Origin of the sequence: Synechococcus sp. RS9902 (assembly GCF_014279635.1) — a bacterium.
Lineage (GTDB): Bacteria > Cyanobacteriota > Cyanobacteriia > PCC-6307 > Cyanobiaceae > Parasynechococcus.
In genome coordinates, this window is record NZ_CP047949.1 from 1,811,212 (window position 1) to 2,030,475 (window position 219,264).

238 protein-coding genes, 4 tRNA genes and 2 pseudogenes (1 of these 244 only partly in view) are annotated in these 219,264 nt (G+C 60.3%); 110 read left to right on the top strand and 134 right to left on the bottom strand.

The window, feature by feature from the left end:
- Positions 1–39: 39 nt before the first annotated feature.
- Positions 40–855, top strand: a complete 816-nt coding sequence (gene panB / locus SynRS9902_RS10000; protein WP_186509015.1) for a 3-methyl-2-oxobutanoate hydroxymethyltransferase — start codon at positions 40–42, stop codon at positions 853–855.
- Here panB and hemW read toward each other — a convergent pair.
- Positions 767–1,972 carry a radical SAM family heme chaperone HemW gene (hemW, locus tag SynRS9902_RS10005; protein WP_186509016.1) on the bottom strand — a complete coding sequence of 402 codons (1,206 nt, stop codon included), beginning with the start codon at positions 1,970–1,972 and terminating at the stop codon, positions 767–769. The two genes, panB and hemW, sit on opposite strands and share 89 nt — an antisense overlap.
- A gap of 39 nt (positions 1,973–2,011) precedes the next feature.
- On the opposite strand from hemW, the gene SynRS9902_RS10010 reads away from it, so the two are divergent.
- The 6 genes from SynRS9902_RS10010 (at position 2,012) to cbiB (ending at position 7,619) form a co-directional block, all read left to right on the top strand.
- Positions 2,012–3,169 (top strand): PIN/TRAM domain-containing protein, encoded by a 1,158-nt coding sequence (locus tag SynRS9902_RS10010; RefSeq protein WP_186509017.1) that lies wholly within the window; start codon positions 2,012–2,014, stop codon positions 3,167–3,169.
- A gap of 24 nt (positions 3,170–3,193) precedes the next feature.
- Complete coding sequence (locus SynRS9902_RS10015; protein ID WP_114988632.1) at positions 3,194–3,862, top strand: ATP-dependent Clp protease proteolytic subunit; 669 nt, start codon at positions 3,194–3,196, stop codon at positions 3,860–3,862.
- Between the two features lie 53 nt (positions 3,863–3,915).
- Positions 3,916–4,518 carry an ATP-dependent Clp protease proteolytic subunit gene (locus tag SynRS9902_RS10020; RefSeq protein ID WP_006851781.1) on the top strand — a complete coding sequence of 201 codons (603 nt, stop codon included), beginning with the start codon at positions 3,916–3,918 and terminating at the stop codon, positions 4,516–4,518.
- A 62-nt stretch (positions 4,519–4,580) separates the two neighbouring features.
- Positions 4,581–5,576 (top strand): ketol-acid reductoisomerase, encoded by a 996-nt coding sequence (gene ilvC, locus SynRS9902_RS10025; protein WP_186509018.1) that lies wholly within the window; start codon positions 4,581–4,583, stop codon positions 5,574–5,576.
- Between the two features lie 223 nt (positions 5,577–5,799).
- A complete protein-coding gene (locus tag SynRS9902_RS10030) occupies positions 5,800–6,603 on the top strand; it encodes a hypothetical protein (protein WP_255446106.1) in 804 nt (267 codons plus the stop codon).
- The gene (gene cbiB, locus SynRS9902_RS10035; protein WP_186509020.1) at positions 6,591–7,619 is read left to right on the top strand and encodes an adenosylcobinamide-phosphate synthase CbiB; all 1,029 of its coding nucleotides are present in this window, start codon (positions 6,591–6,593) and stop codon (positions 7,617–7,619) included. The genes SynRS9902_RS10030 and cbiB overlap by 13 nt, the downstream gene beginning before the upstream one ends.
- Before the next feature lie 7 nt (positions 7,620–7,626).
- Here cbiB and SynRS9902_RS10040 read toward each other — a convergent pair whose 3' ends face one another.
- Entirely contained in the window at positions 7,627–8,385 is a 759-nt protein-coding gene (locus SynRS9902_RS10040) for a sugar transferase (RefSeq protein WP_186509021.1), read from the bottom strand.
- A gap of 31 nt (positions 8,386–8,416) precedes the next feature.
- Positions 8,417–9,646, bottom strand: coding sequence for a glycosyltransferase (locus SynRS9902_RS10045; protein ID WP_186509022.1), 1,230 nt, complete (start codon positions 9,644–9,646; stop codon positions 8,417–8,419).
- A 65-nt stretch (positions 9,647–9,711) separates the two neighbouring features.
- Between SynRS9902_RS10045 and SynRS9902_RS10050 the strand changes: the two genes are divergently transcribed.
- On the top strand, positions 9,712–9,981 hold the full coding sequence (locus SynRS9902_RS10050; RefSeq protein ID WP_186510609.1) for a hypothetical protein: 270 nt from the start codon (positions 9,712–9,714) through the stop codon (positions 9,979–9,981).
- Between the two features lie 1,272 nt (positions 9,982–11,253).
- On the opposite strand, the gene SynRS9902_RS10055 is transcribed toward SynRS9902_RS10050, so the two are convergent.
- From SynRS9902_RS10055 to SynRS9902_RS10070, 4 genes are all read right to left on the bottom strand, one after another.
- Positions 11,254–11,562, bottom strand: a complete 309-nt coding sequence (locus SynRS9902_RS10055) for a DUF1651 domain-containing protein (protein WP_370586298.1) — start codon at positions 11,560–11,562, stop codon at positions 11,254–11,256.
- A gap of 503 nt (positions 11,563–12,065) precedes the next feature.
- Positions 12,066–12,608, bottom strand: coding sequence for an endonuclease NucS domain-containing protein (locus SynRS9902_RS13545; RefSeq protein ID WP_222929461.1), 543 nt, complete (start codon positions 12,606–12,608; stop codon positions 12,066–12,068).
- 561 nt (positions 12,609–13,169) lie between these two features.
- Positions 13,170–14,210: a sialate O-acetylesterase gene (locus SynRS9902_RS10065; protein ID WP_186509023.1), complete on the bottom strand. Its 1,041-nt coding sequence runs from the start codon at positions 14,208–14,210 to the stop codon at positions 13,170–13,172.
- 689 nt (positions 14,211–14,899) lie between these two features.
- Entirely contained in the window at positions 14,900–16,957 is a 2,058-nt protein-coding gene (locus SynRS9902_RS10070) for an acyltransferase family protein (RefSeq protein WP_186509024.1), read from the bottom strand.
- Positions 16,958–17,474: 517 nt separating this feature from the next.
- Here SynRS9902_RS10070 and SynRS9902_RS10075 point away from each other — a divergent pair.
- On the top strand, positions 17,475–17,993 hold the full coding sequence (locus SynRS9902_RS10075) for a recombinase family protein (RefSeq protein WP_255446108.1): 519 nt from the start codon (positions 17,475–17,477) through the stop codon (positions 17,991–17,993).
- Between the two features lie 176 nt (positions 17,994–18,169).
- Here the strand turns inward: SynRS9902_RS10075 and SynRS9902_RS10080 are convergent, their stop codons facing one another.
- Positions 18,170–18,349, bottom strand: coding sequence for a hypothetical protein (locus SynRS9902_RS10080; RefSeq protein ID WP_186509025.1), 180 nt, complete (start codon positions 18,347–18,349; stop codon positions 18,170–18,172).
- 949 nt (positions 18,350–19,298) lie between these two features.
- Here SynRS9902_RS10080 and SynRS9902_RS10085 point away from each other — a divergent pair.
- Entirely contained in the window at positions 19,299–19,961 is a 663-nt protein-coding gene (locus SynRS9902_RS10085) for a hypothetical protein (protein WP_186509026.1), read from the top strand.
- 340 nt (positions 19,962–20,301) lie between these two features.
- Here the strand turns inward: SynRS9902_RS10085 and SynRS9902_RS10090 are convergent, their stop codons facing one another.
- The 11 genes and pseudogenes from SynRS9902_RS10090 to hisF form a co-directional block, all read right to left on the bottom strand.
- Entirely contained in the window at positions 20,302–21,039 is a 738-nt protein-coding gene (locus SynRS9902_RS10090; protein ID WP_186509027.1) for an HNH endonuclease, read from the bottom strand.
- 286 nt (positions 21,040–21,325) lie between these two features.
- The gene (locus SynRS9902_RS10095; RefSeq protein WP_186509028.1) at positions 21,326–21,670 is read right to left on the bottom strand and encodes a hypothetical protein; all 345 of its coding nucleotides are present in this window, start codon (positions 21,668–21,670) and stop codon (positions 21,326–21,328) included.
- A gap of 449 nt (positions 21,671–22,119) precedes the next feature.
- Positions 22,120–22,338, bottom strand: a complete 219-nt coding sequence (locus SynRS9902_RS10100; protein ID WP_370586343.1) for a helix-turn-helix transcriptional regulator — start codon at positions 22,336–22,338, stop codon at positions 22,120–22,122.
- Between the two features lie 244 nt (positions 22,339–22,582).
- Positions 22,583–23,848: a site-specific integrase gene (locus SynRS9902_RS10105; RefSeq protein WP_186509029.1), complete on the bottom strand. Its 1,266-nt coding sequence runs from the start codon at positions 23,846–23,848 to the stop codon at positions 22,583–22,585.
- Between the two features lie 185 nt (positions 23,849–24,033).
- Positions 24,034–24,120, bottom strand: a tRNA-Ser gene (locus SynRS9902_RS10110).
- A 25-nt stretch (positions 24,121–24,145) separates the two neighbouring features.
- Positions 24,146–25,477 (bottom strand): ComEC/Rec2 family competence protein, encoded by a 1,332-nt coding sequence (locus SynRS9902_RS10115; protein ID WP_255446109.1) that lies wholly within the window; start codon positions 25,475–25,477, stop codon positions 24,146–24,148.
- A gap of 100 nt (positions 25,478–25,577) precedes the next feature.
- Positions 25,578–25,877 (bottom strand): annotated as a pseudogene (locus SynRS9902_RS13740) (competence protein ComEC); the annotation flags it as partial.
- Positions 25,878–25,937: 60 nt separating this feature from the next.
- Complete coding sequence (gene glyQ, locus SynRS9902_RS10120) at positions 25,938–26,828, bottom strand: glycine--tRNA ligase subunit alpha (RefSeq protein WP_186509030.1); 891 nt, start codon at positions 26,826–26,828, stop codon at positions 25,938–25,940.
- Positions 26,829–26,870: 42 nt separating this feature from the next.
- Positions 26,871–27,221 (bottom strand): hypothetical protein, encoded by a 351-nt coding sequence (locus SynRS9902_RS10125; RefSeq protein ID WP_114988475.1) that lies wholly within the window; start codon positions 27,219–27,221, stop codon positions 26,871–26,873.
- Positions 27,222–27,300: 79 nt separating this feature from the next.
- Positions 27,301–28,002, bottom strand: coding sequence for a bifunctional demethylmenaquinone methyltransferase/2-methoxy-6-polyprenyl-1,4-benzoquinol methylase UbiE (gene ubiE, locus SynRS9902_RS10130; RefSeq protein WP_186509031.1), 702 nt, complete (start codon positions 28,000–28,002; stop codon positions 27,301–27,303).
- Entirely contained in the window at positions 27,999–28,769 is a 771-nt protein-coding gene (gene hisF, locus SynRS9902_RS10135; RefSeq protein WP_186509032.1) for an imidazole glycerol phosphate synthase subunit HisF, read from the bottom strand. Before hisF ends, ubiE begins: the two co-directional genes overlap by 4 nt.
- A gap of 56 nt (positions 28,770–28,825) precedes the next feature.
- Here hisF and SynRS9902_RS10140 point away from each other — a divergent pair, with 56 nt between their 5' ends.
- The 3 genes from SynRS9902_RS10140 to SynRS9902_RS10150 are packed head-to-tail and all read left to right on the top strand — an operon-like array spanning position 28,826 to position 32,054.
- A complete protein-coding gene (locus SynRS9902_RS10140; protein WP_114988478.1) occupies positions 28,826–29,041 on the top strand; it encodes a DUF2862 domain-containing protein in 216 nt (71 codons plus the stop codon).
- A gap of 11 nt (positions 29,042–29,052) precedes the next feature.
- The gene (chlG, locus tag SynRS9902_RS10145; RefSeq protein ID WP_186509033.1) at positions 29,053–30,006 is read left to right on the top strand and encodes a chlorophyll synthase ChlG; all 954 of its coding nucleotides are present in this window, start codon (positions 29,053–29,055) and stop codon (positions 30,004–30,006) included.
- Positions 30,003–32,054: a transglycosylase domain-containing protein gene (locus SynRS9902_RS10150; RefSeq protein WP_186509034.1), complete on the top strand. Its 2,052-nt coding sequence runs from the start codon at positions 30,003–30,005 to the stop codon at positions 32,052–32,054. Before chlG ends, SynRS9902_RS10150 begins: the two co-directional genes overlap by 4 nt.
- A 9-nt stretch (positions 32,055–32,063) precedes the next feature.
- On the opposite strand, the gene SynRS9902_RS10155 is transcribed toward SynRS9902_RS10150, so the two are convergent.
- Positions 32,064–33,401, bottom strand: coding sequence for a 16S rRNA (cytosine(967)-C(5))-methyltransferase (locus SynRS9902_RS10155; protein ID WP_186509035.1), 1,338 nt, complete (start codon positions 33,399–33,401; stop codon positions 32,064–32,066).
- 3 nt (positions 33,402–33,404) lie between these two features.
- Entirely contained in the window at positions 33,405–33,773 is a 369-nt protein-coding gene (locus SynRS9902_RS10160) for an MGMT family protein (protein ID WP_186510612.1), read from the bottom strand.
- A gap of 95 nt (positions 33,774–33,868) precedes the next feature.
- Between SynRS9902_RS10160 and trmH the strand changes: the two genes are divergently transcribed.
- On the top strand, positions 33,869–34,558 hold the full coding sequence (gene trmH / locus SynRS9902_RS10165; RefSeq protein WP_186509036.1) for a tRNA (guanosine(18)-2'-O)-methyltransferase TrmH: 690 nt from the start codon (positions 33,869–33,871) through the stop codon (positions 34,556–34,558).
- Between the two features lie 63 nt (positions 34,559–34,621).
- Positions 34,622–34,795, top strand: coding sequence for a hypothetical protein (locus SynRS9902_RS10170; protein ID WP_170950570.1), 174 nt, complete (start codon positions 34,622–34,624; stop codon positions 34,793–34,795).
- A 2-nt stretch (positions 34,796–34,797) separates the two neighbouring features.
- Here the strand turns inward: SynRS9902_RS10170 and SynRS9902_RS10175 are convergent, their stop codons facing one another.
- Together SynRS9902_RS10175 and SynRS9902_RS10180 are read right to left on the bottom strand one after the other, a co-directional pair.
- Positions 34,798–35,013 carry a hypothetical protein gene (locus tag SynRS9902_RS10175; RefSeq protein WP_186509037.1) on the bottom strand — a complete coding sequence of 72 codons (216 nt, stop codon included), beginning with the start codon at positions 35,011–35,013 and terminating at the stop codon, positions 34,798–34,800.
- A 19-nt stretch (positions 35,014–35,032) separates the two neighbouring features.
- The gene (locus SynRS9902_RS10180; protein WP_186509038.1) at positions 35,033–35,905 is read right to left on the bottom strand and encodes an ABC transporter permease; all 873 of its coding nucleotides are present in this window, start codon (positions 35,903–35,905) and stop codon (positions 35,033–35,035) included.
- Positions 35,906–35,934: 29 nt separating this feature from the next.
- Here SynRS9902_RS10180 and SynRS9902_RS10185 point away from each other — a divergent pair, with 29 nt between their 5' ends.
- Complete coding sequence (locus SynRS9902_RS10185) at positions 35,935–36,990, top strand: histidine kinase dimerization/phospho-acceptor domain-containing protein (protein ID WP_186509039.1); 1,056 nt, start codon at positions 35,935–35,937, stop codon at positions 36,988–36,990.
- A 397-nt stretch (positions 36,991–37,387) separates the two neighbouring features.
- Here SynRS9902_RS10185 and lepA read toward each other — a convergent pair whose 3' ends face one another.
- Positions 37,388–39,199: a translation elongation factor 4 gene (lepA, locus tag SynRS9902_RS10190; RefSeq protein ID WP_186509040.1), complete on the bottom strand. Its 1,812-nt coding sequence runs from the start codon at positions 39,197–39,199 to the stop codon at positions 37,388–37,390.
- A 71-nt stretch (positions 39,200–39,270) separates the two neighbouring features.
- Here lepA and SynRS9902_RS10195 point away from each other — a divergent pair, with 71 nt between their 5' ends.
- Entirely contained in the window at positions 39,271–39,591 is a 321-nt protein-coding gene (locus SynRS9902_RS10195; protein ID WP_136987605.1) for a multidrug efflux SMR transporter, read from the top strand.
- A 3-nt stretch (positions 39,592–39,594) separates the two neighbouring features.
- Here SynRS9902_RS10195 and SynRS9902_RS10200 read toward each other — a convergent pair whose 3' ends face one another.
- Positions 39,595–41,103 (bottom strand): malate:quinone oxidoreductase, encoded by a 1,509-nt coding sequence (locus tag SynRS9902_RS10200; RefSeq protein WP_186510613.1) that lies wholly within the window; start codon positions 41,101–41,103, stop codon positions 39,595–39,597.
- A gap of 80 nt (positions 41,104–41,183) precedes the next feature.
- Here SynRS9902_RS10200 and SynRS9902_RS10205 point away from each other — a divergent pair, with 80 nt between their 5' ends.
- The 3 genes from SynRS9902_RS10205 to SynRS9902_RS10215 are packed head-to-tail and all read left to right on the top strand — an operon-like array spanning position 41,184 to position 43,746.
- Positions 41,184–41,429: a NifU family protein gene (locus SynRS9902_RS10205; protein ID WP_011128549.1), complete on the top strand. Its 246-nt coding sequence runs from the start codon at positions 41,184–41,186 to the stop codon at positions 41,427–41,429.
- A 53-nt stretch (positions 41,430–41,482) separates the two neighbouring features.
- Entirely contained in the window at positions 41,483–41,716 is a 234-nt protein-coding gene (locus SynRS9902_RS10210) for a gamma-glutamylcyclotransferase family protein (RefSeq protein ID WP_255446280.1), read from the top strand.
- 47 nt (positions 41,717–41,763) lie between these two features.
- A complete protein-coding gene (locus SynRS9902_RS10215) occupies positions 41,764–43,746 on the top strand; it encodes a glycosyltransferase (RefSeq protein WP_186509041.1) in 1,983 nt (660 codons plus the stop codon).
- A gap of 27 nt (positions 43,747–43,773) precedes the next feature.
- Here SynRS9902_RS10215 and SynRS9902_RS10220 read toward each other — a convergent pair whose 3' ends face one another.
- Positions 43,774–44,460, bottom strand: a complete 687-nt coding sequence (locus SynRS9902_RS10220; RefSeq protein WP_186509042.1) for a DUF4079 domain-containing protein — start codon at positions 44,458–44,460, stop codon at positions 43,774–43,776.
- A gap of 186 nt (positions 44,461–44,646) precedes the next feature.
- On the opposite strand from SynRS9902_RS10220, the gene SynRS9902_RS10225 reads away from it, so the two are divergent.
- The 4 genes from SynRS9902_RS10225 (at position 44,647) to SynRS9902_RS10240 (ending at position 47,496) form a co-directional block, all read left to right on the top strand.
- A complete protein-coding gene (locus SynRS9902_RS10225; protein WP_186509043.1) occupies positions 44,647–45,369 on the top strand; it encodes a GAF domain-containing protein in 723 nt (240 codons plus the stop codon).
- A gap of 83 nt (positions 45,370–45,452) precedes the next feature.
- The gene (locus SynRS9902_RS10230) at positions 45,453–45,686 is read left to right on the top strand and encodes a hypothetical protein (protein WP_186509044.1); all 234 of its coding nucleotides are present in this window, start codon (positions 45,453–45,455) and stop codon (positions 45,684–45,686) included.
- Positions 45,687–45,999: 313 nt separating this feature from the next.
- A complete protein-coding gene (locus tag SynRS9902_RS10235) occupies positions 46,000–46,257 on the top strand; it encodes a hypothetical protein (RefSeq protein ID WP_186509045.1) in 258 nt (85 codons plus the stop codon).
- A 72-nt stretch (positions 46,258–46,329) separates the two neighbouring features.
- A complete protein-coding gene (locus tag SynRS9902_RS10240; protein WP_186510615.1) occupies positions 46,330–47,496 on the top strand; it encodes an aminotransferase class V-fold PLP-dependent enzyme in 1,167 nt (388 codons plus the stop codon).
- Between the two features lie 33 nt (positions 47,497–47,529).
- On the opposite strand, the gene SynRS9902_RS10245 is transcribed toward SynRS9902_RS10240, so the two are convergent.
- From SynRS9902_RS10245 to yidD, 3 genes are read right to left on the bottom strand one after another with little or no spacing between them, the layout of a single operon-like run.
- Entirely contained in the window at positions 47,530–49,035 is a 1,506-nt protein-coding gene (locus SynRS9902_RS10245; protein WP_186509046.1) for a UDP-N-acetylmuramoyl-L-alanyl-D-glutamate--2,6-diaminopimelate ligase, read from the bottom strand.
- Positions 49,036–49,070: 35 nt separating this feature from the next.
- Entirely contained in the window at positions 49,071–49,343 is a 273-nt protein-coding gene (locus tag SynRS9902_RS10250; protein WP_186509047.1) for a glutaredoxin family protein, read from the bottom strand.
- Positions 49,343–49,621, bottom strand: coding sequence for a membrane protein insertion efficiency factor YidD (gene yidD / locus SynRS9902_RS10255; protein WP_186509048.1), 279 nt, complete (start codon positions 49,619–49,621; stop codon positions 49,343–49,345). The genes SynRS9902_RS10250 and yidD overlap by 1 nt, the downstream gene beginning before the upstream one ends.
- 76 nt (positions 49,622–49,697) lie before the next feature.
- On the opposite strand from yidD, the gene rpsD reads away from it, so the two are divergent.
- The gene (rpsD, locus tag SynRS9902_RS10260) at positions 49,698–50,306 is read left to right on the top strand and encodes a 30S ribosomal protein S4 (RefSeq protein ID WP_011363781.1); all 609 of its coding nucleotides are present in this window, start codon (positions 49,698–49,700) and stop codon (positions 50,304–50,306) included.
- A 295-nt stretch (positions 50,307–50,601) separates the two neighbouring features.
- Here the strand turns inward: rpsD and SynRS9902_RS10265 are convergent, their stop codons facing one another.
- A complete protein-coding gene (locus SynRS9902_RS10265; RefSeq protein WP_186509049.1) occupies positions 50,602–54,582 on the bottom strand; it encodes a hypothetical protein in 3,981 nt (1,326 codons plus the stop codon).
- Positions 54,583–55,498: 916 nt separating this feature from the next.
- Here SynRS9902_RS10265 and SynRS9902_RS10270 point away from each other — a divergent pair.
- Positions 55,499–56,050, top strand: a complete 552-nt coding sequence (locus SynRS9902_RS10270; RefSeq protein ID WP_370586299.1) for a DUF4079 domain-containing protein — start codon at positions 55,499–55,501, stop codon at positions 56,048–56,050.
- On the opposite strand, the gene SynRS9902_RS10275 is transcribed toward SynRS9902_RS10270, so the two are convergent.
- Positions 56,047–56,613: a nucleoside triphosphate pyrophosphatase gene (locus SynRS9902_RS10275; RefSeq protein WP_255446110.1), complete on the bottom strand. Its 567-nt coding sequence runs from the start codon at positions 56,611–56,613 to the stop codon at positions 56,047–56,049. The genes SynRS9902_RS10270 and SynRS9902_RS10275 overlap by 4 nt on opposite strands.
- Here SynRS9902_RS10275 and SynRS9902_RS10280 point away from each other — a divergent pair.
- The 4 genes from SynRS9902_RS10280 to SynRS9902_RS10295 are packed head-to-tail and all read left to right on the top strand — an operon-like array spanning position 56,612 to position 60,007.
- Positions 56,612–57,055, top strand: coding sequence for an Npun_F0494 family protein (locus SynRS9902_RS10280; protein ID WP_115081936.1), 444 nt, complete (start codon positions 56,612–56,614; stop codon positions 57,053–57,055). The genes SynRS9902_RS10275 and SynRS9902_RS10280 overlap by 2 nt on opposite strands.
- 23 nt (positions 57,056–57,078) lie before the next feature.
- Complete coding sequence (locus SynRS9902_RS10285) at positions 57,079–58,548, top strand: cobyric acid synthase (protein WP_186510617.1); 1,470 nt, start codon at positions 57,079–57,081, stop codon at positions 58,546–58,548.
- A complete protein-coding gene (locus SynRS9902_RS10290; RefSeq protein ID WP_186509051.1) occupies positions 58,545–58,784 on the top strand; it encodes a 2Fe-2S iron-sulfur cluster binding domain-containing protein in 240 nt (79 codons plus the stop codon). Before SynRS9902_RS10285 ends, SynRS9902_RS10290 begins: the two co-directional genes overlap by 4 nt.
- Positions 58,781–60,007, top strand: a complete 1,227-nt coding sequence (locus SynRS9902_RS10295; protein ID WP_186509052.1) for a chloride channel protein — start codon at positions 58,781–58,783, stop codon at positions 60,005–60,007. Before SynRS9902_RS10290 ends, SynRS9902_RS10295 begins: the two co-directional genes overlap by 4 nt.
- On the opposite strand, the gene cbbX is transcribed toward SynRS9902_RS10295, so the two are convergent.
- The 13 genes from cbbX to SynRS9902_RS10365 form a co-directional block, all read right to left on the bottom strand.
- Complete coding sequence (gene cbbX / locus SynRS9902_RS10300) at positions 59,961–60,866, bottom strand: CbbX protein (protein WP_186509053.1); 906 nt, start codon at positions 60,864–60,866, stop codon at positions 59,961–59,963. The genes SynRS9902_RS10295 and cbbX overlap by 47 nt on opposite strands.
- Positions 60,850–61,101: a 4a-hydroxytetrahydrobiopterin dehydratase gene (locus SynRS9902_RS10305; protein ID WP_186495764.1), complete on the bottom strand. Its 252-nt coding sequence runs from the start codon at positions 61,099–61,101 to the stop codon at positions 60,850–60,852. The genes cbbX and SynRS9902_RS10305 overlap by 17 nt, the downstream gene beginning before the upstream one ends.
- 34 nt (positions 61,102–61,135) lie before the next feature.
- Positions 61,136–62,275, bottom strand: coding sequence for a CO2 hydration protein (locus tag SynRS9902_RS10310; RefSeq protein WP_186509054.1), 1,140 nt, complete (start codon positions 62,273–62,275; stop codon positions 61,136–61,138).
- Positions 62,272–63,762: an NADH-quinone oxidoreductase subunit M gene (locus tag SynRS9902_RS10315; protein WP_186509055.1), complete on the bottom strand. Its 1,491-nt coding sequence runs from the start codon at positions 63,760–63,762 to the stop codon at positions 62,272–62,274. Before SynRS9902_RS10315 ends, SynRS9902_RS10310 begins: the two co-directional genes overlap by 4 nt.
- A gap of 10 nt (positions 63,763–63,772) precedes the next feature.
- Positions 63,773–65,617 carry an NAD(P)H-quinone oxidoreductase subunit F gene (locus SynRS9902_RS10320; protein ID WP_186509056.1) on the bottom strand — a complete coding sequence of 615 codons (1,845 nt, stop codon included), beginning with the start codon at positions 65,615–65,617 and terminating at the stop codon, positions 63,773–63,775.
- Positions 65,618–65,728: 111 nt separating this feature from the next.
- Positions 65,729–66,265 (bottom strand): BMC domain-containing protein, encoded by a 537-nt coding sequence (locus tag SynRS9902_RS13780; RefSeq protein WP_304623055.1) that lies wholly within the window; start codon positions 66,263–66,265, stop codon positions 65,729–65,731.
- Positions 66,266–66,318: 53 nt separating this feature from the next.
- Positions 66,319–66,570: a carboxysome peptide B gene (locus SynRS9902_RS10335; protein WP_011363752.1), complete on the bottom strand. Its 252-nt coding sequence runs from the start codon at positions 66,568–66,570 to the stop codon at positions 66,319–66,321.
- On the bottom strand, positions 66,570–66,881 hold the full coding sequence (locus SynRS9902_RS10340; RefSeq protein ID WP_186509057.1) for a carboxysome peptide A: 312 nt from the start codon (positions 66,879–66,881) through the stop codon (positions 66,570–66,572). Before SynRS9902_RS10340 ends, SynRS9902_RS10335 begins: the two co-directional genes overlap by 1 nt.
- 2 nt (positions 66,882–66,883) lie before the next feature.
- A complete protein-coding gene (locus SynRS9902_RS10345; RefSeq protein WP_186509058.1) occupies positions 66,884–68,629 on the bottom strand; it encodes a carboxysome shell carbonic anhydrase in 1,746 nt (581 codons plus the stop codon).
- Between the two features lie 7 nt (positions 68,630–68,636).
- Complete coding sequence (locus tag SynRS9902_RS10350; RefSeq protein ID WP_186509059.1) at positions 68,637–70,985, bottom strand: CsoS2 family carboxysome shell protein; 2,349 nt, start codon at positions 70,983–70,985, stop codon at positions 68,637–68,639.
- A gap of 101 nt (positions 70,986–71,086) precedes the next feature.
- A complete protein-coding gene (locus SynRS9902_RS10355) occupies positions 71,087–71,428 on the bottom strand; it encodes a ribulose bisphosphate carboxylase small subunit (RefSeq protein WP_006043651.1) in 342 nt (113 codons plus the stop codon).
- Between the two features lie 59 nt (positions 71,429–71,487).
- Complete coding sequence (locus SynRS9902_RS10360; RefSeq protein WP_011363747.1) at positions 71,488–72,903, bottom strand: form I ribulose bisphosphate carboxylase large subunit; 1,416 nt, start codon at positions 72,901–72,903, stop codon at positions 71,488–71,490.
- A 71-nt stretch (positions 72,904–72,974) separates the two neighbouring features.
- The gene (locus tag SynRS9902_RS10365; protein ID WP_006169870.1) at positions 72,975–73,286 is read right to left on the bottom strand and encodes a BMC domain-containing protein; all 312 of its coding nucleotides are present in this window, start codon (positions 73,284–73,286) and stop codon (positions 72,975–72,977) included.
- Positions 73,287–73,642: 356 nt separating this feature from the next.
- Here SynRS9902_RS10365 and SynRS9902_RS10370 point away from each other — a divergent pair, with 356 nt between their 5' ends.
- On the top strand, positions 73,643–74,224 hold the full coding sequence (locus SynRS9902_RS10370; protein WP_186509060.1) for a non-canonical purine NTP pyrophosphatase: 582 nt from the start codon (positions 73,643–73,645) through the stop codon (positions 74,222–74,224).
- Positions 74,225–74,243: 19 nt separating this feature from the next.
- Here SynRS9902_RS10370 and SynRS9902_RS10375 read toward each other — a convergent pair whose 3' ends face one another.
- Positions 74,244–75,029: a BMC domain-containing protein gene (locus SynRS9902_RS10375; protein ID WP_115008700.1), complete on the bottom strand. Its 786-nt coding sequence runs from the start codon at positions 75,027–75,029 to the stop codon at positions 74,244–74,246.
- 118 nt (positions 75,030–75,147) lie between these two features.
- On the opposite strand from SynRS9902_RS10375, the gene SynRS9902_RS10380 reads away from it, so the two are divergent.
- The 5 genes from SynRS9902_RS10380 to SynRS9902_RS10400 all read left to right on the top strand — a co-directional run bounded on the left by SynRS9902_RS10380 (position 75,148) and on the right by SynRS9902_RS10400 (position 80,434).
- Positions 75,148–75,525 (top strand): hypothetical protein, encoded by a 378-nt coding sequence (locus SynRS9902_RS10380; protein WP_038556224.1) that lies wholly within the window; start codon positions 75,148–75,150, stop codon positions 75,523–75,525.
- Between the two features lie 112 nt (positions 75,526–75,637).
- Positions 75,638–76,915, top strand: coding sequence for a ferredoxin:protochlorophyllide reductase (ATP-dependent) subunit N (locus SynRS9902_RS10385; RefSeq protein ID WP_114988516.1), 1,278 nt, complete (start codon positions 75,638–75,640; stop codon positions 76,913–76,915).
- A gap of 4 nt (positions 76,916–76,919) precedes the next feature.
- Positions 76,920–78,494 (top strand): ferredoxin:protochlorophyllide reductase (ATP-dependent) subunit B, encoded by a 1,575-nt coding sequence (locus SynRS9902_RS10390; protein ID WP_186509061.1) that lies wholly within the window; start codon positions 76,920–76,922, stop codon positions 78,492–78,494.
- A 149-nt stretch (positions 78,495–78,643) separates the two neighbouring features.
- The gene (gene bchL / locus SynRS9902_RS10395) at positions 78,644–79,534 is read left to right on the top strand and encodes a ferredoxin:protochlorophyllide reductase (ATP-dependent) iron-sulfur ATP-binding protein (RefSeq protein WP_114988518.1); all 891 of its coding nucleotides are present in this window, start codon (positions 78,644–78,646) and stop codon (positions 79,532–79,534) included.
- 75 nt (positions 79,535–79,609) lie between these two features.
- The gene (locus tag SynRS9902_RS10400) at positions 79,610–80,434 is read left to right on the top strand and encodes a sulfotransferase domain-containing protein (protein ID WP_186509062.1); all 825 of its coding nucleotides are present in this window, start codon (positions 79,610–79,612) and stop codon (positions 80,432–80,434) included.
- 6 nt (positions 80,435–80,440) lie between these two features.
- Here the strand turns inward: SynRS9902_RS10400 and SynRS9902_RS10405 are convergent, their stop codons facing one another.
- The 3 genes from SynRS9902_RS10405 to psaM form a co-directional block, all read right to left on the bottom strand.
- Positions 80,441–81,394: a protochlorophyllide reductase gene (locus tag SynRS9902_RS10405; RefSeq protein WP_186509063.1), complete on the bottom strand. Its 954-nt coding sequence runs from the start codon at positions 81,392–81,394 to the stop codon at positions 80,441–80,443.
- Between the two features lie 69 nt (positions 81,395–81,463).
- Positions 81,464–81,766, bottom strand: a complete 303-nt coding sequence (locus SynRS9902_RS10410) for a hypothetical protein (protein WP_114988519.1) — start codon at positions 81,764–81,766, stop codon at positions 81,464–81,466.
- 139 nt (positions 81,767–81,905) lie between these two features.
- Complete coding sequence (psaM, locus tag SynRS9902_RS10415; protein WP_025362433.1) at positions 81,906–82,010, bottom strand: photosystem I reaction center subunit XII; 105 nt, start codon at positions 82,008–82,010, stop codon at positions 81,906–81,908.
- Positions 82,011–82,093: 83 nt separating this feature from the next.
- On the opposite strand from psaM, the gene SynRS9902_RS10420 reads away from it, so the two are divergent.
- Entirely contained in the window at positions 82,094–82,564 is a 471-nt protein-coding gene (locus tag SynRS9902_RS10420; RefSeq protein WP_186509064.1) for a CRR6 family NdhI maturation factor, read from the top strand.
- A 4-nt stretch (positions 82,565–82,568) separates the two neighbouring features.
- Here the strand turns inward: SynRS9902_RS10420 and SynRS9902_RS10425 are convergent, their stop codons facing one another.
- Positions 82,569–83,336: a sulfite exporter TauE/SafE family protein gene (locus SynRS9902_RS10425; RefSeq protein ID WP_186509065.1), complete on the bottom strand. Its 768-nt coding sequence runs from the start codon at positions 83,334–83,336 to the stop codon at positions 82,569–82,571.
- A 27-nt stretch (positions 83,337–83,363) separates the two neighbouring features.
- Between SynRS9902_RS10425 and SynRS9902_RS10430 the strand changes: the two genes are divergently transcribed.
- Positions 83,364–84,080 carry a lipoate--protein ligase family protein gene (locus SynRS9902_RS10430; protein ID WP_186509066.1) on the top strand — a complete coding sequence of 239 codons (717 nt, stop codon included), beginning with the start codon at positions 83,364–83,366 and terminating at the stop codon, positions 84,078–84,080.
- Here SynRS9902_RS10430 and SynRS9902_RS10435 read toward each other — a convergent pair.
- The gene (locus SynRS9902_RS10435) at positions 84,038–85,288 is read right to left on the bottom strand and encodes a site-2 protease family protein (RefSeq protein WP_186510618.1); all 1,251 of its coding nucleotides are present in this window, start codon (positions 85,286–85,288) and stop codon (positions 84,038–84,040) included. The genes SynRS9902_RS10430 and SynRS9902_RS10435 overlap by 43 nt on opposite strands.
- A gap of 61 nt (positions 85,289–85,349) precedes the next feature.
- Here SynRS9902_RS10435 and SynRS9902_RS10440 point away from each other — a divergent pair, with 61 nt between their 5' ends.
- Complete coding sequence (locus SynRS9902_RS10440; protein ID WP_186509067.1) at positions 85,350–86,024, top strand: phosphoribosylanthranilate isomerase; 675 nt, start codon at positions 85,350–85,352, stop codon at positions 86,022–86,024.
- A 50-nt stretch (positions 86,025–86,074) separates the two neighbouring features.
- Here the strand turns inward: SynRS9902_RS10440 and folE are convergent, their stop codons facing one another.
- From folE to SynRS9902_RS10470, 6 genes are all read right to left on the bottom strand, one after another.
- On the bottom strand, positions 86,075–86,830 hold the full coding sequence (gene folE / locus SynRS9902_RS10445) for a GTP cyclohydrolase I (RefSeq protein ID WP_186509068.1): 756 nt from the start codon (positions 86,828–86,830) through the stop codon (positions 86,075–86,077).
- A 9-nt stretch (positions 86,831–86,839) separates the two neighbouring features.
- The gene (locus SynRS9902_RS10450) at positions 86,840–87,547 is read right to left on the bottom strand and encodes an SDR family oxidoreductase (protein ID WP_186509069.1); all 708 of its coding nucleotides are present in this window, start codon (positions 87,545–87,547) and stop codon (positions 86,840–86,842) included.
- A 24-nt stretch (positions 87,548–87,571) separates the two neighbouring features.
- On the bottom strand, positions 87,572–88,561 hold the full coding sequence (locus tag SynRS9902_RS10455) for an acetyl-CoA carboxylase carboxyltransferase subunit alpha (RefSeq protein WP_114988525.1): 990 nt from the start codon (positions 88,559–88,561) through the stop codon (positions 87,572–87,574).
- Between the two features lie 19 nt (positions 88,562–88,580).
- On the bottom strand, positions 88,581–89,621 hold the full coding sequence (locus tag SynRS9902_RS10460) for a long-chain acyl-[acyl-carrier-protein] reductase (protein WP_186509070.1): 1,041 nt from the start codon (positions 89,619–89,621) through the stop codon (positions 88,581–88,583).
- Positions 89,622–89,735: 114 nt separating this feature from the next.
- Positions 89,736–90,455 (bottom strand): aldehyde oxygenase (deformylating), encoded by a 720-nt coding sequence (locus SynRS9902_RS10465; RefSeq protein WP_114988527.1) that lies wholly within the window; start codon positions 90,453–90,455, stop codon positions 89,736–89,738.
- A 76-nt stretch (positions 90,456–90,531) separates the two neighbouring features.
- Complete coding sequence (locus SynRS9902_RS10470; protein ID WP_186509071.1) at positions 90,532–91,374, bottom strand: creatininase family protein; 843 nt, start codon at positions 91,372–91,374, stop codon at positions 90,532–90,534.
- A gap of 74 nt (positions 91,375–91,448) precedes the next feature.
- Here SynRS9902_RS10470 and SynRS9902_RS10475 point away from each other — a divergent pair, with 74 nt between their 5' ends.
- The 3 genes from SynRS9902_RS10475 to pgeF are packed head-to-tail and all read left to right on the top strand — an operon-like array spanning position 91,449 to position 94,383.
- On the top strand, positions 91,449–92,696 hold the full coding sequence (locus SynRS9902_RS10475; RefSeq protein ID WP_186510619.1) for a S1 RNA-binding domain-containing protein: 1,248 nt from the start codon (positions 91,449–91,451) through the stop codon (positions 92,694–92,696).
- On the top strand, positions 92,693–93,577 hold the full coding sequence (locus SynRS9902_RS10480; protein ID WP_186509072.1) for a Tab2/Atab2 family RNA-binding protein: 885 nt from the start codon (positions 92,693–92,695) through the stop codon (positions 93,575–93,577). Before SynRS9902_RS10475 ends, SynRS9902_RS10480 begins: the two co-directional genes overlap by 4 nt.
- A gap of 11 nt (positions 93,578–93,588) precedes the next feature.
- Positions 93,589–94,383, top strand: a complete 795-nt coding sequence (gene pgeF, locus SynRS9902_RS10485) for a peptidoglycan editing factor PgeF (protein WP_186509073.1) — start codon at positions 93,589–93,591, stop codon at positions 94,381–94,383.
- A 3-nt stretch (positions 94,384–94,386) separates the two neighbouring features.
- Here the strand turns inward: pgeF and SynRS9902_RS10490 are convergent, their stop codons facing one another.
- Genes SynRS9902_RS10490 through hemH form a run of 6 tightly spaced genes read right to left on the bottom strand, consistent with a single transcriptional unit; the run spans position 94,387 to position 100,848 of the window.
- On the bottom strand, positions 94,387–96,048 hold the full coding sequence (locus SynRS9902_RS10490; RefSeq protein WP_186509074.1) for an NAD(P)/FAD-dependent oxidoreductase: 1,662 nt from the start codon (positions 96,046–96,048) through the stop codon (positions 94,387–94,389).
- 22 nt (positions 96,049–96,070) lie between these two features.
- Positions 96,071–97,222, bottom strand: a complete 1,152-nt coding sequence (locus SynRS9902_RS10495) for an amino acid ABC transporter substrate-binding protein (protein WP_255446111.1) — start codon at positions 97,220–97,222, stop codon at positions 96,071–96,073.
- A gap of 33 nt (positions 97,223–97,255) precedes the next feature.
- Entirely contained in the window at positions 97,256–97,492 is a 237-nt protein-coding gene (locus tag SynRS9902_RS10500; RefSeq protein ID WP_186509075.1) for a GIVxVP protein, read from the bottom strand.
- Complete coding sequence (locus SynRS9902_RS10505; protein WP_186509076.1) at positions 97,485–97,832, bottom strand: nuclease; 348 nt, start codon at positions 97,830–97,832, stop codon at positions 97,485–97,487. The genes SynRS9902_RS10500 and SynRS9902_RS10505 overlap by 8 nt, the downstream gene beginning before the upstream one ends.
- Positions 97,829–99,616, bottom strand: coding sequence for a biosynthetic-type acetolactate synthase large subunit (gene ilvB, locus SynRS9902_RS10510; protein ID WP_186509077.1), 1,788 nt, complete (start codon positions 99,614–99,616; stop codon positions 97,829–97,831). Before ilvB ends, SynRS9902_RS10505 begins: the two co-directional genes overlap by 4 nt.
- Before the next feature lie 56 nt (positions 99,617–99,672).
- The gene (hemH, locus tag SynRS9902_RS10515) at positions 99,673–100,848 is read right to left on the bottom strand and encodes a ferrochelatase (RefSeq protein ID WP_115161360.1); all 1,176 of its coding nucleotides are present in this window, start codon (positions 100,846–100,848) and stop codon (positions 99,673–99,675) included.
- Between the two features lie 72 nt (positions 100,849–100,920).
- Between hemH and SynRS9902_RS10520 the strand changes: the two genes are divergently transcribed.
- The 3 genes from SynRS9902_RS10520 to cobO are packed head-to-tail and all read left to right on the top strand — an operon-like array spanning position 100,921 to position 103,443.
- Positions 100,921–102,075 carry a site-specific integrase gene (locus SynRS9902_RS10520; protein ID WP_186510621.1) on the top strand — a complete coding sequence of 385 codons (1,155 nt, stop codon included), beginning with the start codon at positions 100,921–100,923 and terminating at the stop codon, positions 102,073–102,075.
- A gap of 32 nt (positions 102,076–102,107) precedes the next feature.
- Complete coding sequence (locus SynRS9902_RS10525) at positions 102,108–102,740, top strand: class I SAM-dependent methyltransferase (protein WP_115080721.1); 633 nt, start codon at positions 102,108–102,110, stop codon at positions 102,738–102,740.
- 37 nt (positions 102,741–102,777) lie between these two features.
- Positions 102,778–103,443: a cob(I)yrinic acid a,c-diamide adenosyltransferase gene (gene cobO / locus SynRS9902_RS10530; RefSeq protein WP_186509078.1), complete on the top strand. Its 666-nt coding sequence runs from the start codon at positions 102,778–102,780 to the stop codon at positions 103,441–103,443.
- Positions 103,444–103,461: 18 nt separating this feature from the next.
- Here cobO and SynRS9902_RS10535 read toward each other — a convergent pair whose 3' ends face one another.
- A complete protein-coding gene (locus tag SynRS9902_RS10535) occupies positions 103,462–103,656 on the bottom strand; it encodes a hypothetical protein (RefSeq protein WP_186509079.1) in 195 nt (64 codons plus the stop codon).
- An 83-nt stretch (positions 103,657–103,739) separates the two neighbouring features.
- Between SynRS9902_RS10535 and pyrH the strand changes: the two genes are divergently transcribed.
- The 3 genes from pyrH to SynRS9902_RS10550 are packed head-to-tail and all read left to right on the top strand — an operon-like array spanning position 103,740 to position 106,185.
- Complete coding sequence (gene pyrH, locus SynRS9902_RS10540; RefSeq protein WP_115008677.1) at positions 103,740–104,453, top strand: UMP kinase; 714 nt, start codon at positions 103,740–103,742, stop codon at positions 104,451–104,453.
- A 41-nt stretch (positions 104,454–104,494) separates the two neighbouring features.
- Positions 104,495–105,043, top strand: coding sequence for a ribosome recycling factor (gene frr / locus SynRS9902_RS10545; RefSeq protein ID WP_115008676.1), 549 nt, complete (start codon positions 104,495–104,497; stop codon positions 105,041–105,043).
- Positions 105,040–106,185, top strand: coding sequence for a geranylgeranyl reductase family protein (locus SynRS9902_RS10550; protein ID WP_186509080.1), 1,146 nt, complete (start codon positions 105,040–105,042; stop codon positions 106,183–106,185). The genes frr and SynRS9902_RS10550 overlap by 4 nt, the downstream gene beginning before the upstream one ends.
- On the opposite strand, the gene SynRS9902_RS10555 is transcribed toward SynRS9902_RS10550, so the two are convergent.
- From SynRS9902_RS10555 to SynRS9902_RS10585, 8 genes are all read right to left on the bottom strand, one after another.
- Positions 106,182–107,663, bottom strand: coding sequence for a deoxyribodipyrimidine photo-lyase (locus tag SynRS9902_RS10555; protein ID WP_186509081.1), 1,482 nt, complete (start codon positions 107,661–107,663; stop codon positions 106,182–106,184). The two genes, SynRS9902_RS10550 and SynRS9902_RS10555, sit on opposite strands and share 4 nt — an antisense overlap.
- A gap of 53 nt (positions 107,664–107,716) precedes the next feature.
- Positions 107,717–108,373, bottom strand: coding sequence for a PucC family protein (locus tag SynRS9902_RS13745; RefSeq protein ID WP_255446112.1), 657 nt, complete (start codon positions 108,371–108,373; stop codon positions 107,717–107,719).
- Positions 108,282–109,106 (bottom strand): PucC family protein, encoded by an 825-nt coding sequence (locus SynRS9902_RS13750; RefSeq protein WP_255446113.1) that lies wholly within the window; start codon positions 109,104–109,106, stop codon positions 108,282–108,284. The genes SynRS9902_RS13745 and SynRS9902_RS13750 overlap by 92 nt, the downstream gene beginning before the upstream one ends.
- A gap of 64 nt (positions 109,107–109,170) precedes the next feature.
- Complete coding sequence (locus SynRS9902_RS10565; RefSeq protein ID WP_186509082.1) at positions 109,171–109,554, bottom strand: Crp/Fnr family transcriptional regulator; 384 nt, start codon at positions 109,552–109,554, stop codon at positions 109,171–109,173.
- A gap of 14 nt (positions 109,555–109,568) precedes the next feature.
- Complete coding sequence (locus tag SynRS9902_RS10570) at positions 109,569–110,741, bottom strand: transaldolase (RefSeq protein WP_186509083.1); 1,173 nt, start codon at positions 110,739–110,741, stop codon at positions 109,569–109,571.
- A 48-nt stretch (positions 110,742–110,789) separates the two neighbouring features.
- Positions 110,790–112,595 carry a penicillin-binding protein 2 gene (locus tag SynRS9902_RS10575; protein WP_186509084.1) on the bottom strand — a complete coding sequence of 602 codons (1,806 nt, stop codon included), beginning with the start codon at positions 112,593–112,595 and terminating at the stop codon, positions 110,790–110,792.
- On the bottom strand, positions 112,595–113,083 hold the full coding sequence (locus SynRS9902_RS10580; protein WP_255446114.1) for a hypothetical protein: 489 nt from the start codon (positions 113,081–113,083) through the stop codon (positions 112,595–112,597). The genes SynRS9902_RS10575 and SynRS9902_RS10580 overlap by 1 nt, the downstream gene beginning before the upstream one ends.
- A gap of 3 nt (positions 113,084–113,086) precedes the next feature.
- Positions 113,087–114,349, bottom strand: a complete 1,263-nt coding sequence (locus SynRS9902_RS10585; protein ID WP_186509085.1) for a CPBP family intramembrane glutamic endopeptidase — start codon at positions 114,347–114,349, stop codon at positions 113,087–113,089.
- 76 nt (positions 114,350–114,425) lie between these two features.
- On the opposite strand from SynRS9902_RS10585, the gene SynRS9902_RS10590 reads away from it, so the two are divergent.
- Positions 114,426–115,754, top strand: coding sequence for a histidine phosphatase family protein (locus SynRS9902_RS10590; protein ID WP_186509086.1), 1,329 nt, complete (start codon positions 114,426–114,428; stop codon positions 115,752–115,754).
- Between the two features lie 4 nt (positions 115,755–115,758).
- Complete coding sequence (locus SynRS9902_RS10595; RefSeq protein WP_186509087.1) at positions 115,759–117,024, top strand: dihydroorotase; 1,266 nt, start codon at positions 115,759–115,761, stop codon at positions 117,022–117,024.
- Here SynRS9902_RS10595 and lepB read toward each other — a convergent pair.
- The gene (gene lepB, locus SynRS9902_RS10600; RefSeq protein WP_186510623.1) at positions 117,014–117,679 is read right to left on the bottom strand and encodes a signal peptidase I; all 666 of its coding nucleotides are present in this window, start codon (positions 117,677–117,679) and stop codon (positions 117,014–117,016) included. The two genes, SynRS9902_RS10595 and lepB, sit on opposite strands and share 11 nt — an antisense overlap.
- A 78-nt stretch (positions 117,680–117,757) precedes the next feature.
- On the opposite strand from lepB, the gene SynRS9902_RS10605 reads away from it, so the two are divergent.
- Positions 117,758–119,263 carry a hypothetical protein gene (locus SynRS9902_RS10605; protein WP_186509088.1) on the top strand — a complete coding sequence of 502 codons (1,506 nt, stop codon included), beginning with the start codon at positions 117,758–117,760 and terminating at the stop codon, positions 119,261–119,263.
- Here the strand turns inward: SynRS9902_RS10605 and SynRS9902_RS10610 are convergent.
- The 5 genes from SynRS9902_RS10610 to SynRS9902_RS10630 form a co-directional block, all read right to left on the bottom strand.
- A complete protein-coding gene (locus SynRS9902_RS10610) occupies positions 119,226–119,588 on the bottom strand; it encodes an arsenate reductase family protein (RefSeq protein WP_186509089.1) in 363 nt (120 codons plus the stop codon). The genes SynRS9902_RS10605 and SynRS9902_RS10610 overlap by 38 nt on opposite strands.
- Positions 119,589–119,591: 3 nt before the next feature.
- The gene (locus SynRS9902_RS10615) at positions 119,592–119,951 is read right to left on the bottom strand and encodes a 2Fe-2S iron-sulfur cluster-binding protein (protein ID WP_025362156.1); all 360 of its coding nucleotides are present in this window, start codon (positions 119,949–119,951) and stop codon (positions 119,592–119,594) included.
- Positions 119,952–120,020: 69 nt separating this feature from the next.
- A complete protein-coding gene (locus SynRS9902_RS10620; RefSeq protein WP_186509090.1) occupies positions 120,021–120,530 on the bottom strand; it encodes an inorganic diphosphatase in 510 nt (169 codons plus the stop codon).
- Positions 120,472–120,732: a hypothetical protein gene (locus SynRS9902_RS10625; RefSeq protein WP_186509091.1), complete on the bottom strand. Its 261-nt coding sequence runs from the start codon at positions 120,730–120,732 to the stop codon at positions 120,472–120,474. Before SynRS9902_RS10625 ends, SynRS9902_RS10620 begins: the two co-directional genes overlap by 59 nt.
- 88 nt (positions 120,733–120,820) lie before the next feature.
- The gene (locus SynRS9902_RS10630) at positions 120,821–121,225 is read right to left on the bottom strand and encodes a resolvase (RefSeq protein WP_255446115.1); all 405 of its coding nucleotides are present in this window, start codon (positions 121,223–121,225) and stop codon (positions 120,821–120,823) included.
- A 207-nt stretch (positions 121,226–121,432) separates the two neighbouring features.
- Here SynRS9902_RS10630 and SynRS9902_RS10635 point away from each other — a divergent pair, with 207 nt between their 5' ends.
- The 4 genes from SynRS9902_RS10635 (at position 121,433) to SynRS9902_RS10650 (ending at position 126,124) form a co-directional block, all read left to right on the top strand.
- The gene (locus SynRS9902_RS10635; protein WP_186509093.1) at positions 121,433–123,214 is read left to right on the top strand and encodes a proline--tRNA ligase; all 1,782 of its coding nucleotides are present in this window, start codon (positions 121,433–121,435) and stop codon (positions 123,212–123,214) included.
- 24 nt (positions 123,215–123,238) lie between these two features.
- The gene (psb27, locus tag SynRS9902_RS10640; RefSeq protein ID WP_186509094.1) at positions 123,239–123,664 is read left to right on the top strand and encodes a photosystem II protein Psb27; all 426 of its coding nucleotides are present in this window, start codon (positions 123,239–123,241) and stop codon (positions 123,662–123,664) included.
- Positions 123,665–123,749: 85 nt separating this feature from the next.
- Complete coding sequence (locus SynRS9902_RS10645; RefSeq protein WP_186509095.1) at positions 123,750–125,069, top strand: adenylosuccinate synthase; 1,320 nt, start codon at positions 123,750–123,752, stop codon at positions 125,067–125,069.
- A 41-nt stretch (positions 125,070–125,110) separates the two neighbouring features.
- Positions 125,111–126,124, top strand: coding sequence for an adenosine kinase (locus SynRS9902_RS10650; RefSeq protein WP_186509096.1), 1,014 nt, complete (start codon positions 125,111–125,113; stop codon positions 126,122–126,124).
- On the opposite strand, the gene cutA is transcribed toward SynRS9902_RS10650, so the two are convergent.
- The gene (gene cutA / locus SynRS9902_RS10655; protein WP_186510625.1) at positions 126,093–126,437 is read right to left on the bottom strand and encodes a divalent-cation tolerance protein CutA; all 345 of its coding nucleotides are present in this window, start codon (positions 126,435–126,437) and stop codon (positions 126,093–126,095) included. The genes SynRS9902_RS10650 and cutA overlap by 32 nt on opposite strands.
- Entirely contained in the window at positions 126,430–127,221 is a 792-nt protein-coding gene (locus SynRS9902_RS10660; RefSeq protein ID WP_186510624.1) for a precorrin-6A/cobalt-precorrin-6A reductase, read from the bottom strand. The genes cutA and SynRS9902_RS10660 overlap by 8 nt, the downstream gene beginning before the upstream one ends.
- Positions 127,222–127,250: 29 nt before the next feature.
- On the opposite strand from SynRS9902_RS10660, the gene SynRS9902_RS10665 reads away from it, so the two are divergent.
- Positions 127,251–127,709: a single-stranded DNA-binding protein gene (locus SynRS9902_RS10665; protein WP_186509097.1), complete on the top strand. Its 459-nt coding sequence runs from the start codon at positions 127,251–127,253 to the stop codon at positions 127,707–127,709.
- A 29-nt stretch (positions 127,710–127,738) separates the two neighbouring features.
- On the opposite strand, the gene SynRS9902_RS10670 is transcribed toward SynRS9902_RS10665, so the two are convergent.
- Complete coding sequence (locus SynRS9902_RS10670; RefSeq protein WP_186509098.1) at positions 127,739–127,927, bottom strand: hypothetical protein; 189 nt, start codon at positions 127,925–127,927, stop codon at positions 127,739–127,741.
- Positions 127,928–127,996: 69 nt separating this feature from the next.
- Between SynRS9902_RS10670 and SynRS9902_RS10675 the strand changes: the two genes are divergently transcribed.
- The 3 genes from SynRS9902_RS10675 to SynRS9902_RS10685 are packed head-to-tail and all read left to right on the top strand — an operon-like array spanning position 127,997 to position 130,485.
- A complete protein-coding gene (locus SynRS9902_RS10675; RefSeq protein ID WP_186509099.1) occupies positions 127,997–128,539 on the top strand; it encodes a DUF2854 domain-containing protein in 543 nt (180 codons plus the stop codon).
- A gap of 3 nt (positions 128,540–128,542) precedes the next feature.
- On the top strand, positions 128,543–129,424 hold the full coding sequence (gene argB / locus SynRS9902_RS10680; RefSeq protein ID WP_186509100.1) for an acetylglutamate kinase: 882 nt from the start codon (positions 128,543–128,545) through the stop codon (positions 129,422–129,424).
- Positions 129,425–129,426: 2 nt separating this feature from the next.
- Positions 129,427–130,485 (top strand): DUF3153 domain-containing protein, encoded by a 1,059-nt coding sequence (locus SynRS9902_RS10685; RefSeq protein WP_186509101.1) that lies wholly within the window; start codon positions 129,427–129,429, stop codon positions 130,483–130,485.
- Here SynRS9902_RS10685 and priA read toward each other — a convergent pair whose 3' ends face one another.
- Positions 130,486–132,735, bottom strand: a complete 2,250-nt coding sequence (gene priA, locus SynRS9902_RS10690) for a primosomal protein N' (protein ID WP_186509102.1) — start codon at positions 132,733–132,735, stop codon at positions 130,486–130,488.
- 305 nt (positions 132,736–133,040) lie between these two features.
- Here priA and rpoD point away from each other — a divergent pair, with 305 nt between their 5' ends.
- Positions 133,041–134,432 (top strand): RNA polymerase sigma factor RpoD, encoded by a 1,392-nt coding sequence (gene rpoD, locus SynRS9902_RS10695; RefSeq protein ID WP_186509103.1) that lies wholly within the window; start codon positions 133,041–133,043, stop codon positions 134,430–134,432.
- A gap of 188 nt (positions 134,433–134,620) precedes the next feature.
- Here the strand turns inward: rpoD and SynRS9902_RS10700 are convergent, their stop codons facing one another.
- On the bottom strand, positions 134,621–135,088 hold the full coding sequence (locus SynRS9902_RS10700; RefSeq protein WP_186509104.1) for a hypothetical protein: 468 nt from the start codon (positions 135,086–135,088) through the stop codon (positions 134,621–134,623).
- 137 nt (positions 135,089–135,225) lie between these two features.
- Between SynRS9902_RS10700 and hemC the strand changes: the two genes are divergently transcribed.
- Positions 135,226–136,179: a hydroxymethylbilane synthase gene (gene hemC / locus SynRS9902_RS10705; RefSeq protein WP_186509105.1), complete on the top strand. Its 954-nt coding sequence runs from the start codon at positions 135,226–135,228 to the stop codon at positions 136,177–136,179.
- Here hemC and SynRS9902_RS10710 read toward each other — a convergent pair whose 3' ends face one another.
- Positions 136,180–136,668, bottom strand: a complete 489-nt coding sequence (locus SynRS9902_RS10710) for a L,D-transpeptidase (RefSeq protein WP_255446116.1) — start codon at positions 136,666–136,668, stop codon at positions 136,180–136,182. It lies immediately after the preceding gene.
- 122 nt (positions 136,669–136,790) lie between these two features.
- Here SynRS9902_RS10710 and SynRS9902_RS10715 point away from each other — a divergent pair, with 122 nt between their 5' ends.
- Complete coding sequence (locus tag SynRS9902_RS10715; RefSeq protein WP_255446117.1) at positions 136,791–137,711, top strand: hypothetical protein; 921 nt, start codon at positions 136,791–136,793, stop codon at positions 137,709–137,711.
- 58 nt (positions 137,712–137,769) lie between these two features.
- Here SynRS9902_RS10715 and SynRS9902_RS10720 read toward each other — a convergent pair whose 3' ends face one another.
- The 3 genes from SynRS9902_RS10720 to SynRS9902_RS10730 all read right to left on the bottom strand — a co-directional run bounded on the left by SynRS9902_RS10720 (position 137,770) and on the right by SynRS9902_RS10730 (position 140,533).
- The gene (locus SynRS9902_RS10720; RefSeq protein ID WP_114987983.1) at positions 137,770–138,357 is read right to left on the bottom strand and encodes an inorganic diphosphatase; all 588 of its coding nucleotides are present in this window, start codon (positions 138,355–138,357) and stop codon (positions 137,770–137,772) included.
- A 61-nt stretch (positions 138,358–138,418) separates the two neighbouring features.
- Entirely contained in the window at positions 138,419–139,927 is a 1,509-nt protein-coding gene (locus SynRS9902_RS10725) for a carboxypeptidase M32 (RefSeq protein ID WP_186509107.1), read from the bottom strand.
- Positions 139,928–140,125: 198 nt separating this feature from the next.
- Positions 140,126–140,533, bottom strand: coding sequence for a thiol-disulfide oxidoreductase DCC family protein (locus tag SynRS9902_RS10730; RefSeq protein ID WP_115080782.1), 408 nt, complete (start codon positions 140,531–140,533; stop codon positions 140,126–140,128).
- Here SynRS9902_RS10730 and SynRS9902_RS10735 point away from each other — a divergent pair.
- The 4 genes from SynRS9902_RS10735 to SynRS9902_RS10750 are packed head-to-tail and all read left to right on the top strand — an operon-like array spanning position 140,532 to position 142,883.
- The gene (locus tag SynRS9902_RS10735) at positions 140,532–141,203 is read left to right on the top strand and encodes a secondary thiamine-phosphate synthase enzyme YjbQ (RefSeq protein WP_370586300.1); all 672 of its coding nucleotides are present in this window, start codon (positions 140,532–140,534) and stop codon (positions 141,201–141,203) included. The genes SynRS9902_RS10730 and SynRS9902_RS10735 overlap by 2 nt on opposite strands.
- Positions 141,204–141,245: 42 nt before the next feature.
- Positions 141,246–141,536: a 4a-hydroxytetrahydrobiopterin dehydratase gene (locus tag SynRS9902_RS10740; RefSeq protein ID WP_186509108.1), complete on the top strand. Its 291-nt coding sequence runs from the start codon at positions 141,246–141,248 to the stop codon at positions 141,534–141,536.
- 19 nt (positions 141,537–141,555) lie between these two features.
- The gene (locus SynRS9902_RS10745) at positions 141,556–142,683 is read left to right on the top strand and encodes a GTP-binding protein (RefSeq protein ID WP_186509109.1); all 1,128 of its coding nucleotides are present in this window, start codon (positions 141,556–141,558) and stop codon (positions 142,681–142,683) included.
- Between the two features lie 53 nt (positions 142,684–142,736).
- Positions 142,737–142,883, top strand: a complete 147-nt coding sequence (locus SynRS9902_RS10750; protein WP_255446118.1) for a hypothetical protein — start codon at positions 142,737–142,739, stop codon at positions 142,881–142,883.
- Between the two features lie 47 nt (positions 142,884–142,930).
- Here the strand turns inward: SynRS9902_RS10750 and SynRS9902_RS10755 are convergent, their stop codons facing one another.
- Positions 142,931–144,001 (bottom strand): ABC transporter ATP-binding protein, encoded by a 1,071-nt coding sequence (locus tag SynRS9902_RS10755; RefSeq protein ID WP_186510628.1) that lies wholly within the window; start codon positions 143,999–144,001, stop codon positions 142,931–142,933.
- 265 nt (positions 144,002–144,266) lie between these two features.
- On the opposite strand from SynRS9902_RS10755, the gene SynRS9902_RS10760 reads away from it, so the two are divergent.
- Positions 144,267–145,760, top strand: coding sequence for an iron ABC transporter permease (locus SynRS9902_RS10760; protein WP_186510629.1), 1,494 nt, complete (start codon positions 144,267–144,269; stop codon positions 145,758–145,760).
- On the opposite strand, the gene SynRS9902_RS10765 is transcribed toward SynRS9902_RS10760, so the two are convergent.
- From SynRS9902_RS10765 to SynRS9902_RS10785, 5 genes are read right to left on the bottom strand one after another with little or no spacing between them, the layout of a single operon-like run.
- Positions 145,737–146,729 (bottom strand): metallophosphoesterase, encoded by a 993-nt coding sequence (locus SynRS9902_RS10765; RefSeq protein ID WP_370586301.1) that lies wholly within the window; start codon positions 146,727–146,729, stop codon positions 145,737–145,739. The two genes, SynRS9902_RS10760 and SynRS9902_RS10765, sit on opposite strands and share 24 nt — an antisense overlap.
- Positions 146,730–146,742: 13 nt before the next feature.
- Complete coding sequence (locus tag SynRS9902_RS10770; protein ID WP_186509111.1) at positions 146,743–147,657, bottom strand: lysylphosphatidylglycerol synthase domain-containing protein; 915 nt, start codon at positions 147,655–147,657, stop codon at positions 146,743–146,745.
- A complete protein-coding gene (larC, locus tag SynRS9902_RS10775) occupies positions 147,657–148,865 on the bottom strand; it encodes a nickel pincer cofactor biosynthesis protein LarC (protein WP_186509112.1) in 1,209 nt (402 codons plus the stop codon). The genes SynRS9902_RS10770 and larC overlap by 1 nt, the downstream gene beginning before the upstream one ends.
- A complete protein-coding gene (locus tag SynRS9902_RS10780) occupies positions 148,862–149,509 on the bottom strand; it encodes a hypothetical protein (RefSeq protein WP_186509113.1) in 648 nt (215 codons plus the stop codon). The genes larC and SynRS9902_RS10780 overlap by 4 nt, the downstream gene beginning before the upstream one ends.
- Positions 149,509–150,129, bottom strand: a complete 621-nt coding sequence (locus SynRS9902_RS10785) for a hypothetical protein (protein WP_115081712.1) — start codon at positions 150,127–150,129, stop codon at positions 149,509–149,511. Before SynRS9902_RS10785 ends, SynRS9902_RS10780 begins: the two co-directional genes overlap by 1 nt.
- 93 nt (positions 150,130–150,222) lie before the next feature.
- Between SynRS9902_RS10785 and SynRS9902_RS10790 the strand changes: the two genes are divergently transcribed.
- Positions 150,223–151,035 carry a lipopolysaccharide assembly protein LapB gene (locus SynRS9902_RS10790; protein ID WP_255446120.1) on the top strand — a complete coding sequence of 271 codons (813 nt, stop codon included), beginning with the start codon at positions 150,223–150,225 and terminating at the stop codon, positions 151,033–151,035.
- On the opposite strand, the gene SynRS9902_RS10795 is transcribed toward SynRS9902_RS10790, so the two are convergent.
- Positions 151,001–151,285: a hypothetical protein gene (locus SynRS9902_RS10795; protein ID WP_186509114.1), complete on the bottom strand. Its 285-nt coding sequence runs from the start codon at positions 151,283–151,285 to the stop codon at positions 151,001–151,003. The genes SynRS9902_RS10790 and SynRS9902_RS10795 overlap by 35 nt on opposite strands.
- Before the next feature lie 22 nt (positions 151,286–151,307).
- On the opposite strand from SynRS9902_RS10795, the gene xth reads away from it, so the two are divergent.
- Complete coding sequence (xth, locus tag SynRS9902_RS10800) at positions 151,308–152,171, top strand: exodeoxyribonuclease III (protein ID WP_255446121.1); 864 nt, start codon at positions 151,308–151,310, stop codon at positions 152,169–152,171.
- A 6-nt stretch (positions 152,172–152,177) separates the two neighbouring features.
- On the opposite strand, the gene SynRS9902_RS10805 is transcribed toward xth, so the two are convergent.
- Entirely contained in the window at positions 152,178–153,629 is a 1,452-nt protein-coding gene (locus tag SynRS9902_RS10805; RefSeq protein ID WP_186509115.1) for an FAD-linked oxidase C-terminal domain-containing protein, read from the bottom strand.
- A 136-nt stretch (positions 153,630–153,765) separates the two neighbouring features.
- Here SynRS9902_RS10805 and hemL point away from each other — a divergent pair, with 136 nt between their 5' ends.
- The 3 genes from hemL to SynRS9902_RS10820 are packed head-to-tail and all read left to right on the top strand — an operon-like array spanning position 153,766 to position 155,933.
- Positions 153,766–155,067: a glutamate-1-semialdehyde 2,1-aminomutase gene (hemL, locus tag SynRS9902_RS10810; RefSeq protein WP_071823045.1), complete on the top strand. Its 1,302-nt coding sequence runs from the start codon at positions 153,766–153,768 to the stop codon at positions 155,065–155,067.
- Positions 155,068–155,074: 7 nt separating this feature from the next.
- Positions 155,075–155,539, top strand: coding sequence for a hypothetical protein (locus SynRS9902_RS10815; protein WP_255446122.1), 465 nt, complete (start codon positions 155,075–155,077; stop codon positions 155,537–155,539).
- The gene (locus SynRS9902_RS10820; RefSeq protein WP_186509116.1) at positions 155,514–155,933 is read left to right on the top strand and encodes a cytidine deaminase; all 420 of its coding nucleotides are present in this window, start codon (positions 155,514–155,516) and stop codon (positions 155,931–155,933) included. Before SynRS9902_RS10815 ends, SynRS9902_RS10820 begins: the two co-directional genes overlap by 26 nt.
- 72 nt (positions 155,934–156,005) lie before the next feature.
- Here SynRS9902_RS10820 and SynRS9902_RS10825 read toward each other — a convergent pair whose 3' ends face one another.
- Positions 156,006–156,476 carry a nucleoside 2-deoxyribosyltransferase gene (locus SynRS9902_RS10825; RefSeq protein WP_186509117.1) on the bottom strand — a complete coding sequence of 157 codons (471 nt, stop codon included), beginning with the start codon at positions 156,474–156,476 and terminating at the stop codon, positions 156,006–156,008.
- On the bottom strand, positions 156,476–156,868 hold the full coding sequence (locus SynRS9902_RS10830; protein WP_186509118.1) for a phosphoribosyltransferase: 393 nt from the start codon (positions 156,866–156,868) through the stop codon (positions 156,476–156,478). The genes SynRS9902_RS10825 and SynRS9902_RS10830 overlap by 1 nt, the downstream gene beginning before the upstream one ends.
- A 35-nt stretch (positions 156,869–156,903) precedes the next feature.
- Between SynRS9902_RS10830 and SynRS9902_RS10835 the strand changes: the two genes are divergently transcribed.
- Positions 156,904–157,158 carry a hypothetical protein gene (locus SynRS9902_RS10835; protein ID WP_186509119.1) on the top strand — a complete coding sequence of 85 codons (255 nt, stop codon included), beginning with the start codon at positions 156,904–156,906 and terminating at the stop codon, positions 157,156–157,158.
- Positions 157,159–157,168: 10 nt separating this feature from the next.
- Here the strand turns inward: SynRS9902_RS10835 and SynRS9902_RS10840 are convergent, their stop codons facing one another.
- Both SynRS9902_RS10840 and SynRS9902_RS10845 read right to left on the bottom strand, forming a co-directional pair.
- Positions 157,169–158,128, bottom strand: coding sequence for a glycosyltransferase family 2 protein (locus SynRS9902_RS10840; protein WP_186509120.1), 960 nt, complete (start codon positions 158,126–158,128; stop codon positions 157,169–157,171).
- A gap of 112 nt (positions 158,129–158,240) precedes the next feature.
- The gene (locus SynRS9902_RS10845) at positions 158,241–158,738 is read right to left on the bottom strand and encodes a YajQ family cyclic di-GMP-binding protein (RefSeq protein WP_006850457.1); all 498 of its coding nucleotides are present in this window, start codon (positions 158,736–158,738) and stop codon (positions 158,241–158,243) included.
- Between the two features lie 99 nt (positions 158,739–158,837).
- On the opposite strand from SynRS9902_RS10845, the gene SynRS9902_RS10850 reads away from it, so the two are divergent.
- Positions 158,838–159,254 carry an MAPEG family protein gene (locus tag SynRS9902_RS10850; protein WP_115161484.1) on the top strand — a complete coding sequence of 139 codons (417 nt, stop codon included), beginning with the start codon at positions 158,838–158,840 and terminating at the stop codon, positions 159,252–159,254.
- Here SynRS9902_RS10850 and SynRS9902_RS10855 read toward each other — a convergent pair whose 3' ends face one another.
- The 3 genes from SynRS9902_RS10855 to ebsA are packed head-to-tail and all read right to left on the bottom strand — an operon-like array spanning position 159,255 to position 161,300.
- Entirely contained in the window at positions 159,255–159,791 is a 537-nt protein-coding gene (locus tag SynRS9902_RS10855) for a DNA recombination-mediator protein A (protein ID WP_186509121.1), read from the bottom strand.
- Positions 159,792–159,807: 16 nt separating this feature from the next.
- Entirely contained in the window at positions 159,808–160,905 is a 1,098-nt protein-coding gene (locus tag SynRS9902_RS10860; protein ID WP_186509122.1) for a phosphotransacetylase family protein, read from the bottom strand.
- A gap of 26 nt (positions 160,906–160,931) precedes the next feature.
- The gene (gene ebsA, locus SynRS9902_RS10865) at positions 160,932–161,300 is read right to left on the bottom strand and encodes a type IV pilus biogenesis protein EbsA (protein WP_186509123.1); all 369 of its coding nucleotides are present in this window, start codon (positions 161,298–161,300) and stop codon (positions 160,932–160,934) included.
- Positions 161,301–161,336: 36 nt separating this feature from the next.
- On the opposite strand from ebsA, the gene SynRS9902_RS10870 reads away from it, so the two are divergent.
- Positions 161,337–162,074: an SDR family oxidoreductase gene (locus tag SynRS9902_RS10870; protein ID WP_186509124.1), complete on the top strand. Its 738-nt coding sequence runs from the start codon at positions 161,337–161,339 to the stop codon at positions 162,072–162,074.
- Here SynRS9902_RS10870 and map read toward each other — a convergent pair.
- Positions 162,055–162,900: a type I methionyl aminopeptidase gene (gene map / locus SynRS9902_RS10875; RefSeq protein ID WP_186509125.1), complete on the bottom strand. Its 846-nt coding sequence runs from the start codon at positions 162,898–162,900 to the stop codon at positions 162,055–162,057. The genes SynRS9902_RS10870 and map overlap by 20 nt on opposite strands.
- Before the next feature lie 53 nt (positions 162,901–162,953).
- Here map and SynRS9902_RS10880 point away from each other — a divergent pair, with 53 nt between their 5' ends.
- The 6 genes from SynRS9902_RS10880 (at position 162,954) to gltX (ending at position 165,843) form a co-directional block, all read left to right on the top strand.
- On the top strand, positions 162,954–163,241 hold the full coding sequence (locus SynRS9902_RS10880; RefSeq protein ID WP_186509126.1) for a PepSY domain-containing protein: 288 nt from the start codon (positions 162,954–162,956) through the stop codon (positions 163,239–163,241).
- Between the two features lie 25 nt (positions 163,242–163,266).
- Positions 163,267–163,740, top strand: coding sequence for a 50S ribosomal protein L19 (rplS, locus tag SynRS9902_RS10885; RefSeq protein WP_114988301.1), 474 nt, complete (start codon positions 163,267–163,269; stop codon positions 163,738–163,740).
- A 60-nt stretch (positions 163,741–163,800) separates the two neighbouring features.
- A tRNA-Trp gene (locus tag SynRS9902_RS10890) sits at positions 163,801–163,873 on the top strand.
- 37 nt (positions 163,874–163,910) lie between these two features.
- Positions 163,911–164,099: a hyperconserved protein Hcp gene (locus SynRS9902_RS10895; RefSeq protein WP_006043540.1), complete on the top strand. Its 189-nt coding sequence runs from the start codon at positions 163,911–163,913 to the stop codon at positions 164,097–164,099.
- A gap of 215 nt (positions 164,100–164,314) precedes the next feature.
- Positions 164,315–164,388, top strand: a tRNA-Asp gene (locus tag SynRS9902_RS10900).
- A 21-nt stretch (positions 164,389–164,409) separates the two neighbouring features.
- Positions 164,410–165,843, top strand: coding sequence for a glutamate--tRNA ligase (gene gltX / locus SynRS9902_RS10905; protein ID WP_186509127.1), 1,434 nt, complete (start codon positions 164,410–164,412; stop codon positions 165,841–165,843).
- Here the strand turns inward: gltX and SynRS9902_RS10910 are convergent.
- Genes SynRS9902_RS10910 through wecB form a run of 4 tightly spaced genes read right to left on the bottom strand, consistent with a single transcriptional unit; the run spans position 165,787 to position 168,970 of the window.
- Positions 165,787–167,052: a sodium:proton antiporter gene (locus SynRS9902_RS10910; protein WP_186509128.1), complete on the bottom strand. Its 1,266-nt coding sequence runs from the start codon at positions 167,050–167,052 to the stop codon at positions 165,787–165,789. The genes gltX and SynRS9902_RS10910 overlap by 57 nt on opposite strands.
- Positions 167,042–167,287, bottom strand: a complete 246-nt coding sequence (locus SynRS9902_RS10915; RefSeq protein ID WP_115010390.1) for a hypothetical protein — start codon at positions 167,285–167,287, stop codon at positions 167,042–167,044. The genes SynRS9902_RS10910 and SynRS9902_RS10915 overlap by 11 nt, the downstream gene beginning before the upstream one ends.
- Positions 167,287–167,889 (bottom strand): DUF1643 domain-containing protein, encoded by a 603-nt coding sequence (locus SynRS9902_RS10920; RefSeq protein ID WP_186509129.1) that lies wholly within the window; start codon positions 167,887–167,889, stop codon positions 167,287–167,289. The genes SynRS9902_RS10915 and SynRS9902_RS10920 overlap by 1 nt, the downstream gene beginning before the upstream one ends.
- The gene (wecB, locus tag SynRS9902_RS10925; protein ID WP_186509130.1) at positions 167,858–168,970 is read right to left on the bottom strand and encodes a non-hydrolyzing UDP-N-acetylglucosamine 2-epimerase; all 1,113 of its coding nucleotides are present in this window, start codon (positions 168,968–168,970) and stop codon (positions 167,858–167,860) included. Before wecB ends, SynRS9902_RS10920 begins: the two co-directional genes overlap by 32 nt.
- 113 nt (positions 168,971–169,083) lie before the next feature.
- On the opposite strand from wecB, the gene SynRS9902_RS10930 reads away from it, so the two are divergent.
- Complete coding sequence (locus tag SynRS9902_RS10930; protein ID WP_186509131.1) at positions 169,084–170,253, top strand: type IV pilus twitching motility protein PilT; 1,170 nt, start codon at positions 169,084–169,086, stop codon at positions 170,251–170,253.
- On the opposite strand, the gene SynRS9902_RS10935 is transcribed toward SynRS9902_RS10930, so the two are convergent.
- Both SynRS9902_RS10935 and tsaD read right to left on the bottom strand, forming a co-directional pair.
- A complete protein-coding gene (locus SynRS9902_RS10935) occupies positions 170,254–170,448 on the bottom strand; it encodes a chlorophyll a/b-binding protein (protein WP_255446281.1) in 195 nt (64 codons plus the stop codon).
- A 24-nt stretch (positions 170,449–170,472) separates the two neighbouring features.
- Positions 170,473–171,546: a tRNA (adenosine(37)-N6)-threonylcarbamoyltransferase complex transferase subunit TsaD gene (tsaD, locus tag SynRS9902_RS10940; protein WP_186509132.1), complete on the bottom strand. Its 1,074-nt coding sequence runs from the start codon at positions 171,544–171,546 to the stop codon at positions 170,473–170,475.
- Positions 171,547–171,623: 77 nt separating this feature from the next.
- Between tsaD and SynRS9902_RS10945 the strand changes: the two genes are divergently transcribed.
- Positions 171,624–172,100 carry a Photosystem I reaction center subunit III gene (locus tag SynRS9902_RS10945; protein ID WP_114988265.1) on the top strand — a complete coding sequence of 159 codons (477 nt, stop codon included), beginning with the start codon at positions 171,624–171,626 and terminating at the stop codon, positions 172,098–172,100.
- Positions 172,101–172,132: 32 nt separating this feature from the next.
- Positions 172,133–172,249, top strand: a complete 117-nt coding sequence (psaJ, locus tag SynRS9902_RS10950) for a photosystem I reaction center subunit IX (RefSeq protein ID WP_006850741.1) — start codon at positions 172,133–172,135, stop codon at positions 172,247–172,249.
- 113 nt (positions 172,250–172,362) lie between these two features.
- On the opposite strand, the gene gmk is transcribed toward psaJ, so the two are convergent.
- On the bottom strand, positions 172,363–172,920 hold the full coding sequence (gene gmk / locus SynRS9902_RS10955; RefSeq protein ID WP_186509133.1) for a guanylate kinase: 558 nt from the start codon (positions 172,918–172,920) through the stop codon (positions 172,363–172,365).
- Positions 172,921–172,958: 38 nt separating this feature from the next.
- On the opposite strand from gmk, the gene SynRS9902_RS10960 reads away from it, so the two are divergent.
- Together SynRS9902_RS10960 and tatC are read left to right on the top strand one after the other, a co-directional pair.
- Positions 172,959–174,686: an NFACT family protein gene (locus SynRS9902_RS10960; protein ID WP_255446124.1), complete on the top strand. Its 1,728-nt coding sequence runs from the start codon at positions 172,959–172,961 to the stop codon at positions 174,684–174,686.
- Positions 174,687–174,811: 125 nt separating this feature from the next.
- The gene (gene tatC / locus SynRS9902_RS10965) at positions 174,812–175,516 is read left to right on the top strand and encodes a twin-arginine translocase subunit TatC (protein ID WP_186495276.1); all 705 of its coding nucleotides are present in this window, start codon (positions 174,812–174,814) and stop codon (positions 175,514–175,516) included.
- On the opposite strand, the gene SynRS9902_RS10970 is transcribed toward tatC, so the two are convergent.
- Positions 175,497–175,913: a DUF3067 family protein gene (locus SynRS9902_RS10970; RefSeq protein ID WP_186509134.1), complete on the bottom strand. Its 417-nt coding sequence runs from the start codon at positions 175,911–175,913 to the stop codon at positions 175,497–175,499. The two genes, tatC and SynRS9902_RS10970, sit on opposite strands and share 20 nt — an antisense overlap.
- A gap of 47 nt (positions 175,914–175,960) precedes the next feature.
- On the opposite strand from SynRS9902_RS10970, the gene petC reads away from it, so the two are divergent.
- The 6 genes from petC to SynRS9902_RS11000 all read left to right on the top strand — a co-directional run bounded on the left by petC (position 175,961) and on the right by SynRS9902_RS11000 (position 180,077).
- Positions 175,961–176,497: a cytochrome b6-f complex iron-sulfur subunit gene (petC, locus tag SynRS9902_RS10975; RefSeq protein ID WP_006850760.1), complete on the top strand. Its 537-nt coding sequence runs from the start codon at positions 175,961–175,963 to the stop codon at positions 176,495–176,497.
- Between the two features lie 38 nt (positions 176,498–176,535).
- Entirely contained in the window at positions 176,536–177,471 is a 936-nt protein-coding gene (gene petA, locus SynRS9902_RS10980; RefSeq protein WP_186509135.1) for a cytochrome f, read from the top strand.
- A gap of 5 nt (positions 177,472–177,476) precedes the next feature.
- On the top strand, positions 177,477–178,355 hold the full coding sequence (gene lgt / locus SynRS9902_RS10985) for a prolipoprotein diacylglyceryl transferase (RefSeq protein ID WP_255446125.1): 879 nt from the start codon (positions 177,477–177,479) through the stop codon (positions 178,353–178,355).
- On the top strand, positions 178,352–179,113 hold the full coding sequence (gene cobM / locus SynRS9902_RS10990; RefSeq protein ID WP_186509136.1) for a precorrin-4 C(11)-methyltransferase: 762 nt from the start codon (positions 178,352–178,354) through the stop codon (positions 179,111–179,113). Before lgt ends, cobM begins: the two co-directional genes overlap by 4 nt.
- A 25-nt stretch (positions 179,114–179,138) precedes the next feature.
- Positions 179,139–179,210: transfer RNA gene (locus SynRS9902_RS10995), tRNA-Val, on the top strand.
- Between the two features lie 90 nt (positions 179,211–179,300).
- Positions 179,301–180,077, top strand: a complete 777-nt coding sequence (locus tag SynRS9902_RS11000) for a RodZ family helix-turn-helix domain-containing protein (protein WP_186509137.1) — start codon at positions 179,301–179,303, stop codon at positions 180,075–180,077.
- On the opposite strand, the gene SynRS9902_RS11005 is transcribed toward SynRS9902_RS11000, so the two are convergent.
- Complete coding sequence (locus SynRS9902_RS11005; protein ID WP_370586302.1) at positions 180,061–181,749, bottom strand: Ppx/GppA phosphatase family protein; 1,689 nt, start codon at positions 181,747–181,749, stop codon at positions 180,061–180,063. The genes SynRS9902_RS11000 and SynRS9902_RS11005 overlap by 17 nt on opposite strands.
- A gap of 36 nt (positions 181,750–181,785) precedes the next feature.
- Between SynRS9902_RS11005 and SynRS9902_RS11010 the strand changes: the two genes are divergently transcribed.
- Positions 181,786–182,679, top strand: coding sequence for a 4-hydroxybenzoate polyprenyltransferase (locus SynRS9902_RS11010; RefSeq protein WP_255446126.1), 894 nt, complete (start codon positions 181,786–181,788; stop codon positions 182,677–182,679).
- Positions 182,679–183,563 (top strand): LD-carboxypeptidase, encoded by an 885-nt coding sequence (locus SynRS9902_RS11015; RefSeq protein ID WP_186510638.1) that lies wholly within the window; start codon positions 182,679–182,681, stop codon positions 183,561–183,563. Before SynRS9902_RS11010 ends, SynRS9902_RS11015 begins: the two co-directional genes overlap by 1 nt.
- Here SynRS9902_RS11015 and ispD read toward each other — a convergent pair.
- Positions 183,547–184,227: a 2-C-methyl-D-erythritol 4-phosphate cytidylyltransferase gene (ispD, locus tag SynRS9902_RS11020; protein ID WP_186510637.1), complete on the bottom strand. Its 681-nt coding sequence runs from the start codon at positions 184,225–184,227 to the stop codon at positions 183,547–183,549. The genes SynRS9902_RS11015 and ispD overlap by 17 nt on opposite strands.
- Before the next feature lie 72 nt (positions 184,228–184,299).
- On the opposite strand from ispD, the gene SynRS9902_RS11025 reads away from it, so the two are divergent.
- The 3 genes from SynRS9902_RS11025 to fabG are packed head-to-tail and all read left to right on the top strand — an operon-like array spanning position 184,300 to position 187,000.
- The gene (locus SynRS9902_RS11025; protein WP_186509139.1) at positions 184,300–185,133 is read left to right on the top strand and encodes a glycosyltransferase family 9 protein; all 834 of its coding nucleotides are present in this window, start codon (positions 184,300–184,302) and stop codon (positions 185,131–185,133) included.
- An 11-nt stretch (positions 185,134–185,144) separates the two neighbouring features.
- Positions 185,145–186,200, top strand: a complete 1,056-nt coding sequence (locus SynRS9902_RS11030) for a TrkA family potassium uptake protein (RefSeq protein WP_186509140.1) — start codon at positions 185,145–185,147, stop codon at positions 186,198–186,200.
- A gap of 47 nt (positions 186,201–186,247) precedes the next feature.
- On the top strand, positions 186,248–187,000 hold the full coding sequence (gene fabG, locus SynRS9902_RS11035) for a 3-oxoacyl-[acyl-carrier-protein] reductase (protein WP_186510639.1): 753 nt from the start codon (positions 186,248–186,250) through the stop codon (positions 186,998–187,000).
- Positions 187,001–187,009: 9 nt separating this feature from the next.
- On the opposite strand, the gene SynRS9902_RS11040 is transcribed toward fabG, so the two are convergent.
- Positions 187,010–187,186, bottom strand: coding sequence for a hypothetical protein (locus SynRS9902_RS11040; protein WP_114988256.1), 177 nt, complete (start codon positions 187,184–187,186; stop codon positions 187,010–187,012).
- A 131-nt stretch (positions 187,187–187,317) separates the two neighbouring features.
- Between SynRS9902_RS11040 and groL the strand changes: the two genes are divergently transcribed.
- Positions 187,318–189,003, top strand: a complete 1,686-nt coding sequence (groL, locus tag SynRS9902_RS11045; protein ID WP_186509141.1) for a chaperonin GroEL — start codon at positions 187,318–187,320, stop codon at positions 189,001–189,003.
- Here the strand turns inward: groL and SynRS9902_RS11050 are convergent, their stop codons facing one another.
- The 6 genes from SynRS9902_RS11050 to SynRS9902_RS11075 are packed head-to-tail and all read right to left on the bottom strand — an operon-like array spanning position 189,004 to position 194,100.
- The gene (locus SynRS9902_RS11050) at positions 189,004–189,693 is read right to left on the bottom strand and encodes an N-acetylmannosamine-6-phosphate 2-epimerase (RefSeq protein ID WP_186509142.1); all 690 of its coding nucleotides are present in this window, start codon (positions 189,691–189,693) and stop codon (positions 189,004–189,006) included. It lies immediately after the preceding gene.
- Positions 189,694–189,698: 5 nt separating this feature from the next.
- Positions 189,699–190,265, bottom strand: coding sequence for a hypothetical protein (locus SynRS9902_RS11055; RefSeq protein WP_186509143.1), 567 nt, complete (start codon positions 190,263–190,265; stop codon positions 189,699–189,701).
- Between the two features lie 4 nt (positions 190,266–190,269).
- Positions 190,270–191,124, bottom strand: coding sequence for an ABC transporter permease (locus tag SynRS9902_RS11060; protein WP_186509144.1), 855 nt, complete (start codon positions 191,122–191,124; stop codon positions 190,270–190,272).
- Positions 191,125–191,133: 9 nt separating this feature from the next.
- Positions 191,134–192,147: an ATP-binding cassette domain-containing protein gene (locus SynRS9902_RS11065; protein ID WP_186509145.1), complete on the bottom strand. Its 1,014-nt coding sequence runs from the start codon at positions 192,145–192,147 to the stop codon at positions 191,134–191,136.
- Positions 192,148–192,197: 50 nt separating this feature from the next.
- Positions 192,198–193,181 (bottom strand): heme o synthase, encoded by a 984-nt coding sequence (locus SynRS9902_RS11070; protein WP_186509146.1) that lies wholly within the window; start codon positions 193,179–193,181, stop codon positions 192,198–192,200.
- Positions 193,174–194,100, bottom strand: coding sequence for a heme A synthase (locus SynRS9902_RS11075; protein WP_370586303.1), 927 nt, complete (start codon positions 194,098–194,100; stop codon positions 193,174–193,176). The genes SynRS9902_RS11070 and SynRS9902_RS11075 overlap by 8 nt, the downstream gene beginning before the upstream one ends.
- Positions 194,101–194,301: 201 nt before the next feature.
- Here SynRS9902_RS11075 and SynRS9902_RS11080 point away from each other — a divergent pair, with 201 nt between their 5' ends.
- From SynRS9902_RS11080 to SynRS9902_RS11095, 4 genes are read left to right on the top strand one after another with little or no spacing between them, the layout of a single operon-like run.
- Positions 194,302–195,132 carry a cytochrome c oxidase subunit II gene (locus tag SynRS9902_RS11080; protein WP_186509147.1) on the top strand — a complete coding sequence of 277 codons (831 nt, stop codon included), beginning with the start codon at positions 194,302–194,304 and terminating at the stop codon, positions 195,130–195,132.
- 1 nt (position 195,133) lies between these two features.
- Positions 195,134–196,801 (top strand): cytochrome c oxidase subunit I, encoded by a 1,668-nt coding sequence (gene ctaD / locus SynRS9902_RS11085; RefSeq protein WP_186509148.1) that lies wholly within the window; start codon positions 195,134–195,136, stop codon positions 196,799–196,801.
- On the top strand, positions 196,798–197,397 hold the full coding sequence (locus tag SynRS9902_RS11090; RefSeq protein ID WP_186509149.1) for a cytochrome c oxidase subunit 3: 600 nt from the start codon (positions 196,798–196,800) through the stop codon (positions 197,395–197,397). The genes ctaD and SynRS9902_RS11090 overlap by 4 nt, the downstream gene beginning before the upstream one ends.
- Positions 197,398–197,451: 54 nt before the next feature.
- Positions 197,452–197,823, top strand: a complete 372-nt coding sequence (locus SynRS9902_RS11095; RefSeq protein WP_186509150.1) for an AbrB-like transcriptional regulator — start codon at positions 197,452–197,454, stop codon at positions 197,821–197,823.
- Here SynRS9902_RS11095 and SynRS9902_RS11100 read toward each other — a convergent pair.
- Positions 197,808–198,476: a riboflavin synthase gene (locus tag SynRS9902_RS11100; RefSeq protein WP_186510641.1), complete on the bottom strand. Its 669-nt coding sequence runs from the start codon at positions 198,474–198,476 to the stop codon at positions 197,808–197,810. The two genes, SynRS9902_RS11095 and SynRS9902_RS11100, sit on opposite strands and share 16 nt — an antisense overlap.
- Positions 198,477–198,525: 49 nt before the next feature.
- On the opposite strand from SynRS9902_RS11100, the gene SynRS9902_RS11105 reads away from it, so the two are divergent.
- Together SynRS9902_RS11105 and SynRS9902_RS11110 are read left to right on the top strand one after the other, a co-directional pair.
- Positions 198,526–199,074: a bifunctional nuclease family protein gene (locus tag SynRS9902_RS11105; protein ID WP_186509151.1), complete on the top strand. Its 549-nt coding sequence runs from the start codon at positions 198,526–198,528 to the stop codon at positions 199,072–199,074.
- On the top strand, positions 199,071–200,192 hold the full coding sequence (locus SynRS9902_RS11110; RefSeq protein ID WP_186509152.1) for an aldo/keto reductase: 1,122 nt from the start codon (positions 199,071–199,073) through the stop codon (positions 200,190–200,192). Before SynRS9902_RS11105 ends, SynRS9902_RS11110 begins: the two co-directional genes overlap by 4 nt.
- Here SynRS9902_RS11110 and SynRS9902_RS11115 read toward each other — a convergent pair.
- Genes SynRS9902_RS11115 through topA form a run of 5 tightly spaced genes read right to left on the bottom strand, consistent with a single transcriptional unit; the run spans position 200,166 to position 206,124 of the window.
- Positions 200,166–201,179, bottom strand: coding sequence for an ABC transporter substrate-binding protein (locus SynRS9902_RS11115; RefSeq protein WP_186509153.1), 1,014 nt, complete (start codon positions 201,177–201,179; stop codon positions 200,166–200,168). The genes SynRS9902_RS11110 and SynRS9902_RS11115 overlap by 27 nt on opposite strands.
- Positions 201,176–202,375, bottom strand: coding sequence for a nicotinate-nucleotide--dimethylbenzimidazole phosphoribosyltransferase (locus tag SynRS9902_RS11120; RefSeq protein WP_186509154.1), 1,200 nt, complete (start codon positions 202,373–202,375; stop codon positions 201,176–201,178). The genes SynRS9902_RS11115 and SynRS9902_RS11120 overlap by 4 nt, the downstream gene beginning before the upstream one ends.
- Positions 202,347–203,000: a DUF2232 domain-containing protein gene (locus SynRS9902_RS11125; protein WP_186509155.1), complete on the bottom strand. Its 654-nt coding sequence runs from the start codon at positions 202,998–203,000 to the stop codon at positions 202,347–202,349. Before SynRS9902_RS11125 ends, SynRS9902_RS11120 begins: the two co-directional genes overlap by 29 nt.
- Positions 202,997–203,425 carry a hypothetical protein gene (locus tag SynRS9902_RS11130; RefSeq protein WP_186509156.1) on the bottom strand — a complete coding sequence of 143 codons (429 nt, stop codon included), beginning with the start codon at positions 203,423–203,425 and terminating at the stop codon, positions 202,997–202,999. The genes SynRS9902_RS11125 and SynRS9902_RS11130 overlap by 4 nt, the downstream gene beginning before the upstream one ends.
- A complete protein-coding gene (gene topA, locus SynRS9902_RS11135) occupies positions 203,425–206,124 on the bottom strand; it encodes a type I DNA topoisomerase (protein WP_186509157.1) in 2,700 nt (899 codons plus the stop codon). Before topA ends, SynRS9902_RS11130 begins: the two co-directional genes overlap by 1 nt.
- 111 nt (positions 206,125–206,235) lie before the next feature.
- Here topA and SynRS9902_RS11140 point away from each other — a divergent pair, with 111 nt between their 5' ends.
- The 3 genes from SynRS9902_RS11140 to SynRS9902_RS11150 are packed head-to-tail and all read left to right on the top strand — an operon-like array spanning position 206,236 to position 208,904.
- Complete coding sequence (locus SynRS9902_RS11140) at positions 206,236–207,807, top strand: NAD(P)H-quinone oxidoreductase subunit N (protein ID WP_115132185.1); 1,572 nt, start codon at positions 206,236–206,238, stop codon at positions 207,805–207,807.
- The gene (locus tag SynRS9902_RS11145) at positions 207,800–208,498 is read left to right on the top strand and encodes an ABC transporter ATP-binding protein (protein ID WP_186509158.1); all 699 of its coding nucleotides are present in this window, start codon (positions 207,800–207,802) and stop codon (positions 208,496–208,498) included. Before SynRS9902_RS11140 ends, SynRS9902_RS11145 begins: the two co-directional genes overlap by 8 nt.
- Positions 208,499–208,517: 19 nt before the next feature.
- Positions 208,518–208,904 (top strand): response regulator, encoded by a 387-nt coding sequence (locus tag SynRS9902_RS11150; RefSeq protein ID WP_186509159.1) that lies wholly within the window; start codon positions 208,518–208,520, stop codon positions 208,902–208,904.
- On the opposite strand, the gene SynRS9902_RS11155 is transcribed toward SynRS9902_RS11150, so the two are convergent.
- Together SynRS9902_RS11155 and SynRS9902_RS11160 are read right to left on the bottom strand one after the other, a co-directional pair.
- Positions 208,846–209,961, bottom strand: coding sequence for a PAS domain-containing sensor histidine kinase (locus tag SynRS9902_RS11155; RefSeq protein WP_186509160.1), 1,116 nt, complete (start codon positions 209,959–209,961; stop codon positions 208,846–208,848). The two genes, SynRS9902_RS11150 and SynRS9902_RS11155, sit on opposite strands and share 59 nt — an antisense overlap.
- Before the next feature lie 90 nt (positions 209,962–210,051).
- Positions 210,052–210,438: a PAS domain-containing protein gene (locus SynRS9902_RS11160; RefSeq protein WP_186509161.1), complete on the bottom strand. Its 387-nt coding sequence runs from the start codon at positions 210,436–210,438 to the stop codon at positions 210,052–210,054.
- Between the two features lie 85 nt (positions 210,439–210,523).
- On the opposite strand from SynRS9902_RS11160, the pseudogene SynRS9902_RS11165 reads away from it, so the two are divergent.
- Positions 210,524–211,253 (top strand): annotated as a pseudogene (locus SynRS9902_RS11165) (response regulator transcription factor).
- 30 nt (positions 211,254–211,283) lie between these two features.
- Here the strand turns inward: SynRS9902_RS11165 and SynRS9902_RS11170 are convergent.
- From SynRS9902_RS11170 to SynRS9902_RS11190, 5 genes are all read right to left on the bottom strand, one after another.
- The gene (locus SynRS9902_RS11170) at positions 211,284–212,132 is read right to left on the bottom strand and encodes a M23 family metallopeptidase (RefSeq protein ID WP_186510642.1); all 849 of its coding nucleotides are present in this window, start codon (positions 212,130–212,132) and stop codon (positions 211,284–211,286) included.
- A 73-nt stretch (positions 212,133–212,205) separates the two neighbouring features.
- A complete protein-coding gene (locus SynRS9902_RS11175; RefSeq protein WP_255446283.1) occupies positions 212,206–212,997 on the bottom strand; it encodes a biotin--[acetyl-CoA-carboxylase] ligase in 792 nt (263 codons plus the stop codon).
- On the bottom strand, positions 212,981–214,171 hold the full coding sequence (locus SynRS9902_RS11180) for an aminotransferase class I/II-fold pyridoxal phosphate-dependent enzyme (protein WP_186509162.1): 1,191 nt from the start codon (positions 214,169–214,171) through the stop codon (positions 212,981–212,983). The genes SynRS9902_RS11175 and SynRS9902_RS11180 overlap by 17 nt, the downstream gene beginning before the upstream one ends.
- Complete coding sequence (gene trxA / locus SynRS9902_RS11185; protein ID WP_186509163.1) at positions 214,158–214,484, bottom strand: thioredoxin; 327 nt, start codon at positions 214,482–214,484, stop codon at positions 214,158–214,160. Before trxA ends, SynRS9902_RS11180 begins: the two co-directional genes overlap by 14 nt.
- Before the next feature lie 56 nt (positions 214,485–214,540).
- On the bottom strand, positions 214,541–215,314 hold the full coding sequence (locus SynRS9902_RS11190) for a PspA/IM30 family protein (RefSeq protein ID WP_186510644.1): 774 nt from the start codon (positions 215,312–215,314) through the stop codon (positions 214,541–214,543).
- 64 nt (positions 215,315–215,378) lie between these two features.
- On the opposite strand from SynRS9902_RS11190, the gene SynRS9902_RS11195 reads away from it, so the two are divergent.
- Both SynRS9902_RS11195 and SynRS9902_RS13865 read left to right on the top strand, forming a co-directional pair.
- Positions 215,379–215,897 (top strand): DUF721 domain-containing protein, encoded by a 519-nt coding sequence (locus SynRS9902_RS11195; RefSeq protein ID WP_186509164.1) that lies wholly within the window; start codon positions 215,379–215,381, stop codon positions 215,895–215,897.
- 12 nt (positions 215,898–215,909) lie between these two features.
- Entirely contained in the window at positions 215,910–216,527 is a 618-nt protein-coding gene (locus SynRS9902_RS13865) for a sulfotransferase family 2 domain-containing protein (protein WP_186509165.1), read from the top strand.
- On the opposite strand, the gene SynRS9902_RS11205 is transcribed toward SynRS9902_RS13865, so the two are convergent.
- Both SynRS9902_RS11205 and SynRS9902_RS11210 read right to left on the bottom strand, forming a co-directional pair.
- Complete coding sequence (locus SynRS9902_RS11205) at positions 216,521–218,362, bottom strand: glycosyltransferase family 39 protein (RefSeq protein ID WP_186509166.1); 1,842 nt, start codon at positions 218,360–218,362, stop codon at positions 216,521–216,523. The two genes, SynRS9902_RS13865 and SynRS9902_RS11205, sit on opposite strands and share 7 nt — an antisense overlap.
- Positions 218,337–219,264 carry the 3' portion of a glycosyltransferase gene (locus tag SynRS9902_RS11210; protein WP_186509167.1) on the bottom strand. It continues 182 nt past the right edge of the window, so only the last 928 of its 1,110 coding nucleotides appear in the window; the start codon falls outside the window, past its right edge; it ends in the stop codon at positions 218,337–218,339. Before SynRS9902_RS11210 ends, SynRS9902_RS11205 begins: the two co-directional genes overlap by 26 nt.

Below are 219,264 nucleotides of genomic sequence, written 5' to 3' on the forward strand. Positions count from 1 at the left end.
GAATGCTAGCAATGAGCCCCCGAGGGGTTCTGAAGCTGCATGCGTCCTTCTGATCTGACCCGCTTCAAGCAGAAGGGCCAACCCATCGCCGTGCTCACCGCTTGGGACAGCCTCTCTGCAGCTCTGGCCGAGGCCGCCGGTGCAGACGTGCTGCTGATCGGTGATTCACTGGCGATGGTGGCGCTGGGCCATGCCACAACACTCCCGGTGAGCCTGGACCAGATGCTCCATCACACCCAGGCAGTCGCCCGGGGATTGACGGCCATGCCGGCCGATCAGCCCCTGCTGGTCTGTGACCTGCCCTTTCTCAGCTACCAGTGCGGCGAAGACCGCGCCGTGGCGGCTGCAGGGCGTTTGTTGAAGGAGTCCAGCGCAGCGGCGGTAAAATTGGAGGGGGCGGAACACGAGGTTGTCGCCGTGATCGACCGTCTCGTGCGCATGGGCATTCCCGTGATGGGACATCTGGGCCTCACCCCGCAGGCCGTGCATCGCCTGGGGTACCGGCGCCAGGCCACGGACGCCATCAGCCAGGAACGCCTGGTCGATCAGGCGCGCACCCTCGAGCAGAAGGGCTGCTTCTCCCTTGTGCTGGAACATGTTCCTGCCGAGCTGGCGTGCCGGGTGCAGCAGGCCCTGACCATCCCGGTGATCGGCATCGGGGCAGGTGACGGCTGCGACGGCCAGGTGCGCGTCACCGCAGACCTGCTGGGGCTCACCGCCAAACAACCTCCCTTCAGCCCAGCGCTGGTGGATGGCCGCCGCCTGTTCATCGACGCGTTGAAGGGTTGGGTCCAGCAGACCCGGAAGAACACTCTTCCCACCACAGAATCACCTCAATCAGCACCTGATTGCTGAGGGCCATGCCCTCGGGGTCGGTGAGGCACCAACGGCCTGCCCGCTGCTGCAGCCATCCACGCTCAACGAACGGTTGCCAGCGGCGCACCAGGGCATCGGCATCAAGACCTTGAAGGGTCACCCCTTCCCGGCGCCGCAGACCCACCAGCAATTGATCATCCAGGGGGAGTCCAGCCTCGGCGACTGATTCCTCAGGAGGATGATCCAGCCATTCCGCGTAGGCAGCGCGAGTGCGGGGTCGCGCCAAACGCGCCCCCCAGGGTGCTGATGTCGCTCCCATGCCAAAACCCCACCAGCCGGCACCGCTCCAGTACACCCGGTTGTGACGGGAGGCATGGCCCGGACGGGCGTGGTTGGAAATCTCGTAACGGGTGAGTCCAGCAGCCGACAGCCGTTGTGTGGTCCGCTCGATCAAGGCAACGGCCAGGTCGTCCTCCGGCAGCTGCAACAGGCCAAGCGTTCGTTGGCGATCAAACACCGTGCCCGGCTCCACCGAGAGGTCGTAAATCGAGAGATGGGGAGCCTGACTGGCAATGGCCTGATCCAACTGCGCATCCCACCCGGCCAGGGTCTGGCCCGGGAGGTTCTGGATGAGATCGAGACTCCAGGACCGAAGCGCGCCATCGCGCCAGGCCTGAACCAGCCAGTCGATCGCCGCATGGAGGTCGCTCTGGCGATGCCGACGCCCCAGCTGCTCGAGCACCGCATCATCAAAGCTCTGCCCCCCCAGGCTGATGCGGTTCACGCCATGGGCCAGAACGGAGACCAACTGCGCGGCATCAAAGGTGGCCGGATCCATCTCCAGGGTGATTTCCGCACCCGGTTGAAGACCGAATTTGTTGGCCAAGGCATCGATCAGTGCTCCGATCTGATCGGGGCACAACAGCGATGGCGTTCCCCCGCCGATGTACACGGTGGATAAGGGAGGACCCCCTGGGGCAGAGGCGATTTCCCGATGAAGCAAGCTCAGGTACTCACGGATCGAGCGACTGCCAGGCCCGTTGTCAGCTCGGGCTTGGTCCCCCAGGGGAACCACGGCGAAATCGCAGTAGTAACAGCGCCGGTGGCAGAAGGGAATGTGGAGGTAGGCGCTGCGGGGCGGGATGGGATAAGGCATGCTTCTGGCATCCGGATCGAGCTGCCACGACCTGAACCCATGGTGGATCCGCTCATCCTGCTTCTGTTTGTGGTTTCCGGTGCAGCTGCCGGGTGGATGGGGATTCACTTGCTGCCCGACGGCCTGGTGAGTGCAACCACCAATGCTGAACAGTTGCGTCTCCAGCTCAGCGGAGCTGGCGGTGGCATTGGCTTGATAGCAGGCCTGGTGTTCAAAAAGCTGCGGGTGCGCCTGATGCAACAGGTGCGCACCATGCCCACCGATCTGCTGGTGAGCCGGGCTGTCGGCCTGATCCTGGGGTTGCTGGTGGCCAACCTGCTGCTGCTGCCTGTTCTGCTGCTTCCGTTCTCCGGAGGAATTGTTCTGCTCAAACCCCTTCTGGCGGTGGTGAGCAATGTCTTTTTTGGCATTCTCGGTAGCAACCTGGCGGAAGTTCACGGCCGCACGCTGCTGCGCCTGTTCAATCCCGCGAGCACGGAGGCGCTGCTGGTGGCTGATGGGGTGCTGACCCCCGCCACGGCCAAGATCCTGGACACGAGCGTGATCATCGATGGCCGGATCCGCGGCATGCTCGCCTGCGGATTGCTGGAAGGGCAGGTGATCGTTGCCGAATCGGTGATCGATGAGATGCAGCAGCTGTCGGATTCCACCAACATCGAAAAGCGGGCCAAGGGGCGACGTGGCCTGAAGCTTCTGAAGGATCTGCGGGAAACCTACGGTCGGCGGTTGGTGATCAACAGCACCCGTTACGACGGCAAGGGAACGGACGACCGATTGCTGCAGTTGGCATCCGACACCGGCGGCACGCTGGTGACCGCAGACTTCAACCTCGCGCAGGTGGCCCAGGTCAAAGACCTGAAGGTGATGAATCTGAGTGAGCTGGTGATCGCGTTGCGGCCTGAAGTGCAACCCGGTGACGAGCTCAAACTCAAGATCGTGCGAGAGGGCAAGGAGGACAGCCAGGGTGTCGGCTACCTCGATGACGGAACGATGGTGGTGGTCAACGAGGCGAAATCGCTGATCGGCCAACGCAAACCTGTGGTGGTGACCGGTGCCCTGCAAACCCCAACCGGCCGCATGGTGTTTGCACGGTTGGACGAGAACGATGCATCAACCGACACCAAGCCCTCATCCAAATCGAGAAGTCAGGGAAAACCGGCCAAAACCAGCAACCGCAAGCCCGCTGACCCCGGCTAGGCTCGCGCCACCGCGATGGTGGAGATGACAACTTCGGCCCCGTACTACGGCGACAGCGCCGTGATGCGCACACCACCTCCTGACCTTCCCTCACTCCTGCTCAAGGAGCGAATCGTCTACCTGGGCTTGCCCCTGTTCTCTGACGACGACGCCAAGCGTCAGATGGGTATCGACGTGACTGAGCTGATCATTGCTCAGCTGCTTTATCTGGAGTTCGACAACCCAGAGAAGCCGATCTACTTCTATATCAACTCCACTGGCACCAGCTGGTACTCGGGTGATGCGATCGGATTCGAAACCGAAGCCTTCGCCATCTGCGACACCCTCCGCTATGTGAAGCCTCCGGTGCACACCATCTGCATCGGCCAGGCCATGGGCACCGCGGCAGTGATTCTTTCGGCAGGGACCAAAGGTCAACGGGCTGCGTTGCCTCACTCCTCCATCGTTCTGCACCAGCCCCGCAGCGGCGCCCGCGGCCAGGCGACGGACATCCAGATCCGGGCCAAAGAAGTGCTGCACAACAAGCAGGCGATGCTCGAGATCCTCTCCACCAACACTGGTCGTTCTGTGGAGGAGCTGAGCAAGGACTCCGACCGGATGAGCTACCTCACCCCTCAACAAGCCGTTGAGTACGGACTGATCGACCGCGTGCTCAGCAGCCGCAAGGACCTGCCTGGCAATCCCCCCGTCTGACCGACGGCATCAGACCCAACCCTCCTGCCCTTCCTTCATCAACGTTCTGAACCATGCCGATCGGTACCCCCAGCGTTCCCTACCGCCTGCCCGGCAGCCAGATGGAGCGCTGGGTCGACATCTACACCCGTCTCGGGGTGGAGAGGATCCTCTTCCTTGGCTCTGAGGTCAATGACGGCATCGCCAACAGCCTGGTGGCCCAGATGCTCTATCTGGACTCGGAAGACAGCAGCAAGCCGATCTACCTGTACATCAACTCCCCCGGCGGATCCGTCACGGCTGGACTGGCGATCTACGACACCATCCAATACGTCAAGAGCGAGGTGGTGACCATCTGCGTTGGCCTTGCTGCATCCATGGGTGCCTTCCTTCTCGCGGCTGGCACCAAAGGCAAGCGGGTCGCCCTGCCCCACAGCCGGATCATGATTCACCAGCCCCTCGGCGGCACCAGCCGTCGCCAGGCCAGTGACATCGAGATCGAAGCACGGGAGATCCTGCGGATGAAGGAAATGCTCAACCGCTCCCTGGCCGACATGAGTGGCCAGAGCTTCGAGAAGATCGAGAAGGACACCGACCGGGACTACTTCCTCAGCGCCGAAGAAGCCAAGGAATACGGCCTGATCGACCGCGTCATCTCCCATCCGAACGAGGCCTGAACCGAACGGGGCAGGCCGCTGCGTAAGCTCGTCCACTGCAGTGTTCCGCAAGTCCGCCCCGGATGGCCCAGCTCTTTTACGACTCCGACGCCGATCTCGGTCTGCTGAACGGCAAGACCGTGGCCATCATTGGTTATGGCTCCCAGGGTCATGCCCACGCTCTGAACCTGAAGGATTCAGGCGTGAACGTGGTGGTGGGCCTCTATGACGGCAGCCGCTCCGCCGAGAAAGCCAAGGCGGACGGCCTTGAAGTGCTGAGCGTGGCCGATGCCTCAGCCAAGGCCGACTGGATCATGGTCTTGCTGCCCGATGAATTCCAGAAGGACGTCTACGAGAAGGAAATCGCACCCCACCTGAGTGCAGGCAAGGTGCTCAGCTTCGCCCACGGCTTCAACATCCGTTTCGAGCTGATCAAGCCCCCCGCCGATGTGGATGTGGTGATGATCGCCCCGAAGGGCCCTGGCCACACCGTGCGTTGGGAGTACCAGAACGGCCAGGGTGTGCCTGCCTTGTTCGCCATCGAACAGGACGCCTCCGGCAACGCCCGTGGCATGGCGATGGCCTACGCCAAGGGAATCGGTGGCACCCGTGCCGGCATCCTGGAGACCAACTTCAAGGAAGAGACCGAAACCGACCTGTTCGGTGAGCAGGCTGTGCTGTGTGGCGGTCTGTCTGAACTCGTGAAGGCTGGTTTCGAGACCCTGGTGGAAGCGGGCTACCAGCCCGAACTCGCTTACTTCGAGTGCCTGCACGAGGTGAAGCTGATTGTGGATCTGATGGTGAAGGGAGGACTGACCTCAATGCGCGATTCGATCTCCAACACCGCGGAGTACGGCGACTACGTCAGCGGCCCCCGTCTGATCACCGCCGACACCAAGGCCGAGATGAAGCGCGTTCTGGCCGACATTCAGGACGGCACCTTCGCCAGGAACTTCGTGGCCGAATGCGAAGCCGGCAAGCCAGAGATGAAAAAGGTGCGTGACTGTGATTCCCAGCATCCGATCGAGAAAGTGGGCAAAGGCCTGCGCTCGATGTTCAGCTGGCTAAAGGACGCCTGAAACGGCTGATCCTGTGATGAGCCGCTGGAATCAGCTGCGTTGGGGCAGTGCTCAGGCTGGCATCAGCCTGAGTCTTGCTTCAACGGCATGGCTGCTAACTGGCCTGAGCGCCTCTCCGCTCATTAACACTCTGCTGCCGGCTCTAACGACGCTCCCTGCACTGCTTCCACTCAGGCGGCGGGCAGGGGCTTTTTGCTGGATTTTGTTGAGCTCCGTAGGGCTCATGCTGCTTTGCAGTCCCCTCGGTGCAGGCATCCAGGCTGCCTGGGCTATCCCTGTGGTGCTCTGCGCCGGTCTCGTCATCGCACTGGGGCAAGACTTCAGCCAACTGCCCCTCCAGAGGCAGCTCCTGGAAGATTCCAAGCTGCAATTTCAGCAACTGCGCCGGGGCAGCGAGCTTGGTGCACTCATCGGGTTCGGCCTCACCGGCCTCATACGCCCCGGCTGGCATCAGTTCCTGCCAGCAGCGTTGCTGCTGCTGCCTTTGCTTCCGGCGGCACTGCAACGACAGAGCAGCTCTCTTCAAGGATTGGGCTTGCCGAAGTTCAACCGTGCCGCCGCCTGGCAGGGACTTGTCTTCGGGGCATTGTTCGGTCTTCTTCCCCTTTGGATCCGGAGCGTCGCTGAGGGCAACTGCTTCAACTTCGGCATGGTGCTGATGGCGTATGGCATCGGCCGCACATTGATCAATGCACCCATGAGTCGGTCATCTTGGGCTTTGTTTAGCCCCATCGGTGGGTTGCTGTTGCTGGTTGGAGGTCAACTGCTGCCGGAGATCGTCAGTACGCTGCTTTTCATTCCGATTGGTGCCCTCGCCGCAGCGACTGATCGGCAATTGGTCGAGCATCTTCAACCGAAAGATCCAGCCCAGGGCTGGCAAATTCTGCGTCGCTCAGGGGCTGTTGGAGGTTTGGTTGGGGTTCTGATCATGGGCAGCCTGGCCCAGACCATCGGGCTTCCCCTGGCCCTGGTTGCGCAGGTAGCACTCTTCCTCACAGCACCGCTGGTGCTTCGATGCATTCGGTGAGCCCAACGATCCTTGGGACAGCCCTGATCCTTGGGGCAGCACTGGTTGATCAGTTGATCGGTGACCCGCGCCGAATGCTCCACCCCGTGGTGGTGATGGGGTGGATCATTCAGCAGTTGCGCCATTGTGTCGAGCGATGGGCGGGGGACCATCCGATCAAGCTGCGGATCGGGGGAGGCTTGATCAGCCTGATCCTTGTGCTTGGCAGCGTTCTGACGGGCTGGTGCCTTGAACGCCTGCTGTGGCTTCCCTCCCCATGGGGATGGCTCTGCATTCCGATACTGACCCTGAGCCTCGCCAGTGCCCTGGCGGCTCGCAGCCTCAAGGACAGCGTGCTCGCCGTGGTGGATGCACTGCCCTCAGCGGCGGTGGGGGATCTCGAACCAGCCCGCCGGAACTTGAGCTGGATCGTCGGACGCGACGTTCAGAGTCTGGATCGCACGGAACTGCTCAGAGCCGCAGCTGAAACAGCCTCAGAGAATGCCGTGGATGGAGTGTTCGCACCGCTGTTCTGGATGGGGATCGGTGCCCTGCTGTGGATGGTCCTGCCCTCTGGCCCTGGTCCGCTGGCGCTGGCCTGGGGCTTCAAGGCCAGCAGCACGCTGGATTCCATGCTCGGGTACCGCAGCGGTCGGCTGCGCTGGTTGGGAACAGCCGGCGCTCGCCTCGATGATCTGCTCACCTGGCTGCCCTGCCGTCTGGTCATGCTGACGCTGCCCCTGGTCTGCCCACCCTGGACGCATTGGGTGCAACGGGTGCAGGCAGCAGAGCGGGATGGCTCTGCGGATCCATCCCCCAATGCAGGTCGTTCAGAAGCGATCTACGCCCACTGCATCGGGATCCAACTTGGCGGCGAGAACAGATATGGAGAGCGCTTGGTGCATAAACCTGTGCTTGGAGCCGGCCAACCAACGGCAAACGGGCCTCTGGTTAGAGCTGTTCTGAAGGCATCAAGCCGACTGGAGATCGTCTGGATCAGTGGTCTTGGGATCATCCAGTGGGCGATGAACCGCTGAGAACAAGTCAGTAAGCACCGCGATCCATCGGCAGGAGCAACACACCAAATGTGCGCAGGATGATGGCAAAGTCCAGGCCGAATGAACGACCACGGGCATAGGCCAGATCAAGCTTGACCCGTTTCTTGTAACTCAAGTTGTTTCTGCCACTCACTTGCCAAAGGCCGGTCAACCCAGGGCGGACTGAGGCAACTTCATCCATGTAGGGGCCATAACGAACAAGTTCTTTGTCAACAATCGGACGTGGCCCCACAACGCTCATCTCCCCACGCAAAACGTTCAGGAACTGAGGTAACTCATCAAGACTCGAGCGGCGGAGGAATCGACCCACGGGAGTGATTCGGGGATCACTCTTGAGCTTGAAGTCACGCTCGAACTCAGCACGCAGCGAGGAATCTGCCTCCAAAACACGCGCAAGAACGGCATCCGCATCGGCCCGCATGGTGCGGAACTTGATGCAGCCAAAACGTTGGTAGCTACGGCCCACCCGACGCTGCACGTAAAACACAGGCCCCGGTGAACTGAGCTTCACCAACCCCGCCAGAAGCAGCAACACCGGTGAACCGATGCTGAGTACGGCGAGAGAAAAAACAATGTCTCCGGTGCGCTTGAAGACTCGGCCCCAACGGTTCTGATGACGAATCAGCGTGCCGGTCGACAGATCCGATGGCGGAGCTGAGATCAGCGCAAGGTGCGGCTTGTACTTGCCACGGCGAGCTGCACGCCCTGCGGACTGAATCAAGGATGGCCGGGAGGCCGAGGTCAAAGGCTCAACCTGGGACTCACCACACTCAACGTCACAGGTGCAGCCCTGACATCTCCGCAGGGTCACTCGCTGCAACGGCACAGCCCTGCTGATGGTCGCTCCAGGCTGCTCGCAGAGCCGATTCAAAGCGCGCCGCAAAGGCTTCCGGCCTGAAGCGCTCGGCCCAAGCACGAATGGCCTCTGCATCCAGAGAACGCCAAATGCGTTCTTGTTCAAACCACTCCACGGCCTGGACCAACGACTCGACGCTTTGTTCCGGGAACAGCACCCCAGTGGGATCAGGAATCCCGGCAGCCGCACAACGCACCGTGTCCAACAAACCACCCCGCCCCAACCCAATCACCGGAGCTCCGGACGCCATTGCCTCCACCGGAGCAATGCCGAAGTCCTCCAGGCCGGCATACACAAAGGCCCGACAACGGGCCATGAGCTCTTCCACCTGCTGCTGGGACTGACGGCCGAGCAAGGTGACCGTGGGACCAGCCAGAGCCTCCAATCGCGCCTTCTCCGGACCATCCCCCACCACAAGCAGGGGTAGACCCAAGCGGTTAAAAGCTTCCACCACAAGATCCACCCGCTTGTACGGGACCAAACGACACAGACAGAGGTAGACGTCGTCTCGATTGGCATTCCAGCGAAAGCGCTGCACCTCCACGGGGGGATGGATCACGCGGGCCTCCCGCCCCCAGTACTTACGGATGCGCCGCGCCGTGAAACGGGAGTTGGCAATGAGGTGGTCCACCCGCTGAGCACTGAGTTGGTCCCATTGCCGCAGAGCATGCAACTGCCAGCGAATCAAAGGTCCCAGACCACGACGAGCCAGCGCCGAATACTGCAGATAAGCGTGCATCTGGTCCCAGGCGTAACGCACAGGTGTGTGCACATAACTGATGTGCAGCTGGTCCGGAGACGTCAGCACACCCTTGGATACCAGGTGGCTGCTGCTGATCACCAGCTCAGCAGCACCAAGATCGATCTGTTCGATGGCAAAGGGCAGCAGCGGCAGGTACTGCTGCACATGGCTGCGCCCCCACGGCAGGCACTGAATCGGGCTGGTGAGGACGGATCGTCCGTGCAACCAACTGCCCGGCCGTCGAGATTCGGCGTCGATCAGGGCCGCAATCTGCGGCTCGCAGCCGAGGCTGCGCAGAAGGGAATCAACCTCTTGAACAACCTGTTCTGCTCCACCGACAGAACGAGGCGAGAACCACTCATGAACCAGAGCGATGCGCTGCGGGAGGTGATCCGAAGCCGAGGCCATCCCTCTGGAATGAAGCGAACGCTACGAAGTCTCTCAGCTCATTGCAGGAGCAGGCCAAGATCACGATGCTGGTGCACATGTCCAGCACGAACATCACCATCAACATCCTCCTGGAGGAGGCGTTGAATGAACCGGACATCGGCACAACGAGCCGATTCCGTTGGCATGCCACAGCGGTTGGGATAGCAGCACTTTGGATTGACAGCGCTCCGCCATCAACACCGCCCTTTGAGGACGCACTCAAAGAAGGGCTCAATGTGGGGCTCGACCTCAGCCGAGAGGAACGAGAATTTCATCAAGTGGAGCAGGGGCTGGTTCTGCTGTTTCATTCATAAAAACAGCTCAGAAATACCCTCTAAAAACCCAACTAATAAGTTCGAAGCTCAAGAATTAGCGATAAGCCACCAGAGGCCTTGATTCATGAACTCTTAATCCAGCAATCTCTTTATTCGACCTATTCAGCAATCAACAAAAACGGAGAGGGTGAACTTTCAGTCAGGGTCCAAAGCAAACTATTGGAGACCACCTGGGACTAAGTCATCAACTGAGACAGAGATTCCCCCAACATTTCCCCCAACACATTTGACGGTACCTCCTGGAACCACTCAGAACGACCGAGGACAACCCTTCCCACGACGGATCAGGAGCAAAACGATTTCGAGTCGGGACGATTTCAGGGTTCTGCGTCAGATCCCCACACAACCGAGTAGGACCTCAAAAAAAGACCCCTGGGGGTCTCCCACTTCCAGAGGTCTAAACCATCGTCTTCTAGACCCATCCACCCTCCACCAGATGCTCTCCTCCGAGGAGTAGGAGAACCGTCGGATGAGGTGGTGAGGACCGTTCCTTGTTCGGTCGCCAACAAGCAACAAAAAAGGCGGCAGGGAATGCCGCCAACACCAAGGGGACGAACGCGTCGAAAACACTGGGGTCACCTGCGGCACCACCCTCTTCAGGCAGTCAACGGTGCCGTGGGTGCCGTTTACGAACTGCCAAACAAAGGAGAGGTCCCACCCCCTCCCAATACGACGCATCGTCCCCTCACCGAAGGGAACGGACCAAAAGTGATGTAAGAAATACCTACGGGTCGTCGCCATCACGACAAATCGCCTCTGCTGTCAGGCAACCAAGAAAAAGGAGCGATCCCACCCGCTCCTCTCATGACGCATTCCCATCCCCTTACGGATGGTTGTCCTGATGCTCGCGAAACCAACCAATGTCGCCATCCGCAGAAGAGCGCATTTGAAAGGGGGGGTGCGCGACCCCCCTGAAGGTCGTTGAGACCTGGTTACTGCTTCAGCGGTCTCTGACCTCATTCCCGTTCTAAGGCGCTTCAGAGCGCCAGGGCATGAGCGGAATTACTCCTCAAGGGCACAAAAAAAAGGAGCGGTATCCCTATCGCTCCTTCGGAAACTGAAAGTGGCGCAGGGCGAGACGTCGCCAAGCGACCACTACCTTCACCGATGAGGCGGGACTGCTGTGGGTGCCGTGAGCGTTTTCAAAAAAAGACCCAGGAGTGTTTGACCTCCTGGGTTCCTCGCTCTCATGCGATACGACTGGTCTAACACCGCCTACTGAGTATTTGTGCCTACGGTTTGCCGAACGTCTTAAACGTCAGCAGCAGCACCCCAAGCAGGCGTCTTCAGAGGTTTCCATCCCTGCGCTTGAAGAGACTTCCACAACTGCTCTGCGGCATCTTTCCGCAGATATCGACGTTCCTTGAGCAGCGGCGGACCTTCGGGCATCTGACGCCCTCGGTCGATGAAGACCTTCGGATCTCTTACCCAGGCGGAGTTGTCCCGGTGGAACCGCCAGACCCAATGGTCATTGGCATCGATCAACCATCCCTCTTGCATCACGCCACCTCCGGGCACCAACCCATTTCCGCTTCCCTGCGGACCATCCAGTTCCGGCACCTCTTTGTGAGGTGTTCGCCGTGAGGGACCTGGCGGCGCTGAAGACCGCAGGTCAGAAGCGTGTGGCAGTGCTGGTCGCAGACATAGGTGAAGTGCTGGCAGGTCATACAGACGCAGGACGACCTGGCGCTCTTCAAACCATCAACGAAATCCCATTCCTCTTCCGCCATCGGCCCCTCCTAGTGAGTAGTTCATATGTTCTACCTCTGGTTTGAGGGGTTGGGTCAAGGGGGGAAATCGGAAAAAAGTGCCAGTGGTGGCAACCAAGGGGTAAACGCCCTCTTCCTTCAATGCCGCCACATCTGATGACCACAACTTGAGCACTGCCAAGCAGGGTCGTCGCCGCTGAGGACGCACCCGCCCAAAACGACCTTGCCTGCCTCCAAATCCTTCTCCAGTTGCGAGGTGAAAGAAGGCATCCCCCAAAGGATCTTCGCCACAGGTGTGTGTCCGCACTTGGGGCACTTGGAGGGTTTGCGATTTCGTCTATCCACCCTCGAGCGTTAAGAGGCAGGGATCAGGTTGAACTTGACCTCGTAGCGGTAGAACTCGATGCCCTGGGCGATCTGAAGTGCTCTTCTGATCCGCTTGTCATCGTCCAAAGCGATAATCACGCCCCGAACCCGCTGGTGGTCTTCAGCGATCTCCTCCAGGACATATCCCATGTACCTCTGGATCTGTCCAACCACGGCATCACTTGCTCGTCCCCGCTTCAGTTCGACAACAAGCAACTCCTGCTTGTCCTTGCTGGTAGCGAGTAGGTCAATCGGACCTGTATCCGTGGGGAACTGCTGCCCACTCGATTCCTCCGTTTCATAGAGGTCATGGGTTCTACCAAGAGGAGTGCTGGACCAGTTGGCAACCAGAAAGTCCTCAAGGTGCTTCTCCAGAGCAAAGACGGTGGCGTCCTCAACCGTCGGGTCCTGACTAACGGGTGCCTGGGTCTTCGCCTCACCCTTGATCAGTTGCTCTAACTCCTCGCTGTATTTTGAGATGTTGCTGACGGTTCCGATCGACCCTGCCAAGTTCCGCAGCGATTCGCTCATGTCGGATCGATCAACGAGTTCCTCATGCCAAGCAACAGGACGCCGATGGGGTTGCTCGTCTCCCGGGACATATAGGTACTCGCCAGTGACCTCTCCGACCAGATACCTGCCCTCACCGTTTGGAGACAGGACGATGTCCCCAACCTTGATGCCCTTGCAGACGGAGTACAGGTAACCGCAGGAAAGACTTGCTGCCCCCTTGCTCTTCTCTGGGAAAACGGAGAGATAGATAGGGCGAACCTGCTGGTTGAACTCCCTGGGGTAATCGCCAAGGAACCCTGTTAGGTCTTGATCGATCCCGAAGTGAGCACCGATAAATCCCTGTTAAAGACAGACATCGGCGTACATGCTGCCTTTGCCCAGCATCACGCGGTGAAAGTCCTTCATCCCAGCATACACTCGACAAGTCAGACCTTCATTTTGCTGTTCCGTCCAAAGAGCAAGATCCAGACAAGGCGGGCAAAATAGGGGAAGGCGACTTCCAAACCTTTGTCCTAGAGCAGATCTCTCCCAATCGATCTAGAAAGATAACTAATTTCTAGAACTTGTATTCTCTACACATCACTTTAGCAGAGTGGAGATTGAAGAGTAGTACTGATTTCCCAGTTCTTGAGCACCTTGACTAGAAAAGTGGCAGTTATCATATCTCATACCATTACCATAAATTTTGTCACTATCAGCAGAGACGAAAGCGCCTTCATTATTCTCAGCAATTTCTCGCTGCGCTTCTCTTACTGGGTCCCAACGATTTCCGCCTGAGCATCCTGCTGATACTAAAGCGATGCCAAAATGACTTTCTGGAAAATATTCCTTGGTCTTGTTAACAACTTTTTGCAGGGCATCAGCGTAAGACTCCTTGCTAAGACCAAGTTTGTAATCTTGCGGAATGGGTGACCCGAAAGACATAACATTCTTCAAATCATCTGGATTCGCCCCTTTACCTCTGACATCGCTTTCCCCTTGATGCCAGAGGAATACCTTTGGTGAGAGACCACTCTCTCTCATACCAGACAGAGCAATATCTTGCTGATATGACAGGTGAGTATATGCCCAATCAAGAACCGATGTATTTGCAACTCCAAACGAAGCAACAATAACTGGTCTTGAGGTATTATTTGCGATTTTGATTGCCGTGTATGTAACGACATTGCCCTCTTTACCGTGGGCACCAAGCAAGGGTTCTTTGTATTCATAGCACTTTCCTAATCTCCAATCATATTGAATCAGATTATCGGGCATTAAGTCAGTTAATAATGGTCTAACGAAATTCGACGAATTACTCTGACCAAATGTGACAAGCATTATTCCGTCTTTAGGACATAACACTTGCGTGTATTTGGTGTAAATCATACCCCTACCGATACCCCGCCTGAGAGGGAGGTATATCTTGTTGCGGACAATATTATGTGATTTATACCCAATAGCAAAAGTTCCTGCCAAGATCAGAACGAGGAAAGCAATCTTTTTCACAGTTTTATATTTCCTAAACTCTAGGATATACCAGTTGCAAACTGGAGTCAATGCGATCAAGTTGTTCGCTCCTTCATCAAACCACCCTGTATAAAAATATATTTTCTGACTGCCAGAGAATTTTGACTGCATAAACAATTTATAGAAACCAGCGAAATCTGCATTGACTTAGGAGTGATCATTATCAGTATGCACAGGACTTTTCCAATTCGATCAAGCAAAAGCATTTCATTAATTCTTGTCTTAACAATGCTGCTTTCCCCCGCCTGCTTGTTCGCTTCCTCTGCTTTCTGCACAAATTGCATGTAGATTTCTTACATTTCATATCTGTGCAATAATTATGGAAATCTTTTGATAGTCGTGACAATTCATAAGGCGCGAATTTACAATAAATAACCCAGCATTTTCATGGTTAAACTTGAAAGAATCTAGCATTTAAAAATTGATCATATGGTCATTGACTCATAGTTTATTATTGAACATAATGCCAGTATAATGCAACTATGTCTTCATTAAAGATCAATAGATCGCCGCCAAAAGCATTTATCCACATACACTCTTCTTCCGTCCAGAATCATTGATTAAACACCCTTGATTCTTACTCCACAACTACATCCCCACAAATAGCGCATCCACCCAAGAAGGCGACGACTTGACTGACGATTATCAATCAGAGAAATTTCTTAAGAGTTCAAACATCTTATAGTTGAGGCGGCAAACTAATTAGCGGCATCTTGCAATTAACTTATGCGGCGAAAAAAGACGAAACACGCTCAATTACTTGATAGCAGATATCCAAGATAAGCATTTATACAATAATCTTACCGAGACAGCAGTTTATTTGCAAACAAGAAATTGCTAAATTCATCATATAACTTTTTATTTCCAATACGAGAAAGATGTATACCATCATGAGTATATGATGGTATACATTTATCACTTAAAGGTGGGCAAAGTGCATTGAACTGATCAAATAAATATACAGACGGATTGCTAGTTGCTAAATCCCTTAAAAAGTTATTTACTGGCATTGCCTGCGAAGCAATCTTGTCCCTGAAATAAACTGAAGTTTTGTCTTCACACCAACTAAAATTGTTGAACCACTGAGGATCACTAAGACATTTCGGTATTTCCCCATCAATTCGCGGGAAACTTGTAAAAAGCACAGTACGTATACCTTTCTGTGATGCTTGAATTATCAATTGATTCATAGATTCTTTCCATGCCACAAAAGCATCTTTAAATGTATATTTTTGGTCACTTTCATCAAAGTATAATCTCAATTCACCGTTTGAAATTGGTTTTCTGTATAAACCCCAGTAGTGCTTTTCGAATCGTGAGGATAAGATTAAAATGTCTTCTTCTTGGGCAGAGTCAATGAATGCTTTGTAGGCATTTAGATGTCTTTCATATCGATCATCAAATACCTCAAGCGTTTTAAAAGAATTTGTTCCAGACTCTCTTATCGAGGGAAAGTTTAGACCTGCGTGTGTGTAATACATTATTCCTGCTCCAGTCTCCGTATTTAACCTATTGAGCAAAGAAAGTAAGTGACCTGTTTGACTGTCGCCTATTGATATCAAAGATGGTATATCTTTTTTCTTAGGTGGCAACGTGCACGAAGAAATAAGCTCCTTCCTTGAGAATTTCTTACCGCTAAAGCATTCTTCATTGGATATACCGCCCCAAAGTGGATCTACTTTTCCCAGGAAAATTAATTGAGAATAATTTCGTGAAAAATAAATAGATGCTGCACTCATACTCGCAATTCCGATTCCATAAGCAATTGTGAAACCAGTACTTTTTGACCATCTTTTGTAGCGAAATGGCTTCTCTATCAAATTATTTGATAATATTGCGGCGAAAAGCATTGCTGCAAATTGAATAGGTATTGACCACCAATGAATGCCGATCGTCCAACGACTGATTGAAAGAATCGACCAGTGCCATAAGTAGAGTGAATAAGAAATTAAACCAATATAAACAACCTTCTCGAGGGTAAAAAAGTTGTAAGCAGAAGTTCCCTTTTTCAAGCAAGCAATTAGCACTGCCGTCAGAATTACTATCCCAATGGTCGCTGGAACCGCTGCTGAAACTGGAAAGAACATTACAGTAACAATCGCTGCTACTACCAAAAGGGGAGGAACATGCTCAAGCAATCGCTCAATCTGTGTTCGCTTCTGAAATCCAATAAAAAGCAAGCATCCTGCTGACATTTCCCAAAACCTTGATGGCATTAGAAAGTATGCTGCTGGTTGGTTGATCTGATATAGGTAAATAAAATTGGCAAGAGAAGCGGTAGTTAGTATTCCAATCCAGAAAAATAGGTTTCTCGATCCCTTTATTGATTGCTTCCCAAATCCTGTGAACCAGACAAGAATTGGGAAAAGTAGATAAAATTGTTCTTCTACGCCAAGAGACCAGGTATGAACGAAAGGATTGAGTTCGGTCGATTGAGCAAAGTAGTCGGTCGAATGTTTTAATAAGTAAAGATTTGACAATCCAAACAGTGAAGCACTCCCTGTTCTCAATGCAATCTGTGGATCAGGATCAAAAAGTGAAACGAGCACGCTGGTGATCACAATGAAGACCACCAGAACAGGAATAAGGCGCTTAATTCTTCGCTCATAAAACCCACTAATGAAGTGCTTGAAATCTTTACTTGGTCTTCCGAAAAGCGACGATGTGATGACATATCCAGATATCACAAAGAAAATATCAACACCAAGATATCCACCAGGAAGAATGTCCTTGTTGAAATGGTTGATTATGACGGCAACTACGGCAAATGCTCTTAGTCCGTCAATTTCTGGGCGATAGTGACTCAAATTTGATTTATTATTTTCAATAACAATTTCTCGACCAACACTTTGCGACATTGCAGATGAATTCTATATAATTTATTTTATCCCAAAATTGAGTGTAGCAACATTCTAAGCGCTCCTAACTAAACCTACTTCACTAAACCGTTACATACATCACCAAATGTGTCTGCGCTTCTTGGGTTGCTCCTCTTCTCCTGAGGTGAACAGCACCTGCAAGTCTTTCAGACCAGCAAGTGCCTGGTCTGCACCTTGAGCGAGAGGGTTATTCGCCGAGTCCGTCACGGAAGTCTCCACCCGCCCCGATTTTGAATCCATCTGGACGAGTGCGCCTCCCCCAGTTGAGGGATCTCAGCGGTCATTGCCGAAGACGCATAGCGATGAGAAGCGTTCGGAAACCCAAGAGTTCCTCCGACGAATCCGAACAACCGAAAAAACTGGGTTCTCAGACCCAAAAAGTGTTCGGAAAGGTGTTCGGGTGCTTTGCTCTGGAAACACAGACCCTTTCCGAACGATGGGACGAAAAATCGGATACGCAAGGGTCAGCACCACTCACCAGAACACCGACTCCTAGGTGGATGACCTCAAAGCAGATGGATGCGATGAGGTGTTCTTTGAGAAGGTTTCCAGCACAGCACCCCTGGAACAGAGGCACCAGTTCCGTGTCTGCCTTTCTGTTCTGCGGAAAGGAGATGTCCTCTCTGTTGCCCGTCTTGACCGCATCGGGAGAAGTCAGGTCGAAGTCATCAACCGACTGAACGACCTCCAACAGCAGGGAATCCATGTGCGAACACTGGATGGACTGATCGACACCCAAGCACTGGGGAAGATGGCACCCCTGGTTGTGGGACTGCTGACGGGACTTTCGGAGGTAGAGAAATCTCTGATTCAGGAACGAAGCAGAGAGTCCGTAGAACACCGCAGGAGGACAGGAGGGAACCTTGGGGGGAGACCCAAGACCTCCACCAAGAAAGAGTCCCTGGTGCTTCGTCTAAGGCAGGAAGGGGAGTCCTATCGGTCCATCAAGGAACAGACAGGTCTTGCCCTCGCAACCATCACCCGCATCGTCAAAGAAGCAGAGGTGGTCGCATGAGAGTCGAAATCGAATACCAGGACCAGTTCGGTTCCTGGAAGCACTTCCAGACCAAACACAACGAAGCAGATGCCTTCCGTGTTGCCTCACGCAGAGGACAAAGCACAGGGAAGAGACACCGACTCCTTAGTGCTGACGGGAGTTTGCTGGACCTGATAAATCCATAGGCAGGGGAATCAACCCTCCTCATCAAGGATTCCTTGTAGAGCAAACAACTTGTCTTGCTCCTCTTCCCCGACAATCACATGGACTGATGTGCCGTCAGGGAGGGAGTAGTCCTCAGTAATAACGGCATCGGGATGGACTCCCAAAGAGACCTTTTGACCTTCCAAAAGCATGTAGCAGTGGGTGTTCATGCCTGGGAGGAGAGTTGCTCCACATGCTTGATGGGAGCAGAGAATGGAGCACTCAAAGCACAAACAACTTTACAAATTTTGGTTCCCCTCGATACCAATCATACCTAAGGAAGTCCTCAATAGTGCTTGACTAAATGATACTTTGTGAATAGAATATCTCTGTTATGCTTAGAGAAAATAAGTGTATTCAGATTGCAATAATCAACCCCCTCCGCATTCATGAATCAAAAGAAATTTAGAAGTGTGATAGGTGGCACAATCCATCCCTGCTTATCCAACCTATGAATGAACTCAACCTCCATTCATTCTGGTGTCGTTTCGTCATCGCAAGAAACACACCTACCCACCAGGTTTTCCTAGATGGTTGATTTCAACTCCACTTGAAGAAATAGAGGACACCATTGGTACAGATTCGTTCAATAAACTAATCTTCAAGTTTATGAACGAAACTCCTAAAACTCGCAATAACAAAGACCTTCTCAAAGAAATGAGAAAAATCTACGAAAATGAATGAAAAAAGAAAGAGACACACCTATCCACAGGGTTTCCCTGGTTGGTTATCCTTGGTTCCTGTTGAAGAGATTGAAGATATCATCGGAATGGATGCATTCAACAAACTCGTAGTCAAGTTCAGAGAAGAAGAACTCGGGAACTATAAGAATTTTTTATAAAATAATGCATATAAATTCTTAGGATCTTTCTAAATGTGTTTATAAACTTACCTAAGAAAGCAAACTCACCCTGTTCAATATCGAACGAAGTGAAAATCAGAAAAATCTAAATAGAAGAGATTGAGAATGTATTGAGGAATGCCTGAGGTGCCTCTTCCTTCTAAAAGCACTCTCTCCATAGTATGGGAAAAGTGTATCTACACATAATGACTAAACCATAGAGTTCATCAGTAGAGACAACATAAGAAAACCAATAAGAACAGATCAACAATGAAGTGATGCCTGGAACAACTCTTGCTTATGCCGTACGGAAACACGAAATACAGAAGATGGAGAAGGTGAAGTCCTTGCTCTGGAATCAGACCAAGGACCACCCACAAGGGTCTCCTTACTACTACTCAGTCCTCTACTACGGGAAGTCCTCATCAGGAGGTTCCCTGGACCCTGAGGACTACCGCAAACGATGGGACAGAAGTGAAGTAGTAAAGACCCATGGGTTCGTTTCCCGACTCATTCGCAAGTGCTTCGGAGATGTCCCTTTGTGGTGGTCTCTCGAACGACATGACGACTACGAAGACGATGCGGGAACCAGGAAGAAGGGTTCATTCCATAGCAACTTATACATAGGACATATCCCCGATGAGGTCATAGAAGAACCTTCTCCCTACCTCATGCCTCTCTTCTACAAGGAGGACGACATAGGAGTTCCCATCAACATGAGAGCAGTCAATATGGAGAATCTGAAACTGCTTCTACTGAATGCCTGTATCAGACAATCCAAATGGGTAGGACGACACCATGATTCTCTCTTCCTCGCAGTCGTCCCCCCAGATGAAATGGAAGCAACCTTCCGTTATGGACTAAAAGACATCACACCCGACCTGGACAACTTCGACCAGGTAATCGACTGGAAGAACAGCAGTTTTTACACACCCCACTAAGGAGACCAAATGAAATCAAGAAGCATCTGCTTATCCATCAGCAAACGCAACGAAGACATGGTGGATGTAATCGATGAATATGCGGACATGCTTGGTATGTCCAAGGCATGTGCCGTGTTTCACATCATCAAGGACTACAACCGACTCAAACTCAAAGAACGCATCAGAGAACTGGAAGGTGTCTCATGAACGGGATATTTAATTCAGTAGAAATGAAGATGCTGGAAGAAATCTCAAAGAGAGGTGCCGTTGTCGGGAAGAAGTATTCCGACAAGAAGAAGTATCTGAAAGAACTGGTCCGTCTTCTTTACCTGAACCTATGAGGAAGATAAACCACCCATCATTCACCAATAAAAATATTGCTTCTATGAAAATCAAGATATTGCTTATGACTATCGTTCAACTTCTCTTGATTGATAGACACATCCTCAACTATCCCCAGTTCTGCGGAACAAGAGAGTTTTGCGGAAACTAAAATCGTTCCGTCATCGGCAAAAGAAATATATCCTTTGTCAAAGGTCTTATCCAGATTAGGAAGCAGAAGAAATCCATTATTGACATCCAACCTCTCACGATTATTACTCACCATCCACGGTTTTATGTGAGAGGCAATCAATATCGTTCCGCAAGAACTATCAGGTGCCTGAGTGACAGAACACTTGTTATCCCAATACTCTTCAAGATTTTTCCTAAAAACACCCTGCTTTCTTCTTGCCTTTATGACTGAAATAGTATCCGTTGTGAGAAAAGGATGCGTATCTTCGTCTTCATCTTGCGTTGACAGAGAAGCACTTGAAACCAGATACTTGGAGTAATAATCCATTGCCCTTTTATACATATCATCCCCTGTCTTATTCAAAAGAATATATCTTTCATCTCCTTCAAGACACTGCCTCACATCATCAAAAAGTTCCGCACCACTTACTTGAAGCAGGTTCTTCTTGATGATGCCATATTCAAGACATCTGATTGATAGAGAACCCTTGATTGCGGAGAAATAGTTGCGGATTGTTTTTTGAGACAAATCCGTTGTTTGTTCCAACCAAGAATCAAAATCGATTTTGGACTTATCAGTCATGACCCTAAACAATTACATCAAAAATAGTCATTAAAATGATGGGTTCGTGAATAGCAGTATCTATATTCTAAACCCGGTTTTATATGGGACCCAAAATCCAATCTAAATGCGGACCAGATGAGGCAAGCAATATCAAAATCGACTTTCCGATACAGGTCCTCAAAAAAAATCCCCACAGGAAAACGGGTTCCTGTGGAGTCGCATAGATAGAGAGTGAAGGTCAAACAACGGACAACCTTCATTTCTTCATAGTGAGACAGAGGCAGTGGGTCGTTTCCCTGCCTTTTTATTGGGAACCCTTTGACTCCAACCAGTCCTGATATTCATTCCCAGTCAAAGGAAGAAACTGAATACACTCTGGAAAAGTCAAAGCATGAACAAACTCAGACGGAGTAGGTGTGGAAACTTGGGAATCATGGTCAAGTGATTCCAGGTGGGACTCAATATCATCTTCCTCCAAAAAGTCCCTGAACATGTCGTAGGAGGGAGCAGAGTCGGAAATGACTTCTCCCCAGTTATATACCCATTCCCCACCTGGATGATGGATATAGATGTTGTAAGACCTAGCATCACCATTACTGAGAAGTTTCTCCTGCTCCTCTGGTGTAATCAAAATGATTTTATCATTCATAAGAGTTATCCTCCATTAGCAAGTGAATAAAAGGGAGTTATTACCTGCTCCCCCGTTCAGGAGTTCATCCAAACATCAGAAATAGAAAGTTTTTTATACCTAAACAAACTCCTATTCTTTAGGCAAACCTCATTATCGAACACCAAATCCATATAAAGGTTGTACATGGATTCACTCTCCCAACGTAAATCCCTATCAAAAGAAAGGTCATGCTTTTCCTGAGCAATCCTTTCGCACTTTTTTAGATACTTAGAATGAAGCAAGAGAATATGTTTTAGGGAATCGTAATCGTCTTGACGAAGTTGAGGGATGGTATCAACGATTTTTTGAGGTGTAGCATCAGTCCAATACGGCATAAGAATTCCTCCTATAAAGTAAATGAAAATATGTTTGTTCTCGGTGTTCTCTCACCGATAGGGTTTTGAGTCGGTTTATCGACTATCGACTGCTCAACCATGAGCAAGTTTTACTTTGCTTAGGCACCAATCTTCGACCTGGGATTTCACCCAGACGACAGAACGAGCACCCAAAGGAACTTGCTTTGGAAAATCTCCCTCGTCTATTAAACGATAAATGGTTGATTTACCAAGACCCGTGAGTTCCTTTACCTGAGGAAGACGGATAAGTTGATACTGAGACAGCGTTTTGCGGTGGTCATAGGGGTTTATTGATTACGGCAATCTCGGAGTTAGATTAGTCAGGTAGGGGGTGTCTGACTGAGAAGACCCTTGTCGGGTTAGTGATTATTTGATTTTGAGGAAGTCGGTCGGTGGTCTCCGTTCGTTTGTATGAGCATATTATGACCCAGGGAACCCGACCCGAGGGTTCCCACTGGACACTTTGCCCCCTGACCTTTCAGTGATACCAGGAGGTCCCATGAGGTACCACTAACTCAAATACCCCCCCAAATCATCAGACCTTCATGCCCTGAGAGAGCAAAGCATCACACCAAGAAACCATAAACTTTCTCCTCTCATTCAGCATCTCAGACCTGTCGTATGCCTTGCGAACTTTGTCTCCGATGCTGTGCGACAACTGCCTCTGAATCAGTTCAGCAGGGAAACCAAGGACTTCCTGTCCTGCCGTCATCGGAATGGAACGGACTCCATGTGCCCTGAGAACGGACTTGTATCCCATCCGAATCAGGTGCTGGTTGATGGATGCGGGGTTGATGTGAGGAGTGCCTCTGGACCTATGGGAGAAGAACACGAACTCCTCATCCCCATTCACCTTCCGCAGAGAGTCCAGAACCTCTTTGAGTGGGTCCGTCAGAGGAACCAGGTGGTCTTGCCCGTTCTTCATTCGGGTGCCTGGGATGACCCAGAGGTCCTCTGACTCATCCAGTTCCTCCCATCGCATCGGAACTAAGGAACCAACCCTGAGGAAGGTCATGAAGAGGACCTTCACCGCACCGACCATCACAAGGGTTCCATTTGCTTTGTTCCCCTCCAACTCCTGGAAGAACTGAGGAAGTTGGTCCCACCGCAAGGACGCATGGGGAGTGGGTTTGTGCTTGGTCTTGGTTCCTTTGGTTCCCAGAGCAGGGTTCTGGTCCCTCTCCATCCACCCCTGGTCAATCGCATGGTCAAACACCCCACGCATGACCATCAGGTTCTTCTGTGCCTGGACAGGTGCCCTGACCTCCATGGAACGGAAGTAATCCATCACCTGTTCCCGTCCCTTCTTCCCTCCTGTTCCTTTGTGGTCCCAGGACAGATGCTCCACGGGTGTCTCTGCTCCGAACTTGGGAATCACCTGGTTCCATAAGACATTTCGGTAGTCCTTCTTGGTTCTCTCCTTTGCCGTTGAGGTGGAGAGATAGGACTCACATGCCTGCTCGAAGGTCGGACCTGAGGACTGCTGAACCTTTGCCTGCTGTTCCTCCTTTTTCAGTTCCCTGGGGTCTCTGCCTGTCTCTCTGCTCCAAGACCTGATGCGGTCCCATTCATCTCTTGCCTGCCTGAGAGACCACTTCCCAACACCTTTCCCATAGACACCAATACGCACAGGGACTTGCTTTCCCTTCCTTCCAGGAGGGAACCGCATCCGTCCCTCAAAGGACTTTCCACCCCCTCTGGATTCTGATTCGATGACCAGAATCAGAGAGTCCCCAACTGAAACATTCCGTTTGCGTGGTCCTGCCTGCTCTGCCTTGACTTGCGAGTCAGAGAGAGGCATCTCAAAAATCCAACAACACCAATTTTATCCAACAACACAATCCCTATTTCCAACAACACTTCCAACAACACATTTTCGGGACAACCTGGTTTTTCTTGGGACAAACCAGGACGACCAAGCACTAAAAAAGTCCCTCACCGCAACGGGTTTGGGACTTTCAGGGTCTCAGCAGGACTTACTCAGAACGGAGAGGGTGGGATTCGAACCCACGAGGGTGTTACCCCTACACGATTTCGAGTCGTGCGCGATCAACCGGACTCTGCCACCTCTCCACACGCCCTCAGGCGTGCTCGCAGTTTAGAGGCCGACGAACCGGGCACCTGCTCCATGCTTCAGAAGCCAACGGCGCTGGGGTGCGGAAGGCTTAAACCCCAGCCAGGTTCCGGTGATCATTTGCCGGGGTTCTGATCGCTGCCGCTGCTGCAATGCCCACAAGGCCTGAGGGCTTGGTACCAGCTGCCAGCGCTGATGCCCCACCCGCATCACCAGTGCTCCAGAGCGGGACTGCAGGCGCTGCACCGAGAGGCCATCGCTCCGCAGCATCTGGCCGATGGCGATGGGAGCTTGGCCTTGCTGGGGAGCCTCAACGCGGTGCGCCAGCGCTTGCCAGCAGGCCAGCACGTCTGTGGCCACAGGATCCAAAAACAGCACCCAGTCCAGACGGGCGTGGCCGTGCACAGCGGCGAGCTTCTTGGTCATCCGGCAACTGCGCGCATCGCCATGGGTGCTCACCAGAGCGGCACGCCCACGATGGCGAGCCAGCAACCAGTGACGATCAAACCGCTCCACCGTCACCAAACCATCGCCCAACTGCACGAGGCCGTAGACGAGCAGGGCGGTTGCCAGGGGGATCAACGACCAGCAGCGGCGACAGGGCCCTGCCCCCAGCAACCAAGGCAGCAGGCCCAGCACCAGCAGGGCAACCACCCACACCTGGGGACGTCCGGTGAGCAGTTGTGCCCCAGGCCAGTGGCTGATCCAGCTGGCCATGGTGATCACCAGGCCCGCCAACTGATGAACAGGCCACAGCAGCAGGGGCAGCACAGCCGTAGGCCCCACGAGAACCAACAGTGCCGAGAGCATGGCCAGCAGGGTTAGCGGCGCCAGCAGCGGGGCAACAAGCAGATTCGCAACCAGCGCATACAACGGCATGGCACCGAAATGGAGCAACTGCAGCGGCAGGGTCCGGAGCAAGGCCGCCACAGGGATGGACAACGCTGCTGCCAGGCCCTGGCAGCGATCCGGCAACCACGCCTGAACAGCCTTCTCGAGGCGAGGAGCCGTCAGGATCAGCCCAGCGGTGGCCGCCGCACTGAGTTGAAAACCAATCGATAGGGCCCAGGCCGGGCGCAACAGCAACATGCCGCTGAGCGTCAACAACAACACACCGACTGGACGGCTGTGATGACCTGCCTCACGAATCAGCAAGGCCATCGCAGCCATCAGCACCGCCCGCACCACCGATGGCTGGGCTCCGGCAAGGCAGAGAAACAGCAGCAGCGCCGTGGCCGCCAGGGGAAGCCGCAGGCCAGGAGGCCAGCGGCGGGCCAGCATCAGCACACTGCCGAGCAGTACGGAGAGGTGAAAACCCGATGCCGCAAGGGCATGGGACAAGCCGTTGAGCAACATCGCGCCGCAGATCAGCCAACGGCGTCCATGGACGCTGCAGCACTTCGATGCTCTCGACTCGCAGCTGACTCCAACTGCCTTGGCGGGCCAGACGTTCTGCCGATCCCGATAACAGCGGGTGTACCGCTGACAGCGGACGCCTCAGCACCCCCGTGGCCTGGACACGCCAGCCCTGCAACAGGGGTACAGGGCACTCAGGCAACTGCAGCTCGGTTCGTCCGTCGACCCGACGAGCATCGATCCGATCCACCTCCAACAGACCGGAACACCCCGAGGGAAAACGGCGCACATCGGCAAGCAAGCGCCCGCTGATCGCCACGGCCGCCGGTGGCGTCTGGATCAGGCGAGATGGATCGGATCGGATCGGCGTCGGCGCCCCCCACAACACCCCTCGAAGCACAAGGAGCGCCAGAAGACAGAGGGCAATGGCATCAGCAGAACGACGTCGACGCAGAAACCATCAGGCCGCTGCCTCGAGAGTTCCCCCTTTCAAGAGCGGGAAACCAAGAGCCTCCCGTTCCGCCAGCCAGGCCTCGGCCACCTTGCGGGCCAGGTTGCGGATCCGACCGATGGTGGCGGTGCGCTCCGTCACGGAAATCACGCCACGGGCCTCCAACAGGTTGAAGGTGTGGCTGCACTTCAGAACGAAATCCAAGGCCGGTGCCGGCAGCTGCTTCTCGATCAGATCTGCCGCTTCCGCTTCATAGATGGCGAACAACTGCTTGAGCCGCTCGGGATTGGAGGCCTCAAAGTTGAAGTGGCACTGCCCCTTTTCAAACGGCAGCCAGATCTCGCCATAACTGCGCTCGCTGTTCCAGCTGAGGTCCCAGATGCTTTCCACGTCTTGGAGATACATCGCCAACCGCTCCAGCCCATAGGTGATCTCAATCGAAACGGGCTTGCAATCGATGCCGCCGCATTGCTGGAAATAGGTGAATTGGGTCACCTCCATGCCGTCGAGCCACACTTCCCAGCCCACACCCCAGGCGCCGAGGGTTGGGGACTCCCAGTTGTCTTCGACGAAACGGATGTCGTGGTCAGCGGCCTTGATGCCCAGCGCCTCCAGTGACGCCAGGTAGGTCTCCTGGATGCCATCTGGGGATGGCTTGATCAGCACCTGGTACTGGAAATAGTGCTGGGCCCGGTTGGGGTTGTCGCCATAACGGCCATCGGTGGGGCGACGGCAGGGTTCGGGATAGGCCACGGCCCAGGGCTCAGGGCCAATGGCCCGGAGCACCGTGTGGGGGCTCATGGTGCCGGCACCCTTCTCGGTGTCGTAGGGCTGCAGCAACAGACAGCCCTGGTCCGCCCAGAACCGGTTGAGCGTGCTGATGATGTCCTGAAAATGCACTGGGCCGGGGCGTCCTGGGTTCCGATTCTGCCCAGTGGCCGGTCAGCCCTCCAAAGCCAGGCAACGGTGCAAGTGCGCGATGGCGTGATGGCGATGCGGATTGTTGCCGCTGGGACCGATCATTCCGAGCCAGAAACTGCCATCCCCCTGAAAGACCAGGACGGGCTTTGCACCGCCCTTGCCATGGCAATCCAGCAAGGACATGCAGAGCTTTTCAGCGACCTCCGGCCCCTTGGGGCGCTGGCGCAGACGACGCAACAGTGGATCCACCTGCGAGAAGGAGACGAAACAGGCGCGGTCGGAGTCGGTGATCAGGATCAGGCCATCCAGCCACTGCACTTCCTGAAGCAGCTCTTCAATGCGGGGCAGCAGCTTCGGCAGCGGAAACGCCAAACCGGAACCTCCCCTTAACGTTCTCTTCAGCTTTCCTACGCCAGCGACGGGGGGTGTCGCAAGCGACGCAGGTGAAGATTCATGCCCTAAGGGTCAAAACGCCCATCTGTCCGGCCACAAGCGAGCGGTGGGTCGCTTCGGCAAATCCCGCCTGCCGTGCCAGCCGCTCCTGTTCAGACCCGTTAGGGAAGTGCTCCAGGCTTTTCTCCAGGTAGGCGTACTCCTCCCGTAGGCCCACAGAGGCTGCAGCGGGCACCACCAGGCGACGCAGATAAAAGCGCTGAAAGGCAGCCGCCGCGCCGCTCTGGGGCAGACGGTTGAAATCCAGCACCCCGGCACGCCCGCCGGGCTTCAACAGCCGGCGCAGTTCCTTCAGCCCCTCCAGGGGGTCCGCCAGATTGCGCAATCCATAGGCCATCACCGCACCATCAGCGCAGGCACTGGGCAGTCCGGTGTCGAGGGCATCCCCCTGCTGGAAGGTCACCGGCAACCAAGGCTGCTGCTGCTGGCGCTGGCGGGCGCGCTCCAGAGGAGCAGCGGCGGCATCCAGACCAGTCACCGCGCCAGCGGGGCGAACCCAGCGCCCAAGTTCCAAGGCCAGGTCCCCCGTTCCGCAGCACAGATCCAGCCAATGCTCGCCAGCCACTGGCTTGAGGGAGCGCACCAACTGACGTTTCCACTGGCGATGCAACCCGAAACTGAGCACATCGTTGAGGCGGTCGTAGCGGGGAGCGACAGCGTCAAACAGCTGTTCCACCGCCGCGGGATCACCAGGCTTCATGGACGGATCGTCAGGCCACGGGAAAGCAGATCTTGCTTGATCTGTTCCACGGTGAGAACACCGTCGTGCAGCAACGAGGCCAGCAAGGCTGCGGAAGCATGGCCTCCCTCGGGGCCCACGTCCAACGCCTCAGCGATGTGATCCAGGCAGCCCGCGCCACCGGAGGCGATCACCGGGATGGGGACCGCATCGGCCACGGCCCTGGTCAGGGCGAGGTCGTAACCAGCCTGGGTGCCATCACCATCCATGGAGGTGAGCAGGATCTCTCCAGCCCCGAGACCAGCCACCCGCTGGGCCCACTCCACAACATCGAGGCCCGTGTTCTCGCGGCCTCCCTTCACATACACATCCCAGCCACCGGCATCGCGCCGACGGGCATCAATGGCCACGACGATGCACTGGCAACCGAACTGATCGGCACCCTCCCGAACCAGCTCAGGCCGCCGCACCGCCGAGGAGTTGAGGCTCACCTTGTCGGCACCGGCCCGCAACAACTCGGTGATTCCCTCAACGGTGCTGATGCCGCCGCCAACCGTGAAAGGAATCGTGACCGATTCAGCTGTGCGACGCACCATGTCGATCAGGGTGCCGCGCCCCTCATGGCTGGCTGCGATATCGAGAAACACGAGTTCATCCGCCCCTGCGCGGCTGTAACGGCAAGCCAGCTCCACTGGATCACCGGCATCGCGCAGGCCAACGAAATTGACACCTTTCACCACCCGTCCCCGGGCGACATCCAGGCAAGGAATCAGACGCAGAGCAACCATCGATTCGGCGCAAAAGCGACTGTTAGGGTTGCGCCACTCTCCAAGCCTCGCAGGCCATGTCCCAGGCTGACGCCATCTCGATCGGCTCCAAGGTTCGCGTGACCCGCGTGCGTGATCGCATTCCCCAGGCCATGGTTGACCTTCTTAAGAAGGACGCCAACGGCACGGTGAAGGATTTCCGCACCGTCGACGGCAAGGGAATCGGTGTGGTTGTTGAGCTCAGCGATGGCTCCACCAGCTGGTTCTTCGAAGACGAAATCGCCGCCGCCTGAGGACTATCTCTGTGAGCGACGCGCGTCAGCTGCTTGGGATGAAGGGTGCCTCAGGCACCACCAACATCTGGAAGCTGCGGCTGCAGCTGATGAAACCGGTCACCTGGATCCCCTTGATCTGGGGGGTGGTCTGTGGTGCTGCAGCAAGCGGCAACTACGAGTGGCGTGTGGATCACGTGCTCGCATCCTTCGCCTGCATGTTGATGAGCGGCCCCTTGTTGGCGGGCTTCACACAAACCATCAACGACTACTACGACCGAGAGATCGACGCGATTAACGAGCCGTATCGGCCAATCCCGTCGGGAGCGATTCCCCTGGGCCAGGTGAAGCTGCAGATCTGGGTGCTGCTGCTCGCCGGTTTGGGCGTGTCCTACGGACTCGACCGATGGGCCGGCCACACCACGCCTGTGGTGTTTCTGCTGGCGTTGGGAGGCTCGCTTGTGAGCTACATCTATTCAGCACCGCCGCTGAAGCTCAAGCAGAACGGTTGGCTGGGTAATTACGCCCTCGGCGCCAGCTACATAGCACTCCCATGGTGGGCTGGCCAGGCTCTGTTCGGGCAACTGACCTGGGGCACAGCTCTGCTCACCCTGGCCTACAGCCTCGCGGGTCTTGGCATTGCTGTTGTCAACGACTTCAAGAGCGTTGAAGGCGACCGAGAACTCGGACTTCAGTCGTTGCCGGTGGTGTTCGGCATCGAACGCGCGAGTTGGATCAGCGCCGCGATGATCGATGTTTTTCAGCTGGCGATGGTTGCCGTCCTGATCGGGATCGGCCAGCATTTTGCAGCGGTTCTGCTGGTTCTCTTGATCGTTCCTCAGATCACCTTCCAGGACATTTGGCTGCTGCGAGACCCGGTGGCTTTTGACGTGAAATATCAGGCCAGTGCCCAGCCCTTTCTGGTGCTCGGCATGCTGGTGACCGCTCTGGCCGTGGGCCATAGCCCCTTGACCCAGGTGATGTGAACCGTTCCCGCCTGCACTGGGCACTGATCGCTGGCACAGCAGCTGCAGTGGGCGTGGGCGCTGCTCTAAGCATGCGCGCCCTGACGGAACTGGTGGATGCAACGCTGCCGGATGCCCGGGGGATTGCCAGTTTCAATCGGCCGGGAACGATCACCCTGCTCTCCACCAACGGCAAGGTGATCCAGAAGCTGGGGCCAGCCACGCGGGAGAAGGTCAAACCCGGTGCGATGCCGCCAACGGTGGCTGAGGCCTTTATCGCGGCCGAGGACCGTCGCTTCTATCAGCACGACGGTGTTGATGGCTGGGGAATCGCCAGGGCCATCGTCACCAATGTCCGCCAAGGCGCGGTTCGGGAAGGGGCAAGCACCATCACCCAGCAGCTGGCTCGAACCGTCTTTTTGAGCCAGGACCGCACGATTACCCGCAAACTCAAGGAAGCGGCTCTGGCCATGAAGCTGGAGCGCCAGCTGAGCAAGCAGCAGATCCTCGAGCAGTACCTCAACTACGTTTACCTGGGGTCTGGCGCCTATGGCGTTGCCGATGCGGCCTGGATCTACTTCTCCAAAACCCCGGAGCAGCTCACGGTTCCTGAGGCAGCCATGATCGCTGGGCTGCCGCCAGCTCCATCGATTTATTCACCCCTGGTGAACCCTGATCTGGCCAAGGAACAGCGCTCGATCGTTCTGGACCGCATGGCCCAGGCCGGATTCATCTCCGCCAGCGAGGCAGAGCGCGGTCGCAACAGCCCCCTCGGCCTGAAGCCCGCAACACCCAAATACTTCAACAGTTCAGCGCCTTACTTCACCACCTGGATTGCCCAGGAGCTGCCCAAATTCTTGACGCCAGAACAACTGGAGGTGGGCGGGGTCAAGGTGCGCACCAGCCTGAATCTCGACTGGCAGAAGAAGGCTCAGCAGGTGATTCGAGCCAATGCCCCCTTCGACACCGAAGGCGCGATGGTTTCGATCGATCCCGGCAACGGACTGGTGCGAGTGATGGTGGGCGGCAAGGATTTCTCCAAGAGCCAGTTCAACCGCACCATCCTGGCACTGCGCTCTCCGGGCTCCACCTTCAAGCTGTTTCCCTACGCCGCGGCCATTGATCGGGGCATGAAGCCCGAAACCAAAGTGTTTGATGCCAAGCGGTGCTGGAACGGCTACTGCCCCAAAAACTTTGGCAACAAGTACTACGGCAACATCTCCCTGGCCGATGCCCTGAAGAACTCACTCAACACGGTGGCGGTTCAACTGCAGGACATCGTTGGATTTGATGCCGTCATTGAGGTTGCCAACAACTTCAACATCGGCACCGATCGGCCTCTCGGCAAGTACTACCCCATGGCCATCGGGGCCTACGAGCAAACCATCCTCGACATGACCGCCGCCTATGCCGGCATGGCCAACCGCGGCGTTTTCTTCTCACCCAGCCCCTTTGAGGAAATCCGTGGGCCGAAGAATGAACTGCTTTGGAGCCGGCGCCTGAGCGACAACCGAGGCAAGCGAGCGATTGATAGTGATGTGGCGGACACCATGAACTGGATGCTGCAGCGGGTGGTGACCGGCGGCACCGGCATCGCCGCCAAACTCGATGATCGCCAGGTGGCAGGCAAAACGGGAACGTCAGAGAACACCCGTGATCTCTGGTTCATCGGCTCGATTCCTCAGCTCACAACAGGCGTCTGGTTCGGATACGATGACGACCGCGCCACCAAGAGCACCAGCGGCGAGGCGGCATGGGCTTGGAAACAGTTCATGCTCCAGATCAAGGACGAGATCCCCGTCCGAAACTTCCCCGACAAACCCAAGCTGAAACGCAAAGTGCGCTTGGCTGTCGACCCGAAAACGATCGCCAAGCCACCGAAGACCAAACCAGAGCAGGAGAAGGGGAATAGCAGCGGCGATCCTGATGGAGCTCAACCGACGGGGCAGACCGGCCTGCCCGATCTCACGCCCTTGGCGCCTCCGCCTCGCCAGACCCCCTATCTCTGGAGAGATAGCTCGCCAGGCAGGAGCGTTGATCGCCAGGGACGTCGCTGGACCCGGGATTGATCCAAGGCCTTAAGCCCGCTTCAGCACAGCCGAATAGAAGCCATCTCCTCCGCTGGCTTGATCCGGCCAGAGCTGGCTCTCCTGCTCCAGGCAGAGCGATGGATGTCGCTTCAACAACGCCTGGATCTGTTTCTGATTTTCATCGGGATGAATGGTGCAGGTGGCGTACACCAACACGCCTTGGGGTGCCAACAACGGCACAAGCCCGTCCAGGAGAGCTTGTTGTTGGGGCAAAAGACCACGGATGGATTGGGGCGTCACCCGCCAACGGGCATCGGGGTGACGGGCCAGGGTTCCCAGCCCTGAGCAGGGGGCATCGATCAGGATCCGCTGAAAGGATTCACGCCATTGGGGGCGCTGTTCCAAAAGATTGGCAGCATCAGCAGCCAGGGCATTGATGGAGGCGAGGCCAAGCCGGGCTGCATTGGCCGCAACGCGCTTCAGCCGTCCGGCTGAACGGTCCACAGCCCAGATCTCCGCCTGATCTCCCACCAACTCCGCCACATGGGTGGCTTTGCCCCCCGGAGCCGCACAGGCATCCAAGATGCGATCTCCCGGCTGGGGATCGAGCAGAGGTGCAATCGATTGCGCCGAACAATCCTGCACACACCAATGGCCCTCGGCATAACCAGGCCAGTGGCGCAGATCGCCGCTGTGGCCTGAGATGCGCAGGCCGTCGGGACAACCAACGATGGGCTCGCTGTTGATGCCAGCGGCAGCCAGATCCTTCTGCACCTGCGAAGGGCTCGATCGCAACCGGTTCACCCGCAAATCCAGATCCGGCACACGGTTGCAGGCGCTTGCCACCGCCGCGGCCCCCTCCGCCCCACGCCACTCGATCAACAACTGGGTGAACCAATTTGGCAGGGAATGGGTCTGGGCCAGCTGAGCCGGCAGATCATTGGGCAGTTGCAGGATTTCGCCGGCCTCCCGCGCCCGCAGCGCCGCCCGCAGAACCCCATTCACCACAGGGGCCAGTCGGGCCAATCCCTTGCTGGCTTTGGCCAACTCCACGGCAGTGTTCACCGCTGCTGAATCTGGAATCCGCTCCATCAACAGCAGTTGATAGAGACCCACATGCAACAGCCAGCGCAGCTTGGGCGGTTGCTTCGCGGCAGGCACCTTGCCCAACCGATCCAACCAGGCATCGAGAGTGCGCCGATGGCGGATCGCGCCATAGGCCAGCTCGGTCACCAATCCCCGATCCGAAGGCTTGAGGTCCCGCTCCCGCAGCACCCGCTCCAGCGCCACATCGGCATAAGCCCCAGCTGCAACCGCCTGCAACACATCCCAGGCGAGACGGCGCGGCAGCAGTCCAATCGGAGCCGAATCAGACAAGAGCGACACGCATCAATCCCCAGCATGGGCGTCCGGGTGCCAGAGGAACTGACGCAGCGGCAAGCATCCTTCCTCATCCACCGGAATGCCCTCAACCAGCAGCAGATCCCGCTGGATCCAGTCACTGCCCTCACGGCTGAGGCTCATCGAAATCCGGCCCTGAGCGTTCACGACGCGGTGCCAGGGAACGCTGGACGGGAGTTTGAGCCGCCGCAAGGCCCAACCCACCTGACGCGCACAACCAAATGCACCGATCAAATCGGCGATCTGGCCGTAGGTCGCCAAGCGACCGTGGGGGATGCGGGCCACCTGGCTCCAGACACGCTGATCAAACGTGCCGCCGGAGACGTACGGTTCAACGGAGGGATCCTTGGGCGGGATCTGGATGGCGACGGAAGCGCTGACTTCTTGATTGTCGTTCCAGACCCCAAAGCATGGAAGGACCCCACCTGTTGCTCTCTCCCGACTGACCGCCCATGCCCCTGCTGCCGCGACGGTTTGAGCGGCTGAAATCCGTGCTCAACCACCGCATGGCGGATCTCACGGTGCTGCTCGAACACGTGGAGAAACCGCACAACCTCTCCGCCATCCTGCGCAGCTGTGATGCCGTTGGGGCGCTGGAAGCCCACGCGGTGAGTTTTGACGGGCGACCACGCACGTTCAACAGCACGGCCCAGGGCAGCCAGAAATGGGTGCCTCTGCACGACCATCCCGACACCGCAACCGCCATCCGCCATCTGAAAGAGAAAGGGTTCCGGCTCTACGGAACCCATCTCGGGGTAGATGCCAAGGACTACCGGGAGTGTGACTTCACCGGCCCCACCGCCTTCGTGCTCGGGGCCGAGAAATGGGGGCTGACCGATCAGGCCCGGGACCTGATGGATGAAGCGCTGTTCATCCCGATGCGGGGCATGGTGCAGTCCCTGAACGTGTCAGTGGCCACCGCAACCCTGCTGTTTGAGGCGCTGCGCCAACGCCAGGTGGCCGGCCTGGCTCCAACCCAAGGAGAAGGCCTGAAACCAGAGCAATACCAACAGTTGCTGTTTGAGTGGTCCTACCCCGATGTGGCCCGCTGGTGCCGGGAGCAGGAAAGGCCTTACCCCCCCTTGAATGAGGAAGGAGAGCTGATGGAGGAGTTGCCGCGAACTGTGAAGCTGCGCTGCTGATCCAACGGAAAACTTGTATCTCAGTGAACCCTGGGCCATAACCGAAGCAGCGGATTGTCAGCAATGGACAACAAACAGCTGCACCAGTACGCGGTCACCTACCACTGCGGCAACGAATGGGGCGAAGAAATGCTCCAGTCCGACGATCTCAGCCATGCCGTGGAGGCGGCTCACGCCATCTTCCCTAGCTCCTGCCGGATTTCGATCCGTGAGGTGAAGGCCCCGAAACCAGCCTGAGATCAACGCGGTCGCCGCGGCACCCCAGGCAACTGAACCGCGGCGACTAACACTGCCGTTTCGAGCAGCAGATTGCGGCTGACCAGCACAACCACCAGCAACAACGTGGCGGTCAGGATCCGCTCAAGCAAGGCGATCACGTCATCGGTGCTGTCGCAGCTTTTTTTCCAGAGCAACGCGGCCATGCTCAGCAACAGCAAGCTGATCCACCAGGCCATCACACCGGTGCCGATGGAGTCAGTCTGACGCAGGCCGGGCTTCTGCGCTGCTCACCCAAGCCTCGATGCCCTCGCCAAGGAACGACAGACCCAAGACCAACACAAACATCGCCAGACCGGGAAACAGCGCCGTCCACCACACGCCGGTGGGCACTGCCGCGAGGGCCAGGTTGAGATCACCACCCCATTCAGGCACCGTCTCCGGCAGGCCCAGGCCAAGAAATCCCAATCCCCCAAGCACCAACACCGCATCGGCTGCATTGAGGGTGAGCAGCACCGGTACGGAGGTGATCACGTTGCGAAACAGGTAGCGCCGCAGAATCCAGAGCGGGCCCGCCCCGAGGCTCTGGGCGGCCTCCACAAACAGCTCGCTCTTCACCTGGGCTGTTTGGTTGCGCACCACGCGGAAATACTGCGGCACATACACCACACAAAGGGCGGCGGCGGCATTGGGGATGCCCTTGCCCAGCAGAAAGGCCAACACCACCGACAGCAACAACACCGGCAGCGTGTAAAGCGTGTCCATCAGCAGCACCATCAGGCGATCGACGGCGCCACCGAAATAACCACTCACCATGCCCAGGGGCACACCCACCAGCAGGGCCACACCCACTGCCAGCAACACCACCTGAAGTGCCACTCCACTGCCGGCCATGGTGCGCACACAAACATCACGGCCAAGCCGGTCGGTGCCGCACCAATGGGTCCAGCTGGGACCGGAGTAGATCGGGTTCTCCAGGCCGGCATTGGCATCGGGAAGGATGCCAACACCCACCAACAAGGGCGTGATCAAGGCCACCAGCAGGTAGATCCCCACAATCACCAGGCCCCAGCGGGCCATGCGGGTGGAGAGGCTGCGGGTCACGGGCAGGTTGGCCTCAGGCAGATGCATTGTCTCCCGAACCGCGGAAGAATGAAGCCATGGCCTCCCGCTACCGCTGGCGACAACAGCTGCTTGGCAGCCTGCAAGGCCAGCTGCAGCTGGCCACTTATCTGGTGGTCTTCCTCGGCTTCACTGGGGCCTCATCGGTGGGTCTGCTGATCGGCCAGCGCAATCTGCTGGCCAACGACCAGCAGTTGGCCCGCCAAAGCGTCGTGCTCTGCGACAAAGCCATCCGTGGCATGCGAAACGACCCCGCCCAGCTCGAACAGGAGTTGCTGTTCCACTCCAACGCCAACACCAGCCTCTGGATCGAAGACAACAGCGGAACGCTGCTGAGGCCCCGCATCCACCGATCTCTTTCGGAGGCCGCCATCCAAACCGCCATGGCCACCAACCCCGGCCGTGAGCCGGGGTTGCAGCGCACGATCGACATCGGCAATGAGCGGCTGCTGACGGAGCTGGTGAAGCAGCTGCCTGATGGCTCCCATCTGTGGATGGCCCAACGGGCCAGCTCCAACCTTCAGGCCTTGAACAACTATCTGGTGTTGATGATCGTGGTGTGGGGCAGCTGCCTGGCCATCACCCTGCTGAGCGTGAGCTGGGTGGTACGGCGGGTGGTGCAGCCGTTGGATCAGCTCAATGCCGCCAGCTCCCAACTCACCGCCGACACCCTGGCCACCGCGAAACTTCAGCTGGGCAAAGGCCCGATCGAAGTGATGCAGCTGAGCCGCACCTATAACGAGCTCCTGGAACGGCTGGCCCAATCCTGGAGCCAGCAACGGCAGTTCGTGAGCACCGTGAGCCACGAACTGCGCACCCCCCTCACCATCGTTCAGGGCTATCTGCACCGCACGATCAAACGGGGCGACAACCTCAACCCCAACCAGGTGAAGGGGCTGCAGACCGCCGAGGAGGAAAGCATCCGCATGCGCCGGCTGCTGGACGATCTGCTGGACCTCTCCCGCGGCGACTCCGGCCGGTTGGCGATCACCAAGGAGCCTGTGCGCCTCGCTGACCAACTGGAACAGGTGGCGGATCTGGCCCGCAACACCCTGAGCCGCCCCATGACAATCAGCCATCAGATTTGTAAATAGCCTCAGCAACAGCGACCCCAAATACTGGGGAGGAACAATGCCGTGGGACACATTGGACGCCGCATTTAGCGACAGACTCACAGACACAATCTATTTCTTATCTGATGGCAAACCCAATAAAGACCGCGATGGGTTCACATGGAGCAGCAATGATTACGACTCCGTCGCTGACCACTACGCTGCTCTAAACGCATCGCGAGTGAGCGATGGTGACAAATCAATCAAGCTCAACACAACAAGCGTAGGCCTTAATTCAGAGTGGATGCAGCTTCTATCGAGCAAAACCTCTGGCGAATACATACGAGTTGATGATATTTAATGCATTCATTCTCTTGAAAGATATAAAGAAGTCAATACAATTTGCATTCGACTTCAAACGATCAAACTTCAATTCCCACTAGCCATCATTCAGCTTCAACACAGCCATGAAGGCCTCTTGGGGCACATCCACCTTGCCCATGGCCTTCATCCGCTTCTTGCCCTTGGCCTGCTTCTTCAGCAGTTTCTTCTTCCTGGAGATGTCGCCGCCGTAGCACTTGGCTAACACGTCTTTGCGGATGGCACTGATGCTGGTGGAGGCAATGATCCTGCTGCCAATAGAGGCCTGAATGGGAATCTTGAACTGTTGGCGGGGAATCAGTTCCTTCAGCTTCTCCACCAAAGCCTTGCCAACGTTGTAGGCCTTGTCTTGATGGACGATCGTGGTGAGGGCATCGGCGCGCTCACCGTTGATCAGCACATCCAGGCGCACCAACTGGTTCTTGCGGTAGCCAATCAGGCTGTATTCCATCGAGGCATAGCCCTGGGTGCGCGTCTTCATCTGATCGAAGAAGTCGGTCACCACCTCCGCCAGCGGTAATTCGTAGATCAACGTCACCCGATCGGTGGTGATGTATTTCATGTCGATGTAGTCACCGCGCCGTTCTTGGCACAGGCCCATCAAGGCGCCGTTGTAATCGTTCGGCGCATAGATCTCCATACGCACGTAGGGCTCTTCGATCGATTCGCGCTTCTGCGGATCGGGAAGTGTGGCGGGGTTATCCACCATCACTTCCGAGCCATCGATCATGTTCACCTTGTAGATCACCGATGGCGCGGTGACGATCAGATCGAGGTCGTACTCCCGCTCCAGACGCTCCTGCACGATCTCCATGTGCAGCAGACCAAGGAAGCCGCAGCGGAAGCCAAAGCCCATGGCGCTGCTGGTTTCCGGCTCATACTTCAACGCCGCATCAGAGAGCTGCAGCTTGTCGAGCGCATCGCGCAGATCAGGGTATTGATCGGCCTCGGTGGGGAACAAGCCGCAGAACACCATCGGCTTGGCCTCGGTGTAACCAGGGAGAGCCTCATCCGCCGGCGCGTTCACCAAGGTGATCGTGTCGCCAACACGGGCATCAGCCACGGCCTTGATGGAGGCCGCCAGATAGCCCACCTCACCGGCGTGGAGCTCATCCACCTTCTTCTGATCCGGCGCCATGATCCCGATCTCATCGAGCTCATAGGTCTTCTTGCTGGCCATCAACAGCACTTTGTCTTTGCAGTTGATCCGGCCGCTCATCACCCGGAAGTAGACAATCACACCCCGGTAGGGGTCGTAATAGGAGTCGAAGATCAACGCCTTGGTGGGTTCTTCCACCGCATCCTTCGGCGGGGGCACCCGGTCCACCACCGCCTGCAGGATCTCGGGCACACCCATGCCGGTCTTGGCCGAACAGGGAATGGCGTCGTCGCAATCGAGGCCGATGATCGCCTCCACTTCCTCCTTGATCCGATCCGGATCCGCCCCGGGCAGGTCGATCTTGTTGAGCACCGGAATGATCTCGAGATCGTTGTCCAGCGCCAGGTACACGTTGGCCAGGGTCTGGGCTTCCACGCCCTGACTGGCATCAACCACAAGCAGCGCCCCTTCACAGGCCTGGAGGCTACGGCTCACCTCGTAGGAGAAGTCGACGTGGCCGGGAGTGTCGATCAAATTGAGGACGTACTCCTCACCATCAGCCGCCGTGTAGTTCATCCGGGCGGCCTGGAGCTTGATCGTGATCCCCCGCTCCCGCTCCAGGTCCATGTTGTCCAGGAACTGTTCCTGCATGTCCCGGTTGGCCACGGTGCCCGTGTCCTGCAGCAAACGGTCGGCCAGGGTCGACTTGCCGTGGTCGATGTGGGCAATGATGCAGAAGTTGCGGATCCGTGAGACGGGGGCGTCGGTCATGCAGCGGCGGAATCCCGTCTCGGGTCCTGAAAGCGTCCTTGCCACAATCCTAAGGAGCGGCACCAGTGGTCATGAGCAATCCCTGGACCCTGCTGCTGCTGGCGATCAGCGCTGAAGTGATCGGCACCTCCTGCCTGCGGCTTTCGGAAGGCATGACCCGACCGCTGCCCACGCTGCTGGTGTTCAGTGCCTATGCCCTTGCGATGGCCCTGCTCTCCAAGGTGGTGCTGAGCATTCCCCTGGGGATCACCTATGCCCTCTGGAGCGGCATCGGCACTGTGGTGATCGTGCTGGTGGGGCGCTTCGCTTACAGCCAGATGCTCCAGCCCGCCCAGTTGATCGGGATCGGCCTGATCACCGCCGGCGTGGTGCTGGTGAATCTGGGGGAATGAACCTCAGGGGGTGAGCCCCAGCAAGGCATCGCTGCGCTCCCGCATCCGGTTCAACACCTGCGGATCCTGCTGGGGATCTTCATTGATGCTGGGCAGGAGCACTTGCAGGCGCTGCTGCCAGGCATCGCTGTTGAGGCGTTGCTTGAAGCAGCGCTGCAGCACCTCCAACATAATCGTCACCGCCGTGCTTGCTCCTGGGGAGGCCCCCAGCAGCGCCGCCAGGGAGCCATCGCCGGAGGCCACCACCTCCGTTCCCAGCTGCAGCCGTCCGCCCTGCTTGCTGCGTTTGATGATCTGCACCCGCTGGCCAGCCACCGAGAGGGTCCAGTCTTCGGCGCGGGCCGTGGGCATAAACTGCTGCAGGGCCTCATGCCGCTCCGCCGGGCTCTGGCGCAGCTGATTGATCAGGTACTGCACTAGCTCGAAGTTGGTGGCCCCCACCTGCAGCATCGGTAGCAAATTGGTGGCCCGCACGGACGCGGGCAGATCCAGCAGGGAACCCTGCTTGAGGAACTTGCTGCTAAAGCCCGCGAAAGGACCGAACAACAGCGAACGCTTGCCATCAATCCAGCGGGTGTCGAGGTGGGGCACCGACATCGGTGGGGCACCCACCGCCGCCTTGCCATAGACCTTGGCCTGCTGACAATCGGCCAGCTCGGCATCACCGCAGACGAGCCAAAGGCCACTCACCGGAAACCCAGCGAAATCAGCCGCCTCCGGAATCCCGGAACGTTGCAGCAGCGGCAGGGCCCCACCCCCGGCACCAAGGAAAACAAAGGGGGCCCGCACTTCTTTTTTGCCCGAGGGCCCTTTAAGCACAACGCGCCAGTCGGCCTCAGTCATGTCGCTGCGGCGCAGACGTTTGAGGTCTTGCACCTGGGTGCCGTACTCCACGCTGAGCGCTCCGCTCTGCTGCAACGGCATCAGATAGGCCCGGGTGAGGGTTCCGAAATCCACGTCGGTTCCCCGATCAATCCGGGTGGCCGCCACCGGCTGCTTGAGATCGCGGCCTGCCATCACCAGGGGCATCCATTCGGTGAGCTCGCTCTGGTCTTCGCTCCAGCGCATCCGCGCAAAGGCCGGTAGATCCTTCAGCTGGCTGAAGCGCTGACGCAGGAAGGCAATGTTCTCCGGTGTCCACACGGCGCTGATGTGAGCCGCCTGGTGAAGGAAGCTGCTGGTGTCGAGGTCGCCCCGCTCCTGCAGCGAGCTCCAGAACTCAAGGCTGCGTTCAAACGAGGCATTGATAACCACAGCTTTGGCCGTCGCGACGGTGCCATCCGCCTGCATCGGGGTGTAGTTCAGCTCGCAGTTGGCGGCGTGGCCGGTGCCGGCATTGTTCACCGCTGCGCTGCTCTCCAAAGCAGGCGCTTCAAGGCGCTCCACCAGAAGAATTCGCAGCTGCGGGTCCAGTTCATGCAGCAGCGCCGCCAGGGTGGCGCTCATGATTCCGGCGCCCACCAGCACAGCGTCGTAGCGGGCCTCTGGGTTGAACGAACCGTCATGCTGCACCGGAGCTGGAGGGTTAACCGCTCTCGTCACCCTATGGGGCCACTCCGTAACCTTGGGGTCTTGATGTCTGGTTCATCCCGATGAGCACTGAAACCATGGCCCTCACGCTTGAGAACGTGGAGAAGGTGCTGGATGAGCTGCGCCCCTTCCTGATGGCCGACGGCGGCAACGTTGAAGTGGTGGAACTGGACGGCCCGATCGTGAAGGTGCGCCTTCAGGGAGCCTGCGGCAGCTGTCCCAGCAGCACGATGACCTTGAAGATGGGCATCGAGCGCAAGATGCGCGAGTCGATCCCCGAAGTGAGTGAAGTGGTGCAGGTGCTCTGAAGCGCCTCTTCGTTTACGGATCACTCAAAAGCAACGGCAGTGCCCATCACCTGCTGAAAGGCAGCGAACGCGACCGCGACGGCATCGTCGATGGCTTCATCGAGATCGAGCACCGGGGTTATCCGATGCTGAAGCGGGGCAATGGGGCTGTCTCAGGAGAGGTGTACTGGGTTACCGAGCCTTGCTGGCCTGATTTGGATGATTGGGAAGAGGTGCCTGAGGTGTATCAACGCACCAGCGTGACCCTTCGGGATGGCCGCAGCGCGTGGCTCTACGAAGCGGCGTAGGAACAACGCCCCTTAGCGTTGCGAAGAAATCAACGCCTGGCTGTGGAGTGAGCCTGCTGCTGCTGCTCTGGCCGTTGGCGCTGATCCAGCGGCCGGAAGCGGAGTATCCGCTATGGGCCCGACGCAGCCTGATCCTGTTGATCAGCGGCCTGAGCCTTCGTTATTGGTATTGGCGCTGCACCGCCAGCCTCAATCTCGATAGTTCTGTTTCCACCAGCCTCAGCGGTCTGTTGCTGCTGGCGGAAGGCTGGCTTTTGATCACCGGTCTGCTGCCGCTGTGGCTGGCCTGGCGCCGCTTCCCGGATCGACGTCGGGACGTCCAACAACTTCATCGGGACTGGCAGGCCTCGGAGTGGAGGCCCCATGTGGACATCCTTGTACCCACCTACGGCGAGCCGCTGGCGGTGCTGCAACGCTCGCTTCTGGGCTGCACACAGCAGAGCTATCCCCGCACCAGCGTTTTGGTGCTGGATGACTCTGGCCGTGAGGAGGTGAAGCGGCTGGCCGAACAACTGGGCTGTCGCTACTTGCATCGTCCCGAACGACTGCACGCCAAGGCTGGCAACCTCAACGCCGGGCTGAGCCGCTGTGATGGCGAGCTGGTGGCGGTGTTCGATGCAGACTTCATCCCTCAGCAGCGGTTCCTGGAACAGAGCATCGGCTTTCTGCTGGACCCCGATGTGGCCCTGCTGCAGACGCCGCAGTCGTTCATCAATGCCGATCCGGTGATGCGCAACCTGCGGATGGAGTCGTGGCTGCTGCCGGATGAGGAGAGCTTCTATCGCTGGATCGAACCGGTACGGGACGGCTGGGGCGCCGTGGTCTGTGCCGGCACCGCCTTCGTGGTGCGGCGGCGCGCCCTGGATGGGATCGGTGGCTTCGTCGAGGGTGCCTTGTCGGAGGACTACGTCACCGGCATTGCCCTGCGTGCGCAGGGATGGAAGCTGCTGTACCTCCAGCAGAAGCTCAGTGCTGGGCTGACCGCCGAGTCCATGGAGGACTTCGTACGGCAGCGGCAACGCTGGGCCAACGGCACCCTGCAAAGCCTGGCACTAACCCATGGCCCACTAAGGGCTCATGGCCTAAGCCCCGGCCAGAGGCTGGCCTACCTGGAGGGCGTCATCCATTGGCTCAACAACCTGCCGAGGTTGGTGCTGATGCTGATGCCGCTGAGCTACGGGCTGCTTGGTGTCGCACCAATCCTGCTGGATCAGCGAGCCATCATTGAATTGATGCTGCCGCTGTGGGGAACGGTGCTGCTCAGCATCGGCTGGCTGAACCGCAACAGCCGCTCAGCCCTGCTGACCGAACTGACCAGCTGGGTGCTCACCGTTCCGCTGGTGGTGAGCCTGATCTGCAATGTCCTCGGTTCCTCCATTGGATTCCGGGTGACCCCCAAGCATCGCCAGCGATCCCGGGGCGGCTGGTCATGGTTTCTGACGCTTCCCCTGATCGTGCTCAGCCTGTTCAACCTGGCGAATCTGCAGGGACTCGTGCAGCAGCTCATGCTTGGAGGCCGGAACGGAGTCGGGCCGCTTCAGCTGGGGCTGGTGTGGGCTGGGCTGAATCTGTTGGGAACCCTCATCGCTCTTCGCGCCTGCTGGAATCCACCCCAGAGCGATCCCTCCCCCTGGCTGAGCCTTGATCACACAGCACAGGTGGTTGATTCCGAGGGCCATTGCCATCCCTGTCGGATCACCGCCATCAGTGAAAGCGGTGTGGAGTTGGCCTTCAGCACCGAGGTTCCACCGCTGATGCACAGCAGCCAACTGCAGTGGACAGCCTCCGTCCCGCCTCTACCGGTTGTGATGCTGCAGATCCAAGAGCGGCAGGCGGCCTTGAGCTGGGGAGACCTCAGCCAACAGCAACAACACAGCCTGATCCGCTGGTTGTTCTGCAGCGATGGGGTATGGCCGGAACGGAGGCCCCGACGGGAAGTATTCGGACTGCTGGTGCTGCTGAAACGGTTGCTCTGCGGCGGCTCAGCTCCTCAGCCGTTCGACCGTTCTCTTGTACCCCGACGCTCCTGATCTCGGGGCAACCCCCCTAAGGAGGGCTTAAGGACAACGATGAAGAGCAAAGTCGCAGGCGTAGACCGCTGGTTTTTGCCAACTCAAAGGAATCTCCAGCAAATCCCGCGTGCCAGTGATGCCCTGCATCACGAAGAGCAACCCCGCCAACACCGAAGCCGTGACATGCAGTCGGCGCAGGCGAAGGTCCCGCAAGATCTCAGACCGGGCCGCCAGGGAAAACAGCATCAGCCCCGTGACTGCAACACCAGCCCAGTAATGGGACTGCCAGAACGCAGGCGAGAGGGGATCATCCGACAGTCGCCACACCTCCGGCTGGGCTCCAAGGGTGAGCACGCCAATCCAGGTGATCAAACTGAAACTGAGGCGTAAGGCGGCAGCCTTACTTCGCCAGAGCGCAACCAGACTCGCCCCTGTTCCCAGCAGCACAATGCTCAGCTGTAAGGCACGACCAGCGCCGCCAGAGAAATCAGCTGGTGGCGTCTTGGTGGCGATGACCACAGATAAAGCGATCAGCACCAGGAGAACCACACCAGCCGCGAGCCAACGGCCCAGATCACTGTGATCGCGGCCCACCACCGGTGAATGCTTCACCTTGGCGACGCGCCTCTGACGGGTCTGCCAAGCAAGACGCACCACCATCCCAATGAGGGGATAAATCAGCACAACCGCCAGGGCGGGATGAAGAATCCAGAGCCAATCAGTGATGGTCAAAAGCCAGTGTCCATGCTCTTGCAAGCTCAAGGATGGACAGCAAACTTGATCACACAACAAGAGGGTGCGCAAATTTAATTAATCCAGAAAATTAAAATCAATAAAGCGAAATTTTTCGCACTGCACATTTACAGAAAATAAAAAATTCATGCATTAGAACATTGGCATGCCTAGCGAGGCAAGCCAATGCAGGCAGCGCCCAAGCCAATCAATGAAGCAGCCCGGCTGAGGTCCCTCAGTGAATATCGGATTCTGGGAACAAAGCCGGAGAAAGCCTTTGACAACATCACTCGGATGGCATCAGAGATCTGCCAGTCACCGATTGCCCTGATCTCTCTGGTGGATGAAAAGCGGCAATGGTTCAAATCGAAGGTGGGCCTTGAAGCCAGCGAAACCGACAGGGATATTTCCTTTTGCGCCCACACGATTCTCGATTCCAAGCCTCTGGTGGTGGAGGACGCGCTGTTTCACGAGAAATTCCGCGACAACCCCCTAGTTCAGGAAGAACCCCACATTCGGCTCTACGCAGGCTTCCCCCTAAAAACAGACATCAACCACCGCATTGGAACGCTTTGCGTGATTGATCGCATTCCCAAATCACTCACGAATTCGCAGTACAAGGTGATGGAAGGCCTGGCGGAACAAGCCACCACACTTTTGGAACTCAGACGCCGATCCCTGGCCCTGATGGATGAGTTCTGTCAGATGCATCATGCCCAAGGCTTAATCACCACCTGCAGCTACTGCAAATCGATACGCGACAGCGAGGGGTTCTGGAAGCCGATCGAACGATTCCTGATGCAGCACAGCACGCTGAATTTCAGCCATGGCATATGTCCGGACTGCATGAACGAGCACTTTCCCGACGTGCAAAGCAGTCGAGCGGAGTCGTCGAACAACCAGCAGTGAGGCAATTGGAACTGGGCGCTTGGATCAGCGCAATCTCAGACTTGACATCGCCGGAAAATAAAAGTTAGTTCCAGTCATGCGTCATGCGTATTGCAGATTTTCTGTATCGCAAGCTCGGGCTGAATATCTTCAAGGCCGCACCACACCTAAGGACACAAACACCTGAGGTTCCAGCACCCGCCGAGGATGAGCCCGAACTTCTGGAGCAACCAACCCCGATCAATGCATCAAGCACCGCTGTGATTCACATCGGGCCACGGGGGGGGCGCTACAAACTTGATGCCAATGGTCGCAAGATTTACCTCAAGGCCAGCTGAAGTCGTCCAATTCGGCAGATTTGACCACAAACTGAGTTGAAATACTGATCTATTGGGTTCGGTAGCAAACACCACCACCACGGATTCAGCCTGAAAGCGAAGGTAGTTAGACGTTGGGTGACCGAGATGAACGCTGGCCCTGCTTGCCCCATCCGATTTGCCCTCCCGAGCAATCAAAATGAATCACTCGCCGATCAATGTCTGACGGCAGCTGAGATCGAATGGCGACGTTGGTCGGGTTGGCAGATGGAACGCACAGCGGCAAAACAGTTCAGAAAAAAGTGGGCCTGACGCAAGGCTGAACTGAGGCGTTATGGCAGGGTTCGGTGACTTGCCGAAGCATGTGCTCAACCGTTCCCCGTTGCTGAATCGGCGTCGCCCTCAGGCCAGCCAGGTCGGCGACGTGACGCTGTGCCGCGCCACAGCACATCCAGGCCAGCAGAACGTTCTGATCGGGCACAGCGTCAGCTCAGGTGCCTTCGAAGGGTTGGCCGTTGCCGGGGAAGGCCATGCCGGCGTCCAACGCTTTGACCCGGCGCTTAAGCGATCCCGCAGCAGGCTCACCGTCTAACGCCTGGCTGCGACCCGATGGCACTGCCAACGTGGTGGCAACGATCCTTCGGCTCACGCCAGTGCCGTGACCATGCGCGACCTTTGCCCTGCCCTGCAGAACAAGACCTACTTCAACTATGGCGGCCAAGGGCCTTTGCCCGCTCCATCCCTGCAGGCGATCACAGCAAGCTGGGCACGCATCCAAGAGCTGGGGCCATTCACTGCAGACGTTTGGCCATACATCGCCACCGAGGTCAACAGCACCCGACGCCTTCTGGCCCAGTGCTGCGGCGTTCCGCCCCATCGGCTTGCCCTCACCGAGAACGTCACCAGCGGCTGCGTGTTGCCGCTCTGGGGACTGCCCTTTGCTGAAGGGGATCGGCTGCTGATCGGCGACTGCGAGCATCCCGGCGTGGTGAGTGCCTGCGTTGAACTGGCACGGCGCCAAAACCTCGCCATCGACGTGCTGCCGGTGAAGCATCTGCGTGGTGATCAGAACCAGTGCGACAGCGCCGTGGTCGAGGCGATTGACCAAACCCTCAACCCCCGCACCCGTCTGGTGGTTCTGAGCCATCTGCTCTGGAACACAGGGCAGGTGATGCCGATTGCCGCTGTCTCCAAGCAACTCCTTCAGCACCCCCAACAACCTTTTCTGTTGGTGGATGCAGCCCAAAGCTTCGGACAGATCCCCGTTGAAGAGGCAGCTTCTGCAGCAGACATCTACGCCTTCACCGGGCACAAATGGGCCTGCGGGCCCGAAGGATTGGGGGGCGTGGCACTTTCAGAGCGCGTACTGGCCGAAGCCGCTCCAACCGTGATCGGCTGGCGCAGCCTGCGTGATGAAAGCAAAGCCGATCTGAGCAGCACTGATCTGTTTCACCACGACAGCCGCCGCTTTGAAGTGGCCACCAGCTGCGTGCCCCTGATGGCCGGCCTGCGCAGCTCACTGAAACTGCTGGAACAACAGGGCTCTGCCCAACAACGCTGGGAGCGAATCCGAACACTCAGCGACAGCCTCTGGCAGGCACTTCAAAAGTTAGAGGGCGTCACACCACTGCTGGACGTGGCACCCGCTAGCGGACTGGTGAGCTTTCAGATCACGGGCAATGTGCCCCCTGTAGAGCATGTGAAGCTGTTGGGTGCCCAGGGGCTGTGGATTCGCGATCTGGCGGACCCCAGTTGCTTGAGGGCCTGCACCCACATCACCACCACAGAAGACGACATCAACGCCCTGGTGGCCGCGATTAGCGCCCTTTGATTGGCTCAGATCAATCGCGATAGAGCACTTGGTTCAAGACAACCTCAAGCGCAAAGCGCGTTCCGCTTCCTCGCGATCGTCGAAATGCACCTTTTCGGTGCCGAGAATCTGGTAGTCCTCGTGTCCCTTACCGGCCACCAGCACCAGATCGTTCGGCTCAGCTTCTGAAATGGCTGAAGCAATCGCCTGGGCTCGATCACCCTCCACCAGCAGATCGCTACCGGCCGGAATCCCGGCCACCACGTCATCCAGGATCTGCTGAGGATCCTCGGTTCGGGGGTTGTCGGAGGTGACCACCACGCGGTCAGCCAGGCGTGCTGCAATCGCCGCCATCTGCGGACGCTTGCCCCGATCCCGATCACCACCGCAACCGAACACACAGATCAGCCGCCCGGTGCAGAACGGACGCGCTGCAGAAAGCGCGTTGTCCAGGCCATCGGGAGTGTGGGCGTAATCCACCAGCACCGGTGGCAAATTCGCTGCATACACTCCGTTCAGGATCACCCGCTCCATCCGGCCGGGCACGCCGCCGAAACGGCCGATGACCTCCAGCAGCACTGACAAGGGCAACTGCTGCTGAAGCAGCACCCCCACCGCCTGCAGCAGGTTCATCAGGTTGAAGCGACCCAACAAGGGCGAACGGAAACGACCCTCGCCCACAGGACTGATCAAGCGACCCTCCACCCCAGCAGCCGTCATCTGCAGGTCGCTCATGTGCAACTCCGCCGATGGATCTTCAAGAGAGCTGCGCCAACAGGCAGCCCCGAGCCGTTCGGCCAAGCGCGCCCCCCAAGGGTCATCGCTGTTGACCACCGATCGCACGCCATCGGCAAGCAGCAGAGGATCCGCAAACAGCGACGCCTTGGCCTCGAAGTAGTCCTCCATCGAGGCGTGGTAGTCGAGGTGGTCCTGCGTGAGGTTGGTGAACACCGCGCCCGCGAAGCGACAGCCCGCCACCCGCTGCTGCGCCAGGGCATGGGAACTCACCTCCATCGCAGCAAGGCCACAGCCGGCGGATGCGGCTTCGGCAAGTTGCCCCTGCAGGAGGTCGGCAAAAGCCGTGGTGTGGGTAGCCGTGATGCTGTGGCCCGGCCAGCGGTTCACCAACGTGCCGAACAAGCCCACCGATTGGCCTGCTGAAGCGGCCAGATGCTCGATCAAATGGGTGGTGGTGGTTTTGCCATTGGTGCCGGTCACACCAATCAGGGCCATGCGCCTGCAGGGGTGATCCCAGTACGCCGCGGCGATCTCACCGATCCGACGCGCCACCGGCTCCTGGATCACCACCACGGGATCATCAGCAGCTGGAGGTTGCGCAGCAGCGGCTTCAGCTCCAATCACGGCAGCGGCAGCTCCGGCCTCAAGGGCTTGGGCCCAGAAGCTGCCTCCATCCACCCGTTCGCCCGGGAGACCGAGAAACAAAGTTCCAGGGCCGACGCGACGGGAATCGGTGGTGATGGCCTCCAACCCAGGGTTCACCAGCCCCGGCGGCACTGCGATGCCTGCATCACTCAACAGGGCATGCAACACCTGCGTCATCCCACTCCCCTGTGCTTGGGGGAGTTTTAAGCCGTTCAGAGCGCCGTGGACAGACAGCGTTGCAACCAATTCAACAGTCCCTCACCCGTGAGCCGCGGGGAAACCCGGGGAAGCTCAGACCCATCGAGCGCGAGCACAGGCACCTCGAGGTCGTAGCGCGCCTTCAGCTCCTGGGGGGTGCCGGACGCATCGATATCGATCACCGTCAGCTCGACCGAGAGCCCCAGGAGATCGAGCTCGCGCAAGCGGGATTCCAGGCCTTCGCAGAGGCAGCAACCGGTACGGCTGTAGAGGGTGAGCTGCTTCATCAATCGGGCACCGGGTCACAGCCGCAGGGAGTGAAGGGATGACAGCGCAGCAGCCGTTTCACGGTGAGCCAGCCCCCTTTCCACGGTCCATGCCTCTGGATGGCCTCCAGGCCATAGGCGCTGCAGGTGGGCGTGAAGCGGCAACGAGGCCCGATCATCGGGGAGATGAAGCGCCGATAAAACCCAATCCCTGCCAGGAGAACAGCCGCCAGAGCTCGGTTCAACGCCTGTCGCAGCTTGGCCATCGGGCCGCCAGATACAGTGGCAGATTCGTGCATCGCGGCAGATGTCTGGAGCTGTTTCGGTTCCAGCATGCCCAACAACCGCACGATCTCAACACACACCTTCCCACCTATGTCTCGTTACCGCGGCCCTCGCCTGAGGATCACGCGGCGCTTGGGAGACCTCCCCGGTCTCACCCGGAAGGCCGCCAAACGGTCCTATCCCCCCGGTCAGCACGGCCAAGCCCGTCGCAAGCGCTCTGAATACGCGATCCGTCTCGAAGAGAAGCAGAAGCTTCGCTTCAACTACGGCGTCTCCGAGCGTCAGCTCGTGCGCTACGTGAAGAAAGCGCGCGCCCAGGAAGGTTCCACCGGAACCAACTTGCTCAAACTGCTCGAGAACCGTCTCGACAATGTTTGTTTCCGCCTCGGCTTCGGTCCCACCGTGCCCGGCGCCCGTCAGCTGGTGAACCACGGCCACGTGACCGTGAACGGTCGTGTGACCGACATCGCCAGCTACCAGTGCAAGCCCGGCGATGTGATCGCCATCCGCGAGCGAAAGTGCAGCAAGAAGCTGGCTGAAGCCAACCTCGAGTTCCCCGGTCTGGCCAACGTGCCGAGCCACCTCGAGCTGGACAAGTCCAAGCTGAGCGCCAAGGTCACCGCCCGTTGCGAACGCGAGTGGGTTGCCCTGGAGATCAACGAACTGCTGGTGGTGGAGTACTACTCCAGAAAAGTGTAAGTTTAGATCCAAACGAGGAGGGCACAAGATTTGCGCCCTCCTTCCAAAACCGTAGAGTTTCTAGGAACACAAGCCTTCAAATAGTAAAATTTAGGAGCATCAATTAGCCTTCAAAGAACTTTTCAGATCAAATTCAAAGAGGCTTCTACCAGTTTACGGGCGCGTGAGGCTTTCCTTTAACGAACACAAGAATAAACAAAAGCTATACACAAAACCGCTCACCAAAGAGCAAAGCGCTATTCTATGAAATAAATTTAGCAAAAAGAATATTAACAGAAAGCATATATGTAAGCAATCATGCTACATTTCCGTCTCCATTGAAATCGACACCAAAAATACTTTCATATCCAGCATCTGTTAATCCTTGTGCACGCGTAATACTTGAGCGATCGATATAATTTCCTGAGTAATCATGCTTTGAAACAAAGAAACGACCGTCGTCGCGATCAAAACCTTTCTGCAAAACATGATAATCAGACCCAATTTTCTTCGCTCTTTCTGGCTTAAAAGTACGCCACGATTCAGGACTTACCGAATACAATCGCCCTCTTTGATCCTTGATAAATGGATCGGAGGCAGTCGAGTCGAAGATCCTATAGTATTTCCATCTAATATCATCAACCAAACCATCAGCATTAAGGTCTTCAATTAACGGAAGTCCTGTAATTCCATCACCATTAAAGTCAATACCGAATAAAGTCTCATAACCTTGCTCCATCATTCGATCGCTATTGAGCCACTTGGTCTGACCAACAAAATCACCCGACAGACTATTTCTTAAAACCTTATAGCGACCATCTAGACGATTAACACCTTTGACAAGTACGTGTCGCAGGCTTTGGTTGGAAGTTATTGAAATATTGTCAATAGCCCAATGATCAAAAGGTGAGCCGCTGTGGTTAAGCTGACGCCACCTAAATGAAGTAGTTTGATTCACATCATTGGGCATATTTTCAGAGTGCAATGTCCAACTATAATTTTTATTCCTGGTAAATCGTTTAATTCTTTTGAAACTGCCTCCATTTGTGCTGTACTCAAAAACAACTTCCTCACCTGGATCAACTTGTTCACCACCATTCTTAGAGTTACCGTTAATAAATTCAAATGAAACCGTGCCACCAACAAAGGCATTAATATCGATTGTTGTAGCTTGTCTTTGGGTAGAAGAACCTCCAACAAGCCCAAAAAATAAGGAATTTGAACGGCCTCCAAATTTACTGTTTACTCCCTGGCTGCCAGTTATAGATTTCCAAAGATTTCCCGCTTGACCAGAAGAGAAGTCCTCATTAAATTGCTGCGAGACTTGGGAAGAGACAACCTTTTGCACGAATGAATTTCGCCATGATTGCCCTTGCCCAAAAATGCTAAATTTGCGGCCCCTAGAATCTCTGACATACGGATGAGATTTGGAGTTATCGAAAACTCTATATGATTTCCAAGCCGTATCATCGACTAAACCATCTCCGTTGGAATCGGATAGAGATGGCATTCCAATAAACAGATCACCATTGAGATCTTTATCAAAAATGGATTCGAAGCCATTCTCCATCAAATTTTGACCATTCCGAAATTTAGTTGAACTTACAAATGCTCCTGAATGATCATGAGTAGAAACTCGATATTTCCCAGAAAGTCGGCCCGTTCCTGAGTGCAAAACCATATACTTTCCATTAACTTTTTCAACCATACTTGGCGTAGAAGATCTCCAAGCTTTAGGACTTAATAAGTAATTTCGGCCTTTGCTATCAGTGATAAAAGGGTGGGACCGGGATGAGTCGTAGATTTTGAAATATTTCCATTTAGGATCGTCAACAAATCCATCGGAGTTACTATCACTATATGACGGAAGGCCAACCAAACCATCGCCATTAAAATCCTGATTAAAGGTGGATTCATAGCCAGCAACCATCATGCGGTGGCCATTAATAAATTTGGTCTTAGATTCAAACTCTCCAGATTTTTTGTGCGTAGAAACAGAATATTTTCCTGAACGCCTACCTGCTCCAAGGTGCAAAACATGATAACGAGATGAGTGTATAACTGCACGATTTACACTTGAAGAACGCCATGTTTGGCCTAAAACCGAATATCTTCGATCCTTTTGGTCTGTGATGTAGGGATTATTCTTCGCTATGTCAAATATTCTGTATTCTTTCCAATTGGATCCATCAAGTATGCCATTAAGATCAAGATCAACATGACCAGCGATGATCGCATTAGATGTTAGTGACTCAAACGCACCTCCTTGATCGTTGTAAGAGGCAGATACGGTTATTGACTGGAAGTTGCTTACGTTTTCAGAACTTAACTGATATTCAGCATTTGTTGCGCCTACTATGTTGACACCGTCAGCTTTCCACTGATAAGTGAAACTGCCAAGACCATCTGGATCACCAATAGAGGAAGTATCAGCAGTAAGTGTTTGGTTGAATAGTGGAGTACCACTAATGGTGAGTGTTCCTGTTGGAGCGTCATTGACATTGGCAACTGCAGACGTTGCACTCGACGTCACACTTTCAGCTGTTCCTTGGCCATCGGTGTAACTGGCCGTGACCGTTATAGCAGAATCAACATCCGCCTGCATCAAGGCATAGGTGGAAGCAGTTGCGCCACCTATTACTGTTCCGTCACGATTCCACTGGTACGAAATGGCCCCCAAACCATCAACGTCAGCGAGACTATTTGCTGCTGTTAATACTTCGCCTTGTGTTGACGTTCCACTGATGGTGACTGACCCTGTTGGAGCATCATTAATGTTGGAAACAGTGATTGAGACAGTATCAGAATCATCAGAAAGTAGTGAACTCTTCCCGATATCAAAAGACTCTAAGGTTGCTCCATGATGACCTATTAAAAGTGTATTTTCGTCAGGGGTAATGGCGTTAGCTTTATTATATTTATTGGCATTTTTGACATTTTTAATGACTTGAGGATTATTCTTATTGGTAACATCAACAATATCAACGCCGCCCCAGTCTGCTGATACATATGCGGTGTTACCATCCGCAGACAGAGTGATTTCTCTTACAGCGCCACCCGTAGTGTTTAAAAAGACAGAATTCGAAGTTAGAAGATCAACAATATACAGACCACCACCATTACGATCAGTACCCACAAAAGCAAAATTTTCATCAACTGATAGTGTGATTGCGAATGCACCACCAGTATTTGAAATTTCTTTGGTAACAGTAGTTGAGCTGAAGAGCTCTTTGATGCCATAAGGCACTTCACTCGGATTATCCTCTATGTACGTGGAAGACAAATCACTTACATCAACTATAGTAATCTTTCCAGGTTGATGTACCGCTCCTCCAACTATGTATGCAGTACGTCCGTCAGCAGAAACATCAAGTTCGGATTGGTGGCGGATTGAATGGGCACCTTTGAAAATAGGATTATTGACATCAGATACGTCGAATATTACCAGTCCAGTATAATAATCAAGGACATATGCGTAATTCTTTCCGTCAACTGTACGAAGGACGATATCATTGTTTTGTTTATGATGAGACTTACGAGAGGTATTTGGTATGGAAGCCTCTAAGTCGCTTACGATCGTGACATTAGACTCATTGTAAGGAAGAGTTGAAATACCATCCCACGGATTGATTAAACTAACGTCAACTATATGCCTGCCGGTGTGTATGTAGTTGCCGTTAGCCGACAATGCAATACGATTGCCACCTATTCCTGTCTTTAAGGCGAGAAGTTTTAAATCACTTGGATCAGTTATATCTACAATTTTTAACTGACCATGATTTAAACTATATGCAATTTTTGAATCTTGGGAAATAGCTATGGCGTAGTTGTTGGGATGTTGACTGGTGTCATCTAATCCATCAAGGAAACTTCCCGAAACAGGGCCTTGACGTAGATCAACAGTAGATTGACCGTTAACAGCGGTACCGGTACGATCCCAAGCACGGAACGTAATAACATCAGTTATAGAGCCAGCGAAGTCTGTAGCCGGACTATAATATAATCTCGTAGTGGAATCAGCGTAAAGAACAGTAGCTGAGTTTTCAGATACTTCACTAACTTCCTGCCAATTGACACCATTGTCAATTGAATAGTATAAGGTTCCACCGTTTAAATTCTTACCAACAATTGCGATCGCAGGGGAATCACCATCAGTATCTGAGTAATTATCGAAAACCCCACCTGAATCTATTAATTGGGAGACTAACGTTCCTACAGCCCCAGCGGGAGAACCTGAACCCTCGGAAACGGCGATAAAGCTAGGCGTAGCAGAGGTACTTAGTACTGGCTTCGCCATTTCCTACAGAAGAATACTGTATTTAATTTAGCAGAAGGTGTAGACGCTGATTCGAAATTGGATTCAAGAACAATTCCTCCAAAACAGTATCTCGCGATACAGAATCACGCAAATAGATTCAAATGTGTACGCTGCGCTACATCACACAGACCGAATTGCGTATCCATAAGAACTTATTCGGCTCACCACGTCGGCACGACGCTGGAAAACATTTCAAGTTTTCTTAATAAACCTGCCGAAGATTTGCAATCCAGAGCATGAACGCGTTCTCATCATTAGTATGATTACATAAAGACGTTTCTTCTTAATGTTAAGTAGAGGATTTGTTCGCAAACGACTATGAAGTAATTTCTTTGATACGCGATCAAATTTTATCTAAAAATAAAGATATCCTCATCGTAAATTTATCAGTTGAAACGCGGAATGTGCCGCCAATGTGTATCATATTCAAGCCAAACAATAATTCTGGCGAATGAACAATAATTACTAAAAATATATAAAAAGCCGCTTAAGCCTGGCTCCTTAAGCAACATCAAAAGATTGCAAACAATTTTGCAAAATTCCTCAAGTGGTTTTCAATTTCCACAAAATCTCTCACAAGGAAAAATTAAAATCCCGACACATCTATACAATTACGCCCATACCTTGTCAGCAGACGGCGTAGTTCTTGAAGCACACAAAAAAATGCTTAGCATTAATTGGCTTAAAGGCGCTTCGATCGTATTACTTTTACTCAATCAGCCGACTTTAATTAAAAATTACTAACAAAACCGCCGCAACCCGCGAAATATTAGTATGCAAACTTCAGATGCTATTAGAATACATTTTAAACTCAAAATAGAGTTTTTAGTCTGATCCCCTGGCACATCAAGCGCTAACAAACCACGACTGGCTTGGATTGATCCACCCCGTACTGATGATCCTGTTCGTCTACCCAGTGGTGGGCGCCACGATCCGGCTGGGAATCCTCGCAAGGGAAAAGCGTTTGAGAATCAACCCGATCGCTGAAACGGTGCCGGTGGAGCATGCGCAGCATGGGGCTTGGGTGACCGGGGGAGTGCTGGTAGCGGTGCTGATCGGTCTTGGCCACAGCCTCTGGAGCAGTCATCCCCTGGGTCTAATCGTCACCGGCAGCGCTGTGATCTTCAGCTTCGGACGGCTGTTGGGAACCCGGCTGGTCTGGCAGCGCTTTCTCTGGGGTGTCGCCAGTGCGGGCGGCTTGCTTCTGCTGGGGCTGCATCCGGCCGTGGAGCGGTTCAGCGATGTTCCCTGGAGCCCCCTGTTCTGGCAGTCCCATTTCTGGATGGGGATGGTGCTCACCGCCCTGTTGCTGAGCTCAACGGCGCTGCAGCCCTTGATTGGTCATTCCGTGCAGGCCAGGCGCATTCACATCAGCAGCAATCTGCTGGTGGCTTTGCTGCTGGCGATGCAGACGATTTCGGGAACGCGAAATCTGCTGCTGCATTAGGCCAAAAGCGAAAGCTGCTGACGCAACCAGGGAAGGCTCAGGCCGATCACGTTGGAGTAACAGCCATCCAAGCCATCGATGCAGAGGCCGCCGCGGCCCTCAAGGGCAAACCCACCAGCGCATTGCAGCGGTTCTCCACTGGCCACATAGGCCTCGATCTCGGCCTGGCTGAGCGCGGCAAAGCGCACCACCGTTTCCACGCAGGCCAACAGTTCAGATTGCCCGCGACGGATCAGGCAATGGCCCGTCAGCAGAGATCCGCAGTCGCCAGCCATCCGCTGCCAACGCTCGATTGCCTCCGCTGGCCCTGAGGGCTTGCCGAACACCTGCCCTTCAAAACTGAGGACCGAATCACAGCCCACCACAGCCGTGATCTCGGCATCGCCCACCGGATCAAGCGTCTGGACGACAGCTTTGGCCTTGGCCTGAGCCAGCAATTTCACCAGCTCTGCAGGCTCCGCATGCTGGATCTGGTCTTCATCCACACCGCTGACGCGCACCTGATGCGGGATTCCCGCTTGCTCCAGCAAACGGCGACGTGCTGGCGAGGCGGAAGCAAGCATGAGCACGGGAACACACCGCAGAACAACGCTCCGTAGGCTGCCAGGGACGGAAGGCTTCGCCATCGCTCACCCCACCGACCTGCTGGATCGACGCAGCCGTGACCGGGCTTGCCGGGCCATGGGATGCCTGCCCTTCTCTGAAGCCCTCTACCGGGATCTTCAGCAGCAAGGATTGGATGCTGGTGACCTCTGGAACGAACCCAGCCGCTACGGCCGCAAGACACGCTGGTTCCGCAACAGCGAAGCCCTCGAAGACGACCTGCGTTGGCTGATCAGCGTGGGCGTGCTGCGCCGGGAAGTGGATGGACAGGGGCTGACCAGCCGCTTCAGGCTCACCCCCCTAGGTCGCCAACTGCTCGATGACGACCCCGCACTGCTGCAGCGTTCGATTCCGGTGCTGGAGCGTCTGCGTCACAGCCTGCGTCGGCACTGGCCGCTGTGACCGGCACCACGCCGCGACCCCTGATGGTGCTGGGCACCTCCAGCGGTGCCGGCAAATCGCTGATGACGGCAGCACTGTGCCGGGTGCTCCAACGCCGTGGGGAACAGGCACTGCCCTTCAAGGGCCAGAACATGAGCAATAACGCCTGGGTGGATGCCGATGGCGGCGAAATGGCCTACTCCCAGGCAATGCAGGCCTGGGCGGCGGGCCTTGAGCCCTGCTGCGCCATGAATCCCGTATTGCTGAAACCCCGGGGAGACAGCACCAGTGAGGTGATCCATGGGGGCCAGAGCGTGGGGATCGCCCGCGCCGAGCACTACTACCGCGACTGGTTCCGCCCCGGTTGGCAGGCGATCCGCACCGGCCTGATGGAGCTCCAGCAGCAATGGCCGCAAGGCCGGCTGGTGCTGGAGGGGGCGGGAAGCCCGGTGGAAGTGAACCTGCAACGCCGCGACCTCACCAACCTGCGCCTGGCCCAGTACCTGCGGGCCAACTGCCTGCTGGTGGCCGACATTGAGCGCGGCGGCGTCTTTGCCCAGATCGTTGGGACGCTCGCTTTGCTGCGCCCGGTGGAGCGCCCGCTGATCAAGGGCATCCTGATCAACCGCTTCCGCGGCCGTCGGGAGCTGTTTGATGAGGGTCGCCAATGGCTAGAAGCCAACACCGGGGTACCGGTGCTGGGGGTGATGCCCTGGCTGAACGAGCTGTTTCCACCGGAAGATTCCCTGGATCTGCTGGAACGCAAACCCACCCGGGGAGCCACCGATCTGGAGATCGCTGTGCTGCGGTTGCCCTCCCTGAGCAACTTCTCCGATCTCGATCCGCTCGAAGCTGAAGCCAGCCTGAAACTGCGCTGGATTCAACCCGGGGAACCCCTCGGCGAGCCGGATGCAGTGATTCTTCCGGGAAGCAAGCAGACGCTGCGGGATCTCGAAGCGTTGAACAGCTGTGGACTAGCCGATCAACTCCGGAGCTACGCCCAGGCTGGGGGATCCGTCCTGGGCATCTGCGGCGGCATGCAGATGCTGGGCAAAACGTTGAACGATCCGGAGGGTCTGGAGGGCACCGATCAGCGGGGACCCCAGAGCGGCCTGGGCCTTCTGCCCCTGGCAACCACCTTCAGCGGCATGAAACGACTGAGCCAGCGCAGCATCGATGGCCTCTGGCCCATGGAAACACCGCTGAGCGGATTTGAACTGCACTACGGAACCACCACACCGGATCCCGGTCTTCAGCCGCTAAGCAGCGACCCTGGTTTGGGGTGGTGGGCTCCCGGCCCCAAGGGTTCGAGCGTGGTGGGCACCTACCTGCACGGGTTGCTCGACAACGGCCCCTGGCGACGGGCCTGGCTCAACAGGCTTCGCGAGCAACGGGGCCTGCAACCGTTGGCCAACGAACCAAAGAACCACAGCGCTCACCGTGATCTGTTGCTCGATCGCCTCGCCGATGCCTTCGAGCAACATGTGAACCTTGCTCCATTGCTCCAGCCATGACGTCGATTCCTGTGCGCTGGCCCAATGGGCGCATCACCCACGAAACCATTGGCAAGGACTGGTTGGTGGCCGCCAGTGGAGCGGGCATCAGCATTCCCACCGGTTGCCTGGGGGGCAGCTGCGGGGCCTGCGAAATCGACGTGAACGGCAAGACGGTGCGCGCCTGCATCAGCACCGTTCCGGCATCGAAATCAGCGAAACTCAGCGTTGAATTCGCCACCGATCCGCACTGGTGACTCGCCTACGCCTCAGCCTGATGGCCCTGCTTACCGGCGCCCTGAGCGGCGCCGGTGTGTCAGTTGTGATGGGCTGGATCGGCGGCTTAAGCCAGCTGCTCTGGGGAGATCCGGTGCTCGAGGGCTTGGATCGCGGCCTTCCCCTGGGCTGGTCGCTGCTGATCTGCGGCGGCAGCGGCTTGACCCTCTCGCTGCTGCATCGCCCCGGCCCCACCACGTTGCTACCGGAACTGCGGGACACCCTCAGTGATCTGCGTGATCCAGACCAGGCTCCAAAACGCGATGAAGCTCGCGGCCTGGTTGGCGCTGCAGTGGCCCAGATCGGTGGAGGTTGCGTCGGGCCTGAAGCCCTGATGAGCCGAATGGCCGCCCTGATCAGTCAACGGATCTGGCGTGGTCGTGACCAGAAGCTGCAGGAGGCAACAGTGGCAGGAAGTCTTGCCTTTTTCGGAGCTCCACTGCTGGGGGGTGCTGTGGTGGGCGAGGTCTCTCACCCAAAAAGCCGCAAGCAGACCTTCCTCGACCGCTGGTTGCCCGGCAGCCTTGGCGGTGTTGCCGGGTTTGCTGCCTTCAATGGCCTGGGAACCGCCAGCGGTGGATCGCTGCAACGGCTTCCCTACATCTGGCCCAGCACCCTGGGAGAAGATCTCGGCAGCCTCAGCGCAGGCCTGTTGGGGGGAGTTATCGGTTGCGGCCTCGGCTGGTTGTTGCTGCAGTGGCGAGGCTGGTTGGAGCAGCGCCAACTCCTGGCCCGATGGCCCTGGTGGCCGCTGCTGACAGGCCTGCTGTTGGGGGCCTGCATGCACTGGTTGCCGTTGGTTCCCTTCGCAGGAGAAGACCAGCTGAGGCCCCTGCTGGAAGGCCAGAACTCAAGTGAGGCCTTGGTTCTGCTGCTCTCCGCGATCGTGAAACTGCTGATGCTCGGCCTTTGCCTGGAAACCGGCTGGCGCGGAGGGGTGTTCTTCCCCTTGTTTCTGGTGGCCTGCGCGCTTGGGATGGGACTCCACCTGCTGTTGCCCGATCTGGGCAGCCTGGGCAGCTGGTGCGGCTCCCTCACAGGTGCGTTGTACCGCTTCATGCTTCCTGCACCCTTGGCAGTTCTGGTGCTCGGGGTTGCCCTCCTGCAAGGCCACGGAGCCGCTGGCCTGCTGGTGGGCCTCGGCATGGCGCAGCTGATCAGGTCTCGTGCTGAGCGGGATGGTGGCCCTCCACTTCGCCCTTGAACACACGGCTGGCCAGGATGTCTGCCGCCGCAATCGTGGTGAGATCCTGTTTGGTGAGGGCTTCCCCCATCCGCGAAAACAACCGGTTGGCCTGACGCAGACGGGCCCGGTCCAACGCATTTCGAACCGAGCGCGCGTTGGCGAAGAAAGGCAGCTGGCGCCGGCGCGAGACGTAGTCGGAGAAGGCCGTCTCGGCCTCGGCACTGAACTGGTAGTGCTGGGCTTCGAGGAGCAGGCCTGCAATCGCCATCAGCTCGTCGTCGCTGTAGTCGGGGAAATCGAGATGGTGCGCCACCCTTGAGGACAGGCCTGGATTGGAGCTGTAGAAGGTCTCCATCCGATCTCTGTAGCCGGCAAAGATCACCACAACGTCGCTGCGCCGGCTCTCCATCTCCTGCAGAAGAATCTCAATCGCTTCGGCGCCGTAATCGCGTTCATTGTCTGGCTTGTAGAGGTAGTAGGCCTCATCGATGAACAGCACGCCACCCTGGGCACGCTTGAGCATCTCCTTGGTTTTTGGGGCGGTGTGACCCACGTACTGACCCACGAGATCGTCGCGGGTGGCCGTCACCACATGGCCTTTGCGGAGGTAACCCAGGCGATGCAGGATTTGCGACATCCGCTGCGCCACGGTGGTCTTGCCCGTGCCGGGATGGCCGGTGAACGACATGTGCAAACTGGGCGCGGTGCTGGGCAACTCCAGTTGCTGCCGCGCCTGATCCACCAGAAGAAGCGCTGCAATCTCCCGGATCCGCGTCTTCACCGGCGCCAGGCCGATCAGTTCACGGTCCAGTTGGTCCAACACCTCAGCCACACCGGATTCGGCGTAAGCCGAAGCCAGATCAACTGAGGAGGGCATCGATCTCTGCGGCAAAGGCGCGATCGGCGTCGCTCAGTTGGGCCTCGGGGCCATCATCCTCGGGCCGGATCGTGATGTTCACGTAGGTGCGCCCAAAGCTGATGTCGGGGAAGCGCTGGGTGGCCTCGCTGTGATCGCCGAGTTTGTCGAGAAAATCCCTGGTGGCGTCGTAGCTCTCAAACTCGAAACGACACTCGAGGCATACGGGTCGTTTCCGCTCCTGCCACTGATTCATCAGAGTCCCCGTTCAGCCTGAACCTGCTGGAAACCTAGAGGAGCGCCACCCGCTGGCAGCCCATCAAGCGCCCAGACCAGGCCTCGGCGTAGGCCCGATTGGCGGCCTGCTGCTCGGGATCCTCGGTGTCCAGTGGATGCGGCATCGTGCCGGCGATGGCGGCATTGGTGACGCAGAACATCGACTTCTGGAAGCTGACGCAGATCTGCACATGCACGTCCGTTTGGCCACGACCGTTGTCGTCGTACCAGAGGCTCAGTTCCTCGGGCAGGTGGCGGTACATGTCCTGCATGCAGAGGCTGGGGGGAATGCCCGCACCCATGCTCGGAATCGGATCGGCGTAAAGGGCGCCGTACTTGAAATCACTGATGTCCGGAGAGATCTGCCGGGCCTGGGCGTTGTAAGACACCGTTCCAAGGAAGGGCATGCCGCGGAAGAAAACGGCCTCCACATAGGGCACCGCAACATCCACCAGAAAGGTGAGACCCGCCTCAGGGGGAAGCACCCAGATCTCTTCACCACCGATCGTCACCTTGTATTCAATCGGGCTTCCGGCCGCCGCCACCAGGCCATCGCGGATGTGATGCACAACATCGTTGACGCAGGTGACTTCCTTGATCGCGTATCGGCGGGCCAGGTCGACAAAGATGTCGCTCATCACCCGCCAGAACAAGCCAAGGCAGTAGATGGTGGTGAGCGAACGGATGGCCTCGGGGGCGAAATCGGGATAGAGGCGGTTGTTGAGGGCCAGCAGAGGGTCCCGCGCCGACTTGCGCTTGATGATCCGCTGGCAGGCCTCGGCGAATTCGGGCGTATCGAGGTAGGCATCCAGCCCGCCGGTGCCATGCCAGAACATCGCCTTCTGGCAATACTCGGCGTACTCAAAGTTGATGCGATCCCCCATCAGATGGGTCCAGAGGCGCTTGAAGCTGAAGCCCTCGTGGAAAAAGCGGAACACCGGGAAGGGATTGAGCATCTGCTGCTCGCCCTGATCCACAAGGTTCTTGCTGTAGGCATCGAGAACAAGCCCATAGCTCTCGAGCACATTCACCACCTGCAGCAGATGGTCGGGGGTGTCCTTGAGCAGCGGCGTGTCGCTGAGCAAACGACGGATCAACTCCTCCTGATCAGGAAGCACCGGGGGTTGAACGGGGGATGCGGATGTCGGGGTCATGACAGATCTCCAGTGATCAGGCTGAGGCCCGTGGTGGCCGCCTCACTGAGGTTCGACAGCAGCTCCGGAGCAAGGCCAAGCACCAGCACACCGAGGCTGAGGGCGATGGCCGGGGCCTGCTCCCGCAGCGCCACGCGGTCGAGGATACGGGGATTCACCACCTCGCCGGGGGCGATCGCCAGGCGACCGAAGAAGGCGCGATTCACCAACAGCAGGAAATACACCGCCGTCAGTCCCGATCCCACCATGGAAAGCAGCGTGGCCAGGGGGAAGGGCTGAAGGCTGCCGCGGAAGATCAGGAATTCGGAAATGAAGCCGGCCATGCCGGGGATTCCGGCACTGGCCATCACCCCGATGATCATCAGAGATCCAGTGAGCGGCAGGCCGCGCTGGGGGTTGAGCAGGCCACGCAAGACGTTGAGGTCGCGGGTGCCGGTCTGTGCGTAAACGACACCCACCACCAGGAACAGCACGCCAGAGATCAGGCCGTGGCTCACCATCTGGAACAGGGCCCCCATCAACCCGAGCGGCGTGGCGGCGGCGGCGGCCAGCAGCACGTAGCCCATATGGCCCACCGAGCTGTAGGCCACCATGCGCTTCATGTCGGTCTGGGCAATCGCCGCAAGGGATCCGTAGAGCACAGAGATCGCAGCCCAGCCAGCCAGCCATGGAGACGCGAGCTGCCAGGCATCGGGGAACAAGCCAAGGCAGAAACGCAGCAGGCCGTAGGTGCCCAGCTTGAGCAGCACACCTGCCAGAAGAACCGACACCGGTGTGGAGGCCTCGGTGTGGGCATCCGGCAGCCAGGTGTGGAAGGGGAAGAGGGGGATCTTGATGCCGAAGCCGATCAACAGAGCACCCATCAGCAGCAGCTGGGCGGTCATGCCCAGTTCACCGGCAAGGATCGGCCGCAGGCTGAAGTCCATGGTTCCGGTGACCAGGGCAATGCCAAGGAAGGCACCCAGGATCAGCACACCTGAGACGGCGGTGACGATCAGAAACTTCGTGGCGGCGTAGGCCCGGTTGGCACCACCCCACACAGCGATCAGCATCCAGAGCGGGATGAGTTCCAGTTCGTAGAACAGGAAGAAGAGCAGCAGGTTCTGGGCCAGGAAGGCACCATTCACAGCTCCGGAAATCACCAGCAACAGGGCGAAGTAGACCCGGGGGCGGTTTTCGATCGTGCGCGACGCGATGGCCGCCACCAGGCAGAGCACCCCATTCATCAACACCAGCGGCAACGACAAACCGTCCAGCGCCAAGGCGTAATCCAGCCCGATGGCATGCACCCAGCGGGCCTGTTCCACCAACTGCAAACCTGCGTCGGCGGCATCGAAAGGCAGCAGCAGGGCGAAGCTCGCCAAACACTGCACCACCAGCAGCACGATGGACACATCGCGCAGGCGTGCACTGGACGGGGATCCTGGCCAGAGGATCAGAGCCAGAGCCCCGAGGAAGGGAATCAGAAGCAGGAGGGAAAGAAGCATCTCGGGGCGATCAGGTGAGGAACCAGCTCACCGCGGTGAGGAAAAGAACGATGGCCAGGAGCACCGTCAGCACGTACGACTGGCTCTGGCCGCTGACGCTGAGCTTGAGGCTGTCGGCACTGGCCAGGGAGAAGCGAGCCACCCCATTGAGAAGACCATCCACCACATTGCGGTCGAACCAGGAGGCCAGGCGAGAGAAGCCAGCCACCACGTTGACGATGGTGAGGCGATAGAAGCGCTCGGTGTAGAAGTCGTAGGCCAGCAGGTCCTGCCACCAGCGCAGCACAGGATTCAGCGAGCGGGACCAGGCCTTGCTCAGGGGGAGAACGGCGCCAACGAGCAGGCCCAGCAGTCCGCTTCCCACCACCAGAGCTGCTGCCCAGAGGGGGAAGGCCAACAAACCATCGAGCGATTCCAGCCGCACCAGCAACAGCGGGGTGATCAGCACGATCACGGTGAGCGCCACCATTGGGAACGCCATCTGCCAGTTCACCTCGGCAGCCCGGCGGGACTTGATCAGGGAATCCCCCATGAACACATGGCGGAACACCCGCACCAGACCCATGGCGGTGAGTGCGTTGGTGAGCAGGAACACCGCCATGAACGGCACCGAGCGCACGCTCAGCAGTTCAATCGATTGGGCCAGGGCCAGGAAGCCACCCAGGGGCAGGAATCCCACGAGACCAGCACCACCCACCAGAAACGCCGTGGTGGTGGCCGGCATGCGGCTGCCCAATCCCCCCAGCTCGGTGATGTCCTGACAATTAGTGGAGGCAATCACACCGCCAATGCTCATCGACAGCAGCGCCTTGGACACGGCATGGGTGAACAGCAGCAACAAGGCCAGAACAGGGATCTGCAGCGCAATGGCGATGAAGACAAGGCCCATGTGGGCCGTAGTGGAATACGACAGCGTGCGTTTGATGTCCACCTGAGCCAGGGCCACCAAAGAGCCACCGATCGCACTGATGCTGCCGATCACGAGCATCACGCCGATGGCGATGGGCGAGAGCTGAAGGATCGGCATCACCTTCAGCAGCACGATGGCGCCGCAGGTCACCACCACCGAGTTCCGCAGAATTGAAGCGGGGTTCGGGCCCTCCATGGCTTCGTCCAGCCAGAGGTGCATGGGGAACTGGGCGCATTTGCCCGTCGGGCCAGCAACCAGGCCCAAACCCAAGAGCGTTGCCGCCAAGGGAGAGAGGGTGTCTTGAGCAGCCCACGCGTAAAGGTCGTTGAACCCCATCACGCCGGAATAGCTGCAGAGCGCCACCACACCCATCAGCAGCAGCACATCACCAACGCGCTTGGTGAGGAAGGCATCCCGGGCTGCTGTGACCACCAGGGGTTGGGCGTACCAGAAACCCACCAATAAATAGGTGGAGAGCGTCAGCATCTCCAGCAGGAAATAGCTCTGGAACAGGGAGTCGCTGAGCACGACACCACTCATCGCACCCTCGAAAAAACCGAGCAGCGCAAAGAAGCGGGCCAACGCCCATTCCTTGTCCATGTAGCCCAGGGAATACACCTGCGACAGCAAGCTGAGGCCCGTGATCAGTTCCAGGGCCACCAGGTTGGTGAGCGACAGGCTGAAGCTGATGTTCAGCTCCAGATCAGCCACGCTGAGCCAGGGGAAGGCCAGATCCACCGGCCCTGATTGGTACACCTCCTGCAGGATCAGGCTTCCGTGGGCGAAGGCCAGCAGGGTGAGAAGAATGTTGAGGTAGGCCGCCGGTCGATGGGCATCGCGACGGAACCAGCCACAGGCCCAAGGGAGAGAAACCAGCATCCCGATGAACCCATAGAGCGGGATCAACCAGGCGGTCTGGATGGGAAGCGAAAGCTCCGGGGTCAAAACGGCGAGCGGGATGGTGATCGAGCTGGTCGCTGGTTGGCCGGCGAATCTAGGAGCCGGTCAGGAGCAAAAGGGCTCTTTGTGAACGGCTGTGAGGAGGCTTTTGTGCCTTCAGCTGCGGCGAGCTGCACCACTGCCGGCCAACACCGGCTCAACCTCTTTATGGGGACGGGCAATGATGTGAGCAGCAACGAGGCCGTCGCCCACGCGCTCGCAGGCATCGGCACCGGCACGAACAGCGGCATTCACTGCACCGGTTTCGCCACGCACCATCACCGTGACGTAGCCACCACCCACATACTCACGGCAGATCAGGCTCACCTCTGCAGCCTTGGTCATCGCATCGGCTGCCTCAATGGCAGGAACCATGCCGCGGGTTTCGATCATGCCCAGTGCCACACCGGGAACGATGGGGGAAGGGGTGGCAGCGGGCTTGGTCACGGCCGAGCCGCCGCCGGATCCGGTGTTGGAAGCGCTGCTGCGACGCGTTGTGGTGGACGCGCGACGGGTCGTCGAAGCAGGAGCTGCCTTGGCGGAAGTCGACGCGGGAGCAGGGGTGCTGGCCACAGGCTTCACATCCACAGTCTTGTTCGCCGCGGCGGTGCTGCGGGTGGTGCGACGACGGGGGGTGGGGGAAGGAGTGGCCATGGATTGGTAGGTGTGGAAGCGGAACGGAAACGGCGGAGGGAAATGAAGGATCCCTATCCGTCCGGATTCCAGAAATCGATAATGCCACCGATGGTGAGATCGGTGAGCACGGTGTTATCGGGGCAGGCATGCCGGGCAGCCGAACCGCTGGCGGTGAACACCCAGTTGCCCTCACGGGCACCCACGGGGTCAACGGCCACCAGCTTCTTGCCCTTGTTGTTCTTGAGAATGCGCAGGTGCATGTGATCCAGACCGGCAACCCGGTAGGAGCAGACCAGCGTTCCCATCACCTGCATGATCTCCATCAGCTGGCCTTGCCTCCCGCGGGTTTGCTGGGGCTGGGGGATGGAGAGGGAGCGGAGGTCTTCGAGGGGTCAGGTTCCCAGTGGTCAATGATCCCCACGATCGTGAGGTCACTGGGATAGGACTTGCTGCCGGCGGCTTCACGGGCGGCCGAGCTGCTGACGCAGATCACCCAGTCTCCAGGTTTCGCACCCACCGCATCGACGGCCACCTTCTTGGTGCTGCCATCCAGCACCACCTGAAGGTGCTTGTGCTCGAAATCGGGGATCCGGTTGGTGGAAACGAGCGGCTTGACGACCTTGACGATGAGCATGATCAGTGAGCCTCCGGAAGTTGCGGATCGAGCGTGGAACCGACGACCTCGGCCGGAGCCGTCTGGTTGCGGTCGCGAATGGTGAGAAAAGTGTGGAGCAGACCCTCATCAAAGAGAGCTGCGTAGCGATCGGCGATGGCCTGGTTCACCCGTCGGCAATCAGCGATGGCCCGTTCCCGAGCACCGGGCACACGGCCGGAATAGTCGAAACGCACCACAACCGGAATCGGCAGATCCCGGGACACATTCAGACCCTTGAAAATTTTCACGCCCACATCGAGATCAGGGGCACCCTCCTCGACGGTGTCGAGGTGAGCGAAATAGGTGAGGTTGCGCAGATGCACCTCTTTGAAACCGATGCCAACGCCAATGAAACGCTCTGCGTGCCCAGCATCCGGGTACGTGCCCCCGTGCAGATCCTGCACGTAGTCGATCTGGGAGAAGTTATTGGCGAGCAAGCGAGTCAGAAACGACACCATCCCGGCATCCATGGGGCCAGGTGCAGCGCTCTCAACGGCTTCAGCAATCTGTGCCATCGCTTGATCGGCACTCATCGATGCCGTGGCGGCATGCAGTTCCCTGGCGCAGAGCCAACGGTCGAGCACCATCTCGCTGTCACGACTCGGCGGATGCACCCGGATCGCATCGGTGTCGGTGTCCAGGCCGATCAGCAGAAGATCAACGGAGGCACCGCAACAGAAGCTGTTTTCCACCGACTCACGGAAATCGAGCAGGCGTTGATGACCCGCCGCTGCAGCCAGTTCGTCATTGCTGCCATGGGCAGCGCAGCCCTGATGGGAGGGATCGAGGGAACTGAAGTGGTACGTCACCACCTTCAGGTAACGGGTCGGTTCCGTGGAGGGATTGGGTGAACCTTCGCGGTAGCGACGGTGCTCGGTTTTGACCCAGCGGTTCACCGTGTTCTCCACGTCGAACATGGCGCCAGCGTGGGAACGGCGACGCACAGCGCTGAAGGGAATGCGCAGGGCGTAGGCCACGGTGTGGGCCAACCGACCATCGGCACAGGGCGTCAGGTCGAGCAGATGGATCCCGCAGTCGAGCAGGAACTGTTCGAACTCCCGGGATGCAGCACTGCCCGTACCGGCATCCAGGGGATCGTCCTGGAAGAAGCGGTCACTGAACAGCCGGTGGCTTTCGAACACACACCAAGCGAACAGGGCGCGCATGTCGAGGGGACGAACCCAGGCCCGCTGCAGGATGTGATCCGGCAGATCAAAGCCGAGTTCGGCCCGGCACAACCGCTGGGCCTGGGGAATGAAATCGGTTTCGTGCTGAAGCGCTGAAACCTGCTGGAGCAGTGGAACAATCCGATCAAAGCGGCCCTTGATCTCCTGCTCATAGGCCTGGAGACGGGCATTCGACGCTGCATCCGTCAACGGGTGACGCCGGTGGGTGATCGGCAGAGAGGTGCGGCTCAGATTGAAAGGAACCGCCCGGGTGGCTGCCTTTTCACGGCGGACCCAGCCCGGCTGAGCGGCAGTGGGACGTTGAACGTCCTTACTGGAGCGAACCCGACCGCCACCAACCGGGGCGCCGACCAGTTGAGCGGCCTTGCCCGCAGTGGTGAGGGCACGGCGCCGATCCAGAGCGGCCTTGCGGGTGGAGGACTCCACGTCAGACGAGGTCTGCACGGAATCAGAGGTTGTGGCCAGCTGTTGAAGCTGACGACGGGTGGGTGCCGAGGGGGCCTGAGGTCGCCCGCCACGGAGAGGCTTGGAGCGAACCATCAATGAATCAGCCCCGTGCGCCGCCGGAGACGGTGATCAGGGAACCCTTTTCGGTGTTGCCGCTGGAACCGGTCACGCGGCTCACAGGCCATTCGTTCTCCTCGTTGCGCTTGCGCTCGAAGGGAGACATGGCACTCATCGGGCCGGGACGGCTGGGGTTACGACGGCGGGCCGAGGCACCCTCAGTACCGGTCACGTGCTCACCACGATCCCAGTCGTCACCAGTGATCTTGGTGGAGGAGCCCTCGCCGGTCACCCGGGATGCAGGCTTCTCAGAAGGCTCGCTGACCACAGCCACGGTGGGCTGGAACTGGCGCTGCTGACGGTTCTGGAACTCGCGGTTGTCGAAGCGGAACTGCTCGGTACCGGTCACCTTGCCGCCAGCCATGTCAAAAGGGCCGGTGATGCGATTCCCCTGCTCATAGGAGGTACCCGTCACGCCAGAGGCGGCCTCACGTTGCTGCTGGGCAGCACGGGCGGGAGACACCACGCTGAAGCGGGTCCAGGCGGCACCCTCAGGAGCTTGGCCGTGGGTGTCGGTGCCAGCGGGAGCGTCAGCGCCGCAGGCAGCGGCCAGCTGATCAGCACCCACGTAGGGCGTGCCGGTGACTGCTTCGCATGCACCACGCTTGTCGCCGGTCATCACACCACCCACACCGGGTTGGATGCCGGTCATTGCAGCGGAAGGTGTGCCGACACGCACAGGCGTGCGCTCACGGATGGCCTGAACCGCAGGGGTGCCGCAGTGGTGGCCGGCCTGCTCAAGACCTGCATAGGGGGTGCCGGTGACGGCCTGGCAGCTGCCAGGCTCGTCGCCAGTCACGTTGTCCGAACGGCCCGTACGGGTACCGCTCACCACCTGGTTGCGGTTGGTGATGCTGAAGCCAACCTTGGCGGCCTCGGGCTCGGGCTTGCCGCCACAGAAGGCATTCACCTGCTCAGCACTCACGTACTGATCACCCGTCACGCGGTGGCAGGAGCCGAATTCATCGCCGGTCACCTGAGCCGAACGGCCCACCATGGTGCCGGTCACGCCAGTGCCGGAGAGGGTTCCGGAGAGACCCACCTTGGCGGCAGGGCGACCTTCGGGCAGAGGATCTGAACCGAGGTACTGATCGCCGGTGAGACTGCGGTTGGCACCGGCTTCATCACCGGTAACGCTGGCGGAGCGACCCACCATCACGCCACTCACAGGACGCCCCTGTTCGGTGAGGCTGTGGCCCACCTTGCGCGGGGAAGTCACGCCACCACCGCAGTAGGCAGCGGACTGGTTAGCGGAGATGTACTCGGTGCCGGTCACGCTCTTGCAGGTGCCGGGCTCATCGCCGGTGACCTTTTCGGAACGGCCGACTTCATTGCCGGTGACGCGGTTGCCGTGGCTGGTGGCGGTGACGCGCACCTTGGCCGGGGTGGTGGCAGCGGGAGCGGTCTGACAGAAGGTCTGGAAGACTTCGGCGCCCAGGTACTCGGTACCGGTGATCGAACGGCAGGTGCTGGCCTCGTTACCGGTGGTTTTCACCGAGCGGTTGGCCTGGGTGCCGGTCACGGTCTGGCCACCGGTGGTGGTGCTTTCACCCACCTTCCAGTGGGCATCAGCGGCAGCGGCTTGCTTGGCGCCGTGGCGGTTGGGACCGGTGGGGCGGGTCACACCAGCGCTTTGCTTGTTGCGGGCACCGGACTTGGTGCGCAGCTCACGCACCTGTTGTGCGAGCTCACGGCTGGTGAGGTCAGGATTGGCCTGACGGGCAACGGCTGCTGCACTGGTGGGTTGCTTGCCAGCGGTTTTGCCGTGCTTCGACATGGCTTCACGACGGGCCAGCACCAGCGCGCGGCTTGGGTTCTCGATGGCACGACGCTTGGGAGTGGCCGAACGGCGCTCTGTGCGGGCAGACAACTTGGGAGCCGGTGCACTGAGGGAAGCCTTTTCAGCGGCACGCTTGCCACCGCAACCACAGCTCTTGGTGGTTTCAGCGGGTGCAGCAGCAGGAGCGGCTGCCTTGGTTTGACGGGCAACATCAGCGCGGTTGCGATCGCGGCTGGTGTCGGCGGTCTTACCGCGGCGGGACAAGGCATCACGACGGGCGAGCACCAGCTCGCGGCTGGGGTCGCGGTGGGGCTTGACCTGGGAGCTGCGCTTTGCGGGAGCAGCTGTGAAGGACGTGGTCCGCTGCGGAGCTACAGCAGCGGGGGTGGCAGGCTCAGCAGCTGCGGCCGCGTTGGTGCGGGTGGGACGGGCATCAGCAACGGTGCGAACACGGTTGGCGCCATCACCAGCCGCTACCGAGGACTTCTTACCGGAAGTGGTCAGCGCCTTGCGGCGTTCAAGTGCGAGTTCGCGACTGGAGAGTCTTGCCATGTCCGCCCGAGGATGTCGTCGTGAAGTGGAAGGGCACTTGCCCCTCCGGGAAAAGCTGGAGCCCTGATCAGGTCAGGGCTCGGAACCATTGGTTCGAAGGATCAGCGTCCTTCGAAGACCACGAAGCAGGCACCCTGGCTCTGGGTGTAGGCGTCGTAACCGACGATGCGCACGTGGTGGTCGGGGTATGCGCGGTGGCAAGCCTCGAGCTCACTGACAACGACGTTCAGATCCTTCTCACCGAAGAAGGGGAGCTTCCAATACGACCAGTAGGTGGCCATGGAGTTGCTGGGGTGGACGTGCTCGACGAGCGGGCTCCAACCCTGGGCAATGATGTAGGCGATCTGGTCGTAGATCTCGTCCTGGGTCATCGGCGGGAGGAAGCCGAAGGTCTCCAGGGTGGCGACTGTTTGATAGTCACCCACGGTGCTCTGGAAAGGCATGGGGATCCTGGGTGTAAGAAAAAGGGGTGGCCGGTTGCATCAACCGGCCGTTGAGACGATCAGTTCTGGACGTCGAGCTTGTCGACGGTGTCGAACTCGAACTTGATCTCCTTCCAGGTCTCGAGGGCGATGGCCAGCTCGGGGCTGTGCTTCGCGGCTTCCGTGAGGATGTCGCGGCTCTCTTTCTCGAGATGACGGCCGGCGTTGCGTGCCTTGACGCAGGCCTCGAGGGCCACACGGTTGGCAGCAGCACCTGCAGCGGAGCCCCAGGGGTGACCGTGGGTACCACCACCGAACTGAAGAACGGAGTCGTCGCCGAAGATGGTGACCAGGGCGGGCATGTGCCACACGTGGATACCGCCGGAAGCAACGGCGAACACGCCAGGCATGGAACCCCAGTCCTGATCGAAGAAGTTGCCGCGGCTGCGGTCTTCGGGCACGAAGGATTCGCGCAGCTGGTCGATGTAGCCGAGGGTGGTCTGACGATCACCTTCCAGCTTGCCGACCACGGTGCCGGTGTGGAGCTGGTCACCACCGGACAGACGCAGACACTTGGCGAGAACGCGGAAGTGGATGCCGTGCTTGGGGTGACGGTCGATCACCGCGTGCATGGCGCGGTGGATGTGGAGCAACATGCCGTTCTTGCGGCACCACTTCGACAGACCGGTGTTGGCCGTGAAGCCACCGGTGATGAAGTCGTGCATGATGATCGGCATGCCGAGTTCTTTGGCGAACTCAGCGCGCTCGTACATCTCCTCGGGAGTGTTGGCGGTCACGTTGAGGTAGTGACCCTTGCGCTCGCCGGTCTCCTGCTCGGACAGCTTGATGGCTTCCGCAACGAATTCGAAGCGGTTCTGCCAACGCTGGAAGGGCTGGGAGTTGATGTTCTCGTCGTCCTTGGTGAAGTCCAGACCGCCACGCAGGCACTCATAGACAACACGGCCGTAGTTCTTACCGCTCAGGCCGAGCTTCGGCTTGATGGTGCAACCCAGCAGAGGACGGCCGTACTTGTTCATCCGGTCGCGCTCGACCTGGATGCCGTTCGGCGGGCCGTAGCAGCTCTTGATGAACGCCATCGGGAAGCGGATGTCTTCCAGACGGAGGTGGCGCAGAGCCTTGAAACCAAACACGTTGCCGACCAGTGAGGTCAGAACGTTGGTGATGGAACCCTCTTCGAACAGGTCGAGGGGATAGGCGATGAAGGCATAGAAAGACTCCTTGTCACCAGGGACGTCTTCGATGCGGTAGCAACGGCCCTTGTAGAAGTCGAGATCGGTGAGGAGCTCGGACCACACAGTGGACCAGGTGCCGGTGGAGGATTCAGCAGCCACAGCAGCGGCAACTTCTTCCTTGGGCACACCTTCTTGGCCGGTGCACTTGAAGCAGGCCAGCAGGTCGGTGTCGAGGGGGACGTAATCAGGAGTCCAGTAGGTATCCCTGTACTCCTTGACCCCAGCGTCGTACTTCTTGCTCATGGGAAAACTCCGTTAGGTCGGTGAAGAGGTTGAGACGTTCGCGTGCCTCGTCAGAGGCTCAGCGGAAGATCTCAGTCCTTCTGACCAAGGAAGTTGCCGTTGCCCAGAGCAGGCTCCACTTCGCGGTGGGGGCGGGCAATGATGTGAGCGGCGACCAGGCCGTCACCGACGCGCTCGCAAGCGTCAGCGCCAGCGCGCACAGCAGCGTTGACAGCGCCAGTTTCGCCGCGAACCAGAACGGTGACGTAGCCGCCGCCGACGAACTCACGACCGATCAGGCGCACTTCGGCAGCCTTGGTCATGGCATCAGCTGCCTCGATGGCGGGGACCAGACCGCGGGTCTCGATCATGCCGAGGGCGATGCCCATGGTTTCGTTAGCCATTGCCTACCGGGAGAAGGGGTGGAATGTTCGCTGGGGACATTGCTTCGCCAGAACCCTTCCCGTCAAGCGATTTGGACGACTTTCCCGATCACTGTCCATAGTGAACCAAATAAGCCGGGCTTATCACCCTGTGCCTCACTGTTCCGGTCTGCTGTGGTGGTTCGTGTGATCACATCCCCACAAGTCGTTGTCGGCAGTGGTGAAGCTCAATAGGTTCACGTTGCGTCACCTTCCCAAAGCCTTGCTGCGGGGTGGAATGTTCAACCCAAATGGGTGTCGCTGGGTCGAATCCAGAGATTGTTAGTCCCTAGCCCCAACCAGCCCGCACAATGGAGGCCCTCTTTTGATGGCCCTCCTTGGCGCTTCAGCTCACCATCGCCACGGGCAACCCGATCAAGGTTGCCGAAATCGAGGCCATGCTGGGACCTCTTCCTCTGGACGTGCAGCGTCAACCTGCCGATCTGGACGTTGAAGAGACGGGGAGCACCTACCGCGAAAACGCTGAGCTGAAAGCCAGCGCTGCAGCCCTGCGCACCGGCTGCTGGGCCCTGGCTGACGATTCAGGGCTTGAGGTGGATGCGCTTCAAGGGGCACCGGGTCTGTATTCCGCCCGCTACGCCGAGGGAAACGACGCCAAGGTGCAGCGAATCCTGAAAGAACTGGTGGGATCGCCTTATCGGAGTGCCTGTTTTCGCAGCACGATGGTGCTGTGTGATCCCTCCGGCAACTGTCGTGCCGCGGCGGAGGGAATCTGCTGGGGCGAACTCCTGAGTGCCCCGGCCTACGCCGGCGGCGGATTTGAATCCTTGCTTTGGGTGAGGGAAGCCCGTTGCAGCTACGGCGAACTGAATGCGGCTCAGCTCAGCCGCCTGGGCAGCCGCGGGAAAGCGGCGCGAGCTCTGGCTCCACAACTGCGTGAGCTGCTGCACCTGAGCTGATCCGAGCCAGTCTGAGCGCTCAGCGCAGTCTTGCGTTGCTGTTGATGTGGTCGATGGCGCGCATCGCCGCCGCGGCCGCTTCCTCCACATCACCCTCCCGTCCCGCCAGGGTGAGACGTCCGAAGGCACCCACCGCTTTCACGTCCACCAAGGTGATGTTGGAGGCTTTTTCCGCTTCGTTGGCAGCAATCAAAACGTATCCGGCCGGCTCCGTCTCCAGGATGAACATGCTCATCCCGGCTTCAATCATTGAGCCGCGTCGGTTCTGCCGGTTGATCAGCACAGCATGGTCGGGAGTGATCGCCCGGATCACTTCCGTCCAGCTCACATCGGCTGGAGAACGCTGATCGATGGTGCTCCCGATCGCTTCCAGCACCACATCTCCGGAATGGAGCACCGTGCTCTGGTCGCGGTGATAGAGGGCCATCGAGCCGAACGCCCGCTCCACCACCATCTGGCCGAGACGGACGTTGCTGGCCTTCAGGGCGATGTCCGTCACCCGGTGCACCGCCATGCCCGGTGACACCTCCATCCAGAGGCAGGCATCTCCGGGTATGGGCAGAAATCCCTGGCTCACAGAACCCATGTAGGCCGCCAGTTGCGGCTGGAGCGAGTCGATGAAGACGTGGGTTCGCAGTTCGATCGACTGCACATGGCTGTTCTGCCGCAACAGCCGTGGCGACTCCGAATCCGTTGTCACAACACAGCTCGCCCCCCCCTGCTGGGGGGTCACCTCAGTGCCGGTGACGAGAGCACTACCGCCGCGTCGCCGCTCCCGAGCATCGAAGCTGGCAAAACGGGTCATGGCGGGGAGTGTACCGGACGAATTCAGCTGAAACGGGCCAATAAAGAGTTAGAGCCTGCGGTCTTGCGCCTTGAAAAACAGCCGATACCGTCCGGAGAACCCCTCTAGAGATCTTGCAATGACTGAGCAGTCTTCTCTGAAGCCAGTGGATCTCAACGCTGATCAAGCCCTCGGGATGGTGAGCTTCGGCCTGATGCAACGGCTTGCGCAGGACGGCCAGGTGGATCTGCCCTGGCTGGAGGCATCAGGAAATGCAGACAGTGAGCGTCTGCGCCAGCTGCGTCAACGGCTGGAACTGACGTCGTTGGCAATCGAAACCGGTGCTCCACTCACCACCGCGGAGGTGAGCATGCTGCTGGGGGCCCGCCCTGGAACGGAACGGGTGGAACGCGGTGGCCTCGTTGCCCGCCGGGTCAGCCGCAACGTCTGGCGCTTGAGCAAAGCAGAGGAGAGCGATCGCTCCGATCGTTACGACGGATTCCGTCGCCGCCTTTGAGCTCCGGCAGGGCCTGCCTGGCTTGGGCGATCCCAAAGAGTTTGAGCGACCTTTCCACTCCTCAGCGGATTCATTCGCAACTTGGAGAGGTTGATCATCAAGGGAGCGGCCGATGGCCGGGCCAACGCTGCTGAAGGAGTCGGGACCGCGCGAAGTGTTCTGCGGCCTCACCTCGATTGTGTGGCTGCATCGGCGCATGCCCGATGCCTTTTTTCTTGTGGTGGGATCACGCACCTGCGCCCATCTGATCCAGAGCGCCGCAGGGGTGATGATTTTTGCCGAACCCCGTTTCGGCACAGCCATTCTCAGCGAGCGGGATCTGGCTGGCCTCGCCGATGCCCACGACGAACTCGACCGGGTCTGCAGGGAGCTGCTGCAACGCCGCCCCGAAATCCGCACGCTGTTTCTGGTGGGGTCCTGCCCCAGCGAAGTGATCAAGCTGGATTTGGCCCGGGCCGCCGAACGGCTCAACGAAGAATTGACAGGCCGGGTGCGGGTGGTGAACTACTCCGGCAGCGGCATTGAAACCACGTTCACCCAGGGAGAAGACGGGGCACTGGCAGCCCTCGTTCCCCTGCTCCCCGCCAGCGATGAGCGTCAGTTGCTGCTGGTGGGAACCCTCGCTGATGCCGTGGAAGACCGGCAGATGCACCTGTTCCAGCGGATGGGCATCGAGACGATTCGCAGCCTGCCGCCCCGGCAATCGACTGACCTGCCCGCTGTGGGAGCGGGAACCACAGTGCTGCTGACCCAACCCTTTCTCACGGAAACCGCGCGCCTGCTCAGCGACCGCGGCGCCACAGTGCTCACGGCCCCCTTCCCGTTGGGGGCCGAGGGGAGTCGCCGCTGGATGGAGGCGGCTGCTGCTGCCTTTCATCTGCCTGATGAACGGGTTGCTGCTGTGCTCGACCCGTTGATGGAGCGCGCCCAGAGCGCCTTGGCCCGCCATCGCGCCGTGCTGGAGGGCAAGCGGATCTTCCTGCTTCCCGAATCCCAGCTGGAACTGCCCCTGGCCCGGTTTCTGCAACGGGAATGCGGCATGGAACTGGTCGAGGTGGGCACGCCTTATCTGAACCGTGAACAGATGGCTGCCGAGCTGGCCTTGCTCCCCGATGACGTCCCGGTGATGGAAGGGCAACACGTGGAGCAGCAACTGGACCGGGTTCGCGCCAGTCAGCCCGATCTGGTGGTGTGCGGGATGGGCCTTGCCAATCCGCTGGAGGCCGAAGGCATCGCCACCAAATGGTCGATCGAACTGGTGTTCAGCCCGATCCACGGAATCGACCAGGCCGGCGACCTGGCGGAACTGTTTTCGCGGCCGTTGCGTCGCCGGCAACTGATTCGCCCGGGCCTCCACCCCAGCAGCCCCGACCCAACTGTGCACGCCTGATCCCATGCAACTCACGCTCTGGACCTACGAAGGACCACCCCATGTGGGGGCCATGCGCATTGCCGCCTCCATGCGCGGCGTTCATTACGTGCTCCATGCCCCCCAGGGGGACACCTATGCCGATCTGCTGTTCACGATGATTGAGCGGCGCGGACAGCGTCCGCCCGTCACCTACACCACCTTTCAGGCCCGGGATCTCGGCGGGGACACCGCCGAACTGGTGAAACGGCATGTGCGTGAAGCGGTGGATCGCTTCCAACCCGATGCACTGCTGGTGGGGGAAAGCTGCACCGCGGAGTTGATTCAGGATCAGCCCGGTGCCCTGGCCCAGGGCATGGAGCTCACCATGCCGGTGGTGAGTCTGGAGCTGCCGGCCTACAGCAAAAAGGAGAACTGGGGAGCCGCAGAAACCTTCTACCAACTGGTGCGCAACCTGCTGAAGGAGCAGGCGCCAGCCAACAGCCAGCACGACCCCAGGGCATGGCAACACCAGGGCCGCCGGCCCCGGGTCAACCTGTTGGGCCCCTCCCTGCTGGGCTTCCGCTGCCGGGACGACGTTCTAGAGGTGCAGAAACTGCTCACCCTGCACGGCATCGATGTGGGGGTGGTGGCGCCCCTCGGGGCAGGCGTGGAGGATCTGCAGCGGATCCCCGATGCCGACCTCAACGTCTGCCTTTATCCGGAGGTGGCGGAATCCAGCTGCAGCTGGCTGGAGCGCAATTTCGGCATACCCTTCAGCCGAACGGTGCCGATTGGCGTGGGCGCCACCCACGATTTCCTCGTCGAAGTGCACGAAATGCTGGGGATGGATCCCCCCGCCCCCGACGAGGGCTACCGGCGCTCACGCCTGCCCTGGTATTCGGAATCAGTGGACTCCACGTACCTCACGGGCAAGCGGGTGTTCATCTTTGGCGACGGCAGTCACGCCCTCGCCGCAGCCCGGATCTGCAGCGAGGAACTGGGTTTCACGGTGGTGGGGCTGGGCACCTACAGCCGGGAGATGGCCCGGCCCGTGCGGGCTGCCGCCAAAGCCCTGGGCCTGGAGGCCCTGATCAGTGACGACTACCTGGCGGTGGAAGCGGCCATGGCCGAAGCGGCACCGGAACTGGTGCTGGGAACCCAGATGGAGCGCCACAGCGCCAAGCGGCTGGGGATTCCCTGCGCGGTGATCAGCACACCCATGCATGTGCAGGACGTTCCCGCCCGAATGAGCCCCCAGATGGGCTGGGAAGGAGCAAACGTGATCTTCGACGACTGGGTGCACCCGCTGATGATGGGTCTGGAGGAACACCTGATCGGCATGTTCCGCCACGACTTCGAATTCGTGGACGGCCACCAGAGCCACCTGGGCCATGCCGGTGGTGCCGGCGCCGCCGACAGTTCCGGCTTGAGTGACATCCCAGAGGAGGGCGATGGCGCTCTGCAGTGGACGGCCGATGGGGAAGCCGAGCTGAAGAAGATCCCCTTCTTCGTACGGGGAAAGGTGCGACGCAACACGGAGGCTTACGCGCGCGATGTGGGCTGCAGAGAGATCAGCAGCGAAACGCTGTATGACGCAAAAGCCCACTTCAAGGCATGAGCATTTGCACTCATTTCTTTTTATTTAATTGAAAGAAATTCTGCTCTTGCAACTAACCAAGAACCAGATCTTTCATTTCTTGGTGAAAACCAACCACTGCACATCTGCTGCTGTTAAATGAAATCGACTTCTCTTGTACAGGTCGCTGCATGACCACAACCCTGACGCGACCGGCAGACGGTGAAGGCAGCGTGCAGGTCCACCAGGACCCAGCACTGAACATCCAGGAAGAAACCCTGGTGATCGCGGTCTATGGCAAAGGCGGGATCGGCAAATCCACCACCTCCTCGAACCTGTCAGCCGCCTTCTCGAAGCTGGGCAAGCGGGTGCTTCAGATCGGCTGCGACCCCAAGCACGACAGCACCTTCACCCTCACCCACAAGATGGTGCCGACGGTGATCGACATCCTTGAAGAGGTGGACTTCCACAGCGAAGAGCTGAGGCCTGAGGATTTCGTCTTCACCGGCTTCAACGGGGTGCAGTGCGTCGAGAGCGGCGGCCCACCGGCGGGCACGGGCTGCGGCGGATACGTGACCGGGCAGACCGTGAAGCTGCTCAAGGAGCACCATCTATTGGAAGACACCGATGTGGTGATCTTCGATGTGCTCGGCGATGTGGTGTGTGGTGGTTTCGCCGCCCCGCTGCAGCACGCCAACTATTGCCTGATCGTGACCGCCAACGATTTCGATTCGATCTTCGCGATGAATCGCATCGTTCAGGCGATTCAAGCCAAAGCCAAGAACTACAAGGTGCGGCTTGGCGGCGTTGTCGCGAACCGCTCGGCAGACACCGATCAGATCGACAAGTTCAACGATCGCACCGGCCTGCGCACCATGGCCCATTTCAGGGATGTGGATGCCATCCGGCGATCCCGACTCAAAAAATGCACCATCTTTGAAATGGATGATGCCGATGAGGCCGTGCAAGCGGTGCAGAACGAATATCTACGGCTGGCCCAGAACATGCTCGACAAGGTGGAGCCGCTCGAGGCCACATCCCTCAAAGACCGCGAAATCTTCGACCTGCTGGGATTCGATTGAAACAGCAAAGAAGCAAGCTAAAATCCCCATTCACAAATGGGGCGAATGGAGAAACTATTTTTAAGTATTGGAGCAATGAAGGCCGGCACCACCTGGCTCTATTCACTGCTGGAACGGCATCCACAGATTCATTTCACTCCTGAAAAAGAAATCCATTTTCTGGCCCACTATTACCTCAATAAAAAACATCTTACTGAAGACCATCGGCAGCATCGAGCTCAGACACGACTGAGCAACATTGGCAACCTCAGGTCCGAACGCCAGGAGCTCATTCGTTCCTGGTACAACGATCAATATCTGAATGGTACTCTGTCTCTAGACTGGTATAAGAATCTCTTCCGTAGCAGCCAAGGGCGGCCTGGTTGGAATGCAGATTTTAGCAATCTGTCAGCTCTGATTGATGCTGAGGGCTGGAAACGGCTTCGATCAGACGTCAGCAAAGAAACTAAAGCCATATACATCCTACGAGAACCCTGTGAACGACTCTGGAGTCAATACAAATTCTCGGGCCAATCACACGAGAACATCAACCCATCAGACTTTGAAAAAGAGATCGAGCATTTTTTGAACGATCCTGACGTGAATGTGCACAGCCAATACTGCAGCAATCTTGACGCTGTTTGTGAAGGACTGGGTCACCAGAATGTCAAAGCATTACTTTTTGACGACATCCAAGATCAGCCCGAAGCGTTGCTGGCCAGCGTCGAAAAGTTCCTCAAGATCCCCGCTCGAGACCACTCCAGTCACAACAACCTCAACCGCCGGATCAACACAACGGCGGCCCAAGCTCCTCCTGCTGTGTTCCGACAGCACTGTGCTCCGATCGTCGCGCGTGAGCTGAATGGCTTGCAGATTCGCGGGATTGCGGTTCCTCGCCGGTGGACGGAGATGCCGCACTGAGACGGTTTAACCCAGGCCCACCAAGGCCATGGAGAGCTCCCACACCCGGCGGGCTGTTTCTGGATCAGTGGCCTTGTCGGAGAGTTCCTGGCTGAACTGCTGACCATCCTTCTTCTGGCGGTTGCCCCAGCTCCAGTGCACCCCGGATTCGGCGAAGTCGGGATTGGCCACCACATCAGCCACCCGTTCCCCCGCCAGGGCCTGGGAGACGTAGCCGCCGGTGATGTTTTTCTGAAACCAGGGGAAGATCGTCTGGAAGGCCTTGGGGGTGTTGCGGAACAACGGTGTGTCCGCCACACAGCCCGGGTAGAGCGACGTGAAGGTGATCCCCGTGTCCCCGTGAAGACGGCGATGCAGCTCCTGGGTGGTGATCATGTTGCAGAGCTTGCTGTCTTTGTAGGCCTTGCCGGGCTTGAAAGCCTTACCGCTGGCCATGGCAACGGGGTCTTTGAACCCGGCTTCAAAGCCGGAAAGGTCCCCCAGATCAGCCGGCGCAGGGATCGGGATCTTGCCCCCCAATTCCTTGGAATTGGCCGTCACGGTGCCCAGGATTACCACCCGCTTGGAGGGGTGGCTGGACGCCTTGAGACGATCCAACAGCAGCTGGACCAACAGGAAATGGCCGAAGTGGTTGGTGGCCATTGAGATCTCGTAGCCCTGGGGCGAACGCTCCGGCTGCTTCAGCTTCGGCTTGTACACGGCTGCATTGCAGACCACAGCATCCAATCGCTCCGGCAGTGAATCCACCGCCCTGCGCACACTGTCGAGATCACCCAGATCCATCAAAACGTGCTTCAGCCGCTCTTTGGGAAGGTCCAACTCGTCGGCAGCCGCCGCGGCCCGCTGCGGGCTGCGGTTCGCCGTGATCACCGTCCAACCCCGATTCACCAAGGCGCAGGTGGCATTCAGGCCAACACCGGAGGTGGTGCCGGTGATCAGAACGGTGCCGGGTGTGGACATCAAGACAGGGCCAGGAAGGGTGCCAGTCTGCCGGTCAGCACTCAATCCCAACGCCGCTGGTCACGAATCTCAGCGCCAGATCACGCGCAGACGGTTGGGGGCGATCCACTGATCCTGCTCGCTGATCAGACGCTTCTCTCCACCGATGCTGAACAGACGATCAAAACGATGTTGCAGCGTTTCCAATTTCGCCGACTCAATCGACACGACCGCCGCGATTTCACTGTGGCGATCCATGCGTTCCTGATAGGCCACGGACAGACGGATCAAGCTCACAGCGCCCAACAGAACAAGCCCAGCCTTGGCCGCCAAGGCGAGAAGGCTGCACTGCAGTTCCTGTTGGTCGGTCTGCCGCTGAATCGCCGCAGCCATGCTGGCTGCATCCGTGCGGGGAGCTGATCTTTGAACCTGACTGGCGGTCACCGCATCAGCACGAACATCCGCTTGTAACGCAATCCGTTCGCAGTGCCAAGACCAGCTCTACGCCCGTTGATCTGGGCTGCCTTTGAAATCAGGCCTCGTAAAGGCTGATGGAGAGACGCAGAGCAAGAACAGCAGCATGGGCAGCCACCACGAGGGCAATGAACACCTCAGGTGCAGACAGAACGGTTTCCATGGGAGCCATGCATCAAACGGTCCCATTCTTCTCTGAGGGAAGGGCTGCAGGCCATCATTCGCAAAGGCCTGTCACACCAGCCCATGGATCCGGTTCTGATCGATGCCCCTACTATCCGCGCCTTGGATCTACGGCCGCTGGAGATCTGGAGCACTCAGCCGCTGGATGCACTGCTCAGCCAGGGGCCAGTGCTCGAGCTTCGTTTCGATTGGCCCCGGGCGCAGGATGACCCACGTGAACTGCCGGAATGCCCCGAGCCTCGGCTCTGGGCCCTGCGGGCCGATGCGCGCTACCCCTGGCTGCCGCTCTTGCTTGAACGCGACCAGGGCAGCCTGATTCGCCATGTGGCCCTGGTGGTGCCCCACAGCTTCAGCCGCAGCGAAGGGCTGCGTTTTGACCCGGAAGCCTTGGAACTCTGGGTGACGCATCGATTGATGCTGTTGGACGACCTCTGCCAGCGAGAGCTCGGACGCCCGATGCGGGGCAACCTCTCCCAGATGGCCGCAGCCCTGGGCTATGAGCTGGATGCGGGTTTTTGGAACCTGTTGGGCTGACCAGTCAGCCCAGCCAAAGCTGCAGGGCCCTCCTGGAGCTGTCGATCGCCAGGATGATGGCGAGCCCCCGCAGAAAGCGCACCAGCAGGGCCGCATCAAACTGATCGAGACGGCTGGCCGTCCACTGCGCAGCGATCGCCGCCACCGCCCCCAGCAGCAGGCCCATCAGAGGAACCCCGCGTCCTTCATGCAGGAACTGGAGAGATGCTGCGCTGGCCGAGCAAAGCACCGCCACCGTGCTGAGCCGCACGGCCTGATGAATCGGCACAGACATCGGACCGCTCATCAGGGGCACCATCACCAGCCCCCCGCCCAGGCCCAACATGCCAGCGGTCCAGCCGGCGATGCAGCCCACACCAGCCAACTGCGGAGCGCTGCCGTCATCAACGTCATCATTGGCATCCGCCTCGGGCCGTTCGCGAACGCAGAACGCCAGCACGATGTACATCAGCGTCTGCATCGCCAGCAGAATCCAGCCCGCTGCCAAACCGGCCAAACCACCGAACAGCAGTGCCGAGCCAAAGGCCGCCAAGCCGATGGCGAGTCCTGGCCGGGTCGGCAGCCGCCCCTGGCGCAGATGGCTGATGGTGCCCGCCAAAGCCGTGGGCACAATGGCGAAACTGCTGGTGGCCAGGGCCTGATGGGGCGGGAGATCAAGCCAGAGCAGGAGCGGGGCAAAGATCAAGCCGCCGCCGATCCCCAACAACCCGGCCAAGCCCCCCGCCAGCAGGCCCAGGGCGATCAGGATCGGCACATCCCACCAGGGCACCATGGCGTGCGATCAATGCTTCCCTCCAGCATGCCCGCAACCGGGCGTCTGCTCCCCACCCAGCAAGCGGATGGACACACCCAGATGGCTTTGGATGCCTGGCTTCTGAAGCGCAGCAACGGTCCGGTTCTGCGTTTTTACCGCTGGGATGGGCCCTGGCTCTCGCTGGGACGCCATCAACGCCACCGGCCTGAACACTGGAATGAGCTGGCCCGCCGCGGCCGCATCAGCCTGGTGCAACGCCCCAGCGGAGGTCGGGCCGTGCTTCATGCCGGCGGTCTCACCTATGCCTTGATCTGGCCGGATGCACCCCGGCGACGCCAGGAGGCCTACCGCCAGGCCTGCCAGTGGTTGATCGATGGCTTCCAGGATCTCGGGCTACCGCTGCACTTCGGTTCCGATCCGGCGGGTGCTGAAGCCAACAACTGTTTCGCCTCGGCAACGGTGGCCGACCTGGTGGATCCATGCGGCGTCAAACGGGTCGGTAGCGCCCAGCGCTGGCAGAACGGTCGCCTGCTTCAACACGGTGAAATCCTGCTGGATCCCCCTGCTGAGCTCTGGGAGGAGGTGTTTGAGGAAGCGGCTCCAGCGGCGGCTCCAGCATGGATCAACCGCCTGGAGCTGGATCAGCGACTGCGCCAGAGCCTGGTTCAATCCTGGAGCCATTGCCCGTGGCAGATGCAGCCTCTGAAGGCTGAGGAAGTTCAGGAGTTCGAGGTCGAGCTGGCGTCCGGCTCTGCGCTCTGAGCCTGCATCGACTGCACCATCTGGGGAAGCATCGCCAAACCCAGGGGGTATCCATTGCGCTTGCGCGCCTCATCGAGGATCGCGGGGGGCAGGGTCACCCCGAGCCGCTTCAGCACCGCATCGCCCACATCCATGCGATCAAGGGTGCCGGAAGGAAGGCCCGCAGCACTCATCACCAACAGTCGGCCCTGGGAGGCCGCCTCCAGGGCCGGCACCGCCTCCACTAGGGGGGCTGAACTGGCGATGGACGGCAGTTCAGTGAGGGGGCGCAGATGATCCTCGAGGCGCTGTTGGTCCCATTGCTGCACCGGCAGCAATTTCAGGGGTTGATCGTCAATCCAACCCACCCAACGGCCGCTTTTGCAGACGAGCACCCAATCAGCAGGTCCCTCCTCCTCGCTGGCGGTCAGCCGCAGCTGACTGAGGCGCCGCAAGGTCTGATCCGCCTCCAGAACGCGGAAACGTTTGCCGGCCGCAGCCTCCACCTTCAACTCCCGCAGCACCGTCTGCAACTGCAGCATCTGCGTCTGACTGCGGTTGGCACTCAGGCCGAACCACCCAATCAACATCAAGAGAATCCCGTTGAGCCCCCAGCCCTGCCAGAGCAGAACACCACCCAACAGGATCATCAGCATCGACAAAGCTCGTCCAGACGCCGAAGCCACCTGAACGCCCTTCTGCTGACTGCCGCTCAGCTGCCAGACCAAGGATTTGAGGATCAGCCCGCCATCGAGGGGCAGGCCCGGCAAGAGATTGAACAAGCCGAGCATCAAGTTGAGCAAGCCCACCTGGCTCAACAACTGTGTGGCCAAGGGCTGGGTGTCGGATAGCGCTGCGGCCCCCGCCAACATCCCGAAGGCCAACACCAAACTCACGATCGGGCCAGCCGCCGCGATGCGCAGATTGCCCATGGCGGTGGGGCATTCCTTCTCCACCCGCGCGATGCCGCCCAGATGAAACAGGGTGATGCTCAACACTTTCACTCCTTCCCGAAGGGCCATCAGGGCATGGCCCAGTTCATGCAGCAGCACGGAGCTGAACAGCAACAAGGTGGTCAGCAACCCCAGCCCCCAACTCGCCGTTACCGAGGCCGTGGACGCGTAGCGGGACTGAAACAACGTGGTGAAGATCGCCACGGCAAACAACCAGCTGGGCTGGAGCCGCAGGGGAATTCCGCCAATCTTGAGCACCTGCCAGCCCTCTCCCACCGCCAATCCCGTCGTGTGCCGCTGCTGCGGACTGTCATCCACGATCCTAGGGAGAGCACCCATGCGGCCCTTGCGTGATCCCCACCCCACTCCAGACCTCAAGATCTGTGGGATCACCGACCCCGAGCAGGCTCAAGCCATCGCACGGATGGGGGTGCAGGCGATTGGCGTAATCGGCGTTCCCGCCACCCCGCGCTTTGTGGAACCAGCCCAGCGCAGGGCCTTGTTCCAGCTGCTGGAACAACAGCACCCCCAGCTGCATCGCGTTTGGGTGGTGGCCGATCCCGACGATGCCGCTCTCGAAGAAGCGCTCAACGGTGCTGGGCAGCCCTCCGTGGTGCAGCTGCATGGCAGCGAGTCAGACGAACGCTGCCAACGCTTGAAACAGCGCTACCCCGGGCAGCAGTGGTGGAAAGCGTTGCGGGTGCGTGAACCCGACGATCTCAAGCAGCTCGAGCAGTACGCGCCCCATGTGGATGCTCTGCTGCTCGATGCCTGGAGCGCCGATCAACTGGGCGGCACCGGGCACCGGATCCCCCTTGATTGGCTGGCCGAAACCGAGCTGTCGGTGCCGTGGTGGCTGGCAGGGGGAGTGAGTGCGGAGTGGGTTCCAGAACTGCTCAGTCGCGTCACGCCTAAGGGGCTCGATGCCTCCAGCCGGCTGGAGGAACGACCGGGATGGAAAAACCTCGACAAGGTGCAAGCCCTTGTCGAGGCTGTGAAGTCGAGGCCGTGAAGTCGAGACTGTGAACTCTGGGCCGTGAAACAGCGTTGAATCTCGGCTGATCAGGTGCTGAGAAGCGCTTCCTGCTGACGCACGAGCTCGAAGAACTCCTGCTTGAGGCTGGGATCGTGGCGGAAATCGCCGCGCACCACGGAGTTCACCATGCTGGTTTGGGGCTCTTTAACGCCACGCCACTTCATGCAGTAGTGCTGCGCCTTAATGATGATGCCGAGACCCTGGGGCTCACAGAGCTTCTCGATTTCGTCGGCAAGGATCATCACAGCCTCTTCCTGAATGTGAGGGCGGGAGAAGACCCAATCAGCCACGCGGGTGAATTTGGAAAGACCGATCACCCGGGCACCAGGTTTGATCCCGATCCAGCAGTTGCCCATGATCGGCACCAGGTGGTGTGAACAGGCGGAACGAACCGTGATCGGGCCAACGGTGTAGATCTCATCCAGCTGTTTCACATTGGGGAAGCTGGCCACCTTGGGCTGCTGGTGGTAGCGCCCCTTGAACACCTCCTGGAGGTACATCTTGGCGACGCGCTCCGCCGTCTCATGGGTGTTGTGGTCGTTATCGATATCGATCACCAGGCTGCGCAGCAGATCGCGAACCTTGTCTGCAACTTCAACCTGAAGCTGATCCAGCTCACCCGGCTGGAGGTGATCAGCGATGTTGTCGTTCGCCAGGAAGGAAGCACCCGCTTCCCTCAGACGCTCACGGATGCGCGCAGAAATCTGGGGATTCAAGCTGCCATTGCCATTGCCGTTGCCGTTGGCGACGCCGTTGGAAACGAAAGGGACTGTGGAGGTCATGGTGTTCGTTCAGAAGGCGCCGGCGGCCGGCATAAGGGTGAGGTCTTCGATCAACTGGTTGCTGGGTTGCAACGCCAGATTCGCCAGTGTTTCTGCCGCCTGATCGACAGAGAGCATGGCACGACGATCGAAATCGCTTTGTACGGTTTCCGCGTCCCACAGTGGTGTGTTCACGGCCCCAAGAGTGAGGGTGCAGGCACGAATGCCATTGCTCCGTTCCTCTTCCGCCAGGCAGCGGGTGAAGCTGGCCAAGGCAGCTTTACTGACGCAATACGCCCCCCATTGAGGGAATGCATTACGGGCGGCGTGGCTGCTGATGTTGATCACCAGTCCGCCGTTCTCACGCATAGCGGGAACAACAGCAGAACAAACCTGCATCACGCTGGTGACATTCAGCTGTAGCAGCCATTGCCAACGCTCAATCGGCATGGCCAATAGATCGCCGGTGTAGGCCGCACCCGCGTTGTTGATCAACACGGAAGGGGTCTCACCCTGCTGCAACAAGCCAGCCATCGCAGCTGCGATGCCATCGGGTTGCGTCAGGTCGATGGCGGCAGAGGCCACAGAAACACCTTTGGTGCTGAGCTGAGCACTCAGCTGCTCCAGTTGATCAGCGCTGCGGGCGGTGAGCAGCAAATCCCATCCTTGATGAGCCAGAAGCTCAGCAGTTCGGCGACCTATGCCTCGGCTCGCACCTGTGATTAGAGCCGTTGGCAAAAACCGTTAGCAAACCGCGACACTTTAAGCGGCTTTGTCGACATCCTGTGACGTTTTTTCGAGAAACCGTCCCATAGCCCTGAATTTCGAGTAACGGGCCTCGCGCAGTTGCTGTTCCGAAAGGCTCAGCAGTTGGTCGAGGTGACGCTCGATTGCGGCACGCAGGTTTTCTCCGGCCTCCAATGGTGCCCAGTTGTTACCGCCGGAGGGCTCCTCAAGCACCTCATCCACCACCCCAAGCTCCAGCAGGTCCCGGCCGGTGATCCTCAAGGCTGCCGCCGCATCAGGCGCTTTAGCCGCATCACGCCACAGGATGGAGGCGCAGGCCTCAGGGCTGGCCACCGTGTAAACGCTGTGCTCGAACATCAGCAAGCGATCGGCCACCCCGATGCCCAAGGCACCACCGGATCCGCCTTCACCGATCACGGTGGCAATCACCGGAACGCGCAAGCGGAACATCTCCCGCAGGTTGACGGCGATCGCTTCACCCTGACCCTGCTCTTCGGCCTCAAGGCCGGCATAGGCCCCAGGGGTATCGATGAACGTGAGAATCGGCAGGCGGAAGCGATCGGCATGATCCATCAACCGCATGGCTTTGCGGTATCCACCCGGAGCCGCCATCCCGAAATTGCGGGCGACGTTCTCCTTGGTGTCGCGGCCCTTCTGATGGCCGATCAACATCACGGGGCGATCGCCCACACGGCCGACACCACCGATCAAGGCCTGGTCGTCGTTACCGCGACGATCGCCGTGCAGCTCAACCCAGTCGTCGCAGAACATCTGGATGAAATCCAGCGTGCTCGGACGCTGCGGATGACGGGCGACCTGAATTTTCTGAGCGGGAGTCAGCCCCTGAAAGATCTCCTGACGCCGTCGGGCCGCGAGGCTTTCCAGTTGCTGAAGCTGCTGCGAGACGTCGACTTCCGAATCTCTGGCCAGCTGACGGATCTGCTCAATCTGCTGCTCCAGCTCGACGAGCGGTTTTTCGAACTCAAGCAGGGGGCGACGGGGCATGGCTCTGGCTCTTCGAAGGTCAGGCAGCAGTGGCCTGCAGGTTGGGTTGAAGGTTCAAGGTGCTGAACCCATGGCGCACCGATGCCGCGCCGATGAAATCCATCTTCTCCAGGGTGATGTTGTTGCGCCCCCAGCTGAAGTTGGTGTGGCAGCGCTCAAACTCGAGCAGCATGGCTTCGGCAAAGCAGGCAAACATCTGGCGCTGCGGCCGCTCCATCTCGGCGATGGCCATCATCGACCAGCCGATGTCGCGGCAGAACTCAACGATTCCACCCTTGAGAACGTGGATGCCACCACCGGCGACCTTCGTATCAAGGTTCTTGGGGTAGCCCCCATCAATCATCAGACAGGGCTTCTTGAGGCTGTCTTGATCGATCTCAAGGGTGCGGGGCATGCTTGCCACCCAGACGACCACGTCGGCCTCAGGCAGGGCCTCATCGAGCGACAGAATCCGGCCACCGCCCAGTTCCTGCTGAAGATCAAGCAGCGGTTGCTGCTGACGCGCCACCAGCAGGAGCTCACCAACTCCGGTGCGTGCCTGCAGCCAACGGCAGACGGCTGAGCCGATATCACCAGTGGCACCAACGACGGCGATCTTTGCTTTGCTGAGATCGATCCCGAGACTTGGAGCGTTGTTCTCCACCTGACGGCAGATCACCCAGGCCGTGTGGGTGTTTCCGGTGGTGAACCGCTGCCAATCCAGGGTGGTGCTCCGCACCGTCTGGTGCTGAAGCAGGTTGAAGTTCTCGAAAATGATCGAGGTGAAGCCACCCAGGGCAGTGATGTTGATGCCCTTCTTCTGGGCGAGTTCCATGGCGTTGAGCACCTTGCGCCGGGCCGTCTTGAAGCGGCTCAGCATCTCGGGAACGAAGCAGGAGTCGATGTAGGCACCCTCGATGGTCGTGCCCACGGGACTGGTGACTTCCACGTGCTCAACGAGCTGCGGAGGTGCACTGCACCACACATCCAGATCACCGTCGGCGATGTGATCGAACCCGAGTTCCATCGCCTTGCGGCGAGCAGCCTCAAAACTCGTTGAATGTCCGATCAGACCAAACATGTCTTACTGCTGACGTCTCAAAGAACACCTCGAACACCCATGCTCCCATGGCAACCGGTATCGACAGCAACGTGCCTGTCGATAAACCGGCGTTGGATCAAGACCTGAAACGGGTCAAACAGCAAGCGCTGCTGCGGCCATGCGGGCGATGTCGCGGGAGGTGAAACCGATTTCACCCAAAGCTTCCTGGTAAGCGATCAGGAAGTCTTCGATCAGGTCTTCCTTCTCCATGTGAAGGACAGCAGCATCAGCTGCCACGTCTTCCAGCATCGAGCGGATGAGGGGAAGGTTGGCTTTGTTGGCCTCGAACAGTTCGTCCTTGCTGGCCTCGAAATTGGCCTTCAGCCATTCCTGGCCGTAGTTGAGGTGGGTGTATTCGTCCTTCACCACACCCTCAGTGATTTTGCGAGCGAAGGGATCGGCCACAGGGATATAGATGTGATAGGCCGAGATGGCGAATGCTTCGATCAGCAGGGCCTGAATCAGCAGGCAGGTGACCACCTTGCCCTCCTTGAGAGCGGCCTGAAAATTGCCGTGAAGGGGTTCGAAAAACTTCTTGGCGAAGGGAAGATCGGCTTCAACCCCGAGGTTGCGCCCGCAGGAGGTGAAGCCCTTCATGTGCTTCATTTCCATCCGCGCCAGACGCTTGAGCTCTTCGGCCTGCTCCGGGATCAGCGTGCCCAGGGAGATGTAGTTGTCGTGGGCTTCCTGTTCGCCCTCGATCACGATCGCGTTGATCCGGCTGTAGGCGTCTTTGTAGGCCTCGGTTGTGAAATCAGGCAGTGCGTCCTGGCCCTCCAGCACGGGTGCTTCAGGTGCATTGAGGGTCGTCATAGGACGCTGTCCACCACATTCAGTGGGACCGACAATAACCAGTGCCCCAATAGTTGGGGACACATGCGTCCAAGGTTCAGGACTTGGTCGTGATGTTGGACGGTTGGGAGAGAAGACTTTGCGTGGGTGGCCAGTCACTGGCCAGAAGGGCTTGAAAACGCTCCTGCCAGTGGTTGATCAAGCGATCTTGCAGGCAAAGTCCCAGATCAGCGGAGGCCTGGCGCGCATCACCGATCACTCCCGTCGCGCTGAGGTCGTCGGTAAGCCAAGCGCAGGGCGCCGACCCCTCGAGACTCCAGCCCGCTGGAGGATCCTGCGCGGATCCCGGTGATGGACGTCCATCCACAGGGCGGGCAGATCCAACCAGCTCTGGGGCCATCTGCAGCATCAAGCTGGTTTCGGCTTGGCCGGCATGAAGTCCATGGGCCAACTCCTGCTCAGGCAACAGATCCGCCAGCCCCTCCACACCACTCCAGAGGAAGCAAGGCAGAACAGCCAACGACGGGCAGCGAGCGCGCAGCTGTCGGGCTGCCACATGCAGCAAACCGATCTGGCCGCCATGGGCGTTGAACAGAACCAGGCGCTGCACCCCCATCGCCGCCAGCTGCATGCCAACCTGGTCGACCAGATCCAGAAGCAGAGGAGCTGAAAGGCTGAGGGTGCCGGGAAAGTTCTGGTGCTCAGGCGAGAAGCCGATGGCCTGACACGGCAGTCGCCAAATCGGCAGAGCTGGCTCAAGCCCGCGCAACACGGAATCGAGGATTCCCTCAGCAAAAACAGCGTCCGTCGAAAGCGGCAGTTGTGGGCCGTGTTGCTCACAGGCTCCGAAGGGCCAGATCACCGTGGCACCAGGTTGGCTGGCAGCACAGCTGGCCTCGGGCCAGGTCAGCTGATCAAATCGCTTGCGGAGCTGGTCCATGGCGTTGCACAGGCACGGGGGTGCTGATCCCAACCCAGCCTGTCAAAATGAGCGATCGACAAGCCCAATGGTCCATGCCCGCAGCCGGCAGTCCGCAGCCCAACCGCCCCAAGGCACCCAAGCCGGCAGCGACGAAACCGCTGCAGGTGATGCAGATCAACCGCCGCGAAGAGCAGGAAAAGCTGGCTCGTGAAGCGGCTGAAGCACGGGCAGCAGCAGAGGCTGCAGCGGAAAAGGCACGCATCCTTGAGGAACGGGCGGGTCTCGCCACCCCGCCGCGACCGGTCCAGCAGGCCCCCACCTCGTCTCCAGGCACGGATGACGACGCTCTGTTCGACATGGGCGGCATGGAAGGCATGACCATGGCCGACCTAATGGGCGCGCCGGATCAACAACCCAAGAAGGAGCAGCGCAATCAGCCGCGCAGCGTGGACGACTTCGATTTCGATGAAGAAGCCTTCCTCGCCGCCCTGGACGAGAACGCTCCGGTGGGCACCACCGGTGAGGTAATCAAGGGCACGGTGATCGGCATCGAAAGCGATGGCGTGTACGTGGATATCGGCGGTAAAGCCCCCGGCTACATGCCCAAGAGCGAAGCGGGCCTGGGCGTGGTGACCAACTTCCGAGAGCGCTTCCCCAAGGGCCTAGAGGTTGAAGTTCTGGTGACCCGTGAGCAGAACGCTGATGGGATGGTCACGATCAGCTGTCGCGCCCTTGAGCTGCGCAAGAGCTGGGACCGGGTGAAGGAACTGGAGAAACAGGGGAAAGTGGTTCAAGTCATCGTCAATGGCTTCAACCGCGGCGGTGTCACCTGCGATCTCGAAGGGCTGCGCGGCTTCATTCCCCGCTCTCAACTCCAAAACGGTGAAAACCACCAGGAGCTCGTGGGCAAGACCCTGGGCGTGGCCTTCATCGAGGTGAATTCGGAGACCCGCAAGCTGGTGCTGTCCGAAAAACGAGCCGCCGTGGCCGAACGCTTCCAAGATCTGGAAGTGGGCCAATTGGTGGAAGGTCAGGTTGCTGCGGTGAAGCCCTACGGCCTTTTCATCGACCTTGGTGGCATCAGCGGACTGCTGCACCAATCAGCCATCACCAATGGCAGCCTGCGCTCGATCCGTGAGGTGTTCGACCAGGGCGACCGCGTTTCGGCCCTGATCACGGAACTGGACCCGGGCCGCGGACGGATCGGCCTCAACACAGCCCTGCTGGAGGGGCCTCCTGGAGAGCTGCTGATCGAAAAAGACAAAGTGATGGCTGAAGCCGCCGATCGCGCCAGCCGCGCCCAGAACACCCTGAAACAGCAGGAGCAATCGGCCGGATGAGCACTGCTGCCCTGACAGCCGCCGAAGACTGGGAACTCGACTTCTACTCCCGACCCATCCTTGAGGCCGATGGCCGCAAGCGTTGGGAACTGCTGATCACCTCCACCCCCGCTGCAACTGGGGATGCAGAGCCATTTCGCTTCGCCAAGGTGTGCCCCTCTGGTGAGGTGAACTCGCTCTGGTTGAGCCAAGCCCTGGCTGAAGCCAAACAGGCATCCGCAAGCGGGGGCTGGGGTTCGCCCGTCCGCCTGCGCTGCTGGCGCAGTTCGATGCGCACCATGGTGCAGCGCGCCGCAGCCGAACAAGACCTCGAGGTGATTCCCAGTCGCCGCACCTTCGCCCTGCTCGACTGGCTTCAGCAGCGCGAAAGGGAGGTGTATCCCGAGGAGGAGGGCTTCATGGCCGGCCCACTGGCACCACCGCCGGCGCCTGTTCCAACCCCTCCAGTGCCCCTGCCGGAGGAAGTTCAAGGCGACGCCTGGAGCTGGGCCGCCCTGCCGGCGAGCCTCCTGCTGGAGGCATCGGAATGGCCGATGAGTTTCAGCGGACTGCTGCCGGTGCCCGATGGCATCGACCCCGAGGCCTCTGTGCCGGGTCTGCGCCTGTTCAGCCAGAGCCGCTCCCTCGCCATGGCGGGCTGGTTGGGGGGTCTGGAACCGGTGCGGATGATCGTTGAAGACCGCCAGCTGGTGCTGGAGGCTGGTCAGGACGACCGCTGGTTGGTGAGCGACCTGGAGCCGGCCATCGCCGCTGAAATCTCCGAGGCCCTAGCCACTTCGCAGCAGCAGGTGCGCGGCCTTCAGTTCATCGCCATCCAGTCCAGCCCCGAAGAACAGACCTTCGGCGGCTTCTGGATGCTGCGGGACATCCCCATGGCCTGATTGCAGGGCTGATGAAAGACGGGCCGTTTGATCGACCAGACAGCCGCTTCAACACGTTGAAGGGCTGGACCTGGATCGGTTGTTACGGGGGCTATTACCTCCAGAGCGATCTGCTGCATGAGCAGGGGTTCGAGCACGGCTTCTTCACCCGGCTCTGGCACGGCCGTGGTCCTGATGAACTGGCGGGGTACGTCAGCGCCGGCATCAGCGTCCACAGGCCCCAGCAGATCCACAGTGGAATCGTTCTGAACGCCAGCGACGCCCCGCAGGATCCCTGGCCTGAGGCCGATGGCCTGGTGAGTGATCGCGGGGGCCAGAGCCTCTGGGTGTGCGGTGCCGACTGCACACCGGTTCTGATCGCGGATCCCGGCACCGGGCATGCCGCGGCCTGTCATGCCGGTTGGCGGGGGGTGGCGGCTGGAATCCTGATCACGGCCCTGGATCGGTTGGTGGAGCAGGGGGCCCGGCGGGAGGATCTGGTGGTTGCCCTGGGCCCGGCCGTCAGCGGCCCCTGCTACCAGGTGGGCGATGAGGTGGTGAGGGCCGTCAGCGCCGCGGTCCCCAACAAGGCTTCCCTGTCCGATGCAGGGGCCCTGCTGCCGGATGAGCAACCGGGGCGGCATCGCCTGGACATTCGAACCGCCGCCAGAGTGCAGCTCCAGGGCGCAGGAATTGCCAGCGAACGGATCGCCCACTGCCCGCTGTGCACCGTCAGTGAGCCCGAGCTGTTCCATTCCTGGCGACGGGATCAGGTGAAAGCCGTTCAGTGGAGCGGAATCGTGGCGCAAGCCCCCGTCTGCAGCTGAAACTTAAACAGGCTTGCTCCCAAGGATCTGAATGGCCAAGGCTTCAGCAGCTCGAATGCCATCGATTCCGGCCGAGAGGATGCCGCCGGCGTAGCCCGCCCCTTCACCCGCGGGCACCAGCCCCTTCACATTGAGCGATTCCAACGCCTCATCCCTGGGGATCCGCACGGGCGATGACGTGCGGGTTTCCACGCCGGTGAGCACCGCATCGGGATGGTCATACCCCTTCAGCTTGCGGGCAAAGGCCGGCAACGCCTCCCGCAAGGCCTCAACGATGGCAGCAGGGAGCAGGTCATCCAGATCGGCGGGATGCACACCCGGCTGATACGACGCGGCGATGTCACCCAGACGGGTGGAGGGACGGGCCGCCAGGAAATCCTCCAACCGCTGCGCCGGTGCGGCGTAACTGCTCCCTCCAAGCCTGAAGGCGCGCTCCTCCAGCTCCCGTTGCAGAGCAATCCCCGCCAGCGGATCCCCGGGGAAGCGTTCAAACGGTGCCAGGTCATCGGCGTCCAGAGCCACAACCAAACCGCTGTTGGCGTTGCGCTCGTTGCGGGAGTGCTGGCTCATGCCATTGGTCACCACCCGGCCTTCCTCCGAGGTGGCACCCACCACAAATCCTCCGGGACACATGCAGAAGCTGTAGACGCAGCGGCCGTTTTCAGCATGGTGAACCAGCTTGTACTCGGCGGCCCCGAGACGCGGATGGCCCGCCGCCTCTCCCCAGCGGGCTGCGTCAATCAGATGCTGCGGATGCTCAATCCTCACGCCCACGGAAAACGGTTTGCGCTGCAGCTGCACACCGATCTGCTCCAGCATTTCGAAGCAGTCACGCGCGGAATGACCGGGAGCCAGCACCAGATGGCGGCAGGGAATCTCCGCTCCATCGGCCAGCACCAATCCATCGAGTTGATGCGGCTTCCCAGCGCTGCTGTCGCTGAGCTGAAGGCGTGTGACGCGACTGTTGAAACGCACCTCACCGCCGAGGGCTTCAATCCGTGCCCGCAGGCCGCGCACCACGGTGGCGAGCTTGAAGGTGCCGATGTGGGGGCGGTGCAGCGTGAGGATCTCCTCGCTGGCACCACAGGCCACCAGCTCCTCCAGCACCTTGCGGCCGTAGTGCTCGGGATCGCTCACCTGGCTGTAGAGCTTGCCGTCGGAGAAGGTGCCGGCTCCCCCCTCACCGAATTGGGCATTGGATTCCGGGTTGAAGGGGCTGGTGCCACGCCAGAAGCCAAAGGTGTCAGCGGTGCGTTGCTTCACGGCCTGACCCCGTTCCAGCAACAGCGGTCGGAACCCCATCTGTGCCAACAGCAGAGCAGCGAAATAACCGCAGGGGCCTGCCCCCACCACCACAGGCCGATCGGCCGCATCCAAGGGGAAGCCATCGGGGGCATGACCCACAGACCGGTAGCGGGTGTCTGGAGCCAGACGCACCCGGCCTTTGTTGCCGATGCGCCGTAACAGAGCGGCTTCACCCTTCACCTGCACATCCACGCTGTAAATCAGCTGAATCCGGTCGCGACGCCGCGCATCAACACTGCGCTTCACCAGGGTCTGACCCAGAAGACGATCCGGCGGAATCCTCAAACGCTTGAGCACCGCCTCCTGCAGCGCTTCCTCCCCATGGTCGAGGGGCAGCTTCAGTTCACTCAGGCGCAGCATCTCGAGGTCGTGTCCCCAGACCTCATTCGATCAGACCGGCCATGGCCTGGCCCGATGGTGCAAGGCCAGCACGAAAGCGGGAATCACTGGCCACCGCCTTCAGACGCAGACGCTCCCCGCGGCGACGCTGATCAAAGGCCTGGCAAATCGGAACGACCTCCTTCTGATCAGGGTCCAACCAACCCATCGCATCGATACCCCCGTCAGCGGACAACGGCAAGGGTGCTGCATCGGCCAAGGCCAACAGCCGAGCTGCATCAAAGCCCGCCCCCGCGAGCAACGATGGAGCCTTGCCGGTGGACTGCTGGAAGTCCTGTTGAAATTCAGCCCAGGCCGCCCCACGGGCTGGGTGCTGCAACCCAAGCTGTTGCCAGGGCACCGCGGGCGCGTCTTGCAGGTCTTCCGCCTCGGTGAGCCAAATCCAGTTCGGCGCCTGCGGTGCACCACCGCCGAAGCGCCCCTGCTGCTGCTCAGCCCGCAGCTCTCGGGAGAGGGGACCGTTCGGAGCATCAGCCACCACAACGGTTGGCACCCAAGACCAGGCCATGTCGTCCTTGAACCGTTGCAGACGCCCGTTGTTGCTGGGATCCACCCGCTGGACCGGCTGTGCTTCGTAGCTCTCAACAATGCCGCCAGCGGCCTTGAACAGCTCCACAAAGGCCTTGGAGCTGGTGGACTCAAGGGCAGAAGGGTCTTCGACCACCATCGCCTTGAGATCCTCCTGGCGGGAAGGAACCAGCGGCCAGAGCCGTTCACGGCCTTCCAGCCCGCGCAGGGTGTCGAGCGACTGTCCACGCTGATAGGGGAGCAGAACAGTGAGATCCCGCTCGTCAGCGAAGGCGGCAAAGGCCCGCAGATCCCCAGACGGGGGAGCCACCAGCAGCTTGAGCTCCGTCGAGGGCATCAGCTGCGGATCGGGCGCATCGCCGGAGTTGGTCCCATGCCAGGCAACCTGCGGGAAGGGCTCACCACAAGCCTCCACCGACGCCTGGCCCAAACGAAAGCCCTGGAGAAAGTTGTGCCGCAATTCAGCATCGCGGTGCCCCATCGGCAGCAGCACCGCCAGCCTTGGGCGGCTGACGCCACTGGCCACGATCGACTGGCAGCCGATGAGCGTGGCTGCAACAACACACCACGACAGCCAAGGCCAACGTCGCCACTCAGGCTTCGACATGGGATCGGAGGGAAGCAACCCCATCCCCGCAAACTAGGGAGAGGGGTCGGACTCGTCCGGTTTTGTCACAGAGGATTCAGGCCCACTCTCAGAGCCGCCACCCAACTGGGACAACCAACCTGCCAAAAGCAAGCCAGCACCGATGCCGATGGCCAGGGTGCGGTTTTCAGCTGCGGCGCCCTGCCCCCAGGCCGCTGTGGCCAGAAAGGCACCCCCCAGCAGCAGACAGGGCACCAAGACAATGCCCCGGGCAATGCGGTTATCAGCCATCGACCCCACAGCTGTTGCTGGCCAAACCAGCGGCAATCAAGCCGGTGGTGAGGTCACGCTCAGCACCGATCGGTGTCACCCTGGCCATCAGCTGCCCCTCGCTGGAGCCGACCGGCCGCAGATTGACCTTGCGACGGCGCGGCAGTTCCTGACGAAGCCATGCGGTGGCCTCGGCCTCCTGGCTTGCATCAACGGCGGAACAGGCCAGGGCAACGGTGTAAGTGCGGTTATGGTCTCCCACCTGCAGCAGGGAACTGCTGCGCACCTGAAGCACCTCTGCGGCCTGCACCGGTACGGCCCAAAGGAGCAGCAGAACGCCGATTAAGACAAGACGAATCAAGAGGTCGGGGCGTTGAGAACCGGCATGGGAGCCGGAAGGCCCACCATTTCAGCATTGCTTTTGCCAGGGGGAACCATCGGATAGCAGTTCTCACCACGACGCACGTGGATGTCGATCAACATCGGGCCGGGGGCCTTGAGCGCCGCCTCGAGATCACGCTTTAACGAATCCCGCTCGCGGATGTGCACGCCGTCCACACCGAAGGAGCGGGCGAGAGCCACGAAGTCCGGCATGCCATTGAGCATGTCGGAGGCGGAATAACGCTCCTCGTAGAAGCTCTCCTGCCACTGACGCACCATGCCCTGCCAGTGGTTGTTGACGATCACCACCTTCACCGGAAGGCCATAGGCCGCCAGGGTTCCCAACTCCTGAATGTTCATCAGGATGCTGGCGTCACCCGCGATGCACACCACCTGACGATCGGGGCACGCCACCTGGGCGCCCATGGCGGCCGGCATGCCGAAGCCCATGGTTCCAAGACCGGCACTGCTGATCCAGCCCCGGGGCCCATTGCGCAGGTACTGGGCCGCCCACATCTGGTGCTGACCCACGTCCGTGGTGACGATGGCATTCGGTGCCAGCTCGCGAACGGCCAGCAGCACCTCCTGGGGGAAGAGGGGGCCTTCGGTGGGAGGCACGGTGAGGGGATAGGTCTGTTTCCACTCCGCGATGCGCGCCAACCAAGGGGCCGTGCGGGATTGCACCTGCTGCTGCAGGCTCAGCTCCACCAGGCGCGCCACGCTCAGGCCCAGATCACCCAGCACCGCCACATCGGGGCGACGGGTCTTGCCGATTTCGGCCGGGTCAATCTCAAAGTGGATCACCCGGGCCCGGGGGGCGAAGGTGTCGAGCTTTCCGGTCACCCGATCGTCAAAACGGGCGCCAACAGCAATCAGCAGATCGCATTCGGTGACGGCGAAGTTGGCATAGGCCGTGCCGTGCATGCCGAGCATGCCCACCGAGAGAGGGTCGTTTTCATCGAAAGCACCCTTCCCCATCAAGGTGGTGGTGACAGGGATCTGATAGCGCTCAGCGATCACCCGCAGGCTGTCGTGAGCACCGGCTGAGATCGCACCACCGCCCACATAGAGCAGCGGACGCTCCGCCTCGGCGATCAGCTCAAGCGCCGACAGGATCGGTTCATCCCGGGGGGGCTGAGGCTTGCGGAATCCTTGGGGAACAATCGATCCGGGCTCAACAGGCACGTAATCGAACATCTCCTGGCCAACATCCTTCGGGATGTCGATCAGCACGGGGCCCGGACGACCACTGGCTGCAATCAGGAAGGCCTGGGCAACGATGGAGGCGAGATCGGCCGGATCGCGCACCACCCAGGAATGTTTCACGATCGGCAGGGTGATGCCGAAGATGTCGGTCTCCTGGAAGGCATCGGTGCCAATCGCCGGTCGCGGCACCTGACCCGTGATCACCACCATGGGCACCGAGTCCATCTGGGCGGTGGCGATGCCGGTCACCAGGTTGGTGGCACCCGGCCCAGACGTGCCGAAACAAACGCCCACCTTGCCGGTGGCACGCGCATAGGCATCGGCCGCGTGGGTGCCGGCCTGCTCATGCCGTACCAGGATGTGCTTCACCCAACCCTCGCTCTCGGCGATGTGGAGTGCGTCGTAGATCGGCAGAATCGCGCCGCCGGGGTAGCCGAAAATCGTGTCGACGCCATGGCACCGCAACGCATCCATCAGGGCTGTCGCCCCAGACATTCTCTGACCACCGTGACCGGCCTGCTGCCCAGTGACGGCCGAAGACGCTGAGGTGAGAGTCACAGAGGCGACGGGTCAATGACCCCCAAGGTTAAGGGCCCGCAGCTCCCCTGGCTTGGTCAGAGCAGGCCGAGGGCGTGCAGCGGCCCTTGACCACTGATCAGCTCGAGCAAAAAGGCTGAAAAACCAACCATGGCCAGACGGCCGTTCCAGACCTCGGAACTATTGTTCCAACCCCATTCCCACTTCTCCTGGGGATAGAGCTTCACCTTGTTGGGCAGCTCCGCCGCCGCATCAAGACTCACCTCAGGGCCCTGCAGGCTGGTGGCCACGAGATCCGCCAATCCCTCGATGAAGGGGGCATAGGTGTCGAGAGCACGCACCCGACGGAAATTCACCACACCGGCTTCGGTGGCCAACTCCCGGTATTCGATGTCGATTTCCTCAAGGGTCTCGATGTGTTCGCTGACGAAGCTGATCGGCACCACCACTAGATCGTTGGTCTTGGCTTGACCCAATTCCTCAAGGGCCTCCTCGGTGTAGGGCTTGAGCCACTCCACCGGACCCACACGGCTTTGGTAGGCCAGGGTGAAGGGGTTCTCGTGGCCCATCTGAACGGCCAACTCCTTCATGATCAAACCGGTGCAGGTTTCGATCTCCTTCTGATAAGGGTCGCCCGCCTCTTCGACGTAGCTCTTCGGCACACCGTGGGCACTGAAGAAAACGTGGGCCTTCGTGGGGTCGTCGCTGTTGCGGACCTCTGCCGCGATCAGCTCGGCCATGGCCTTCACATAGCCCGGGTGGTCAAACCAGCTGCGGATGCAGCGAATCGGCAACTTCTCAAAGGCCGGATCCGCCTGACGCAGGCGCTGCAGCTCACGGAAACTGGATCCACTGGTGCTGATCGAGAAATGGGGGTAGAGGGGGAGCACCACCACCTCATCCATGCCATCGGCCTTGATGTCCGCCACAGCGGATTCGGTGAACGGATGCCAGTAGCGCATGGCCACGTAGCTGGTGGCATCAATGCCACGCTGACGCAGCAAGCTCTGGAGTTCACGGGCCTGCTGCTCGGTGATGCGCCGCAGCGGTGAACCGCCACCGATGGAGCGATAGGCCTCCTGCGACTTGCCACTGCGCAGCGTGCTGATCAACCAAGCCAGGGGCTTCTGCAGCGCCGGGCTGGGAAGCCGAATGATCTCGGGATCGGCGAACAGGTTGTAGAGAAACGGGCCAACGTCCTGGATCCGCTCCGGGCCACCCAGGTTCAGCAGGACGACACCGACGCGAGACATACCGATCAGAACGGTTTTCGGGGGTTGAGCGTAGCCGCCGCGGACGCGATCCTTGGTTCCAACGACACATTTATGGAGCTCAAAAGTGCGCTGGAGACCGCCAATGCGCAGCTGGCGGCACAGGGGTCACGCCTGCGCATCGAACAGCGGGGTCGGCGGCTGAACCTGCGCGGGTCTCTGCCATTGCGTGGGGATCCGAGCCGGAACGGCCTGCAACGGATCAGCCTGGGGCTGATGGCCGATGCAGCCGGACTGAATCAGGCCCTCAGCACCGCTGCCCTGGTGCAACTGCAACTGGAGCAGCGCAGTTTTGATTGGACGCTCTGGTCGGCCTCCACCTCTGCAGCCACGGCCAGAGGACGTTCGATCGGGATCCAGGCCGCCATCGAAAGCTTCGAAGCAGCCTTTTTTGCCGACCCGCGTCGACGCCGTTCCCCGGCGAGCAGTCGCACCACCTGGACCAGTGCCTACTTGCCCTACCTCCGGCGATTGGCGCGTCAGTGCGGTGATCAGCCGCTGGAGCCAGCACTGCTGATGCAGACGCTGACCAGTTACGACGACGGCAGCCGCAGCCGGCAGCAATGCGCCACAGCCCTGGCCGGTCTGGCCCGGCACCTGGAGCTGCCCTTGCCGGAGGACTGGCGCCAGGAGGCCGGCGGCTACGGCCTGCACCGGGCTCGGTTCCGCCAGCTGCCCACAGATCCACAGATCCTCGAGGCCGCAGGCCGCATCCCCAATCCACAGTGGCGCCTGGCCTTCGCCCTGATGGCCACCTACGGCCTGCGCAACCACGAGGTGTTCTTCTGCGATTGCTCCTCCCTGGCACCGGGCGGGGATCAGGTGCTGCGGGTTCTGCCCACCACCAAAACCGGTGAACACCAGACCTGGCCGTTCCACCCCGACTGGGTCGAGCACTTCGGGTTGCAGGAGCTGGCGGAGAACCCGGCCGCGCTGCCAGCCATCCAGACCGATCTGCGGCGCACCACCCTGCAGCAGGTGGGACGGCGGGTGAGTGAGCAGTTCCGCCGTTACGACCTGCCGATTACCCCCTACGACCTGCGCCACGCCTGGGCGGTGCGCACCATCCATGTCGGCCTGCCGGACACCGTCGCCGCCAGGATGATGGGCCACTCGGTGACGATCCACACCCGCACCTATCACCACTGGATCACCCGGCGTGATCAGCAGCAGGCGGTGGATGCAGCCCTGGCCCGGCAACCGGCCTGACAACACCCTGTCTGCTTTTTTTCACTTCAACGATGACCTCATTTCTGAGGCCGCTGGCCTACCGCTACCGCTGGATTTACGACACGGTGACGGCGGTGTCGTCGCTGAGTGTTGGCGGGGTGGAGCGCCTTCGGGGCCTCGGGCTCGAGGCGGTGCAGCCCCATCTCAAGCCCGGCGCGGCGGTGCTGGATCTCTGCTGCGGCAGTGGCGAAGCAGCGGCCCCCTGGCTGGCGGCGGGCTATGCCGTGACGGGGCTCGATGTCTCCCCCCGAGCCCTTGATTTGGCCGCCCAACGCCACCCCAGCCTGGAGCGGGTGGAAGGGCTGGCCGAAGATCCGCCCCTGGCCGATGCCAGCTTCAGTGCCATCCAGCTGAGCGTGGCCCTGCACGAATTCCCCCGCAGCGATCGGGAACGGGTGCTGCGCAGTGCCCTGCGGCTGCTGGAACCGGGCGGCTGGTTGGTGCTTGTGGATCTGCATCCGGCGGGACCTTGGCTGAAGCTTCCCCAGCAACTGTTTTGTGCCCTGTTTGAAACCGACACAGCCACAGCCATGCTGGAGGACGACCTCCCCACCGAGCTGGAGCAACTCGGGTTCAGCAGCGTGAGCCAGGAACTACTGGCGGGTCGGGCCCTGCAACGCATCACGGCCACTCGGCCTCGATAGAACCAACACCCCTCCAGAACCAACAGCCCCTCTCCCCATGAGCACCAACGACCTCGATCAATCCGCCGCGGAACTGGGCATGGGGGGCAAGCTCGCTCCAGAAACCGACGATGCCGATTACCGCAAACGGATGGAGCGGCGCCAGCAGGTGCAGAAGCAAAGGGTGGAGGAACGCAACAAGGAGAAGGGCCTGGTGCTGGTGTTCACCGGCCAGGGCAAGGGAAAAACCACCGCCGGGCTTGGGCTGGTGCTGCGCACCCTTGGCCATGGCGAGCGGGTGGCGATTGTTCAGTTCATCAAGGGGGGCTGGGAGCCCGGCGAAGCACGGGCACTGCAGGCCTTCGGTGAGCAGGTGAGCTGGCATGCCCTGGGGGAAGGCTTCACCTGGGAAACCCAGAACCGAGAGCGGGATCAACAATTGGTGGAGGCGGCCTGGCAGACGGCCCTGGGCTATCTGCGCGATGCCAGCGTGAAATTGGTGCTGCTCGACGAGCTGAACGTGGCCTTGAAACTGGGCTACATCGAGTCCGGTGTGGTGATCGCCGGATTGAACGAGCGACCGGAGCTCACCCACGTGGCGGTGACCGGCCGGGGTGCACCAGCCGAGCTAGTGGAGCGGGCTGATCTGGTGACGGAGATGACCCTGGTGCACCACCCCTTCCGCGAACAGGGGGTGAAGGCCCAGGCGGGCATCGAGTTTTAGGGGTTGAACCAGCCGGCCTCAGGCAGCTTCAGTGGCTTCGAGATCATCCTGAAGATGACGGGTAGCCGCGGTAAGCACCGACAGCCCACTCACCAACAAAGCGCGATGCACCACCGGCTCACGCCAGCAGTCGGGATCCTGACTGGCCCGTTCCAGGGCTGAAAGCGTGAGACGGGCCATCACACCGCTTTGGGTGGCATCGGTCTCTGGCATCAAACAGCCGCGGTTTCCCCATCCAAGCGGCGATCAGAGGCTTGTGCCAGTGCTTGCTACTGTCGAAAGGATCTGGACCGTAGATGACCTACACACGCGTCCTGCTGAAACTCAGCGGCGAAGCTCTGATGGGATCTCAGGGCTATGGCATCGATCCCGCCATTGTTCAGTCGATTGCTTCCGATGTGGCCAAGGTGGTGGCCAATGGCACCCAGCTGGCGATCGTCGTGGGCGGCGGCAATATCTTCCGCGGGCTAAAGGGGTCTGCAGCGGGCATGGAGAGAGCCACAGCTGACTACGTCGGCATGTTGGCCACGGTGATGAACGCCATCACCCTCCAGGACGGGCTCGAGAGGGCCGGTGTTCCCACCCGGGTGCAGACCGCCATCGCCATGCAGGAAGTGGCGGAGCCTTACATCCGTCGCAAGGCGATCCGGCATCTGGAGAAAAACCGGGTGGTGGTGTTCGGCGCCGGTTGCGGCAACCCGTTCTTCACCACCGACACCACCGCTGCCCTGAGGGCCGCCGAAATCAATGCCGATGTGGTGTTCAAAGCCACCAAGGTGGATGGGGTCTACGACAAAGACCCGGCAAAGCACGCCGACGCGGTGAAGCATGCGCAGCTCAGCTATCAGGATGTACTCAGCGGCGAGCTGGGCGTAATGGACAGCACCGCCATCGCCCTTTGCAAAGACAACAACATCCCGATTGTTGTCTTCAACCTCTTTGAACCTGGCAACATCGGCAGAGCCGTGGCTGGGGAACCGATCGGGTCCCGCATCGGCGACCCCTCCTAATCAACGCCAACCCAGTTCGCACGCCTCCTCTCCAAGCAACCATGTCGACCCAGGACCTCGAAGCCAGCATGCGCAAGTCGGTGGAGGCCACCCAGCGCAACTTCAACACGATCCGTACTGGCCGGGCCAATTCCTCCCTGCTGGACCGCATCAGCGTCGAGTACTACGGCGCTGACACACCGCTAAAGTCGCTGGCGACCCTGTCGACCCCGGACTCCCAGACCATCCAGATCCAACCGTTCGACATCAGCGCCTTGGCCTCAATCGAGAAGGCCATCGCGATGAGTGAGCTGGGCTTTACCCCAAACAACGACGGCAAGATCATCCGCATCAACGTGCCGCCCCTCACCGAGGAGCGCCGCAAGGAGTTCTGCAAGCTTGCTTCGAAGTACGCCGAAGAAGGCAAGGTGGCCCTGCGCAACCTGCGCCGCGACGCGATCGACAAGATCAAGAAGCAGGAAAAAGAAGGCGAGTTCTCCGAAGACCAGAGTCGCGACGAGCAGGACGGCGTTCAGAAAACACTGGACAAGTTCATCGCCGAGCTGGAACAACACCTGGCCACCAAGGAGGCCGACATCCTCAAGGTGTGAGCAACGATGCAGATCGCACCCACGACGTCCTGATCGTTGGATCCGGTGCCTCTGGCGGTGCGGCGGCAGTTCATCTCGCATTAGCTGGCCATGACGTTCTGACGCTTGAGCGCGACGCCGAACCGCGGATCAAGCCCTGTGGTGGAGGCATGGCGGCCTCAGTTCAGCAGTGGTTCCCCTTTTCATTGGAGCCAGCGGTGGAGCAGGTGATCGGTCAGGTGGATTTCAGTTGGGGCCTGGAGGATCCAGTGGTGGCCGAGTTGCCAGGGGATGCACCGTTCTGGATCGTGCGCCGCGAAACGCTGGATCAACTGCTCTCAGATCAGGCCATTCAGGCTGGGGCAAAACGCCTTTCAGGCGTTGAAGTCAATGACATCCAGCGCCATGGAGACGTCTGGCAAGTCACGGCAACCGACGGACGCCATTGGCAGGGGCGGGCCGTGGTGATCGCAGATGGTTCGGGATCCCCTTGGCCCCAACGGCTCGGCCTGGGAGCCAAACAGCCCCAGATGGCCACCACCATGTCGGTGCGACTAGAGGGTCAAGGCAAACTCAGCGATGGCACCACCCGCTTTGAATTCGGCCTGGTGAAACAGGGCTTCGCCTGGGCCTTCCCCCTCGCCGGTGGTGTGAACATCGGTGTGGGCAGCTTCATCGGCAAGCAGGATGCCGACCCGGAGCAGGTGCTGGCTCAGCTGTTGCCGGATCTGGGCTTCGCCGCCGATGCAGGCATCCGTCAGCGCGGCCAACTGCGGGTGTGGAACGGCCATCACCGTCTTGATGGCGACGGCATTGTGGTGGTGGGCGATGCGGCATCGCTGTGCGACCCCTTTCTGGCGGAAGGGCTACGCCCCGCCCTGATGAGTGGCTGCGAGGCGGCTCGACATCTGAACCGATGGCTCAAGGGCGACAGCAACGATCTGAGGGGCTACAGCCGCAGCATGCGGGAGCGCTGGGGTGAGTCGATGGCCTGGGGCCGACGCATTGCCCAGGTGTTTTATCGCTTCCCCGGTGTGGGGTATCAGCTGGGGATCAAGAGGCCCACCGCACCACGGCGAATTGCTCAAATTCTCTCAGGGGAGATGGGCTATGGCGACATCGCCCAACGGGTGATCAAGCGGCTGCTGCTGCAGCGCAACTAAAGACCGAGGCTGAGCTGCTGGCTGCCGTTGTCGGGTTGCTGAGGTTGGCGCCGGCGGCGGCGAGACGTTGTTGGCTTCAACCCCGCCTTGCGGGAGCCATGTTTGCGCTGAATTGCATCGGCATGGCGATCAAAACCGGCCAATCGACGAACCTCCCAGATGCGGTCTTTGGCGTCCTGCATCGATGTGGTCACATCAACGATCGGTGCCGGCATGCCACCACCCAGCATCCAGGGCTCATGGATGTGAATCGTGGGCACCTCCTTGAGTTCAGGGCACCACTGCCGGATGAACACCCCCTGGGGGTCGTGGTCCATGCCCTGCTTGATCGGGTTGTAGATCCGAATCGTGTTGATCGAAGTGCTGCCCGACTGCATCTGGCATTGGCTCCAGTGAATCCCCGGTTCGTAATCCACAAACTGACGGGCCAGATGCAGGCCACTGTCTCTCCAGGGCAGCCAGAGGTTGTAGCTGGCAAAAGACATCAACATCGCCCGCATGCGGAAGTTGATCCAGCCATGGGCCCGCAAGGCGCGCATGCAGGCATCCACAAAGGGGACGCCAGTGCGACCTTCGCTCCAGGCCGTCAAGCGCTCGGCGTCCGCTGCGCGAATGCCCCGCATGAACGGATGGAAATCGCTGAATTCAATCGCTGGCTGATCCTCCAACTTCTGAATGAAATGGCAGTGCCAATGCAGCCGTGATTCAAAGCTGCTGACGCCGCGGCCGCTACAGGTGCGGCTGGTCTGCAGCACTTCCCGCATCGAGAGACAACCCCAGGTGAGATAGGTCGAAAGCCGAGAACAACCCTTGAAGGCCGTGTTGGGGCTCGACATCGACCGTTGATAACGCTGGGAACGGTGCTGCAAAAAGTCGTTCAACTCCTCCAGGCCGTTCGAACGCCCTCCGATCTGACGCTGCGGACACGGATCCGAAAGCAGCTCTGAACAGGGGCGCTCCGGGATCAGGCCGGGATCAATGCCCTCCAGCGATTGCAATGCGGCCGGCTCGGGTGTGATGGACCCAGTCATCTGAACCTCCCAGCGTTTGGCCCAACCATTGCGGCTGCGCATCCGGCGCGTCACCCCGAACTGCGGGATTTCCGTCCAGGCAATGCCGTGCCGACGGGCCCAGGCGCCAACGCGTTTGTCGCGCTGGTACGTCCAGCCATTGCCGGTTTCCTCATGGCTCCACAGCCCATCGATGCCGAACTGACGCCGGGCTCGTTCCAGCACCTGCACCACATCCCCAGCGCGCACCACCAAGGGTTGGCCCCGATCCGCTAGGGCCTGGCGCAACTCCAGCAGCGACTCCCGGCAAAACATCCACTGCCGCTCGGAGGCATCGGGCTGCCGCCACAACTCCGGCTCCACCACATACAGCGGCAGCACCAAACCCCGCTCCGCAGCAGCCACCAAGGGCTGGTGATCAACGATCCGCAGATCACGCTTGAACCAGACGATCTGCAGCGCTGCCATTCACTGCAATGGAAAGGACCCGGTTCTAGTGGATCCGGAGCTCCAGCCAAGCTTCAATCCACTGCCATTTCCATGACATCGTCAAAGCGGGTTTTCACCGTGTTGCGGAAACCCACCACATCCAAACGGCGCGTCATCAGTGCGGCAGCGAGGAAACAAACCATCTGCAAGCCGAACACGCCGCCATAGGCAGCAAACAAATCACCACCGTTCCAGGCTTTGAGCAAGGTGAGCAGCCCGCCTCCACTGATGGTGGCCAGGCCGCAGGAATAGGCATAGCCCGCGCCCCAAACACCTAGCAGAAAGCCGGTACGTCCGGGCTGCACAAAGCTGAACATCAAGGTGAGGCAGGCATTCATGCACACCCCAAGCGACAGGCCAAACAAACCAATGGCTGTCCGCAAAAGGGGGATGGACTGCCCAGAACCGGCCCACAGCATCAACAGCAAAGCCAAAGCAGCCAGCACCGCACCCACCCGGGCCGTTCTGATGTTGCCGGCACGCTCAATCAACCAGAACCCACTCAGACCCAGGCCAGCAAAGAAGCCCAGGGCAATCAACACATTCTGCGATGTAGTGGCACAGACACTCATGCCAAAGATTGCGGCCCCGTAGGGCTCAAGCACCGCATCGTTGAGGAACATGCTGAAGGTGAACAGGGACAGCACCCCGAGGAAGCGGCCGGCCTGGGGGATGGTGCGCAGTTGCAACAACAACTGGGGCAACGCCAACCGCTGGGGGACATCGGGGGGGGACTGGCGCCGCAGGCAGCATCAAGCCTGTGGTGCGGCGCTCCACGCCAAAGACCGACACCACCCCAAGCCCCAGCAGCAGCAGCGGCGTCACCAGCGCCAGACGCTCCAAACCAGCCAGCACCGCAGTGCGGCTGGCATCAGCCGCACTGGCACTGCCGAACACCTGATTCACCAGAACACTTCCCAGCAACACCCCCAGGAGACGCATCCCCCACACCACCGACAGCACCCGCGGCCGTTCGACTTCCGTGGTGCGATCCGCAATCAAGGCTGAAAATGCCATGCCACCAGCGGCAACCGTGGTGCCTATCCCAACAAAAACCAGGATCAACAAACCCATCAGCAGTGCATTCAGCTCAGCGCCGGAGTCCTCCATGCTGGTGGCCAAGCGCAGCACCACCTGGCAAGCCACACCGAACAACAGGGCAATCGCGACAGTGCTGATGATGATGAAAGGCGTGCGCCGCAGCCGGCTGATGGGGATGCGATCGGAACGATGGCCGAACCAGGCGCGGGTAAACCCCATCAACTGCTGACCACCAACGGCAACAGCCGCCAGCACCGCCGGGACCTGGATGTCTTGAATCAACAAACGATTGAAAAGTCCCAGGATCAGGACGCCGAGGATCCCCAGGCTGAGCTGGAACAAACCCAACTGCAGCGCCAGACGCAGGGGACGGCTGTGCACCAAGCCAGACTCAAAAGTTGGGCGATTATGTCGTTTTCGCTTTAAAAATCGACCCGCCCGCCGATCATCCGTCGGCCAACTTGATGTCCCGCAAACGGGCATCAATCGATGCGAGGAGTTGCACCGCAAACATCGGCGTCTCCTGAACCGCAAACAGGAACTTGTCGCGGTTCATGGCAATCAAACGGCAATCACTGGTGGCCGTGGCGGTGCTCAGACGCTGATGGTCCTCCATCACCAAGGCCCCCGCGCCAAACACATGACCCACAGGGATGTCTTCATGTCCCTCATGGCCTGCTGAATCGATCCAGGTGAGCCGCACCGATCCCTCCAGCAGGCCGTACATGCAGGTGCCGGTTTCGCCGGTACGAAACAGCACGTCACCCTGATTGAGATGAATCATTTCGGCCTTGCTGGCCAAAGCACGCATGGTGTCGAGGGCATGCATGGAACCAGCGCGACTCAGACAGAGGTCAGCGTCAGTGCTGCGCCAAAGCCTTTGCGCACATCCTCCTGAGAGATCAGACCGTCGTGGTCCTGATCGAGGGCATCAAAGATGGCATCACTTCCGAGCCATTCTTCGCGGGTGATCGAGCCATCACCGTTCATGTCGTTGAGCATGAAGATCTCGGAAACGGCGTGGCGGAAGGCGGATCCACCCTCCAGTTCAGCCAGACGATGGGCCAGTTGATGCTCCAGGGTTTCAATGGCTTTACTGAAGCCCTTAATGCCCTCGGTGAGTTTGTCGCTGGCCATCCGATCGTCCTGCATCAGTGCATCAAAGGTGGCGCGATCGACGTGGATCTTGGCTTCGCCATCGGTGGGATGGGTGGCATCCAATTTCTGGGTCAGCACAGCATCCGTCTCACGGAGCTGATCCAACAACTTCGGTGAAATCGTGAGCAGATCACAACCGGCCAACTCCGTGATCTCATCGATGTTGCGGAAGCTCGCCCCCATCACCTCCGTGCCGTAGCCGTGGGTCTTGTAGTAGTTGAAGATCTTGGTCACCGAAATCACACCCGGATCCTCAGGTCCGGGGTAGGAGTCGCGCCCGGTTTCGGCCTTGTACCAATCCAGGATGCGCCCCACGAAGGGGGAGATCAGAGTGACGCCGGCTTCGGCACAGGCAACGGCCTGACCGAAACCAAACAGGAGGGTGAGGTTGCAGTGAATCCCCTCTTTCTCAAGCACCTCGGCAGCTTTTATGCCTTCCCAGGTGGAAGCAATTTTGATCAGAACCCGATCGTTGCTGATGCCGGCATCGTTGTACAGACGAATCAGCTTGCGTCCTTTTTCAATCGTGGCGTCGGTGTCAAAACTCAGGCGAGCATCCACCTCCGTTGACACACGACGGGGAACAATCTTCAGGATCTCCTTGCCGAAGATCACACTGATCTCATCGAGCGCTTCCCGCACCACGTCTTCCACCGCTGCATCACTGCCCATCAACTTGCGCGATGACCGCAAAGCCTCATCAATCAGGCTCTGATAGGCCGGAATCTGTGCAGCAGCCAGGATCAACGACGGGTTGGTGGTGGCATCCCGAGGGGTGAACTTGCGGATCGCCTCCAGATCACCCGTGTCGGCAACGACCACGGTCATTTGTGAAAGCTGATCGAGCAGGCTGGCCATGATGTACGACGGCTCAATACCCGTAACGTAGCCGCGCTTTTTGATGCGTCAGCTGTTCAAAAGCTTGTTCAATTCAGCAGGTTTTGAGGGGGCGATGCGCTCCACAACCAGCAAGGCATCAATGATCTGCTTGGCGACAGGAACGGCCACGGTGGAGCCATAGGCGTGTTCGCCTTGGGGCTCATCCACCACCACAAACACCACATAACGGGGATCCTCAATCGGCAAGGTCGCCACAAAGCTGCAGATCTTGGCTCCTGGGAGATAGATCCCATTGAGGGCCTTCTGCGCCGTTCCTGTTTTGCCACCAATTCGGTAGCCGGGTGTTTTCACACCCTTGCCACTGCCCTGATCCACCACAGATTCCATCCACTGGAGCACCGTGCGCGTGACCTCCGGGTTCAGCAACTGCAGACCACTGGGTGCCGCCGCCGGAGCCAGGGCATCACCCGAGCGAAAGCCACGGGTGATGTGGGGACTGATCAACTTGCCACCGTTGGCCAGCATCCCGTGCAGCTGCACCAGCTTGAGCGGTGTGAGCGAAAACCCCTGACCAAAGGCCGTCGTCGCCGGCTCGATCGGCTGACTGGTGAACTGCTTCTTGCTCTTGAGCTGACCAGCCACCGCTCCAGGGAGGTCGGTGTCAGGACGCTGATTGATGCCAAGACGCTCCATCCAATTCCAGTAGGCGTCGTCGTCGAGACGGCGCATGGCCTGGACCATGCCGACGTTGCTTGACACCTGCAGCACGGTGGCGAAATCCACCAAACCATGGGCTTTTTTGTCGTGGTTGTTGATCGGCCAACCACCAACCATCAACTTGCCCACATCATTCACCCGATCCGTGGCCTGAATGGCACCGTCCTGGAGGGCAAGAGCCAGGTTGATCGGCTTGAACGTTGAGCCTGGTTCATAGAGATCCTGAACGGACCATTCACGAAACCGCCCCGTGGGGAAGTCCCAGTAGCGGTTGGGGTCATAGGTGGGTGTCGATGCCAGCACCAACAACTCACCGTTGGTGGCATCCATCACGATTGCGGCGCCCTTCTGGGCTTTCCACTTGGCAACCTGCTCAGCAAGAGCTTTGAGGGCCACCTGCTGAAGCCTGGAATCCAGCGTCAGCTGCAGGCGTAAATCATCGCCATAGAAGGCTCCCGGGGCGAGGTTGGCCGGCAGCGGCGTGCCATCAGCACCCCTGCGGAGGTATCGGGTTTGCTCATGGCGAGCCAGATCCCCATTACGGCTCTGCTCAAGACCCGCTTGAGGTTGCCGCTCCGCATTGAGAAAGCCCACCACGTTGGCGAACAACGACGCCTGGGGGTACACCCGCTGGGGATAGGCCTCCAGATCCAGTCCGCTGATTCCAAGGGCCCGGATGCGATCGGCCGTTTCCGGATCCAGCTCCTCAGCCAATTTGATCCCCGAGGCCTGGGTTCCCATGGCCCTCAGCAGCGCAGGCGCAGGACGAGCCAAGGGATCGGCCAACACCGCCGCCACATCTTCGGCAGGGCGGACAAGGTTGGGGGCATCTCCCGGCATGTTGAAGTAGCGGGGATGGGCCCAGAGCCGGAACCGCTTTTCATCCATCGCGACCAAACGGCCAGTGCGATCGACGATCGGACGGCGTTGCCCCAAGGGTTGGGTGCGCTGGGTTTGCAGCTGACGGGCACGCTGCTCCAGGTCGGGGGCTTGCACCAACTGCAGCCAGGCCATGCGACCCACCAGCCCCAACAAGCCTGCCGCCAAGATCCAGAAGATAATCCAAAGTCGCTTGGGGGGAACCTTGGTCAGGGGAACGACCCGCGCGCGGGAGCGGCGCGAACGGATGGGTCGACGCCCCGACGCCCGCGTCATCAGTACCCCGCCCGGATGGGCTGATTCCCCAGGGCCTTGAGCGATGCCATGGGCGAGGAAGCGGAGGTTTGCAACGCGCCCAGATCAGGGCGATCAAGATGCACCAGATTGGCCACCTGCGTTGGCACTAGACGGTTGGGCTGCTGAGAACGCAGCAACAGGTGCTGCTCCATCAGAGCGGTTGATTCCGTCAACCGGTGCGCCTGGGTTCGGGTTGCCTCCAGCAGTCGGAAGGCCACAGTCCAGCGATGCTGCCAGTGCAGCGTGAGACCAGCCAGAACGGCAACCGCCGCAATCAACCCCAGCAGCGTGCCGTCCATCAGGCGATGGAGCCCCCCAAGAAGAGGCGAGCGTCGTGCAATGCGTCCGGAAGACAGTGACCCTTGAATCAGCTCGAAAGCTGTGGTCGATGCACGCTGTTCCGGAGCGGCAACCACCGGGATCACAGGCGAATAGGCCAGTGAACCACCTGTAGAAAGGCGGGGCAAGGTTCAGAGCAGCAGCAGGTTGAGGAACGTCACGGCGTTCCAAAGCCCATGCATCAGCACCGAGGGCCACAGGCGTCCGCTGCGCAGCCGCACCAAACCAAGCCCAACCCCCAACACCGTGAGCGGCGCCAACTCGCCAACACTGATGTGGGCCATGGCAAACAACAGGCCACTGAGCAGGACCCCCGGGAGAGGACCGAGTCGCATCGCCAACACCGGCAGCAAGGCACCGCGGAAAATCGTCTCCTCAAACAGCGGAGCCAGCACAACCGCAGTGAGCGCAAGCAAGGCCAGGGCAAGCGGATCACGGCTGCCGAGCACCAACTCCAACAGCGGATTGCTGCCCCCGGGATCACCGACCAGGCGCACGAGCAACCACCCCGTGAGCATCACCACCGGCGTCACCATCAACCAGCCCGCCAGGGCATCCCGCAGAGCTGAAAGCAGCGGACGCACGCGCCACTGCATCCACCCCCCCAGCGGCGCCCTTTCCATGGGCAACGAGCGCAGTTGCCGCCACAGGATCAGCAGGCTCGGCAGGGCCATCACGCCGTAGTTGATCACCACACTGACGGCTTCACGACGAGGGCTGCCCAGCCCCGCCGTCAGTGCACCCACCAAGGGAAACGCCACCAGCGGAACGCCAACGGCACTGATCACCACAAAGCCACCGGCCACCAGCAGGGCCATATCAACCAGGGTCAGCTCCGGCCCCTGAACATCGGGCCAGGCCATCAGCCGACCTCGCAGCAGACGCCAGGCCTGACCAAGCAGCAACAGTCCACCGAGCAGGGCCGTCACCAGGGGCAGCACCGTGCTGACGGCCAAACGGAACGCCGCTTGCCCCGCGGCTGCAGCATCGATACAGAGCGTCGGGTCAGAGGCGCCCGCTTCGCAATGCAGCTGCTGGAGCAACGGGTCGTCGCCTTGGCGATCGAGCTCCGCTGATACGGAACCTTGGCCCTTCAACAACAGAAGCATCTGTTGCTGCCGCTCATTGCGCTCCTCTGGGCTGATGCCCTCCAGGGCCTTGAGCAGCGCATCCCGCGGCGACTCCCCCAGGAGAGCGCCCCGCAACGGGGGCGGCACCGCTGGTTCAGCAAGAAGCGTCAGCTCCTGCTGCTGAAGGCTCAAGGCCGGTGCCACCGAAGGTCGCGAGAGGCTGTCCATCAAGCCCGACAACCAGATGAAACCGGCCAAAGCGAGGGACAAGGCCGCCAGAAGTCCCTTCCAGCGCGGGGAAACCGGTTGTGGGGAACTGGGCACCAGCGGGCTTCAACTGCCCACGATTGTCCCCCCGAAAGGCCGCTTCCATACGATGGCCGCGCCCTGACGCTGAACCGTGCCCCTTCGTCTTCTTCTGGTCCGCCACGGTCTCAGCAGTTTCAACAAGGAACGGCGGATCCAGGGCCGCGATGATCTCTCGAACCTCAGCGAGGAGGGGCATGAGCAGGCCCGGGCCCTGGGCCGCTCGCTTCAGGACGTGAGCATCCAGGCCGTCTACAGCTCCCCCCTGCAGCGGGCGGCTGCGACGACGGCGAGCCTGCTGGAGACCCAAGGCGGGCAGACCCCAGATTCCGTCTTTGATGACGGACTGCTGGAAGTGGATCTTGAGCCCTGGTCCGGCCAGACCATCGACGAGCTGATGCAAGGCTCAACGGAGGCCTACAAGATCTGGAAGCAGCGGCCCATGGAGCTGGAGCTCCAGCGTCGTGATGGTTCGAGCTACAAGCCACTGCCTGAGCTGATGGAACAGGCGCGGGGCTTCATCAGCACGCTGTTAGAGCGCCATCCCGCTACCGGCAACGACACGGTGCTGGTGGTGGCCCACAACGCCATCCTGCGCTGCCTGATGCTGGTGTTGCTGGGAGAACCCGACCACGGTTTCCGGCGTCTCCGCGTCGACAACACCTCCCTTTCGGTCTTCAACATCCGGCCAGGAGACAACGGCCCCCAGGTGCAGATCGAATGCCTGAACAGCACCACACACCTGCAACCGTTGCCGGATAAAGGGAAAAACGCCAGGCTGATTTTGGTGCGACACGGCGAAACCGACTGGAACAAAGCCGGGCGCTTCCAAGGGCAAATCGATATTCCGCTGAATGAGAACGGTCGCCGTCAAGCCGCGGCCGCCCGCGATTTCCTCAAAGACATCCCCATCGATCGGGCCTGGAGCAGCACGCTGTCGCGCCCAACCGAAACGGCCCAGATCATTCTCGAGGCCCATCCCGATGTGCCCCTGACCCAGATCGACGGACTGGTGGAGATCGGACACGGAGTCTGGGAAGGCAAGCTCGAATCCGAAATCCGAGAGGACTGGTCGGAGCTGCTGGACACCTGGAAAGGGGCTCCAGAAACCGTGCAGATGCCTGAAGGGGAAACGATTCAGGACGTGTGGGCCCGTTCCGTCCGGAGCTGGGGAGAGATCGCTGGCGAGCTGAAGCCTGAGGAAACGGTGCTGGTGGTAGCCCACGACGCCGTCAACAAAACGATCCTCTGCGACCTGTTGGGGCTGACCCCAGCCGACATCTGGGCCGTCAAACAAGGCAACGGTGGTGTCACGGTGGTCGACATCGCCGCCGATCCAGGCCAGCCTGCAGTAGTGACCTGCCTCAACCTCACCTCCCACTTCGGAAGCGTGATTGACCGCACGGCAGCAGGCGCTCTCTGACGTCATGAACGACACCTTGCTGCTGGATCCGGTGCGCGTCCTGCGTGGCCCCGGACATTCAGTGCAGCTCGGTGCAGTCCTGATCCACCAGGGGGTTCTCGTCGGCTTTGACGACGAGGCCCGGCAGCAGGCCCAGGGCCTGAGCATCAAGACCAGCCCAGCACCGGATCAAATGGTCGCCCCCTGCCTGGTGGATCCCCATTCCATCCTTGAGACCCCCTTCAGCGGCGATCAAGAAACAGCCGTAAGCCTGCGCCACTGTGCCGCCGCAGGGGGCTATGGCCAGATTGGCCTGCTTCCCCGCAGCAGCAGCTGGCGCGATTGTCCGGAGCGGCTCCAGGGATTCAGCCTCGAGCAGGATCAGACAGCAACGGTTCGTCTGCACCTTTGGGGAGGCTTCAGCCGCAGCGGCAAAGCGGAAGAACTCGCCCCCCACGGCGATCTTCTCGAACACGGTGCCATCGGACTGGCGGATGATGACGCCGTGGTTCCAACCCCTTTACTGGAACGGGGACTGCTGCTCGGAGAAATGGGGGGATGCCCAGTGCTCGTGGCACCCCGGGATCCCGCGCTGCAGGGGGAGGGGCTGGTGCGGGAAGGCGTGGAGACGCTGCGGGCCGGGTGGCCAGCGGATCCAATCACCAGTGAGACCGTTCCCCTCAGCCAGTTGCTGCTGCTGCATCAACGCCATCCGGAACGACAGCTGCGGCTGATGAACCTCTCCACAGCAGCAGCGGTGCAGCAGCTTTCAGGCTGCGAGTTCCCGCCCCTGAGCAGCGTGAGCTGGTGGCATCTCCTCACCGACCGCAGCATGCTGGCCAGCAGCGATCCGGGCTGGGGCGTCTGCCCCTCCCTCGGTGGCCCGGAGGATCGCGAGCAGTTGATCCAGGCCGTTCAGCAGCGAACGATCACCGCCGTGGCTGTGCATGCTGTTCCTCTGGATGAGGAAGACATGCTGTTGCCGGGCGACCAGCGCCCCGCAGGCCTCAGCGGCCACCATGTGGTGCTTGCTGCGCTGTGGAATGCCCTGGTGCGGCCGGGCCGCTGGACCACGGAAGATCTTTGGCAGGCCCTCAGCTTTGGGCCGTCAGCCCTGATCGACCAGCCGCCTGAACAGCTTGAGCAGGGCAGCCGGCGCTGGCTGCTGTTCGATCCCGATCAACGCTGGACCATCAGCAGCAACACCCCCGGCGCACCGCGTGCAGCCAACATTCCCTGGCTGGGCCGCGAGCTTCAGGGACGCGTTGTGGCCTGTGGCCTCAATTGCTGAGCGAACCGATGCGCGAAGGGGGCCAGAAGCGGAAGACGGCACGGCCAATGATCTGATCGTCTGGCAAAAATGGGCCGCCTGGCCAGCGACGGGCATCCTGGCTGTTGCGGCGGTTGTCGCCCAGGACAACAACGTTGCCTTCAGGAACCACGGCATAGAGGCCCTTGCAGCCAATCATTCCGTCGCGATCGGAGCAGAAGTTGGTGACGTAAGGCTCCTTGAAGGCCGTGCCGTTGATGCTCAGGGCACCACGGCTGTTCACCTCCACGACATCGCCAGGGACACCCACCACCCGTTTGATCCAAGCCTCACATTCGGGATAACGCTGCAACAGCACACGATCAACAACCCAGCTGATGCCTGGGAAGGTGACGAAGCCGCACTTCAGTGGATTGGGTTGCCCCCCCTCCAATTTCCAGACGGGATCAAAGGCACTGGGGGAGTTGAAAACAACGATCTCTCCCCGCTGAGGAGGTCGGGAGCGGTAGGACAGCTTCTCGACGATCAACTTGTCGCCCACCTGAAGACCCGGCAGCATTGATCCCGAAGGGATGTAGCGGGCTTCAAAGGCGAACTGCCGAAGCAGGAGATACAGCGAAACCGTGAACAGAAAAGGGGCCCAGAACTCCCAGATCGCGCTGACTCTGCCCTTCACATCGGAAGGTTCTCTCTCCGCGTTCAATGTGGGCAGGCTCAATCTTTCGACCCACGATAGGGGGAGCCTGCAGGCCCCATGATCCGTCCACGCTGGCAAGCCCTCAAGCCCCAACACGGCCTGTTCAGCTGGCGCCGGTGGGACCAGGCCATTGCGGTCATTGCCGCAGTCAATCTCACTTGGGTCGCCATCGACCTCACCTACATCCCCCTGCGCAACTTCTGGCTGCAACGCAATCTTTATCCGGTGCCATCGCTTCCCCTGGTGGTTCCCCTGCCCTGGCTGCCGGACATCACCCCGTGGCTGGATCCCCTCAAGGGCATCGAACCCCATCGCGACACCGAGGCTTACCTCAAGGCCTACACCGCCCTGGATCGTGCCCTGCAGCAAAACGGCCCGCGCACGGCGGAAAGCACCGATCTGCTGCAACACCAGGTGGGGCTCACCACAGCACTGATGGACAGCAATCCGTTCATCAGTTCAGGCCAAGCCGGCGCCCTTGAAAAATTCAAGAACCGACTGCGCGCCCGCACCGGCCTGGAATCAGCCCGTGACTCCGCCAACCTCCTCCTGAGCCCTGAGCATCTGGAACGCTCCCCCTGGAGCCAGGAGCGTCAGTTCTGGAGCCAGCAGATCCTGCCGCTGGTGGAAAGCAACTACTGGCGAAGCATCGATGAAAACGGGCGCCCTAGCGATTTGAGCTGGCGCATCGACACGCCATTTCAACTGCTGTTTCTGCTCGACATTCTTCTGCGTGCCTGGCGCCTGAAACAGCGCTATCCGGCGATCCACTGGCGCGATGCCCTGTTGCGCCGCTGGATCGACCTGCCCCTGCTGCTGCCTTTTGCGCGCTGGCTCAGGGTGGTTCCAGTCACAGAACGGCTTTGCGGAGCGGGCCTACTTCAACTCGAACCGCTTCGTGCCGTGATCAGCCGCGGCGTGGTGGCCCTGTTGGCTGTGGAGCTGTTCGAAGTGATCGCCGTCAGGGTGGTTGATGCTCTGCAGCAACTGATCCGATCACCACAGCTGCCGGAGAGGGTTCGCGGACTCTGCAGCTACCAGAGCAGTGATCTGAACGATGAGCGGGAGGTGATCGAGCTGCTGCGGTTGTGGCTTCCCCTTCTGCTCACCCGCATTGGCCCGGCTATGCGACCGCAACTGCAAGCCGTGATCAGCCATCTGGTGCAGCAGAGCTTGGACCGGAACGTGGTGCCGGATGCCCTGCGGCGACTTCCTGGGCTGCAAAACGCCGAATCGGAATTCAGCCGCCAGCTGGCAGAAAGCATGGTGACCTCCGTGCTCGACCTGTCCAAGGGAGCCGGAAACCGCATCGGTCAGCGGGACCCTGTTCTGGAATCGCTTGGATCCGAGGCCTTGGATCGGCTCTGGGAGGAGCTGGCCCACACACTGGAACAGGGTCCTGTCCTGAGCCGCAGCCAGGATCTGCTGGTCGCCCTCTTGGAAGAGATCAAACGCTCAAGCTTCCGTCAGATCCGCGACCAAGGCGATGTGGACGCCCTGATCAGCGAATTGGATGGCTTGAACTTCAACCCTGGAATGCCGACTCCCAAAGATCAGGCTTGAAGCCGGTGAGGTACGTGGAGGAATTTACTTCCACGAACGGACGTTTGATCAACTTCCCATCGGCAGCCAAGGCCTCGAGAGCCTCGTCATCCGACAGAGCCTTCACTGCCGCCGCGCCCATGGCGCGATAGCTCTGGCCGCTGGTGTTGAACAACAGCTTCCTGTCACCGAGGGATTGGTGAGCGGCCACCAACATCTCCTTGGACGGTGGAGTCAGGGTGATGTCGTGAACCTCATGGGCAATACCCCGCTCAGTGAGCCAGGCCAATGCCTTTCGACAGGTGCTGCAGCGGTTGTAGCTGTAGACCTTGAGAGTTCCGGCCAAGACTCAGCGGCCGAACAGGGATTTGATCGCACCAACGAGGCTGTTGGAGCCCCGACCCACGCCTTCAGCGGGACGGGTGCGAACGGTGACATCACCATTCACGGTGGTGCGGCAGCTCAGGCGGAAGTTGGCAGGACGATCAGCCAGATAGACCTCTTCAACATCGCTGCGGGGGGAAAGGTTGGCCTGCCCTTCCAGCACCTCCATCACGCAGGTGCCGCACTGACCAACACCGCTGCAGTTGTTGAGGTTGTTGAGACTCTTGTAGGGATTGACGCCCGCATCAAGTGCAGCCTTACGCAGATTTGCGCCCTCGATGCAGCCAACCTGCTGGCCTTCCTGCTCGAATCGGATGGTGGGCACGGTTTCCGCAAATCTCAGTGCGCACCAACTTACAAGCATCCGGACTGATCAAGGGGCTCTTCCCTGAGATCAATCGGCTGCATTGATGCAGGAATCAAGCAACGGCTGAACCGCATCGAGGTCGCGCCATCCATCAATCGATACGACGCTGCCCTGCAACGTGCGGTAGGTCCTGAAGAATTCCGCGACATCCTCCAGCTGGGATGCAGCGATCTGGCGAATGCTGCGGATCTCGTCCTGACGGGGGTCTGCGTCCGGAACACAGAGAATCTTCCCGTCGTAAACATCCCGGTCGTGGAGGTCCAACACGCCGATGGGGCGAGCCTGGATCAGGCAACCAGCGAACGTGGGTTCAGCCATGATCACCATGGCATCGAGGGGAGATCCATCCTCCGCCAGCGTGTTGGGGATGAAGCCGTAATCGAAGGGGTAACGCACTGAGGAGTGCATCACCCGATCAAGAACCATCACGCCGGCTTCGGCGGAGTACTCGTATTTGTTTCTGCTTCCTGCCGGAATCTCAACGATGAGATTCACCAAGCCTGGCGAAGGTGACGGGGGGAGCTGGTGGAGATCCATGCCGATCCGATGCGGTGGGGATCAGTCGCGGAGAAGGGAAGGCTCGGTCCGTGATCACAGCCACAAGGGGAGCACTGAAACTGACAACAGCAATCAGCAGTCCTTTGATGGCCGTCAACGAGGCGCGACGACTGAACGGCTCATCCGCCTCCGAAGACGCGATGGCGTCGTCGTGAGACGAGTGGGGAACATCTGAGGCCATAAAACGGGGGGCTTGAAAAAGCTCCCTCTTTCGGTCACAACGTTGTTGAACTCATTCTGTCACTGCCAAAAGCAGGACGCACTGACCATTAAGCAGCGGGCCGGTCCTGCTGGTCGATTCGTGCGCTCAGATCAGAGGATGATGCCCCACTCGCCTCGAGATGGGTTCGGATCAGTCGAAGCTCCTCAAGGATCGATCCCAAAATTTGCTGCGTTGCCGTTGAAGGAGAGTTCAGCACCTCAACAGTGACTTCTTTGATTCGGAGAACATCCTTGGCGAAGCGCGCCACCTCATTGGGGTGGAACATCAGAGGATCTTTCTGATCGCTGCGGTACTCCGGGTTCAGCTTGCGGGGGTTGAACGGAGGGTTGAGGTTGCGAGGGTCTGTGTTGGTGTAGCGATAAACCGAAGCGCGGGAGCGGTTCAGGGATTTCTGAACGTCGTCGATACCCACCAGGGCCTCAGCTTGGGCTGACGCATGGGCCGGATCCATGGAAAGTTCGGTCGCTTGTTGAACGCTTGTCGCCAAAGATTCAACGGACCGAGGAAACATGAGACGGGCCTAGGACAGGCTGGATTGAGCTGGACGGTAGCAGCCGAGACTCAGGGCGCACAGAGGAATTCCAGCAAAACAGACACTTCCGAGATCGGCATGCCTCCGAAGCGGTGATAACTTCCAAATCCCATTTTGTTGCGATTGATGCGCGTCTCCCGCCTGCTGCTGGTGACGCTTCGGGATGTTCCCGCCGAAGCGGAGATCACCTCGCATCAGTTGCTTCTCAGGGCCGGGTATATCCGTCGCGTGGGTTCAGGGATCTACGCCTACCTCCCCTTGATGTGGAGGGTGCTGCAAAAGATCACCGCCGTGGTGCGCGAGGAGATGAACCGCGCCGGCGCCCAGGAAACCCTGCTGCCGCAGCTGCACCCCGCTGAGCTCTGGCAGAAAAGCGGGCGTTGGCAGGGCTACACCGCTGGCGAGGGGATCATGTTCCACCTCGAAGACCGCCAGGGCAGAGAACTGGGGCTTGGTCCGACCCATGAAGAGGTGATCACCAGCTTGGCGGGAGAGCTGCTGAGGTCATACCGGCAGCTCCCGGTGAACCTCTATCAGATCCAGACCAAATTTCGCGACGAAATCCGTCCCCGCTTTGGCCTGATGCGAGGCCGCGAATTCGTCATGAAGGACGCGTACTCCTTCCATGCCAGCGAAGCGGATCTTCGCGAGACCTACGGCGTGATGGATCAGGCCTACCGCCGCATCTTTGAACGTTGTGGTCTGGATGCCGTCCCTGTCGATGCCGATAGCGGAGCGATCGGCGGCGCCGCCTCCCAGGAGTTCATGGTGACGGCGGATGCCGGGGAAGACCTGATCCTGATCAGCGATGACGGCCAATACGCCGCCAACCAGGAGAAGGCTGTTTCGATCCCATCCACCGCATCTCCTCTTCCCGACGGCCCGGAGGAAATGATTCCAACCCCTGGCTTGGGCAGCATCGAGAGCCTCTGCGACGCCAAAGGCTGGGATCCGAGCCAGGTGGTGAAGGTGCTGCTGTTCGTGGCGACCCTGGACGATGAGACACTCCAACCGCTGTTGGTGAGCCTCCGTGGTGACCAGGAGCTCAATCCCACCAAGGTCGTGAACGCGGTCAGCAGAACCCTCAACAAGGGTGTTCTCGATTGCCGCCCGATCACACCAGAGGACAACGACCGTCAGCAGATTGATCCGCTCCCCTTGGGATCGATCGGGCCCGACCTCTCCGATGACGTCCTGCAGGGAGCCAAGACCTGGGAGCCAACATTCCTGCGTCTGGCGGATGAAACCGCCAGCGAACTCGGCAACTTCATCTGTGGTGCCAACACGCCCGATCTGCACCGTTTCAACACCAGCTGGACCGCCATCGGGCAGAAGCCGACCAGCCTGGATCTGCGTAATGCACGGGCCGGCGACGTCTGCCAACACAACTCGGAATCACGACTGACGGAAAAAAGAGGCATCGAAGTCGGTCACATTTTTCAGTTGGGCCGGAAATATTCCGAGGCCATGGAGAGCCGTTTCACCAACGAGAACGGCAAGACCGAACCGTTCTGGATGGGTTGCTACGGCATCGGCGTTTCACGATTGGCGCAGGCGGCTGTCGAACAGCACCACGACGACAGCGGCATCTGCTGGCCAACCGCCATCGCCCCGTTTGAAGCCATCGTGGTTGTTGCCAACATCCAGGACGACACCCAGGCCCAGCTGGGGGAAGCGCTCTATGCGGAGCTTCAGGCTGCTGGCGTCGATGTCCTCCTCGACGACCGCAAGGAACGCGCCGGCGTCAAGTTCAAAGACGCGGATCTGATCGGCATCCCTTGGCGGATCGTGGTGGGACGCGACGCCAGCGAAGGCACCGTTGAACTGGTGTGCCGCAGCAGCCGCGAGGTGCAAAAGCTTCCCCACGCTGAGGCTGTGACCTGCCTGATCAAGGCAGTCCACCCCTAAAGTCGAATGACACTGAAGGGTTTCATGCTCTCCGCACTGACACGCCTGCTTCGCCCCCTCAGCCGGGCCGCCATAGCCCTTGGACTCGGGTTGTGCCTCCTCCTGACGGCATGCAGTGGGGACGCTGAAGCTCTTCTGAGCGGCGATTACGTGGAGGACACCGTGGCGGTCTCCCGCACTCTGCTGACGGTGATCGACCTGCCTCAGGACGATCCCACCCACGCCGAAGCTGAGGCCGACGCCCGGGCCCTGATCAACGACTACATGTCCCGTTATCGGCCCCAGCCCCGTGTGAACGGACTCAGCTCCTTCACCACGATGCAGACTGCGCTGAATTCGCTGGCTGGTCATTACGCCTCCTACGCCAATCGCCCCCTGCCGGAAGCGCTGCATGACCGCATCGCCAAGGAACTCAACAAGGCTGAGAAATCAGTGGTCCGGGGCAGCTGAGCCCCCGAAACCAGCTCGGTTTTGACGAGGCCACCCGAGATCTGAGATACTCGCGGATTGTGCAGATCTGCGGCTTCGGGCCGCCGTGTTCTTGGCCAACGTTGTCGTCATCGGAGCGCAGTGGGGTGACGAGGGAAAAGGAAAGATCACCGATCTCCTGAGCCGCTCCGCCGATGTGGTGGTTCGCTATCAGGGTGGTGTGAATGCAGGCCACACGATCGTTGTTGACGATCGTGTGCTCAAACTGCACCTGATTCCCTCTGGAATCCTCTATCCCGACACGATCTGTCTGATCGGATCCGGCACGGTGGTGGATCCCAAGGTGATGCTCGGTGAGCTGGACATGCTCATCGCCAACGACATTGATATTTCAGGGCTTCGCCTGGCATCCACAGCCCACGTGACGATGCCCTACCACCGCCTCCTCGACCAAGCCATGGAGAAGCAGCGGGGAGCACGACGGATCGGAACCACAGGCCGTGGAATCGGCCCCACCTACGCCGACAAGTCGCAGCGCAGTGGCATCCGTGTGATCGACCTGCTGGACGAACAGCGGCTGAGGGATCGCCTTGAAGGCCCACTGCAGGAGAAGAATGAACTTCTTCAGACCATTTACGGCGTTGAACCCCTGAACGCCGAAGACGTCATCCAGGAATATCTGGGATACGGCAAGCGCCTCGCCCCCCACGTGGTGGAGTGCACCCAGACGATTCATCAGGCAGCGCGAGATCGCAAGAACATCCTGTTCGAAGGTGCCCAGGGCACGCTGCTGGACCTGGACCACGGCACCTACCCCTACGTCACATCCTCCAACCCCGTTTCCGGCGGGGCCTGCATCGGTGCAGGCGTGGGCCCAACCCTGATTGACCGCGTCATCGGCGTTGCCAAGGCCTACACCACCCGCGTGGGTGAAGGCCCCTTCCCCACTGAGCTGAGCGGAAGCCTGAATGAACAGCTCACGGAGCGGGGTGGCGAATTCGGTACCACCACGGGCCGCCAGAGGCGCTGTGGCTGGTTTGACGGCGTGATCGGTCGCTACGCCGTGCAGGTCAACGGCTTGGACTGTCTGGCCGTGACCAAGCTGGATGTGCTGGACGAATTGGACGAAATTCAGGTCTGCGTGGCCTATGAACTCAACGGCGAGCGAATCGAGCACTTCCCCAGCAGCGCCGATGACTTCGCCCAGTGCACACCCATCTTCGAAACACTGCCTGGCTGGCAGTGCTCCACCGAGGAATGCCGCAGCCTTGAGGATCTCCCCAAGCCAGCCATGGATTACCTGCGCTTCCTCGCCGATCTGATGGAAGTGCCGATCGCCATTGTCTCCCTGGGGGCCAGCCGTGATCAGACCATCGTTGTCGAAGATCCGATCCATGGCCCCAAACGAGCCCTGTTGAGCGCCTGAGCCGCTGACGTTCATACTTCGGGGCTGCTTTTCACGCCCCGATGTCATCAGAGACCCGTTTCCCCAGCGACTGCAGTCTCGATGTCGTTGGCATCGGCAATGCCATCGTTGACGTTCTGGTGCAGACGGACGACGGTTTCATCGCTGAACACGGCCTCCAGAAAGGGGGCATGGCGCTGATCGATGAACAACAGGCCGAAGCTCTCTACAAGGCCAGTGGAACGGGCCTCGAGACCTCCGGTGGATCCGTCGCCAACACGATGGTGGGCATCGCGCAGCTCGGCGGACGCGCTGGGTTCATCGGCCGCGTCCGGGATGACCAGCTCGGCAGCATTTTCAGCCATGACATCAGGGCCGTTGGGGCACGCTTTGAGACCCCAGCAGCCACCAGTGGAGCCACAACGGCGCGCTGCCTGATTTACGTCACGCCCGATGCCGAGCGCACCATGTGCACCTTCCTGGGGGCGTCCACCCAACTGGAGCCCGAGGATCTCGACCTCTCCATGGTCAAACAGGCCAAGGTGCTTTACCTGGAGGGCTACCTCTGGGACAGTCCAGCCGCCAAACGGGCCTTCATCGCCGCAGCCGAAGCCTGCCGTGAAGCAGGCGGAAAGGTTGCTCTTTCTCTCTCAGACGGCTTCTGTGTGGATCGGCACAGAGCGAGTTTTCTCGAGCTGGTGAATGGCCACGTCGATGTGCTGTTCGCCAATGACGTTGAAATTCAGTCGCTCTACGAGACCGACGATTTCGACCAGGCCCTCGAGCGGGTGCGCGGCTGCTGCTCAGTGATTGCGATCACCCGTGGTGCCCAGGGATCCGTCGTGCTGAGTGGAGACCAGCGCTGGGATATCGGCATCTTCGGCCTGGGAGATCTGGTGGACACCACGGGAGCAGGCGACCTCTATGCCGGGGGATTTCTGCATGGCTTCACCCAGGGCGAGTCACTGGAGCGCTGTGGTGAGCTCGGAGCCCTCTGCGCCGGCCAGATTGTGACCCAACTGGGGGCTCGCTCCCAGGTCTCCCTCAAGCAGCTGGCGGAGACGCATCTGAACTGAGCTCAGCGATGGCCCAGGCCCCATATGCCGGTGATGCAGTCACCGGCCAGCACAACCACTCGGGGGTGTCGTAGCTGTGCAGCTCGGAGACGGCCAAGCGCAGCGCGTCCACATGCTGAGCTGAGGTCTTCATTAGCAGTTGGACCTCATGGGACGTCTGCAGCGACCCCTCCCAGCGATAGAACGACTGAACGGGGTGGATGGACACACAGGCCACGAGATGGCGCTCCAGCAAGGCCTCTGCCAGCTGTTGGGCGCGCTCACCGTTCGCTTCCGTGGTGAGGGCCAGCACGAGCCCACTCGCTTCAATCACGCTCAAGCCGATCCATCAGGCTGCTGACATCCTCGACGCATTCCATCCCGTCGGGGGGGAAGGGACGCCGCAACAGCAGCAAGCTCAGCCCCAGATCTGTGGTGAGTTGATGCCAGAGCTGTTCCGTCACACCACCGGACTGGCGGCAGAGCACCACGCCAATGCCCCAGCGACGGCAAAGAGACCGCTCGATCGCCCCCGGCACCTCCCCTTGCAGAGGGCGCACCACGGCCAGGTGATCCGGGGGCAGACCTGCCCGCAAGGCGGCGCGCACCCCATCGGGGGATGGAAGCGCACGGCCATAGGGGATGGCTCCGGCGCGGCACACAGCAGCAGTCAAGGCCGGAAGATGACGGCCTCCAATGGCCAGCAGCAGGCGTTGGCCCTGGAGCGGTTGGGCCGCCAATGCATCGGCATTAGCCAGGAGAGAGGCCGCTCCCAGCGGTTCAAGGCGACGCTCAAAACGCAGCAGCGGTTGGCCGAGATCCGCACAGGCCGTGACCAGTTCATGGCTGATCTGAGCCGCAAAAGGATGCGTGGCATCCACCACCCAACGGAAAGGGCCGGTCTGATGCAGGGCTGCCTTGATTCCGCCAATGCCCTGCAGGGCACCAATCGAGATGCGCTCCACCGGCAATCCCGCGTAGGCCTTCGCTGCAGTTGCCGTCACCAAACTCACGCTCACACGCCAATGGCGGCGGGAGAGCTCCTTCACCAAGCGCGGCCCATCACCGGTTCCAGCCAGCAGCAGGACACGACGCTGGTCATTCGCGGGGCCTTGCATCAGGATGTGCGCCGACACCAGCTCAAGCCATGAACCATTGCGTGCTCGAAGTGGAGGTGATCGACGCACCGACGGTTCGATACACCCAGGACAACCAGACTCCCATTGCGGAGATTGCCGTGCGCTTTGACCCCCTTCGCGAGGGTGATCCGCCGGGTGAATTGAAAGTGGTGGGCTGGGGAAACCTGGCCCAGGAGCTGCAGAACCGTGTGCAGACCGGGCAGCGGCTGCTGATCGAAGGCCGGCTGCGGATGAACACCATGCCCCGGGGCGATGGCATGAAGGAAAAACGGGCTGAATTCACCCTGGCTCGGCTTCATCCGATCGGCGCGGCAGCCACGGGTGCAGCTCCTTCCGGCAACCCCTCAGCCCCGCCCCCCAGCCGCCAGGCCCCCGCTGCTGCACCGACCAAGGTGGCGAAAGAGCCTGAACCGACCAGCTGGAATGCGGCGCCCCTCGTGCCCGACACCGACGACATCCCCTTCTGAATCAGAGGACAATCGCGGGGCGTTGCCGCTTAACGGCCCGCTTCGTCCTGCAGCTCTGACGCTCTGGTGATCAGTTGCCCGAGCTCCCGTTCAAGGGCGGCAAGATCCAGCCGCAGCTCGGGCCAGCGGCCCCGATCGATCTGCTGCAGCAACCAGCTGCGATCACGGTCGAGCTGCTGGAGCAGATCATCCATGCCGGTCGACGATGGATCAGGCATCTAGCTCGGGGCAGTGGATCTCCATCCTGATGGCCTAGAGGTCAAAATGACGATCAAGCCAAGGCCTTCATGAAGGATTTCTTCTCCCCCGGCAGCCTCGTCACCATCGCCGGAGGCGTGCTGACCGTGGTCGGTGCCACCGCTTACGCCACCGGAAGCGCCAACCTCAGCCTGCCCACGATTTTCTACGGAATCCCGATCTTGTTGGGAGGGCTGGCCCTGAAATCGTCGGAGCTCCCACCCGCCATCCGGGTGACACCGGTCAAGACGTTTCAGAAGGAACGCGAAGCTGCAGCCCCAGAACTGGGCAAATTGCTCGGCGATGTGACGCGCTGGCGCTACGGCCAGAAGGCCCACCTGGAGTCGTCGCTGGAAGCACTCAAACTCTGGGATGAAGACACCCCCCCGCAGTTGGAGGAGATCGAAGAGCTGCATTCCGCCAGCGGCTATGGCCTGCGGATGCGATTCCTGCTGGGAGCCGTTCCCCTCGAACGCTGGAAAGACCGGCAGGAGCGGCTGGGGCGTTTCTTCGCTAAGGGGATGCGAGCGGAACTCAAGGAACTGGATGAACAACGGCTGGACGTTGTTCTGCTTCCGGCAGGTGAGGCCTAAGCCATGGCCCAATCCACCCAGAACAACGATGACGCCCTCAGGGTGTCGGTGCTCAGCGAAGCCCTCCCCTACATCCAGCGCTTCGCCGGTCGGCGCATCGTGATCAAGTACGGCGGGGCCGCCATGGCCCATGCCGAGCTGCGGGCGGCTGTCTTCCGCGACCTGGCTCTGCTGGCCTGCGTGGGCGTCCAACCCGTTGTGGTGCATGGCGGCGGGCCCGAAATCAACCAGTGGCTTCAGCGTCTGGAAATTCCCGCCGAATTCCGCGACGGACTGCGCGTCACCGACGCCGACACCATGGACGTGGTGGAGATGGTGCTGGTGGGCCGCGTCAACAAGCAGATCGTGAATGGCCTCAATCAGCTCGGCACCCGTGCTGTTGGTCTGAGCGGAAGTGACGGAAGTCTTGTGGAGGCACGCCCCTGGGGGAATGGCAGCCATGGGCTGGTGGGGGATGTTGCCCGCGTCAATCCCGATGTGCTCGAACCGCTGCTGGAGAAGGGTTATGTACCCGTCATTTCCAGCGTTGCCGCAACCCCCGATGACGGGCGAGCCCACAACATCAATGCCGACACGGTGGCAGGAGAGCTGGCGGCGGCCCTGGAAGCCGAAAAACTGATCCTGCTGACCGACACCCCCGGCATCCTTGAAGACCGGGATGCCCCCGACTCGCTGATCCGCAAACTGCGTCTCTCAGAGGCGCGACTGCTGATCGAGGACGGCGTGGTCGCAGGTGGCATGACGCCCAAAACGGAATGTTGCATCCGCGCCCTGGCTCAGGGCGTGTCAGCCGCCCACATCATTGATGGCCGGGTTCCCCATGCCCTCCTGCTCGAAGTCTTCACCGACGCCGGCATCGGCACCATGGTGGTGGGACGCGGCTAGGGGTGAGCGAGCAGGACGCAGCACTGGACCTCTCTGAAGCGGAGGCAGCCCTGGAGCGCGGGGACTACGGCCAGGGCCTGGAGCTGCTTCTGCCCCTGGCGGAGCAACACCCGCTCAACAGTCCGGAGGGGCCGGGCCTTCGGCTCCTGATGATCACCGCCTGGATGGGCCAGGGGCAGGACGAGAAAGCCATCGCCACCTGCAGGCTGCTGAGTCGCTGCCGCGATCCCAAGTTGCGCCAGCAGGCCAAACAACTGCTCGGGGTTCTTGAAGCCCCAAGCCTGGATCGTCCGGAACGCTGGTCGATGCGCATGCCGCAACTGGAGCTGAATGGCTCCGGCAGCGGGCAGACCTCCACCATGCGGCGGCGGCGGTCGCGGCGTCCCGAACCCCCGCCACCACCACCGACGGGGCCGACGCGTTCACCGGCGGCGGGTTTCGCCGTGCTGGTGATGGCGGTTCTGCTGGGGATCACGCTGTTGCTGAGTGGTTGCGTCCGAATCGAGGCTGATCTCGACCTTCGCGGCCCGGATCGACTGGCCCTCACCTGGGACGTGCGGAGCACCCAGCAACGCCCGCTGCCCTGGCAGGAGCAATTCGAGCGAGACCTGCAACGGGAAGTGCCCGGGCTAAAGATCGAACAAGCAGGCCCAGGACGCCAACAGATCAACAGCCGTGTTGCCTCGTCGCACGAGCTGGCGCAACAGATGGCGGCCGTGGTTGCCGTGGCTGGTCGCGCGGCTGGAGTCTCGCTCCCGCCACCGACGCTCAAGCTCGAAGAACGCAACTGGCTGCTGGGGGTGCAGCAGCACGTGCAGCTGATGGTGGACCTCAGCGATCTGCCCGAGATCCCTGGGCTCGAAGTTCATCTGAGCCTGAACCACGGGCAGGTGGAGCGCACGGCTGTTACCGGCACCACCACCGAAGTCAGCTGGCAGGGCTGGCGCTGGAATCCGCTTGGCCTGGGGGGAGTGGTGATCCTGATGCTGCTGATCAGCAGCATGGTGCTGCAGGTGGTGCGTCGGAAGCTGGGCTTTGGCTTCCCTGAACTGCCCTCCTGATCAAAGCTGCTGCGGGTCGGGATCCACAGTGAGCGCCACACCCTTGGGCAAGCCATCCCAAAGCGCCTGCCCCGGAGGGAGAGGCAACTGAGACCCCGCCGGACCGTGCAGCAACAGCTGCCATCGGCTTCGGCCAGCAACCCGGGCCACAGGTGCCGGAGCAGGACCCAACAACCACCAATTCTGGAGCTGACAAATCGGCCGGATCCGCTCCGCCAGCACCGCTGCCGCCGTTGCTGTTTTGCTGGGGGAATCTCCAGACAGGCGCAGCAAACAGGCACGACTGAAGGGCACCAGACCCGCCTCCTTACGGAGGGCCACTTCCTGGGAGAGGAACGCTTCATAGCGACCATCCACCAGGTGTTGAATCACCGGGTGCTCTGGGGTGTAGGTCTGCACCAACACTTGCCCCGGTCGCTCACCTCGCCCGGCACGGCCCGCCAACTGCAACAGCAACTGCAGGGCCTGCTCTCCTGCGCGGAGATCGGGGCGGTGCAGAAGCCCATCCGCCGCGAGCACCGCCGCCAGGGTGACCCGCGGCAGATCCATGCCCTTGGCCAGCATCTGCGTACCGATCAAGACGTCGGCTTCTCCAGCAGCGAAACGGTCCAACAGGCGTCGATGGCCATCCCGCCCCCCGGTGGAATCGCGGTCAAAGCGGAGCAAACGAAGGCCTTCGAGCTCCTGAGAGAGCAGTTCCAACACCTTCTGCGTCCCGGCCCCAAACGGCTTGAAGGCCGTGGAACCACAGTGACTGCAACGGTTCTCCAGGTCTTCACGATGGTCACACCAGTGGCAACGCAGCCACTGACGCCCGGCCTTGCTGCGGTGAACGGTGAGCGCCACATCGCAGTGGGGGCACATCACCACCTCGCCGCAACTGCGACAGCTCAAAAAGGGGCTGTATCCCCGACGAGGCACCAAAACCACGGCCTGTTCGCCCTGCTCCGGCAGCGCCGCAAGACGATCCATCAAGGCGCGACTGACCAGACGCTTGTGTCCTTCGGCCAACTCATGGCGCATGTCGATCACATGCACAGGCGGTAGGGACTGCCGGGAAATCCGCTGGGTCAGGCGCACCAAGGTCAAGGCACCATCCGAGCCCGATTCAATCCAGCTCTCGAGCGACGGCGTGGCGCTGCCCAGCACAAGCCGTGCCTGTTGCATCACAACCCGGTCCAAAGCCAGGTCCCGGGCGTGATAGCAAGGCATGGGTGCGTCTTGCTTGTAAGAGCTGTCGTGCTCCTCATCCAGAACGACCAGCCCCAGCGGCTTCAACGGCACGAACACCGCGGAGCGGGTTCCCACCACCACCAACGGCTGTTCGGCAGCAAGACAGCGGCGCCAGGTTCGAACCCGTTCGGCGTCACCACAACCGCTGTGATACTCCACAACGCGCGAGCCGAAGCGTTTGCGGCAACGGTCAACGAGTTGGGGGATCAATCCGATCTCGGGGGTGAGCAGCAGCACATGCCGGCCCCGCTCCAGCTCTTGGGCAGCCAGTTGGAGGTACACCTCGGTCTTGCCGGAGCCGGTGATTCCCCAGAGCAGCAGTCCTCTTCCCGGAGAAAGCTGTTGGTAAGCCTTCACCACGTCCTGCTGCTCAGCGGTCAAGGCCTGGGGAAGCTCCTGGGGGCCAGAACCAGCTGAGGAGCCCTTGTCCTCACAACGACGCTGCTCACGCACAAGGTAGCCCTGCTGGATCAGCGGCGGCAGCAATTGCGCCCCAAACCCACTGGCCACCAGGTCCCGTTGCCAAGCACCTTCGCCCTGGCCCTCCAACCAGCCCAGAAGATCCCGCTGGCGAGGGGTTGGTGGGTTCGCTGCATCAGGGGGGACCTGGGCCTGGATCCACCACATCTGACGCCCGCCGGCCAGGGAACGCTGGCCGGCCTGACCAATCCAGCCCGATGGCAAAGCCGCCTTCAAGGTGCGGAAGACACTGAGATGGCAACGGTCCGCCACCCGCTCCAGCCAGCTGTACCAATCCGAATCGACAGCAGCGCGCTGCAGGATCGATTCCACCGGTTGCAGGTCCTGAGGATCCTGTTCAGCCCACTCCCGCTCCGCCACCACCAGTCCATGCATGGCTCGACCCCGGAGGCGCACCCGCACCAGATCTCCCGGCATCAATCCCATGCTGGGATCTGCGACATAACTGAAAGAGCGTCCTTCCCGCCCAACCTCCAGCCAGACCTCAACGCATCGCCGCGAATGCGACAGGACCTTGCATACTTCGGAAGACTTCATTAACGTAGACAAGTTGGACAGTTATTGCCAACCCTGCGCTCGATCCAGAGGGAAGACACAGAGTCTGAAGTCAAGGTCTTGTTCCTTGCCACTTTGACCGGTCTGAGACCACCCCGGACAGCACAGACACAATCAGTCCAAGCGTTTCGTCGACTCGCGGACACCACCATCAGTCCATGAACTCCGTCTCAGCGTCAGCTGTGTTGTTCTCTTTCGTTTGAACGGAAGTTCCGGGTTTCGGCCATTGCCGTTGGTGCGTTGCTGCCGCTGTTTCATCTCCCATTTATCCGACTTCGACTAACACCATGACCCCTGCTGCCACCAAAGCTGCCAAGCCGGACATCGTTCTTCTGGCCAATGCTGACGGCAAGGTGAAAGAAGTCGCCAAGAGTTCCGACAAAGAAGCCAAGAAAGCCCCCGCACGCCGACGAACCAGCAAGGCGAGCGCCAAGGACCTGAGCGCCGCGGCCGATGAACTGCTCGCCGCGGCTGATCAAGCCAAGGCCTCGGGAACCACCAAAAAGGCAGCGGCGAAGAGCACCAAGGCCAAAACCACAACGAAAAAGGCCACCACAACCAAGAAGGCAGCCACCGCCAAGAAGACCACGGCTAAATCTTCAACAGCCAAGGCATCAACAGCCAAAGCAGCGGCAGCGAAGCCAACCGCTGAAGAGAAAGCCAAAACCGCAGCTGCTGAGAAGGAAGCCAAGGCCAAAGCCCTGGCCAGCATCAAGATCGGCCCCAAAGGCGTTTACACCGAAGACTCCATCCGGGTTTATCTCCAGGAAATCGGGCGGATCCGCCTGCTGCGTCCCGACGAAGAGATCGAACTGGCCCGCAAGATCGCTGATCTCCTCTATCTCGAGGAACTGGCAGCTCAATTTGAAAGCGACAACGGCCGGGAACCCGACAACAAAGAGTGGGCAGCCTTGGTGGAAATGCCACTCATCCGCTTCCGCCGGCGCTTGATGCTGGGCCGCCGGGCCAAGGAAAAGATGGTGCAATCCAACTTGCGCCTGGTGGTCTCGATTGCCAAGAAGTACATGAATCGGGGCCTGAGCTTCCAAGACCTGATTCAGGAAGGAAGCCTTGGCCTGATTCGCGCAGCCGAGAAGTTCGACCACGAAAAGGGCTACAAGTTTTCCACCTACGCCACCTGGTGGATTCGCCAGGCCATCACACGCGCCATCGCCGACCAGAGCCGCACCATCCGCCTGCCGGTGCACCTCTACGAAACGATCTCCAGAATCAAGAAAACCACCAAGGTTCTCTCCCAGGAATTCGGCCGCAAGCCAACGGAGGAGGAAATCGCAGAATCGATGGAAATGACCATCGAAAAACTGCGCTTCATCGCCAAGAGCGCCCAGCTGCCGATCTCCCTGGAGACCCCCATCGGCAAGGAAGAGGATTCCCGCCTGGGCGATTTCATCGAAGCCGACATCGAGAATCCCGAGCAGGACGTTGCCAAAAACCTGCTTCGTGAAGACCTGGAAGGTGTATTGGCCACCCTCAGCCCCCGCGAGCGCGATGTGCTGCGCCTGCGCTACGGCTTGGACGACGGGCGGATGAAAACCCTCGAGGAAATTGGTCAGATTTTTGATGTGACCCGTGAACGGATCCGTCAGATCGAAGCCAAGGCCCTGCGCAAATTGCGCCACCCCAACCGCAATGGGGTCCTCAAGGAATACATCAAATAAGTCCGCACTAAGCCCGTCACCAAACGGTCACGGGACTAATACATAAGTACATTCCCCCTGGCTGAATTGAGTGGAGGGCTCTTATAAGAGTGGTTGAGGGAATTGAGACGCCCTCCTCACACGGAAGAGATCAAACCCCAGTCCATGACTGGGGTTTTCCCTTGGGAAAAAGGAACTGCGCGACAGGTTCACGGGGTGCCCTCGAAGGACTCCGTGAATTCCTGAAAAGCACGCTTCAGGCGCTCCACCGGAGTTTCTTCCAGAGGACACTCCTGACGTGTTTCAAGTGCATAGGCCTGGAGCAGGCGAGCATCCGGTTCAAGCACGGAAGCGACCGCCCCCTTGAACAGCACCAGATTGTGCTGCGACGTCAGCCCCTGCAGGTATGGCTGAAGCACCCAACTGGGCTGAGCATCGTGTGAGGCATCTGCGGCCGAACGCACCAGACGGGGCCGCAGCAGTTGATAAGCATGATCTCCATCGCGATCGGTGGTGTGGCGCAGCCGCGCCATCAGCACATCTCCACTGCACAACAGGATGAGACGGATGGAACCCTCAGCCACCAAGGGGAGCATGGCCTCCTGCTCTTGCAAGTCGGGGGCAACAGAGCCAATTGCTCCGGCCTGACGAACGCCATTGACGACGGGTCCGGGCATGACTGCGCTGCGATGCCTGCAAATGTTAAGCGTTCTTCATAAAGAGATCTTCCCTTTCGAAGCTTCACAACCTCGTGAAGGCGAACCAAGGAACCCAAGGCCAAAAGCGTAGGCTGGGCGGCTGATTCGCCCTTTCCATGGCCCTCACCGAACTGCGCATCGCCTCACGACGCAGCCAGCTGGCCATGGTGCAAACCAACTGGGTCAAGGCAGAACTGGAGAAGGCTCATCCAGGCCTGAAGATCACTGTGGAGGCCATGGCCACCCAGGGCGACAAGATCCTGGACGTCGCCCTGGCCAAGATCGGCGACAAAGGCCTGTTCACCAAGGAACTGGAAGCCCAGATGCTGGTGGACCGCGCGGACATCGCCGTCCACTCGCTGAAAGACCTGCCCACCAACCTTCCAGAGGGGCTGATGCTCGGCTGCATCACCGAACGGGAAGACCCGGCCGATGCCTTGGTGGTGAATGCCAAGAACCAGGCCTACAAGCTCGACACCCTTCCCGAAGGCTCAGTGGTGGGGACGAGTTCCCTGCGCCGCCTGGCTCAGCTGCGTCACCACTACCCCCACCTGATCTTCAAGGACGTTCGGGGGAACGTGATCACCCGGCTGGAGAAATTGGACAGCGGCGATTACGACTGCCTGATCCTGGCTGCGGCAGGCCTGGGCCGGCTTGGCTTCGGCGATCGGATCCACCAGCTGATCCCAGGCGACATCTCTCTGCATGCTGTTGGTCAGGGCGCCCTCGGGATTGAATGCGTGGAGGGCAAGCCCGAAGTGCTTGAGGCGATCAAAGTGCTGGAGCACACCCCCACCTCCCAGCGCTGCCTGGCCGAACGCGCTTTCCTGCGGGAACTGGAAGGTGGATGCCAGGTACCCATCGGCGTGAACACCCGCTTCGAAGGTGATCAACTGATCCTCACCGGGATGGTGGCCAGCCTTGATGGCAAACGTCTGATCCGCGACCAGGCCAGTGGCGCAGCAAGCGACGCCGAAGCCATCGGCATCGCTCTCGCCAACACCCTCAAAGTCCAGGGTGCTGGCGAGATCCTCAAAGAGATCTTCGAGACCGTCCGCCCGGAAGCCTGATCAACTGCGAATTTCCAAGCGTGTTCCCACATCCACAGCATCAAACAGCTGCCGGATGTGGCTGTTGAGCATGCGCACGCAGCCCAGGCTGACGGCAGCACGAATCTGAACCCAGTGCGGCCACGCCGTTCCATGGATCCCAAACTCGCCGCGGCCATTGCGGTGAAAAGCCATGTAGCGGTCACCAATCGGACTGCTGGGTCCGCGCAGCTCCCGCCGCTGACCCGACTTGTGGGTCACATAGATCGGATTAACCCTCTTGTTGAGGATGGCGAATTCCCCTTTTGGAGTGGGTGTTTTGGGATCTCCGATCGCCACAGGCCAGGCCCCAAGCTGCTGCTCGCCCCGCAAGAGGGTGATCTGTCGCTTGCTGAGGTCAAGCACGATGCGTGACTCATAAGCGGGTTTCCGCAAGGCCAGCTCAACAGGTTCAGCAGCAAGGCATGGAGCAGCAGACCCCGCCAACAGGCCAGCCAACAGCGCTGGCATCAATGACCACTTCATGAGACGCGCAAGACCCACTAGTCTCAACGCATTCATTGCTGCGAGAAAAAACAGCAGTAATGGCTTTGAGGCTGAATCTTCAGGATCTCTTCGGTCTCAAGAACGAGATGAGCGGTCCAGCGGTACCCTTCTCCAAACTTCTCCTCTCCCTGTTGACCTCCACGGCGATCGCAACCGCGCGGCCAACCCTGCTCGAAGGCAAGGCCCTCAGCCAGGAGGTTGAATCCATCAGCTTTCGCTTCGGCGACCTGATCAGCAACCGCAGAACCTTCCTGACTGCGGCCTTGACGCTGCGCCGGCAGGGGATCATCTGTCTACGGGAGGCAGCGCCTGCTGAGCTGATCGCGTCGATCAACAGCGATGTCGGCCGACTGCTCGAGGAAATCGAATCAGGCGAGCACGCCCGCCTTGCATCCCTGGCCTATCTCAATCTTCCTGATCAGCGTGTGCTGAAGGGCTACAACCAGTTCCGCGACGCCGATCGGTCGGTCATCAACTACCGGGTTAAGCGGCCCGATGGACGCAGCGGTAGCGATGCGGGAATGATCGACATCTTCCATCCCGAGCGCCTCTCGGACAGCCTCAACCGGAACATCCAGGCCTGCCTGCAGGAATCGGTGATTCAGCGGTTGCTCTTGTTGAGCAGCTTCAATCGAATGCGGGTGAAATGCCGCAACCTCTACCTCAACCGAGGCGTGCAAGACACGCGCAGCTACCACTGCGACGGACGCTCCCTGAAGTTCAAATCCTTCGTGTACCTCAGTGAAGTGCAATCACTGGCCGATGGGCCCTATTGCTTCGTGCCCAGGTCCCAACGTCGACGGCGGCTCTGGTGGCGCAACGCCCGCTTCAACAAACAAAACGGGCTTGGGCCGTTTGAATTCAGTCAGCTGCAGGGTTCTGAGGCCATTGCTCTGTTTGCCAAGGCAGGCGACATGGTGCTCTCCTCGCAGCGCGGTGCCCACTGCGGCCACCCCCAACACCCCCAGGCGCGCCGCGCCGTCCTGGTGAACATGTTCCAACGCTGAGCCATCAAAAAAGGCGGGGGATCTCCCCCGCCTGATCAGCAATCGATGGCCGACGCGTTCAGTCGACCAACTTGGGATCAATCTCAGCCATGTAGCGAGCCTCGCAGCTCTTGATGATCTCAACGGCCTTTTCTGTGCCGAAGAAACCGTTCACCGAGCAGGTGCCAGGCTTCTTCAGATCCTTGTAGTGCTCCCAATAGTAGGTGGTCTCTTTCTTCCAGTGCTCACCGAGATCTTCCCAGCTCTTGATGTGATCCATGCGCTTGTCGTCGGCAAGAACAGCGATCACCTTGTCGTCGACTTCACCACCGTCGTCGAAGGTCATCACGCCGATGATGCGGGCTTCCACAATCGAACCGGGAATCAGGGGCTCGGTGACACCAACGATTTCGATGTCGAGGGGATCGCCATCTTCATCCCAGGTGCGGGGAATGCATCCGTAGGCGAAGGGGTAAGCCAGCGAGGAGTAACCAACGCGGTCCAGCTTCAGATGGCCGGTTTCTGTGATCAGTTCGTACTTATTGATCGTGTTGGAGTTGAGCTCCACGATCGTGTTGAGACGAAGTTCGGCTTCATCAGCGAAGGCCGGCAGCACGTGCAACAGGTTGGGCATGCTGCGGCTGGGTGCCTGATCGAGGTTGGCCATAAACGGCGATGGACAGCGCGGCGCATCCTACGGGCCCCTCCACCCGTCGAGTTGCATACGGCTAGGGGGTCGGTTGCAGCCGATCAAGCTTGTTCTCCAGGTAGTCAAGGAAGGCATCGGTGCTCAGGGGCCGACCGGTGACCCTGTCCACCAGTTGATCGGCATTCACACTGCGTCCGAGCGGGTGAACGTGCTCACGCAGCCAAGCCAGCAAGGGCGTGACATCGCCGCGCTCCACATGCTCCTCCGGAGACCCGATGGCCTCCGCCATCGCTTCGCTCAACTGCGCACTAATCAGGTGCCCCAACAGATACGAGGGGAAATAGCCAAACAGGCCTTCACTCCAGTGCACATCTTGAAGGCATCCCTCGGCATCGTTCATCGGCCGCACCCCCAGGAGTTCCTGATAGCGCCGGTTCCATTCGTCTGGGAGATCGTTCACCGCCAAACCCTGCTCCAGCAGGGCAATCTCGAGATACGTGCGGATCAGGATGTGCAGGCCATAGCTGAGTTCATCAGCCTCCACCCGGTTCAAACCAGGCGCCATCGGATTCATCGCCTGCCACATGTCCTGGGCGGCGCTGAAGGGAGCCCCCACCTGCGCAAAACGCTTCCACCACTGCTCTGCGAACGGACGGCTCCGGGCAACACGGTTCTCCCAGAACAGCGACTGACTTTCATGAACCGCCATCGAGGTGGCCTGTCCCAGGGGCCAGGCAAACCATTGGTGGCTCTGGTCCGGCAACCCCTGCTCGTAGAGGGAATGGCCCCATTCGTGGGCCGTGGCGAGGAAACACGACAACGGCTGGCCTGGCACCACACGCGTGGTGATGCGGTAATCCGCCGGTCCCAGCGTGATCGAAAAGGGGTGAGGTGATCGCGCCATGCAGGTGATGGCGGGATTACGGCCCCAGGCACCGAGCAGCTCATCACAGAGATCTTGCTGGCTGGACTCATCGAGATCCCAGTCCGCTGATCGTGGGCGTGGCCGGGTGGATGCCTGAGCAACCAATTGCGGCAACCGTTGCCGCAGGGGAGCAAACAAGGCCTCGAGACGCTCCAGACGTAGATCCGGTTCGAAGGGTTGCGCCAGGGTTTCCCAACAGGAGCGAGGCTCATCCAGCTGTTTGGCCTGCTCCTGACGCAAATCAATCAGGGTCTGAAGCGCCGGTGCGAAGAGGCTGAAATCAGAAGCCGATCGAGCCTGCTGCCACCGGTCGTAGCCGTCGGCCTTGGCCTTGGCCAAGGCGGCGACGAGGGCTGGATCGAGGGACTGCTGCCGCTGCAGGTCCTGTTCCAGCAGATCCAGATTGCGGCCCTGTTCAGGGCATCGCTCAGCGGAATTCCAGTGCTGACGCGCTTCGGCCAGCAGATCCGCATAGGCGGCAGAGCTCTGACGAGCATGAAGCTGGGTCGCCAGCAGCGTGAGCTGCTCACCCCGCCAGGACGCCCCAGCAGAGGGCATGCGGGTGTTCTGGTCCCAGTACAGGGTGCTCTGTATCGAGCCGAGCAGCTGCGTCTCTCTCAGATGGGCTCCCAGCTGCCCCCAAGCCGTTGCGGCAGAAGCCATCTCGCCCCCTTTTCCATCACCCTAACGACACCTGGACTGGCATCGAAGCAGCGATGCAGGCCATGGTTAAGCGGTTCAGACGTTCTGGACCCATGCGCCGATTGATGCTGCAGGTGGCCCTGGGGATCGCCCTGCCCATGGCTCTCTGGCCGCTCAAGCTGATCTACCGACAACCGCAGACCGTTCGATAGGAACGGGTCAGTTCAGCTCACAGCGGCCTTGGCAGAGGGTCTCAAGGTCGGCGCGCCCGGTGATCTGAAGCCGCCTGGCGGCCCAAATCCCATAGACCCAATCGACCACGCTGCCGATCAAGGGCCAGCGGGTCGGTGCGTAAAGCCACCCCAGACCAATCAGGCGATACGCCTCACGGAAGACGGCCACATCCCGCAGCACCTCCCCGGAGCCTGTGATGGCATGAATGCGGCCCATTGCCACCCGGTAACTGATGCCGGCATGGGCCGCTGCGTCGTAATCAGAGGCATCGATGTCGACAAAAGCCAGCCGGGCCTGACGGTCACGCCGCTGCAGAAAGCGAACTTCGCGCACACACAACGGACAACCTCCGTCAAACAGCAGGGTCAGATCGGGGGCAGATGGGCTGGCCATGGACTCAGACGGTGCTGCAGCACGCAAAGTAAGGAAAGAACGCTGGAGAGCGGTGGGCGTGCAGCAGATCCTGCATCAGATCACAGTTCAAACCCCGGGAAGAGGATTCACCCGACTGGAGGGGCGGTTGAACACCTGGATCCGCAGCACGGGGCTGGACCAGGGCGTTCTGCATCTCACCTGCTTGCACACCAGCGCCAGCCTCACCATCAACGAGAATGCCGATCCACGGGTGCTGCAGGACCTGGATGCATGGATGGCCGATGCCGTTCCAGAACACCGCCGTTATCTCCATGACGACGAAGGAGCTGATGACATGCCGGCCCACATCCGAACCGCGCTCACCAGCCAAACCCTGAACCTGAGCGTCAGCAGGGGGCAACTGCTCCTGGGCACCTGGCAAGCCGTTTACCTCTGGGAGCACCGCAGCGCTGCTCACACCAGAACGATCGCCTGCCACCTGTTCGGTGAATCCTCCAGCCGCCCCACCCCTGAAAGCACCACGCAGACCACTTCAGCCACGCCGAAAACCCTGTTGAGCCTCCGCAATGGCGAACGGATCAATCAAGCCATTCAGGCCCGACACAACCCGAACGCCTGGGAAACCGACGACGGCATCGATACCGACACCGATCTGATGATTGATCGATTGCATGACCTGAGCGACTGACAACCTGCTCCAGCCACGATGGAGGGGTGATTCAGGGCTTCCATGCCAGTTGAACCTCTCGATTCCGCCCAGAAGTCGGCACTCAGCACAACCCTGCCCAATTGGGTTGTGAACGGAGACAGGCTGCACCGCGATCTGCAGTTCAAAAGCTTCGTGGAAGCCTTTGGATTCATGGCACAGGTGGCCTTGCTGGCCGAATCCAAAAATCACCATCCGAACTGGAGCAACGTCTACAACCGCGTTTCAATCGACCTGACCACCCATGATCTCGGCGGCCTCAGCAGCCTGGATGTGGAGCTGGCCAGCGCCATTGACGCTCTGCTGCCAGCATGAGTCGAGTGGGTCCTTGCGCATGACCACCGCACCAGCCAGTCCAGGCGTCCCGGTCACCATTCTCAGCGGCTTCCTCGGAGCGGGGAAAACGACGCTGCTGAATCACATCCTGAGCAATCAGCAGGGGGTGAAGACCGCGGTGCTGGTGAATGAGTTCGGTGAAATCGGGATCGACAACGATCTGGTCGTCACCACCGGTGAAGACATGGTGGAGCTGAGCAACGGTTGCATCTGCTGCTCGATCAACGGCGAGCTGATGGAGGCGGTGGAACGGGTGATTGAACGCCCAGAACCGCTCGATTACATCGTCGTCGAAACCACCGGTCTGGCCGATCCCCTGCCGGTGGCCATGACCTTCCTTGGCAGTGAGCTGCGGGACCAAACCCGCCTGGATTCGATCATCACCTTGATCGATGCAGAAAACTTCGACGACGTCGTTCTAGACACGGAAGTTGGCCGGTCCCAGGTGATTTACGGCGATATCCTGCTGCTGAACAAGTGCGACCTCGTCTCCGAGGAGCGGCTTGAGACCGTCGAACAGCAACTCAGAGCCGTCAAGAACGATGCGCGGATCCTGCGGTCGGTGAAAGGAGAGGTGCCTCTTGCCCTGCTGCTCAGCGTCGGACTCTTCGAATCCGACAAGGTGAGTTCCCCTGCCGACGATCCGAGCCTGGATCACAGCGACTGCGACCACGACCATGGCCACTGCAGCCATGACCACGATCACGGTCATGAACACGATCACAGCCATGGGCACGATCACGGTCATGCCCACAACCATGGGGACGGTCATGACCACGGACACCATCACCACAGCCATGAGCACGGTGACCATCAGGACATCGAGGGATTCACCTCCCTGTCGTTCCAGAGTGATGGGCCCTTCGCATTGCGCAAGTTCCAGAACTTCCTCGACAACCAGATGCCCCAGGAGGTGTTCCGAGCCAAGGGAATCCTCTGGTTCAACGAAAGCGAACGCCGCCATGTGTTCCATTTGGCGGGCAAACGCTTTTCCATCGACGACACCGACTGGACCGGTGATCGCAAGAATCAATTGGTGCTGATCGGCCGCGACATCGACCACACCACCCTGCGGAAGCAACTCAAGGCCTGTGTGGCGCCAGATGCAGGAAAAGGTTTCAGCTGATTCAGCAAAACCAGGGAATGGTGCTTATTGTGCGTGCCATGGGAGAAACCTCAATGGTCGAACCACTGCTGCTCGGAGCGGTATTCGTTCTCGCCAGCCTGCTGCTGTGGCTTCTGGCTGATTCCGATGATGACAACGGCGGTGGCGGCCTACGCCAGCCGGTGCTTGTGCCCATCCCGGTGCGTCATCACCAACGCTGAAGCTTTCAATTCTTTTTCCTCAATCCTTCGCTGCGGCGGGGGATTTTTTATGCCGACGCCTGACCAAGCGGAAGCAGCGTGACTCTGGCCCCATCCCTGAAGCTGAGGCGACAACGGGTGTGGGGAGGATGCTCCTGTTCGATCGGACAGTGGGCGCGCACCAGCACATCCGCGACACGGATTCGGTACTCCCAAGCATCCCCCAGAAATTCACGGCCCAGCACGCTGGCCTCTCCTTCGGCATCGGCGACGACAGTGATGTCGTGCGGATCCACGAGCACACAACAGTCACCGGAGGCTTCGCGGTCCGCCTGGACCCATGGGGCCGATGCATCCAGGTCTCCCAGGAGACAGGACAACTGGCCTTGGCCATGGGCCTGCACTGGAATCAAATTGCGCTGAAGCACAAAGGATCCAACAAAAGGCGTCGCCGGTGACCTCACGATCTCGGGGGGCGATGCACATTGATGCAGCACACCATCCCGCATGACGGCAACGCGATCGCAAATCGCCAGAGCTTCTCCGGGATCATGGGTGACGATCACGCCGCTCGCACCGCAGGCGTCCAGTACGGAGGAGAGCTCACTGCGCAGGCGGAGCCTCACCTCCACATCCAGGCTTGAAAAAGGCTCATCAAGCAGAACCACCCTGGGCGCTGGGGCCAGAGCGCGTGCCAACGCCAGCCGCTGCCGCTGGCCACCGGAGAGCTGGTGCGGGTAACGCTGCTCGAGCCCCTTCAGCCCCAGCAACGCAAACAACCAGGCCACGCGCTCACGGTTGGGATTCCGCCGGGGCAAACCGAAACTGGCGTTCTGCCAAGCGTTCAGGTGAGGGAAAAGGGCGTAATCCTGGAACACCATGCCAACGCCCCGACGTTCCGGTTCCATCCAGATCCCATCTCCAGCCACCATGCGCTGATCCAACTGCACCGTGCCGCGCCGGGGGCGTTCGAAGCCGGCAATCAAGCGAAGCAGGGTTGTCTTGCCACAGCCGGAGGGGCCCAACAGGCCTAGCAGCTCCCCTGGCGCCACCTGAAGATCCACCCCCTTCAGGGTCCAGCCGTCAGAGGCATCGCCGTAGCTGTGCCAGACCCCGTTTAAAGCAACCGTTGGCTCCATCGGGAGCAGCTGTTCCACAGATCAGATGAAGCTTGGGAACCGACCGAGCTTATGAGTGTGACAAATGATCGAAGCCGGTGTGCGGTTTGCACGCCCTGAATCAGATCCCCATCGTTCATCGCCAGACTCGTTCCATGGCAATGTCGCAACACCACGTCGCGACAACGGTGTCCGGCCCATCGCTGAAGTGAAGTTGCTGCCCAACCGGAGTGTTGTTCCAAGCCCAACCCGGCTGGCCCTGATCCTGATCGCCTCCATCACTGGCATGGTTGCGATCTGGCCGGTGTTGACGCTGGTAAGGGAGGCCCTGACGTCTTTGCACAGCGGCTTCAGCGATCTTGGCCCCGATGGCATGCGCCAGATCGTTGGCACCATCCAGCTGCTGCTCGGAACAGCAACGCTGGGCACCTTGCTTGGTACTGCGAACGGTTGGCTGCTGTGCAACTGCCGTTTTCCCGGTCGGGCATGGCTACGCATCGCCCAGCTGATTCCCCTGGCAACGCCGGCCTATCTCCTTTCGGCGATCCTCGTTGATCTGGGCAGTCGCCACAGCTGGACCATTCACGGCATGGGGTGGGGCATTGCTGTGATGGCACTGACGACCTACCCCTATGTGTTCCTGTTGAGCACGGAAAGTTTCTCCGTCAGCGGTCAGCGTCAGCTGGAGGCATGCCGGAGCCTGGGGGTTGGTCCCTGGTCAGCCTTCCGGCGTGTGGCCTTGCCCATTGCACTGCCCGCGATCGGAGCCGGCGTCGCTCTCATGGGCATGGAAGTGGTCAATGAGCTGGGTGCCGTGCAGCTGCTCGGCATCCCAAGTCTCTCCGCGGGCATCCTGGAAACCTGGCAGTCCAACGGCGATCCCGCAGGCGCCATCAGCTTGGCCTTGATCACGCTGGTGATCGTGTTGACGTTGGTGGTGTGTGAACGCAGCCTGCGCAGGCGCAGTCGGCGCTGGAGCGATGGCGTGGCCGGCGGGGATGCAACCGCTTGGCACCTGCATGGATTCCGCGCTGGGGTGGCGCAACTGCTCGCCGTGATCCCTCCGATTGTGAGCCTGGGAACCCCACTGCTGTGGGCCGCCAGCAACTTGGATCAGCTCCAAACCAGCTGGAACGAAGATCTGATCAGTCTGAGCGGCCGCAGTCTTTTGCTGGCTCTGGTCGCTGCTGTTTTGGCGGTAACGGCAGCGCTGGTGCTGGCCATCGCCAAACGCTGGTCCAGCGCCCCATGGCTGAAAAGCCTCACCTTCCTGGCCGGAACGGGGTACGCCATCCCCGGCACCGTCTTGGCTCTGGCCCTTTTGCTCACGGGCGCCCCCTGGCAGGTCGCCCCCTTGCTCCTGCTGCTGTGGGGCTACAGCGATCGATTTCTGGCGGTGGCGAAAGGAGGCCTGGATGCAGCCCTGGAACGGATCAGCCCGAGCCTCGATGAGGCGGCGACGGGGATGGGATCACCGTGGCAGCGCGTGCTCCAACGCGTGCATCTCCCCCTCTTGCGCGGACCGATCACCGTCGGACTGCTTCTGGTGTTTGTGGACACGGTGAAAGAGCTTCCCCTCACCTTTGCCCTGCGGCCTTTTGACTTCGACACGCTCTCGGTGCGCGTGTTCCAGTACGCCGGCGATGAACGGCTGGCCGAAGCGATGTTGCCGGCCCTGATGATCCTCGTTCTGGGGCTGGTCGCCGCCATGGCCTTGGTGCCAACCCTGGATCACGCCTCCAGACGAGAGGGCTCGTCACCCCCGCAGCAACCGCTCTGATGCGTTGCGCTGGAGCAAGCCAGCACGGGTGTTGAGACGGAGCGGGAGTGTTGACCAGGAGATCGGCCGTCCCGTGGACACGGCGTAGGTGGTCTCCCGCAGGGTGCCCCTGCCCCCATCGATCTTCAACAAGGTGAAGGTCTGCTGTGCTGGCGCTTCACCACGCAACAGGCGCCGGGGGCCACTGCCCAAGGCACCGAGCTGGATCAGATCAAGCTGGCCACGACGGCTGGAGAACCAGGTGTGGTGATGACCACTGATGTAGGCCTGCACGCCGGCGGCATCCATCAAGGCCTGAAGTGCACCTCCCCGCTCCAACACCTCACCGGGGCGATCCTTGCCCAGACCAACCCCAGCCAGGGGGAGATGACCCACCACAAACCGAGCACGAGCTTTTTGTGCCTCGATGCTGGCCAACTGCTGTTGTGCCCAGATCAGCTGATCCTCAGGAACACGGGCTGAGCTGGCATCCCAGACCAGCCAGAAGATCCCGTCCTGCAGCACCGAGTAGCGAAACGGGAACTGCGAGGCATCCACAAACACCAATCCCATTCGTGAACGGATCGGGGTCCAGAACCGACCCACAGCAGCACGATCCATGGGGAAACCCGGTGAACCGTCATGGTTCCCGATCGCTGGCAGCAGTGGAATCTTCGCCGCCTGAAGCCGCTGCAGAACCGAAGTCTCAAAGCCCCGCCACATGGCATCCAGCTGTTGACCCGTGAGGCCTCGCATCTGACCCGCGACCATGTCGCCAGCACACACCACCAGATCCGGCTGCAGGCCAATGAGCTGATCCAGCCCTTGATCCACGGCAGGGATGTAGCGGGTGGAGCCATAGCTGCTGTTGAGATCGCTGATCAGCCCAACCCGTTGAACAGCTCCCCTGGCGGCGCTCAAGGGCAGGGCCGCTGCCGTAAAACCGGTGCCAAGCACCAACTGCAGCATCCGTCGACGACTCAGCAACACAACAGCACGGGGGTCAGCGGTGGCGTTTCAAACGTTGGCCCAGCATCCGATCGGCCACCAGGGCCCCGCTGGCAACAACATCAGCCAGGGTGGAGAGGAGTCGGTAGCTGAGAACCACCGCGAGCAACTGCGCCTCTGGTACGGCAGCACCCAAACGCAGCAGCAGGGTGGCCTCAAACACCCCGAGCCCCCCGGGGGCACCAGGCACCACCAGCCCAACGGCATAGGCCAGACCAAAGGCCGCAAGCCAGGTGAACGGTGCCGGACTTTGAATGCCAAAGGCCTGCACGCTGCACCAGAACCCGGCAAAGCGGCAGACCACAAACAGCAGCTGAAGGCTGAGGGGCCGCCAGGGATAGCCGCCGCGGCCGCTTCCCTCACTTTCCAGGGGCCCACTTCCAACCGACTGCAATTGCGCTGCCTTGGAACGCTCCAGTCGACGCAGAAGGGGCTCGCGCCAGCGGGACATCATCAACAGCGCGGGCCACGGAGCCAGCAGGGCAAGGCCCTGCTGCCATCCACCAGCAACCACAACAAGAACGGACGCCGCCACGATCAGGAGTGGATCAAGGATCACCCCAGCCAGGGCAGGGCCGCCGCCAATCGCCGGACGCAGCACGCGGACCCGCTCCACCAGATGCCAGATCCCTCCCGGCAGGTACTTGAGAAGGTTGCTCCGCACAAACAGCGGCACCACCGCAACCCCCTGGGGAGGATGTCTCAACCAGATCAGAAGGTCGCGCCAGGCCAAACCATTGATCAGGATGCTGAGCCAGGTGAGGCCCAGCCCCAGCACCAGCCACCACCAACCGTTGGCCACCAAGCTCAGCTGGCGAAGTTGGCCCGCCTGCTGGGCCAAAGCCACAGCGATGAAGATCAGGCTGGCCAGCGTGATCCAGAGCTTGGGTTGCCGGAGAACCTTGCCCATCAGGCCCAATCGTCCGTGCTGACGAACGGCGCTACTGCAACAGCAGCCCGCAGCTCATCAAAGGAACACCCCGTGCTGGCCTGAAGAGCCTCAAGGGCATCCGCCTCGGCTTTGACGGTGCAACGGCCATCGGGGCGACGCACCTGTTTGGCGGCGACGGGACCCCAGGGGGTTTCGAGCACACCCTGCCGCCTCGGCAACACCCAGCGTCCCTGGCGCCGCTCCCGCAGGCCGATGCTGCTGCCAGCACTGAGCCAGAGGCTGCGGAGCTGATCGGCATCCCCATCCCGCACCAGCGCCGTGAGCAACTGACCACTGCGGCCCTTTTTCATCAGCAACGGCTGCACCGCCACATCAATCGCTCCCGCATCACGCAAGCGATTCATCAACACCGCAATCTCCTCTGGAGTGGCGTCATCGATCCAGGCTTCCTGCACCACCAATGACTCCCAACGGGGACCTTCCTCCGCAGTAACGGCTGGGGTGTGCAGCACAAGGCGCACCAGGTTGGGGCGATCCAGTTGGCGGTGGCCGAGGCCAACACCAACCTTGTCAGCCACCATGCGTTCAGGAGCGACAAACTGATCTACCAGAACCGACACCAGGGCTAGGCCCGTGGGTGTCACCAACTCACCTGTGGGCAGATCTCCGCCCTGAAGCAGAGGAATGCGGTGACGTCGTGCCAGTTCAAGCACGGCGGGCACGGGCACGGGCAACAGGCCATGGGCGGTTGCCACCGTTCCGCTCCCCGCAGGCAACGGAGAACAGACGATCCTGGCTGGATTGAGGTCGTCAATCGCCGCACAGACACCCACCACATCCACGAGGGCATCGATGGCTCCAACCTCATGGAAGTGAACGGCCTCCACCGGAGTTCCATGCACGGTGGCTTCGGCTTCCGCCAGACGGGTGAACACGGCGAGCACCCGTTGCTTCAGCGATGGCGCTAGAGCAGCTGCATTGATCTGATCACGGATCCCCGACCAATGGCGGTGGGGCGGCTGATCCTCAAGACCCTCCACATCAACGCGGATGCCTCGGAGACCAGCACTGCGCGCCTCCTGCTGGGTGAGGCGATAGCGCCCCGTCAAACCGAGGGCCGCCAGAGGCGACTCCACCACGGCCTGGTCCACACCCAGATCCAACAGTGCGGCCAGGAGCATGTCCCCTGCCAACCCTGTTGGTGCATCAATCCAAAGCGCGCTCATCGCCCTAGACGCGGAGCCGCCTCCAACAGAACAACGGCCTGCTGATCAAGCACCTCCCGCTGCTGACGCAACTGCTGCTCAATCTCCCTCCGGGCGCGGCGCTGCTCCCGCTGGGCGGTGGCCACGTCATGGCCCGACAGTCCCCAAAGCCGTCCCAGCAAAGCGCGGTCATCGGCCCCACCACGGGCCTTGCCGAAAACCACGGTCTCAGCAGCGATGCCGGCCTGAAGCACCCGGCTCCAACGGCGTAGATCCTCAAGCGGCATGCGGACGCTGTCCGGCACGGCGAACTCCGTGGCGCCGCTGCTGCGCAGTCCTGCACGCACGCAGGCCAGGGTTCCCACCAGCACCTGCTGAACCGGAAGTTGCTCCGCTTCCGCGATCAGAACATGGCCCGCCTCATGCACCGCAATCCGATGCAGACGCTCCTGCCCACCGGGCAAAGCTTCGGCAAGGATGTGCCCGCCCATGCCTTCCCAGGTGGCGGCATCAACGCTGAGGGTGACCAGGGCACCCCCAACCCCCACAACGATCCAGGCAGCAGACAGACCCAGGGCAGGACCAAAAGCGCCGAGGGCAGTGATGCCGGCAACGGCAATGCCGGCCCGAAGTGCCCCCGTGGAGCCCTGCCCCCCCTCGGCCATCAGCTGCGAGCGCGGGAGGTGGCACGGCCACGACCTCCCTTGGATTTGCCGCCACGCGTCGGCATCGGAGCAATCACGTCGTGATTTTCGAGGTGCAGTTCCTGGCCCTGGCGGCGCAGGTCAAGGCTGACGAAGTGACGCAGGTTTTCGAGAGGGAGCTCTCCCTTGATCTGGAGCTTGAAGGGAAGTGGACGGTGGCCGTCGGCACGGGCCTGCTGCCGCACCTTCACCACCATTTCGCCGGTTTCCGGCTTGGTGAAGATCAACTCGCCTCGAACGGAAAAGAAGTCGTCCCCTTCCGGCAGGGTGTCGGAGGCATCGGCTTGGTCTGGAGCCAGGGTGCTGGGTTCCCAGACCCCAGCGATCTGCAGATGCAGATGATCACTTTCACGGCTTCTGGGATACACGACCCAAAGGTGAGGTTGATCCAGGGGCAGATGCCGCCGCATCAGGGTGAGCACACGACCGAGCACGACGGTTTCCAGGGGGACCCCCTGGGCATCGGTCAAGGTGCCACGGGTGAGTTGCTCGGGGTCGGTTGGGGCGTAAGTGCCGCGCACAAGACCGATGGCCCGGTACTGCAACGGCTCTGTGACCGGGGGAATCGGATGGGCGCGCATTGATGCTGAACCGGGCGGAGTCAAAAGCCCTTCTAAAGACTGTAGCCAGCCCACTGCAATCTCCTCAGACTGAAGTGGCTGATTCGAGATCGGATGCCCAGCCCGCGCCGGATTCTGTTGCTGCTGGCGTCCATTGTGGGGGCTGCACTGGTCGGTTGGGTCGCCGCGGCCTCCATGGCTCCGGAAACGCGAGCGCGCAGCACTCGCCAGGCTGAAGATCTGCAGGTTGAGCTGCTGATGCAACAGCTCCAGAACCAGGAGGAAGTCAGTGAAGCCAAACGAGGCCTGCTGTTGGAACGCTTGGTGACACTGGAGCGCCTGCAAGAGGCCGAAGTGGTGCTGCAACCGTTGCTGTCTGGCCGCTCGACGCCGCGCGAACTCACCCTGTTCAAAGCCGATCTGCAACGTCGCAATGGCCAGCCCGAGGCCGCCCGACGCAGCCTCCAACATCTGCTGCGGCTGCATCCGAATGATCTGGAGGTTCTGCAGCTGCTGGTGCTCCTGGACCAAAAGCAGGGACGTCAGCGTCAGGTGACAGCAGAGCTCACGGCCCGGTTCAAGGGCCTGGAACCTGGCCAGCGTTTGGAGATCGGTTTGCTTTTGGCTGATCTGCTGCGACAAAGCGGATCCGACCAGACCGCGATGAGGTTGTACGGCCAACTGGCCACGGAGAACAAGACAGATGCAAGGCCCCTGCTGGCCTTGGCCCTATTGCGGCAAGAGCAAGGCAATTCGGAGGCTGTTCAAACCCTGCTCAAGCAGGCCCGAGAAAGGCGGAACGCCAACGGAAGGATCGATCCTTTGATCGATGTTGTGGCAGCACAGCTGGGATTGAGCGCAGCCCGCAGCACCGGATCAGAACCCTCCAGCGCTACGGCGTCGCTGGAGGGTTCTGATAGGCCTTGAGGGCAGCATCAATGGCATCGGAGGGAGGCGTGGCGTCGTCCATGGCCGTCGCCCGTCGGATCTGGTTCAACAAATCCATGGGGTTGGCGGCATCCAGAATTGAGCCGCTGCCGTTGGTGTCGCCGTAGATCTCGCGTTCCTCGCGGTTCTGAAAGGGAGCTTCAACCTGGGCCCCTGCACCCATCGGAACCGTCATCACCACCAGGAAAGACAGCAGAGCCTGAGCGACAGCCGCAAGACGGCGAGACATCAGCGGAATCCGGAGTTGGCCGATGCTAAGGGTCTTTGACGCCACTGGATCAGCCGTGCAGATCGCCACCTGGAACGTGAACTCGGTCCGCACACGATTGGATCAGGTGCTCAGCTGGCTGGAGAGCGAGCAACCGGATCTGCTCTGTCTCCAGGAAACCAAGGTGGATGACCCCCTGTTCCCGCTGGAAGCCTTCAAATCTGCTGGTTGGCACGTGCACATCCATGGCCAGAAGGCCTACAACGGCGTCGCCCTGATCAGCCGCGAGCCCTTGGAGGATGTGCGTTGCGGCTTTGTCGGGGAGCTCCCGGATGATGCGGAGGCGAACGAGCTCGGCGCGCAGAAGCGCGTGATCAGCGCACTGCTGAATGGCGTTCGCGTGCTCAACCTTTATGTCCCGAATGGATCAAGCCTGAAGTCGGAGAAATACCCCTACAAATTGGCCTGGCTCGGCTGCCTGAAGCGTTATCTCGATGCTCAGGAGCAACGCGGAGAGCCGCTCTGCATGGTCGGCGACTTCAACATCGGCCTCGAAGCACGCGATCTTCCTGACCCCGACCGCCAGACAGGCGGAATCATGGCGAGCGATGCCGAACGCCAGGCCCTTCGTGACGCCCTCGGTGAACGGCTTAAGGACGTGTTCCGCGTGTTCGAACCGGACTCCGGTCACTGGAGCTGGTGGGATTACCGCAGCGGTGCCTGGGATCGGGACCGCGGTTGGCGCATCGACCACATCTATCTGTGCGACGAGCTGCTGGGACTCGCCCGCAGCTGCGTCATCCACAAGGGCATGCGCGGCAACCAACAACCCAGCGACCACGCCCCTGTCAGCGTTGACCTGGACTGGCCTCCAACCGACGACGACGGGGATGAACCGTTCTTCTGACCCTGTTCAGTAGATCTCAACGCCGGCGGGCAGCGTCACCATCCGTTTGGCCGATTCACCGCAGGTCCGCGGTGTGGGCAGCACCTTGCCGGGATTCGCACGGTTGTCTGGATCAAAGGCAGACCGCAACAGCCCCATCGTTTCCAGGTCGTCCGAGCTGAACATCCAGTCGAGGTAGCAGCGCTTGTCGGCGCCGACGCCGTGCTCTCCGCTGATGCTGCCACCAGCATCAAGACACACCCGCAGGATGGCGGCACCGAGCTCCTTCACGCTCCGCTCCACATTGGGCTGGTCCAGTGAATACAGGATCAGTGGATGAAGGTTGCCATCGCCGGCATGGAAAACATTGGCCACCGGCAGGCCGTGCTCCTGGCTGAGCCGTTCAATCGCCGCAAGCACCGACGGAAGGCTGCTGCGGGGAACGACACCGTCTTGCACGTAATACGTCGGCGTGATTTTTCCCACCGCTGAAAACGCAGATTTGCGGCCTTTCCAGAGCACCGCGCATTCCGTGGGGTCTTGGGCCCGCCGCAGCCCACGGGCTCCTGCCGCGCGACAAAGCACCTCGGCCCGCTCAGAAGAGGCCTGAACCTCAGCCTCCTGCCCATCAAGCTCAATCAGCAGAACGGCCGCTGCATCACGGGGGTACTCGTCGTAGCCGAAGAAATCATTGACGGCGTTGATGGTGACGTTGTCCATGATTTCCATCCCCGCCGGCAGGAGACCGCTCGCGGTGACCGATCGCACCGCTTCCCCTGCCGCTTCCATCGTGGCGAAATCCGCCAACAGCACGTTCACGCACTCCGGAGCCCGAAGCAGGCGAAGGGTGATGGCCGTCGCGATGCCCAGCGTTCCTTCGCTGCCGATGAACGCACCACGTAGGTCCAGTTCGGAGGATTCGGCCAGCCCGTTGCCCAACTGCGTGATGGTTCCGTCGGGCAGGACCACCTCAAGTTCCAGAACGTGATTGCTGGTCACGCCGTATTTGAGGCAGTGCACCCCGCCCGAATTTTCCGCCACATTTCCGCCGATGCTGCAAACCACCTGGCTGGAGGGATCCGGGGCGTAATAGAACCCGTCTCCTGCAACGGCGCGCGTCACCCAGCTGTTGATGACCCCGGGCTGCACCGTGACCCGCTGATTGGCCAGATCAAGGTCGAGCACCCGACGCATGCGACTGGTCACCACCAGAAGCGCCTGCTGATCCACCAACGCTCCCCCCGAGAGGCCGGTGCCGCTTCCACGGGCCACAAACGGCACACCGTGTTGATGGCAGCACTGCAACACCGCAGCGACCTGCTCGGTGGTCTCCGGCAGCACCGCCAGGGGCGGACAGTGGCGCTCAAGCGTCAGTCCGTCACAGTCGTAACTAAGCAGTTCCTGACGCTTCGCCACGATGGCCCGAGGGGGCAGACATCGGCGCAGATCCCTCTCCAGCACTGACCAGTCGTGGGCCACATCGATCTCGATCTGATCAAAGACTACGCATCAAAATGCGTGAGAAGTGGGCAATTAAGAAACACAGCAAACGGAACCGGTCGTTCCTGAGTCAGGATGTTGCACGGTTTGCATCAGCCCTTTGGCGTCGGTTCCAGTGACAGCTCCCGCGTTGAACACCAGCCACTCCCAGGCCATCTTCGGCGCAGCACAGGCCCTGATGCCCGGAGGTGTCAGCTCCCCTGTGCGGGCGTTCAAGTCGGTTGGCGGTCAGCCGATCGTGTTCGATCGGGTGAAGGGTCCCTATGCCTGGGACGTGGATGGCAATAAGTACATCGACTACATAGGCAGCTGGGGACCGGCCATCTGCGGCCACGCTCACCCCGAGGTGATCGCAGCACTGCAGGAAGCGATCGAGAAGGGCACCAGCTTCGGAGCACCTTGTGCCCTGGAAAACACCCTGGCCGAAATGGTGATCGACGCTGTACCCAGCGTTGAGATGGTGCGCTTCGTCAACAGCGGCACCGAGGCCTGCATGGCTGTGTTGCGCCTGATCCGTGCCTACACCGGCCGCGACAAGGTGATCAAGTTCGAGGGCTGCTATCACGGCCATGCGGACATGTTCCTGGTGAAAGCCGGTTCCGGTGTGGCCACACTCGGCCTGCCGGACTCCCCCGGTGTCCCGCGCAGCACCACGGCCAACACCCTCACGGCGCCTTACAACGACCTCGAAGCCGTTAAGGCCCTTTTCGCCGAGAACCCCGACGCCATCGCGGGCGTGATCCTCGAGCCGATCGTCGGCAACGCCGGCTTCATTCAACCGGAACCCGGCTTCCTTGAAGGTTTGCGGGAACTCACCAAAGAGCACGGCGCTCTGCTGGTGTTTGACGAGGTGATGACCGGCTTCCGGATCAGCTACGGCGGTGCCCAGGCACATTTCGGCGTCACCCCAGATCTCACGACCATGGGCAAGGTGATCGGTGGCGGCCTTCCTGTGGGCGCCTACGGCGGCCGCGCCGACATCATGGGAATGGTGGCCCCGGCTGGGCCCATGTATCAGGCCGGAACCCTCAGTGGAAACCCCCTGGCGATGACCGCCGGCATCAAGACCCTGGAACTGCTCAAGCAGCCCGGCACCTACGAGAAGCTGACGGCCACAACCCAGAAGCTGGTGGCAGGCATCAAGGACGCCGCCCAATCCGCTGGCATGCCGATCACAGCGGCCAGCGTCAGCGCCATGTTCGGTTTCTTCCTCTGCGAAGGCCCCGTGCGCAACTTCGAAGAAGCCAAGAGCACGGATTCGGAACGCTTCGGCAAACTGCATCGCGCCATGCTCGAGCGGGGCATCTACCTCGCACCATCAGCGTTCGAAGCGGGTTTCACGTCCCTGGCTCACTCCGACGCCGACATCGAAGCGACGATCAACGCCTTCCGCGAAAGCTTCGCGGCTGTGGCCTGATCATTCCGTGCTGGCCTCAGCACCACCTCCACCTGCACTGGTCTGCACCATTCAGACCGTGGAGGCCCGGTGGTCTGGCCGCCCGATTGCAGGCATCCGACAGCTCGAGCAGCAGCATTTTCGGGTTGAGCGGGGTGAAAACCCTGCGATTGAACCAGAAACGGTGATCGACAGCAGACTCACCCCCTTGGTGGAGCGCTTCAGCAGTTCCGGTGTTGAACAGATCACGGGCTCTCGCATGACCTATCACTGGTCCTACGAAGCCCCGTTAGGAGCGCTCACATTCAATGACTCCGGCGCCTCCAGCAGTCCTGCCCATGAGAGTCGTGTCGCTGTCAGCGGAGATCTGGTCATTGATTCCCAAAAGAGATTCGAACTCAGCCAGCAATCCCGGCTGACCCAATCAGCTGGGACAAAAACCCTGAGCAGCCTTTTGGAAACGGCCCATGGCTCCTGCCGAGAACAACGCTGAGTGTTTACTGGCGCGAGCGCGCCGGGCCGCCGAACGTGCCCATTGCCCCTACTCAAACTTCCACGTGGGGGCTGCAGTGCGGTGTGATGACGGCAGTGTGATCGACGGCTGCAATGTGGAAAATGCCAGTTATGGCCTGAGCATCTGTGCAGAGCGGGTCGCCCTTTTCACGGCGATCAGCCAAGGCAAACAACCGATTGAACTGGCCGTGAGCTGCATCGATGCCCAGAGCGATGCTGCCCCAGGGTCCCAGATGCCATGCGGAGCCTGCCGTCAGGTGATGCAGGAACTGCTGCCAAGCAAGGCCAAGGTGAGCATCGATGGTGTGGGCACAAGGCAACTCGAGCAACTTCTTCCTGCTCCCTTTGAACTGAGGCAACCAAACATCAACTGATCATCACCATCACAGCCTTGAAGCGCTCATCCAAGAGTGAGCAGCATCAAAAGACCACGATTCAACCGAACATCAGGATCGCGCCCAACAGGCCAAGGCTTTGTCGGGATCAGTGATGTCAAATACATCGCTGTAGACGTACTTCTGCCATTCCCGTTCAGGGAGGCCGGCAAACACCATCAAGTTGAGCGGATACTGCTCGGAATCGGTGCACCTGCGGAAATCATCCCGAAACAGGAAGGTGGGTTTACCCAGGGCAATGGCGGCACCAAGCTCCACCATGACCCCCTCATCGGGAGGCGTTCCATTCACGATGGCGAACAGCGCATCGGCATCACGCACATCCTGCAGATCCCGCTGCGCGACGCGATAGGCCCATCCCGGTTTCGCCAGATTCACCTGACCATTGCGAGCAAAGGGCTCCCAGACCTCCAACCCAAGGGCTTCCAATGCTGCGATGAACTCCGGCAACAACAGCCGCTTCCACTGCTCAGAAAAGCCGTACGGAGACGCCAGATAAATGGTGCGTGCGCTGTTGTTCATCACAGGCCTCGGGAGGCGCGGTACGCCTGCTCATCGGCACGGGCCTGCTCAAGGTTTTCCCAAGGGAACACCAGCCATTCCGACGACTCAGCAACCACGGCTGCCGTCCACCAATCAGGACGACCCTTGCTGACCCAAACCGCAAAGGACGCCTGCGGCACCTCAGCTTTCAATGTCTGCAAAGTGCGTCCCGTTTCATAGACATCATCCACAATCAGCGCTGCTTGCTCGGGTGCTGAGAGGAGGGGACGATCGATGGCATGGCTGAGCGCTACGGCAAGGCACAGCCCTCCCCGGGGGACTCCATAAACACCGGTCACCGCAGAGTCAGCAAAGCGTGAAGCCAATTGCTGCACCGCTTGATCAAATTGGGCCCAGCTCAGTACCTGCATAGCCGGAGAATGACACATCCACGCTGTGATGCCCCTTGAGCCGAGACGTCCCACCCCAGGAACAAAACCGCAAATGGTTTCGCAGCCATCTGCTCAACCGGGAACTGGAATTACAGGAGCTCTATGACCTGCCGCAGGGAGAGCTGGATCTCGTGATGGCCGAGACCGCTGAAATCCGTTCGGACCCTGAAAACCGATCCCGCAGCCATGGGCGCTGGTGCAGCGCCGGCTATGTGCTGGAACTGGCAAAGATCATCGATGCCCGACGGGCCCGGGACCAGAGCGCTTAAACGTCGCCCCTCAGCGTAAAAAACGTGCCAACCATGAGCGACGAGACTGAAAATCCTGCCGGAGCAACTTCAGCACTCTTTTTTGATAACTGACCTTGCGCGGATCGGAAGCGAGCAGCTGTTGCATTGCATTGATCTCAGAACGGATCGTGCGATCCCGAAAAATCCTCTTGATCTTCACAACACTGTCGCGCAACTCTTGCTTGGCGACCTCAGGATCAACCTCAACATTGCCCCGAAGACGATCCAACATCGAACGATCCAACGTCATGCTGTACGGATCAGTCTGCTCAGGCACTGAATCAAGGACCTTTAACAAGTAGGCAACACGAGCATGGCGGCTGGGGAAATCTAATGAATCAGCATTACCTCTTAAGTTCACTGGCTTTCGCCCGGAACTCTGCGCCAAGGTTCGCTTCACAACACCACCCTCTTTCAAAAGAAGGTCGTCGAGGCCACGAAGGTAATAGTGCTGTACTGGAAAGTGTTTTCCCTGAGCAATCCCCAGCCTCACACCAGAGCCGTCGGTCGCAGACTCATGCAGCCGAAGCAACTTCAGAGCAGATGTTTTAACGATCGACTTGACCTGAGGGAAGACAAAAAATTTCTTTCGACTTGACTCAAAGAAGCCGTCATCCAATGAAGCCGTGAGCCGCCAAGGCATTGCCAGCGAGTCAACATTTTCTTCAACGAGAAAGTCAAACAGACCTGGATGCAAATACTCGTCAGCATCAACAACTGCAACGTAATCCTCACGAATCAGATCCTGAACAGAGCTAATTCTCTGACCATCAGACTCATGAAATGCGATTCCATTTCGAGCAAAAATTTCGCGACATAACGGCGCAGCTCCCGGGGCAAGCACCGGATAGAAAGCATCAACTCCTAAGCGGCGATGGTGATCAATGAAAGACTGCAAATAAGGAGCTTCGCCATCAAAAACACGAACCGCAATAGCGAAGCTGCTCACTTAAACCAAATAAGTTGATTCAAGCTACCACAAACAACAGCACAAAACCTGTTGAATATCAGAACCACTTTTAGGCTTACACCGCACGAAACCAAACCTTGCGATCTCCTTATCAGCGATAGTTCTCAAACTGCAGAGGAACATCAAGATCATCTTCCTTACTCTTGACGAGCTGAATCGCGGCTTGCAGGTCATCTTTGCTCTTACCGGTGATCCGCACACTTTCACCCTGGATCGCCACCGTCACCTTTTTGAGCTCATCGCGCACCATCTTGCTCAACTTCTTCGCAATCTCCTGACTGAGGCCCTTACGCAGCTTCACCACCTGCTTCACCCGATTGCCTCCGACGGTTTCAGGTGTTTGAAAATCGAAAATCTTGAGGGAGAGGTTGCGTTTGGTCGCTTTGGTTCGCAGCACATCCTCGACCGCCTGAAGCGTCATATCACTGGCCGTGGTGATCACCAGCTCCGTTTCCTCAAGATCGATCTCGGTGCCGGAATCCTTGAGGTCATAACGGTTGCCAACATCACGACGAACCTGATCAAGGGTGTTCACCAGCTCCTGACGATCAAAGTCAGAGACCACATCGAAGGAATAAGTGCTGGCCATGTCGCAAACCTGTCGATACTCCAGTTTAGAAACCCATCGATCCCCAGCTGGGTGTGGCCAACCTAAGCCCGTTAAGGTCCCTGGGATTGATTGGATGTCATGACTCCTGCGTTTGCCTGGGCCCTTTGCTTGATGGGAGCCGTCGTGATGGTGAGCATCGTGCTCACCGGTGCCGGCCGGGCCAAAGCCGACTTCACCATGGCGGATCTTCAGGCGCCTCGGGCGATGTTTGAACGGCTGCCCGCCTTTGGGCAGCGCGCCGTGTGGGCACAGGAGAACAGCTGGGAAGCACTGACCCTGGGAGCACCGGCCATGCTGTTGTGTCTGATCAGCGGAGTCAGCAGCCCCACGGCTATCGCAGCAGCGTGGATCTGGCCAGGCATTCGATTTGTTTATCTGTTCGCCTATGTCGGCAACGTCCCACCCCTGAGGGGACTCTGCTGGGCTACGGGGGTGACTGCCGTTGGCATCTGCTACGTGGAGGGACTGCGGGCAGTGATCAGCGCCGCCGGCTGATCAGTCGAAATACAGAAGGCTCACCACCTTTCCCATATCCTCAGCGGTTCGTGCACTCGCCAGCAGGGTTTCACTGTCGTGAAATGCGAGACAGATCAACTGATCACAGCGATTGATGATCTCTTGATTGCACAAACTGCTAGCCATCGGCAAGGGCAGGTCGTCCTGCTCAGGCTTGTCCACAAGGTGCAACACCCGATCCAGGAGATCTCGGATTTCAGGAACCTGCCGATCGAGGCTCTGGGGCAAAAGCACAGTGAGGTTGGAGGGATCCACCTCAAGACACCCGCGAATCACTGCTGCATTCACCCCCTGAGATCCGGATGTGATCAGAGAATGGCCTTCCTGCACCAGTGAGCGGGCCACCAATTCGATCAGGTGAACCGCCACAACGGGCACATGGCGGCTGCCGAGAATGGCAATCCTTCGTTGGCTTTTGTCCTGCAGAAGAGCGAGTTCCTGCGCAAGTGTGTCAACCCGATCAAGAGCCGGCAAATCCAGTGACTGACCCAAGGAAAACTTGCCGCCTGATTTCATCGGAAGTTAGCAACCATCAGGCGTGCTGAACCGTCAGATTCAATGCATTGAAGAGCTGATCAAGCTTGCAATGCTCCTCCACAAGACGGAAGGCGTAGGTGGCCTTCACGGCTTCATGCAGGCGCACATGGCCGAAGGCCTGCTCAATCACCCCCACCGTGGCCAAGGTGTCGTGCTCCACCTTGAGCAAAGGCACGTCCAATTCTTCGGCACGATTTATCAATTGAGGGAGAGGTTCCCCAGCCCCGGTGAGAATCAAACATTGGGTTGAAGCCTCAAGGGCGGCCAGCTGGATGTCGGTGCGATCAGCACCCGTCACAACGGCCATGTTGCGTCGTTTGCGGAAGAACTCCATGGCGGAATTCACATTCATCGCGCCGATGCTCAAGGTTTCCACCAGCAGTTCCTGCCGTTCCTGGCAACAGATCACCCGGGCATTGAGGCGCCGCACCAACTCGCCGACCGTGACGCTGCGCAGCAACGGGGAACGGGGCATGACGCCAAACACCTGCAAGCCCAGGCCCTGCAAGGCTGGAACCACCTGTCTTTCCAAGCTGTCGACCTCTTCTGGAGTGACGGCGTTCAGCACCACTCCAACCAGACGGTCACCCAGGGTCTGCTTGGCCGCCAGCAGCGCATCAACACTGCGGCTGTCCTGCCAGAGGTGCACCAGAACGACCTTGGCATCAAGACCTGTGGCCAGTTGCGGAAGGCTGAGTCCGTACAGCAATCCCTCCTGGAGGCTTCCCGCACATTCCAAGAGTGTGAGTCCGTCGTCAGCCTGAATGCGCTGGCGCAGCTCCGCGAAACCTTGGCCAGCGTCCAACTCGCCCTGGCCAAGCCGCTGGGCAGCTGTTGTCGGCGACAGCAGATGCAGCGAAGGAATCAAACGCTCAGGCGGCAGATTCAACGTTTCACCAACAAAGCGAACGTCGTCGTCGATGAGTGGTTGAGGCAACGGACCCTGGTTCGGGTCCCAGTCCAGGCTTGTGGCCAGAGGCTTTCCGAACCTGATCTGCTGTCCGGCACGGGCAAGCTGCTGGGCAATTCCAAGAACAAGGGCCGACTTCCCACTGAACGGCTCACACGATCCGATCAACAGTGTCGTTCCCATGGAGGTGATGCCTGACACCACTGAATCTAGGACTGTTCAGGAGCATCTCCGCGCTCGATCAACAACCACTGCCAGAACCCATCGGGCAGATCCGGCTGCGACAGCTGCGGATGGGAGCGGTCCATCAACCAAACCACCAGCTGATGGGTGGTGACGGCGAAATCAAGATCTCCCTCGGGATGACCGGGAAAACGAAGCTGACAGTCCAGCCTCTCCATCGGTGCAGCGACCCCATTCCAGCGGAGTTTGTAGGGGTGTCCCTCGCTTCCGGCCACCGGACGCCGCCCCTGCAGTGCGCCACGCCCCAGGATCTGCAGGGCTGCGGATAGATCCTGCTCGCGACTGACGCCACCGCAGTAGGGAGCGAACAGAACCAGTTGGGCGGCATCTGACACAGCTGGTGCTTGATTCGTGCTCCGCTCGTTTCAAGGATGCCCCAAGCTGGCCCCATGGCCCAGTCCCCCTTTCTCGGCAAACGGATCGGCATTACAGGCGCTCGTGGAGCCCTTGGCGCAGCCTTGGCCCGTTGCTTCCGTTCCGCAGGCGCCCACGTGATCGGTTTCACCCACGGATCCATACCTCCAGAGCAAGCGGATGGCCCCCACCGTTGGGTGAGCTGGAGCTGCGGAGACGAAGCCGGCTTGGACGCCGATCTGGAGGAGCTCGACGTTTTGGTGCTGAACCACGGGATCAATCCTCAAGGCGGCCAAAGCCCTGAAGTGATCAATCAGGCGCTGGAGGTCAACACCTTGAGCAGCTGGAGGCTGATGCAGCGATTTGAGGCCATCAGCAGAGCATCGCCGCAAGCTGGTCCGAGGGAGGTGTGGATTAACACCTCAGAGGCTGAAATTCAGCCTGCCGTCAGTCCCGTGTATGAACTCACCAAGCGAATGTTGGGGCAACTGGTGAGCATCCGCGGTGCGGTGCTTGATGCCACCGGACGCGAAGCCCTGATTCTGCGCAAGCTGGTGCTCGGCCCCTTTCGCTCATCGCTCAATCCGATTGGGGTGATGGGCGCCGATTTCGTCGCAAGCCAAGTGGTTCGCCAGGCGAGCTGGGGATTTCGACTGGTGATCGTGACACCGAACCCACTGACGTATGTCTTGATGCCTCTGACCGAGCTTGGACGGCGGATCTACAGCCGGACCCTCAGTCGCCCCGATCGGTAAGGATCTCGCATCCATCACTGGTGACCAGAACGGTGTGCTCCCACTGCGCCGAAAGAGAGCCATCGCGAGTGACGACAGTCCACTGATCCCGCAAGGTGCGGCAGGCCTTGCTGCCGGCATTGAGGATGGGCTCAATCGCCAGGGTCATTCCAGGACGCAGGGTGACGTTGGGGAGCTCGTCGGTGCGGAAATTGAACACGGAAGGTTCTTCGTGCAGGTTCCTGCCGACACCGTGGCCGGTGTAATCCTCCACAACACTGAAACCGTTGGCCTTGACGTGGTCTTCAACGGCTCCAGCGATATCCAGCAGGGTGTTGCCTGCTTTGACCTGGCTCAGACCAGCCATCAAGGCTTCCTTGGCAACACGGCTCAAGGTCTGTGCTTCCTGGGGCGCATCTCCCACGCAGATCGTGATGCAGCTGTCGCCGTGGTAGCCCTCGAAATAGGCGCCGGTATCCACCTTCAGCAGATCGCCCTGGCGGATCACACGCTTCGGACTGGGGATGCCATGCACCACTTCATTGTTGATGCTGGCGCAAATGCTCGCCGGAAAACCGTGATATCCCTTGAAACTTGGAGTCGCCCCCATTTCACGGATGCGCTTTTCCGCATAGGCATCGATATCTCCCGTCGACTGGCCGGGCTCCACCATTCCCATCACCTCCCGCAGCACGGTGGCGACGATGTGGCTGGACTGGCGCATGATCTTCACTTCACGGGCTGATTTGATCTCAACGCCGCGACGCTTCTGAATGCGCGGGCCCGTCGCCGTCACTTGCCCCTGCGCTGCCTGGGTGGATGCCAGAAGATCAGCAAAGAGATTCATGGCTCAGCCCAATATCCGTCACGCTATCAACAGCAACCGAATTGATGCCGGTCATGTCGCTGCTTGTGCGCTTGCGGGAACTGCATCGAAGCGTTGCACCTTTCGTTCTGACGCCCTTGCTGGTGACGGTGTTCTCCGGTGTCAGTTATCGCCTGGCCCGGGACTGGTTCGGAGCCAGCCGGGACCAGGTTCACTGGTTAATGGTCGTGCACGAGGGGGAATGGCTTGGTTCCACCCTGGAACCGGTCGTCGTTCTTCTCAACGCCATCGGCCTGCTGTGGATGCTGATCACAGGCATAGGGCTCCTGATGGAGCGATGGCGTCGAAAGGTACACTCATAGTTTGGCGATACAACGCGGAGCTGGGATGGCAGCCGATTCGAAGGACACAGCGGTGACCGACGACAACACCGAAACGGCTGTGGAAACAGCACCTGAGGCAGCGGCGAAGGCCAGCAATGCTTCCGGTGCCCCCGCCAAGAAACTGAGCCCTGAAGCTCTGATTCGCTCCTTTGAGTCGTCTCAGCAAAAGGATGATCTCCCTGAGATCTACGTGGGCGACACCGTGCGCGTTGGTGTTCGCATCAGCGAGGGCAACAAGGAGCGTGTTCAGCCCTACGAAGGCGTGGTGATTTCCAAGCGCCATGGTGGCCTGAACCAGACCATCACCGTGCGCCGGATTTTCCAGGGCATCGGCGTTGAGCGGGTGTTCATGCTGCACAGCCCCCAGGTGGCTTCCATCAAGGTGGAACGGCGCGGTAAAGTGCGCAGGGCGAAGCTTTTCTATCTGCGGGAACGGGTGGGCAAGGCCACCCGCGTGAAGCAGCGCTTCGATCGCTGAGGTTTCGACCTCGTTCAATCAGTTGCCAACTTCAACGTTGGCTGAGGGGTACATCGCCTTGCGCCGTTAGTTCAGTTGGTAGAACGCAGGTCTCCAAAACCTGATGTCGGGGGTTCGAGTCCTCCACGGCGCGTCCGATGTTCCCCTCGTGCAGTTTCCCGGTTCTGAGCATGGAGTTGGATCTTCAACCTGGTGATGTTGTGAAGGTGTTGGAGTCAGCCGCCCTCGGCTGGGTCCGCGCCCGAGTGATACGCGTCAAGTCCGGCGGCCGTGTGGTCGTTCAGAGTGATCAAGGGCGTGAATTCACAGCCCGCGGCAATCAGGTTCGGCTCATCGAACCTGCAGGATTCCGTCCCTGAATCGTTGGTCATTCGGCGTATAGCTGATGTTTTCCCTCATGTCCCGGCGACTCTGTCGTCGGTTTTTTTTGTGGCGGCGCCCGGATGACAAAACCAGGCTGATCCATGGCTCAGTTGTTGACGGAGGGCAGGGCGACAGTCGATACTTATCAGGTCGCTCAAGCGATACAGATCAGATTCTTCGGAGCGCGTCTCGCGAGTTCTGAATCAGATCTGGGACCGTAGTTCAACCGGTTAGAGCACCGCCCTGTCACGGCGGAAGTTGCGGGTTCGAATCCCGTCGGTCCCGTTCTCACCACCAAGAGCCACGATGGTGCGCGTTCGATTGGCCCCCAGCCCGACGGGCACGCTCCATATTGGAACGGCGCGAACCGCTGTTTTCAATTGGCTCTACGCCAAGCACGAGCAAGGCGCGTTCGTGCTGCGCATTGAAGACACCGACAAGGAGCGGTCCAAGCCCGAGTACACCCAGAACATTCTCGAAGGCTTGCAGTGGCTCGGGATCGATTGGGACGAGGAACCCGTCATCCAGAGCGAACGGGTGGGGCAGCACCGTGATGCCATACAGACCCTGCTCGATCGGGGACTGGCCTACCGCTGCTACGCCAGCGAAACGGAACTCACGGCCATGCGCGATGCGCAGAAAGCGGCCAATCAAGCCCCGCGCTACGACAACCGCCACAGGTCTCTGACCCACGAGCAAGAGCAGGCGTTTCAGGCAGAAGGCCGTGAAGCGGTGATTCGTTTTCGCATCGATGACGCTGCCGAAATTCGCTGGAATGATCTGGTGCGTGGCGCCATGAGCTGGCGAGGCTCAGACCTTGGTGGAGACATGGTGATTGCCCGCCGCGCCCCGGCGGATCAAATCGGCGATCCCCTCTACAACCTTGTTGTGGTGGTGGATGACGCCGCGATGGACATCACCCATGTGATCCGCGGTGAAGATCACATTGCCAACACCGCCAAGCAACTGCTCCTCTACGAAGCGCTGGGCCTGCCCTTGCCGACCTTTGCCCACGCTCCTCTCATCCTCAATGCCGAGGGACGCAAGCTCTCAAAACGGGATGGAGTGACCTCCATCAACGACTTCCGCGCCATGGGCTACACCCCTGACGCCATCGCCAACTACATGACCTTGTTGGGGTGGTCCGTACCGGAGGGCATGGAGGAACGGTTCAGCTTGCGTGAGGCCGCAGCCGTTTTTGGTTTCGACCGCGTCAACAAAGCCGGGGCGCGTTTCGACTGGGACAAGCTCAACTGGCTGAATGCCCAGGTTCTGCATGGCTGGACGGCGGACCATCTTCTGGAGGAACTGACGCCGCTGTGGACCGAACGCGGTTGGACCCCTCCCAGCGACAAGAGCTGGTGCCTGGACCTCTGCGCCTTGCTGGGGCCATCCCTCACCTTGCTCAAAGATGGCGTCGATCAGGCGGAACCGTTCTTTGATCGTCCGGAACTCCAGGACGATGCCCTCGAGCAACTCGCGATCGAAGGAGCCAAGGCAGCCATTGCCGACCTGCTTCAGCGGCTCGAGAACAACCCTTGGGACGGCAGCGACGTTGATCAAGCCAAGGCTTGGCTGGGGGATGCCGCCAAAGCAGCCGGTGTAAAGAAAGGGGTTGTGATGAAGTCACTGCGCGCCGCTCTGCTGGGGCGTCTTCAAGGCCCCGATCTGATCACCACCTGGTCATTGCTGGCCCGAATCGGTGAGGACCTGCCGCGTCTGCGCCGCTGCCTCGGCTGAGGCAGGCTCGTCATCGTCAGCTTTGACTAGGCCAAGAGCCTGAGCCAACGGCTGAGCCGTGAGGCCTTGAAGACCAACGGTCATCAGGATGGTGAGGAACACCAACCCCTGAAGGCGTCCTGCCCCCAGGATGCCGGCTTGCTCCAAGCGTATAGCGAAGAGAGAGGCCACCGCTGCGGTGACGATGCCTCGCGGAGCGAGCCAACCCAGAAACAGCCGTTGTTCAAGCTTGTAGGGCAACCCGATGGTGGCCAAACCCACGCCGATCGGACGTACCACGAGCATCAACGACAGCACGCAGAGGATGCCGCCCCAACCCAGCGGACTGAGTTCAGCCCAGGAGACGTCAGCAGCCAGCAGCGGAAACAGCATCGTGATCGCCAACTGCGCCAGTTCCTGAATCAAACCATCCAATTCAGCGGTGTGGGGGCCTGGACGTCGACCCACAACGATGCCCGCCGCCACCGAAGCAGGCAGGGCGGATTCCGGCAGCAGCCATTCACTGACGCCATACATCAGAAACAGCAAACCCAGACTGAGCTGAAGCGGGAGCCCCTTCAACTGATCGGGTTTGAGCCGTCGCAGCAGTTCTGACAGCAGCCAGCCGACGCTCGCACCAATCAGCACACCACCGCCCAATCGATACAGCAGGCCGAGCATCACCTCCCGCCAGCCATGCAGGTTGCCAAGGACAAGCTCCAACAGCAGCAGAGCTAAAACGGCGCCGATGGGCTCAAGCACCAGTCCCTCAGCCTCCAGGACTTCGCCCAGAGGAGGTGCGAGCCGAATTTGACGCACCAGGGGTGTGACCACCGTTGGCCCCGTGGCCAGCACGATGGCACTGAACACAGCCGCAAGCGACCAGCTGAGGCCCGCAAGCCAATGGGCCGCCAACAGACCGCCTCCCAGGGAGATCAACAGACGCAGGGCTGCGATGCGCTGCACCGTGGCCTTGATCGTGTCTCCAGGCAGACGCAGATTCAGTCCGCCATCGAACAGCACCAGGCTGACAAGAAGACCCACCACGGTTCCAAGCCCGGAGCCGAGATCAAGGGGTTCCACCCAACCCAGACCAGAGCGACCAATCAGCAGCCCCGACAGGAGCAGTAACACCACCCCAGGAAATTCCGACTTGGCCGCCAGAAAACGGGCTGCAGCACCCGAGGAAACCGTGACGCCCCAGAGGAGGCCCAGACGCTCAGGCGTCATCGACAGAGGAAAACTGAGGTTCCACGCGCACGCCGATCACCGCTTGGGGGCGTACGACCAGATACTCGCCCTCCAGATCACTGAGGGGAACGTTGACGAAACCGCCCTGGTTCTCGGCATTGACCACCCCTTGGTACCACTCCTGGAAGGTCTCGAGTTTCGGAAAAAACACCCGTTCGGTTTGCCCTCCCACAAGGTGGAGATGGACGGCGTAGCGGCGGGGCGTACGGGACATCAGCGCGGAAAGACATCCATCACGGTCCCCACAGGATGACGGATCGGTTCCGGGTCTGCCCAGAGAAGAGGGCGAAGACAGGCGTTACGCGGGGCATAAAGCGGATGGCGCGGTTGCCCCGAGGCCGTCTGCCCCAGCATCAGAGGATGCGGCGAGTCGGGAACGGAGCGTCGGCGGTGCGGCAGCAAACGCTGAATGGTCCCAAGAACCAGCTGAGCCCGGTCCCATCGCGCCCCATTCGCCCCCCATCCACACCAGAGATCAACCCCAGATGTTCGGGACCAGTGGTTGAACCAGCGGTTCAAGATCGCGTCGTTCTGCTCACCGATGGGGTCCTTCACCCGCAGCAGCGCCGCCGGAGACGGCGACATCCGGGCGAACAGATTCAGCACCAGCAACTCCCGATATCCCCATTGCCTGGCGAAGCCGATCAAACGGCGCAGGGTCGGATCATCACGCTGGCCATCAGCTCTCGAGGGATTCAGACCCACGAAAAGGAGGCACCCTTCGCCGGCACCCAGGCAGCGCCGCAGCCACCAGCGGTAACAGCCATCGCTGCTGAGGGACGCTTCAGACGCCGAGCTGTCGGCGACAGAGCGCAAGGATGCGTTCACTCGCGTGACCATCGCCAAAGGGGTTAACGGCGCGGGACATCTCTTGATAGGCCGTGGCATCCCCAAGCAGCCGCGAGGTCTCTTCCAGGATCACATCGGGATCGGTGCCCACCAGCCGGGCTGTTCCAGCATCAACGGCCTCCGGCCGCTCTGTGGTTCGCCGCAGAACCAGCACGGGTTTGCCGAGCGCAGGGGCCTCCTCCTGAAGACCACCGGAATCGGTGAGCAACAGGCAGCAACCTTTCATCGCTGCAACGAGACGGTCGTAGTCCAGAGGTTCGGTCAGAACGACTCGGGGATGGCTTCCAAGCAGGGCCTGCAGCGGTTCACGCACCGTCGGGTTGCGGTGCATCGGCAGAAGAAGCGCCGTGTCGGGGTAGCGCTCAAGCACCTGCAGCATTCCTGCAGCGATGTCGTGCAGCCGCTCACCCCAGTTTTCACGGCGATGCACCGTGGCGAGGATCACCCTCTGTTGATCCCAGTTGAGGCCATCAAACTGAACATCCGGCGCCGATTCCGCCATCAACAACAACGCATCGATCACGGTGTTGCCGGTCACGGCGATCTCCCCGACCACCCCGGATGCTTTCAGGTTGGATTCGGCCTTGAGCGTCGGCGCGAAATGAAGGGTTGCGATCTGAGAAAGGAGCCGACGGTTGGCTTCTTCCGGGAAGGGATCCAGAAGATTGTCAGTGCGCAGGCCGGCCTCCACATGACCAACCGGGATCTGCTCGTAAAACGCAGCCAAACCAGCGGCAAACGCCGTGGTGGTGTCGCCCTGCACCAGGACCAACTGCGGCGGATAGGCCTGAAAGTCTTCCCGCAGCCCCTGCAGCGCAGCACAGGTGACATGGGTCAGGGTCTGACGGGGGGCCATCAGATTGAGATCCTGATCCGCCTGGAGATGGAACAGATCCATCACCTGGCCCACCATTTCGCGGTGCTGACCGGTCAGGACGACACGGGTCTGCAATGCATCACAGGCTTGGAACGTCCAGATGACCGGAGCCAGCTTGATCGCCTCCGGACGCGTTCCCAGAACGATCGTGACGCGGGGCTGTTCAGCCATTCCATCCAGACGGACCGCTGGAGTTTACGGGCGTCAACCCGGAGAGAACAGTGAGAAATCCTTGCCAGTTCCGGCATCGAGACGATCCTGAAGACAGATCCCTTGCCATCAACGTGGCTCAGCCGGTCTTCCCCCCCAGCTTCCCGCCGCGCCCAACCTCCGGCCAAAGTTCAGGACGATCTCGGGAGGTTCACAACCCGGCGCCCAGGGCCACTGCGGATGGCTCTCCAAGCCTCGAGGAGATCGTTCAAATCGCCCATGATTCCGGCCATTCCGATGTCCACCTCGGAGTGGGGGAAGTGCCGCGCTACCGAGCCCGGGGAGACATGCAAGGCACGGATTGGCCAGTCACCCGCGCCGAGGTCTTTCAGGGATGGCTCCAGGAAATCCTGACGCCACAGCAGATCGATGGCTTCAACCGCGACAAGGAATTTGACGGCTCCCATGCCTTCCCCTTCGTGCGCGTGCGCATCAACCTGATGGATTCCCTGCGGGGCCCGGCCATGGTGCTGCGCCTGATTCCGCAGACGATCCTCACCATGGAGCAGCTGCATCTGCCCAGCGTGCTGGAGAGCCTCGCGGCCTGTCCGAAGGGACTGATCCTGGTGACCGGACCGACAGGGTCCGGCAAAAGCACAACCCTGGCGGCCATGATCGATTGGATCAACCGCAACGAAGCACGCCACATCCTCACGATCGAAGATCCCGTTGAGTTCGTGCACGAGAGCCGCAAGTCCCTCATCCGGCACCGGGAAGTGGGGTTACACACCCTCAGATTCCACAACGCCCTGAGGGCGGCCCTGAGGGAAGACCCCGATGTGATTCTGGTGGGCGAAATCCGGGATCAGGAAACCGTTTCCACGGCACTGGAAGCGGCCCAGACCGGCCACCTGGTATTCGGAACGCTGCACACCAATTCAGCGGTGAAAACCGTGGAACGGGTTCTCGGCATGTATCCGCCTGAAGAGCAGGAGAGTGTGCGCCGTTCGTTGTCCGAGTCGTTGCTGGGGGTGATTGCCCAGGGCTTGATCAAAACAACAGATGGAAAACGGGCTGCGTTTCACGACATCCTGATCAACACCGACGCCTGCAAGGACTACATCCAGCGGGGGGCGCTCGATGAGGTGGCAGACATTATGGAGCGCAGCGGGTTTGATGGGATGGTGACCACCAATCAATCGCTGCTGGCCCTGGTGGAGGCGGGTCGCATTGACGGCGATCAAGCGGTTGCCGTCAGCCTCAAACCCAACGAGCTGGCTCAGGCACTGAGGGGCCGAAGCTAATCAGCCACCGCTGAACACACGCACCAAAAGAACAACAGCGATCCCTGCGGAGAGGCCGATCATCGCCAGACGGCCGTTCCAGATTTCGGCCTGTGGAGTGAAGCCACGCTTCCAGGCGTTCAGCTCATCAGCCTCCACGGGCTCCGGAGCATCGGGTCTGGTTTCCGGTTGGTCCACGACGCAGAGACCGAACAGTGCCTTCAAGCCTAAAAGGCTCACCTAGAAGGGTGGGTCTGGTGTGTAAAGCGCATTGGCCTGATCCAAGGGCCAGCGGGCGGCTACACCTGATTCAAGAGACGTGCAAGCAGGGTTCTGGCCCAGACGCAGCAAGGCCGCAGCCCCGATCATGGCGGCGTTGTCGGTGCAGAAGGCCAGCGGAGCAATGGAGACCGTTATGCCCCGCTGCTTCCCCTGTTCGAGCATGCTCTGGCGCAAGCGACGGTTGGCTGCGACGCCCCCAACCATCACCAGTTGCTGAACACCGTGGTCTTCAGCACAGCGAAGACTGCGCTGCACCAGAACATCAGCCACCACCTGTTCGAAACTGGCGGCCAGATCGGCAAGAGGCAGCGGCTCAGGGTTTTGCCGCAAAGTTTCCACAGTGCGGAGCATGGCGGTCTTCAGACCACTGAAGGAAAAGTCGTAGGGGTGAAAACCGCCGCCCGGCAATGAAATCCGCCCCTTGGGCAGCCGAAAGCGCATTGCATCACCCGTTTCGGCAACAGCCTGGATGGCAGGACCTCCGGGGTATCCCAGACCAAGCAGGCGGGCCACCTTGTCGAAAGCCTCTCCAGCGGCATCGTCATGGCTTCGGCCGAGCCGCGTCATCCCACCGTCGTCAGCCACCAGGATCAGCTCCGTGTGGCCCCCGCTCACAAGCAACACCAGATAAGGAGCTTGCGGTGGGGCATCTCCAAGCATCACCGAGGCCAGATGGCCCTCCAGGTGATGAACGCCGAGAAAGGGGCGCTGATGCAGCGCAGCAAGGGTGCGACCCGTCACCGAGGCCACCATCAGAGCCCCGGCCAGACCTGGAGTGATCGTGGCCACGATGGCATCCAGCTGCCCCAGAGCGATACCCGCCTCATCAACCACGGTCTCCACCAGCCCCGGCAGGGCCTCAACGTGGCGGCGCGAAGCGATTTCGGGGACAACACCACCCCAACGGGCATGCTCCTCAACCTGAGATGCAATCCGCGACGCCAGAACCTCGATTCGCCCATCCGCGTGACGGCGCAGGACCGCTGCAGCGGACTCGTCACAACTTGTTTCGAGGGCAAGCACTGCATGCATCGAAGCGATGCGCCTCCCCTACTGTCCGACTTGTGACATCTTGCCCTTTCGGGGCACCGTTCAGAGGAATTGTTCCGATGCGTCGTCTCTTCGCCGTCGTGCTTTCAGCACTCCTGGTGTTCGGCTTCGCCCCCGTCGCCAAGGCGGATGTGGCTGGCCTCACCCCCTGCTCAGAAAGCGCCCGCTTCCAGCAGCGTGCTGCCGCTGCCACCACGCCTCAGGCCAAAGCTCGCTTCGAGATGTACAGCCAGGCCTCCTGTGGTGAGGATGGCCTTCCCCACCTGATCGTCGATGGCCGCTGGAGCCACGCCGGTGATTTTGTGTATCCCGGGATCATGTTCCTGTACGTCGCCGGCTGCATCGGCTGGGCCGGTCGTGAGTACCTGAAAGCAACTCGCGGCAAGAATGCTGCCCAGTACGAAATTTTCATCGATCGCAGCATCGCCATCAAGAGCCTTCTGGCTGCTGCCACCTGGCCTCTGGCTGCCTTCGGTGAATTCACCAGCGGCAAGCTGCTCGAAGACGACAGCAAGGTGACTGTTTCACCACGCTGATTCAAACGACTTCAACCATTGCTCCCTCAACAATGAACAAGTTTCTGACCGCAGCTCCAGTGGTTGCAGCCATTTGGTTCACCGCCACCGCAGGAATCCTGATCGAGTGGAACCGCTTTTTCCCCGATCTTCTCTTCCACCCGATGTGAATCTGGGTTGACTTTCCAGAGGCAAGGGAACCTTCGGGTTCCCTTTTTTTGTGCCTGCCCCCGTTGCAAAAGTCAGGGTTGCGACGATCAGCGTTGCAAAAAGCAGCTCCGCGTTATCCCAGCCCCATCAGCGTCTCCACTCGGTTCAACGCTGCTTCGAGATCGTCATTGATCACGACAGCATCGAATTCCTGTTGGGCCTCGAGCTCCTCGCGAGCGCGCGTCAAGCGGCGCTGAATGGCATCCTCCGCATCGGTTCCGCGCCCACGGATCCGGCGCTCCAATTCTTCAAAGCTGGGGGGAGCCAGAAAAATCTGAAAACCGTCCGGAAAACTGCGACGCACCTGGCGGGCACCTTCCAACTCAATCTCCAGAAGCACGGGGCGCCCCGCCGCCATCTGTTCTTCCACAGGACCTCGGGGGGTGCCGTAGCAATTCCCCGCGAATTCCGCCCACTCGAGAAAACCTCCCTGCTCCACCAAGGCCTCAAACCCCGCACGGCTGTGGAAGAAGTAGTTGATGCCGTTCTGCTCCCCCTGGCGCGGAGAACGGGTGGTGGCCGACACCGACAGCCAGATCTGGGGGTGCCGTTCCAGCAGCTGGTTCACCAGCGTTCCCTTGCCGACTCCACTGGGGCCGGTGATCAAGGTGAGCTTTCCACTGGTGGACATCGCGGCGTCTGCGTGGGTCAGCAGAGTAGGAAGCCCCAATGCCCCACCCGGTGCTCCAGGTGATCGCCTCCACCAGCCTGCAGCCAATGGATCTCACCACGCTGCGCGCGGTGCTCTGGGATCTGCGCCCAAAGCTGGTGCCCAGCCGCTTCGAGAAGGCCCAACAACCGGACCCGGCAACGATTCAACTGGGATGCCGCAGCCTCAAGGGGATGGTGTGGCTGGAACTGAGCTGGCAAGCGGAGGCCCCTCGGCTGGTAGAGGTCAACCCTCCCCCGCGCAGCGGCAGCGGCAGCACCTTCGCCCAACAGTTGCAACACAGCCTCCGCCAGCTGGCTCTGGTGGAGCTCCACCAGAGTGGTTTTGAACGGGTGGTGGAATTCCGGTTTGCCCAACGCCCTGGGGAACCGATCCAGCGGGTGCTCGTGCTGGAGCTGATGGGACGGCACAGCAACCTGCTGCTGCTGGATGAGCAGCGCCGGATCATTGCCCTGGGGCGACAGGTCCGGGACCATCAGTCCCGCGTGCGCCCTCTCTCCACCGGTGATTCCTACAGCCCACCCCCGATGCTGCAGGGGTTGGCACCGGATCCAACGGAGGGCTTTGAACGCTGGAAGGAGCGGCTCTCTCTCGTTCCGATCGCGCTGCGCAAGGCCCTGCAACAGACCTATCAGGGGATCAGCCCAGCCCTTGCACTACAGCTCGCCGGCGAGCACCTGAACACCCCGGTGGACAGCCTGGATGCTCGCCACTGGTGCCACCTGTTTGAACGCTGGTCGCTCTGGTTGGACCAGCTCGAGCGTGAGCAGTTCGCCCTGGTGGTGGAGAACGACGGTCGTTACCGGGTCTGGGGGTCTCCCCAGGGCGAAGTGCATCCACAGCCCGCTCTGGCGCTCACCCTGGGATCCCTGCACCAGCAATCCCAAGAGCAACGGGCCCTGGCACGGGTCAGCCAAGATCTGCGTCAACGCCTGGAGCGTTGGCGCAGCAAAGAACAGGCAGCCCAGCAGGACCAACACCAGCGCCTGAAGGCCACCGACGGGCACGGGGCTCTTCAACGCCAGGCGGACGCTCTCCTCTGCCTTGGAAACCCAAGCCGCGACCAGGTCGATGAAGCCCAGTCGCTCTATCGCAGGGCCAAAAAACTGCGGAGATCGCGCCCGATCCTTGAGCAGCGGCTGGAGCACCATCAGCAACGGCTTGAGCTGATCAGCGCGAGCGAAACCTTCATCGAAGATCAACTAAGTGCCACCTGGCAGGACGGCCCGGCGCGCCTCGCCGCTCTGAATGATCTGCGGGAGGAACTCTATGAGCTGTTACAGCCCAAGGAACGCCGTCGCAGCACGCGTCAGCAGCGTCAACGGGACCAGCCCAAGCCGCTGGAACTGAACACACCCGGAGGTCTCAAGGTGCAGGTGGGGCGGAATCACCGCCAGAACGACTGGATCTCGCTGCGCCAGGCCCGCAGTGGTGACCTCTGGTTTCACGCCCAGGAATGCCCAGGCAGTCACGTGGTGTTGAAGAGCTCCAACGGGCTGGCCGAGGAATCCGACCTGGCGATGGCAACGGATCTGGCGGCCTATTTCAGCCGCGCACGGGGCAACACGCGGGTGGCGGTGGTGATGGTGCCCACCGATCAGCTGCAGCGCATTCCCGGTGCCGGCCCGGGCACCGTGCGCCATGGACAAGCTGAAATCCGCTGGGGGGATCCCCAGGGCGCGGAAGAGCGTCTGCTTGCCCCTAGCCTGATCCCACATTCGGGCTGACCTGTTGCGCCGCCCGCCCTGCGTCCGTGTCTGAGCGCCCCGAAGGTCCCCCAGCTCTGCAGCCACCACCACCCATTCGCATTGGGAGGGCACCTGGCGATGCCGATCTGCCCAATGAGGTGGAGATGCCTCTGGTGGATCACCTGGAGGAACTGCGTCAACGGGTTTTGCGCAGCTTGCTGGCCGTTGTCATTGCAGCGCTGACCTGCCTACTGGGGGTTAAACCGCTGGTGCGCCTGCTGGAAGCACCAGCCAGCGGCATTCATTTCCTTCAACTGGCACCAGGCGAGTTTTTATTCGTCTCGCTGAAGGTGGCCGGCTACGCCGGCCTCACCCTGGCCCTGCCCTACGTGCTGTTTCAGATCCTGGCCTTCGTGCTGCCGGGCCTGACGATCCGCGAACGACGCCTGATTGCCCCTGCCGTCGCCGGCTCCGCAGTGCTGTTCATGGCGGGGCTGGCCTTTGCCTGGTGGGCCCTGGTGCCAGCCGCCCTGCGTTTTCTGGTGAGCTACGGCGCCGATGTTGTGGAGCCGCTCTGGTCGATCGAGCGTTATCTGGATTTTGTTCTGCTGCTGATGTTGGCCACCGGGCTGGCGTTTCAGCTCCCCGTGCTGCAGCTGCTGCTCGGGGCTCTGGGGCTGGTGCGCTGGAGGCCGATGCTTGGGGCCTGGCGCTGGGTTGTGCTGGGCTCAGCCCTGGCTGGAGCTGTGCTGACGCCATCCACCGATCCGATCACGATGCTGCTGCTGGCTGGAGCGATCACGGCACTGTTCCTGATCGGCGTCGGCCTGGTGGCCCTGACCGAATCCTTCAGACCAGAAACTCCTTGATCAGCGTTTCCGCCTCCGGCCCTGCCGCCTCCAGCGGAAGACTCAACGCCTTGCCGAGACGGGGTTTGTCACGGGTGGAACCGAGCCATTGGCGCACTTCACCCGCCAAACCAAGACGATTCACAACATCCAGCACTTCACCGAGATGCTGCCGATAGGCCTCAAGGTCCATCGGAAACGACTGTTGCTCGAGATAGGCCCACATCACCTGGAGGTACAAACGACGGCGTCGAACCACCAGCTGAAGGTCGTAAGTCGCCCGCCAGCGCTGGCGTAGACAGGCCATCACCTCATCGACACTGAGCGGCGGCTCGGGCACGGGCTTGGCGATTTCAAGCACAGAAGCAGAAGAGGCAGGGACAGGAAGACACCAGTCGTTGCAAAGCTTGACAGGCACTTAAGCATCCATAATGGACGCCATTCCGAGCTGGATGAACGTCCGCCATGACCCAACTCTCCTCGAGCGATGTGCCCGGAATGGGTCGTCGGCAGTTCATGAATCTGCTGACGTTCGGCTCCGTCACTGGTGTGGCCCTGGGAGCCCTCTACCCGGTGGCGAACTACTTCATTCCCCCCAAGGCCGCCGGCAGCGGCGGTGGCACCAGTGCCAAAGATGAGCTGGGCAATCCCATCACAGCCAGCGGCTGGCTCTCCAGCCACCCCGAAGGCGATCGCAGCCTGGTGCAGGGCCTTAAGGGTGATCCCACCTATCTGATCGTCGAAGGCGAGGACGCCATCGGCAGCTACGGCATCAACGCCATCTGCACCCACCTCGGTTGCGTCGTTCCCTGGAACAGCGGTGCCAACAAGTTCATGTGCCCTTGCCATGGCAGCCAGTACGACGCCACCGGCAAGGTGGTTCGTGGCCCTGCCCCTCTCTCTCTGGCCCTGGCGAACGTCAGCGTGGAGAACGACAACGTGTTCGTGAGCCAGTGGACCGAGACCGACTTCCGAACTGGTGATAAGCCCTGGTGGGCCTGATCTTTCCCTTCCCTACGCCTGCATCTCCTCACCGTCCCATGCGTCGTCACCTCTCGCTTTTCCTTGGATCGCTGGTCATCGGACTGGCTCTGCTGATCGCTCCGGCCGCCAGCTGGGCGTATCCCTTCTGGGCTCAACAGAACTACGACAGCCCCAGGGAAGCCACCGGCAAGATTGTTTGCGCCAACTGCCACCTGGCCCAAAAGCTGACCCAGGCTGAAGTTCCCCAATCGGTCCTCCCCGACAGCGTCTTCACCGCCAGCGTCAAGGTTCCCTATGAGAACGGTCTCCAGGAGATCGGTGCTGACGGCAGCGACGTGGGCCTGCAGGTGGGCGCCGTTGTGATGCTTCCTGACGGCTTCACCCTGGCTCCTCAAGACCGCTGGACCGACGAAATCAAGGAAGAAACAGAGGGCGTCTATTTCACCCAGTACAGCGACGACCAGCCCAACATCCTCTTGGTGGGACCGATCCCTGGTGATGAGCACCAAGAGATCGTCTTCCCTGTGCTGTCTCCTGATCCCGCCACCGATAGCAACATCCACTTCGGCAAATACCAGATCCACGTGGGTGGCAACCGCGGCCGTGGCCAGGTGTATCCCACCGGTGAGAAGAGCAACAACACCGTCTACACGGCTCCTGCCAGCGGCAGCATTGCCTCCATCGAACCTGGCGACAACGGCGCCAGCGTGGTCAGCATCAAGGCTGCTGACGGCAGCAGCGTGAGCGAGACCATTCCGGTTGGTCCTGAAGTTCTGGTAAGCGTTGGTGACAGCATCGAAGCCGGTGCTGCCCTGACCAACGATCCCAACGTGGGCGGCTTCGGCCAGGTGGACGCAGAGATTGTTCTGCAGAACCCCGTTCGGATCTACGGCCTGCTCGCCTTCTTCGCGGCGGTGGCTCTGGCTCAGATCATGCTGGTGCTGAAGAAGAAGCAGATCGAAAAGGTTCAGGCCGCTGAAGGCAACTTCTGATCGCTATGGCTGTTGAAGCCCTGTTTCCCCTGGCGACCTTCCAGTCGCCAGGGGAATTTTTGCCTCACACCCACAACTGGTTCCTTCCCCTGCGTTGGTACGGGCTGCTGATTGCAACAGCCGTCTTGATTGGACTGAACCTCTCCAGCCGACTGGCCAAGCTTCGACAGCTGGAGAACAACCTGGTCAGCGATCTGCTGCCCGTGATCGTGCTGTTTGCCGTGATCGGAGCACGGATTTACTACGTGGCCTTCGAGTGGCACAACTACGCCTCCAACCCGCTCAAAGCCCTGGCCATCTGGGAAGGAGGGATCGCCATCCACGGTGCTTTGCTGGCGGGAACAATCACGCTGATCCTGTTCTGCCGCTGGCGCCGGCAACCCTTCTGGGATGTGCTGGATGTGTTGGTTCCCTCCGTGGCCTTGGGACAGGCCATCGGTCGCTGGGGGAATTTCTTCAATTCCGAGGCCTTCGGGGTTCCAACTGACCTGCCGTGGAAGCTGTTCATCCCGGCGCAGAGCCGCCCTGTGATGTACAGCACGTCGGAATTTTTCCACCCAACGTTCCTCTACGAATCGATCTGGAACCTGCTTCTCTTCGGACTGCTGATGCTGCTCTTTCGCCGCGGACTCAAAGCTCCTGGAATGCTCCCATCGGGCGCCATGAGTTGTGTGTATTTGGTGGGATACAGCCTTGGCCGTGTCTGGATCGAAGGTCTGCGCATTGATCCTCTCTGCATCGGTTCGCTTCCACCGGCTTGCGACGGGGGAATCCGGATCGCTCAATTGATGAGTTGCACCCTGGTCGCATTCGGCGTACTGGGGCTTTGGTGGCTATATCAACGGAAGCGACCCCTGCCTGATCCATCAGGCCAACGCAGTTGAGTCACGTTGTCAGTTTCGTCGGCGCAGGCCCCGGTGCTCCAGACCTGCTCACCCTTCGCGCGGCTGACCGTCTGAACAAGGCCGACGTGCTGATCTGGACGGATTCCCTGGTCTGTCCAGCCATCGCCGATCTGGCACCAGCGGATTGCGAGCGCATCCGCACCAGCACGACCACCCTCGAAGAGCTGATCCCGCTGCTCATCGACCGGCAGCGCCAGGGCAAACGGGTGGTGCGGCTCCACGATGGAGACACGGCGCTCTACAGCGCCATCAATGAACAGATCTGCGCCCTAAGCGACGCCGAAATCCCTGTGGAAGTGATTCCCGGGATCAGCGCTTACCAAGCGGCAGCCGCCGGACTCGCCAGCGAACTCACCCTCCCAGGCGTGGTGCAAACCATTGTTCTCAGTCGCGCTGGGGGTCGCACCGGCGTGCCGGAACGGGAACAGCTGGATCGGCTGGCCGCCCTGCGCGCCAGCCTTTGCATCTATCTGAGTGCACGACACGTTGAAGAGGTGCAAATCACCCTTCTGGAGCACTACCCCGCCGACACGCCCGTAGCCATCGGACATCGGGTGAGCTGGCCTGATCAGATGCTCACCGTGGTCCCTCTCAGGGAGATGGCTGCGGTGAGTCGAGAACGCAATCTGATTCGCACAACGCTTTATGTGGTGAGTCCGGCCCTTGCCGGTGGTCCTCAGCGCTCAAGGCTTTACTCGCCTGACCACGACCACCTGTTCCGTCCGAAACCCCAATAGGCGGTGGTTTAAGATCGATTTGTGCGGGCGATTAGCACAGTGGTAGCGCACTTCCTTCACACGGAAGGGGTCACTGGTTCGAATCCAGTATCGCCCATATTTTTTGGTGGGATTTAATCCTTTTGGTGCTGACTGCACTGTTTTATCGGCCTAAGTTCAGCTTTGAACGAGGTCGATCGACCCATTGATGAACGAGCGGAGTCTTGCGGACGACCAGGGCAAAGCCAAGGGCCTGGTTGAAGCAGGGCGACAGTTGGCCGAGGCTCGGGCTGTTGCGGGCCTGAGCCAGAACCAGCTCGCCAGCCAGCTGCACATGGGCGAGGAGCAACTGGCAGCACTGGAAAGGGGCGATCAAGCCGAACTGCCTGAACCCGTGTTCATCAAGGCCATGGTGCGCCGGATCAGTTCGCATCTGGGTTTGGATGCTGATGCCATGGTTCAAACCCTCGGCCCCCTCACCACAAAACCGCCCAAACGGGCGACTCTCGGGGCAACACCGCGGGGCATCGCTCCTCAGAACCGAAGAACATTCAATCCGCTTCCCCTCGTGGCCCTCGCCGGGCTTGCTGGCCTTGGCTTTGTTGTGTGGAGCAACGCCTCCGAGTTGACGCGCTTCGCCCAGGGGTTTAAGCCTGCCAATCCAACCCTTGAGCCAAGCGAAACCGATCTGGAGGTGACCAAGGTTGCAGATGAGCGTGATGCCCTCATCGTTTCAGCGCCACCAACGGCCGACCTGGGCCTCACGATCAGCAGCAGCGAACCCAGCTGGATCGCCCTACGGCGTGAGGGAGTTGTGGAATTCGAAGGGCTGCTGAACGGTGAGCGCAGGATTGACAATCCCGATCTCGTGGAGATCTACGCCGGCCGGCCTGATCTGGTGCAGCTCAGTTCTCCCGACGCCGAGACACGCACCCTTGGCGCTGTGGATGACATCCGCTGGATCCCGCTCAGCACTGCACCCTGACGCGCAGATTCACGCCAACCGCCTCCTTCACCACCTCAGCGCAGCCCTCCAAGCTCCACTGTTCAAGGCTGACGTTCTGGTTGACCCGCTCAGGGACGATCTCCAGATCCAGACTTCCCTTCACCGCATGAATGCGGAGTGCTGAGATCACCGGCTCAGGCCTGCGATCCAGTGCCGCGGCCAAGCGCAGCAGCAGGGCCATCTGATGAACACAGCGACGGTTGTCTCGGGTGGCCACAAGCTGCCAGGACTCATGGCGTTTCTTCGGCAGGCTGCGGCGGTGATAGCGGGCAATGGCCGCCACCATCAAGTGCTCCGCCTCGGAATAGCCCAGCAACTCACCATGACGAATCAAGTACCAGGTGTGCTTGTGGTAAGCGCTGATGTTGATGTGCTGGCCACAGGTATGGAGCATCGCAGCAGCCCAAAGCAGTTCACGCCCTTCGCCACTGTCGTCATGCATCACGCCTCGCGTGGCGTCGTAGAGGCTTAGGGCATGGCTGGCAACCCGTTCAGCCCTGCTCTGGTTCACCGCAAAACGCTGCACCTGATGGAGCACAGTGCGCTGCCGAATGCTGCTCTGAAAGCTGAAGCGGTCTTCCAGAAGACCCTGGCGAAGCATCCAATCAACGATCAAACCTTCCCTGAGCGCCCGCTCACTGAGCACGAACTCCCCCACACCCAGCATCTTCATGGTGGTTTGCAGGATCAGCGCACCGGGAACGATGATTTCGGCCCGACGATCGTTGATGGGAGCCAACTCCCGTCGCTGCGCATGAGTCATCGTGATCAAACGATCAACCACCTGATTCAGGCTCTGCCGGGTGACGCGGTACCCATGCAATTTGCGGGGTGGGCGCTCCTCTTCACTCGCCGCAAGGGAGCCAATCGCCATCGCCGTGCCGCTGGTGGCTACCAAAACAGGAGTTTCACCGGGTTTGATCCTGCGACGCACTTTGTCGACCGCAGGTTCAAGCGACCCCTGAATGAAGGCCTGCAGGAATGACCGCCGTTGAGGGGGCATCGGATCATCCCGAACAAAGTCCCGCTGGAGTCGCACAGCCCCCACACGAGTGCTGGTCAGGGCGCGGGCATCACGACCATCGGCAAGGATCAGTTCCGTAGAGCCACCGCCGATGTCGAGCAGAAGATGCGGACGGTCTCCAAACGGCATTCCTGAGAGGACGCCCAGATAGATCAGCCTGGCCTCCTCGGGGCCGCTGACCAAATCCACCTCCATCCCCAGATCGTCGAGGATGGTCTGAAGGAAATCGCGACCATTGGGTGCTTCTCGAACGGCACTCGTCGCCGCTGTGACGATCTGCTCAACCCGGTGACTGGCGGCGAGATCTCTGAACTGGCGAAGGGTTTCCAGCCCCCGTTGCATCGCCGCCGCGGTCAGCTCACCGGTCTCGGGATCACGCTCCCCCAGACGCGTGGTGGCCTTTTCGGCCTGGATGATCCGAAACGTGCGCAGCTTCGGATCAACGGCTGCCACCAGAAGATGAAACGAATTGGTCCCGATATCGATGGCGGCGATCCGACGCTGATCAGCGTTCACTGCCTGCGACGCGCCGTTGTTCTGTTCCGTTGGCTGGGCTGGGGCCTTGGCATCCAGCATCAACGTCAGAGCGGCAATGAAATCCACTCTGCCACTGACGGCCGAGGCCATCAGGCCCTGACTAGGGTTCTTCAAATCCCGTTGATTGTGATCAGCAGCTCTGCCCGTCTTCAGCCCTGGATCGAACTGCTCCGCTGGAACAAACCCACCGGCCGGCTGATTCTGCTGATCCCAGCAGGCTGGGCCCTCTGGCTGAATCCAAGCGCTCCGCCGAGTGTTGTGCTGATCCTGCAGATCCTGCTGGGGGGCCTGGCGGTGAGCGGAGCAGGCTGCATCGCCAATGACCTGTGGGACCAGCGCTTCGACGGCCAGGTGGAACGCACACAACATCGGCCTCTGGCCAGAGGGGCGCTGCAGCGAGGGCCAGCCTTCGCTCTGCTGCTGATCCTGCTGGGCCTCAGCCTGGCTGTTGTGCTGAGTCTGCCGGCCGCCAGCCTCGGACTCTGTCTCGCCTTGGCCTGCACGGCCGTGCTGCCGATCCTCTGCTATCCATCGGCAAAGCGGTGGTTCGCCTTCCCCCAGGCGGTCTTGGCGCTGTGCTGGGGCTTCGCGGTGCTGATCCCCTGGGCCGCAGCAACGGCCTCCTTGAGCGGAAGTCCAGCCCTGGTGTGCAGTTGGCTGGCAACCGTGGTCTGGACCTTCGGCTTCGACACGGTCTATGCCATGGCCGACCGACGTGACGATGCCAGCCTCGGCCTGCGCAGCAGCGCCCTCAGCCTCGGATCCCGCGTGGTTCCTGTGGTGCGGGGCTGCTACCTCGTGACAGCCATCACCCTTGCCATAGCGGCCTGGTCAGCTCAGATCCCAGCACCGTTCTGGCCTCTCTGGTTGCTTGCCGCCGTCTTCATGCAGCTCAGCTGCAACCCCTTGAACAAACAGGATGCATCCATGGGCACCTACGGGAAGCACTTTGCCCAGCAGGTGCAGGCAGGGACGCTGCTCTGGCTCGGCCTGGTTCTGGCCAGGGGATGGGGAGCCTGATGCGCATCACCCTGGCTCCTCCGCTCCGAACTGGAGACCGTGTGGCCTGTGTAGCCGCCAGTTCAGCCCTGCAGGACGACATCAAGCTGCAGGAGGGCATTGCGGTCCTGCAGAGCTGGGGCCTCGATGTTCAACCCCAAACCTTGGCCAGCCGACGTTGGGGCTACTTCGCAGGGCGCGATGAGACGCGCCATGCCGATCTGCATCCGGCAGAACCGGCAGCGCTACTCGCCTGTGCCCGCGGTGGATGGGGGGCTGCTCGGCTGCTGGAGCAGCCCATCCGCTGGCAGAGCGGCTGGCTGCTGGGCTTTTCCGACGTGACAGCTCTGCTCTGGGCCCGCCAGGCAGCAGGGTTTGCAGGGGGCATCCATGGCCCCTTGCTCACAACACTTGCGGAGGAACCGCAATGGAGTCGAGACCGCTTGCACAACCTGCTCTTCGGCAACACTGTTCCTGAGCTGCAAGGTCGGGGTGGCGGCGGCGGTGTGGGGAGTGGTCCCCTGCTCGTGGCCAATCTGACCGTGGCCACCCACCTGTTGGGAAGCCGTTTCGTGCCCCCCCTCAAGGGAGCCGTTCTGGTGCTGGAGGACGTGGGTGAAGCGCCTTACCGCATTGATCGGATGCTGACCCAGTGGAGGCTGAGTGGCAGCTTGCAGGGCCTGGCGGGTCTGGCATTTGGCAATTTCGAAGGGTGCGCCGAAGAAACCAGAGACGCCTCCGAAAGCTTCAACCTTGAGCAGGTTCTTGAGGAGCGCACGGCCGATCTCGGCATTCCCAGAGTGATGGACCTGCCCGTTGGTCACCGATCCGGGAACGCAGCCTTGCCCATGGGGGCGATGGCACGCCTGGACGGCGAAAACGGCCGGCTCAGCCTGCTGACCTGAGGGCGAGCACGGCCTCCGCCACGGTGAGGTCAAAGGGCGTGGTGACCTTGATATTGGCGGGGCCGGCATCCAAGACCTGCACAGGCCACCCCAGACGCTCGTACAACGATGCATCGTCGGTGACCGTCCAGCCCTGGGCAACCGCCTCAGCGTGGCCGCGACGCAGCTGATCAACGGCAAAGCCCTGCGGCGTCTGCGCAGCCCAAAGTTCCGATCGATCCGGCGTATCGCGAATCACATCATCAGATCCCACGCGCTTGATCGTGTCGCTTACCGGCGTTGCAGCAATCAGCGCCGTGCCGGCCTCCACCACAGCTGCACAGCGATCAAACAACTCCGGTTCAGCCAGACAACGGGCGCCGTCATGAATCAAGACGTGGCGAGCCTGCTCCGGCAACCCCGCCAGACCACAAAGCACCGACTCCTGCCGCGTACTCCCGCCCTGGATCCAGTGCACCGGCTTGCTGGGTGCATCCAGCACCGCGAGGATTGCCTCTCGATCGACCTCCTGGCCGACGATCCCGATCCATTCAATCCGCTCGGAACGCAGGGCCGCCTCCAGGGTCCAGGCAATGACGGGGCGTCCGGCCAACGGCAGCAGCAGCTTGTTGCGATCCGCACCCATGCGCCGACCGCTTCCCGCCGCAGCAATCAACAGATGCACAAGCGACTCCTGCCCCAGACAGGCGTAAACGACCTCCATACAATCAGCTCGCACCATGGATGGCGGCGCTGCATGCGAGTTCTTGCCCTGAGCCCGGGTTCGCTCGAAGACCAGCTGGACCGTCTACCCGCTCTGGCCGACATCTGCCAGAAGCTCAACGCCAGCCTGCAGGTGGCCTGTGACCCCCAGCAGGCCGCTCCATGGAAGCTTCTGCCGTGCCTGGAAAAGCTGTTGCCGTTCAGCTTCGAGGCCAACCCCACCCTTGCTGACTGGGCCAACCTGCTCGGTTGTGTGCGCGAACCCGACTTTCAGATCTGCATCAACTTCGCCGAAGGGCAGCAGGTGAACCTGATGCTGTCGATGAGCCATATCCCCAAACGGTTGGCGGCTGAGGGATTTGCCTGCACCGACCAGGTCAGCGTCGGTCCCGGCTGGACGGCGCAGCGTCTCAACCCCTTCCTGCAAGCCCTGGGCCTTGATCTCGAGGCCGATCAGTTCCGCCTGCCCCTTGCGACAGAGGCTCTTGAGGAAGCCCGTGAAGCACTGCCCAGCGGAGACGGCCCCCTGCTGCTGCTGTCTCCATCCGGCCAGGGGAATGACTGGCCTGCAGCGGAATGGCACCAGCTGCCTGAAACGATCAAAAGCCGCCTACCGGCGCTGCGCAGCATGGTGCTGCCAGCCGAGCTCAGCCTGACCAAACGGGCGGCCTTGGTGGCCAATGCTGATGTCGTGCTCAGCAGCTGCCCGGTGTCCCAGCGCCTGGCGACCTATTGCGGCACCCCCCTTGTTGCCCTCGGAGCCGAAGCCGATGACCTTCCGGAGCGCCAGGAGATCCGCTGCCTCGGCCGTCCGCAGGAGCTCGCCACGCTGCAGAGCAGTGATGTGCTCACGGCCCTCGGTTTCTGAGGAGACGTCCGATGAGGCGGCGCCGAGCCCGGGGACAGCTGAAGCTGATCACGGCTCCATGGCGAGGGCCCATCAGTGCCCTCAGTGCTGTGATCTTCGCGGGTGCCCTCGGTTATCGGATCACCGAGGGATGGGACTGGGGCGATTGCCTCTGGATGGTGCTGATCACCATCAGCACCATCGGTTTTGGAGAAGTCGCCCCGCTTTCACCTCCAGGCCGGCTCGTCACCGTCTTGATCGTGGTGGGTGGCTTGGTGGTTGTTCAACTGGCCATCCAACGCGTTCTCGGGCTGAAGGAGTCGGGATATTTCCGCAGACTGCGGGAGTTCCGCTTTCTCCGCATGCTGGAAGGCCTTCACGACCACGTGATTCTTTGCGGCTACGGCCGGATCGGGCAGGAGATTGCAGCCCAACTGCAACGGGACGCGGTGCCACTCGTGGTGATCGAAACCGATCCAGAACGAAAGGCCGTGGCAGACGAGAATGGCCTCTGGGTGCTTCAGGCCGATGCAACCCTCGATGAAACCTTGCTGGACGCAGGTCTGGAACGCTGCTGCAGCCTCGTGGCAGCCCTACCCAGTGATGCCTCCAATCTGTACGTAATCCTCAGCGCCAAAGACCTACGACCGGATTGCCGCTTGATTGCCCGCGCCAACAGCGATGAAGCCGCCTCAAAGCTGCGACTGGCCGGAGCCACTGTGGTGGTCAGTCCGTATGTGGCCGGTGGTCGGGTCATGGCCGCTTCGGCGCTGCGACCGCTGGCGCTCAACTTCATGGAGCTGTTGGCGGGCTCAGACTATGAAATCGAGGAATTCCAGCTGAGTCACGACCCGCTGCACCTGATGGAGATCCGCGGGCGGAGCCTGGCGGAACTGGAGCTGGGCCGCCGCAGTGGAGCCATGGTGCTGGCAATCCGGGAGAACGGAAAGCTGATTGCCAATCCAGGCGGCGACACCCAGATGGCACCGGGGCAACTCCTGATCGTGCTGGGAAGCAAACCCCAACTCGCCACCTTTCAGTCGTTGCTTGGAGAGGCCGTCGACACGATTGAAACCATGCCGGGTTGAGCTGGATGACGACGGCTCCGTACGATCCTCCGATCAACGGTGCCTCCATGTCTCCCAGCGCTTCTCTTGCCGGACAGACCGCCCTGGTGACGGGAGGAGGTCGCGGCATCGGCCGGGCCATCGCCCTTGCCCTGGGCGAAGCCGGTGCAGAGGTTGTTGTGAACTACTCCAGTTCCGCCGCCGCCGCCGATGAAGTTGTCGCTGCCATCACCACAGCAGGGGGCAAGGCCTATGCCCTGCAAGCCAACGTGTCGGTTGAGGCCGAGGTCGATGGCCTGATCAAGACGGTGCTGGAGCGCAGCGTTCGTTTGGATGTGTTGGTGAACAACGCCGGCATCACTCGGGATGGCCTGCTGATGCGAATGAAAACCGACGATTGGCAATCGGTGATCGACCTCAACCTCAGTGGAGTGTTCCTCTGCACGCGAGCCGTTGCACGCCCGATGCTCAAGCAGAAGAGTGGTCGGATCATCAACATCACCTCCGTTGTGGGGCTGATGGGCAACGCGGGACAGGCCAACTACGCCGCCGCCAAAGCGGGCGTCATCGGTCTCACCCGCAGCACCGCCAAAGAGCTTGCCAGCCGTGGCATCACCGTGAACGCTGTGGCTCCGGGTTTCATTGCCACAGACATGACCAAGGACCTCGATGCGGAGGCCATCCTCAAAGACATCCCCCTGGGAACCTTTGGCACCCAGGAGCAGGTGGCCGGTGCCGTGCGCTTCCTTGCCGCCGACCCGGCCGCGGCCTACATCACAGGCCAGGTGCTGCAGGTGGATGGCGGCATGGTGATGGCCTGACCCTCAGGATCAGGAATCAAGGGGTTGGGCCAACTCATCCCGCAAGCGGCGGATGCGCTGGAGCAGGCGTAACCGACGGCTGCGGGCGGTGGCGGTGAGAAAGATGCGCAAGGGCACGTAAACCAAGGCCATCGAACCGGCCAGCCCCGCCATCAGAACAAAAAACAGCGCTCCGGATTCAGCCATGACCGGACCCTAATCAGTTCATTTGAGAGCGGCATCCGGGCAGCCCCCAACCATTCGGCTTTCCCCACCACAACGCCTCTCCACGAGGGCCACATCGCTGTGGGACAGTGACCAACGGCGTGCCCGCGACTATGGCCAAACTCCTTTCCTTTTCTGACGAATCCCGCAGCGCCCTCGAGCGGGGTGTTGATGCACTCGCCGATGCGGTGCGCGTCACGATCGGCCCCCGCGGTCGCAACGTTGTGCTCGAGAAGAAATTCGGCGCACCCGACATCGTCAACGACGGCGACTCAATCGCCCGTGAAATCGAACTTAACGACCCGTTCGAAAACCTTGGCGCCAAGCTGATGCAGCAGGTGTCCTCGAAGACCAAAGACAAGGCCGGTGACGGCACCACAACCGCAACCGTGTTGGCTCAGGCCATGGTGCGGGAAGGTCTGCGCAACACCGCTGCTGGCGCAAGCCCTGTGGAACTCCGCCGAGGCATGGAGAAGGCCGCTGCACAGGTCGTGGCTGGACTGGGCGAGCGGAGCCAGGCCGTAGCCGGCGATGCCATTCGTCAGGTGGCCACGGTGAGCTCCGGGGGTGACGACGAAGTCGGTCGGATGATCGCGGAGGCGATGGACAAGGTGAGCACCGATGGGGTGATCACGGTTGAGGAATCAAAGTCTCTGGCAACGGAACTGGAAATCACCGAGGGCATGGCCTTCGACCGGGGCTACAGCTCCCCCTACTTCGTGACGGATGCCGACCGTCAGGTCTGTGAATTTGAAAACCCCCTGATCCTGCTGACTGATCGCAAGATCAGCACGATCACGGATCTGGTCCCCGTTCTGGAAACCGTTCAGAAGAGCGGTTCCCCCCTGCTCATCCTGTCTGAGGAAGTGGAAGGCGAAGCCCTCGCCACCCTGGTGATGAACAAGAGCCGTGGGGTTCTGCAGGTGGCCGCTGTTCGGGCACCCTCCTTTGGCGAACGCCGCAAGGCAGCCCTCGCCGATATCGCCATCCTCACGGGCGGAACGCTGATCAGCGAAGACAAGGCGATGACCCTCGACAAAGTGACCCTCGAGGATCTCGGCAAGGCGCGCCGCGTCACCATCAGCAAGGAGAGCACCACGATCGTCGCCACCGACGACCATCGCCAGGCGGTGGGCGAGCGCGTCGGCGCGATCCGACGTGAACTGGAGGCCACCGAATCCGACTACGACCGCGAAAAGCTCCAGGAGCGGATCGCCAAGCTGGCCGGCGGCGTGGCTGTGATCAAGGTCGGTGCACCGACGGAAACGGAACTGAAGAACCGCAAACTGCGGATCGAGGATGCCCTGAATGCCACCCGTGCCGCCGTCGAAGAGGGCATCGTTGCCGGAGGCGGGAGCACGTTGCTGCAACTCTCCGACAGCCTGGACGCCCTGGCTTCATCCCTGAACGGCGACCAGCGCACCGGCGTTGAGATCGTGCAGCGGGCACTGACGGCGCCGATTCATCAGATCGCCACCAATGCCGGTCAGAACGGTGACGTTGTGATCGCGGGCATGCGCAGCAGCGGCCAGGGATTCAATGCCCTCAGTGGTGCCTACGAGGACCTGATGGCTGCTGGCATCGTTGATGCCGCCAAGGTGGTGCGCTTGGCCGTGCAGGATTCGATTTCGATCGCTTCTCTGCTGATCACCACCGAGGTTGTGATTGCCGACAAGCCGGAACCCCCTGCACCAGCTCCCGCCGGAGACGGAGACCCCATGGGTGGCATGGGCATGCCCGGAATGGGTGGCATGGGCATGCCCGGAATGGGCGGCATGGGCATGCCCGGGATGATGTGATCAGCTGATCATTCCCTGGCGATAGGCAATCACCTGGAGGTCCACTCCGGTGATTGCCGTCCCCACCACAACGGTGTCGGCTCCGGCCTGCAATGCCAACCGTGCATCCGCTGGAGAAGCAATTCCCCCCTCACAGATCAGACGAACCGAGCTGGGAAGTTCAGAGCGAAGTTGGGGGAGCAGATCAAACGCAGGGGGGCGATGCAGGGCAGTGTCTTCCGTGTAGCCGTAGAGCGTGGTCCCAACCCAGTCACAGCCCAGTTCGGCTGCACGCAGACCGTTCTCGAGCGAATCGACATCAGCCATCAGCGGGGCCCTCAGCTCATCGCGGCTGCGCTGGATCAACGCGGCCAGGTCCTGACCTGCAGGCCGCGGACGGGCTGTGGCATCAAGCGCGATCACATCGGCCCCCGCAGACCACACCGCCTGAATTTCTTTCCAGCCCGGGGTGATGTACACCGAGCTGTCCGGGAACGTGCATTTCCAAAGGCCGATGATCAAGGCATCCGGACAACGCCGACGCACAGCACCGATGTGTTCAGGGCTTTCCAAGCGCACACCCACAGCACCATTGCGCAGGGCTGCATCCGCCATGGCTGCGATCACATCGGGATCGCGCATCGGCGAACCCTGGGGGGCCTGCACCGAAACGATCAGCCCCTGATCCAGGGATTCAGGGTTGGGAATCATGCTGTTCAGGACGCCTTGGGGAAAGCGTCATCCTCCCGGCGGGGAAGCCAACGCCGCAGCGAACGGGGCGTGCTGATCGGCGGGGCAGGTACAGGTACCGACGCAAAGCTGCGTTGAAGCGGCTTTTCTTCAGCTGCACTCTCGTCCTCTTCGACGATCGTTTCTTCTTCAGCAACCACACCGTTCGGCATCACCTCGCTCTCAATCAACACATCGTCTTCAGCCGCAATCTGCTCCTCTTCTTCAACGACCACTTCGTCCTGAACAACCACCTCGTCCTCAGCAACCACCTCGTTATCAACCAAAACGTCGTCTTCAGGAGAGATCTCGTCTTCAGGAGCAATCTCCTCCTCCGCGACAGGGATCGGCACGGAACTGAACCCATGCTTCGAAGCTGAAGGTTCCGGCAAACTCAAATCAAGCTCAGCTGCTCCGTCAAAGCCGTAACGGTGAACCCACTGACTGATCAGACCCGCGAGCAAGGCCTGATCACCTGAGGTTCGGGCCTCCTGGATCTGTTGGGCCAGAGCGTTCTGTCGAGGTGATGGCTGCTGGAACGGAGAAGAGAGCACGGGTTCAGGAAAGTTTGCGGTTGAGCAGAGGGCGAATCGCAAGAAACAGCCCGATGGTGAGGACCAGAAGGATCAGCAGGCAACTGGTGCCGGTGACATCCCCATAGGGGGCCTCCAGCAGAACGGCCGAAAGGTCAATAGGACCCTGGTAAGCCGCTCGAATGGGTTCTATCGCGAAGGTAAGGGGATTCAAGGCCGCAAGCCAGCTCAGCCAGCTGGGCATGAATGACAACGGGGCCAAGGCCGTGCTGGCAAACAGCAACGGCAAGTTGGCCACAAAAATCACAGCGATCAACTCGATGTGCCCCGGCAAAGCGAAGGCCAGTCCGAGGCTGAGGGCCGTCACAGCAAAAACCAGAAGCAGCAGCGTCACCAGCACCAGGCCCAAGCCACTGATGCCGGGCCATCCGTAACCGAGCACTGCTGCCGTGCCCATGATCGCCAGACTCTGCAACAGGCTCAGCGCCGTGATGTAGATCACCGACGCCAACACGATGGAACTACGGCTTCGCAGCGGTGCCACCAGCAGCCGATTGAGGAAACCGAATTCGCGATCAAACATCACCGGCAGGCCGGCATTCAAAGCACCGCTGAAGGCTGTGAAGACAATCACTCCGGCACCAAGGAAACGGCCATAGCTCATCCCCCCTGGCAACAGCCCCTCGGGGGCATTGGCGAACAGTGCACCGAAAAGAATCAACCAGATCAGGGGTTGCAGAACCCCGGCGATCAAGGTTGAAGGGCGACGCATCAACTGAAGAAACAAGCGCCGGGTGAGGGCCAACGTTTCCTGGCTGAGCTCGGCAAGGGCTCCGGATTGCTGCTGCTGGAGAGCAACAGATGCTGTTGGGGAAGTCATCGTTGGCACTCAACGCATGGATTGACGCTTTTCCTGTTTGACGTCGCGCTGGCCTGCGATGGCCAGTTCAGCGTCCATCAGGGTGCGTCCTGTGGCCTGAAGGTAGACATCATCCAGGCTGGGACGACTCTGGGCCAGGGCAAACACAGGCAAACCTGCAGCCTCGAGGGTCTGACGCAGCTGATCGATCACGGCCTCTCCCTCAATCACCAGATTGAGGGAAAAGCCTTGGGAGCGGTTCACCACCACCTGACGCACCCCATCCAAGGGTTCGAGAAGGGCACGCACCTGGGTCGCCTCATCGGCATTGCTGAACTCTCGGATTCGCAGAGTCACGCGATCACCCCCCAGCCGTTGTTTGAGCTGATCAGGGCTGCCTTCGGCAATCACACGGCCGGCGTCGATGATCGCCAACTGATCCGCCAGAGCCTCCACCTCTTCGAGGTAGTGACTGCTCAACAGAACAGTGGTGCCCTCATCAACCAGCTGACGCAGCAGCTGCCAGATGGCACTGCGGCTCTCGATATCCAGTCCCACGGTGGGTTCATCGAGCACGAGCAACCGAGGGCGGTGCAACAGACCGGCGGCAAGATCCAGACGCCGCCTCATGCCGCCGGAATAGGTGGCGCAGCGGCGGTCTATCCAGTCGCCCATCGCGAGGCGGTCAATCAGATCGGCGATGCGGCTGTCGCGATCGTTCCGCGGCAGGTGGTAGAGATCACCTTGCAATTGCAGCAGTTCCCGGCCACTCAGGATCTTGTCGATGGCGACCTCCTGGGCCACATAACCCATGAGCTGGCGCACCTCTCGTGGCTGCACCAGACCGTCAACACCCCCAACAACAACTGAGCCGCTGTCGGGGGCGAGCAGGGTGGCCAGAATGCGCATGGCCGTTGTTTTGCCGGCACCGTTCGGGCCAAGCAGCCCGTACAGGCATCCCTCAGGAACGATGAGATCAAGCTCACGCAGAGCCGGTACCGAGCCGTAGGCCTTGGAGATCTTGCGCAGTTCAATCAACGCCATCAGGCACCATCAGGGACTTGCTCGGCCAATTGAGGGAATCTAGAGAGTGCTCATTGCACCGCCGTTGGCAGGGAGAGAAGTTGCATCACCTGGTGAGCAAAGCCTGAGGCCAGATCCGTCCGGCTGAGAATGAGAAGCAGGCAGAGACCAAAGAGATAAAGGATCGACCAACGGAACAGGGCTTTGGCATTCACAAGACTGTCGGGATCCAGGGACAGCCGATCGACGAGCTGCAGCAATCGACCGTTGTAGGGCAGCAGCATCACGCCATAGAAGGCGCCACCTGAAGGCAACGCAAACACGCCCAATCCGCTGAGCAGAACGGTGATCCAGCCGTAGGTCTTGATCGCCCGCGCCGTCACCACAGGACCCTTCACCACGGGCAGCATCGGGATCCCGACAGCGCGATAGTCCTCGCGCAACAGCAGGGCCAAAGCCCAGAAATGGGCTGGCGTCCAGACCATCACCAGAGCGAACAGCCACCAGCCACCGAGGCCAACATGGCCCGTGGCGGCCGCCGCCCCAACCAGGGGCGGAATGGCCCCGGCGACACCACCGATGACGATGTTCTGGGACGTCCGCGGCTTGAGCAAGGCTGTGTAGAGCAGCACGTAACTGCAGAGGCCGAGCAGGGACAACCCAGCAGCGAGACAGTTCACACCGCTTACAAGAAGCATCGCCGCCGCCAGGGTGCAGGCGATGGCGCCGATGAATGCACTGGTGGGGGACAGCCGACCGGAGGGGAGTGCGCGACCGCTGGTGCGGGCCATCCGGCCATCGAGATCCTGCTCCCACAAGCAGTTCAGAACCCCTGCAGCAGCGGAGGCAAGCGCCCCTCCCCCCAGGGTGCAGACGAGCCGAGGCGATGAGAGCGGCCAGCCTTCACTCAGAGCCATTCCACCGAGGGTGGTGGCCAGCAGCAAAGGGATCAGGCGGGGCTTGGCGACTTCCAGCCAAGCCGGAAGTTTCACCCGCTTGCGGGAGGGAACGACCTCCTCACGGGTCGGACGAACGGTTGCAGTGATTTCAGCCATGACAGGCCTCCAACGAGGTGTCGTCGAGGACGACGGAACGGGACGGTGAGGAGAGGTTGGGAGAGCGAACCAGAAGCGCCGCCAGCAGAGCGATCAGCAGTGCAGCCACGAGTTGATGCGCAACGGTCACTGCCGGTTGCGACAAACCAAGACGAAGGGTGAGGACGCCAAGGGCCACCTGAACCAGCACCAGGAGCACGGCCCCAACAAGCCAGGGCCACTGCTGACGAGCCCAACCACCCACCAGAACTGCTGCCCCGGCGAAGCCGAGCACAACAACAACCACCGGCATCGCCGTCAGGCGATGGGAAAGCACCAGCTGGCAGGCTTCTCCTCCAACAAGGCATCGCTGCCCTGCCCATGCGGTGGCCATGCGACCACCGAGCAGGCACTGCACAAAGACCGACAACAGGCCAAGCGATGCCCCGATGCGCCACCAGAGCGGAGCGACGGCAGCAGCGGGATGAAGCAAACGTTGGGTCAGCCCACTCAGGAGCGCCACGAGGGTGAGCGCGAGAGCCAGGTGGGCTGTCACCACAGCCGAGGGCAGCAACTGGGTCACCGTCAGCGCACCCAAACCGCCCTGCATCGCCACCAAAACCATCAGACCGACGGCCAGCCAGGGCAGCCATCGCGGCAGTTGGCGCCGCTGAAGCGTCGTCGCCACGGCCATCACCACCAGGGCAATGCCGATAACGAAGGCATCAAGGCGGTGAAACCACTCAAGGAACACCTGAACATTCATCTGACGACCCGGCAAAAACGAGCCGAAGCACAGGGGCCAGTCCGGGCAGGCCAAGCCGGCTTCCATCACCCGGGTTGCTCCACCGATCACCACCAAGGCGATCACGGCAACCACAAGGTGAGCCGACAACAACCCAAGACGTCGACGCAATGTCGACATTGAGGAAAGCATCATCGAACAAGCTCCATCCGATGCACCCAAAAGGGGATTGCTTGGACCGTAGCGATGCAGAAGATGACGTCACGCTGTGTGGACGTCTGCAACACAAATGAGGGAAAATCATCCCCTTTTCCTGACAGAAATAAGGCCTTAACAATCACTTCATGGAGAACCGCAGCCAGCCCCATACGCTGTTGAAAACCAGGGATTGATCAGGTGCAGATCCCATCCGCAATTCTCACGTTGGTGATCGGGATGGTCCTTGCTCTGGGCGGCCTTTGGATCGGCCAGAACATCAACCTTCTCCCCATCGATGCGAGCGCCAACGCGCCGATTTACGACGAGCTCTTTAAGGTTCTATTCACGATTGGCAGCATTCTGTTTATCGGAATCGTTGGCCTTCTCGTGTTCAGCCTGATTCGCTTTCGGCGGCGCAGCGGCCAGCTCGGCGACGGCCTTGCCATCGAAGGAAACCTGCCCCTTGAAATTTTCTGGACAGCTGTTCCTGCTGTTGTAGTGCTGTTTGTTGGTCTGTACAGCTACGACATTTACGACCGGATGGGTGGCATGGTGCCTCTGGCCCATGACCACATGGGTGGAGCCCACGACGAACAGATTTGGGGAGGCATCAGTTCAGGTTCGATTGAATCAGCGGCCGGAACAAATGCTTTGCCCGTTGAAGTGACAGCCATGCAATTTGCCTTCCTCTTTCATTACCCAGAGGGAGACATCACTTCAGGTGAACTTCATGTGCCAGCCGATCGACCGATCACTCTGCGGATGGAAGCAAAAGATGTGATTCACGCCTTCTGGGTGCCTGAATTTCGCTTGAAGCAGGACGTGATTCCCGGCCAACCAACCCAGCTGAGTTTCACACCCACACGCACCGGCCGTTATCCAATCGTGTGCGCCGAACTCTGTGGGCCATACCACGGCGGAATGCGCTCCACCGTTGTGGTGGAAAGCCCGGAGGACTGGGACAGCTGGTACAGGGACAACGCCAAAGCCGCACCTGAAGACGAAACGCTCACCATCGCGAACGCCTAAGATGACCATCAGTTTGCCCCCGGAAACGTCCAGCCCTCCACGGCTTCAACCCAGCGGCTGGTTGCGGTATTTCAGCTTCAGCGTTGATCACAAGGTGATCGGGCTGCAGTACCTCGTCTGCGGCTTTGTTTTTTATCTGATTGGCGGCGCCCTAGCCGGTGCCATTCGCACGGAACTCACCAGTCCCGTGTCCGACTTCATGGCACGTGATGTCTACAACCAGGTGCTGACGCTCCACGGCACGGTGATGATCTTTCTCTGGATTGTCCCCGTGGTGAATGGTGCTTTTGGGAACTATTTGATCCCCTTTTATGTGGGTGCAAGGGACATGGCCTTCCCGCGCCTGAATGCTGTGGCGTTCTGGCTGATCCCTCCAGCCGGTTTGATGCTGATCACCAGCTATTTCCTCACGGGGGCTGCGCAATCGGGCTGGACGGCCTATCCACCTCTGAGCATCACCACACCAGCAACGGGCCAAATCATCTGGATCCTGAGCGTGCTGCTCCTGGGCGGAAGTTCGATCTTCGGAGGCATCAACTTCATCGCCACGATTCTCAAACTGCGTCGCCCCGGTTTGAAACTAATGCAGCTCCCCATGTATTGCTGGGCGATGCTGGGCACCAGCGTTCTTGTGGTTCTCTCAACACCGGTTCTAGCGGGAACGTTGGTGTTGCTGAGTTTCGACATCGTTGCCCATACAGGCTTCTTCAACCCCACCCTTGGGGGAAACGTGGTGGTTTACCAGCATCTGTTCTGGTTCTATTCGCACCCAGCCGTTTACATCATGGTCTTGCCGGCCTTCGGCCTGGTGAGCGAAATCCTGCCGGTTCATGCCCGCAAGCCGCTGTTCGGCTACGTGACGATGGTGTATTCGATCATGGCCATCGTTGTGTTGGGCCTGATTGTGTGGGCGCACCACATGTTCACCAGCGGCACACCTCCCTGGATGCGCCTGTTCTTCACCATTGCAACCGCATTCATCGCAGTTCCCACCGGCATCAAATTCTTCAACTGGTTGGCAACACTCTGGGGCGGCCGCATCAGCCTCAACAGCGCCATGCTGTTTTCCTGCGGTTTCATCGTGAACTTCGTGCTCGGAGGCATCACAGGGGTCGCCCTGGCGCAGGTGCCGTTCGACATTCATGTGCACGACACCTACTTCGTCGTCGCGCACTTCCACTACATCGTCTTCGGTGGATCGGTGTTCGTGATCTTCGCCTCGGTCTACCACTGGTATCCCAAGTTCACCGGCCGGATGCTCAATGAAGATCTCGGCCGCCTGCACTGTGCCCTCACGTTCATCGGCTTCAACCTGTGCTTCGGCCCCCAGCACTGGCTGGGCCTCAATGGGATGCCGCGACGCGTTGCTGAATACGACCCCCAATTCACCCTGATCAATCAGATCAGCTCCGTCGGAGCCCTGCTGATGGCCATCAGCACCCTGCCTTTCCTCTGGAATGTGATCCACAGCGCCCTCAGCGGTCCTGTCGCAGGCGACAACCCCTGGAAAGCACTCACGCCCGAATGGCTGACCAGTTCTCCGCCACCGGTCGAAAACTGGATTGGTGAGGCCCCTCTGGTGGAAGAGCCCTACGGCTACGGCGTCCCGCCGGACGAGCTGGACCTGACCGCAACCAGTGGTCGTGATCTCTGGAGCAGCGGCAAATGACCACCACAGTTCCCACGAAGGATCAGAACCACAGCCACGGGGAGCATGCCGAGCATCCCGATCACCGCATGTTCGGCCTGGCCACATTTCTTGTGGCGGACGCCATGACCTTCGCCGGCTTCTTTGCGGCCTACCTCACCTTCAAAGCGGTCAATCCCCTACCGGATGGAGCCATCTATGAACTGGAGCTCCCCCTGCCCATCCTCAACACGGTTCTGCTCCTGGTGAGCAGTGCCACCTTCCACCGGGCCGGCCAGGCGATCCGACAGGACGACCACGGTCGCTGTCGACGCTGGCTGCTGATCACCGCAGGCCTCGGCCTGGCCTTTCTGGTGAGCCAGATGGTGGAGTACTTCACACTCCCCTTCGGTCTCACCGACAACCTTTATGCCAGCACCTTCTTCGCCGCCACGGGATTTCATGGTCTCCACGTGACCCTCGGCGCCCTGATGATCCTGATCGTCTGGTGGCAGGCGAGGCAGCCACAGGGCCGTGTGACTGCAGCCGACCACTTCCCCCTGGAAGCAGCGGAGTTGTACTGGCACTTTGTTGATGGAATCTGGGTGATTCTTTTCGTGATCCTTTATCTGCTCTGATCCCTTGCCTTGATTGGCGAGCTTGGCCAGAATTCAGTTGAATTAATTCCTGAAATGCTGGTCGGCAAGGAACTGCTGGACAAGGCCAGATCGCTCAGCAATCGGCCGGAAGATGACATCGCCCGCGGCTGCGGCTACGTCGGCCCCAGCGGACGACTGCTCAAAAAGAGTTTCTATCGGGCTCTGGTGGAGGCCAAAGCGGCGGCCCAGGGATGGCGATTGCCGAAAAGCAGCAGCAGTTCCTCAGGCGGAAGCCGAGGTCGCCAGGCCGAATTCCGAACTCGTGTGCATGGCAACGGCAACCTGCTGATCGGCCACGCTTACACCCGTCGGCTCGGCCTGGAACCCGGCCAGGAGTTCAAGATCGAGCTGCAGCGGGACTCCGGAATGATCGTTCTGCAGCAGATGGATCAAGACCAGCCGTGAGCCGCCAGCCAGCTGGCTGACAGATTCTCGGTCTTGTCTTGGCCATCGGTGTTTCCGTCATCGGCAGCGGTGGCATGCAGCAGCCGCTCGGCGTAACGGGCCAGTTGATCGGCCTCCAGGTTCACGGTGTCCCCGACAGCCAGGTGTTTCAGGGTCGTCGCCTCCCAGGTGTGGGGGATGACGGCGAGGCTGAATGTCGTTCCATCGGCTGAACAGTCAGCCACCGTGAGGCTGATCCCATCCACCGCGATGCTGGCCTTCTCACAGACATAACGGCCGAATCGGGGATCCGACCAGCGGATCGACAGAGCCCAGGAGTGGGGGAGGGTCTCCACGCAGGTGACTTCTCCGGTCGCATCCACATGACCGCTCACCAGATGACCTCCAAGGCGGTCGCTCAGTCGAAGCGCTGGCTCGAGGTTCACCGCACCACCACGATCCGCTTTGCGTCCCAACGTGGTGCGGCGCAGGGTTTCCTCACTCACATCGGCGCGGAAACCATCCGCGATCAGCTCTGCTGCCGTGAGGCAAACGCCATCCACAGCCACGCTGTCGCCAAGGGCCAACGGGGCAAAAGGAGCGCAGCCCCAAACCACCACCGCCCCGGCACGACGCTCGATCCTTCCAACTGACTGCACCAGCCCCGTGAACATCGCCCGCAGCGGCTCTCTGGCCATAATCGGATAGAGCTGCGCCGCCGACATGGTCGAAATGAGCGTCGCCGGAATCGCCCTCGATGCCGCCAGCCGCACACCCATGGTGCTGCTGCGGGATCCCAGTGGCCGCCGTCAGGTGCCGATCTGGATCGATCAGGCGCAAGCCCACAACATCATGGCCGGACTGCAGGGGGGAGAACCACCACGCCCCCTCAGCCATGACCTGATGGCAGCACTGTTGGTGGCTGGAGGGCTCGAACTGGAGCGCGTGATCGTCCACGCAATTGAAGACAGCACCTTTCATGCGGTGTTGAAGCTGCGACCCGATCTGGACGAAGCCGAGTTGGCTGAAAACGAAGTGCTGGAACAGATCGAAGTGGATGCCCGACCCAGCGACGCCATTGCCCTGGCGATCCGCACCGGTAGCGGCATCTGGATGCTGGAAGAGGTGGTGGCGGAAGCCTCGATTCCAGTAGATGCGGAGGCGGATGCTGAAGATCAAAGTGCCTTCAGCCGTTTCGTCGACGACCTCAGCCCTGCGGCCTTGGTGCGCCATTTGCGCAACCAAGACAGTGAGGCACCCTCGGAGGAGTGAACACCCGCGCCTTCGGCAGCGGCCGCCCCGTCAGCCTGTTCACCCTCGGCACGATGCGCGCCCTGAACTCGGCGGCCCAGATGGCCGAGGTGCTTGACGCGGCAGCGGCAGCTGGGATCAATCATCTGGAAACCGCCCCGGCCTACGGACCTGCGGAACGTTTTCTGGGAGAGGCCCTTCGCCAGAACAGCCACACAGGATCAGACCGCTGGGTGATCACCAGCAAACTCCTGCCAGGGCTGAGCTTCGAGGAAGGACAACGCCGCCTTGATCAGATTCTGGAGCGGCTGGGCTGTCCACAGCTCGACAACCTCGCCATCCATGGCATCAACCGGGAGGAACATCTGGACTGGGCCCTGGTGGGCGATGGGTCCAGGCTTCTGGAATGGGCCGTCAGCAGTGGCCGCGTCAGCCAGGTGGGCTTCAGCAGCCATGGCAGCAACCCGCTGATCGATCGGGCGCTGCGCAGCCAGCGCTTCAGTTTCTGCAGCCTGCACCTGCATTGGCTGGATCCCCAGCGCCTGTCCCTGGCCCGTTGGGCCCTGGCGCACGGCCTCGGTGTGATGGCGATCTCCCCTGCCGACAAAGGCGGTCGCCTCCAGGCCCCCAGCCCAACACTGATGGAGGACTGCACCCCCTTTGCCCCCCTCGAGCTGGCCTACCGGTTCCTGCTGGCACAGGGCATCAGCACCCTGACCGTTGGCGCCGCAGCTGCAGGGGATCTTCAACTCGCCGCAACCCTGGCGCAGGGGGATGGGCCCCTCAGCCAGGCCGAGCACCAGGCTCTGATCACGGCAGAAAGACGGCAGCAGGAACGGCTTGGCCAGGAGCATTGCAAGCAGTGCCAGGCCTGCCTTCCCTGTCCGAACGAGGTTCCGATCCCCGAACTCTTGCGGCTGCGCAATCTGGCCATGGGCCATGGGCTCAACGAATTTGCGCAGGAGCGCTACAACCTCATCGGCCGTGCCGGTCACTGGTGGGAAGAGCACGACGCCTCCGCCTGTGAACGCTGTGGGGAGTGCCTTCCCCGTTGCCCGCATCACTTGCCCATTCCTGATCTGCTGGCGGACACCCACCAACGCTTGAAGGCTTCACCGCGACGGCGGCTCTGGAGCTGAATCACGCCAGCGCTCTTCCAGGGCGCTCCGGTCTTCGGGCAACAGCGGTGGCAGCGACCAGCAGCGCAACCAGGTGTCTGCAGACGGAAAGAGCAGAGGCCGCAGACGCGCCGATAGGGCGTTCTGGTCCACCATCAGCCCTGGCGATGCAATCGGAGCCCGCCATCCCTGCTGCACCAAGCGGCGACGCAGGGGATCCCGCCATCCCTGCTCGACCCAGCGCTGGGGAACCGGTTCACGACTGGCCTCCGGCCTGAGCAGAACAGTCCAGTGCAAGGGCGCGCCGGAGGCAGGCAGGATCGCCCGAAGACGAGGATCCCGCCCCAACAGAGCGATGCAGCGGCTCAGGGGAAGAACCACCACCTTGGCCTCACCCTTGAGCAACCAGTTGGTGGCTTGACGGTCGTCATAGGTGAGGGCCTGGCGACGCAGCGCAGGCAAAGCCTGGCCTCCGCCCACATGGTCCGCCAGGCTCATGACCAAGCGGGGGCTGGCGGGAAGCACCACACGCCCTGCCATGGCGGAATCCAGCAACAGGGGCCACCCCTCCTGGGTCATGGCCGGGTCATCCCGCAGCAGCATCACCCAGGGGCTGACAGCCAGCGGCAACACCCGATCCTGAAGAGCACCGAGGCTGGCCAGCAGAGCCTTGGCCTGACCATCCAACTGGCTCAGGAGCGGTTCAAAGGCAATGGGCTGGAGCGTGTCCGCTGGATGGGCATCAAGCCATCCATCACCGATCACCAACACATCGGCACGCGCCTGATCCGCCGGCCTCCAGTCCTGCTGGGCTGGAGCCAGCGTCAGGCTCCAGGGCTTGGGCAAGGCATCAGCCCACGGTTTCGGCACAACCCCAGCCGGAGCCATCAGGGTTGGCGCGGATGTCGCCGGACGACAGCCCGCCAGCAGCACGGTTCCCGTCGCCCCGATCATCTGGAGCACTTGGCGCCGGCGCAGGGGACCCAACCGCTCTCTCCAGACGTTCATGGGCTTGACGTTACGGGGCGACTGAGCAGCTGCTCCAGGGCGTGCTCACAATCCAGCACCAGATCGGCACAAGAGCATCCACGCAGCTGGGCGAGCAGCAAAAGAGCGCCGGCCCCCACCCCTTCTTTCACATAGCCCCGTTCGTAGTCCCGTAAGGGTTGATGGGTGCTGCTGTGAAAACGCACGCCGCAGGCCAGAACGGAGAGGGCAGCAGCCAGGTGGCTCGCAGTGGCATCCACCAACCCGCCGAAGGGGGACTGACCTGCCAGATCCGCACCCTCATCAGCGAGCCAACCGGTGGTGCCGATCAGCACCTGGGCCGCCAGCTGGTCCTGCTGACGGGCGGGCAAAGCCTGCATCGCCAAGGCCAGAACAGCCAGCATCTGGCAACCGCCCCCCAGCAGCAACGGTTGTCCCGCGGACACCGCACCCACCAACACCCCGGCGGTGAAGGCCTGAAAAGGGTCACCAACAGCGGCCAGGATCTGCTCGGCCGAAGAATGCGCACCAAGCGAAGCCCGCTGAAGCCCTCGGACAACGAGGTCTTTCTTGAGTTGCTGCGGCGGATGAAGAGCACTACCGCTGATCAGATGGGCCACCTCCACGCCGAGGGCCGTCAACACCGCTTGAGCGGTTGTGGTGCCCCCTGGAACACACTCCGCCACCACCAAGGGGCGTTGCAACCGCCGCCCCAGCAGCTCTCCCTGTCGCCACAAATGCTGCACCCGCGGCAATGGCATCGCCACACCACTGGACAGGCAGGCCGAGGGGCCTTGGTCCAGGGGCTCGATGTGCAGGTGAGGAAAATCGGGTTTCTGGGCCAAGCCGAGGGCCGCCACCTGCGGCGTCAACTTCAAGCGTCGCGCCGCAACATGGCTGAGCAGGGCGGGGGAGACGCCAGCGGGCAGCGGCGGCAGAGGCCAACGGCGCTGCCGCGCCGGTCCATGGATCAGAAGCTCCGCATCAGCCAGGGCGGTGTAGCGCCGCGAAGCCACGGTGGAGCCAGCGGCGGAAATCCCTTCATGCTCAGCCGTTCGCGTGGCCGCCAGAACGAGCAAAAGATCCAGCGGTTGATCGTTGGAGGTCCAGGGACGAAGTGCCGCTGCGTCCAATGTGCTTGCGCCGAGACCTCCCAGCTGCTGACAGCCCTCAGGCAACACCGAGGCTTCAGAGGGGATCGAGGGCAATGAGTCCATGCAGCAGCCTCGGGGGCTCCGGAATCGGTGATTTCAGGCGGGGAAAGATCCAGTACGCCAAAGCATGAAGAGACAGCACATAGATGACCTCCTGAACCACCACCAACAGCAATGCCATCAACTGCACCTGGGTGAGATCCGGTGTGATCGGCAGATGCAGTACCCCGATCAAGCGCTCGAGCAGCGCGGAACCGGCCCGGGTGATCACGACCCAGAGGTTTTCACCCACGAGCAACGAAAGCACCAGAACGCGCACCAAAAACCCTGCTGTTCCAAGAACAACGCCCCCCGACCAGCTCAGCCACCAGCTGATCCCCCGGCACCAGCTCCAGCCCAGCCAGAGCGACAAAAGCCCGTAGGGAAACAGCAGCAGCGGTCCACGCAAAGGACCCATCAAGGCTGTGAGCAAAAGCACAGAGAGCAGCAGACCCTCTGCACCGGAACGGTTGCCACGACGCAACTGCAGCAGGATCAGGGGCAAGGGAAGGGCCAGACGAAACAGCGCACCACCCACCGGCAAGTAGTAGAGAGCCAACCAGATCAGCCCAGTCGCGGCCGCGAGATATGCCCCCTCAACCAGCCTCAGAGCCTGCTGGCGGCTCAACCGGGGGGTCGCGTCGGTCATGGTTCAACCCGCTCAATCCGTTCCACCGCAAAGCCAACATTCGCCTCACGCAGGGCGCGGGTGACGGCTTCAGCAGGAGCGGCAGGGTCGGCTCCGGCCAAACGGATGGTGATCCTGTAGGGCGCCTGGGGCAGACGTTGGGATGACACCGTCCGCGGTTTTGGCTGCGGAACAGGATCAGGAGCATCCGTTGCCTCAGGTAGGGAAACAGGCTCGGCCGCCGGCGTGGAGGGGGTCGCAGCAGTAGGGCTGGCAACCGATGGGCTGACAACTGTTGGGCTGGTCTTCACAACCGGTACGGGCGCAGCTGCCTGGGCCGGCCTGGCTTCAGGCACCGCGAAGGAGCGTTCCAACTGCTCAGCGACCGGTGTGCCGGCACAGGCCTGCAGGAGCCCCACAGGCAGCAGCCAAAGCAGACGGGCCATCAGTTGTCAGCCGGCTTGATCACCCGCACCGCACTGGCCCTGAGCCGACCGGTCTTGGTGGTGGCGGGGGGTTTCTTGGCAGCTGGTTTCTTAGCCGCTGGTTTCTTGGCCGCCGATTTTTTCGCGGCGGTTTTACGACCGCCCTTCTTCGATGCTGCCTTGGCGGCAAGCAGTTCCACCGCCTCCTCAAGGGTCACATCGTCAGCGCCCTTGCCTTCCGGCAGCGAGGCATTCACCTTGCCCTGTTTGACATACAGGCCGTAGGGACCGTCATAGACCTGAATCGTTTCATCACTGCCCTCTGGCTTACCGAGGTCCTTGAGGGCGGTGCGTCCACCCCGACCCCGTTTGGGCATGGCCAGCAGCTCAAGGGCACGGCTCAGCCCCACCGCCAGAACATCGTCATCCCCCTTGAGCGATCGGTAATCCTTTTCGCCCTTGCCCTTATCCCAGACGACGTAAGGGCCAAAGCGGCCCAGCCCCGCCTGAATGCGCCCACCATCGGGATGTTCACCGAGAAGACGCGGCAAACGGAGCAATCCGAGGGCATCCTCCAGGGTGAGATCCTCCGGCTTCTGCCCTTTGGGCAGAGACGCACGTTTGGGCTTGGGATTCTCATCACTCACCTGGCCACGCTGCACGTACGGGCCGTACTGACCGAAGAGCAGGTAGACCAAATCCCCCGTTTCCGGATCCTCACCAATGGATTCGGGGCCGTCGGCCTTCTGTTTGAGGATCAGCTCGGCCTGCTCTTCATCCAGATCAGCCGGAGTGATCTCCCGGGGCAGGGTGGCTTTGATCAGCTCTTCCTCACCGTCGTCGCTGACTCGCTTGGCCTCCAAGTAGGCGCCAAAACGGCCGATGCGAACCACGGAGGACAAGCCCTCCAGATCGATGGTGCGGGATGCACCGGGGTCAATGTCCCCTTCCCGTTGCTGCACCTGGTTTTCCAGGCCCTCATCACCCTTGTAGAAGCCCTCCAGGTAAGGCAACCACTGCACCTTGCCGTGGGAGATCTCATCGAGGGTGTTCTCCATCCGAGCGGTGAAGCTGGTGTCCACCAGTTCAGGGAAATGCTCCTCGAGCAACGCCGTCACAGCAAAGGCGGTGAAGCTGGGAGTCAGGGCATTGCCCAGCAGCGTGGCGTAGCCGCGATCCACGATCGTTCCAATGATCGAGGCATAGGTCGACGGCCGGCCGATGCCCTCCTTTTCCAGCATCTTCACCAGAGATGCCTCGCTGAACCGTGCCGGTGGCTGGGTCTGATGGCCAAGGGGCTCAACGGTCTTCGGCTCCGGTGCATCGCCAACGCTCAACGCCGGCAGCAACACTTCCTGCCCCTCAAGGGCCGCATCGGGATCATCACTGCCTTCCACGTAGGCGCGGAAGAAACCGGGGAAGTCGATGCGCTTGCCGCTGGCCCGGAAACTGGCCTCGCCTGAGCTGAGATCGACCGAGAGCATCGTGAGCCTGGCCTCAGCCATCTGGCTGGCCACGGTGCGCTTCCAGATCAGCTCATACACCGCCAGATCTCGCCCATCCAAACCGGTCTCACCGGGGGTTCGAAAGCTTTCGCCCGATGGACGAATCGCTTCATGGGCCTCCTGGGCATTGCGGGCTTTGGTGCTGAACTGCCGCGGCCCTTTGCTCAGATAGTCCTTGCCATAGAGGCTCTCCACGCAGTTGCGGGATGCGTTGATCGCCTGATCCGACAAGTGAACCGAGTCGGTCCGCATGTAGGTGATGAAACCGCGTTCATAGAGCCCCTGGGCACAGCGCATGGTTTCCCGGGCTGAGAGGCGCAGCTTGCGATTCGCCTCCTGTTGGAGGGTGCTGGTGGTGAAGGGAGGCACCGGCTTGCGCACGGTGGGCTTCTCCTCCACCGCATCCACCGTCCAGGCGCTGGATCGCACGGATTCAGCCAACGCCTTGGCCTCGCTCTCGCTGAGCAGCCGCACGGCACTGCCCGCCTTCAGCCCACCGGTGCTCTCGTCGAAATCGTTGCCGGTGGCGATTCGCTGGCCACCCACATGGGTCAACTTGGCTTCAAAGGCACTGCCCGACTGCTCAAGCTGGGCCTTGAGGTCCCAGTAACTGCCGCTGCGGAAGGCGCGGCGGGCCCGTTCCCGTTGAACCAGGAGACGAACCGCAACGGACTGCACCCGCCCGGCGGAGAGTCCCCAGGCCACCTTTTTCCAGAGGAGAGGGGACAGGGTGTACCCCACAAGGCGATCCAAAATGCGCCGGGTTTCCTGAGCATGGACGAGCTCCATGTCCAGGTCGCGGGTCTGATCCAGGGCCTTGCCGATGGCCTCCTTGGTGATCTCGTGAAACACCATGCGCTTCACCGGCACCTTCGGCACCAGCAACTGGAGGAGGTGCCAACTGATGCTTTCGCCTTCCCGGTCTTCGTCCGTCGCCAGCAGCAACTGATCAGCACCCTTGAGGGCGTCCTTGAGTTCGCGAACCGTCTTCTTCTTGTCCTTCGGGACCACGTACAGCGGCTCGAAATCCGCGTCGGTGTTTACACCGAGGTTGGCCCATTTCTGCCCCTTGGCCGATGCCGGAATCTCGCTGGCGTTGTTGGGAAGGTCGCGGACATGCCCCATGGAGGCTTCGACCTTGAATCCCTTGGGAAGGAAGCCACGGATGGTCTTGGCCTTCGTGGGGCTCTCAACGATGACAAGGGTGTGCGCCACTAGCGGCAGGTAAACCGTTCCCCTTCTTTATCGCACCGAGCAGCGCTCTGCATGACCGTCGGCGCGTCAAGCGCCGCTACAGTCGCCCCAGCGCAACGGTTCCAGGCTGCCATGCCCGACATGGGTGCTTTCCTTCTCGCCACCCAGGCCACGGCTGCCCCTGGTGAGCTGCTGAATCTCTCTCTCAATGCTTCTGCAGTACTGCCCGAAGCCGCAGTGCTGCTGGCGATGATCGCCACCCTCTTGGTGGACCTGGCCGGCGAGAAAGTCGCCACACGTTGGGTACCGCCGATTTGCTACGTGGGTCTGGGGACCTCCCTGGTGCTACTCGCCCTGCAGTGGAACGCACCGCTGGAGCCCTCGTTCCTTGGAGCCTTCCTCGCCGACAACCTGGCGGTGGCGTTCCGGGCTGTGATCGCCTTGTCCACGCTTCTGTCGCTGCTGATCAGCTGGCGTTACGCGGAGAAGAGCGGCACACCCGTTGGCGAGTACGCCGCCATCCTCCTCGCCGCAACCCTCGGCGCCATGCTCCTTTGCGGGGCAACGGATCTGGTGAGTGTGTTCATCTCGCTGGAAACGCTCTCCGTCGCCAGCTATCTGCTGTCGGGCTATATGAAGCGGGATGCCCGCAGCTCGGAAGCAGCACTCAAATATCTGCTCGTGGGATCGGCAGCAGCTGCTGTTTTCCTCTACGGCTCTTCCCTGCTGTACGGCCTGAGCGGCAGCACCAGCCTCGACACCATCGGTCTGGCTCTGCAAACCAGCACCACACCTCTGGCTGCTTTGGCCCTGGTGTTCGTCTTGGCCACCGTTGCGTTCAAGATCGCAGCCGTTCCCTTCCACCAGTGGACGCCTGACGTCTACGAAGGTTCACCCACCCCTGTGGTGGCGTTCCTTTCCGTGGGTTCCAAAGCAGCCGGATTCGCCCTGGCTCTTCGCATCCTGGTGGGTTGCTTTGGTGCCTTCGACGATCAATGGAAATTGCTGTTCACCGTTCTGGCGGTGTTGAGCATGACCCTGGGCAACGTTGTTGCCCTCGCCCAAACCTCGATGAAGCGCATGCTGGCCTACAGCTCGATCGGCCAGGCCGGCTTCGTGATGATCGGCATGGTCTGCGGCACCGAGGACGGTTTCGCAGCCATGGTTCTGTACATGGCGGCCTATCTGTTCATGAACCTGGGGGCCTTCGCCTGCATCATCCTCTTCTCGATCCGCACAGGAAGCGATCGAATATCTGATTACGCGGGGCTTTACCAGAAGGATCCCCTGATCACCCTCGGCCTCAGTCTTTGCCTGCTTTCTCTGGGTGGCATTCCGCCAATGCTGGGTTTCTTCGGAAAGATCTATCTGTTCTTTGCCGGTTGGGCGAACCACGAATACCTACTGGTTGTGGTTGGCCTGGTCACCTCCGTGGTGTCGATCTACTACTACATCTCCGTCATCAAAATGATGGTGGTGAAGGAGCCCCAGGAGGCCTCCGATGTGGTCAAGGCCTACCCCGACGTGAATTGGTCCTTGATGGGAATGCAGCCGCTTCGGGTTGCCCTGATTGGATGTGTGGCGATCACCGCCGTTGGCGGAATCCTCTCCAATCCCCTGTTCCAGTGGGCCAATACAGCGGTTGCAGGAACGCCATTGCTTCAGCAGGCCATCGCCCTGTCCAGCCTGAAGGGTCTTGGCTGAGGCTGTGCAGCAGCCGGTTGCTGAGCTCAGGGGGATCAGCAAGATCTATGGATCTGGTGATCTCGAAGTCAAAGCCCTTGACCAACTGAATCTCACCGTCCAGGAGGGGGATTACCTGGCGGTGATGGGGGCCAGCGGCTCAGGCAAGAGCACGGCAATGAACATCCTTGGCTGCCTCGACCGGCCAACCAGTGGCACCTACCGGCTCAATGGCACGGCCGTTGAACAGTTGGATGACGATGCCTTAGCCGACGTTCGCAACCGCTCGCTCGGATTTGTCTTTCAGCAGTTCCATCTGCTCAGCCACGCCAGCGCCATGGAGAACGTGATGCTCCCGATGATCTACGCGGGAGTGCCCAGGGAGGAACGGATCGAGCGTGCCCAATCAGCCCTGTGCCGCGTTGGTCTGGCACAGCGTTTGGAGAACAAGCCCAATCAGCTCTCCGGAGGGCAGCAACAACGGGTGGCCATCGCCCGGGCCATCATCAACCGCCCCAGTCTGCTGCTGGCGGACGAACCCACAGGGGCTCTGGACTCCAGCACCACCGCCGAGGTGCTGGAACTGTTTGATGAACTCCACCAACAGGGCATCACCCTGGTGATGGTGACCCATGAAGATGATGTGGCGGCCCGAGCACAACGCATTGCTCGCTTCCAGGATGGTCGGGCGCTTACAGGATGCCCACAATGAGTTCAGTGCCCCTGCGCTAATGGAGGAGACCCCCAAGGCTCTTCGTGTTGCAGTCGTGGAGGATGACCCGCGCATCCAACAGCTGATGAATGCTGAAATCACCGATGAGGGGCACGCCTGCATCTGCTTCGGATCCGCAGAAGACTTTCTCGACGAAGTCGGCTCTGATCGTTTCGATCTGCTGCTGCTGGACTTGATGCTGCCGGGCATGGACGGCTTGGCCTGCCTGAAACAGCTGCAGCTCCAGGCCGCTTCCCAGCCTGCGTTGAGGGTGGTGATTGTGACGGCTCTCAATGACGCCGACAAGAAACACGAAGCTCTGGCGAATGGAGCGGAGGCCTACGTGCTCAAGCCGGATCTGTTCGAACAGCTGCCGCAACTGCTCCAGACGCGTTCGATGGTCTGAGCTTCAGATGCAAGCGAACGATCGTGGTGGTTCCTTGCGATGAGGGCTGCTGGTGGAGCTCCAGCGTTCCTCCACACCCCCTGACCAGTTCTCGCGCTAAGGCGAGCCCCAGACCCGGCCCCTCCACCCGTTCGCCTTCCCGTTCGGGCTTGCCCCGGAAAAACGGTGCAGACCAGCGTTCCAGATCCTCCGAAGCCACAGGAGCGTCAAGGCTCTGACTGGTGAACTCCAGGATGCAATGGTCGAGCCCGTCACACCCAGCAAGGCTGAGCTGAATCGGCATGGATCGGTTGGCGTGCTGGCAAGCGTTGTCGAGCAACTGATCCAACGTCAGCATCAAGGCCCGAGGGTCGGTTTGAACCACCAGTTCATCCCCCCGTTCGATGCCCTTCAGCTGGAGACTCGGCGCCAGCTCCCGAGAGGCTTCGTACCAGCGCTGAAGCAGCGGCACCAGGAGTTGGTCGCTACAGCTGATCACCTCCGGATCCACCTCAAGGCGTGTGAGCAGCGAGAGATGCCCGAGCAACTTCTGGATCCGCGCCATTTCCTCGCGGGCCATCGTGAGCCGGGAGCTGACGGCCTCCGGGAGAGCACTCAGCCGAGCCATCCGTTGCAGATTCCCACTCACGATCGCCAGGGGCGTGCGCAACTCATGGGTGAGATCGGTCATGAAGCGCTGCTGCTGAACCAACGCCCGTTCTTCGGGGCTGAGGTCGCGAAACGACACCAGCAGAAACGGCGACTGAATCAATTCCACAGGCCGCCAACGGAGCAGCTGCACCTGGGATTCATCGACCTGGGGGGAGAGCACCTGGCAGCGGCTCTCTCCAGAGGTCCGCGGCAAAGGACGTTGGGGGTCCAACAACTGAAGGGCTGCCTTGGCATGGGCATCCAAGGGCCTCAGCTTCAGAACATCAGCCAAGGTTTGATTCACCAGCTGAATCGGCACGCCACCAACAAAGAGGTCGGCAGAAGCTTGATTGGCCCAGTGAATTCTGCGATCCACATCGACAATCACCATCGCTTCGCTGGCCGCGTCGAAAGCGACCTGAAGCATTCCAAGAGACTGCCGCAGTTGCGCAATCAGCTCCAGATCCCTTGAGGATGACGACGATGAATCTGAGCTATTCATGCCGAATCGCCCATCTCAGCTCGGTTCCATCAACGGTCGAAGCGTTGCCGCGAACGACCAGCTGCCATCACTGTGCTTCTCCGCCACGATGAAATGTTCACTTTCAATGGCGTGTCCGTCGGAGCAAAACGTTGCCAGTTTCAACGGGTGATTCAGCACCTTGGACACCTCCGTCAGTTGAAAACGGGCAAACCCAGCGTGATGGGAATCGCGGAAGCTTGGCGGCAAGATCAAACCCAGGGATTGACCAATCAAGGCAGCTTCAGACCAGCCGTAGACGGCCTTGAAACGGTGATTAATTTCCTGAACGATCCCCGAAGCATCGGCACGAACAAAGGGGAGGTCTTCCTTTTCACGCAGTGCTCGGATTCGATCTTCCGTCCAGGCTCCTGGGGTCGACATAGCGAAGAACAGCCAATTTCAATGTAGGGACAAAATCAGTGAACGTTCTTTTGGTGCCTAGAGTGGAACGAGGTTTTAAGGCCGGATGTCCCTGGAATCCCAGCCCCGTCTCCGTGTCCTTCTTGTTGACGATGAACACAAACTGACTGATCTGCTTCGACTGGAGCTTGATGTTGAGGGATACGACGTTGATGTTGCTTCTGACGGAGCCAGCGGGCTGATCCGAAGCCGTACTGAACCCACTCCCGACCTGATCATCCTGGATTGGAACCTGCCGGACTTCAGCGGCATCGACATCTGTCAACGCATCCGAGCTGGGGGAATCACCATCCCCATCCTGATGCTGACGGGGCACGACGAGATCACCGATCGGGTCAAAGCTCTCGATGCGGGCGTTGATGATTACCTGATCAAGCCATTTTCCATCGACGAATTAATGGCGCGCCTGCGGGCCATGCACCGCCGCGCTGAAACATTCTCAGGACCTTTAGGCGGCTCAGACGTCAACGAAATTCTCAAGGTCGCCGGACCTCAGCATGAACACGCGTACCCGGGATGTGATGCGGGGAGATCGTGCGATCCGACTGTCTGTGAAGGAATACGACCTGCTGAATTTCCTGATGCGGGGTGCAGGCCGCGTGCTTGAACGCCAGGAAATCATGCACGGTGTTTGGGGAGACAATTTTTATGGGGACGACAATCTCCTCGACGTCTATATCCGCTACCTGCGTCAAAAAGTCGAACTGGACGACGCGCCAACCCTCATCAACACCGTGCGCGGTGTTGGATTCATCCTCAGGGAACAGACGAACTGACGTCTCTGTTTCGCTCGGCGTCGCTCTGGGCTAGGGATGATCCCGTTCAAGGCTGCGCAACACCTGGCCGAACAGGAGCGAAACAGGATCGTTGTTGGCACGCATCACGGCGGAAAGATCCAGATCCCCTGGATCAACGGCCTGCCAACCGGCCCGCGATGGTGTGCGCAACTCGAAATGCAAGTGCGGCCCTGTGCTGAGACCTGTACTGCCGACGCGGCCAATCACCTCTCCCTGGCGCACCGGCTGACCGGGTCGCACATAGATCTCCGAGAGATGGCCATAGAGCGTGCGGCGCAATGGCTCGGCGTGTTCCAGTTCGATGGCAACGCCATACCCACCGGCAAGACCACTGCTTAAGACCTGCCCCGAAAGAGCAGCCACCACCGGCGTGCCCTCCGGTGCTGCAAAGTCCCGCCCGGCATGCATCAGCCAGCTCCCCAGGATCGGATGCAGACGCCAACCAAATCCACTGCTCTTATAAGCGTCTCCAGCCACCGGGAAAAGCAATTGACTGTCGCCATTGCCAGGAGTTGGCAGCGGACGGGGCGTGACTGCAAAGACGGATTCCAGCCGAAAGGTGCCGCCATCGCGGGCGAGAAGCGCTGACACGGGAACACGCAACGGTTGGCGGGAGGGGATCAAGCGAACCCGTGCTGAGGCCGGTGCCCCCGGCGGACGCCTGGCCACCCCGGAAGCACAGTCCTGCCGGGACAGAGCTCCGGTGCGACAGGCCTCTTCAAAACGGCTTCGTTCCATGGGAACCACCGCGCCACCGCCCCGGAGCAGCTTGCGCTCTTGGGACGTGATCACCCGTTGGCGAACCAGACCATCGAGCGACTGATCAAAACCCTGCGCAGCAGCGGCTGGAGCCAACATCCAGATCAGCGCGAACCAAGCCAGCAAGGGACAAGACGGCTGTACCAAGGAATCCTATGGATGGGACACCAACTCAGGGCCAGCGGCGCCAGGTTTCAGTCCTTGAACCCTGACGCAACCGCAGCCCTCCATCGCGTTCAAGGCCAGCAATCCTCCAGACCTGACCGTCTTGAGGATGGACGAGCTGATCGGACCAGAGCCTGGCCTGAACGCCATCGAGGCACCAGGCCCCATCACCTCCAAGGCCGTGACAGTGATCGAAGGCCAGCAAAACCTCCGCCGTCCACCGGATCGGATCCGCAGCCTGCTGCCCTTGAAGCCTTCTCAGGGCAATGGCATGACCAGGAACTGCATTCCGCACATTCAGGCCCAGGCCGATCCGCAGCAAACGCAGCTGGGAGCCCCGCTGCACCACCCTTGGCAGAAGGCCCGCCAATTTGCGGCCGTTCACAAGCAGGTCGTTGGGCCATTTGATCTGAACCGAAAGGCCCCGCTGCTCAAGCCGTTGCACCACCGACAGGGCCAGCGCCAAGCCAAGCAAGCCGGCCTGACCGGACCCTTGGCTCCGCCAAGGCAAGGCAGCACTGATCCAGACACCACCTGGCGGAGAAACCCAGGCGCGCCCCCATTGGCCGACGCCCCGGCGTTGGTGGGTGGCAATGACGGCGCGAGGTCCCATCAATGAAGGCTGATCGCGCAACCAGGCCCCCAGCAGCTCCTCCGTGCTGCTGCACACAGGCACATGACGGATGGACCAGTGGCGTGCCGTGGCACCAGCGAGGCGGCGATAGGTCGCCATCAACCGGCCACCACCGAAGTGTGGGAATCGATGTTGCTGCATGCGTGGATCAGTCATCCATCGCATCCGCGAGACGCGATGCAGCGTCCACCAACTCATTCACTGGCCGTACAAGCGCCATGCGCAGCCACTGGCGACCGCCGCCACCAAACCCAGACCCAGGGGTCAAGGCGACACCACTGCGCTGAAGCAGTTCCCTCGCGGCATCTTCATCACTCCAGCCCCGACGATGGGCCGCATCGGGCAAGGGGAACCAGAGGTACATCGCCATCTCTGGACAGGGCACCGACCAACCGCGTGCCCTGAGGGTCTCGACCACACGATCCCGTCGTTCGCGATAAGTCGGATGCAGTTGCCGCGGCCAATCAGGGAAGCGTTGCAAGGCCTGAATCGCACCCTGTTGCAGAGCCAGGCTCTGGTTGAAATCGATGACGGCCTTGGCGCGACGCAGGGCGGCAATCAGCGGTGCCGCACCAACTGCAAAACCAAGTCGGAATCCCCCAAGGCACCAGCCCTTCGAAAGGGAGAAGAATTCAATGCCGCACTCCCGCCAGTTCGAAGCCTGCAACAGCGAGGGAGGCTCTCCATCCAGGGCGAGATCCACATAGGGATTGTCGTGAGCGATCACCACGTCATGCCGAGCTGCGATCGCCGTGATGCGATTGAGATCCTCCTGATCCCCCACCCGGGCTGAAGGGTTGTGGGGATACCCCAAAACGAACAGCTTCAGTTGATCCCAGAGCTGGGGCCTGATGGTCGTCAGGTCCGGCCGCCAGTCGTTTTCAGGGGAAAGGGCCAGCGCCTTGGTCCGGGCTCCTGCTAGGTGCAACCCACCGGTATGGGACGGATAACAGGGGTCCAGATGCAGGGCGGCGTCACCCGGATCCAGCACCGCCAGAGGCAGATGGGCGGTTCCTTCCTGGGATCCCACCAAAAACTGGACCTCATGATCCGGATCCACCGCAACGTCGAAGCGATGGCGACACCAGTCCGCCACGGCGGCATGGAGAGGCCTCAGACCGGCCTGAAGGCAATAGGAGCCGCTGCGGGGATCCATGACCGCTGAGGCCATGACGTCCAACAACGCCAAGGGCGGCTGAAGATCGGAGGATCCAATGGAGAGATCCAGCAGATCCGGACGCGCAGATGCTGTCGGCTCGACCCGGTAAGCATGCTTGGCAGCATCAACACGGGCAAAAACTGCGTTGCCCAGCGACTCCAGCCGCTTAGAGGTTGGCATCCAGGAAGGACTGCAGCTGTGGTTTGGCGATGGCACCTTCGTGCCGCGCCACCACCTCACCGTCGCGGAAGAGGATCAACGTGGGGATGCCCTGAACCTGGTAAGCGTCACGGGTCTGAGGATTGGCATCCACCTCGAGCTTGCCGACGCTGACGCGATCGCCGTAGTCGCTCGCCACCCAATCCATCAACGGAGCGATCAGTCGGCAGGGGCCGCACCAAGCAGCCCAGAAATCCACGAGGACCGTGCCGGAAGCCTTGAGAACTTCACGTTCAAAACCAGCGTCGGTGAAATCGGCAACAGCTCCAGCCAAGGCACTCAAAAGACTGATCCGATCCTATGGAAAGCCAGACGACTTTCCCGGTTTGATCAGAGCTTGTCGATGGAACGCTTCAAATCTTCGAGTTCGGCATCCACCTCTTCCACCTGCACGGGCTTGACCGCCTCAGCGGCCTCGGATGCAGGTAGAGCGACGGCTTCCGGGCCTCCCTTCAGCTGAGCGCGCAACGCCTCGAGATCATCATCAACACCGCCACTGCTTTCCAAAGCAGCAAACTGACTCTCCAGATCAGATCCAGCCAGCTCAGCCGCGGCCTGGCCGGTGGCCTCCAGGGCCTCCACCTTTTCCTCCATCCGCTCGAAGGCCGCCATGGCGGAATCAGTGCCGATGCTGCCAACGGCACTTTGCAACTGCTGCTGGGCCTTCGCCGCCTGGGCTCTGGCCTTGAGCATGTCCTTCTTGGTCTTGGCCTCAGCGATCTTTCCTTCGAGGGCAACCAGACTCTTCTTGAGCGATTCCACCTGGCCGTCTTGGGCCTGCACCTGGGCCGTCAGCGAGGTTGCCGTCTCCTGGAACGTCTTGCGGCGGGTCAATGCTTCCCGAGCCAGGGATTCCTCGCCCTTTTTCAACGCCAACTCAGCACGCTCGTACCAGGTCTTGGATTGAGCTGCAGCCTGCTCAGCCTGGCTGGTCAGTCGCTTCTGACTCGCGATCGCCAGGGCGACGGCCTGACGCAACTTGACCAGATCCGCCTGCATGTCAGCGACGGATTGATCGAGGATCTTGGACGGGTCCTCCATGCTGCTGACGGCAGCGTTGGCGTTGGCGCGAACAAGCCTGCTCAGCCGATCAAAGAAACCCATCATTTGGCCTCAGACGCGCTGAGATTAGCGAGCTTCCCGCGGCAGTTCTGCCTAGGATCATTAAATGGCGATTGCACCTGAATCTCAACGGCGTCGCCTGCCGGGTCTGGAGCTGCTTCAGTCAGCTGCGCCTGCATCGGCGGAACCCTTGAAAACTTGCCTTGGCTCACTTCAGAGGGAGTGGCGCAAGGACGACCATCTGGCAGCGCTATGGCAGGACTGGCCGAGAGTTGCGGGAACCCAGCTGGCTCCGCACTGCCGCCCCTTAGCGCTGCAACACGGGGTGCTGACCGTGGGAGCCAGCCATCCCCAGTGGCGTCAGGCTCTCCTCTACAACAAGCCCCAACTGATCAGCGCCCTGCACCAAGCCGGCCACGCAGTGCGTGATCTGCGCATTCAGCAACACCACCCCCTTGAATCCGCGGTGCTGGAGAGCGAAACAAGCATTTGGGCTCAGCATCCGAGCCGCACCGATGTCCATGGCATGGGGACATGCCCGGACTGCGGGCGACCAGCACCCAACGGAGAAGTCAAACTCTGGGGGCGCTGCGGTTTTTGCCACAGGCAAACTCTTAACCCCTAAATCTCAAAGAAAGTGAGCTTGTTCCTTCCCAAACACAATGCCATCTTTCTGCACATTCCAAAGTGCGCAGGGCAATCAATTGAAAAAGCGCTCGGATTCAAGCACCATCACAAATATCACAAAGTCAACGATTTACCAGAGAATCTAGAAAAATACTTTCGATTTACCTTTGTCAGACACCCTGTACGACGCTTCATATCAGCATGCAAATACAATCTGAGAGTGGCCATTTCAACTCGCCATCAACTCGAGCAATCAAATCTCGAATCCCTAAGCCCAACAAAGAAATATCGATTGCACCTCTTGAACAGCAAAGCAACTTTTTCTTCATTCACAAACGATCTTATCAGCGGAAATTTACGCCATATGTTGACATTCATGCCCCAACAGCATTGGCTTAGCGCAGGCAAGCCACAGTTCATAGGTAGAGTGGAAAATATTGATACTGATTTTTTACTTTTATCAAACGTCTTTAATAAAAGTTTAAAATTGAAACGCACAAATGAATCCAATAAAAATCTTGAACTCGGAAGCCTATCGCGTAAGGATTTTCGAAGGATTGCAGCCCACTACCAAGACGACTTCAAAACCCTCGGGTACTCCCCAAGATATTCAACTTTTGATCAATAGCGTTCCGGCCTTGGCTTCTCCCAATCGGCATCGATGCCATCGGCCATCAGGGTTTGTGCCCGTTGCTCAAGGCGAGTGCGGTCCAGACGCCAAACGTCGTAGATCCCGATCTGTCCCAGCAGCTCAGGCTGCAGGTTCCTCCAATGATCCCGTTCTGCCGTTCCGCGATCGATCAGCGCCAGTACGGTTCTGGAGGCACCGGGGCTCCCGAGGGGATATCCACTCCAGCCGCGTCGCTGTTCATGGGCCAGGCGATCCGCAATGTTGACCAACGCCCCATCGGATTGGCCTTCGTAAATGATCACCTGGCCTGTGTAGAAGTGCAGCGAAGGCTTCATGGTGCCAACCATGACCATGGGCTCTCCACGGCGCTGCTGCGACAACATCAGTGAGGCTGCGTCACGCACGGGCTGCTGACGCAGACGATCGGCGAGTTCGGCGATGGGAACCAGAGCCGTGAGATGAAATCCGAGCAGACAGCCCTGCATGGCCAGCAAGGCTTGAGCAGCAGCACGACGCTGAAGCAACAGACCAGCTCCAAGCACGGCTGCAGCGCTGAACCAGACCGCAGCCCACTTCAACAAACCGCTGGCAAGCAAATCCACCGACAGCGTCGGCATCTCCGGATCCTCGATCAAGGGAACCCAGAGCGATCCCAGCCAGAACCCAGCAGCCAGGACGGCGATCAAGGCCAGGCAAGTTGCCCAGGCCATCCGTTGCCAGCGCGAAGAGCCCACCGTGGAGCCCACCGAGGCCTGGGCCACCAACAGGGCCGCCGCGGGGGTGGCGGGCAACCAATAACTGGGGAGCTTGGTGGCTGCGGTGGTGAACAGCAGCAGCACCGCCAACAGCCAGCACGCTGCGAATTGATGCAACGAATGCTCTGGAGGGATCCGAGATCGGGGCACCCGTGCCAGGCCAATCAGCAGGTAGGGCGTGAAGGGCAGGGCAGCCACGAGCATCACCGGGCCGAAAAACCACCAGGGCTGCAGGTGATCGTTCACCACGGAGGTGAAGCGTTGAAGGTTGTGGTAGCCGAAAAAGCTGTCCCAGAAGGGCTGTCCTTCCACCAGCAACTCCAGGGAATACCAGGGAAGGCTGATCAGAGCGGTGAGCAGCAACCCTGGCAGCGGGCGCAGCCGCTGCCAGGGTTGAACAAGATCCCGTCGCAACGCGCCGAACATCAGCAGAGCGAGACCAGACAGCACCACAGCAACAGGCCCCTTGGCCAGCACTGCGAATCCGAGAATCACCCAGGCTGGCCACCAGGCCACCTCTTGGGGGGAGGCAAAACGCCTCCACTGCAACAACAGGCTGAGACCCAACAGGCCACACAGCAAGGCATCACTCACTGCGGTGCGGCTCCAGACGAGCACCAGCGGCGAGAAGGCAAAGGCCAGCGGCGCGATCAGTGCCGTCAAACGCGGACGGGCATCGCCGGAGAACGGCCAGCGCAGCACCGTATCGGCGAGGCCAAGCATCAGTCCGAGCGTGGCCAGGGCGGAAGGAAGCCGTGCCGCCCAACTGCCGAGAGGATCCCAAACCTCGCGTCCGGGCAAGGCATAACCGAACCCCATCAGCCAGTACACCAGGGGCGGTTTGTCGTAACGGGGCAAGCCGTTCACCCGAGGCGTCAGCCAATCGCCGGTGTCAGCCATGGCGCGTCCGGCTGCGGCAAACAACGGCGGAGTTTCATCCACCACACCGGTGGATCCCAACCGCCAAAAGGTGATAACAAGTCCCAGGGTCAGCACAAGTGCCAGAACCTGGCGTCGCTGACGTCCTGAAACATTGACCGACAAGGGACCCTCAGCTCCTGCGATTGATGCTGACATCCGCCGTCAGTCCTGTTCGAACCCAAGCTTCAACACGCTGACTGAAGACCTCACAGGAGGCGTGCTCTTCAGCCCAGCTGCGGCAGATGGAGCGCTCGATGCTGTCAACGCGCCGAAGAGCCTCCGTGATGGCAGCAACATCGTCGGGCGGCACCAACCAGCCAGTGCGACCGGAACAGATCAGCTCCCCCGGTCCTCCACGGTCATAGGCGACGACCGGAACACCACAGGCCAGGGCTTCAACCACAACATTGCCGTAGGCCTCATTCCATTTCGGTGTGTTGATCAGAGCGCGGCAGTGGCCCATCTCCTGCTGCAGCTCCCGGGTCGATCGAAATCCACGCCAGTCGATCGTGCCCTTGGGAACACTCGACTCCACCTGCCGCGCATAGGCGTCGTCCTCACGCAACCCCCAAACCAGAAGCTGTTCACCCAGGGCGGCAGCGGCAGCAGCAGCATCCTCCAGCCCCTTTTCCGGAGCGATGCGGCCTGCCCAACCCAGGGGGCCATTGGTCTGCCCTTGGAAGGTGTAGTTGCTGAGATCAAATCCGTTGCCCACAACACTGGGCGGAGAAGGCAGCCGGAAATCAGCGGCCTGGCGGTGGGTGTGAAAAGCAAGGCGACGGGAATCCCAGGCGGCGACGGCTTCGATCACATCGCGCATCACCGCAGCCACATCCCCCATGCTCACGAGATGAAAGAGCCTGGCGCTGACCCGTTGCGTCAGCCACAGCGGCAGCCAGTCGTAGCCACCGTTGATCACGGCGTCGGCGGACTGACCCACATCGAGCGCGGCCTCCCAGAGAGCCGGCAGAAGCCCATTACGGGGAATTTCGACCGGCGCATGCTCAGCGGCGTGCTGCCAGCTGGGCTGGTTCACACCCTCCACCTCCAGCAACTCA

What these genes read in the sequence shown, in the direction of transcription:
- panB (WP_186509015.1), top strand. Translation starts at nt 40, where the DNA reads ATGCGTCCTTCTGATCTGACCCGCTTCAAGCAGAAGGGCCAACCCATC.
- hemW (WP_186509016.1), bottom strand. Translation starts at nt 1,972, where the DNA reads ATGCCTTATCCCATCCCGCCCCGCAGCGCCTACCTCCACATTCCCTTC.
- SynRS9902_RS10010 (WP_186509017.1), top strand. Translation starts at nt 2,012, where the DNA reads ATGGTGGATCCGCTCATCCTGCTTCTGTTTGTGGTTTCCGGTGCAGCT.
- SynRS9902_RS10015 (WP_114988632.1), top strand. Translation starts at nt 3,194, where the DNA reads ATGACAACTTCGGCCCCGTACTACGGCGACAGCGCCGTGATGCGCACA.
- SynRS9902_RS10020 (WP_006851781.1), top strand. Translation starts at nt 3,916, where the DNA reads ATGCCGATCGGTACCCCCAGCGTTCCCTACCGCCTGCCCGGCAGCCAG.
- ilvC (WP_186509018.1), top strand. Translation starts at nt 4,581, where the DNA reads ATGGCCCAGCTCTTTTACGACTCCGACGCCGATCTCGGTCTGCTGAAC.
- SynRS9902_RS10030 (WP_255446106.1), top strand. Translation starts at nt 5,800, where the DNA reads ATGCTGCTTTGCAGTCCCCTCGGTGCAGGCATCCAGGCTGCCTGGGCT.
- cbiB (WP_186509020.1), top strand. Translation starts at nt 6,591, where the DNA reads ATGCATTCGGTGAGCCCAACGATCCTTGGGACAGCCCTGATCCTTGGG.
- SynRS9902_RS10045 (WP_186509022.1), bottom strand. Translation starts at nt 9,646, where the DNA reads ATGGCCTCGGCTTCGGATCACCTCCCGCAGCGCATCGCTCTGGTTCAT.
- SynRS9902_RS10050 (WP_186510609.1), top strand. Translation starts at nt 9,712, where the DNA reads ATGCTGGTGCACATGTCCAGCACGAACATCACCATCAACATCCTCCTG.
- SynRS9902_RS13545 (WP_222929461.1), bottom strand. Translation starts at nt 12,608, where the DNA reads ATGAGCGAATCGCTGCGGAACTTGGCAGGGTCGATCGGAACCGTCAGC.
- SynRS9902_RS10065 (WP_186509023.1), bottom strand. Translation starts at nt 14,210, where the DNA reads ATGCAGTCAAAATTCTCTGGCAGTCAGAAAATATATTTTTATACAGGG.
- SynRS9902_RS10070 (WP_186509024.1), bottom strand. Translation starts at nt 16,957, where the DNA reads ATGTCGCAAAGTGTTGGTCGAGAAATTGTTATTGAAAATAATAAATCA.
- SynRS9902_RS10080 (WP_186509025.1), bottom strand. Translation starts at nt 18,349, where the DNA reads ATGAACACCCACTGCTACATGCTTTTGGAAGGTCAAAAGGTCTCTTTG.
- SynRS9902_RS10085 (WP_186509026.1), top strand. Translation starts at nt 19,299, where the DNA reads ATGCCTGGAACAACTCTTGCTTATGCCGTACGGAAACACGAAATACAG.
- SynRS9902_RS10090 (WP_186509027.1), bottom strand. Translation starts at nt 21,039, where the DNA reads ATGACTGATAAGTCCAAAATCGATTTTGATTCTTGGTTGGAACAAACA.
- SynRS9902_RS10095 (WP_186509028.1), bottom strand. Translation starts at nt 21,670, where the DNA reads ATGAATGATAAAATCATTTTGATTACACCAGAGGAGCAGGAGAAACTT.
- SynRS9902_RS10105 (WP_186509029.1), bottom strand. Translation starts at nt 23,848, where the DNA reads ATGCCTCTCTCTGACTCGCAAGTCAAGGCAGAGCAGGCAGGACCACGC.
- SynRS9902_RS10115 (WP_255446109.1), bottom strand. Translation starts at nt 25,477, where the DNA reads ATGTTGCTCAACGGCTTGTCCCATGCCCTTGCGGCATCGGGTTTTCAC.
- ubiE (WP_186509031.1), bottom strand. Translation starts at nt 28,002, where the DNA reads ATGAAGCCTGGTGATCCCGCGGCGGTGGAACAGCTGTTTGACGCTGTC.
- hisF (WP_186509032.1), bottom strand. Translation starts at nt 28,769, where the DNA reads ATGGTTGCTCTGCGTCTGATTCCTTGCCTGGATGTCGCCCGGGGACGG.
- SynRS9902_RS10140 (WP_114988478.1), top strand. Translation starts at nt 28,826, where the DNA reads ATGTCCCAGGCTGACGCCATCTCGATCGGCTCCAAGGTTCGCGTGACC.
- trmH (WP_186509036.1), top strand. Translation starts at nt 33,869, where the DNA reads ATGCCCCTGCTGCCGCGACGGTTTGAGCGGCTGAAATCCGTGCTCAAC.
- SynRS9902_RS10170 (WP_170950570.1), top strand. Translation starts at nt 34,622, where the DNA reads ATGGACAACAAACAGCTGCACCAGTACGCGGTCACCTACCACTGCGGC.
- SynRS9902_RS10175 (WP_186509037.1), bottom strand. Translation starts at nt 35,013, where the DNA reads ATGGCCTGGTGGATCAGCTTGCTGTTGCTGAGCATGGCCGCGTTGCTC.
- SynRS9902_RS10180 (WP_186509038.1), bottom strand. Translation starts at nt 35,905, where the DNA reads ATGCATCTGCCTGAGGCCAACCTGCCCGTGACCCGCAGCCTCTCCACC.
- SynRS9902_RS10185 (WP_186509039.1), top strand. Translation starts at nt 35,935, where the DNA reads ATGGCCTCCCGCTACCGCTGGCGACAACAGCTGCTTGGCAGCCTGCAA.
- lepA (WP_186509040.1), bottom strand. Translation starts at nt 39,199, where the DNA reads ATGACCGACGCCCCCGTCTCACGGATCCGCAACTTCTGCATCATTGCC.
- SynRS9902_RS10195 (WP_136987605.1), top strand. Translation starts at nt 39,271, where the DNA reads ATGAGCAATCCCTGGACCCTGCTGCTGCTGGCGATCAGCGCTGAAGTG.
- SynRS9902_RS10205 (WP_011128549.1), top strand. Translation starts at nt 41,184, where the DNA reads ATGAGCACTGAAACCATGGCCCTCACGCTTGAGAACGTGGAGAAGGTG.
- SynRS9902_RS10225 (WP_186509043.1), top strand. Translation starts at nt 44,647, where the DNA reads ATGCAGGCAGCGCCCAAGCCAATCAATGAAGCAGCCCGGCTGAGGTCC.
- SynRS9902_RS10230 (WP_186509044.1), top strand. Translation starts at nt 45,453, where the DNA reads ATGCGTATTGCAGATTTTCTGTATCGCAAGCTCGGGCTGAATATCTTC.
- SynRS9902_RS10235 (WP_186509045.1), top strand. Translation starts at nt 46,000, where the DNA reads ATGGCAGGGTTCGGTGACTTGCCGAAGCATGTGCTCAACCGTTCCCCG.
- SynRS9902_RS10240 (WP_186510615.1), top strand. Translation starts at nt 46,330, where the DNA reads ATGCGCGACCTTTGCCCTGCCCTGCAGAACAAGACCTACTTCAACTAT.
- SynRS9902_RS10245 (WP_186509046.1), bottom strand. Translation starts at nt 49,035, where the DNA reads ATGACGCAGGTGTTGCATGCCCTGTTGAGTGATGCAGGCATCGCAGTG.
- SynRS9902_RS10250 (WP_186509047.1), bottom strand. Translation starts at nt 49,343, where the DNA reads ATGAAGCAGCTCACCCTCTACAGCCGTACCGGTTGCTGCCTCTGCGAA.
- yidD (WP_186509048.1), bottom strand. Translation starts at nt 49,621, where the DNA reads ATGCACGAATCTGCCACTGTATCTGGCGGCCCGATGGCCAAGCTGCGA.
- rpsD (WP_011363781.1), top strand. Translation starts at nt 49,698, where the DNA reads ATGTCTCGTTACCGCGGCCCTCGCCTGAGGATCACGCGGCGCTTGGGA.
- SynRS9902_RS10265 (WP_186509049.1), bottom strand. Translation starts at nt 54,582, where the DNA reads ATGGCGAAGCCAGTACTAAGTACCTCTGCTACGCCTAGCTTTATCGCC.
- SynRS9902_RS10270 (WP_370586299.1), top strand. Translation starts at nt 55,499, where the DNA reads ATGATCCTGTTCGTCTACCCAGTGGTGGGCGCCACGATCCGGCTGGGA.
- SynRS9902_RS10280 (WP_115081936.1), top strand. Translation starts at nt 56,612, where the DNA reads ATGAGCACGGGAACACACCGCAGAACAACGCTCCGTAGGCTGCCAGGG.
- SynRS9902_RS10275 (WP_255446110.1), bottom strand. Translation starts at nt 56,613, where the DNA reads ATGCTTGCTTCCGCCTCGCCAGCACGTCGCCGTTTGCTGGAGCAAGCG.
- SynRS9902_RS10285 (WP_186510617.1), top strand. Translation starts at nt 57,079, where the DNA reads ATGGTGCTGGGCACCTCCAGCGGTGCCGGCAAATCGCTGATGACGGCA.
- SynRS9902_RS10290 (WP_186509051.1), top strand. Translation starts at nt 58,545, where the DNA reads ATGACGTCGATTCCTGTGCGCTGGCCCAATGGGCGCATCACCCACGAA.
- cbbX (WP_186509053.1), bottom strand. Translation starts at nt 60,866, where the DNA reads ATGCCCTCCTCAGTTGATCTGGCTTCGGCTTACGCCGAATCCGGTGTG.
- SynRS9902_RS10305 (WP_186495764.1), bottom strand. Translation starts at nt 61,101, where the DNA reads ATGAATCAGTGGCAGGAGCGGAAACGACCCGTATGCCTCGAGTGTCGT.
- SynRS9902_RS10310 (WP_186509054.1), bottom strand. Translation starts at nt 62,275, where the DNA reads ATGACCCCGACATCCGCATCCCCCGTTCAACCCCCGGTGCTTCCTGAT.
- SynRS9902_RS10315 (WP_186509055.1), bottom strand. Translation starts at nt 63,762, where the DNA reads ATGCTTCTTTCCCTCCTGCTTCTGATTCCCTTCCTCGGGGCTCTGGCT.
- SynRS9902_RS13780 (WP_304623055.1), bottom strand. Translation starts at nt 66,265, where the DNA reads ATGGCCACTCCTTCCCCCACCCCCCGTCGTCGCACCACCCGCAGCACC.
- SynRS9902_RS10335 (WP_011363752.1), bottom strand. Translation starts at nt 66,570, where the DNA reads ATGGAGATCATGCAGGTGATGGGAACGCTGGTCTGCTCCTACCGGGTT.
- SynRS9902_RS10340 (WP_186509057.1), bottom strand. Translation starts at nt 66,881, where the DNA reads ATGCTCATCGTCAAGGTCGTCAAGCCGCTCGTTTCCACCAACCGGATC.
- SynRS9902_RS10345 (WP_186509058.1), bottom strand. Translation starts at nt 68,629, where the DNA reads ATGGTTCGCTCCAAGCCTCTCCGTGGCGGGCGACCTCAGGCCCCCTCG.
- SynRS9902_RS10350 (WP_186509059.1), bottom strand. Translation starts at nt 70,985, where the DNA reads ATGGCAAGACTCTCCAGTCGCGAACTCGCACTTGAACGCCGCAAGGCG.
- SynRS9902_RS10355 (WP_006043651.1), bottom strand. Translation starts at nt 71,428, where the DNA reads ATGCCTTTCCAGAGCACCGTGGGTGACTATCAAACAGTCGCCACCCTG.
- SynRS9902_RS10360 (WP_011363747.1), bottom strand. Translation starts at nt 72,903, where the DNA reads ATGAGCAAGAAGTACGACGCTGGGGTCAAGGAGTACAGGGATACCTAC.
- SynRS9902_RS10365 (WP_006169870.1), bottom strand. Translation starts at nt 73,286, where the DNA reads ATGGCTAACGAAACCATGGGCATCGCCCTCGGCATGATCGAGACCCGC.
- SynRS9902_RS10375 (WP_115008700.1), bottom strand. Translation starts at nt 75,029, where the DNA reads ATGACCCGTTTTGCCAGCTTCGATGCTCGGGAGCGGCGACGCGGCGGT.
- SynRS9902_RS10380 (WP_038556224.1), top strand. Translation starts at nt 75,148, where the DNA reads ATGACTGAGCAGTCTTCTCTGAAGCCAGTGGATCTCAACGCTGATCAA.
- SynRS9902_RS10385 (WP_114988516.1), top strand. Translation starts at nt 75,638, where the DNA reads ATGGCCGGGCCAACGCTGCTGAAGGAGTCGGGACCGCGCGAAGTGTTC.
- SynRS9902_RS10390 (WP_186509061.1), top strand. Translation starts at nt 76,920, where the DNA reads ATGCAACTCACGCTCTGGACCTACGAAGGACCACCCCATGTGGGGGCC.
- bchL (WP_114988518.1), top strand. Translation starts at nt 78,644, where the DNA reads ATGACCACAACCCTGACGCGACCGGCAGACGGTGAAGGCAGCGTGCAG.
- SynRS9902_RS10400 (WP_186509062.1), top strand. Translation starts at nt 79,610, where the DNA reads ATGAAGGCCGGCACCACCTGGCTCTATTCACTGCTGGAACGGCATCCA.
- SynRS9902_RS10405 (WP_186509063.1), bottom strand. Translation starts at nt 81,394, where the DNA reads ATGTCCACACCCGGCACCGTTCTGATCACCGGCACCACCTCCGGTGTT.
- SynRS9902_RS10410 (WP_114988519.1), bottom strand. Translation starts at nt 81,766, where the DNA reads ATGGCTGCGGCGATTCAGCGGCAGACCGACCAACAGGAACTGCAGTGC.
- psaM (WP_025362433.1), bottom strand. Translation starts at nt 82,010, where the DNA reads ATGGAAACCGTTCTGTCTGCACCTGAGGTGTTCATTGCCCTCGTGGTG.
- SynRS9902_RS10420 (WP_186509064.1), top strand. Translation starts at nt 82,094, where the DNA reads ATGGATCCGGTTCTGATCGATGCCCCTACTATCCGCGCCTTGGATCTA.
- SynRS9902_RS10425 (WP_186509065.1), bottom strand. Translation starts at nt 83,336, where the DNA reads ATGGTGCCCTGGTGGGATGTGCCGATCCTGATCGCCCTGGGCCTGCTG.
- SynRS9902_RS10430 (WP_186509066.1), top strand. Translation starts at nt 83,364, where the DNA reads ATGCCCGCAACCGGGCGTCTGCTCCCCACCCAGCAAGCGGATGGACAC.
- SynRS9902_RS10440 (WP_186509067.1), top strand. Translation starts at nt 85,350, where the DNA reads ATGCGGCCCTTGCGTGATCCCCACCCCACTCCAGACCTCAAGATCTGT.
- folE (WP_186509068.1), bottom strand. Translation starts at nt 86,830, where the DNA reads ATGACCTCCACAGTCCCTTTCGTTTCCAACGGCGTCGCCAACGGCAAC.
- SynRS9902_RS10455 (WP_114988525.1), bottom strand. Translation starts at nt 88,561, where the DNA reads ATGCCCCGTCGCCCCCTGCTTGAGTTCGAAAAACCGCTCGTCGAGCTG.
- SynRS9902_RS10460 (WP_186509070.1), bottom strand. Translation starts at nt 89,621, where the DNA reads ATGTTTGGTCTGATCGGACATTCAACGAGTTTTGAGGCTGCTCGCCGC.
- SynRS9902_RS10465 (WP_114988527.1), bottom strand. Translation starts at nt 90,455, where the DNA reads ATGACGACCCTCAATGCACCTGAAGCACCCGTGCTGGAGGGCCAGGAC.
- SynRS9902_RS10470 (WP_186509071.1), bottom strand. Translation starts at nt 91,374, where the DNA reads ATGGACCAGCTCCGCAAGCGATTTGATCAGCTGACCTGGCCCGAGGCC.
- SynRS9902_RS10475 (WP_186510619.1), top strand. Translation starts at nt 91,449, where the DNA reads ATGCCCGCAGCCGGCAGTCCGCAGCCCAACCGCCCCAAGGCACCCAAG.
- SynRS9902_RS10480 (WP_186509072.1), top strand. Translation starts at nt 92,693, where the DNA reads ATGAGCACTGCTGCCCTGACAGCCGCCGAAGACTGGGAACTCGACTTC.
- pgeF (WP_186509073.1), top strand. Translation starts at nt 93,589, where the DNA reads ATGAAAGACGGGCCGTTTGATCGACCAGACAGCCGCTTCAACACGTTG.
- SynRS9902_RS10490 (WP_186509074.1), bottom strand. Translation starts at nt 96,048, where the DNA reads ATGCTGCGCCTGAGTGAACTGAAGCTGCCCCTCGACCATGGGGAGGAA.
- SynRS9902_RS10495 (WP_255446111.1), bottom strand. Translation starts at nt 97,222, where the DNA reads ATGTCGAAGCCTGAGTGGCGACGTTGGCCTTGGCTGTCGTGGTGTGTT.
- SynRS9902_RS10500 (WP_186509075.1), bottom strand. Translation starts at nt 97,492, where the DNA reads ATGGCTGATAACCGCATTGCCCGGGGCATTGTCTTGGTGCCCTGTCTG.
- hemH (WP_115161360.1), bottom strand. Translation starts at nt 100,848, where the DNA reads ATGTCTCGCGTCGGTGTCGTCCTGCTGAACCTGGGTGGCCCGGAGCGG.
- SynRS9902_RS10520 (WP_186510621.1), top strand. Translation starts at nt 100,921, where the DNA reads ATGGAGCTCAAAAGTGCGCTGGAGACCGCCAATGCGCAGCTGGCGGCA.
- SynRS9902_RS10525 (WP_115080721.1), top strand. Translation starts at nt 102,108, where the DNA reads ATGACCTCATTTCTGAGGCCGCTGGCCTACCGCTACCGCTGGATTTAC.
- cobO (WP_186509078.1), top strand. Translation starts at nt 102,778, where the DNA reads ATGAGCACCAACGACCTCGATCAATCCGCCGCGGAACTGGGCATGGGG.
- SynRS9902_RS10535 (WP_186509079.1), bottom strand. Translation starts at nt 103,656, where the DNA reads ATGCCAGAGACCGATGCCACCCAAAGCGGTGTGATGGCCCGTCTCACG.
- pyrH (WP_115008677.1), top strand. Translation starts at nt 103,740, where the DNA reads ATGACCTACACACGCGTCCTGCTGAAACTCAGCGGCGAAGCTCTGATG.
- frr (WP_115008676.1), top strand. Translation starts at nt 104,495, where the DNA reads ATGTCGACCCAGGACCTCGAAGCCAGCATGCGCAAGTCGGTGGAGGCC.
- SynRS9902_RS10555 (WP_186509081.1), bottom strand. Translation starts at nt 107,663, where the DNA reads ATGGCAGCGCTGCAGATCGTCTGGTTCAAGCGTGATCTGCGGATCGTT.
- SynRS9902_RS10565 (WP_186509082.1), bottom strand. Translation starts at nt 109,554, where the DNA reads ATGCATGCCCTCGACACCATGCGTGCTTTGGCCAGCAAGGCCGAAATG.
- SynRS9902_RS10570 (WP_186509083.1), bottom strand. Translation starts at nt 110,741, where the DNA reads ATGGCCAGCCTGCTCGATCAGCTTTCACAAATGACCGTGGTCGTTGCC.
- SynRS9902_RS10575 (WP_186509084.1), bottom strand. Translation starts at nt 112,595, where the DNA reads ATGACGCGGGCGTCGGGGCGTCGACCCATCCGTTCGCGCCGCTCCCGC.
- SynRS9902_RS10595 (WP_186509087.1), top strand. Translation starts at nt 115,759, where the DNA reads ATGAACGACACCTTGCTGCTGGATCCGGTGCGCGTCCTGCGTGGCCCC.
- SynRS9902_RS10605 (WP_186509088.1), top strand. Translation starts at nt 117,758, where the DNA reads ATGATCCGTCCACGCTGGCAAGCCCTCAAGCCCCAACACGGCCTGTTC.
- SynRS9902_RS10620 (WP_186509090.1), bottom strand. Translation starts at nt 120,530, where the DNA reads ATGGATCTCCACCAGCTCCCCCCGTCACCTTCGCCAGGCTTGGTGAAT.
- SynRS9902_RS10625 (WP_186509091.1), bottom strand. Translation starts at nt 120,732, where the DNA reads ATGGCCTCAGATGTTCCCCACTCGTCTCACGACGACGCCATCGCGTCT.
- SynRS9902_RS10630 (WP_255446115.1), bottom strand. Translation starts at nt 121,225, where the DNA reads ATGGATCCGGCCCATGCGTCAGCCCAAGCTGAGGCCCTGGTGGGTATC.
- SynRS9902_RS10635 (WP_186509093.1), top strand. Translation starts at nt 121,433, where the DNA reads ATGCGCGTCTCCCGCCTGCTGCTGGTGACGCTTCGGGATGTTCCCGCC.
- psb27 (WP_186509094.1), top strand. Translation starts at nt 123,239, where the DNA reads ATGCTCTCCGCACTGACACGCCTGCTTCGCCCCCTCAGCCGGGCCGCC.
- SynRS9902_RS10650 (WP_186509096.1), top strand. Translation starts at nt 125,111, where the DNA reads ATGTCATCAGAGACCCGTTTCCCCAGCGACTGCAGTCTCGATGTCGTT.
- SynRS9902_RS10660 (WP_186510624.1), bottom strand. Translation starts at nt 127,221, where the DNA reads ATGCAAGGCCCCGCGAATGACCAGCGTCGTGTCCTGCTGCTGGCTGGA.
- SynRS9902_RS10665 (WP_186509097.1), top strand. Translation starts at nt 127,251, where the DNA reads ATGAACCATTGCGTGCTCGAAGTGGAGGTGATCGACGCACCGACGGTT.
- SynRS9902_RS10670 (WP_186509098.1), bottom strand. Translation starts at nt 127,927, where the DNA reads ATGCCTGATCCATCGTCGACCGGCATGGATGATCTGCTCCAGCAGCTC.
- SynRS9902_RS10675 (WP_186509099.1), top strand. Translation starts at nt 127,997, where the DNA reads ATGAAGGATTTCTTCTCCCCCGGCAGCCTCGTCACCATCGCCGGAGGC.
- argB (WP_186509100.1), top strand. Translation starts at nt 128,543, where the DNA reads ATGGCCCAATCCACCCAGAACAACGATGACGCCCTCAGGGTGTCGGTG.
- priA (WP_186509102.1), bottom strand. Translation starts at nt 132,735, where the DNA reads ATGAAGTCTTCCGAAGTATGCAAGGTCCTGTCGCATTCGCGGCGATGC.
- rpoD (WP_186509103.1), top strand. Translation starts at nt 133,041, where the DNA reads ATGACCCCTGCTGCCACCAAAGCTGCCAAGCCGGACATCGTTCTTCTG.
- SynRS9902_RS10700 (WP_186509104.1), bottom strand. Translation starts at nt 135,088, where the DNA reads ATGCCCGGACCCGTCGTCAATGGCGTTCGTCAGGCCGGAGCAATTGGC.
- hemC (WP_186509105.1), top strand. Translation starts at nt 135,226, where the DNA reads ATGGCCCTCACCGAACTGCGCATCGCCTCACGACGCAGCCAGCTGGCC.
- SynRS9902_RS10710 (WP_255446116.1), bottom strand. Translation starts at nt 136,668, where the DNA reads ATGCCAGCGCTGTTGGCTGGCCTGTTGGCGGGGTCTGCTGCTCCATGC.
- SynRS9902_RS10715 (WP_255446117.1), top strand. Translation starts at nt 136,791, where the DNA reads ATGAGCGGTCCAGCGGTACCCTTCTCCAAACTTCTCCTCTCCCTGTTG.
- SynRS9902_RS10720 (WP_114987983.1), bottom strand. Translation starts at nt 138,357, where the DNA reads ATGGCCAACCTCGATCAGGCACCCAGCCGCAGCATGCCCAACCTGTTG.
- SynRS9902_RS10725 (WP_186509107.1), bottom strand. Translation starts at nt 139,927, where the DNA reads ATGGCTTCTGCCGCAACGGCTTGGGGGCAGCTGGGAGCCCATCTGAGA.
- SynRS9902_RS10735 (WP_370586300.1), top strand. Translation starts at nt 140,532, where the DNA reads ATGGACTCAGACGGTGCTGCAGCACGCAAAGTAAGGAAAGAACGCTGG.
- SynRS9902_RS10730 (WP_115080782.1), bottom strand. Translation starts at nt 140,533, where the DNA reads ATGGCCAGCCCATCTGCCCCCGATCTGACCCTGCTGTTTGACGGAGGT.
- SynRS9902_RS10740 (WP_186509108.1), top strand. Translation starts at nt 141,246, where the DNA reads ATGCCAGTTGAACCTCTCGATTCCGCCCAGAAGTCGGCACTCAGCACA.
- SynRS9902_RS10745 (WP_186509109.1), top strand. Translation starts at nt 141,556, where the DNA reads ATGACCACCGCACCAGCCAGTCCAGGCGTCCCGGTCACCATTCTCAGC.
- SynRS9902_RS10750 (WP_255446118.1), top strand. Translation starts at nt 142,737, where the DNA reads ATGGTCGAACCACTGCTGCTCGGAGCGGTATTCGTTCTCGCCAGCCTG.
- SynRS9902_RS10755 (WP_186510628.1), bottom strand. Translation starts at nt 144,001, where the DNA reads ATGGAGCCAACGGTTGCTTTAAACGGGGTCTGGCACAGCTACGGCGAT.
- SynRS9902_RS10760 (WP_186510629.1), top strand. Translation starts at nt 144,267, where the DNA reads ATGGTTGCGATCTGGCCGGTGTTGACGCTGGTAAGGGAGGCCCTGACG.
- SynRS9902_RS10770 (WP_186509111.1), bottom strand. Translation starts at nt 147,657, where the DNA reads ATGGGCAAGGTTCTCCGGCAACCCAAGCTCTGGATCACGCTGGCCAGC.
- larC (WP_186509112.1), bottom strand. Translation starts at nt 148,865, where the DNA reads ATGAGCGCGCTTTGGATTGATGCACCAACAGGGTTGGCAGGGGACATG.
- SynRS9902_RS10780 (WP_186509113.1), bottom strand. Translation starts at nt 149,509, where the DNA reads ATGGCCGAGGGGGGGCAGGGCTCCACGGGGGCACTTCGGGCCGGCATT.
- SynRS9902_RS10785 (WP_115081712.1), bottom strand. Translation starts at nt 150,129, where the DNA reads ATGCGCGCCCATCCGATTCCCCCGGTCACAGAGCCGTTGCAGTACCGG.
- SynRS9902_RS10790 (WP_255446120.1), top strand. Translation starts at nt 150,223, where the DNA reads ATGCCCAGCCCGCGCCGGATTCTGTTGCTGCTGGCGTCCATTGTGGGG.
- SynRS9902_RS10795 (WP_186509114.1), bottom strand. Translation starts at nt 151,285, where the DNA reads ATGTCTCGCCGTCTTGCGGCTGTCGCTCAGGCTCTGCTGTCTTTCCTG.
- xth (WP_255446121.1), top strand. Translation starts at nt 151,308, where the DNA reads ATGCTAAGGGTCTTTGACGCCACTGGATCAGCCGTGCAGATCGCCACC.
- SynRS9902_RS10820 (WP_186509116.1), top strand. Translation starts at nt 155,514, where the DNA reads ATGGCTCCTGCCGAGAACAACGCTGAGTGTTTACTGGCGCGAGCGCGC.
- SynRS9902_RS10825 (WP_186509117.1), bottom strand. Translation starts at nt 156,476, where the DNA reads ATGAACAACAGCGCACGCACCATTTATCTGGCGTCTCCGTACGGCTTT.
- SynRS9902_RS10830 (WP_186509118.1), bottom strand. Translation starts at nt 156,868, where the DNA reads ATGCAGGTACTGAGCTGGGCCCAATTTGATCAAGCGGTGCAGCAATTG.
- SynRS9902_RS10845 (WP_006850457.1), bottom strand. Translation starts at nt 158,738, where the DNA reads ATGGCCAGCACTTATTCCTTCGATGTGGTCTCTGACTTTGATCGTCAG.
- SynRS9902_RS10850 (WP_115161484.1), top strand. Translation starts at nt 158,838, where the DNA reads ATGACTCCTGCGTTTGCCTGGGCCCTTTGCTTGATGGGAGCCGTCGTG.
- SynRS9902_RS10855 (WP_186509121.1), bottom strand. Translation starts at nt 159,791, where the DNA reads ATGAAATCAGGCGGCAAGTTTTCCTTGGGTCAGTCACTGGATTTGCCG.
- SynRS9902_RS10860 (WP_186509122.1), bottom strand. Translation starts at nt 160,905, where the DNA reads ATGGGAACGACACTGTTGATCGGATCGTGTGAGCCGTTCAGTGGGAAG.
- SynRS9902_RS10870 (WP_186509124.1), top strand. Translation starts at nt 161,337, where the DNA reads ATGCCCCAAGCTGGCCCCATGGCCCAGTCCCCCTTTCTCGGCAAACGG.
- map (WP_186509125.1), bottom strand. Translation starts at nt 162,900, where the DNA reads ATGAATCTCTTTGCTGATCTTCTGGCATCCACCCAGGCAGCGCAGGGG.
- SynRS9902_RS10880 (WP_186509126.1), top strand. Translation starts at nt 162,954, where the DNA reads ATGTCGCTGCTTGTGCGCTTGCGGGAACTGCATCGAAGCGTTGCACCT.
- rplS (WP_114988301.1), top strand. Translation starts at nt 163,267, where the DNA reads ATGGCAGCCGATTCGAAGGACACAGCGGTGACCGACGACAACACCGAA.
- SynRS9902_RS10895 (WP_006043540.1), top strand. Translation starts at nt 163,911, where the DNA reads ATGGAGTTGGATCTTCAACCTGGTGATGTTGTGAAGGTGTTGGAGTCA.
- gltX (WP_186509127.1), top strand. Translation starts at nt 164,410, where the DNA reads ATGGTGCGCGTTCGATTGGCCCCCAGCCCGACGGGCACGCTCCATATT.
- SynRS9902_RS10910 (WP_186509128.1), bottom strand. Translation starts at nt 167,052, where the DNA reads ATGACGCCTGAGCGTCTGGGCCTCCTCTGGGGCGTCACGGTTTCCTCG.
- SynRS9902_RS10915 (WP_115010390.1), bottom strand. Translation starts at nt 167,287, where the DNA reads ATGTCCCGTACGCCCCGCCGCTACGCCGTCCATCTCCACCTTGTGGGA.
- wecB (WP_186509130.1), bottom strand. Translation starts at nt 168,970, where the DNA reads ATGGCTGAACAGCCCCGCGTCACGATCGTTCTGGGAACGCGTCCGGAG.
- tsaD (WP_186509132.1), bottom strand. Translation starts at nt 171,546, where the DNA reads ATGCATGCAGTGCTTGCCCTCGAAACAAGTTGTGACGAGTCCGCTGCA.
- SynRS9902_RS10945 (WP_114988265.1), top strand. Translation starts at nt 171,624, where the DNA reads ATGCGTCGTCTCTTCGCCGTCGTGCTTTCAGCACTCCTGGTGTTCGGC.
- psaJ (WP_006850741.1), top strand. Translation starts at nt 172,133, where the DNA reads ATGAACAAGTTTCTGACCGCAGCTCCAGTGGTTGCAGCCATTTGGTTC.
- gmk (WP_186509133.1), bottom strand. Translation starts at nt 172,920, where the DNA reads ATGTCCACCAGTGGAAAGCTCACCTTGATCACCGGCCCCAGTGGAGTC.
- SynRS9902_RS10960 (WP_255446124.1), top strand. Translation starts at nt 172,959, where the DNA reads ATGCCCCACCCGGTGCTCCAGGTGATCGCCTCCACCAGCCTGCAGCCA.
- tatC (WP_186495276.1), top strand. Translation starts at nt 174,812, where the DNA reads ATGCCTCTGGTGGATCACCTGGAGGAACTGCGTCAACGGGTTTTGCGC.
- petC (WP_006850760.1), top strand. Translation starts at nt 175,961, where the DNA reads ATGACCCAACTCTCCTCGAGCGATGTGCCCGGAATGGGTCGTCGGCAG.
- petA (WP_186509135.1), top strand. Translation starts at nt 176,536, where the DNA reads ATGCGTCGTCACCTCTCGCTTTTCCTTGGATCGCTGGTCATCGGACTG.
- lgt (WP_255446125.1), top strand. Translation starts at nt 177,477, where the DNA reads ATGGCTGTTGAAGCCCTGTTTCCCCTGGCGACCTTCCAGTCGCCAGGG.
- SynRS9902_RS11000 (WP_186509137.1), top strand. Translation starts at nt 179,301, where the DNA reads ATGAACGAGCGGAGTCTTGCGGACGACCAGGGCAAAGCCAAGGGCCTG.
- SynRS9902_RS11005 (WP_370586302.1), bottom strand. Translation starts at nt 181,749, where the DNA reads ATGGCCTCGGCCGTCAGTGGCAGAGTGGATTTCATTGCCGCTCTGACG.
- SynRS9902_RS11015 (WP_186510638.1), top strand. Translation starts at nt 182,679, where the DNA reads ATGCGCATCACCCTGGCTCCTCCGCTCCGAACTGGAGACCGTGTGGCC.
- SynRS9902_RS11025 (WP_186509139.1), top strand. Translation starts at nt 184,300, where the DNA reads ATGCGAGTTCTTGCCCTGAGCCCGGGTTCGCTCGAAGACCAGCTGGAC.
- SynRS9902_RS11030 (WP_186509140.1), top strand. Translation starts at nt 185,145, where the DNA reads ATGAGGCGGCGCCGAGCCCGGGGACAGCTGAAGCTGATCACGGCTCCA.
- fabG (WP_186510639.1), top strand. Translation starts at nt 186,248, where the DNA reads ATGTCTCCCAGCGCTTCTCTTGCCGGACAGACCGCCCTGGTGACGGGA.
- SynRS9902_RS11040 (WP_114988256.1), bottom strand. Translation starts at nt 187,186, where the DNA reads ATGGCTGAATCCGGAGCGCTGTTTTTTGTTCTGATGGCGGGGCTGGCC.
- groL (WP_186509141.1), top strand. Translation starts at nt 187,318, where the DNA reads ATGGCCAAACTCCTTTCCTTTTCTGACGAATCCCGCAGCGCCCTCGAG.
- SynRS9902_RS11050 (WP_186509142.1), bottom strand. Translation starts at nt 189,693, where the DNA reads ATGATTCCCAACCCTGAATCCCTGGATCAGGGGCTGATCGTTTCGGTG.
- SynRS9902_RS11060 (WP_186509144.1), bottom strand. Translation starts at nt 191,124, where the DNA reads ATGACTTCCCCAACAGCATCTGTTGCTCTCCAGCAGCAGCAATCCGGA.
- SynRS9902_RS11065 (WP_186509145.1), bottom strand. Translation starts at nt 192,147, where the DNA reads ATGGCGTTGATTGAACTGCGCAAGATCTCCAAGGCCTACGGCTCGGTA.
- SynRS9902_RS11070 (WP_186509146.1), bottom strand. Translation starts at nt 193,181, where the DNA reads ATGGCTGAAATCACTGCAACCGTTCGTCCGACCCGTGAGGAGGTCGTT.
- SynRS9902_RS11075 (WP_370586303.1), bottom strand. Translation starts at nt 194,100, where the DNA reads ATGATGCTTTCCTCAATGTCGACATTGCGTCGACGTCTTGGGTTGTTG.
- ctaD (WP_186509148.1), top strand. Translation starts at nt 195,134, where the DNA reads ATGACCATCAGTTTGCCCCCGGAAACGTCCAGCCCTCCACGGCTTCAA.
- SynRS9902_RS11090 (WP_186509149.1), top strand. Translation starts at nt 196,798, where the DNA reads ATGACCACCACAGTTCCCACGAAGGATCAGAACCACAGCCACGGGGAG.
- SynRS9902_RS11095 (WP_186509150.1), top strand. Translation starts at nt 197,452, where the DNA reads ATGCTGGTCGGCAAGGAACTGCTGGACAAGGCCAGATCGCTCAGCAAT.
- SynRS9902_RS11100 (WP_186510641.1), bottom strand. Translation starts at nt 198,476, where the DNA reads ATGTTCACGGGGCTGGTGCAGTCAGTTGGAAGGATCGAGCGTCGTGCC.
- SynRS9902_RS11105 (WP_186509151.1), top strand. Translation starts at nt 198,526, where the DNA reads ATGGTCGAAATGAGCGTCGCCGGAATCGCCCTCGATGCCGCCAGCCGC.
- SynRS9902_RS11115 (WP_186509153.1), bottom strand. Translation starts at nt 201,179, where the DNA reads ATGAACGTCTGGAGAGAGCGGTTGGGTCCCCTGCGCCGGCGCCAAGTG.
- SynRS9902_RS11120 (WP_186509154.1), bottom strand. Translation starts at nt 202,375, where the DNA reads ATGGACTCATTGCCCTCGATCCCCTCTGAAGCCTCGGTGTTGCCTGAG.
- SynRS9902_RS11125 (WP_186509155.1), bottom strand. Translation starts at nt 203,000, where the DNA reads ATGACCGACGCGACCCCCCGGTTGAGCCGCCAGCAGGCTCTGAGGCTG.
- SynRS9902_RS11130 (WP_186509156.1), bottom strand. Translation starts at nt 203,425, where the DNA reads ATGGCCCGTCTGCTTTGGCTGCTGCCTGTGGGGCTCCTGCAGGCCTGT.
- SynRS9902_RS11140 (WP_115132185.1), top strand. Translation starts at nt 206,236, where the DNA reads ATGCCCGACATGGGTGCTTTCCTTCTCGCCACCCAGGCCACGGCTGCC.
- SynRS9902_RS11150 (WP_186509159.1), top strand. Translation starts at nt 208,518, where the DNA reads ATGGAGGAGACCCCCAAGGCTCTTCGTGTTGCAGTCGTGGAGGATGAC.
- SynRS9902_RS11155 (WP_186509160.1), bottom strand. Translation starts at nt 209,961, where the DNA reads ATGCTTCAGGTCGCTTTCGACGCGGCCAGCGAAGCGATGGTGATTGTC.
- SynRS9902_RS11160 (WP_186509161.1), bottom strand. Translation starts at nt 210,438, where the DNA reads ATGTCGACCCCAGGAGCCTGGACGGAAGATCGAATCCGAGCACTGCGT.
- SynRS9902_RS11170 (WP_186510642.1), bottom strand. Translation starts at nt 212,132, where the DNA reads ATGTTGGCTCCAGCCGCTGCTGCGCAGGGTTTTGATCAGTCGCTCGAT.
- SynRS9902_RS11175 (WP_255446283.1), bottom strand. Translation starts at nt 212,997, where the DNA reads ATGCGATGGATGACTGATCCACGCATGCAGCAACATCGATTCCCACAC.
- SynRS9902_RS11180 (WP_186509162.1), bottom strand. Translation starts at nt 214,171, where the DNA reads ATGCCAACCTCTAAGCGGCTGGAGTCGCTGGGCAACGCAGTTTTTGCC.
- SynRS9902_RS11190 (WP_186510644.1), bottom strand. Translation starts at nt 215,314, where the DNA reads ATGGGTTTCTTTGATCGGCTGAGCAGGCTTGTTCGCGCCAACGCCAAC.
- SynRS9902_RS11195 (WP_186509164.1), top strand. Translation starts at nt 215,379, where the DNA reads ATGGCGATTGCACCTGAATCTCAACGGCGTCGCCTGCCGGGTCTGGAG.
- SynRS9902_RS11205 (WP_186509166.1), bottom strand. Translation starts at nt 218,362, where the DNA reads ATGTCAGCATCAATCGCAGGAGCTGAGGGTCCCTTGTCGGTCAATGTT.